This window comes from Bacillus sp. FSL M8-0277 (genome assembly GCF_037975305.1).
Classification (GTDB): domain Bacteria; phylum Bacillota; class Bacilli; order Bacillales; family Bacillaceae; genus Bacillus; species Bacillus pumilus.
Genome location: NZ_CP150255.1, coordinates 1,730,147 through 1,960,832 on the forward strand (window position 1 = coordinate 1,730,147; position 230,686 = coordinate 1,960,832).

Below are 230,686 nucleotides of genomic sequence, written 5' to 3' on the forward strand. Positions count from 1 at the left end.
ACTATATATAGTGAATAACGAAATGATCAACAATACTAAAAACTAGGTCGTGATGGAATTGATTCAAATCGTATTTGATTCAAAAACAGGAAATGTTCAACGCTTTTTGGACAAGACCCCTTTTACAGACAAACGAAAATTGACTGGAGAAGAGTTTTTGGATACGCCGTTTATTCTCGTCACCTTTACGACAGGATTTGGACAAGTCCCTAGTACTACTCAATCCTTTTTAGAGAAAAATGCTCACCTTTTACTAGGTGTAGCGGTGAGTGGAAACAAAGTATGGGGAGATAATTTTGCCAAAAGCGCCGATACGATTTCTAAACAATATCAAGTTCCTATTTTGCACACCTTTGAACTAAGCGGAACAAAAAGGGATGTTGAATTGTTTACACAGGAGGTAGAAAGAATTGTCACAAAATCAGGTTCCAAAGTGGATACAATTAAATAACGAGATTATGATTCAAAAAGAAGGAAAGTTTCAGTTCGATAAGGACAAAGAAGCTGTACATAGTTATTTCGTAGATTATATTAATCAAAACACAGTCTTCTTTCACAACTTAGAAGAGAAGATTGATTACTTAATAGAAAACGACTACTATGAGGAAGAATTTTTAAGACAATACAGCATGGCAGATATTAAAGAGGTATTCGAAGCTGCATATGCGAAGAAATTTAGATTCCCATCATTCATGAGTGCGTTTAAGTTTTACAACGACTATGCACTGAAAACAAATGATAAAAAGAAAATCCTTGAACGCTATGAAGACCGCATTTCAGTTGTAGCGCTTTTCTTTGCGGGCGGAGATAAAGAAAAAGCCCTTGAGTTTGTAGAACTGATGATCAATCAGGAATACCAGCCAAGTACACCAACATTCTTAAACGCTGGACGTAAAAGACGCGGTGAGCTTGTGAGCTGCTTCTTGCTTGAAGTGAATGACTCATTAAACGATATTTCAAGAGCGATTGATATTTCAATGCAGCTTTCAAAATTAGGCGGCGGCGTCAGCTTGAACTTGTCAAAGCTTCGTGCAAAAGGCGAAGCAATTAAAGATGTTGAAAACGCGACAAAAGGTGTCGTCGGCGTGATGAAGCTTCTTGATAATGCATTCAGATATGCAGATCAAATGGGACAAAGACAAGGATCAGGTAGTGCCTACCTTAATATTTTCCACAGAGATATTAATGATTTCTTAGATACAAAAAAAATCTCTGCAGATGAAGATGTGCGTGTGAAAACATTGTCCATCGGTGTCGTCATCCCGGATAAATTTATTGAGCTTGCCAGAGAAGATAAAACAGCTTACACCTTCTATCCGCACACAGTCTATAAAGAATATGGACAGCATCTTGATGAGATGGACATGGAAGAAATGTATGATGAGCTTGTAGAAAACCCGAAAATCAAAAAAGAAAAAGTCAATCCGAGAAAGCTTCTTGAAAAATTGGCTGTTCTTCGCTCAGAATCTGGCTATCCATATATCATGTTCCAAGATAATGTGAATAGAGAGCATGCATTAAACCATATTTCACGAGTGAAATTCTCAAACCTTTGCTCAGAAGTGCTTCAAGCTTCAGAGGTCTCTTCTTACGCGGACTATGATCAAGAAGATGAAATTGGTCTTGATATTTCTTGTAACCTTGGTTCATTAAATATCATGAATGTCATGAAAAACAAATCGATCGAAAAAACGGTCAAACTAGCAACAGACTCACTCACGCTTGTATCTGAAACAACAGATATTCGCAATGCACCGGCTGTTCGAAAAGCGAACAAAGCGATGAAATCAATCGGACTTGGTGCGATGAACCTTCACGGGTATTTGGCTCAAAACCAAATGGCCTATGAAAGTGAAGAAGCAAGAGATTTCGCGAATACGTTCTTTATGATGGTGAACTACTATTCAATTAAACGTTCAAGTGAGCTTGCAAAAGAAAAAGGAGAAACATTCCATCGTTATGAAGGCTCTGGCTACGCAACGGGCGAGTACTTCAATAAATACGTGGAGAATGATTTCACACCAAAAACAGAAAAAGCAGCAGCATTATTTGAAGGCATGCACATTCCAACAAAAGAAGACTGGGCAGCACTCAAAGACTTTGTAGCGGAAAATGGCATGTACCATAGCTACCGCTTATGTATTGCACCAACAGGTTCCATTTCTTATGTGCAATCGGCAACAGCCTCTGTTATGCCAATTATGGAACGTATCGAAGAAAGAACATACGGCAACAGCAAAACGTATTACCCAATGCCAGGTCTTTCAGCGCAAAACTGGTTCTTCTATAAAGAAGCGTACGATATGGATATGTTTAAAGTGGTCGATATGATCGCAACGATTCAGCAGCACGTCGATCAAGGAATCAGCTTTACACTATTCCTGAAAGATACGATGACAACGCGTGACCTAAACCGCATCGATCTGTATGCACACCATAAAGGCATTAAGACACTTTATTATGCAAGAACGAAGGATACAGGGCAGGAAGGCTGTCTTTCTTGTGTTGTTTGATTAAAGGAGAGTTTAACGTGACAAAAATTTATGATGCAGCCAACTGGTCAAAACACGAAGATGATTTTACACAAATGTTTTACAACCAAAATGTGAAGCAGTTCTGGCTTCCTGAAGAGATTTCCTTAAACGGGGACCTCTTAACATGGAAATATCTAGGTGAAAAAGAGCGAGATACGTACATGAAGGTACTTGCTGGATTGACTTTACTTGATACAGAACAAGGAAATACAGGGATGCCGATTGTGGCTGAACATGTAGAAGGCCATCAGCGTAAAGCAGTATTAAACTTTATGGCGATGATGGAAAATGCGGTACATGCGAAATCATACTCAAATATCTTCATGACACTCGCACCAACTGAAACGATCAGTGAAGTGTTTGAATGGGTCAAAAAGAATAAATTCTTGCAAAAGAAAGCAGATATGATTGTCAGTTTATACCGTTCGATTCAAAAGGACGATCCGATTTCCCTCTTTAAAGCAATGGTTGCTTCTGTTTATTTAGAAAGCTTCCTATTTTACAGTGGTTTTTACTACCCGCTTTATTTCTATGGACAAGGAAAGCTCATGCAAAGTGGTGAAATCATCAACTTGATTTTGCGTGATGAAGCGATTCACGGTGTATATGTTGGATTATTAGCACAAGAAATTTACAACAAACAAACACCTGACGTGCAAAAAGAGCTATATGATTTCTCGATTGACCTCTTGAACGAGCTTTATGAAAATGAACTTCATTACACGGAAGATATATATGACCAAGTCAATTTATCGCATGATGTGAAAAAGTTCATTCGTTACAATGCCAATAAAGCGTTAATGAACCTTGGATTTGCCCCTTACTTTGAAGAAGAAGAGATCAATCCAATTGTATTGAACGGACTCAATACAAAAACAAAATCGCATGACTTCTTCTCAATGAAAGGGAACGGCTACAAAAAAGCAACGGTTGAGCCGTTAAAAGATGACGACTTCTTCTTTGGAGATGAATCATAAGTAAGGCGTAAAAGTCAAAACGCATCACTCGTTTTGGCTTTTTGCCATTTCATACAATGCATTACATACTGGAGGTTACCGAACATGGGAAAAATGGATGAAATCATACTAGTTGCACCGCGCACACGCGTGTTCCAAAACGAGACGCTTGTGTTTAATGGTGTGAATAGTGAAGAGAAAACAATTAACACAATTATGAAAGAAATCGAAGAACACTTCAAGCAGATGCGCAGAGGCGATGCGGAAGAAAATCCTGACTTCAAGCAGCCGATTCCTTATGTCGTGATTAAGCGTGAGGACGAAGTGTATGTATATGAAAGGCTTCAAGGCGGGGGAGAGACTCGATTGCATCATAAGTTATCTCTTGGCTTTGGTGGTCACATGAATTTCATCGAAGGCAAAAACTTTGCTGAAATTCTAAAAGAAAATACGGATCGTGAACTAGACGAGGAACTTTCTATTCAAGAAGAAGACAAACTTGAGATGAAAACCCTTGGTTTAATTAATGATGATGACAACAGTGTCGGCCGTGTGCACATTGGACTGTTATCGGCGCTTGAATTATCTCCAGGCGCTCATGTAGAAGTGAAAGAAACAGATCAAATCTCAGGAAAATGGATGAAAGCATCCGATTTGAAAAAGCCTGAATACTTCGATCGACTTGAAACGTGGTCTCAATTTGTCGTGAACATTTTAGCATAAAGGAATCAATCATAAACCGGCTCAGCAGCAGACTTGAGCCGGTTTATTTCGTTATCACAGCTTCAGTTATTGGAAAACGAATGCGTCATGACCGGCCTGCTTCAATCTTGCGACGAGGTCATCCGCATTTTGCTTTGTACGAAAAGCTCCGGCTTGTACTCGGAACATACCGCCCTCTAATACAACGAAGGCGTCAAAGCCTTTTGATTTCAGCGTGGCTGCTAATTCATCTGCATTGGCTTTCACCTTGAAAGCTCCAGCCTGAACTTTATAAAGATTACTAGCTTTTTTTTTCAGCTGAAAGGCTTTCTCTAATCCAGTGGCATGAGCGCGAGCGATGCCTTGAAGGAAGGTTGCGTTGCGGAGCTTATTTGCATCAGCTGTCGTATCGATGAAACCATTCTCTGTTAAAATAGCGGGCATAGAAGTTTCTCGAAGAACGTGGAAGTTCGCTGTTTTCTTGCCGCGGTTGGCAAAATCCACCGAGCGAACAATTTCATCATGAAGGGCATTGCGATACGTGGTGGTTGGTGCTGAAACGCCAGGATACACATAGCTTTCAAAACCTGTGCCCCCGCCTGCATTAACATGAATAGACACGAAATAGTCAGCTCCCCAGCTGTTTGCCGCATTTGTACGCTGGGCCAAAGTAACGGATTGATCAATTGAACGACTTAAGCGGACGGAAACGTCATCATAATCACTAATCAACATATCTCTCAATAAAATCGCGATTTGCAGTGTGATATTTTTCTCCAAAAGTCCATTAGCAGCAGCTCCAGAATCTGTTCCTCCATGGCCAGGATCAATAAAAATTTTCACCATCTATTCATCACCTCGTCTTTATTTTATGAGAAAATAGAAAAATTGCCTGTACAAAATGCGGAAATCATTGAGACTCTTTTCTGCACAATTTGTGATGAGAAAGCTACATTTTTCTAAGAAAAAACAAATTGTTGGTTTGTCCGCCTAAATGGGATGAATACAATGGAAATAGCACATCATTTCCTGGGAAACCGCAGAAATCCCTACAATATTCGGAATCTCGGGTCATTTTGACAGCAAACTTGGGCTTAAGCGGGCGATTGTCACGATTACAGCTCCACCCGAATAGAATAAAGAGAGAAGAGCGAGAGGTGAATACGTTGGAGCGAGCTGTCACATATAAAAACAACGGCCAAATCAATATTATACTTAACGGACAAAAGCAAGTATTGGTTGATGCAGATTCAGAGGCAGAATACCTAGAAGCCTTGCAGAAAAATGAGGCAAAACACAGCATCTTACGGGAAATAGAGCGTGAAATGAACAGCCTTGTCGGTATGGATGAAATGAAACGAAACATAAAAGAGATTTATGCTTGGATCTTTGTCAATCAAAAAAGGCAGGAACAAGGGTTAAAGGTAGGTAAACAAGCGCTTCATATGATGTTCAAAGGGAATCCGGGCACAGGGAAAACAACGGTTGCAAGACTTGTCGGGAAGCTTTTCTTTGAAATGAATGTCCTCTCAAAAGGTCACTTAATTGAAGCGGAACGCGGAGATCTAGTCGGCGAGTACATCGGTCATACTGCTCAAAAAACAAGGGATTTAATTAAAAAATCACTAGGCGGCATTTTGTTCATCGACGAAGCCTATTCTCTTGCCCGCGGAGGCGAAAAGGATTTTGGGAAAGAAGCGATTGATACCCTAGTCAAACATATGGAGGACAAACAGCACGAATTCATTCTCATTCTTGCTGGCTACTCCAAGGAAATGGATCATTTTCTATCATTAAACCCCGGCCTGCAATCGAGATTTCCAATCAATATCAGCTTTCCTGATTATACCGTCGATCAGCTCATGGACATTGCCAAACGGATGATGGCTGACAGAGAATATATATTTACTCAAGAAGCTGAATGGAAGCTACGAGATTACTTAATGCACATTAAAAGCACCACGAGTCCTGCGAAATTCAGCAACGGCCGTTTTGTGCGAAACACGATTGAAAAGGCCATTCGAACCCAAGCGATGAGACTCCTGCTCGTGGATCATTATGATAAAAAAGATTTGCTCACGATTAAAAGTCACGATCTCCAAATGAAAGAGGATACGCCTACTTAAAATGGCGTATCCTTTTTATAAAGAGATACTAAAATAAACCATCCGAATAGTGGTATACGTGTGGTGTGTTTGGTATGATGGTACTACTGAAAACTTAAGTACAGAAAGGAAACAACTGACGTTGAATGAACATGAAATGACAGAAAAAGCGATCCTTGTCGGCTGTCAATTGCCGCATGTCACGGATGAACGCTTTCAATACTCAATGGAAGAATTAGCTTCCTTAACCAAAACGGCTGGCGGTGAAGCTGTCAGCGTAATGACGCAGAAGAGAAATAGACAAGACAGCGCAACATATATCGGTAAAGGGAAAGTAGAAGAGCTTGAAGTGCTTTGCGAGGAATTCGAATGTGATGTCATTATTTTTAATGATGAACTGTCTCCAAGTCAGCTAAAAGCTTTGGCAACTGCCTTAGATGTGAAAATTATCGATCGGACACAATTGATTTTAGACATCTTTGCAAAAAGAGCCCGGACAAGAGAGGGGAAGCTGCAAATAGAGCTTGCCCAGCTTCAGTATGCCTTGCCGAGACTAAGCGGACAAGGGATCAGCCTCTCAAGGCAAGGCGGAGGAATTGGCGCAAGAGGTCCAGGTGAAACAAAACTTGAAACAGATAGACGCCATATTCGAAACCGTATTCATGAAATTAACGGGCAATTATCTACAGTCAAAGAACACCGGACAAGATACCGGGAGCGCCGGAAGAAAAATGGTGTGTTCCAAATTGCCATTGTTGGGTATACGAATGCCGGAAAATCTACTTTGTTTAACCAATTAACAGATGCAGATAGTCATGAAGAAGATCTGCTGTTTGCGACACTTGATCCAATGACACGTAAGATGACATTAGCATCTGGCTATAGTGTGCTGATTTCAGACACCGTTGGTTTTATCCAAGATCTCCCAACAACACTCATTGCGGCATTTCGTTCCACTCTTGAAGAAGTGAAGGAAGCCGATTATTTGCTTCATGTCATTGATGCTTCTAATGAGGATTACGAAGGTCACGAACGGACGGTTCATGAGTTATTAGAAGAACTAGAAGCAGACCGTATACCGATGCTGACGGTTTATAACAAAGAAGATCAAATCAGACCGGATTTCATCCCATCTTCAAAGCATCGTCATCTGTTAATCAGTGCGAGACGCGAAGAAGATGTAAAGCGATTAAAAGCGGATATTATGGCAGAACTGAAACAAAACTTTTTAAAGCCATATCATGTGAAGATTCCAGCGTATGAAGGAAAGCTCATCTCCGCATTAAAATCAGAAACGCTCGTGGAATCGCTAGAATTTCAAAAAGAAGCAGAACTTTATGACATCACCGGGTTTAGCGGTGAGGAGCAGACCATATTAGGTCAAATCAAGAAGTATATGTTGTAAGAAAGGAATTAAATCAAGATGTTTCATACATTAAAACATGGCAGTATTTTAGAAAAAGTAGCAGCAGAAACAGAACAAGACATTTTACACATGCATCAGCAAATTGATCAAAAGAGCGAACAAAATGAGTGGCGGGTGCTTGAAAGCTACCGAAAGCATAGAGTCAGTGACTCTCACTTTAATCCAACAACTGGATACGGCTACGATGATATGGGAAGAGACACGCTAGAAAAAATTTATGCGGACGTCTTCGGGGGAGAAAGCGGCCTTGTGCGTCCGCAGATCATTTCCGGCACACATGCCATTTCCATTGCGTTATTTGGTGTGCTGAGACCTGGCGATGAATTGATCTATATGACGGGAAAACCATACGATACGCTAGAAGAAATTGTAGGGATTCGCGGCAAAGAAGGGACAGGCTCATTAAAAGACTTCCAGATTGATTACAAGGCCATTGATTTAAGGCAAGATGGATCCGTCGATTATGACAAAGTAAAAGAGTCGATCTCCTCTAAAACAAAAATGATCGGCATTCAGCGTTCAAAAGGCTATGCTTCAAGACCTTCCTTTACAATAGAAGAAATCGAGCAAATGATTTCATTTGTAAAAGAGATCAATGAAGAAATCATTGTGTTTGTGGACAACTGTTATGGTGAATTTACTGGATTACAAGAGCCATGTCATGTGGGAGCGGATCTTATGGCGGGTTCCCTTATTAAAAACCCAGGCGGCGGGCTTGCCAAAACAGGCGGCTACATCGTTGGAAAAGAAAAATTGGTAGAAGCTTGCTCATATCGAATGACATCACCGGGCATCGGCAGTGAAGCGGGTGCCTCGCTTTATGCGCTTCAGGAAATGTATCAAGGATTTTTCTTAGCACCGCATGTTGTGGCGCAAAGTTTAAAGGGTGCAGTGTTCACGGCTCGTTTTCTTGAGAAGCTCGGGTTCCAAACGAACCCGGCGTGGAATGCGAAAAGAACGGATTTAATTCAATCCGTCGAATTTGGTGATCCTAACAAAATGATTGCATTCTGTCAGGCGATTCAATATGCATCTCCGATCAACAGTCACGTCACACCGCATGCAAGCTATATGCCGGGTTACGAGGATGATGTCATTATGGCAGCGGGCACCTTCGTCCAAGGAGCTAGTATCGAATTGTCAGCCGATGGACCGATCAGACCGCCTTATACAGCCTACGTTCAAGGCGGACTCACGTATGCCCATGTGAAAAATGCGATTTGCAGTGCTGTAGATGCCTTAATGGAACAAGGTTTTATCGACATACCTGCTCGATAAAAAAATTCATGTTAATATTCCTAACATAATGTTGACACATAATATAACATGACATATAATAAATTTAAGCAAAGAGGAGGAGACAGTTGAGATGAGTGATAACATTCGCCGCTCAATGCCTTTATTCCCAATTGGGATTGTCATGCAGCTAACAGAATTATCTGCAAGGCAAATTCGCTATTATGAGGAAAATGGTTTAGTATTTCCAGCAAGAAGTGATGGGAATCGCCGATTATTTTCTTTCCATGATGTTGATAAATTACTAGAAATTAAAAACCTCATCGAACAAGGTGTAAACATGGCAGGAATCAAAAAACTTTTTGCCAAAGCTGAGGCAGAACATCCAGCGTCTGATGCAAAGACCGAGGAGAAATCCACAGCGAAGCACAACTTGACAGATGATGAACTCAGGAAGCTACTGAAGAAGGAACTCATTCAGGCTGGACGTTTCCAACAAGGAACGACCTTTAGGCAGGGGGATATGTCAAGGTTCTTCCGTTAACCAATTAGCAAAAGCATTGCTATACAATTTTACCTTTTGTAGGGGAGGAGTTTTACGAAATGGCAAAATACACAAGAGAAGATATCGTAAAATTAGTAAATGAGGAAAATGTAAAGTACATCCGTCTGCAATTTACAGACATTCTCGGAACGATTAAAAATGTTGAAATTCCTGTGAGCCAGTTAGAAAAAGCTCTCGATAACAAATGTATGTTTGACGGTTCATCTATTGAAGGTTTCGTACGTATTGAAGAATCAGATATGTATCTATACCCAGATCTCAACACATTTGTTATATTCCCTTGGACAGCAGAAAAAGGTAAAGTTGCACGCTTTATTTGTGACATTTACAAGCCAGACGGGACGCCATTTGATGGAGACCCACGTAACAACTTAAAGCGTGTCTTAAAGGAAATGGAAGACCTAGGATTTAGTGATTTCAACCTTGGACCTGAGCCAGAATTCTTCTTATTTAAATTAGATGAAAAAGGCGAGCCAACGCTTGAATTAAACGATAAAGGTGGATACTTTGACCTTGCACCAACAGATCTAGGCGAAAACTGCCGCCGTGATATCGTGCTTGAGCTTGAAGAAATGGGCTTTGAAATTGAAGCGTCTCACCATGAAGTAGCACCTGGACAGCATGAAATTGACTTCAAATATGCAGGCGCCATCCGTTCTTGTGATGACATTCAAACGTTCAAACTCGTTGTCAAAACGATCGCGAGAAAGCATGGTCTTCATGCGACATTCATGCCAAAACCATTGTTTGGTGTAAACGGATCTGGTATGCACTGTAACCTATCATTATTCAAAAATGGCAAAAACGCATTCTTTGATGAAAAAGCAGATTTACAATTAAGCGAGACGGCTAGACACTTTATCGCAGGTATCGTCAAGCATGCAACTAGCTTTACAGCGGTCACAAACCCAACGGTGAACTCTTACAAGCGTCTTGTACCTGGTTATGAAGCACCTTGCTACGTGGCATGGAGTGCACAAAACCGTAGCCCATTAATCCGTATCCCTGCATCACGCGGCATCAGCACACGTGTAGAAGTGCGCAGCGTAGACCCATCTGCAAACCCATACCTTGCACTAAGCGTATTACTTGCAGCAGGTCTTGACGGGATCAAAAACAAACTAGACGCACCAGCACCAATTGACAGAAACATCTATGTCATGGACAAAGAAGAGCGCCTTGAAAACGGCATCGCTGACCTGCCTGCAACACTTGCAGAAGCACTTGAGCTGCTGAAATCAAACGAAGTCATGGTCAACGCACTAGGCGATCACTTATTCGAGCACTTCATCGAATCAAAAGAAATCGAATGGGATATGTTTAGAACCCAAGTACACCCATGGGAACGCGATCAGTATATGTCTCAGTATTAATCAAGAAACCCCTTGGAGCCATTGGCTTCAGGGGGTTTTTATTTTGGTCAAATTATATTCAAAAAAGAAGAAAAAGAGGTGTAAATCTAGATTTACAAAGAGAATTAGTGTTCCGGAAGAAAATGTTTTAAAGTTGTTTCTACGCCATCAACTTCAATATCACTTCTAAGCAATTCTTCATGTTTTAAGCATCAACTTGCGCTTCTTTTTTGTACTAAATCCATCTTTAGAAAGCTCTGTTACTTCTTGTGTTACAGTATACTTATGTTTAACTCTTTACCGCCATGTCGCTTCTAGTTTAATGCACTCTCATAAAACATACCTATTATAGATTTAGTATTTTTGCATTTTGCGGGATACCGAAAACTTTTAAAATGACCACCTTGACTTTACATATGTTGTAAATATCGTGTTAAAATTATACAAAGGAAATGAGAGCAAGGGGGTAATGGGATGTCGGGTTTGATTTCCTCTGTAGATGTAGCAAACACTCTCAACAAATGGTATTTACATATTAAAAAGAGGGAAGTTTCACAAGCAGTAGAGTTGAGGGATGAGATTCAAGAGATGTTAGGCGAAATGGAAGAAAATCAAGATGTTTTACTCTATTTCAATATTCTTGATTATAGATTTAAGGTACTTATGGAAGATTTAGTGGGGCAGCCAACAATAACAGAAAGCGAAAGAGTCAAAACAGATGACATGTTAAGGTTTTACTTTTATCTTTTCAAAGGTATGTACGAGAGTGCAAGGAATAATTATTCAGAAGCTCTAGTCCTATTTAGAGTAGCTGAGAGACAATTGGATAAGGTACATGATGAAATTGAAAAGGCTGAGTTCCATTATAAAATTGGCACACTCTACTATTTCAATAAGGTCACGCTCCTTTCTCACCATCATCTACAAACAGCAAAAGATATCTATAAAGGTCATGAAGGCTACAGCATACAGACCATAAACTGTAATATGTTGTTGGCACTGAATTTGATTGATGATGGTAGACTAGACAAAGCTGAAAAAATGCTTTTGGAGTGTGTTGATAGACTAATTGAGAAGGATGATAAGAGATTGTTAGCGTTGGCTTATTATGATTTAGGATTTCTCAAAATTCAGGATGACCACCATATAGAAGCCATTGAATATTTTAACAAAGCAATTTTCGCAGATGATCTAAAACAGTCAGCCCCTGTTTCATACTTACAATGTGCGTATGAATTTGCAAGATCAAGCTATAAATCAAATCAATTGGATCAGGCAATAAGTTGGGTTGCTGAGGGGAAATCCTTTTCTAAAGAACAGCAAAACACAAACTTTATTTTGAAATTCAATATCCTTGAGAAATGTTATACAACACCACGGGAAAGCTATGAGGATATCAAGAAAGGGCTATGTTTTTTGGAAGAAAGAAAAGCATATGTTGATATAGAGGCTCTAGCTCCTGATGTTGCATCCATTTATAAGAAGTTAAATCTTTATGAAGAAAGTAACTACTTCTTGGAATTGGCTTTAAAATCTTGTACGCTTATAGGAAAGGAGGTCATATGATCATGAAAAAAATAATGATGATGATTACTACTGCTTTGCTATTAGGTACAATTCTTGGAATGCCTGTTGGACAACAAACTCAAGCTGATGCTAAAAATGAGGTAGTGTTACTTTTCTCTAGAGGTGCAGGTTCATAAAAGCGATAGGGTTTTAATCCACCACTACGGAGGATAATTGGTTAAAAAACGATAAAATGGATTAAAGTGTCAGACTCCTTATGGTATTCTAGTAAAAGAATATTCCATAAAAGGAGTCTTTTTTATATGAAAATATTAGATGCTCCATCTTTACTATCAGCTGTCGAACAGAGGTCAAAGGCCTATCATGAGCTTCAAGAAGAGATGAAACTTGTGAAAAAAGCATTAAAAGGTGTATCGGGATTAGGTGATGAGTTTACTGGAAAAGGTGCAGATAATATCAAAGCTTTTTATAATGATCTTGCACTATACGCAGACACTTATCTTGATTTTATCGATATGCAAAAAGCTTTTTTAGATGGAGTGAAAGGAAAGCTGGATGATGAATCATTAGGCGGGAGTACATTTATTGATGAGCACTTCCTAGATGCTCAATTGAAGCAAGGCATTCAGAATAATAAAGATATGGTCAAGGAACAAAAAGAAGCTCTTTCCACTATTTTTGACGATATCAGTGATTTAATTGAATTACACACATTTTCAAGTAAAGAGGTCAATGAACATTTAGACGATGCGAACAAAAAAAGAAAAGAGACAATTGATGCTTTACATAAAATAGATCATGAGCTAAAAACAGAATACGCAAAGTCAGAAGAGATTGAGAATCACCTCAAAACTTTTTATACAAAAATGATGGCTGCTACAGGAAAAGGTAAGAACGCTCAGCCCATGTATTATGATGCAAAAGCATTTCATGAGACAGATGTGTACAAGAATCATGATAAAATCGATGCACAGGTGAAAGCATATTTAAAAGTGAAAAAAGAAGAAAAAGAGAAACGAAGAATTAAAGAATTGAAAGAAAAGCTCAATGATCCCTCGTGTATATCAGAAGCGAAATACTTTGAGATTGTAGACGAAATTGGATATGAAAATCTTTCTTACGATCAAAAAATGTATTACAGCCAGCTGCTCCAAATCAAAGCGCAGGAAGAAGCATCAGAGGTATTCGTTGATAGTGTAAAAGGTGCTGCAGTTGGTCTATATGATGTGGCCAAAGATACAGTAGTTGGCATTTACGATCTTGTAACAGACCCTGGTGGTGCCGTAGAATCAGTCATTACGGCTGTTTCTCATCCAATTGAAACATCGAAAGCGATTGGAAAATCGATTTCAGACTCATTCCAAAAAGAAGTCATAGATGGTGATGCGTATTCTCGTTCACACTGGTTCGCCTATGCGACTGGTTCACTAGCAGAAATCGTCTTTGGTTCCAAAGGGGCAGGAGCCATCACAAAAACAGGGACAACCGCGGCCAAAACTACAGTGAAGAAAGGGCTTGAACAAGGAGCAAAATCATTAGACAGAGTCTCTATTCCGAATCTATTGCCGTACTCACCAAAGTTTCAAATGGCTGGTGGACCGAAGCTTCCGTACAATGTATTTGACGGCGAAAATCTCAAAAATAAACTCCTCTCCATGGCAAAGCGTCTCGACAATAATTCAGGCTACGGAATCTCTAAGACAGGCAGACGATTACCAGCACCTAAATCACCACCGGCTGTTGTCAGTTACGGAGATCACTATGTGAGATGGAAACGTAAAAAAGTATTAAAACCAAATGTCGTTTATTCAACAAAGCAAGGCTACACCTACACAACCGATCACTACGGACGTATTGTCAAAGTTGAAGCAAGTGATTTAAAATACGGAGAGGTCAAAAGAAACCAATACGCCCAATCTAATTCAGGCAAGCCAGATCGATTACTGGATGATGATGGTGGTCATTTAATTGCGTCAATTTTTAAAGGTTCAGGTGATATTGATAACCTGCTTCCGATGAATTCACAGATTAATCGTAGTGGCGGGAAATGGTACACTATGGAGCAACGGTGGTTGAAAGCTTTAAATTCAAACCCACCTAAACAAGTAGCAGTGAGCATTGAACCTATCTATAATGGAGATTCATTACGACCTGTTAGTTTCTCTGTGGAGTATAAAATTGGAGAACGTTATTCTCAAGCATTTATTAAGAATCAACCTGGAGGTTAAAACTCAATGGAAGAATTAGAAATAAACTATAAAAAAATAGCAGAATCAATTAATGAATTAATACCATGTGATTGGGATAAAGTTTGGATGTATGCAGAAATACTTGATGATTCGGCTGAGATAGTGTTTTATTTTAATGAGCAAAATGAAAAAGAATATGTAAATGGACATCAAATTCCTCATAAATATAATGTAAGTAAGTCAACATACATCCACTTATTATACGAACTTAGTGAAATTTTTGAAGAGTTGAAAAAGACATATATACAAAATGATTTAGGTGCTTGGACAACAGCTACTCTCCAATTAGATGTTTCAGGGAAATTCACTATTGATTTTGGATACGAAGATGTTTATTCTTTAGGAATTGACAATATACAGAGAATAGCAGTTTGGGAATATGAAACCTTTGGATTTCTCCCTGAAGATGAGGAAGATAAAGAAGCTGTATTAAATTATTTAAAAAATAAAGACGACAACTAACACGCATTACCCTCCTAATCAAGGAGGGTTTTTATGTGCCTGTATTTGATATTTCATATCATAAAAAACTCATTCCATTATTTAAACCGATAAACCGTCACTTCACACCCACCCAATACCTCTTCAATCATGCCTTCCACAATCGCCCAATCGCCGCCAGCCAGTCCGCAGCCGATCCCGTAGGGAATGGCGATGGAAGTATGGTTTTTCGTTTCATTTGAATGGGTTACTGTGTCTTTTAGGCTTTGCAAGCAGCTGCGTAAGGCATCGTAGTCCGTTTGCATTATCCGGTTTGAGCAAATAAGTTGGCAATTGTTTTTCCGTCATTAGTTGTGATGAGTTGAACGGAGCTTAACAAGTCATCTCCTTGTTCTGTACATAATTCTTTATACTCTTTGTACACATTAGGGTATTTGCTTTTGATTTGTTTGGCTAATCCAGCGCCCATGACCCCTTTACAGTTCACCTGGTGACAGATGATGTCTTCACTTGCCTCTAAAATGTTGCCATCCACTGTTTTGATCATATCGTGTAACCCCTTTTTCATAAAATAGAAACATAAGTTCTATTTTATCAGTTTTGACCAAATGATTTAATAGCAAAATGCTTTTTATGAGTTTCGTTTATTTGAAGACACTTCAGAATAACTTGATTGTCAAAGCTGGTGCATGTCATCTAAAATATGAAAAGACTAGAAAACACGAAATAAAGCAAAAACAGTGAGGAGTCATTTATGAATCAATTAGAAACGAATCGTTTAATGCTTAGACCGTTTTGCGATGAAGATGCAGCAGGGATGCTTGAGTACTTGTCTAATCCAAGAGTAAATTGTTTTCTCGCCGATCGAATTTCTTCATTAGAAGAAGCTTTGGCTATAGTGAAAAAGAGAAAAGAAGACCATTCATATGTAGCGGTTTGTTTAAAAGAAAACCAACAGATTATCGGTGAGTTGTTTCATTTAAAAGAGGATCCTGATACGTATTCAATCGGCTGGAATTTCAATGAAGCATATGAAGGAAAGGGATATGCACGAGAGAGCGCTGTGGCGCTTTTGTCCTATTTATTTGTAGAAAAGGCAGCAAGGCGGCTTTATGCCTATGTAGAAGATGATAATGTCCGTTCGCAGGCATTATGTGAGCGATTAGGCATGCGGAGAGAAGGCCTTTTTCTTGAGTTTATTTCATTTACTACATATGAGGATGGCACCCCTAAATATGAAAACACGTACCAATATGCTTTACTAAAAAAGGAATGGAAGCAGCGTCACTCTCTATAGAGCAGTAAGTAAATGATGTCAGTGACAGCAAAGTGACAAACATGTCATATGGTTCCATGGTTTGTTCGTTCAATCGATGGAAGAGTCATCTTATTTCAATTATCCTTATCATAAATCGAGGAAAAAGGAATGAAATGAGATGAAGCGATATAATGAAGATTTATTTAGGTGGGTGAATCAGCTCAGTATCGATCATGGTTATTTGAATCCGATATTCATTGGACTAGCTGAATATACTGTGCTGTTAGCAGCGCTCACGTGTCTGTTCATATGGTTTCAAAATCGAAGTGAAACCAATAGGGGGATGGTGGTATCTGCTGGACTTACTTTCATATTGGCAGAGTTAATTGGGAAAATTGCAGGATTTTTTTATTCCAACCAGCAGCCCTTTGCCGAAATGAGTCATGTCAATCTTTTGATTCAAAAGGAAGTGAATAACTCTTTTCCGAGTGATCATACCATCTTTATTTTTTCTGTATGTCTGATCTTTTGGCTTTTTCACAAACGCCATGTTTATTGGCTGATCATAGCGTGCGCCGTTGGTTTTTCTAGGATATGGGTAGGTGTCCATTATCCTTTTGATGTCTTAGCAGGGGCTGTTATAGCGTGTTTAATAGCGGTTGCAGTTGTCTATTTACCGATATGTCAAAGGAGCGTGAATGCCATCTTGTCATGTTATGAGTGGCTTGAGCAGAACGTTGTAAGAAAGAGAACAAAATAACATGTTGCAGCAAAATGCCCCGATCTAATAATGGCTCAGATCGGGGTACTTTTTATTTTCGCCAAAACGTTGTACAATCCGCTTTGTCTTCGATATTAAATTCGATGATTTTCTTTAGGAGAGGATAATCAACTGGCAAGCTTTCCTTCATGCGAAACATCTTTTTTCCATGATCGTAACCAGCTTGTACAATGTCAGCTGAAAAGTGATCAATTCCTTTTCCTTCTGGTGCGACAGAAATGTGATGTTTTGCCACGCTAAACCCAATAATAAATGTGCCATGGTCTGTGAACATGGGCTGATTCCAAGCAATTTTTGGTTCTAATTGAGGGAATGTGTCTAAAATCCATTGTAAAATGTCTTGCGTGCGCTGCTTCAGCTCTGGGTTACCAATGTTGCTTACATACTCTTCAAACACATGCATGATATTTTATCCTCCCATTCCATCTACCTCATAAGCCTCAGACGGGATTCGAACCCGCACTCCTTTCGTAAGCATAGGCTAGGGGCAACACGCTTCCCTACGGAATTTCACCGACAGGAATTTCACCTGTCTCAGCTCGTGTGCTTTTCGGTGCTTCTGAAACCCTTGCCTTGCGACCCGCCAGCTACAATTTGTTTTACGGCGCTCTTCCCTTCTAGAGCTACTGAGGCGCGGAAGTTATTGATCATATTATATAAAGAAACTGGATAAATGAAAAGCTGTGCTGATAATTAGTTTACTGATCTATAGGCGAATCGCACAAAATAGTCAAAGGCACATATGATAAAAGACCATATGGATTTGTATACAGCATTGAATTGGGCTGATGGAAAGTGACAAACCTGTTGATGAGTAAACTGAAAGAGATAAACAATCAAACAAAAAATGAAAGCTTTACTCACAAGCGTTCAATGAGTCCTTCTTTTTTGCTACTCATGGAAGATGGAGAACCTTTCTACTCATGGGTGTTCTTTGAAAAAAGTGTGTTTAAGACTTGCTATTTTTCCTTGATTTCCATCAATGAAGAACAGAATTGTGTGGTGTTAGAGCTTCTTGTTCCATGCTGCATGCGATCGGCGTGCTGTCAGAAAGTTTTATATCGATCCAGTTCAAAGATCCTTGTTGATCTTTCTTTTTTATGCGGAATGATTGAAGCAGAACAACCAGTCTATGATGCGATCATTTTAAAGAACATAGAACCTCACCACCTCCTTCTTGGTTTTTCAACATCGCCCAGTTCGGTTGAAATCTGGCGAAATGGAACAAAATTACCAAATGCAGCAACAGTGATTTTGCATCATCATGATGATCAAGATGTGCCGGTTTCTATCACGATTCAAACGAAAAAATCATGTCACGATATATGTGTTCAAAAAGGAGAAAGTCGATCGATTACTGTAAAAGATATGATGTTGATTTTCAATCATCAAACCACTGAAAAGGTGCAAGCATGTTTAGACATTCAATTGAACATGGTACAAAGGAAAAAAATAAGGCTTTGAGTCTGGGATAAGCGCACAATCTTCGTAGATCACTAGATCATAGTCTATCAAGAATAGGTTGAAGGAGGGTTAAAATGGCTATTTTAGGCGGGTGTAGTAATGAGCAAACAGGCTTTGTGAATGATGCGGTATGCTTCACAGTCGATTTAGCAGCAGCAGCGGATCCAGTAGTCGTCTGGACGGATGGAACACCATTTGTCATAAACGGGACCATTATGGTGGAAAACAACGGAATCGTGGCTGTAGCTCCAACTGTGACATTAGAGGTCAACGGTGCGACTGTTCCAGATTTCACTGTACCTCCAGGAGAGAGTCGATCCATTACGCTAAGTGATCTTAACTCCATTGGGATTGTAGCTACGGGTGGGACCTCGACTGGAAGTATTGTCGTTTCTTTTTCTCTCAATTATCAGTATTAGTGTGTATGTCTTGAAGATTCCACAGTTTGAAAGAAGTGAGAGGCATGTGTGCCCAGCTTAATATGTGTGGAGGAATAACGGGTCCAACAGGAGTAACTGGCCCAACAGGATCAACAGGTTCAACGGGAGTAACAGGTCCAACCGGATCAACGGGTTCAACCGGATCAACGGGTTCAGCGGGAGTAACGGGTTCAGCGGGAGTAACTGGCCCGACCGGAGCAACGGGTTCAACCGGATCAACAGGATTAACCGGAGTAACTGGCCCAACAGGATCAACAGGTTCAACGGGAGTAACAGGTCCAACCGGATCAACGGGTTCAGCGGGAGTAACTGGCCCGACCGGAGCAACTGGTCCAACCGGATCGACGGGTCCAACCGGATCGACGGGTTCAACCGGATCAACAGGATTAACCGGAGTAACAGGAGCAACAGGTCCAACCGGTACAATTGTAACCGCTAACTCAATGTACGCGTCTAATACGTTGGGAAGTACAGTGCTTGTTGTCCTAGGCGGGATAGCGGTTTCTTTGCCTAATAATCAGAGTTTAGATGGTTTTACGGCAAGTGGTGGAAATACGATTTTTACAGTGCCAGTCTCGGGTCGCTATTTCATCACTTATCAAGTGAACACAAATGCAGCGCTGCTTGCTGGAACAAGGCTGGTTAACAGCGGATCTGCCATTCCCGGTTCTATATTAACACCCGCTTTATCGGCATCTACCTACAACGTATCACTCATTACAACACTTGCAGCAGGTAACCAAATTTCTCTCCAAATTTTCGGTTTAGTCGCAACAGTGGTGTTACTTGGGGGAGGGTCTGTTGGAGCGGCACTTACCATCATACGATTGGAATAAGTACAAAAAGCCCCCAAAAAGGGCTTTTTTCATTTCATCCCGAGATGATTGTTTATTTTAAAACCGAAAAAAGGCGGAATTTTTACGCAAACATCATTGGTTAGAAAAAAGAAAAGCTTTTTCAAAGGAAACGGTTATTGAAGATTTAAGTGATTCATATTAAAATGATCTCGAATGGACTAATTAGCAATTGCTAATAGAAGTTCCATATTTAGTGAAATCATGTGATGCAGCTGAAGGTGATTGGGGGTGTAGAATGAGCAAGATTCCTGTTGCGGAATTGGCATCATTATTAAATGACTGGAACATGGAAATTAAAAAAGATCATGCAGATGAGGCAGAACGGCTATTTGCTAAAGCGAAACAAGCAGTAGAGGAAATTGATGATGCGGACATCCTTATGTACTATTCTCTTCTTGAGAAGAGGCATCACATTCTCATGTACAATTTAAGAGGTCAAAAGGGCAGTGTTTCAACGAAAAGTATGGAAGGTCTCCACGGGAAAAAAGAGGATGACTTGTCAAACCGACTTGCCTACTATTTTGATTTTTATGAGGGTGTGTATGAGCAGCATCAAGGGAATTACGAGGTTGCATTGCAAATGTATCAAAGTGCTGAAAAGCTCTTAGATAAAATTCCAAGTGAGATCGAACGTGCTGATTTTGATTTTAAGGTGGCCTGGCTTTACTACCGGCTTAGTCATATCATGCTCTCATTAAGCTATATCAGGAGAGCCCTTCACGTTTATAAACGGCACAAGCATTATGAAAGAAGAACGGCACTTTCATACTCTCTCATTGCGGCGAATCAAACAGAGATCGGCCGATATGAAGAGGCGCTTGAAAATTATCGTCTGGCGGAAGACGTTTTGACAAGCGAGCAGGATGATTTTATGCTGGCTCAGCTTCATCACAATGTGGCCATTTTATATTCATTTTGGAATAAACCGAAAGAATCAATACGTCATCTTGAAAAAGCATTGTCCCATCAAGAATATTACGAGTCGGATTTCTTTTTCCATTCTACGTATCTGATGAGCCGGGAACTCTGTGTGATTGGTGAAAAGCAGCGTGCAAGCCACTATATAGAGGCTGCGTATGCGCGAATAAAAGATGCTTCTCATGAAGTGTTTCAGCTGAAAATAGGCATCGTCCATGACCTTTACTTAACGAATGCACCACAAAGATTTCAACAAATTGATGAGAAATTAAGAAAGTTAGAAGAGAAGAATGAATATCATGAAGTAAAAGAGCTTTCACATTTTGCGGCTAAGTATTGTGAAAAGCAAGCACTTTATGAGCAGTCTGTTTTTTATTTGAACAAAAGTTTAGAAGCGGATTTACATATGAAAAGAATGGGGTTGATTTAAGATGAAAACAGGTTTAAAAGTATTATTCGTTGTAGGTTTAGCGATCGCTGCGTCAGTTCTGACTCAAAACGTTGCGGGTTCTTTCGAAGTAGCAGAAAAAATCATTGGTGGTTAATCCACCATTTATCTCTTGCCCTTGTTGATCGTCGTCAGCAAGGGTTTTTTGACTTTTAATAGGCTCTTCTTATTAAACGCTACAAGAACGTTTAATAAGAAGAATTCGCAACAAAGGGGGTGTGCAAATTTGTTACCTGCCTCATTATTCTAAATAAACATAGGGCAGAGCAACAAGTTAAAAAGGTCACCTTTCTTTGCTTAATTTAATTTTTTGCAGGACTTTTCATTCAAATTTTCTCAAATTGGTCTATTGTACATAGAAGTAAAAGAAAAAGCGGGAACACCGCTCCATTTGTCATGCATATGATGAGATGAAGTGTATCTAGAAGGTAGGTGATTGTATGGACCCACGGGTGTATGGAGGATTTCACGGAGGCGGTTTTAGCGGAGGAGCAGTGGGCCCTCATATCGGCTTTGGCGGGTATTATGTGAGCCCAGGTGTGTACTCTGGTCTAGGCGGTTTCCCTGGATATGGAGGATTTGGGACATTTTCTGGATACCCGTACGGCTCCACGTTCATTATGGGGCGTCCTCCTGGTTTTTATGTAAGAAGTTATTAGTGGTTTCATTACAGAGATTGAAATAGCCATCTTTCGATTGGCTATTTCAATTGATGAAAGTGCTTGAATGCAGCAGTGATCACAATGACCCCTAGGATAGAGATAGGCAGCCAAATGATGATAAACGGATCGAATGCATCTGTGTATGCCGCTAATGCAGCACCTAGGCAGTAAAAGACAATAGAGCCTATTCGCATGAAACTGACATGCTGAATGGGAGCTGTTCTTTTTTCCCGATGTGAAATGCGCTGAGCCAAATCCTCAAATAGGTTGGCGAGTGTATTCGTTAGAACCGTTGTGGAAATGCCAGCCACATTTAATTTGCGAGCGGCCGCTGTCTGCAGGCCCATGGCCATGCTTAAAAGGATAATGAGCATAAAATAAGCACCTTGTGTATAAGGGAAAATGGTCATGAGAGCAAATAGAAGCAGTATCAGGACTTCTATGATAAAGATACGTGTAACGGCTTTTGGCCAAAATGTTTTCTCATGCTTTCCGCCTATCACAACAGCAAGTAAAACCCCTAAAACAAATCCACTCAGTGCGGTGATGGAATGAAGGGCCGTAAGCTGCAAGGAGCTTCCTGCTGCAATGCCAAGTAGCACAATATTACCTGTCATATTGGCTGTAAATACATGCCCTAAGCTCAAATAGCCAATCACATCCACAATACCTGCTGCAAGGCACAAGAAAATAAGTGCTATATTTCGAAATGAATGTGCGGTCAAAATGGTCATCCCTTTCTTACTCTCTAATGAGTAAGTGTAACGCTTAATGACCGCGTATGTCCATCTTATGTGCCGGGATAATGTCCTCAAGCCGGTGCAAAACTTGTCTGAAAGTGTCATCATTTGCAAGGTGCCTCATGCGTCGGAATGGATCGCCTTTTTCCTTTAGACGCTCTATCACAGCTGGCATGGTAAACAAAGAAGGATGAAGTCCATCTTGATGGAGTTCGTTCCATTCAAGCGGTGTCGCTACAAGTCCAAGCTCATTTCCTCTTGGTGAATAGGGCGCAATGATTGTTTTTCCAGCATCGTGCTGAATATAGTCTAAATACAAGCGCTTGCCACGTTTTTTCTTAAGACGTTCCAAAGTGAATAGCTCAGGGGCTTGTTCACATAAAAATTGGCATATAAACGCGGTAAATGTCCTCGTTTCTACGTATGTGAAGGCCTTTTTCTTTAATGGAATATAAACTTGAAGTCCTTTACCACCGCTTGTTTTAATAAAGGCTGTGAGAAAGAGACCGTCTAAAAGCGTTTTGATTCGCTTGGCAGCTTCTATGGCTAGATGAAACTCGTTAACAGATGGCGGGTCTAAATCAAAGACGATTTCGACCGGCCGGTTCGTATCCCTTGTTTCAAAGGGAATATGAAATTCCATTGCAAGCTGGTTGCCAAGCCAAAGAAGCGTCTGAGGGTCATTACAGACCGTGTAAGCAATATCATCAGCTTGATCGGTCAACACATAATCTGGCGCATAATCAGGTGTCGATTTTTGATAAAAGAATTCATCCCCGGCACCATGAGGAAACCGAATTAAAGTCAGCCGTCTTTCACGTAAAAAGGGCAAGAGATAGGGAGCGGCTTGTCTCAAATAAAGTAAGTAATCTGCCTTGTTCAGATGAAGAGCTGGCACAATCGGTTTTTCGGGATGAGTGATGTCAATCACAGCAGGGAGCGGATATAGCTGTTTGAGCATTTGCTGAAACGTACACGTCGCTGGATCAGTATCTAGTAAAAAGGAAGAAAAACGCGGCTCTCTTAAGGCGGATCCATCAAAGGAGATACAAGCAATGCTCGCGACGATAGAAGGTGGGATTTCATATCCTGATGCCCCTGCCTGCTTGCCTTTTGTTTGAAAGAGCATACGAAGCGTTTGTTCTTCTTCTTTAGAAAATCCATGCTTGAATTGGACAACCTCAGTGAGTTGATGATCTTGATAAATACAGCCTCGAAAGTAGCCATTTTCTTTATCAAAATGAGTCACTATGACAGAGACATATCGCCAGTTTTTGACTTTCAACCATTCTTTTGACCGGGTATTGTCGTGCCATTTACTCGTCCCTTTTTTCGCAACGAGTCCTTCTGCTAAATACGTCGTCATCAGCTTTTTCATATTTTCAGGATTTGTGTCTGTATGAATGAGTTGAAGAAGGGAAGGGTGCTCAAGCTTTACAGATGGCGGAAGTTTTGCTGCTTGGAAAACTTGCTGTAACTGTTTTTTCCTTTCTATCAACGGTAAATCAATTAGAGATTGCCCTTTGCATCTTAATAGATCAAATGCGATCAAATGACATGGAAACCGCTCAGCCTGTTGCTTAATCGCCTCTTTGTTTTTCAGCCTGCCTCTTTGCTGAACCCTCGCAAAATCGCTTTGCTGTTCATCCAGTAAAAAGACCAATTCCCCGTCAAACGTCAGAGGTAAAAAAAGAGCAAACTGATCCCTTAATTGTTCGCACTGTTCAATCACCTCAGGAAACTGTTCATTTAATCGTTTTCCGGCTCTGCTTTCTAAATGAATTTTGTTTTGCTCCCACGTCAGAATGGCTCGAAAGCCGTCATATTTTAATTCATACACCCAGTCTGCACCGGTAGGAACCTCATGTGCAGCCGTTAATCGCATAGGTTTCATTTGTGCATGTCACTTCCTCGTATAATGTGTTCTTAGAGTGGGATGAAATTTTCATTCACATACATAAGTCTAACGAAAACATTGCATAGTAAGGAGAAAAGAACGGAGGCGACGCGATGCATACAGTTTGGAAAGGCGGCATTAGCTTTGGACTAGTCAATATTCCAGTGAAGCTGTTTACCGCTACAGAGAACAAAGACATTAAATTAAGGCAGCTGCATAAAGAGTGTCACACGCCCATTAACTATAAAAAAGTTTGTGCCAACTGCGGGGAAGAGGTGGCACCAGAACAAATCGTCAAAGCGTTCGAGTATGCGAAAAATAAATTCATTGAATTAGACGAGGAAGAGCTTGAAAAGCTGCGAAAAGAAAATGAAGAAAAAGCCGTTGAAATCATTGATTTTGTGAAGATAGAAGAGATTGATCCAATCTATTATGAAAGAAGTTACTTTTTATCACCAGATACCGGCGGAGCGAAGGCTTATTCATTATTAAGAAAAGCTTTAGAGGAATCGGGGAAAATTGGTGTCGCAAAGATTATGATCCGCTCAAAGGAGCAATTAGCAATCGTTAGATGCTATGAACATATTTTACTGATGGAAACCATTCATTTCCCTGATGAAATTAGACAGGTATCAGATGTACCGAATATCCCCCAAGAAGAAAACATTGTAAAAAAGGAGTTAGATACAGCGCTTCTTTTAATCGAGCAATTAACCACAACTTTCGATCCAGCTGCCTATCAGGATGAATACAGAGAACAGCTGATGAATTTAATTGGAGATAAAATATCTGGAGAACATACAGTTCAGCCAGAAACGACAGGCAAAAAAGATCCTGCATCCAATGTGACCGATTTAATGGCAGCTCTACAGGCTTCAATCGACCGATCAAAACCAGCCAAAGCGAAAAAGGCAGCACCTAAAAAAAGAAAAGCACCAGCGAAAAAAGAAAAGAATGCATAAAATAAGACCGCTTTTGAGCGGTCTTACTGCGGTTTTAACACATCCTGAATGTTCCCATCTTTTCTATGGATAACAACAGAAGTCCCTTTATTAGATGCAATCTCACTTGACCGGTCGATGGCTTCTTGTTTCGTTTCTTTGACCTCACTTGCTCGTTTTGCTTTCTCTGTTTGAACCGCCCAGCCTTCTTCGTGTTTGACGACATGCTGCGCATGATCCATAAGCTCTGGTCTTGCGGAGCTGCTGTCTTTAGATGGCGTGACAGAACCATGAGCTGAGACATTCTCGATCTCTTTCTCCGTTGCGTTCTTTTTCCATTCTTTCGCTTGACTGATTGCAATTGGGATGGCTCTACTTTCGTCATAGCCTTCCTGCATCATTTTGTTCGCAATCTCAAGCGCTTTTTTTCGAATGACGTTGTCTAATGATTTAAATGAAGCAGGATAATCATTCATCGTCCAAGGCATATAAAGCGCTCCTTTCTTTTATTTGAACAACTTCCCCCATATGTAATCGATCAAACATATCATTCTTCTCAAACCAATGAAGGGGATAAAATACATCGTTTTGCTGAGGCAGAATCTCATCAATTCCCGCAGAATAGAAGGTAGAAAAGGAGTGATTTTGATGATGATAAAAGGTTTGTATGAAGCCCATTTACCTGTGAGTGACTTAAAGACATCTATTGCGTTTTATGAAAAATTGGAATTGACACTTGCTCACGCAAATGAACGAGTTGCTTTTTTATGGATTGAGAAAGGGAAGAGCTGGCTTGGCTTGTGGAAAGTAGATATCAATGACTTCCCATATCATCCCTCGACACGGCACGTTGCTTTTCAAATTACAACGTCTAGTATCGAACAAATCAAGGCTTGGCTGGTTGAAAAAGGCATCAGCATTCACCCAATGTTTGGCTTTTCAGAAGAGAAGCAGCCTTTAGTTCTCGATAATCCGCCGCAATTTCATGCAGCGATCTATTTTCTTGACCCAGATGGAAATCTGCTTGAATGCATTGCCCCGCTTGAGCTTGATACAGAAGAAGACCACGATATCATGACATATGAGGACTGGGATCGAAAGAAAAATCCGTTTATTGATTGACAAAATCATTCGTTGTAACTATATTGATTACAACGGTGGTGAAAGATTGTGAAACAAATTAGCAACAGGTATCCGATTGCTGTTCATATTGTGTCATTTATTGCAGGTGTTCCAAAAGAGTGTACAGGTGATTTTATTGCAGAGAGCGTGAATTCAAATCCAGCCATTGTTCGAAAAATGATGGCAATGCTCAAACGGGCGGATCTTATTGAGATCCGCCGCGGAGTAGGCGGTGCTTATTTAAAAAGACCGGCTGAGGACATCACGCTATTAGATGTGTACCGCGCTGTCGATGTAAGCGAGGATGAAGAATTATTTAACTTTCATCAGCCCGTCATCGCATGCCCGATTGGTCAAGCGATGGATACGAGACTGCGGCATGAACTAAAAGAAGCACAAGCTGCACTTGAGAATCACCTAAAGCAAGTGACAATTCAGCAATTATTGACAGAGGCGGAATAAAAAAGCTCATACATTGGAGCTTTTTTTACACCTTTGTTGTAACCATTTTGATTATAACGTATGTACATCACCGTTGAATGAAAAATGAGGAGGTCAAACAAATGAAATTATTAGTAACAGGCGCAACAGGACAGCTTGGATCGCTCGTCGTCCAGCATTTACTTAAAAAGGTACCAGCTGAACAAATTGCGGTGAGTGTTCGAGATCCGCAAAAAGCAGCACATTTAAAGGAAGCCGGGGTGGATGTACGCCGTGGAGACTTTACTCAGCCAGACACCCTTAAGGCAGCCTTTCAAGGCATTGACCGCCTTTTGATCATTTCAACTGCGGATGGTGACCGCGTGCAGCAGCATACGGCTGCCATCCAAGCGGCGAAAGCAGCCAGTGTATCCTTTATTGCTTATACAAGCGTTGTGAATGCAAGAGAGAGTCAGCTTGTCCTTGCACACGACCACGCAAAAACTGAAGAAGCCATTGTGGCCTCTGGCATTCCTCATGTGTTTCTAAGAAACAACTGGTATGTAGAAAATGAAAAAGATACGATACTAGCAGCCGTTAGCGGCGCACCATTTTTAAGTCCAATTGGTGATGGCAAGGTTGGCTGGGCAACAAGAAATGACTACGCAGAAGCGGCCGCAAATGCGTTAACACTTTCTAAACATGACAAGGAGATATATGAACTGTCAGGCCCTCTTCGGACACACACTGAACTTGCTCACATTGTCAGTGAGGTGAGCGGAAAAGAGATCAAAGTGGAGCAAATTGATGTCGACACATTTGGGGAATTTTTAGCTTCTAATGGTGTACCAAAAGAAGCTGTGCCATTTGTCAAAGCCATTCAAAGCGGAATTCGCGATGGTGCCTTAGCCGTTGAAAGCCATGATTTCGAAACCTTATTAGGACGGCCGTTAACACCTATCGACGAAAAAATTCGTGAAATGATTACAAAATAAATTTTCTCAAACGTCCTATTAAAAGGGCGTTTTTTTTCATTCAAGCTACACGAGCCATATGTCCAAATTTAGACAAATCACCTCGTTGAAATTTCAGAAATTTGGGATTAAAATGAAAATAAGGCCTGTTATTTCGTCATCAGATGACCAAATTGATGCATCAAATTGCAGCAAAGAAGGGAAGTTCGCCGATGAAAGTCCATTTATTCGTTACTTGTTTAATTGACACCATGCAGCCAAATGTAGGAAAGGCCACAGTGGAAGTATTAGAAAGGCTCGGTGTAGAAGTGGAATTTCCAGAGGCACAAGTGTGCTGCGGGCAGCCAGCCTTTAACAGCGGCTATACAAAAGAAACCATTAAAGCAGCAAAAAACATGATCAAAGCCTTTGAATCAGCTGAATATGTCGTGACGCCGTCAGGTTCTTGTAAGGCGATGTTTTTAGAATATCCTCATCTTTTAAAAGAAGACCCAGTGTGGTCAGCAAAAGCTAAGGCACTTGCTGAGAAAACATATGAATTAACCGAGTTTATTGTTGATATATTACACGTCACAGATGTCGGAGCGAGCCTGAAAGGAAACGCAACCTATCACACATCCTGTCATATGACGAGACTGCTGCGAATTAAGGAAGCCCCTTTCACACTGTTGTCAAATGTCAAAGATTTGACGATGACACCATTGCCGCGCGCCGAAAATTGCTGCGGATTTGGAGGAACCTTTTCAGTAAAAATGACTCCTATTTCTGAGCAAATGGTCGATGAGAAAGTCCAAAGCATAGAGGAGACACACGCTAAATACATCATTGGTGCTGACTGCGGCTGCCTGCTGAATATTGGCGGGAGGCTGAACCGTCTTGATAAACCCATTCAAGTGATGCATATCGCAGAGGTATTAAATAGCCGCTGACTTTAAGAGGGGGAACGGCACATGAGTATGAAAATTGGAGAGAAGGCCTTTAAAGAACGAATCGGGGAAGGGTTAGAAGATAAAGTCATGAGAGGTGCTGTTTCCTCAGCACAGGAACGCCTGTATGAAAGGCGGCTAGCTGCGAGCGAAGAGCTTGGCAATTGGGAAAAGTGGCGTGAGCTTGGCGAGGAAATCCGGCAGCATACGCTGACGCATCTTGATGACTACTTATACCAGTTAAGTGAAAGTGTTAGTGCACGCGGAGGACATGTCTTTTTTGCAAAAACAAAGGAAGAGGCATCGGCGTATATTCAACATGTGGCACAGAAAAAGGCGGCCCAAAAGATCGTTAAATCAAAATCAATGGTCACAGAAGAAATTGAAATGAATCAAGCCCTTGAAGAGATCGGCTGTGAGGTGGTGGAAAGCGATCTTGGCGAGTATATTCTGCAAGTAGATGATCATGAACCTCCTTCACATATTGTGGCACCTGCTCTTCATATGACGAAAAAACAAATACGAGAAGTCTTTCACGAAAAGCTCGGATATGAGATGTCAGAGACACCTGAAAATATGACGAGTTTTGTGAGAGCCATCTTACGTGAAAAGTTCCTCGAAGCAGATATTGGTGTCACCGGCTGTAATTTTGCTGTCGCCAATACAGGTTCCATTTGCCTAGTGACAAATGAAGGGAATGCGGATCTTGTCACGGCTATCCCGAAGACACATATCGCCGTTATGGGCATGGAACGGATTGTTCCAACGATGGAGGAGCTGGATGTCCTCGTTGGTCTTTTGTGCAGAAGTGCAGTCGGTCAGAAATTAACGAGTTACATTTCTGTCGTTGGACCAAAAGGAGAAGAAGAAGTGGATGGACCAGAAGAATTTCACTTGGTCATTGTGGACAATGGGCGGTCCAATATATTAGGTACTGCCTTTCAGCCTGTTCTCCAATGTATCAGGTGCGCAGCCTGCATCAATGTGTGCCCAGTTTACCGGCATGTGGGCGGACATTCATACGGATCGATTTATCCGGGGCCAATTGGTGCTGTTTTATCGCCGCTTCTTGGCGGCTATGATGACTACCAAGAGCTCCCCTTTGCATCCAGCCTTTGCGCGGCCTGCACAGATGCTTGTCCAGTAAAGATCCCGCTTCACGAGTTATTAATAAAACATCGTCAAGTCATCGTGGAAAAAGAGGGGAGAGCGTCTAAAGCTGAAATGATGGCGATGAAAATGTTCGGAATGGGCGCATCGACTCCCGGGATGTATCAATTCGGAACAAAAGCAGCTCCTGTATTGATGAATCGTATGGCTTCAAACGGACAGATTTCAAAAGGAATAGGTCCTTTAAAGAATTGGACAGATATTCGTGACCTGCCAGCTCCAAGTAAAGAAAGATTCAGGGATTGGTTTAAAAAGAGACAGAAGGAGGAACAGTGATGAAGGGAACCATTTCTCACCGAGAATCGTTTTTAGCTCATATCCGTAAGCAATTAGGGAAGGATTCCTCCTCGCCTGCATCTATTCAGCGTCCAGCTTGGAAGCATCAAGTTCAGTGGGAAACAAACGGACTTTTGTCTAAAGAAGAGCTAGTCGAGCAATTGAAGGTGCAATGTCAACGAATTCATACAAGAGTGGTCGAAACAACACCAGAGGAAGCGCCCTCTGTATTACGATCATTGATGACAGAGTATGGAGAGGGTTCTGTGATGACATCGGGCGATCATCGTTTTGAACAATATGGATTTTATCCGATGTTTGACACCTTGCAGCACGAAGGATTCGCAGTCACCAGTTGGAATGCTGAGGCTTCAAGGGAAGAAAATATCAGGCTGGCAGAGCAAGCGGCGTATTCGGTTGTATTCAGTGATTACACCTTAGCAGAATCAGGTACAGTCGTCCTTTCATCCCATCAGGGCCAAGGAAGAGCGCTCCATTTTTTACCGATGATGTATATCGTGTGTATCGAAAAAAGCACGGTGGTTCCGCGGATGATTCAAGCTGTTTCGGCTCTTAATCGCTCAGTAGAGGAGGGAGAGCAGGCGAAAGGTGCTATTCATTTCATATCAGGTCCGAGTAACTCTGCGGATATCGAGATGAATTTAGTAGTAGGGGTTCATGGTCCAGTTCGGGCGGTTTATCTATTGATAGATGATGAATAGGGCTTTCGAGAAGAAAGCCTTTTTTCATGCAAAAAAAGCGTACATAAGTTTTAAAATCATCTTGCCTCTAGCGGATTGGACATAGTAAGATGACGACATACAAGATGAACTTCTCATCTACTGCTGATGTAAAGGAAGCTGCTTATGGACATGAAGTCAACTGCTCAAAAGAAATCAATTGCACTACCGCTTGTGATTTCAATTATTGCCATTTCGTTTTCTGCTATCATTGTGAAATGGTCAAATGCACCTGCTGCTATTTTAAGCATGTATCGAATGATCTTTGCCGCGATTTTTATGCTGCCGTTTATTCTGCCACGAAAAAAAGAATTTCTCTCGATTCAGCGAAGAGATTGGTTTTTCTTATGTATGTCAGGCTTCTTTTTAGGACTCCATTTTGTGTTGTGGTTTGGCTCACTGAAGCTGACGACTGTGGCAAGCTCTACTATTATCATCGCCCTTCAGCCGATGGTCTCCTTATTAGGCGGCTTTCTCTTTTTCCGTGAACGAACCACGCTGCCTGCACTCTTGACGATGTGTGCCGCAATTGTTGGTGCACTTATGATTGGGTGGGGAGACATAGGTCATAGCCAGGAAGCCATCCTAGGAGACATTTTATCCTTTTTAAGTGTGATCGCGGTTGTTTGTTATTTATTAATAGGTCAACAGGCTGTCAGAAAGATATCTCATTGGATTTATAGTTTTTGTGTGTTTGGTTTTGCCGGTCTTTTTTTAATTTTATTCAATTTGATTCAGCAAACGCCTTTTACAGGCTATCCGGGTAAAGAGTGGGGAATCTTTTTATTGCTTGCGATCATTCCCACCATGTCTCATGTCATTAATAATTGGCTTTTAACCTATGTCAATGCCACAACCATTTCAATGAGTATCCTTGGCGAACCTGTTGGAGCCACGATTCTTGCTGTATGGCTGCTTGGAGAGAAAGTCACGCTGCTCCAAATGTGTGGCGGTTTTCTTGTCCTTTTAGGCGTCTTTTTCTTTTTGATGCAGCAGCGGCAAGGGATTGTGATGAAACAAAAAAAATCCGGTTAAATTCCGGATTTTTTACTCTTTTAAATCGTTTTTTTCAATCACTTTGTTCAATCTTTCCTCAACCTTCTTCAATTCCATTCGTTTTCTTCTGATCATTCGAAAAGCGATGACAATGATCGTCACGATAGCAGCAATGAATAGAAGAGAGAACACTTGAAATAGAAGATCACCAATATTAAATGCCATATTCTCCCCATTAGACATACGTAAAACCTCCCTTTCTATCTATATATTACCATAATCGATAAAAGATTGAGATTTATCCATCATTTATCTATAATAGGTAAAATATCACTTATTAAAGGAGAACCAATATGAGAACTTTAGTCCTTTTACGAGGTCTCCCAGGCGTAGGGAAATCAACTTGGATCAAAGCCCAAGGCTTAGAGCCTTACACATTATCAGCGGATCAGATTCGTCTTTTGACCCAGCCTCCGCAGTTATCTGTCAATGGGAAACCAGAAATTTTAAGCAAGCATGACCACAAAGTCTGGTCTTTATTATTTGAATTGCTTACAGCACGTATGGAACGCGGAGACTTTACTGTGATTGATGCCACGCATATTTCAAGCAAATCGATATCTCAATATAAATCGCTGGCCACATCGTATCGTTACAGGGTGTATGTCGTCGATTTCACGCAGGTGTCGCTTGAAACAGCTCTATTGCAAAATCGCTCACGGGAAGCTCACAAAGTTGTGCGGGAGTCTGTTTTATATCAAATGAATGAGCGGTTAAAAACAGAAAAGGTCCCATCATGGGTGACTGTCTTGCAGCCTGAGGAATATCCGCAAGTGATGACCTATCAGCCTCGATCCTTCGATCAATATGAGGCCATTCATGTTTTTGGAGATATTCACGGCTGTCATACCGCTCTGACCACCTATTTGCAAGGAGATATTAAAGAAAATGAACTTTATATCTTTGCAGGTGATTTGCTTGATAGAGGTATAGAAAACAAGGAAGTATTAGAATGGATGCTCGCACATAGAGAATGCCGGAATGTCATCGTGATTGAGGGCAATCATGATCAGCATTTATACCGGTTTGCACATGGTGAAAAAGTAAGAAGTAATATGTTTAACCGGCATACTGCACCTGAGATTGAAGCAGCAGACTTTGATTTAAAAGAAGTACGAAAGTTTGTTAGGACATTTCATCAGCTTACTTATTTTACGTACCATGGCAAGACATTTCTTGTTACCCACGGGGGGCTTGCTCATTTGCCAGAAGAGCTATTGCATGTCTCAACACAGCAGCTCATCCACGGTGTAGGTGAATATTCAGATGACATTGATCACTTGTTTGTTCAAAATACTGCTGGATTAGATGTCATTCAAATTCACGGGCATCGCAATTTATACAGGCTGCCTATTCAAGCAGCGGAAAGGTCTTATAATCTAGAAGGCCAGGTTGAATTCGGGGGACAGCTGAGGGTGTTGAAAATCACAGCTGACGGGATTGAGACTCATGAAATTGACAACCCAATCTATAGAGCTTCTGAGAAAAAACCATCAGCCACTATTCAACCAGATATCTCACTAGATGACTTTTTAGCTCACTTAGATCAGCATGAGTATGTACAGGAATTAAAGCTTCCGCACCACATTTCATCTTTTAATTTTACGAAAAAAGCGTTTAGTGAACGGCAGTGGGATGATGTGAATGTGAAGGCAAGAGGCTTGTTTGTCAATATGGTGTCAAAGCAGATTGTTTCAAGAAGCTACAACAAATTTTTTAACATTGATGAGCGTCCGGAGACAAAAATGCATCATCTAGTAAACCACCTTCAATTTCCTGTCACCGTCTATGATAAAGCAAATGGATATTTAGGGACGGTTGGGTATAACGAAATGGAAGATGAATTGGTGTTTACGTCCAAATCGTATACATCTCATGTGAAACAAAATCAGCATGCTTCCTGGGTCGAGGAGTTATTCTATCAGACCTTCGGAGACGTGCAGGTCGACTACATCAAATCATACGTACGTGACCACAATGCATCTCTTGTGTTTGAAGTCATTTTGCCAGAGAAAGACCCACATATTATCACATATGATCATGATCAACTCATTTTGCTTGATATAGTGAAGCGTCAGCTAAGCTATGAAAAGGCACCATTTACTGAAGTGAAAAGAGTAAGCGAACAGCTTGGAATATCCAGCAAGCAGGAAGTGGCTGTGTTCCATGATTGGACGTCTTTTTATAAATGGTATCAGGCCGTTTCTCATGACGACTCGATCAAAGAAGAGGGATATGTCATTGAGGATGATCGCGGCTTGATGACCAAGCTCAAGCTTCCTTATTATCAATTCTGGAAGCAGATGCGCGCGATCAAACAGCGCGTTGCAGAGAAGCGTTCCACGCATAAATATATGCAGGCATTGCAAACAGCGGAGCAAGCTAGATTTTATACGTGGCTTCTTGAGCAAGATGCCAATGCTGTCAGAAATAGCTCCATTATTGAGCTGCGCTCACAATTTGAGCAAAGCGATGCAGCCCAATTGAATAATGATGGAATAAATGCATAGTCTAAAAAGGAGTCTTTTCTAAGGAAAAGGCTTTTTTTGATGCAATTGAAAGGTGGACCCTTACATGCCTGACCATATTGAAGTCATTTTACGGACGATGTTTGCTTTTGCGATTTTATTTGGCGGAGCACGTCTTCTTGGAAAGCAAACCATAGCGCAAATGAATATTTTTGATTTTATAGCAGCCATTAGCTTAGGTTCAATTGCGGCGAGTCTCGCGTTTAATACAACGCTTCCGTTTCATCACACGACGATTTCCTTTGTCACGCTTGTCATGATCATTTATGTGATTTCGCTCATTGCTTTAAGGAGCCGGAAATTGAGAGGATTTATGGCCGGTAAACCAACCCTTGTCATACAAAATGGCAAAATTCTTGAAGAGAATATGAAGGGAATGAGATATACCCTTGATTATTTAAATCAGCAGCTGAGAGAAAAAGACATTTTTGATATTAGCGAAGTTGAATTTGCCATAATTGAAACAGATGGACATATGTCAGTGAAAAAATATCCTTCGTTTGAAAATGTCACTCGAAAGGATCTTCAATTGTATATGAAGGCAGAGGGCTACATGCCTATTGAAGTGATCATGGACGGAAAGCTCATTTTGAAAAACATTCATGAAAATCAATTAACGGTGGAGTGGATAGATGAAGAGCTTAAGAAAAGGCAGCTCTCCTTAAAGGACATTGTATACGCAGTCCGTTCAAGTAATGGCAGCTTATATATTGATACATATGACGACCACATTCACTCTCCGATTGATCAAGAATGAAGTATAGTGCTGAGGTCACCCGCATGACACATATCTGTCAATGTTTCTAAGTCCTTTGGGTGCTGTCTGACTAGGCATCATTTCTTAATTTTTATTATTTTCAGAAAATGTGATGACGGAAAAAAATAAATGTGTTTAAGTGTATATAGAACAAATTAAAATATTAATATAATATACCGTTTGCGGAATGAACGTTCATTCCTGTGGCGAGGAGGGGATGAAGTGCTAGCAGTGACTGATAAACAAGAACAGATTATGAAGGCTTCACTAGACTTATTTATTGAACGGGGCTTTGATGGGACCACGATGCCAATGATTTCAAAAAGAGCAAACGTCGGAGCGGGAACCATTTACCGTTATTTCGACAGTAAAGAGGCACTCGTCAATATTTTGTACCAGCGCAGCCTTTCTGCATTTATCGAAAAAATGAACACAAACAGTCCAGATCCAAAGGCGAGTATTCGGGCGTACTTTAAGCATGTATTTTATTGCTTGGTTTTATTTACAAAGGAGAATCCAAGCGGGCTATATTTCTTAGAAATTGATAAACGATCCCATTACTTAGACGAGACGAGCAAAGAGAAAATGCAGCATTTGTTACATGAGCTATTCCTTATCTTTGAAGAAGGGAAAAAGGATGGGATTCATCCAAATCTTTCAGGTAGAACCATTCTATCGATTGTATTTGGTGCCTTTGTACAGCTACATAAACAAATTCTTGCAGAAGAAATAGAGCCAACGATTGAATTTCTAGAGGACATTGAGCAAAGTTTATGGCGCGCTATCAGCGTCGCATCTTAATGAATGAAAAGGAGTGGGCACATGCAACAAACATCAATCATTCCAAAACCAAAAACATACGGACCTTTTAAAAATATTCCCCATATCAAAAAGGGGGAGCTTTCTCAAACCTTTTGGCGGCTGGCAGATGAATTAGGACCGATCTTTCAGTTTGAATTTTCAAAAGCAACAAGTATTTTTGTTTCTAATCATGAACTTTTCCAAGAAATATGTGATGAGAGCCGTTTTGATAAATACATTGGGACTAGTCTCAATAAAGTAAGAGCATTTGCAGGGGATGGGTTATTTACGAGCTGGACAGAAGAACCGAACTGGAGAAAGGCTCACCACATCTTGATGCCGGCGTTTAGTCAGCAGGCCATGAAGGGCTATCATGAAATGATGCTCGATATTGCCACACAGCTTGTACAAAAATGGCAAAGAACAGGCCGTGATGAAGAAATTGAAGTAGCAGAGGATATGACAAAGCTTACTTTAGATACGATCGGACTTTGTGGTTTTGATTTCAGGTTTAACAGTTTTTATAAAGAAAATCAGCATCCATTCATCGAAAGTATGGTGAATGGTTTAAGCGAAGCGATGGATCAGGCGAGCCGGTTGCCGGTTGCAGATAAGCTAATGATCACAAGAAGAAAAAAATTTGAAGAAAATGTCGATTTTATGAAGCAATTAGTAGATGACATTATTCAAGAACGGAAAAAACAAGATAAAACGGGCGATGATTTACTGTCCCTCATGCTGCATGCAAAGGACCCTGAAACAGGAGAGCGCCTGTCAGATGAAAATATTCGCTATCAAATCATTACCTTCTTAATAGCTGGGCACGAAACAACAAGCGGGCTGCTATCCTTTGCGATTTATTTCTTATTAAAGAATCCTGAAAAATTAAAGAAAGCTGTCCAAGAAGCAGATGATGTGCTGCAAGGCGGACTGCCAACATTTAAGCAGGTACAAAAACTAAATTACACACGTATGGTTTTAAATGAATCTCTTCGCCTCTGGCCAACAGCGCCTACGTTCTCTTTTTATGCGAAAGAGGACACCGTCATCGGAGGGAAATATTCGATTAAAAAGAACCAAAGTGTCTCCGTGCTGCTACCTAAGTTACATCGTGATCAAGCGGTATGGGGAGAGGATGCGGAAGAATTTAAACCAGAGCGGTTTCTACACCCTGAAAAGATCCCGCAGCATGCCTACAAGCCTTTTGGGAATGGACAGCGTGCATGTATCGGCATGCAATTCGCCCTTCATGAAGCCACAATGGTACTGGCAATGGTCCTGCACAACCTGGAATTGATTGATCACACATCATATGAACTTGATTTAAAAGAATCTCTGACGATTAAGCCAAACGATTTTAAAATCAAAGTGCGGCCAAGAAAGCAGCAACTCTTTATGGCACCACCGAAAGAAGAGGCGAAAAAAAGCACAAAATCTGATGAGTCAAAAGTGGAGAGTCATGGTACACCATTGCTTGTTTTATATGGATCAAATCTTGGCACAGCGCAGCAAATCGCAAACGAATTGGCTGAAGAAGGAAAAGCAAAAGGGTTTGATGTGACCACTGCTCCGCTTGATGACTATACACGTCAATTACCAGATAAGGGTGCAGTCTTCATCGTGACCGCTTCATATAATGGACATCCGCCTGACCATGCGAAAAAATTTGTGGATTGGGTCACGCAGGATAAAGAGCAGGATTTAACAAACGTGACGTTTGCTGTGTTTGGATGCGGAGATCGAAATTGGGCGAGTACGTACCAGCGTATTCCTCGTCTCATTGATGAAGCACTTGAAAGAAAAGGTGCGAAGCGTGCAGCTGATTTAGGAGAAGGTGATGCAGGCGGAGATATGGATGAGGATAAAGAAGCATTTCAGAAAACGGTCTTCAAGCAGCTCGCAAAAGAATTTAAGCTCACCTTCCAAGAAAAAGGTAAAGAAAACCCAAAGCTATCAGTTGCTTATACCAATGAGCTAGTAGAACGTCCTGTGGCGAAAACATATGGTGCTTTTTCAGCTGTTGTACTGAAAAATGAAGAATTACAATCTGAAAAAAGTGATCGGCAAACAAGACATATAGAGCTGCAATTGCCTGAAGGGAAAAAGTACAAAGAAGGGGATCATATCGGAATTGTTCCGAAAAATAGTGATGCACTCGTTCAGCGGGTGATCAATCGCTTCAATCTAGATCCTAAGCAGCACATCAAGCTTTCTTCTGAGAAAGAAGCAAATCATTTACCTTTAGATCAGCCGATTCAAATGAGAGAATTACTTGTGTCGCATGTTGAGCTTCAAGAGCCTGCAACACGTACGCAGCTAAGAGAGCTCGCCGCATATACAGTTTGTCCGCCTCACCGCGTGGAGCTTGAGCAAATGGCTGGTGAAGCGTATCAAGAAGCTATTTTAAAGAAACGAGTAACCATGCTTGACTTACTAGATCAATATGAAGCATGTGAGCTGTCATTTGTGCACTTTTTAGCACTTTTACCAGGTTTGAAGCCGCGCTATTATTCTATTTCTAGCTCACCAAAGGTCGATGAAAAAAGAGTCAGTATCACAGTGGCGGTTGTGAAAGGGAAAGCGTGGAGCGGCCGCGGAGAATATGCCGGAGTCGCATCAAACTATTTATGCGGTCTGCAGGAAGGAGAAGAAGTCGCCTGCTTCCTCCACGAAGCGCAGGCAGGATTCCAGCTGCCGCCTTCATCTGAAGTACCGATGATCATGATCGGACCGGGTACAGGAATCGCTCCATTTAGAGGGTTTGTTCAGGCAAGAGAAGTATGGCAGAAGGAAGGCAAGCCACTAGGCGAAGCTCACCTATATTTTGGCTGCCGTCACCCTCATGAAGATGATCTGTATTTTGAAGAAATGCAGCTTGCAGCACAAAAAGGAGTTGTCCACATCCACCGGGCTTATTCTCGTCACAAAGAGCAAAAAGTATATGTCCAGCATTTGTTGAAAGAAGACGGCGGCATGTTAATCAAGTTACTTGACCAAGGTGCGTATCTTTACGTGTGCGGGGACGGAAAAGTCATGGCACCAGATGTAGAGGCTACACTGATCGACCTCTATCAACACGAGAAACAATGCTCGAAGGAAGCAGCTGAAAATTGGCTGACAACCCTTGCGAATAATAATAGATATGTAAAAGATGTATGGAGCTGACAAGAGGGAAGACCGCCAATTAGGCGGTTTTTTCTGTTTCATCAAGAGAGGTGAGATCGATAGAATGAAAGTTTGAAAGATACAAAACACCTAATTTGAAAATGAAATATTTTGTAAAAAATAAGAATATTCTCTCATTTACTCCAATATGGAACAATCGTATCATTTTTGATATAGGACATAAAGGAGGAATATGATGAAAAAGGTGAAAATGTTACTCCCTTCTCTACTCGTTTTTGGTGCTTTAAGTGTGCCTAGTTTTGCCCATGCCGCATCGGATTCAGTACTAACATCTGATTATGACATGGTGACTTCTGATGGAAAGGTGATCTCTTCAAGTGATTTCCACAAAGATACGAAATCCCCCTCATCCTTTGACAAAGTGGATGATCTATCTTCAACTGTTGGTGAAAAAGTAAAACCACTATCAAAATATGTAAAAGACTTTCAAACTAAAGTCGTCATTGGAGACGATGGTAGAACAAAAGTAGCAAATACAAGAGTAGCACCATATAATTCAATTGCTTATATTACATTTGGCGGCTCCAGCTGCACGGGGACACTCATTGCCCCTAACAAAATTTTGACAAACGGACACTGCGTGTACAATACAGCATCGAGAAGTTATAGTGCAAAAGGATCGGTGTATCCAGGGATGAATGATAGCACTGCGGTAAATGGGTCAGCAAATATGACAGAGTTCTATGTACCAAGCGGATATATCAATACAGGTGCGAGCCAATATGATTTTGCCGTGATCAAAACAGATACGAACATTGGCAATACAGTCGGTTACCGCTCCATCCGTCAAGTGTCAAACTTAACTGGGACAACGATTAAAATTTCTGGATATCCAGGTGATAAAATGAGATCGACTGGCAAGGTGTCGCAGTGGGAGATGTCAGGTCCTGTGACAAGAGAAGATACGAATCTCGCATACTATACGATTGATACATTTAGCGGAAATTCAGGCTCAGCGATGCTAGATCAAAATCAGCAAATCGTTGGGGTTCATAACGCAGGGTATTCAAACGGAACGATTAATGGCGGTCCAAAAGCGACAGCTGCCTTTGTTGAATTTATCAACTATGCAAAAGCGCAATAAAAGCTAGAACATAAAGCTTGTTTCCTTCATAGGGGACAAGCTTTTTTATGTGGATACAAGTGTCTATCTGTCTATGCTTGAAAGATTCATTGAGTTTTCAGCCTCTTCATTTTTTTCACATGTCATTCGTGAACGACTCATACATTAAAATGACACATTTCCTTTAAGTCAAGATTCTACTTGAGAAAAATGAGGAGGTCACGCATTTTTGAAAATGAGAAGAGGCTGGATTACTGCTGTCGCCTTATGCTTTGTGATATGGATGGGCACGCTGTTAGGTGGATTTGGGGAGGAACATGCGGCAAAAGGTGCGGATCGATATGATCATGTCATTCAATTTCCAAAGGAACGGTACCCTGAAACAGGCAGTCATATTCAAGAAGCCATTCGAAAAGGGCATTCAGATGTGTGTACGATAGACCGAAATGGAGCAGATGCCCGCAGGCAAGAATCATTAAAAGGCATTCCGACTAAGCCTGGATTCGACCGAGATGAGTGGCCGATGGCAGTTTGTCTTGAAGGAGGAAAAGGGGCGAGTGTTCAATATGTCAGCCCGTCTGATAATAGGGGAGCGGGCTCATGGGTCGGACACCAGATGAGCGGGTATCCTGATGGGAAAAGAATTTTATTTATTGTGAAATAAAACTAAAAGAGAGCACCTGTGAGTAGGTGCCTTTTTTGATGATGATCAGAGCGTATTGGAGCTAGCAGGGGCAAAAGATTCAGTGGTACAATGGATCCTATAAGGTACAAAGACAGACAAGAAGAAAATGTGAAGGGACATATGCTTATGGATAAGAACCGTGCATTATACGATTATTTCATGCAACATGCAGAGAAACTGACTGAAACTTGGTATGATTCAATTGAAGATGATGATCCAGAATCAATATATCGTTCAACAGATTCCAGCATCATATCAGAGCTAAAACGGCAAAATCAAGATTATTACCAGCATTTTATACGTGCTCTTATTGAAGACAAGACGTATTTACATACTGAGTTTAAAAAGTGGTCTGAAGACTTAGCCAGTGACCCAAAGCATTTAAACACACCATTAGATTATGTTGTGAGAGAATACATGTCCAATCAAAGAGTGGTCCTTCATTACTTAAAAGAATTTATTAAACAGCGTCAAGATGAAATTGATATTGACCGCATCTTTTATTGGTATGATTTAATTTCAGAGGCGTTTAATATTTCCATTCATATGTTCATCCAGCAATATGTGAAAAATACAACGAGGAAGCTCGTGGCACAAAGAGACATGATTTACGAGCTGAGCTCACCTGTCATTGTCTTAAAAAGTCATATTGCGTTATTGCCGTTAGTAGGTGATATTGATACAGCGAGAGCGAAGATTATTTTAGAAAATACGCTGAAACAGTGCTCACAAAAAGGTGTACAGCATTTATGTATTGATTTATCGGGCGTTGTCATTATTGATACAATGGTGGCTCATCAAATCTTTGATCTTGTCACATCACTTCGGTTAATTGGAGTAGAGACAACTATTTCAGGAATCAGACCAGAAATTGCCCAAACCGCTGTGCAGCTCGGGCTTCCTTTTAATGAATTTCGCACGGCATCATCACTTGCTCACTCCTTAGACCGCATGACTGAATTTACTTCAATATAAAAACCAGGCCGATTGAATGGCCTGGTTTTTTATTTAGATAACAGCGTCAATTTTTGTGACTTTCCAATCTTTTTGTCCTTTTTCGAACGTAACCGTTCTTTGTACTTTGCGTCCATCAAGTGTTGGGACAGTGAATTCATATGTGCGGACTGTTTGTTTTTTAGAGACAAGTTTAGGTGTCGCTTTATCCCAATTAAGCATATTGTCTCCGTCGCCGACTGGAACAGCCATTTTGCCTTTATGAACAATGAACTGGTAGTCTTTTAAACCTTGATTGATGGCTTCTTTTGTGAAAACTTGAGATAGGTAGCTGTTTAGTTTTTTCTTTGTATCAAATGTTTTAGAAAGATAGTTGTAAGTCATGTCTTTATAGCTAAATGATTTTAATTTGTAATCAGAATGTTCATTAATTTTGTAGCCTGACATCGCACTCCAAAAGTGTTCCCGTGCATCAAGGGCAATATGTAACGCTTCTTTATTTGTCAAAGTGGCTGGTTTTTTAGAAGCGGCCAATGTTGTAGATTGTAATGAGATCATAAGCATAATAGCAGTTAATAAAACGAATAATTTTTTCAAGGCGATTGCCTCCTTTTCTCAATGAAAACTTCTTATGTTACAAATGTTACAATAATTACAGTGATATTACAAGTATTAAATTGAAATGTTTTTTATTTCTTTTCTTTCTATATATATAACGTTTGAGGGTGGCAAAAAGTTTTCATTTTTTTATTTTTTCTTTATATCTACTATTTAACCGTTCTAAAGAAGAACAAAACGTTTTTTGGAAAAGTTTCTGTTTGGACGTTCAACACGCTTTTTCATTTATGACATATACTATCGTGATGAATGTCTAAGAAAGTGGTGTTGAATATGTATTATCCGTATGAAGGTATGTGGAATGGGTACTCATATGATAGGCAGATGCAAGGTTGGCCGTCGCTCCCTTCTCAAGTTGGAGGATTTCCAGGGTTTCCAATCGGAGGAGGAGGCACTGGGCCCGGATCTAGTGGATCAGCCCCGCCAGCCCCACCACAGCATATCGTTTCGCAATATCAACAAGCATTATCACAGCCTCAAAGCATGCAGTCACTTATTTCAGGGCAAACAGGTGGAGGTCAGCAATCGGTTCAATTTGCCGCGGGATGTAATAGAAGGTGGACGATTGTGTTTATGAGAAACGGTCAAGTATTTTTAATGTATGTTCTATCTTCACAGCCTTTCGGGAGAACAACTGGCTTTTTTTGGCCGAACTTTACATTTGGTTCCTTCCCAAGCTCGAGTATTCTTGCCTATTCTTGTTCATAAAAAAAAGCCGGTTCTCATCATTAACTGATGAAATACCGGCTTTTTTTAGTGAATATTTCTAAATACGCCAATCACTTTACCTAGTATACTTACATTCTGTAAAATAATCGGTTCCATAGATGGATTTTCTGGCTGTAATCTAAAGTGTGTATCTTCTTTATAGAAACGTTTCACTGTCGCTTCATCTTCCTCTGTCATGGCGACGACAATATCTCCATTGTTAGCAGTGCTTTGCTGACGCACAATGACATAGTCCTTGTCCAAAATTCCTGCGTCAATCATACTTTCTCCCATAATTTCAAGCATAAATACTTGTTCATCTGGTGCTGCAAAAGTCTCTGGAAGAGGGAAGTACTCTTCTACATTCTCAACAGCCGTAATAGGCAGGCCTGCTGTTACTTTTCCGATGACTGGTACGTTCATTACAGCACTCTTTGGAATATTCATTTCCTCTTCATCTAGTACTTCGATCGCTCTAGGTTTTGTCGGGTCTCTTCTAATTAAGCCCTTCGTTTCTAGTCTAGCTAAATGTCCATGAACCGTTGAACTGGATGCTAGACCGACAGCTTCTCCAATTTCACGAACGGATGGGGGATAGCCCTTGCTTTTTACTTCTTCTTTGATGAATGTCAGGATATCGAGTTGTCTTTTTGATAGCTTCGTCATCTTTTGCACCTCAAAACGTCAATTTTAAAGAAATTATAGCATGTTTTTCCTAACAGTACAAACATAGGTTCGAAAAAAACGTTTGACAGAAACGTTTGTTCGTATTTATAATAAGTGTCAGAAAGAACGAACGCACATTCTATTAGGAGAGATGACATTATGAGGTTAAAAGAATCTATTATTTTTATTGGGGTATTCTCATTCATCGTTGGCATATTTCTCTCACTTATTGCAGTCACAAGCCATAATGATCCAAATCAGTATGTTAAAATAGAAGTTCAATCAGGGGATACTCTTTGGGGGTTAGCTGATCAAGTAAACGACAGCAAATCAATCGATAAAAATGCGTTTATTGACTGGGTCACTCAGCACAACGATCTTGCTTCAACAGAAATCCAGCCTGGTGACATCCTTGTCATACCAGTCAAAAAAGAGCATCCAGTCGTATATCAACTTGCAACAGTACAGTAGAAAGGTCGATTGAAGACATGAATGCAATCATCTATGCGAGAGTAAGCACTGTCAAAGAAGAGCAGGAAACCTCACTGAAGAGACAAGAAGAAGAATTGCTAGCTTTAGCTGCTATGCACAAGATGAATGTGGTTAAAGTCATTAAAGAAAAAGCAAGCGGGTATGATCTAGATCGCGATGGTGTGTTTGATATGCTAGCTACACTAAAAGAAGAGTCAATTGATGCTGTTCTTATCCAGGATGAAACACGTCTCGGAAGAGGACAAGCAAAAATTGCGCTTCTTCATTGTCTTTTTAAAGAGAATGTGAAGGTGTACAGTACGTTTCATAGAGGCGAACTTGAGCTTTCAGAAGCAGATGAAATGGTGATTGAGATCGTAGGAGTCGTTGAAGAGTATCAACGAAAAATTCATAACCTGAAAATCAAGCGGGGAATGAGAAGAGCCGTTGAACGAGGGTATCAGCCCGAACTGAATTTAAAACAGCAGGATCATGCGCCTGGTCGTGAGCGTATTGAAGTGCCGATTTCAGAAATTGTTCGATTAAGAAAAAATAACATGACCTTCGCAGAAATCGCAGCAACTCTTCAGGCACTAGGTTTCGACATTTCAAAAGCAACGGTCCATAGAAGGTATCAAGAATATGTAAAAGGTCTGACCACCTAAAGCTTGATTTGTTGTCAAAATGATTGATATTTAGTAGTATGTAGAGAAAATGCTTTAAAGGAGTTAGTCATGATTTCTAAAAATCAGCTTGCAAGAATCAATGAGCTTTCAAAAAAGTCAAAAGAGACCGGTTTGTCAGACGATGAAAAAACAGAACAAAAGCAATTAAGAGAAGAGTATTTAAAAGCTTTTCGTTCTTCTATGAAAAATACACTTAAAACCGTGAAAATCGTTGACCCTGAAGGAAACGATGTCACACCAGAAAAATTAAAAAGAGAAAGAGATCAAAACCTTCATTAAGTTTTCGGTTTCTTGAATTTTGAAAAGATGGGAAGAATATTCTCATCTTTTTTCATATTTGCATAACTTTTTAGGTGATCGATAAACTAAATGTGACAAAATCACTCTTTTTCAGCGTGAAATAGTTGTGAAAAAAGGACAGTAGATTTATGATAATGGTGTACACAAGATACGGAAGGGGATTTATATGGAAACGATTGAATTGAAATCTATTGCAACAATACGAACTCTCTCCATAGACGCAATTGAAAAAGCGAATTCCGGTCACCCTGGAATGCCGATGGGTGCTGCGCCAATGGCATACGCTTTATGGACGAATCACTTAAACGTAAGTCCGCAAAACCCAAATTGGTTTAACAGAGACCGTTTTGTTTTATCTGCGGGACATGGTTCTATGCTTCTATATAGCATGCTTCATTTAAGCGGATACAACTTGAGCATCGATGATCTAAAACAATTCCGCCAATGGGGTAGCAAAACACCTGGACATCCTGAATTTGGACATACAGAGGGCGTCGATGCTACAACAGGTCCTTTAGGACAGGGGATTGCCATGGCAGTTGGTATGGCACTTGCAGAAAGACATCTTGCGGAAACGTATAACAAAGACAACTTTAATGTTGTAGATCACTATACATACAGCATTTGCGGAGATGGAGACTTAATGGAGGGAATTTCCTCTGAAGCTGCTTCCCTTGCTGGTCATTTAGGCTTAGGCCGTTTAATTGTCCTTTATGATTCAAATGATATTTCTTTAGATGGCGACCTAGATCGTTCATTCTCTGAAAATGTGAAGAATCGTTTTGAAGCGATGAACTGGGAAGTTCTTTATGTGAAAGACGGCAATAACATTGAAGAAGTGACGGCTGCTATCGAAAAGGCAAAACAAAGCACAGACAGACCTACACTGATTGAAGTGAAAACAACAATCGGTTTCGGGTCGCCAAACCGTGCAGGAACTTCTGGTGTGCATGGTGCACCACTTGGCAGCGACGAAGCCAAGCTGACGAAGGAAGCTTACTCTTGGACGTTTGAAGAAGATTTCCATGTACCTTCTGAAGTGTACGATCATTTCAAAGAAGCTGTAAAAGACGCTGGTCAGAAAAAAGAAGTAGCTTGGAATGAACTATTTGCGCAATATGAAAAAGAATACCCTGAGCTTGCAGCTCAACTGAAGCTTGCGATTGAAGGAAAGCTTCCTGAGAATTGGGATCAAGAGGTCCCTGTTTATGAAGCAGGTTCAAGTCTTGCCTCCCGTGCTTCTTCAGGCGAAGTATTAAATGGCATTGCGAAGCAAGTACCTTTCTTCATTGGCGGGTCTGCTGACCTTGCAGGTTCAAACAAAACAACGATTAAAAACACAGACGATTTTGGTAAAGATCATTATGCCGGCAAGAACATTTGGTTCGGCGTCAGAGAATTTGCAATGGGTGCCGCGTTAAACGGTATGGCGCTTCACGGCGGCCTTCGTGTATTCGGCGGAACGTTCTTTGTTTTCTCAGATTACTTAAGACCAGCGATTCGTCTTGCTGCCTTAATGGGACTTCCAGTCACTTATGTCTTTACTCATGACAGTATCGCTGTTGGTGAAGATGGTCCGACGCATGAGCCGGTTGAACAGCTTGCTTCATTACGTGCGATGCCGAACCTTTCTGTCATTCGCCCTGCGGATGGAAACGAAACAGCTGCAGCGTGGAAACTTGCTGTATCTTCAACGGATAAACCGACAGCACTAGTTCTGACTCGTCAAAACCTTCCAACGATTGACCAAGCACCTGAGAAGGCGTATGAGGGAGTAGAAAAGGGTGGATACGTCGTCGTTGAAGCTGCTGATGCGCAGCCAGAAGCACTTCTACTCGCATCTGGATCTGAAGTCGGTTTAGCGATTGAAGCGCAAAAAGCACTTGAAAAAGAAGGAATCCGCGCGTCTGTTGTCAGTCTTCCTGCATGGGATCGTTTCGATCAGCAGTCAGACGAATACAAAGAATCAGTCCTTCCTACAGCAGTGCGGGCTCGTATTGCGATTGAAATGGGGGCTTCACTTGGCTGGGAGCGTTACACTGGTCTTGATGGTGACGTAATTGCCATTGATAAATTTGGCGCTTCTGCACCTGGTGAAACCATTATTGAGAAATACGGCTTCACGGTCAGCAATGTCGTCAGCCGTGTGAAAGCGAAGCTGAACAAATAACGAAGTCTCCAAGCATCATGCTTTTTTTCATCTGTTTGCAGAGCATTTTCATCCGCTCTGCAAACTTTTTTCTTTTTTCTTGTTTTTTTGACAAAACTAGTTTCTTCTTGCTTCATATATAGACAATTCTTTCTTTCGCATTTTTGTATAATACAAGCAATATACGAGATTGACGAAATGTGAAAGGAAGGGATAGACATGGAACGCCATTATTATATTTATTGGATTGAGGATGAATTTGCGCATCATTATTTTGGCAGAGAATCAATTTTGTTTCATTTGTTTGAGTCGTTACACTGGACGAACCGCACGGAAGATGAATTGGTGATGCTTGTGAAACAAGTGGATTACGTGACGAAACGAATCCCTGCTTTTCATATGCATCAGCGATTAATGAACAACTTAACGAACGTTCACTATACACAAATTGGCTCGATATACAGCGCTTCCTTACCTAATGGAAAAGGAACGGCTGCATTTATCATAAAAGATCGTTATATCCAAATGTCTGCCACCGGTAGTTATGAAGCAGAAGCAGTGTTTTTTGAAGTGCTGAGAAAAATTAGTCCTTGCTTCCTTGCGATGGACTTCGGTTCAAAGAAGCACGGGTGGCTCAATCCGGTAAAAGTGAGGAATTTTGTTTAAAAAAATAAAATTGAACGTGAAATGTTGTATAATAGCCTTTTGTTTAGTACACTTTATACGAGACAACATGAAGGAGGAAGAATTATGGATTTATGGGTTGTCATCCTTGTAGGCGTTGTTGCACTGCTTGCAGGAGTTGCACTCGGATTCTTTATTGCTCGTAAGTATATGATGAGCTACTTGAAAAAGAATCCACCAATTAATGAACAAATGCTTCGAATGATGATGATGCAAATGGGCATGAAACCGTCCCAGAAGAAAATCAATCAAATGATGAAAGCCATGAACAACCAAGCGAAATAATACGTACGATATTATGATCATAGATGGAACATGGTTATAAAGAATGGACAAGCGTTGTCCTTTCTTTATTGAATTCACCTTCATCAGACGCTTTAAAACCACTGTACTTGCCTAAATGAAGCAGGGAAGGTGGTTTTTATTTTGGCGTCAGCTTCCTGTAAAAAAACAAAAACCCCTGTTATCAGAGGTTTTTGTTTCGTTTATGGTCACACATATCAACTGTTCTAAAAATCGTGCAGCATGATAAATATCATGAGATATGATTAGTTGGCTGAGTTTGAGTGTAAGTGTCGTTGATATTGTAAGAGGAGATGATCTAGCTGCTGGCTATGTTCGATGGTCACTGTTGAGGTCATCCCATTGTGCATCACAACTTTCATCAGCTCTTCTCTTTTTTCTTCGATTTGAGTTAATAATGATGTTTTTACCAAAGTCATGTTCCTTTCATGCAAATCTTGATAAAAAGAATCGATTCTATTATATCCATTTTCAGGTTTATTTTCAAATTTAAAGGATTCGTTATCTCGATGTCAAATTAAATTATATAAGGTTTTAAGAGAATAGACCATCTTTATTGAGAGGATGTAAAAAAAATGAAATGATTTTGTCATCTCTTATTGTATATTGTAAGAAGGGGGTGTTTTTTTGACAGATTTGAATTACTTTTTAGCTTTCGGAGCAGGATTCCTTTCTTTTATCTCACCGTGCTGTCTGCCGCTTTATCCAGCGTTTTTATCTTATATTACGGGCGTTAGTATGGATGAAGTGAAATCTGAGAAGGTGATGCTGAGAAGAAGAAGTCTGCTTCATACCTTATTCTTTTTAATTGGTTTCTCTATTATCTTTATTGCGATAGGCTTTGGGACATCGTTTGTTGGGAAGTTTTTTGATGATTACCATCAAGCGATTCGCCAGGTTGGAGCTATCCTCATTATTTTCTTTGGTTTTATGACGCTTGGTGTATTTCAGCCTTCTTTCCTCATGGGCGAAAAGAGAATGCAGTTCAAAAACCGACCTGCTGGTTTTTTTGGATCGATTCTCATTGGAATGGGCTTTGCCGCTGGTTGGACACCTTGTACAGGACCTATTTTATCTGCTGTTATCGCACTGGCGAGTAACAATCCTGAGTCGGCTGTGCCTTATATGATTGCGTATGTATTTGGATTTGGCGTTCCCTTTTTTGTTCTCTCCTTTTTCATTACGAAAATGGCGTGGATCAGAAAGCGTCAGCAGCTCATCATGAAAATTGGCGGGATCATTATGATTGTGGTAGGGATATTGCTGTTCTTTGATCTCCTCACATGGATTATCATCATGTTCTCATCCTTGTTTGGCGGATTTACAGGCTTTTGAAATCGTTTTCTACAGTCGCGGCGAATGGTTTTTTTTCGTCAATTGGAGTATATTATACATAGGCTGACCTTAAAGAATAAAGGAATGATTTGATATGATGGTCTTAATCTCTTCTATAATTGCAATATGTATGGCGGTAGCCGTCATGTTTATTCGCATTAAGTCATCTGCGAAACCGGCAACCGCGAAAAAAATTATATTACCTCCTATTTTTATGAGCACTGGTGCACTGATGTTTTTTGTTCCAATGTTTCAGGTAACTGGGGCTGAATTTCTTGAAGCGATCACAGTGGGGATGTTTTTCTCCATCTTTTTAATCAAAACATCGAAGTTTGAAATTAGAGGGAACGAGATTTACTTAAAGCGGTCAAAAGCATTTGTATTTATTCTCATTGGACTTCTTGTTCTTCGTATCGGGATGAAGACGATCCTGAGTTCTTCTATTGATTATGGCTCTCTAAGCGGAATGTTTTGGATACTTGCCTTTGGCATGATTGTACCTTGGCGCGTTGCCATGTATTTGTCGTTTAGAAAGCTGTCTAAGCAATTAGATCCGCAGCAGGTTCAAATGAATTAAACCCAGATTGTTGACAAAGGGCTAAAATGATCTTTATTTTAGCCTTTTGTCTTCTTTCTTTTCAGCGTGATAGAAAACCTTTGAAGTCTAGGATGGGTGAGCACCAGCGCACAGGACTGACAAAGAATGCGAGGGTTTGTCTACACGCTGAACCTCCTTTTATAAAGGAGGTTATTTTAATAATGCTTCATATGGCGTATGATCGATGTTTTTTTCTTGAAGGCGCTTCAATAAAAACTTATGATCACGCTTTGGTGTAGCGATAATATAGCCGCGAATGATTAAGTCTAAATTAATGCTCGCAGCTTGTTCTTTTAAAGCCAGCTCGCCAATTTTTCCTGCAATTTTTTCTTTGGCGACATCTCTAAACAGCTCTGGAACAGGTAATACAAGCTCATTTAAAAGCTGTTTGTCTTCTTCCCGCCATAGGTGGAGGCTCTTTTGAATATATTCATCCTGCCAATCAAGCTCTGATTTCCCATCTTCCTTCGGCAATCGTTTTAAAAATTTGCGAAACATAAAAAAGCCACCGATTGCGAGTAATCCGATCATCACCGTACCCCAAAATAAAATGAACCACAAAAACCAGCCGCTTAACATGTTCTCACTCCTTATACCCCTCGTCTCTCTATCTTATTTTACATGAAGCGATGATAGAAGAAAATAACAAAAATGTATGTCTCTCATCTCTATGAACGCCTTTTTTCATTCATAACTGCCCATTTACTAGAAAGACCCAAACCATCTAGTAGAAAAAGAATACCTTATCATATAGCGACTCTACTATTTGGCCATGGTGGTTCGCAAAAGGTATTGACTTGACACGAACGGAAGAGAGCCCACCAAATGAAGGTGGGCTCTTAATGTTTGAAGTGCGGGATTTGAAAGGAAAATGCCTCGCGTGGATGGTCGGAACTTTTTTTAATTCTTATCGAAATGATTCGGTTTTCGTATTCTGTTTCAATCTCTTTGTCGTTCAAATAAAAAGGGAGCATGACACTTTTTTCAATTGGCTGTTCGCCTTCAACATTTGGCTTTTGTACCGTGCAACAGAGAGTCAGCTCATGTCCAGCGAAGGTCAGCTTTACATCGGTGATCGATAGGGTGGAGACATCAATCTCAATAATATAATCACGGCTTGTTTCATAAAGGTCAATTGGGAGGTGTTCATCATACCAGGCAAATGGATCATCCATTAAAACATTGAGCCAATCATCTATTTCTAGAAAATCAGAGGAATTCGATTGCTTTTCATTCTCCATAAACACTCCTCCATCACATCTCATAATAAATGATATGTTGAGAACTGAAATGTGTGAAAGACCTAAAACATCCCGTTTTGCCACGGGATGAGAGGAGAATGTTTACATATCGTGATGAGAATTGTGCTTTTGTCTTGTATGGTTGCGGTTTTTTACTTTTTTACTGCCTGATAATGGCTCAGGCTGTCCGCCCCGATGCTCCTTAGGCGAGTTTTGACGGATGTCTTTTCCTGTGTTTTTATTCGTCATGATGCTTGCTCCTTTCCTATTGGTTTTTTTTACGTTTTTTATTGTTTTGTCTTTGTTCTTCTGTTAAAACGAGTTGGTCATTTTCAATATAGCCTGCACCATTACCTTGGCTTTTGGCTGCATTCATGCCGTCAATCACATGATTTGCTTTACGTTTTGTCATGTTCTATCACCTCATTTGTAGTATGAGCCCGCCCCGCTTCGTTTATGAAGAGTAATCATTTCCTGATGATAAGTTAAACTTATTGAATTTAATAAAAGCATTGTTATTTACTTATGTATGAATTTGTTTTAAGATGAAATTGTGAGAAAATTGTGGTGAAATACGACGATTTTTCTGAGAATTGAAATTGATCTTGATCATCAAAAGGGGGATTTTGGATATGTCGAAACAGCAGCAAATAGCTAAACAAGACGCTTTTCAATCTAGAAAAACGTTTTCGACAAATGGGAAAACGTATCACTATTATTCGTTAGAAGCACTAGAGAAACAAGGAATCGGAAATGTTTCTAAGCTGCCTTATTCCATTAAGGTACTTTTAGAATCAGTGCTTCGCCAAGTAGACGGTAGAGTGATCAAAAAGGAACACGTTGAAAACTTGGCAAAATGGGGAACTGCCGAGGTCAAAGAAATTGATGTTCCATTTAAACCTTCTCGTGTTATTTTACAAGACTTCACGGGTGTACCAGCCGTCGTTGACCTTGCTTCATTAAGAAAAGCAATGGCAGATGTAGGTGGGGATCCGGATAAAATCAACCCTGAAATTCCAGTTGACCTTGTTATTGATCACTCAGTACAAGTTGATAAAGCTGGAACTGAAGATGCATTAAACATTAACATGGATTTAGAATTCGAACGTAACGCAGAGCGTTATAACTTCCTTAGCTGGGCAAAGAAAGCGTTTAATAACTATCAAGCTGTTCCGCCTGCAACAGGGATTGTTCACCAAGTAAACTTAGAGTACCTTGCAAGTGTTGTTCATGCGATTGAAGAAGATGGCGAGATCATCACTTACCCAGATACATTGGTTGGTACTGACTCTCATACAACCATGATCAACGGGATCGGCGTACTTGGATGGGGCGTTGGCGGTATTGAAGCGGAAGCTGGTATGCTCGGTCAGCCTTCATACTTCCCAGTACCAGAAGTCATTGGTGCTAAATTAGTTGGAGAACTTCCAAACGGAACGACTGCAACTGACCTTGCATTAAAAGTGACACAAGTTCTGCGTGAAAAAGGCGTAGTGAACAAGTTCGTTGAGTTCTTCGGACCAGGTGTTGCACAGCTGCCGCTAGCAGATCGTGCAACGATTGCGAATATGGCGCCTGAATACGGGGCTACTTGCGGATTCTTCCCAGTAGATGAGGAAGCTCTTGCTTACCTTCGCCTTACTGGACGTGATGAAGAGCAAATTAATATCGTTGAAGAATATTCTCGCGCAAATGGCTTATTCTATACGCCAGATGTAGAGGACCCAATTTTTACGGATGTTGTGGAAATTGATCTTTCTCAAATTGAATCAAACTTATCTGGTCCAAAGCGTCCACAAGATTTGATTCCACTTTCAGAAATGAAAGAGACGTTCCATCAGCACATCGAAAGCCCAGCTGGTAACCAAGGGTTTGGATTAGAAAAATCAGAGCTGGATAAACAAATTGAATTTGATCTAGCAAATGGTGAAAAAGCTGTGATGAAGACAGGTGCGATTGCGATTGCAGCGATTACGAGCTGTACGAATACATCAAACCCTTACGTCTTAATCGGAGCAGGTCTTGTTGCGAAGAAAGCAAGTGAGCTTGGCATGAAGGTGCCAAACTACGTGAAAACGTCACTAGCGCCAGGTTCTAAGGTTGTGACAGGATACCTCGTGAACTCAGGACTTCTTCCATACTTAAGAGACCTTGGATTTAACATTGTTGGGTATGGCTGTACAACATGTATCGGTAACTCAGGACCGCTTGCGCAAGAAATTGAGGATGCTGTCTCTGAAAATGATCTGCTGATCACTTCTGTTTTATCAGGTAACCGTAACTTTGAAGGACGTATCCATCCGCTTGTGAAAGGAAACTACCTTGCATCTCCACCATTAGTTGTGGCGTATGCACTTGCTGGTACGGTGAATATTGATTTAACAAAAGACCCTATCGGTGTGGATAAAAACGGTGAGAACGTTTATTTCAATGACATTTGGCCATCAATGGACGAAATCAACAGTGTCGTGAAAAGCACAGTCACACCTGAACTCTTCCGTTCAGAGTATGAAACTGTATTTGACAGCAATGACCGCTGGAATGAAATTAAAACGACAGATGATGCTTTGTATAAATGGGATGAAAATTCCACATACATTGACAACCCGCCATTCTTTGAAAACCTATCAGTTGAACCTGGTAAAGTTGAACCGCTTAAAGGCTTGCGTGTCGTTGCGAAGTTCGGTGACTCTGTGACAACTGACCATATTTCTCCTGCTGGAGCGATTGGTAAAGACACACCTGCGGGTAAATACTTGCAAGAAAGAGGCGTATCTCCTAGAGACTTTAACTCATATGGATCTCGCCGTGGTAACCACCATGTCATGATGAGAGGTACTTTTGCAAACATCCGTATTAAGAACCAAATCGCACCAGGAACAGAAGGCGGATATACAACGTACTGGCCAACTGGTGAAGTGACATCCATCTATGATGCATGCATGCGTTATAAAGAAGATGGCACAGGTCTTGCGATTTTAGCAGGTAAAGACTACGGAATGGGTTCTTCCCGTGACTGGGCTGCAAAAGGAACAAACCTTCTTGGAATTAAATTCGTTCTAGCTGAAAGCTTTGAGCGTATCCACAGAAGTAACCTTGTCTTCATGGGTGTACTTCCGTTACAGTTTAAAGACGGAGAAAGTGCAGAAACTTATGGACTAACAGGAACAGAAACATTTGAAGTTGAAGTTGATGAAACAGTTCGTCCACGTGATCTTGTCACTGTGAAAGCAATTGATACAGATGGCAATGAGAAAACATTTGAAGTGGTTGTTCGCTTTGACAGTGAAGTCGAAATTGACTACTATCGTCATGGTGGTATCCTTCAAATGGTACTTCGTGAAAAATTGGCAAGCAACTAATACTCATACAGCAAAGAAGAGAAGGCGCCTAGATAGCTTTCTCTTCTTTTTTAAAATAGTGGAGGATCAATCATGTGGAAAAAAGGAATAGCAAGCGCTGTTTTACTTGTATTGATTGGTTTACTTGTGTGGAATTTACTTGAACCAAAAGAGCCCGCAATCGGTCTTGAAAAAGGGGATCAAGCCCCTGATTTTGAACTTAAAACCCTTGATGGTCAAACGGCCTCGTTATCTGATTACAAAGGGAAAAAGGTGCTCGTCAATTTTTGGGCGACATGGTGTAAGCCATGCAGGACAGAAATGCCGGATCTAGACGCGGTTAGAAGCGAATATGATCAGGTCGAAGTACTTGCAGTGAATTTAACGACCACTGAAAAAAGTGAAGATCATGTTGCAGCATTTGCAGATGAATTAAAGCTGAGCTTTCCTATTTTATTAGATCAAAAAGGCATTCAAGCACGATATCAGGTGCTTTCATACCCAACAACATACATATTAGATGAAAAAGGACGCATCATGTCTGTGAAGCATCAAATGCTGACAAAAAAAGAAATTGAGCAAGAGCTGGATCTATAATGATTCAGCTTTTTTGCTTATTTTCTAAATGTTTTGGCGAAAATGAAATACAAACACTGGAGGTGAGTACAATGAGAAGAAGAAAACGACGTACATTTGAAGAGCTTGTACTTGAAAATAAAAAAGAATTATTAAGCAATGAGGAATTTTTAAACCAGCTTGAAGAAAAGTTGGAAGAGCGATTTAGACAGAAATAAGTTATGAATTATCCTTTTTCGTTCATCCTAAAGAGGAGGGAGGGATGAATGATGGGTAGAGAGCATGATAAACAAGCGCAGTTTACACCAGACCATTTAGGGACAAAACCTGTAGCATACAAACGCAATAAAGGTAAAAAGATGCATAATAAATCAAATGAACAGCCTGATGTGATCCAGACGAAGGGCGAATAAGGAGGGAATCAAGATGAATGGAAGGTCATATCAATCCAATCCAGATGATCGTTCTGATAATGTTGAAAAGCTGCAAGATATGATTGAAAACACCCTTGACAATATCGATGAATCTGAAGCAGCGGTGGCCCTTTCGACAGATCAAGAAAAACAGATGATTAAGCAAAAAAATGAAAATCGAAAAATGAGCATAGATGCGATGCGTTCTGAAATCAAGGACGAAGAAGCAGCAAGAAAAAATAGCTATACTGAATAAACCAGGAATCCCTGGTTTATTTTATTGCCTCCTTTTAGAAGAACCATTTCGATTGTGGTAAAATGGCAGAGATCTTAGGTTTTGATAGGAGAGCGATGAAAACGTGTATGTATCTAAAAAAGAAATAGAAGTCCGTTATGCAGAAACAGATCAAATGGGCATTGTGTATCATGCCAATTATTTAATCTGGATGGAAGTCGGCAGAACAGCACTGATTAAAGAATTAGGATTTTCCTATGCGCAGCTAGAAGCAGACGGCGCTCTTGCACCCGTTATAGATTTGCAGGTGAAATATAAAAAACCTCTCCTGTACGGTGAAACAGCGACCGTTCATACTTGGATTGAAGAATACAATGGACTCAAAACGGTGTATGGCTACGAAATTCAAAAGCCTGATGGACAAACAGCAATTACAGGGACAACCTCGCATATTTGTGTAGACAAAGACACCTTTAGACCTATTCAATTTAGAAAAGCATTTCCTGCCTGGCACAAAGTATATGAACAGTCGAAGAAGCAGGTTTAACTTATGGCGTTTGGTCTTAAAAGAAGCGATCTAAATGCGTGGAAATCAGCTGTTCAGCAGGGAAAAATGGCCTTTTTAACTCATTATTGGCTTGATGACCGTTTCCCGCATGCTAATACCGTCACTAAAGCAGCCTGTCAGGATATGAAGCAGTTAATTGAATGGGGAGAAAAGCATGGACTTAAAAAAGAATGGATTCATGACCGCGCAGGGTTTCCTCACTTTGACTTGATCGGTGAACCACAAAAAAGAATCCTGCAAAAGGAGCGGTCTTTAGGAAACATTCAGGAGTATGGGCTATATATTGAAGGATAAAACAAAAAAGATACCCGAGGGATGAGGTATCTTTTTTGTTTATTCATAATGGAATTCTGGTTCTTTTACAGACTCGTTATAATCAATATGCAGATCATGGTTGTCAAAATACCAAATATCACTTTCTTCTACAAAGAAAGTAATACCTTCTATTTCAGCGGTTGCTCCGGCATTTTGAGGTTCATCTTTTGCGACGCCGAGAGAAAAGCCTTTTTGTACATTACTGCACCCGCCATATCTCACAAAAAAGCGAACTTGATCACCTTTTTCTAAATCTAATTCATCCTTGTACCAATTAAGTGCATCTTCTTTTATCGTTAATTTCAATGTGATCGCCCCTTTTTGAAGTCATGCTGTTTTTTAAAATGCAGGATGCAAAAAACAGCTTTTCTTTACTTTTACCACAGAATGAAACTTATGAAACGGCTAGAGCCATTTGATTTTCGGTTCAGTTTTGTTGAGGATTCGTTTGAGGTTGGCGATGTGTCTGTAGATCACAAAACCAGCAAGAACGGCAACAACAATGATTAAGAATACGTCTTTGGTGAATATGCTGTAAATGAATGTATAGATGCCGGTCAGCATAGATGATAATGAAACATATTTACTAATGTATAAAAATAAGAAAAAAGCAGCGATCATCGTGATAAATAAGAATGGGGCATAAAATAATAACACGCCGCCAGATGTAGCGACTGCTTTTCCCCCTTTAAATTTTGCAAAGATAGGAAAGCTGTGACCGATAACAGCAGCAACCCCTACTAATAAGGGATGAATGTCCAGTTGCATGAAAAACGGTAAAGCAGAAGCGAGAGTCCCCTTTAAAATATCAGCAGAAATAACGATAGACCCTGCTTTTACGCCAAGCGTACGAAATGCATTCGTCGCACCTAGGTTGCCGCTGCCATGTTCACGGATATCAATACCCTTTGCAGCTTTCCCGACAATGAGACCGGATGGAATACTGCCGAGAAGATAAGCCAAAATAAACATCAAAGCAATTAACATCTGCATAACTCCTTTATATTCTCCCTCTTGTCTTACATTTTAACATGATCTTATGAAAAACATGGGGATCTTTTTTTGAAAAAATCAAAAGCAGATGGATTCAGCTTTGTTTTTAAGCAGAAGTTCGCTAAAATAGAGGAAAAGGGGTGTTTGGATGAATCATCCTTCGAAACAAGAAATTGGCCGTATATTAAAAAGCAGTAAACGAATTGCTGTTGTTGGTTTATCAGATCAACCGCACCGAACGTCATATATGGTGTCTAAAGCGATGCAGGATGCCGGTTATGAGATCATTCCGGTGAATCCAACGATCGATGAAGCACTTGGTGTGAAAGCAGTCGCTTCACTAAAAGATATCAAAGAGCCTGTTGATATCGTGAATGTTTTTAGACGTTCAGAGTTTTTGCCCGAGGTAGCAGAAGAATTTCTTGAAATAGACGCACCTGTTTTTTGGGCGCAGCAAGGCATCTATCACGAAGAAGCGAAAAGGCTGATTGAGGAAAATGGCAAGGTCGCCATCATGGATGTATGTATCAAGGTGGCTCATGCAATGACAAAAACTCATTAAATCGTCAAAAATCCTTGGTTTTCAAGGATTTTTGCTTTTTTGTTACAGAAATATATTTGCGATTCTAGAAGAAAGCGATAAAATAAGGCGACAGGGACATATCGGTGATCTTGCATAACAAGCAAAAGAGCGATAAGATAAAAAAATAGAACATTTGTTCCGTTTTGTAAAAATCATCATATGATTGCATTTGGCTTATCAAACAGTCTTGTTTATAATGGACTTCTAGTTCTCATTGCAGAATGTAGAACATTCTCATAGCCGTGCAAAGGAGCATGTTTTGTTGAACCATACATGCATGGTGATGATGCAGCTTATTAAAGTGGACAGTAATGAGCAGCATGATCATCATTAAAATCTAGAGAGATCATTTGATGGTTTGCCGGTTATGTTTGTTAGTGAAAGGGGATTAAGCATTTGGTTAAAAAGCAGCAAGTAGATTATAACGATGATTCTATTCAGGTGCTAGAGGGGCTTGAAGCGGTCCGTAAACGTCCAGGAATGTATATTGGGTCAACGGATTCACGCGGTCTTCATCACCTTGTCTATGAGATTGTAGACAACTCTGTCGATGAAGTACTCGCTGGCCATGGAGATCATATCGTTGTCAAAATACATAAAGATAATAGCATTTCCGTCCAGGATAAAGGACGCGGGATGCCTACTGGTATGCATAAGCTTGGAAAACCGACACCTGAGATCATTTTAACGGTCCTTCATGCAGGCGGAAAATTTGGTCAAGGCGGATATAAAACAAGTGGTGGGCTTCACGGAGTTGGGGCATCTGTTGTAAACGCGCTGTCAGAGTGGCTTACTGTCACAATTGAACGTGATGGCTTTATTTATCATCAGCGCTTTGAAAACGGTGGAAAGCCTGCCACATCACTTGAGAAAGTCGGAAAAACGAAAAAAACCGGAACACTGATTCATTTTAAACCAGATCGATCGATGTTCAGCGTTACAACCTATAATTTCGATACATTATCAGAACGTTTAAGAGAATCTGCCTTTTTATTAAAAGGATTAAAAATAGAGCTGATTGATGAACGACATGATGTACAAGAAACCTTTTATTATGAGACGGGCATTGAAGCCTTCGTTGCTTATTTAAATGAAGAAAAAGATGTTCTGAGTGAAGTGGTCTCATTTGAAGGAGAGCATCAATCCATCGAAGTAGACTTTGCATTTCAATTCAATGACGGCTACTCGGAAAATATTCTTTCTTTCGTCAATAACGTGAGAACAAAAGATGGCGGTACGCATGAGTCTGGTGCCAAAACGGCGATGACAAGAGCCTTTAATGAATATGCGCGCAAAGTAGCCCTTTTAAAAGAAAAAGACAAAAATTTAGAGGGCACTGATATTCGCGAAGGGCTGTCAGCTATTATTTCTGTCAGAATTCCTGAAGAACTGCTTCAATTTGAAGGCCAGACAAAAGGAAAGCTTGGGACAAGTGAGGCTCGCTCAGCTGTTGATGCTGTTATTTCTGAAAAGCTGGCTTATTTCCTTGAAGAAAACCGTGAAACAGCGACTCTTCTTGTGAGAAAAGCGATTAAAGCGCAGCAGGCAAGAGAAGCTGCTAGAAGAGCACGTGAAGAAGCAAGGAGCGGCAAGAAACGGAAAAAGTCCGAAGCAACACTGAGCGGTAAATTAACACCTGCTCAATCTAGAAACCCAGCAAGAAACGAATTGTACCTTGTAGAGGGCGACTCAGCGGGCGGGTCAGCAAAACAAGGACGTGACCGTAAATTCCAAGCGGTGCTGCCGCTTCGTGGAAAGGTCATTAACACAGAAAAAGCGAAACTTGCTGATATTTTCAAAAATGAAGAAATCAACACCATTATTCATGCGATCGGTGGAGGCGTCGGTGTCGATTTTAATGTAGAAGACATCAATTATGACAAAATCGTGATCATGACAGATGCTGATACGGATGGAGCGCATATTCAAGTGCTTCTGCTCACGTTCTTCTACCGCTATATGAAGCCGCTGATTGAGCATGGCAAAGTGTTTATTGCACTACCACCTTTATATAAAGTCAGCAAAGGCTCAGGTAAAAAAGAAGTCATTGAGTACGCATGGTCTGATGAAGAAATGGACGACGTACTGAAGAAAGTTGGAAAAGGGTACACGATTCAGCGCTATAAAGGTTTAGGTGAAATGAACGCCGACCAGCTATGGGAAACGACAATGAATCCAGAATCGAGAACACTTGTCAGGGTTAAAATCGACGATGCTGCACGTGTGGAACGCCGCGTCACGACATTGATGGGTGACAAAGTAGAACCACGTCGTAAATGGATTGAAAAGAATGTCGCCTTTGGACTTGATGAGGAAAGCAACATTCTTGAAAATGAAAACTTGTCGCTAGCTGAGGAGGTTTAAACATGGCACAACAAGAACGATTTCATGATTTACCATTAGAAGAAGTAATCGGAGACCGGTTTGGTCGCTATAGTAAATATATTATCCAAGACCGTGCGCTTCCAGATGCGCGAGATGGACTAAAGCCTGTACAACGAAGAATTTTATATGCGATGTACGCAGAAGGAAACACGCAAGATAAAAACTTCCGTAAAGCCGCGAAAACAGTCGGTAACGTGATTGGTAACTATCATCCGCATGGTGACTCATCTGTTTATGAAGCGATGGTGAGAATGAGTCAGGATTGGAAAGTACGGAATGTGCTCATTGAGATGCATGGAAATAACGGGAGTATCGATGGTGATCCGCCTGCTGCCATGCGTTATACGGAAGCAAGGCTATCTGCAATTGCTTCAGAGCTATTAAAGGACTTAGACAAGGAAACGGTCGAGTTTGTCGCAAACTTTGATGATACAAGCAAGGAGCCAGTTGTTTTACCAGCAATGTTTCCAAACCTTCTCGTGAATGGATCAACAGGGATTTCTGCTGGTTATGCCACTGATATCCCGCCGCATCATCTAGGAGAAGTGATTGATGGTGTCATTAAACGAATCGAACAGCCGCATTGTACGGTTGAGGACTTAATGACGGTCATCAAAGGTCCAGATTTCCCAACAGGCGGTATCATTCAAGGGGTAGACGGCATTAAGAAGGCCTATGAAACAGGCAAAGGAAAGATCATGATTCGCGGAAAAGCGGAGATTGAAACCATCCGCGGCGGGCGCCAGCAAATTGTGATCACAGAGATTCCTTATGAAGTGAATAAAGCCAACCTTGTCAAAAAGATGGACGAGTTCCGAATTGAAAGAAAAGTGGAAGGAATTTCAGAGGTTCGAGACGAGACTGACCGGACTGGGCTTCGAATCGTAGTAGAGCTGAAAAAAGAAGCAGATGCAAATGGTGTTTTGAATTTCTTATATAAAAACTCAGATCTGCAAATCCCGTATAACTTTAATATGGTGGCGATACATAATCGTAGACCAACCTTAATGACGCTCACAACTATACTTGATGCATATATTGCTCATCAAAAAGAAGTGGTGACGAATCGCTCAGCATATGAGCTTCGAAAAGCGAAGGAACGCCACCATATTGTAGACGGATTAATTAAGGCGCTATCCATCTTAGATGAAGTCATTGCCACAATCCGGTCTTCTAATGATAAGCGAGATGCGAAAAACAACTTGATGGATAAATATGACTTTACAGAAGCACAATCAGAAGCGATTGTTTCCCTCCAGTTATATCGTTTAACGAATACGGATATTACGCAATTAAGAGACGAAGCAAGTGAGCTTGATGTGCGTATAGCAGAACTTGAAGACATTTTAGGTAACGAGAAAAAGCTGCTAAAGGTCATTACAAACAGTTTGAAAAAGCTCAAAAAGACATATGCTGATGAGAGACGATCTGTCATTGAGGAAAAAATCGAAGAAATTAAGATTAACCTAGAAGTGATGATTGCCTCAGAGGATGTTTACGTCACGGTGACGAAGGATGGGTACATCAAACGGACAAGCCAGCGCTCCTATGCTGCATCTAACGGTAAGGACTTTGGCATGAAGGATACAGACCGCCTGATTCATCAGTTTGAAATGAACACAACAGATGTCCTTCTATTGTTTACGAATAAAGGGAGCTACATTTATTGTCCTGTGCATCAGCTGCCAGACATACGATGGAAAGACATGGGGCAGCATATTACGAATATCATTTCGATTGATCGTGATGAATCCATCCAAAAAGCCATTCCAATTAAAGAATTTGATGAAACATCGTATCTGCTGTTCTTTACAAAGGGCGGAATGGTGAAAAAAACAGAGCTTCTTCAATATAAAGCGCAGCGCTATTCAAAACCGCTTGTCGCCTTGAACCTAAAAGGGGACGATGAACTCGTGGATGTCCATGTGACAACAGGACAGCAGGAATTGTTTATTGCGACGAAAAATGGCTACGGATTGTGGTTTGATGAAGAAGAAGTAAGTGTTGTTGGTCCGAGAGCGGCTGGTGTTAAAGGCATCAACTTGAAGGACGGGGACGAAGTAGTCTCTGGCCAGATCATTGATCCGAAAAACGATGTCCTTGTGCTGACGACACAAAGAGGGGCTGTGAAGCGAATGAACCTCTCTGAATTTGATAAAACATCTAGAGCCAAACGAGGAGTTCTGATGCTAAGAGAATTAAAGAAAAACCCGCATCGTATTGTGGCTGTCATTGCTGCATCACTGCACGACACACTTGAAATGGATACAGAGAAGGGTGCAACGATTCCGCTTGATATCTCTACTCTCAGAGCGAATGACCGTTATAGCAATGGATCATTTATTGTAGATGAGGAAGAGCAGGGAGAAGTAACGCATGTCCTTGTCACACCTCAACCTGCACCAGATGACAATAAATAAGCAAACGAAAAACCCCCTGCGATAAACAGGGGGTTTCTTTTATATACGGGTCATTTAGCTCTCGTGGCTGCCAAACATGTTTGTAATGGCGTGCACTACTTCAATTCCTTGGTAGACGAAAAGAGAAAGAGAAGTGACAGAGAATAGACCTAGAATGAATACTCTTAAGAAAAATAACATCGTGTAAAACCTCCCAATTTTTGTTTTGATTTAGATGGTTGGGTTAAACACGAGATAGTCGGAAATAAGAAGATTGATAGAACACTGCAAGTAAATGCTTCTTTTTCCGGTCATATTGATCAGTATGAGTGATGCGTGCAAATCCAGCTGTCATACTGCCAATCATCAGCAGTACTGTAAATGCGGCAAATACTGCGCTCACATGTTTTTGTTTCTTTTCATCGCCCATGGTCTGAGCGATTTTCATCTCATGTGATTCTTGATCGGCAACCACCTTTGCATGATGGTATACCTGAACGGAATGAGGCATTGAGAACAAATGAAAACTTGCAAGTGCTATGAATAAGACAGCTAATTTTAGCAGCATATTTTTTTTCATTTATCTCACCCCTTCCTGTTTATTTTCATGATCTTACCACGTTTTCTGTTATTTGAAAAGTCTTATTTTTTTACTTTCCCTCTTTAAAAAAGCGATAAACATCAGGACATTTATAGGACTGTTTCACTTCATGAAAGGTTTCAATTTTATTTTTTAATTTAAAAAAAGTGCCATGATCGAGATCAGACACTTTTTAGTGAGAATGTAATGAATGTGGTTTTGCTACAGCTTTTGTAAAGATTCCCGCTATACATATAGCGAATAGAACAAATATAAAGGCATGAAGCAGTCCCACTTCATTAGCGAGCAGTCCTAAAATAGGAGGACCAGAAAGAGAGGCTGTGTAACCAGATAAGGTCACAATGCTGACGCGTTTGACGGCGTAGCGGCTATCATCACCAGCTGCCGAAATGGTTAGCGGGAAGCCTAAAGAAGCGCCAAGTCCCCATAAAAAGATGGATATCATACACACTACGAGTGAAATCTTTAAAATGACCAAGAATAGCCCAGCAGCAGCTGATACAATCGCAACTCTTAGCAATAACACCCTGCCGAAACGGTCGATCAAACGTCCGCTGATTAATCTGCCGCTAATCATCCCGCATAAAAATAATGCATAGATGACGGTACTCATGGAATGTGAAACCTGGTATCCATCCACCATTGCAAGTGGAATCCAATCATTAGCAGACCCTTCGACAAACGCAAGACATAAGGCGATCATCGCAAGAGATATCGTCCGTTTGTTCAGCCATGGCGTTTGAGTATCATCTATTGTATCTGACTGCGACTGCTTCTCATGCTGATCCATTCCAGTCCCATGCGGAATATACCGGGTACAAATTAGGATGCTGAGAAAGAAGAGAAGGGCAATGACAAGTAAATGAATCAACACAGAGACCCCTAGATGAATAAAAAGAATGCCAGCACCTGCTCCAATTAAAGTGCCAATGCTAAAGGAAGCGTGCAATATAGGCAAAATGGTTTTCTTAATCCTGTATTCAATTTCTGTCCCTTCTAGGTTCATCGCCACATTGCACATCCCTGAGCCTGCTCCAAAAAGAAATAGCCCGGCCGTGACGACAAAGATAGAAGAGAGGGTCGAACCAATAGCAAGAGTGGTGAATCCAAGAAACATCAAAAAAGCACTAATCACAATCGCCAATCGTCCGCCTTTTTTTCGAACAAATACATTTGAAAGAACAAGCCCAACAATTGAACCAACGGATAATCCGAGTAAAATGAGTCCCATCGTTCCTGTATTGGCTTGTAATAAATCTCTCACTTCTGGTGTCCGTGAAAACCATGTGGAAATGGAAATACCAGACATCGTGAAAATGATGATGATTGCTTTATACCACTTTAATTCCATGTAATCCCTCACATTTAAAGATGTATCTGTTACTGAACAAATCTACTCGATTATAAATGAGACGGGTCGATTCGTAAATAACTTATGGCAGGAACATGGCCAATTCTATTCAAAAGAAATCATGCCTTCACAAATTCTTCTGAAGAGAAGGTAAAATAAAGAAAAAGGGGAGGAGAGGATCAATATGAAAAGTGAGAAGGAAAAAATGATCCAAGGAAAACATTATGTATCTAATGACCAAACCTTGATCGCAGATCGTGAAAGAGCGAGACAATTGACCTTTGCATACCAGCAAACCAATCAGCCATAAAAAAGAACAGCCATTTTATTAAAGGAATTATTAGGCGCTTGCGGAAATGATGTCGTTTTGAACCAATAGAACGTGCAAAAGGCATTAAATTTGGCAAGTTGGCGGAAATCCTGCGAAAATCATGAAATATCTAGATGAATCAAAATCTGGCGAATAAGCGAAGGATTTTGATTTTTCCTTTTTTGTCTCAATAAGATAAGTATACTTAGATTTGAGACATGAAAAATGTATTCGTTGTTTAACTTCCTAGAATATATATTATGTAAACTAAGAAATGAAAATAAACAGACGTAATGCAATTGTTCTGTACTAGAAGGTAAATGTGAATCCATTGTTGTACACTCCCTCTTATCCATCTCCAACTGCCCTTTTGTATGTAATATCAAAAACCTCTATGTCCAATAAATTATTTTGAATTTAATTATTGTTACCTAATTGCCATCCCTCGACTTCACCCACATATTAAAAAATGTTTTTAAAAGCTTGTTATCTTTATTGAAATACTTAACTTCAAAAGGCCTTTCGCAAAGGGTGGATCGCCAGTTAAACAAGCCCTTTCTGCCTCAAAAATCTCTGTTAAAGCCTCTTTCCTAGTATTGGGCTTATTATCACCAAATAACTCAAGACCAAAATCAATTTGTGATCTTTTAGTCGAATTAAAGAACTCTCGATTTTCTTCAATACCGATAAATTGGAGTAGTGAATTATCTGAAATAAATACAGCGCAGTGGTCACTTCCGGACCTAACTGCCCTTCCCACCCCCTGTAATCGTTTGAGCAGTTTGTGCACATCCCTCTCGCACAATAGAATTATATTGTTCTCTTGCTGTGTATGAGTTAGGCTTACCATCAAGCACGAGGATTCTGCAAGAATCCCCTGCCAGATCTACTCCATGTCATATACAAATTATCCAGTCAAATATAAACTAGACGTACTTCACATGGGACGTCTATCATGGAAACACAAGGAGAAGACGCCCCCAAATCAATGAAAAAGGGGCGTCCGTCTATGAAAAAAACAGGAAAGCAAGCACCAGCTAAAGGATCGATGGAACTTTGATTTAAGGCATAAATACCCGGTGAAAGCACTGCTTAAGATCGCAGGTATTCCGCGAAGTACCTACTACTATTTGGTGAAACATTGGAATCTTCATAACCGAGATGTCCATCTGAAAAAATGATTCAAAATATTTACTAAGAACATCATGGCCGATACGGATACCGCCGTATTCGTGATGAACTAGTCAATCACAAAAAAGTACAGCGCATCATGAAATCACTAGGTCTAAATGCATGGTTCGAATGAAGAAATATCGTTCATACAAAGGCTTAGTTGGCAAAGTAGCGCCAAATATTTTAGCTCGTCACCTTCAAGCTGATAAGCCAAATGAGAAATGGGTCACAGATATGACTGAGTTCAAATTATTTGGGCAAAAGCTCTACCTTTCGCTCATATTAGATCTATTTAATGGAGAAGTGTATTAAGTATCTTTAATATGTTTTATTTTTTTATCGCATGAATGTAATGAATCGTTTCAAAAGCAGATAAGTAATCATTACGATTCTTAAAATAAAGTTCATGAATTTGAGCCGGTGATAGGTGTTCGTAAATTAATAAACCGGATTTCTCTAACATCTTCTCAATTTCAAAGTAAGAAAAACATGATTTCATTGGTTCCCCGCCTATTGAAGCCATTTTCAACATATTTTCAACTCTATTAGAGGTTCCTTTTTCTTCGAATAGTTTCTCGTCTGCATAATCAAAAACGATTGAACTTCCTGATGGAACCTTGGTGAATAAATAATCTATTAAGCTTGAAACTTCCTCTTTAGTTAAATAGTATGAAACACCTAAAAGACTAAAGAACGTCTTTTTGTTATCAAATCCTTTACCTGTTAGGTTTTGATAGGACAATTTTTTTGTGAAGTCCATAGAAACAAAATGAAGATTACTTGGGATTTTTAAATTAGCCTCGTCCAGTTTTTTCTTTTTAAATTCCTGTGTAGTAGGATAATCAATTTCGAATATTTCTAAGATGTTTTCCAATTCTGGATGTCGAAAACTAAAAGTATCTAATCCAGCGCCAAGTATGACATATTGTCTTAAACCTAAAGCTACCTCATTAAGTAATACTTTTTCGCAATACGCAGCACGTGATAAGGTTATTGGAGAAAGTTGTACTTGTGTAATCCATTTTAATATTTCTTCTGTATTCCCCTCGAATTTTTGTGCGATATCTTTGTTGAAGAAATGTATGCCTTGAACCATATTCTCTTTGATGTCATTAAATTCTTTTTCGGAAATTAAGTCTTTAGCTAAATAATCATTAAAGATTTTAGGGGTATCATCAAATTGACTATGATAGGATCTGCCAAAAGCTGATATTAACGAAGTTACACTTGACTCATCTTTCTTCATACAAACACTCTCCTTTATTATAGAACAAAAAAATAGGGTTCCCCTGGCCAGGAGAACCCTATTATATAACCGAAAAAAATAAAAGTAAATTATAGCACAAATAAAAAATTTTGTCAAGCGTAAATCGAATTTTTTTATTTTATTTCGTAACCTTAAATGCTTTAACAAGGTCAATACAACTTTTCGAAATATTGTTTTATTGAAGGGAAGCTACCTTTTGGAGCACCTAATAGTTTTTCATAAATCTCGTCAATCGCATCTAGTTTGGCAATGAGCTGTTCGTGAGTCAATGAGAAAAGGCTGGGATCAAGCATAAAATGGAGTCCGACTAATAAGAATTCCGTAATTTCATCTGGAAAATCCGTGTGAAATACACCTTCTTCTACTCCTTGCTTCAAAACAGATGAAATAATTGGTACATATTCTTTTATCATGCAAACTTTCATTTTCTGATGTAGAAGAACGTTATCTTTGTGATGTAAATGAGTCATTAATCCATCACTGAAATGATTTGATGTTTCCTGTGAAAAAAACTGAATAATATTTATAAACTTCTCTATTGCTTTTAAATCGGAATTATTATTAATTTGTTTAAACACTTGAACACTTGAATCAATAGAGTCTTGAATTACTGCGTCTGCAATTTCATCTTTTGACTTGAAATAATGATAAAAAGTGCCTTTTGCAACTCCAATTTTTTTAATAATATCGCTAATCGTAGTATTCTCGTACCCATTAGATGAAAACAAATCTTTTGCGACGGAAATAATCTCGCTTCTTCTTTCTTCGGGTTTTTTGACAATTCTTTTCATGGAACTCCCCCCTCGAGACTTATAATTGTCTTTTAAAGATACATTATTGACCGACCGACGGTCAATGATGTATTATTTATTTACTTTTAACATCTTTAAGGAGTGTGAAGAGGTGAAGAATGGAAACCAAGTGCGAAAGTATGAAGAGGAGCGCATTCGTATTGTTTTAAGAGAAATTGAAAAAAAAGTCGTTAAGCTGGATCATGATTCTGGTGGATTAAAGAAAGATGTCATTCATCTAAAGAAAACCTTTTGGGATGATGTAAAAATAAATCTAGATAATCCTGAAGATGCTGGTGAAACCTTATCAAGCATTAGACAGCAGGCGGAGATGCTGTCCGAGAGAGAAAGAACGCACCGTCAGCTAGATAAGCAGAGGAAGACCTTATCTCGATTAAAAGATTCTCCATATTTCGCCCGTGTTGATTTTCTCGAAAATGGTAAGGAGACAACAAATAACGTGTACCTTGGAGTTTCGAGTTTAATGGATGAAAATGAAGAAACATTTCTTATTTATGATTGGAGAGCCCCTATTTCCAGTATTTATTATGATTACTCTCCAGGATCAGCCCAATACGAAACAGTAGAAGGGATAATTCAAGGAGAAATAGAGTTAAAGCGTCAGTTTATCACGAGAGATGGGCAAATCAAAACGATGTTTGATACGGATGTTACCATTGGCGATGAACTTTTGAAAGAAGTACTTGGCAATAATGCGAGTACCAATATGAAAAGCATTGTTGCTACCATTCAGAAAGAGCAAAATCAGATTATTCGTAACGTGAAAAGCAAGTATTTAGTTGTACAAGGGGTTGCTGGAAGTGGGAAAACCTCTGCAGCTCTTCAAAGAGTTGCTTATTTGCTATATCACTACCAGAATGAGATCACGGCTGAAAATATTATGCTTTTTTCACCTAATTCTTTATTTAATCGCTACATTGCTTCTGTCCTCCCTGATTTAGGGGAGGACAATATGCAGCAGCTCACATTCCAAGAATATGTGGAGAAGCGTCTTGGAAAACAATTTGATGTTGAACATCCGTTTACGCAAATGGAATATATGCTTACATGTCAGGACCATAAAAAGTATCCTGCAAGAAGAAAAGGAATACGGTATAAAGCGAGTAGCGATTTTAAAGCTTTGATTGATTCCTATGTTGTTATTCTCTCGAGTGAAGAGCTTATCTTTAAAAATATTTCTTTCCGAGGAGAAATGTTGATTAGAGCTGAACAAATTAAAAACTATTTTTATTCACTAGATGCATCTATCTCCATTCCAAATCGTATGCAGTTAGTAAAGGAATGGCTTCTAAAAGAGTTAGGAAAGAAAGAAAAATTGGAAAGAACCAAAGATTGGGTAATAGAAGAAAGTGATCTGTTAGAACTTGAAGAGTATACAAAAGTTTATAGTGAGCTACTGAAGGAAGGAAGATTTTCTGAGAATACGTTCGACGATTTTGAACAGGAGCAAAAGAAAATAGCTAAAATGATTGTCAAAAAACACTTTAAACCAATACGAACAGCTGTAAAGAAACTAAAGTTTATTAATGTAGCGGCGATTTACTGTCAACTGTTTAAACAGAAAGACAACATCCTTCAAAAGCTTAAAGATACACTTCCTGAAAGTTGGGAAGAAATTTGTTCGTATACATTAAAAAAGCTGCAAAGAAAAGAAATGACGTATGAAGATGCAGCGCCTTATTTGTATCTCCAAGATAAACTTGAGGGAAAAAGAATAAACACAAGAATACGCCATTTATTAATTGATGAAGCACAGGATTATTCACCCTTTCAGTTTTTTGTTCTTAAGCAGCTTTTTCCTTATTGCCGAATGACGATTCTAGGTGATTTTAATCAGGCGATATATGCCCATACTCTAAATGCACCAACCTTACTATCAAGCGAATTATATGTAAAAGAAAATTTTGAGAGAGTAGAGTTAACGAAAAGCTACCGTTCAACTCGTCAAATCGTTGAATTCACAAAGGGAATTATAGAAGAAGGAGAAACTATTGAAGCTTTTAACAGAGATGGTCAGAAGCCTACTTTTACGAAGGTTGAGGATCTTGACACCCTTCAATCTCGAATAACACAGAAGATTCGTCAATTGCAGTCAGCAAAACATGAAACAATCGCTGTGATATGTAAAACGGGAAAAGAATGCAAGGAATCCTATGAGCAATTGAGTAAGCAAATGGATCTCAAGATGATTGAACAAAGTGCGATTTCCTATCAAAAAGGTATCTTAATTCTCCCTGCTTATTTAGCAAAGGGAATCGAATTTGATGCTGTGATCATATACGATGCTTCTAATATAAAATATGGAAGAGAATTTGAAAGGAAACTCTTTTACACTGCATGTACGAGGGCTATGCACGAGCTTCATCTTTTCTCCGTAGGGGAAATGAGCACGTTTATGAATAAGATTCCTGAAAATTCGTATGAGATTACAGTTTGAGTATAATTTCAATGAGGAATTGCTAAGCGTTTAAAAGCCGCCCTATCACTTCAATTCCTGCCAGATTTGCGGATGCTTCTTTTTCTTTGACATTAAATATGAAAGCCGATGAATCCTTAGCGTAGGAAAAATCGGCTTTATCCATCTAGAAATTGTCTTAGCGTATGTTTTCCGCGTTTGGCTGGTAGGACCCCAAAAAGAGCTGGCTCTTTTTTAAGTCATCAACTATCTGTAACTGTACGAAGTCTACATTTCTTTACTAATTTCGGAGTCAAATGATGAAATAATCTTGGAGGAATGTGTAGGTGCCGAATAGCTAACAATTTTCACCTTCTAATTCCATGGTGTTTACACTTGGTTTGCTAGGAGAAGAAAACTTTGCTACTTCTTATCTTTATTTTGATTTATTAGTCGTTTATTATGGATCCACTTTTAATTTCTATGAAAAGAGTATAAAAATTGGATCCATTAAATTATAGAATCCTTATTTCACTAGTGTCAATGAAGCATTCAATGGATCTATATTTACCTTCTTGTACATCTTCCCTTCTGTGCATCATCTCAAAAACCTCTACGTCCTCAATTAATTAAACCAGTCATAGAGGTTTTTGAGTTAAATGAGCTGTCATATGACAATTCTTAATTTTAAATAAAGCTTATTGGCTCATTTTGTTGATGAGCTGACTCCATTCCTTCTGCCAGATAGAGAGCGTTCTTTTTATCTATATCATCATCAGGCCAATTGTGGATCAGTTGACGTAATCTAACTGCAACGGTCCTACAAACATCTGGCATTAAGTAACTATCAGAATCCGAAAGTTCCAGCAAAGGAATGATGTCATCTGCAAAGTTTTCAAATGGTATGTCCCCGCCAAATCCCTCCATTTCATCTAAATTCATACCGATACATGCTGCTAACTTGCATCTGAAATCATGAAAGTCGGTGTAAGACCAATGTGCTTCGAAATGAGTAAAATCCAATCCCACGAATCATTCCTCCGTTTTCAAATTGTAATGATCAATGTTTTCAACACTCGCAAACGTCACTCCTGATTGATCATATAATAGGTCAACGAGGCACGCAACTCTCTATTCTACCTGAGTTCTGCGTGATTTTCCCCTAAGGTTATTTTGATTTAATCCCTGCACCACAAAGAGGTATGACGATTGTTTCTTTTGATTCCTTTTTATATTTCATGTAGCCAGCAAAATTGACTGCAGATGTCACTTCGACATAAAATCCTTTTTCACTCAGTTTAGATCGTGCATTTAAGATCTCATCTTCTTCAATATCAATAAATGTACCATTCGTATCTAGTACAGCTTCTAAAATTTGTTTGGAGCGTGCTGGAGCAGCAATGGCTATCCCTTCTGCTAAGGTCCCTTTATTCGTCACAGGTGATGCTGATTTTTCTTCATTTTGATAAGCTTTCACAAGGGGTGCACAGTTTTTCGCTTGTACGGCAACGATTTTCGGTATGTTATGAATCAGACCATTTTCAAATAACTCTTTAAAACCATAATACGCACCTAGGAGGAGAGTACCATTTCCAACCGGAATGATTAAAGCATCAGGTGCTCCTTTTAGTTGCTCATAGATTTCATAGGCGTATGTTTTTGTTCCTTCAAAAAAATAAGGGTTATAGACATGGCTTGCATAAAAAACGTCTTCGTCGTCTACTGCTTTTTGGGCTGCGGCTGCAATATCCTCTCGAGTACCACGAATTTCTTTAATCGTTGCTCCATGGGCTTTTATTTGAGCGACCTTTTTAGGTGAAGTGTCATCGCTTAGATAGATGTCACAGGCAATCTCGCAGCGTGCTGCATAAGCTGCAATCGCCGTTCCTGCATTCCCACTACTATCAGCAATCACTTTTGATACCCCGAGTTCCTTAGCCTTTGTCATCAAAACAGCGGCTCCTCGGTCTTTAAAGGATAAGGTCGGCATCATATAATCAACTTTGACATAGGTGTTTGGCTCATTAGGATCTAGAACGATTAAAGGGGTTTGACCCTCCCCCATTGTGACAGTTTCCCAAGTCTTAGAATCTTTTGAAAATGGCATGGTTTCAACATAACGCCATAATGAGTTTGGATAGTGATCCCAAGCTGCGATATCTATTTTTGGGGTATCTTTCACTAGGTTTAATACTCCATCACAATCACATCTCCATAGAGTTGGTGTCATCTCATACTTTTTCCCGCAATGGTTACAAATCAATTGATTCATCAATCATCAACCCCTTCAAATATTTTTTTATACGAAATATAATTTTTTATATAGAGTAGGCAAAAAAAGATCTTAAATATATGCAATGGCATCAATTTCAATTTTGAAACCAAAATGTAATTCATTCGTTGGTACAATAGTACGTGCTGGTTTATGTTCACCGAAAAAATCAGTATAAACAGCATCAACTTTGTCCCATAAGTGAATATCCGAAATGTATAATGTCATGCGCAAAATCTTCTCTTTGTTACTTCCAGCAGCCTCTACAATCATCTCTACATTCTTAAGCGCTTGTAATGTCTCTTCTTCAATGGGGCCGAACTCTTTTTCTCTCGTTTCGGGATTGATGGCAAATTGTCCTGAAACATAGACCGTGTTTTGATGAATGGTTGCGAATGCATAGTGTCCGTTTGATTTTAGATTTCCTACCTCGAGTATGCTTTCCATTTTGACTCTCCTTACCTCGATTTATTTTTGATTTCATCCAAATAGCTATAGACGGTTACTTTGGAAATGCCTAACATAGATGCGACCTTCTCAACAGATCCTTTCATTAAAAAAATGCCCTTTTCATCCATGAATTTAATTAGTTCAATTTTTTCATGACGTTTCATGACTGGGTGAACACTGTTTTGAATGATTTGTTGAATCAATTGATCTACTATTTCTTCCACATTTTCAAGATCATCATTTGATGTTGTTTCTTTCTCTGGAGCTTCCACTTGTGTAGAAAGAAAAGTATCCATAAATTGCTGCATTTGATTCAGTGCTTCAACATCAAAGTTGATACAGAAAGCACCAATCACTTTTTGCTTTGAATCACGTATTAATGAAGTCGAAGAACGAATCGTACGTTTATCTTCTGTTACAAATGTATAGCCAGCCAGATAATCTTCTTTAAAATCTTCTGATTGTAATACAGTCTTTACTAGATGATCAAATGATTGGCCGATTTGTCTTCCTGTCACATGGTTATTTACTGTAAACATGACAGATGCTTGAGGGTTCGTTAAATCATGAATAACCACTTCACAATTTGGTCCAAACATTTTTGCTGTAGATTTTGCTAAAGGAATATAACTCTCTAATAAGTTTTTAATATGTTCCATGCCTAAGCACCTCATTTTTTTATTCCACTAGATTATATATTTTTTTATATATAAATACAATATATAGATTTATTTATATATCATGATGCTCACAAGATCATAAATGTGAAAATCACCATATAAAAAAAGCAGCCATTGACTGCTTTTTGCTTGTGCTCCTTTCTAATTGATTTCTTTCTGGATTCCATACAAAATGACGTCAATTCCCCATCGGAACCGTTCCATTGATACGGTATCACCTGCAAACATTTCTTCTTTTACACTATGAATGAAAGGAAAACGCGTTTTGTCTGCATCATGAAATGTTTTTTTAATGTCTGAAATCTGCGAAGAGTCATGTTTCTTCCAAGAGACCTTTTCGTAAGCTACCGAAGATACGTATAACAGCAATAGGTCTACTCCCCATGCAGCGGATGTAGATTTGATCCCGCCTTCATGCAATGCAGCGAGAATACGTTCGGTCAACTGAAGAAAGTTCGTTCCTTGTGGAATGGTGGAAAGAGAAATTTCAGCAAGACCAGGTTTTTCGAATAGCAGTAGGAAATAAGTATGCAATATGTCAAATAACTGTTCTTTCCATGTGCCATTCTCTGAATCTGGGTAAACCATTTGGCCGAGACCATAATCCAATACGTAAGCACTGAGTTCTTGAAAATTGTTCACGTAGACATACAAGGATGCAGGTCCCGTATCCAATGCTTTAGCCACCTTACGCATACTCATGCCCTCTATCCCTTGCTCCTTAAGAAGCTCATAGGCCGTTTTCACAATGAGCTCACGGCTTAAGGGCTCTTTAGCCGGCCGAGACCGGCGACTTATAATACGACGATTTGAATTGTTCATACTCTCTTTATAACATGTCAAAGTAAAATAGTAAATTGAGCATCAATCACCGTTTTCTTGAAAAGAATTCATCATATCTGCAAGCTTGACCGCAGCGTCTTTTGAAAAACACAGTTTTAAACTATTCTCCGATTCATGTGCCTTTTCCGATGAATATTCGTACATCATGTCTTCGTATTCCTCAATGGCCTTTTCAATATCATGAGGATGTCGGACAATAGCAAGTGCTAGCTCCCTTGCATCAAACATCGCCATGTTTACACCCTCGCCTGCGAATGGTGACATGACATGAGCTGCATCACCGATAAGCGTTACTCCTTTATGACGGTTCCATTTAAAACCGGTAGGAAGCGTATAAATCCGTCTTGGAATGATGGCATCTTCTGCATAACGAATATACTTTTTCAGCTGATCATCCCAATCACTAAATAACTCTAATAATTGTTCTTTTGCTTCTTTCGCTTGATGAAACGGTATACCACAAGTCTCGATCCAGCTGCGTTCTACCATAAGGCTTGCATACACTTTGATTCGTCCATCTCCGTTTAACTGCCCAATTATCCCTTTGTGATCAGCTAAAGCAAACATCTTACCACGTTTATTAAATTCAGCTAAATCAGGGTGGTTCGCCTCTACGCTTAGGACATTCAATTCCAGCATCGTGAGCCCAGAGTATTCAATCTCAATATCTGTTAACAGAGGACGCACACGAGAAAATGCACCATCAGCCCCAATCAAAAGATCAACTGTCTCGACAACCCCGTTTTCAAAATGAAGCTCCGTCATGCCGTTTTCTAATGAAACGCATCTTTCTAGTTTATATCCATATTTGATGTTTGCAGCATCAATTTGATCTAACAGCAGTTCGCACAACACACCACGATCAATTTCTGGACGAGTGCCTTTTTGATCTGATTCCGTTTCTTCATCTAAATAAATTCTTCCTGATTTATCAAGTAATCGGAAATCTTCTCCTTCATAACGGGCATTCCTTTGAAATTTCTCATAAACTCCTGCTTCTTTTAATGCTTTTTGGCCTGTTTCTTCGTGAATATCCAGTGAGCCTCCTCGTTCAAGACTCTTGTCATGCATCTCCCGTTCGTAGATGGTTGTTTGTATACCGTAATTCTGCAGAATTAAGGCGAGTGTTAGCCCCCCAGGTCCTCCTCCAATAATAGCGATTTGCTTTTGGTTCTTAGATAATGCCGTCATCGTATGCATCTCCTCTTCTTTTATGGAAATCGTTTAAAACTACATCTCATTTATATTATAACGAACATTGTTCGTAAAGAACAGTGTTCGTTTGAAATTTGTTTGTTTCACGATTGTGTTTTAATGAAAAGAAACCACTCGCCCGCCATCATATGATACACTCCATCTAGGAATATTAAAGGTTTTCATTGTTCAAATTCTGAGTGTAAGAGGTGTTTCTATGAATAAATTATTGGCAATGTTGATATTAGGATTGGGCTTTAGTGGTACCGCGCTCATTCTTTCTGTCCCTTTGTTATTCAAATCCAAACTAGAACAATCTGGACTGATGTTTGCTGCTGTATCAGCAGGCGCTTTCGCAGTTTTTGCTATCTCATGCCTGGTTCTTCGAAAACGATTCAATCGCTAAAAAACCTAAACACAATCTATCATTGGAACAATGGAGATGTGTTTACGTTTTTGTGACTTACCTTGATATGAATTTAAAGAATGTGATATAAGCCGACTCATATCACAAAAAGTCCATTAAAAAACATAAAGATTAACACACGAAAAAAGAGAGGTTGTTGACTGCTCTTTTTGCTTATGAATTAAATAAGTTATTCAACTTTAAACTGACTCTTTAAAAGGCTGCTATCAGCAGCTTACCCTATCTCACTTGTTACTGGTTTTCTTGATTAAGTCTACACCTTCATATGACAGGTTTTCCACATGTACAGCCTTTTGCAGGATATAATGATCAAAAAAGGTCTTCGTATAGTCCGTCACAAGATTTCGCATCTCTAATACATCCCTTGTGCCTCTAAGTTCCTCATCTACGCCGGTAAACACGATGTCACAGTAATCTAAATGTGCAGCACCATCAACGGAGAAATAATAGGTTTCCATGCTGTTGTTATCGCCAATGATCGCATTCATATCATAATTCGGTTCAGAAAACAGCAGCAAAAAGGGTTTATTGAGGTCGCTGTCGAGAAGGCCGAATGCACCACTATCTAAGCCAACCCCGCAGATAAACCGGTCGTCATCCCGGCAAACAATAGCCGCTGTAGGCCCGCCATAAGAATGCCCGGCGATGCCCATGCCGATGCCGAGCAGCAGTCTGTTATGAAAGATGGACTTCCATTCTCCAGAGTCTAGTCTGTGAAGATAATCAGCTACGTACCTTACATCTTCTGCCTGTCGTTCACTATATCTTGTTAACTCGTTAATGATTGGCAAGGTAAGGATGTTATGGCACATCTCAATAGCCGTTTCATCGTCAGGGCGCATTTTCATCTTACTAGCCAGCGCCATCATCTCTGGATCTTCAGAAAACGCCATAATGACATCCGAAAAACCCTTTGAGACATTCACCAGCTTCCCATCTTTCCGTTTATACATGGTGCTATCCTGATGACCGATACTGACGACAACATACCCTTGGCTTGCCATGTCTGTACAGATGGCTGTCCCCCATTCTGGTGAACCACCCCCGCCGCAAACATAGAATACCACTGGATAGCGCTTTTCCTTCCCGGAAAGAGCAAGATCGTCATAACAATGAGTCTTGATATCGGTAGAGAAGAAGTTTATTTCCTTCAAATATTCAGTGACAAGTGGCTGCTCATGAAGCATCTCGTAGACTTCAGGAAACATGTACGTTGATGCAGTCTTCCCTTCGCTGCTATCAGATGGATAGTATATAAACGCGGTCAATTCTCTTTTTGAGTGATCTGATGCGGTATACTCAAAATCCATCTGGATTCGGCCGGCTATATAGCTACCGATTGGTTTTGGGAATGTGTCATACCTTTTCATTCTTTTATGCCCCTTTCATCTTGAAAATGGATATCTGTTCTTTGCTGGGTGAGTATCGTTTTGTGATATAATCTTGAGTCAAATACAAGTGATAAGAAAAATGAAATGAACTTGCTGAATGGAATTCTTGATTGTAAAAAATTCTGAAGAAATGATAGGGTGATAGCGATGAGAAGACTTGAGTCTGGTATATCAATAGACTACGAATCATTTTCTGATATTGCCAGGTATGAACACGAAACAATCAGCAGAACGACAATCATCAACTCAAATGTTCGTTCTCCTATTTTTTGGAGCTGTCACCTGGATCATCTTGTATTTGATACGTGTGATCTCACGAATGCAAGATTTTTTGCCGGTAGTACGATTGATCATTGTACTTTTAGTCGTTCCGACTTGCGTTCTGTGGGCATTGGCAGAAACGAAGCTGTCTTCACCAATTGCGTATTTTCTTCTTGCGATATGAGGGGAATGACCTTGGAGAATGCTACGTTTATCGATTGCATTTTCTCTAAATGTAGATTCAATGACCGCGTTTTACAGGTAGCGAATATCGTCAATTGTACCTTTGCTGGTAAGCTAATAGATATAACGTTTGAGGGAAATGGCAAACAAAAGCTGATCGCCGATTTTGAAAACTGCACCCTTGACGGTGTTCGTTTTACAGGCTGTGACCTGTCGGCATGTATTCCGCCAACATCCAAAAACCATCTCTATGTTGAAAAGGTATCTGCACGAGTGAAAATGGCTTTGGAGAAGGTAAATGATGACCCTGCTCTTTCTGACGATGAACGGAAAATACTAGCGCGTAGTCTGCGAAAGCTTGAGCATATGGAACAATATATTTTTAACACGGCGCATTTGAAGAAAATACATGGGGCTACTTTTGTTGAGCGATTTTTCTGTCATCTTGAATGCAGTAAGGATCACACTTGATGTTTTCTGCATCCATCCTCCTACTGTATATCTATGTGGTACATCAGCTTCGAGTATATTTGAGCGGAATGAGTTCTTCGATTTTCACCTTGACCAGCTCCCCAGCCATCTCGATGATGACAAAACATGCTGGTTCGAAGTCTGAAATGAGCTCTCGGCAGATGCCGCAAGGGCTTACTACCCTAATTTTTCTATCTTCTTCATCTGAATAGGGGTGTCTCACTGCAACAATTGTATCAAAATCCTTATGTCCATTCGATAAAGCACTGCCAATCGCAATGGCTTCTGCACAAACAGTTACCCGTCCGATATAGGCTTCTATATGGACAGCCGACATTATTTCTCCTGTTTTCATGCGGATCGCTGCCCCTACATGGTGTTTATCATCTTCATAAAGACTGATAATCTTCTTTTTTGCTTCGTCTATTAATTCAAGATCTTCTTGGGATAAATCAAAAGTTTCCAACGTGTTCTCCTTCCCCTTCCATGCTCGTATCTATTATACCAAACATTAGGTAATGAACTGTTTGCCCGAAGATGAGTGGAAACAAAAATAAAGCTTATGTTTGCAGGCATAAGCTTCTTTATGCTTTTTTATAGCGTTGAATCATAAATTGGATGATTTTTGTGATGAGAGAGGTACACATGCATAGAAAAGTCATTGCGACGACCCAATACATATTCGACAAATCGAACCCCGTATAGGCAAAGATAAAAACGGTTGAAGCTGCAAATGTGATCACTAGAACGACGTAGACCCGCTTAAAGATGAAATAGCCGACAATCCCCCATATCAAAGATAACAAAGGCAATGTAAACAAGATCAGAGCCATAGGTTGAAGAAAGGAAACAATCATCATTCACTCTCCTTTACTAGCCGTCATTTATTTAAATCCAATGAAGAAGCGAACAATCATTATATTAATGGGAAATACGCTCGTTGTAAACAAAAATTGGAATTTAAAGAAGTTTAATCTGTAGTGAGTTGATATTCTGGATGTATTTCATGTTGAGTTGAAAAAGGCTGCTTTCATGAAAGCAGCCCATTCACTAAACTTTCGACTATTTCAATCAAATCATTATACATTTCTTAACGATTGATCACCTGAATGATTTTCTCCTGAGCATCTTGTGCCTCAGGGATTGGCATGACAACAAATACATGAAGCATTTCAGGATAAACAAAGGTTTTGATGTCAATTCCTTGTTCTGTTAGTTTTTCATCGAGCTTTATGGCATCTGGGTATAACATATCATGTGTTCCAATAAAATGAGTGATCTTCGCAAGTCCTTTGAAGTCACCGTAAATGGGACTGATCAATGGGTCAGTTACATGTTGATCAGCTGTCCAAATCTTTGCAATGGCTTCCATTCCTTCATAACCTAGAATCGGGTCCTTTTTTGCATATTTAAACATGAGAGGATTGCTTAAGCTCATGTCAACACATGCAGATAATAAAATAATATCCTTCGGTTGCGGCAGATCCTCCTTCTTTAAAAGGTGCGCCAGACCAAGTGAGATATTTCCGCCAGCTGAATCTCCCATGATCGTCAATTGATTGGCACTTCCGGCAGTTTTCAGAAGGTCTTTATATAGGTTAAGTATTTTCGGATACGTATCCTGGTAGCTATAATGAGGCACTTTTGGGTAAATAGGAGCGACTACTTTCGCACCTAGTGATTGCGCCATTTTATCCATGAACCACCAATGGACATTCAAAGGCTGATTTGTCCATGCGCCTCCATGTAGATAGAGAATGACTTTTTGTTTTTGTGATGCTTGTTCATTCAATGTGAAAACTTGCATGCCTTCGAATGTCTGCTCTTGTACCTCACTCATTAACTTCACATCATCTCCAATGGCATAAGGCTGCGTATTTTCAATTCCTTTTTGCTCAAGAAATTTTTTTGTGTGCTCGATACTAGAAAAACTCTCTTTATTACTTTGCGAAGCGAATAATGTTTCAAATTGAATACTTTCGTCAGAACGTTCACCTTGATAAATTTCTACACTCATTTTTTTCTCTCCTTTCACTCAATATGAGGATTGATCATCCTGGTTTGGTACACGAAATGATTCCAGGTAGACTTGTACTTTTTTTTCAGGAGTTTTTAATAAGTTAGATAAAAGGTCTTGAATGAGACGAAGGCTTTTGATTTTCCTTTCAATTTCTTCATGTTTAAGATGGACAATTTTTCTTAGCGTATCAAGTTCTATGTCTTGACTTAGCATGTCCATGATTTCAGCTATTTCCTTTAATGAATAACCCAATGTTTTCGCATCTTTGATCAATTGAATCTTCACAACATAGTCTTCTGTATAGAATCTGTAACCGTTTGAACGTCGTCTTGGAGCAGGTAATATGTTGTGCTCTTCATAGTAACGAATTGCGGCAGGACTTATTCCTGTTTTTTTGGCAAGTTCTCCTCTAGTCATCAACTCCATCGTTACTCCTTTGTCATTATTTTGTCTTACTATATATATATATTATAAAGGTTGAACTATACTTCAAGGTCAAGGTGAAACATTTATTGGCTTGCTATGACATGATTTGGGTTTCTTTTCGGTAAACAAATAAAACACCATCGCACCCGGCAAATAAAGGCGGGCGCAATGATGTTTTCATCATTCAATCTGGATTATGATAAATCTTCTCCATTTGTTGCAATCACATTTTTGTACCAGTAGAAGGAATCTTTTCGGTAACGATTTAATGTACCATTCCCTCTGTCGTCTTGATCCACATAGATCAAACCATAGCGTTTACTCATTTGAGATGTTCCGCAGCTAATTAAGTCGATGCATCCCCAAGGCGTATACCCCATTAAGTCGACACCTTCTTTGACTGCTTCTTTCATTTGTTCAATATGTTTTTTCAAGTAATCAATTCGATAATCGTCGTGTATTTCTCCGTCTGGTGTCAATGTATCTCTTGCGCCAAGTCCATTTTCACATACAAATAAAGGCTTTTGGTATCTGTCATACAGCTTGATTAATGAAATGCGGAGTCCCATCGGATCAATTGGCCAATCCCATTGTGATAGCTCCAAATGCTCATTTTTGATTGGACTATCAAATGTACCCGCTAGCTCAGCCGCATCTTCTCGCGCTTCTGCAACGTGGGACATATAGTAGCTGATTGCCACAAAATCAACAATCCCCTCTTTCAAAATTTGTTCATCCTGCTCTTTGATATCCAGCTTGATGTCGTTGTCTGCAAAGTATTTTACCATGTATGTTGGATATTCTCCTCTAGCTTGAACATCTGGATAGAACATATTCAATTGGTTCGATTTTACCGCTTGCAGCTGGTCCTCTGGCTTTGTTGTTTTTGCATAGGCTTCAATTTGGTTAATCATACAGCCAATTTGTGCATGCGGAATGATTTCTTTTGCTGCCTTCACTGTGAGAGCGCTGGCGATAAATTGATGATGTGACGCTTGATACGCAGCCTGTAATTTATGGTCTACTAGGTCCTCTAAAATTCCAGCACCGGTGTAAAGGCTGTTGAGGTTCATATTCATTTCATTGAATGTAATCCAATACTTCACTTTATCTTTATATCTTTCTAAAATGGCACGGGCATATTTTTCAAACAACGGCACAAGCTCTCTACTCATCCAGCCATTATATTTCTCTGTTAAAGTAATCGGCATTTCATAGTGAGACATCGTGACTAACGGTTCAATTCCATATTTCGCACATTCATCAAATACTTGATCATAAAAAGCCAATCCTTCTTCGTTCGGCTTTTCCTCTAAACCAGTTGGGAAGATTCTTGCCCATGATATAGACAAGCGAAACACTTTAAAGCCCATTTCTGCAAATAGTGCAATATCCTCTTCATATCGATGGTAAAAATCGATTCCGCGTCTTTTCGGGAAATCAAATTCATCAGGTTGTTCCTTGTATCTTTTTAATTCAGCTGAACTAACATCGAAAGTAAAGTTGTTCACTTTTCCTTTTTCATAAGGATCTTTATATGCAGCAAAGTCTGACGTCGATAGGCCCTTGCCACCTTCTAAGTACGCGCCTTCTATTTGATTGGCAGCAGTTGCGCCACCCCATAAAAAATCATCTGAAAATCCTTTTTTTACATTCTTCATTTCAATCATCCCTTCTCTTTATATTAGTGAATAAGCATTAAGAGCTTATTTTGACCTGCGGTGACATGAGCGTCACCTGTATGAATCACATCAAGGTATTGCGTTGAATTTGTGACGATGATAGGTGTCACTACATCTAAATGGTTTGATTGAATTCCTTCTATATCAAACGATAATAAATGATCCCCGGTCTTCATCTCATCGCCCTCTTTTACCAGTACATCAAAGAATTGGCCATTTAGGCTGACGGTATCAATCCCCACGTGGATCAATAATTCAATTCCATCATCTGAAACGAGTCCGATGGCATGTTTAGTAGGCGTAACAGTCACTACTTTTCCTGAGAACGGTGCTTGTACCACCCCCTTATCAGGCAAAATTGCGACTCCCTTCCCCATCATTTCACTTGAGAACACTGAATCATTCACTGCAGATAAAGGAATGACCTTTCCACTCATAGGTGCTTGAACTTCGAATGGGCTTGTTTGTCTAGACATTTGTTGATTCTCTGTACTCACAGTGTGATTTGGCTTTTCTGCTGCTTGCTCGTTAACGGTGACTGACTCCTTAAATCCAAGGAAAATGGTGACGAGAAGTGACACGATGAAGCTCAAGGCGATTCCAATGAGAGCCAGCTGGAAATTATTCGTCCCTTTCATAATGTAAGTGGGCAGTGAAGTAATGCCTGGGATCGAAAAGGCTGTCGTTTTAACTGAAAATAAACCGTAAAAACATCCACCGACTGCGCCGCCAATTAATGAAGCATAAAAAGGTTTTTTTAGTCTAAGTGTGACTCCATAAATGGCTGGTTCTGTGATACCGAAGAAACTAGGAAGCAATGTTGAAAGTGCTAAAGACCTTGTTTCTACCCGCTTGGTGCGGATGATGACACCTAACACAGCGCCTGCTTGTGCCATATTCGCAATGAAATTCATCGGAAGCAGCATGATATCGTAACCCACTTTTTCAAAGCTGGCTAACGTGCTTGGGAAGAATGCGTAATGCATCCCAGTTAACACAATGAGTGGCATCAAGCCGCCCATTAATAAACCGGCAATCGGACCAGCGAAATTGAACAAAGAAGTGAAAAAGATTTCTAAATACTGCCCGGAAACGTTTCCAATAGGAGCTATAAAAGCCAGTGTAAGAGGAGCCGTGATCATCAGGCTCAGTACCGGTGTAAATACGATACTTAAGGATTTTGGGATCGCTTTTGTTATCCACTTATCGACAAAGCTTAGTAATAGCACACCTAAAATAATTGGTAATACGGAAGATGTGTAATTATTTAGTGGAATACTTAACCCTAAAAAGCTTAACGGGTCTGCTCCTTTTGCTGCACCTTCGATCATCGTTGGATATAGTAAAATTCCTGCTAATGCGAGCGCGAGAGATTCTCTTGTTTTAAACTTCTTCGCTGCCGAATAAGCAATGAGGAAAGGTAAAAAGTAAAAGACAGCATTTGAAAAGATTTGAAGCACTTGATAGGTAGCGCTTGTTTCCGTCAGCCAGCCTAAGCTAACAAGCAGTGCCATGATCCCTTTGATCAATCCACTCCCAACAATCGCTGGCAAAATAGGTGTGAAAATCCCGCTGATCACATCGAATACGACTTCAATTGGATTCATCTTTGACGTGTTTTTAACAGGAGCAGATTCATTGCTGCTATGACCAACCAGATGATCAATTTCCTCATAGACCTCTGCTACCTTTGCTCCAATAATGACTTGGAATTGTCCACTTTGGAATTGTGCACCTAAAACCCCATCTAATGTTTTCAGCTCATCTACTTTTACTTGGCTTTCATCGTTGAGATTAAATCTTAGTCTCGTGATACAATGCCAACTTTGAGATATATTTTCGGTTCCACCGATTAAATTCACAATTTCTTGAGCCAATTCTTTGTTTTCCATGCCTTCACCCCTTCATTTTCACAAAAAAAACCTAAACAAAATCCGCCATTAGAAAAGATCATTCTTCTTCATGGAGATTTGTTTAGGTTAATGCTTTTTCATAACACGCCTAAAAGAAATCAGTTATTTTTTTGGTGTTCCTTTGTGATTCTTTCAATATGGATGACTAAAAAAACAAGTTCGTCTTCTGTCACTTTCCAATTGAATTCTCGTTTTAACATTTCTTTGATAATCAATCCGCAGGCATAACTCTTCATATAACGATCCTGAATTAATTCTTTTAACGAGTCATCCATCTGTTGCGGCGGGTGATTGGTTTCCTGCCTCACAATAAAATATCTCAAGTGTGTGATAAACCTCGAATAATTAATGGATGATTTATCCAATATCATCTCGAAAATATTTTGAATAATTTTGACGATTTCCTTGGTGAGGTGAGTCATTTTAATGGTGTCTCCCATAGACTGACCATCTATTTGAGCGTTTACAAAATGCAGGGCAATGAGTGAAGCTTCAGTATCTTCAAAAGAAATGCCCATCATTTTTTGAATAATTGCCAGTGCTTTTTTCCCGATTTGATATTCTTGAAAATAGAGATGTGGAATTTCCCACACAATGGGGTTTTCATACGCCATTTTTTCTTCGTGCCTTTGAATAGCAAAGGTAAGATGATCGGATAGCGAAAAGAGCACGCTGGAACCTAACTTCTTATTCAACATCTCTTCGCCCACACGAATGATTTTTTCAGTTAATAAAAGGATATCAGTTGGGATAGCGGCAAGTTGAGATTCTAATGGAGACGTCTGATCAGAATAAAATGTCTTACTGACAGCGCTCTCATCAAGAGTATCACCTTTCTTCTTTTTAAAACCTATTCCTGTTCCAAAAACAACGACTTCATTTTGAGCATCTGTTAGAGCTAATACGATATTATTATTTAAAACTTTAACGACGGTGAACATCCTCATCCCACCTTACCTAAAATGCTAAAAAAAGCATAAAAAAACACCAAAATCTCAGCAAACAACGTACAAAATGTACAAACTGTTTACCTGACTTGGTGGTGCCTGATCATATCAGTAACACTCCTGCATCGGTTACGACTTTATTTTAAACAGAGGGATGACCAAAGTCAACTATTTTTTCTGAAAAAATAGATTGAAATACCTATAATCATTTTATCTTTCATTGATCATTTTACGGTTTAACATTTTTAAGGTTGCTGTAAGGTTCGGATTAATACAAGTTAAGGTTGAGGTTGTACAATGGGGTTGTAAGGAAGTGAGGGAAGAGTCAAATGGTCCCCTCTTCTAAATCAATCATAGAGGTGAAAAGGTTTGAGAGAAAATAAAATTTTGTCTTCATTATGTTACTTCAGTATCTTTTTTGCACCGTTTCTGTTTCCAATTATCGTCTATTTCTTAGGAAAGGACGAAGTGAAATATCATGCGAAAAAATCGCTTTGGACGCATTTAATTCCTTATTTGATTTTTGGCATCGGTATTGCCGGTTCAGGGTTACTTGGCATGAACGATATCAGTCATGCTGGTCCGTTCTTAATTGCAACGTATGCTGTGACATTCCTTGTCGCGATCTACTTCTTCATTTGGAACATTGTGAAAGGCATTAAAGTGTTTTCAGAATAATAGTTGAAAAAAACGGTTCTGTGATTGAGCAGAACCGTTTTTTTGTATGTCCGTTCATGCGGGTAATTGGATATCAATCGTTGTTCCTTCCCCTATCATACTGCGTATCGTAGTATCCCCGCCGTGTTTTTGGATAATATCCTTTGCAATCGCCATTCCAAGACCAGAGCCTGCATGTGTCCCTCCTGTATTTGTCCCTCTATAGTAGCGGTCAAACACTTTTTCTAGCTCTGCCTCTTCGATTCCTTTGCCGTTGTCTTGAATCGTAATGTGGGTGTTTTCTTTTTGTTCAAGCTGTACAATGATGTTCACATCAGCATCATTGTGAACAAGGGCATTTAAAATGAGATTGGTGACCGCTCTTCGTATGAGGATCGTATCAATATTCAGCATAAGCTTGTCTACATTCGTTTGCAGCTCAATGGTCTGATCTGCATATCTCGAATCGTTGAGGATATCAATTAACGTTTCACGCAGCAACGGTACAATGTTCACCAGCTCTTTATGCAGCATCACGTCGTTATTTTTCAGCCTTGTTGTTAAATTGAGATCCTCCATGACATCTTTGATGTACAGTGATTTATTCTCTATGATGCTGGCATAATGTTTGATGTCTTGATCTGAAAGAGGATAATTTGGATCTTTCATGATTTCTGCATAGCCTTGAATGGAGGATAATGGTGTTTTAATATCATGAGAAATATGGCTGATCCACTCTTCCCGCATTTGCTCTAATTTGTCTTTTTCTTTTTGGCTTGAAGCGAGCTGTTCTGATAAGTGATTGACATTATAGAAGACATCTTTATATATCCCCTTAGTTGGCAGCTTCGTCGTATAATCTCCGTTTGCGAGCCGCTGGATGCCATAAATGGCACGGCCGAGCGGTTTGATGAGCTGCCGGCTGAATAAGTATCCAATGACTAAGGCAATGATGGCATCAATCGATAATAAAATCATCGTCCCGATATTGAATTGCGATATTAAGTCTTTCGTATTGAACGAAAATAAATATTTTCCGATGGAAGGGTCCTTAAATCCGATAAAGTAGCTGTATTCCTTGCCCTTTCCATTTTTCCCCCCAGCATAGATAGTCGACATCAATTGCTTATCTTTATATTTATGTAAGTTTACGATTTCTATAGGTGTGTATTTGCTCTTTAAGCCTTTAGGTGCTTGTGCATGATAAACATCTTGTCCATTTTCGTCTAATATTTGAATCCATGCATTTTGTTGTTTTAAGGCTTGCTGTCCTTCTTTGCTCACAGTGATATCTTGATTGGACAAGGTGATGTATTGTTCAAATGTTCTTGTGAAGGTTTCGGGCGTATTTTCTTCGTTTTGCTGGCTGCTTGCTTGTAGTACAAGCCAAATCATGAATCCAAATAAGTTAATAAAGACCGTGATAATGGTCACGATAATGACAGAGACCATATATCTGCCTGTTAATCGCCATTTCATCTTTACGCATCCTTTACAACGAATTTATAGCCAAGTCCTTTAACCGTTACGAGAAATTCTGGTGTAGATGGGGAATTTTCTATTTTCTCCCGAAGTCTTCGTATATGAACCATCACCGTATTATCAGAACCGAAGAAATCCTCTCCCCAAACCATTTGATAAAGCGTTTCTTTACTGATCACGCGATTCGGGTGCTGCAAGAAATAGGTCATCAGCATAAGTTCTTTCGGAGTGAGCTCAATCGCCGCTCCGTTTTTCGTCAGTTCGGCTTGCTGCTCGTTTAACTCAAATGGCCCTTTTTTGATGATGGGATCTGCTTGAGAAGGCTGTAAGTATGACGACCGTCTAAGCTGGGCTTTTACCCGGTAGGCGACTTCTTTTGGACTGAACGGCTTTGTAATATAATCATCACCGCCAATGGCAAGTCCTACAATTTTGTCTGATTCCTCTCCCTTTGCTGATAAAAAGATAATCGGAACATGCGAGACGTCTCTGATTTGTTTGCAAATATCGTAGCCTTCACCGTCTGGTAGCATAATATCCAGTATGACGAGATCGGGTTGTTCTTGATGGAATTGTGAGAGCCCATCACGGGCAGTTGAAGCTGTTATCACCCGGTCAATGCCTTCTCTTGTTAATACGGTATGGATTAATTCTAAGATTTCTTTTTCGTCATCTATAATCAAGACTTTGCTTTGAAGTTTTGGCATTATGATCACTCTCCTGAAGTCATTGTTATTATTATACCCAAAGTGTAGACATCGTGAAAAATCAACTTTCTATTGACACAAAAAAGCCAATTTTCTTTTTTAATGAGAAAATTGGCTTTTGGTGTTTTTTAGCGTTTGACCACAAATGTTGTCACACTTTGAGCAGGGAGATGAGCCCAAAATTGATTTCCTGATATGTTTAAGTCAGTTCCAGGCTGAAGGTTACTGTTGCTGCTCGTGATCCATCTTGACGCTTGTGAAGCAGTTCCGTTTTGCATGACAAAGTGTTGATTGACTCCTGTATTGTTTTTGTTAATCGCGACAATGACGACCTGATTGTTTCCTTTATAGGCTGAGACGAAAACATTCGGTTCAGGGCTTTTCGTTGCATCAATTCTGACGTACCCTGGACGCACAAACTTGGAGAAATGCGCCATGTTGTATCCGCGCTTGCTAATCATTCCATCTTCTTTCATAGGACCGTATGATCTCCGGATGTACCACCACACATACGCCTGAAAGTCCCCTTCCACCATTGAATGGTGAATATGCTCTGATACCCCTAATGCCTCAGGCCAGCGGTCCGCTGAATTGTTATCACTATTCGGGTAGTAGACCTCTGTCATCCACAGCTCTTTTCCCCCTCCTTTTTGTTTGAAAAGAGGATACGGAAGCTGGCTGATTTGGGTTCCGTACAGATGGGCACCGAGAATGTCCATATTTCTAAGCGCCTGCGGATCGTTTAAGATAGGATCTGAGATATTCTTAAGGTATTGAAAGGATTCTGGTGCAATCACACGTGCATTAATGGAGCCAGCATTTTCTCTCATGAATCGCAGGATTTCCTGAGGTGTCCACCATGTCCATTCATGTGCATAATCAGGCTCGTTCTGTACAGAAATGGCATAGAGATTGACGCCGTTATTTTTCATGAATGTCACAAAATCATTCAAATGCTGAGCATATGCGGCGTATTGATTGTATCTCAGCCGCTTTGCAGACGCACCATTACGGTTGAAAGTCTCTACCATATGGCTTGGAGGATTCCAAGGCGAAGCAATCACCAAAGCGCCGTGCTCTATCGCTCTTTTGGCGGTGGCGACTTCTCTGTGCCAATTATTTCTGTTCTCGTCTACATAAATCCGTAAAATGGAGAATCCTAACTGATTCTGTCCATTGCCAAAGGCGGTATCCCTTTGAGGGCCGGTCAAATCACCAATCCAGGCCGGGTGGTTCATTCCGCCAAAGCCGCGGATCACTTGTCTTTCCGCGTTGACATTAATATTCGCATCTGCCGCTGACACCTCAGTTACCCCAGGCCCTAAAAACATGACAGACAACATAGTGAAGCAGACCAATAAAGTGCAAATTGGTTTTTTGATTATGGACATCAAATTTTCCCACTCTCCCATCAACCAGTTTTGTTTACCTTTGAGTAAACTGCCAGGAATCAAATTGGAATAGGCTGGAACCATTTCCTTTGAAGACAAAAAATACGTTGTGTACTCCCGTTGCCCCGTTTACTGCCGCTTCTATTTCTCGCCAGTTTCCGCCTGTGGAAGGGACATTGAGTGTTCCAGCAATTCTACCGTCTGGACTGCCAAGACGTACTTCAATTTGTCCGCCTGAAGCGGCTGCTACATTGGCTTTAAAGGTTCTGGCACCTCTCGATCCGAAATCGACATTACTGACAGCCACCCAATCGCCGTTTTGAATGTTTGTGACGTGCTGGTTATTGGCTGGCCCACCAGGTGCTGAGGAGGCCTCTGTTAAAATGCGCCCATTCCAAGCGAATGTTTCAGCTTCTACCCGTTGATAAGGATTTAAGTTGGAAAGCTGTTTAACGCCTTCAAAATTGGCTGCGACCTCTCGAAGGGAGCCGTCAGCATTATGCACAAGCTTATTAATGTGGGGAGATCTGTAGCCTTTCCCTGCTCCGTATAAGGCAGAACTCACCGTTTGTGTGTGATACACGACATACCACTCGTTTTTAAAATTGAACACAGCATGATGGTTGTTACCGCCGCCACCGAAAAATGCACCCGGATTTTTCAAGAAGTGTCCTTTATACGTAAAGGGACCCATAGGACTTGAGCTCGTCATATAGCCGATCTCGCCTGGTGGTTTATCTGCTGGGTGGGAGCCGCCAAAATTGATGCAATAGGAATAGTAATAGGTACCGTTATACTTATGCATCCCTGAATCTTCAAACATGAAAGGAGCATCAATGGTTGATGCACTACCGACCACACTTGTCATGTCAGGCCCTAGCTTCAGAACTCTTGCTGTTTTAGGATTGGCCCATTGTCCCTGCGTTGGATTTGAACCGCCTGGAACGCCTCCACCAGCATATAGATAACCGGTCCCGTCATCATCTACAAATACGGCTGGATCAAACAGCCATACAACACCGGACATCCCTGGTGTATTTGGCGTGACGAGCGCTTTTCCGATAGGATCTTTCCAGGGACCAATCGGGCTGTCCGCTGTCAGGACGCCAATCCCTCCGCCGCTGTTAGCAAAATAAAGGAAAAATTTATCCTTCCCATTGATCTTCTTCACCGCAGCGGCTGGAGCCCAAGATGCGCCTGCCCATTTGGCAATCCCTTTCCCGCCATTGGCCCCATTGGCACCTGCTACTGGAATCGCTCCGTGATCTGTCCAGTTCACCATATCTGCCGAAGAGATGACAAAAACCCTATTCAAATTTGCAAAAGAATTGTCCTTAATCGTTCCATTGCTGTGATATTCATAGTCATCACTCGACATATAAATGTACACTCTTCCGTTATAGGTGAGCGCAAACGGATCTGCCCCCAGGTGATGGTCTATGAGCGGATTTGCATTTCCTACTCGTTTTGCAATGGGGGTACTTGCTGCACTCGCATCATATACAGGTATACAGCTTAGTACCAAAGCAAGAATCAAAAAACCTACACCGCACTTCATCCTCTTTCTCATCGTGTCATTTTCCTCCTGTTTTCATCTTCCTAATCTTGGGGTTTACGCCCAATTTCAAATTATGTTGATAGACGCTGATGAAGAATGAATACAAAGGATGATTTCTTGGGAGAATCGCTGCTAAAACAACGATGAAAACCCTTACTTTTTGACTAGGAGACAACAAAAAAATGCAGTTCTCCTTTTGGAACTGCATTTTCTTAGCTTATTCATGATTGTTGATCACATATAACGCGCGGTCACCATTTTCTTTCTTGTGTAAAACTCTACTCCGTCTGTTCCATTCGCGTGCAAATCCCCGTAGAAAGAATCCTTCCAGCCGGAAAACGGGAAAAATGCCATTGGTGCGGGCACACCGATATTGACGCCGAGCATCCCTGCTTCGATGTTTTCGCGAAATTCTCTGATGCTTGATGCACTGTCTGTATACAGGCAGGCACCGTTCGCAAATTTTGATTGATTGGACAGGTCGATTGCTTCTGTTAGTGAAGAGACACGAACAATGGATAAGACTGGGGCGAAAATCTCGTCCTGCCAAATTTTCATTTGATTTGTCACATGGTCAAAGATCGTTGGTCCAACGAAATACCCTTTTCCATTTGTTTCGTGATCTTTCCTGCCATCACGAATGAGACTTGCTCCTTCTTCAATCCCTGACTGGATGTATTGAAGCGTTCGTTCTTTATGTTCCTTTCGAATGACTGGACCAAGAAAGACCTCTTCATTTATTCCATTTCCAATGACGAGCTCGTTCGATTCATCAACTAATTTTTGAATGAGCTCATCTGCCACTTCTTCTTCCACTGCGACAACGGCCGCAGCCATGCAGCGCTCTCCTGCTGATCCAAAGGCAGCACCAATGATTTGTTTCGTTGCCGCGTCTAAATCTGCATCTTTGAGAACAATGGAGTGATTTTTTGCTCCTGCAAGTGCTTGGACACGTTTGCCATGCTCTGTGCCTTTTTTATAGACGTATTCTGCGACTGGTTGAGAGCCGACAAATGAAATGGCTTTGACCTTTTGGTGTTCAAGCAGACCATTGACGACATCGTGAGCCCCATTGACAATGTTGAGAACACCTTTTGGAAGACCTGCTTCTTCAAATAGCTCGGCTAAACGCGCGGCAAGAATCGGCGTGCGCTCTGAAGGTTTTAAAACAAACGTATTTCCGCACGCAATGGCAAGCGGGAACATCCAGCAAGGGACCATCATCGGAAAGTTAAATGGTGTAATCCCCCCGATGACGCCTATTGGATAGCGGTACATGCCGGATTCGAGTCCAGATGCGATATCTGGTAATTGTTTTCCCATCATTAAGGTTGGTGCACCAGCGGCAAATTCGACACATTCAATCCCGCGCTGCACTTCTCCTTTTGCTTCTGTTATGCTTTTTCCGTTTTCAATCGTGACGAGTTCAGCCAGCTCATCCCATTTTTCAACGAGTAACTGCTGATATTTAAATAAAATGCGGGCACGGCGGGGAACGGGGGTTTTCGACCAAGTGGTAAATGCTTGTTGTGCTGCCTGTACCGCACGTTCGACATCTTTTTTTGTTGATAGCGGCACTTCTGCGATGATCTCGCCAGTAGCTGGGTTATATACTGCCTCTGTTTGACTAGTTTCTGCCTCAATCCATTGTCCGCCAATATAATTTTTCAACATTTGTACATCTGTTTTGGTCATGTTCCCTCTCTCCTTTTTATGAAAAAATGTCATGCTTATAGGATGTGTTTGGTTGTCATTGTCTCATCTAATGGGCGCCCATCTGTATACACTCTTTGTCAAATATTATTGTCGTTTTGGTTTACGTTGTGATAAAAGCTTGCTCTAACGTGTGAAAGGTTGTCGCCCATTCATTTGTTTGTGAGAAATGATTCCGGAATGTGATTCATTCATGGTGTATTTTTGATTAACTGTTGGTTAACTTTAGAAAAATCATAATATTAAAAACGGTTTCAGTCAATCCTCTTTTTGCAGCATAAAAAAACCTGATGCGCGTAGCATCAGGTAGTGGCTGGTTTATTTCTGTAAGTTGGTTGATGCGGCATATTGATTCGGTTCTGCAAAATGCGGAAGCATCTCACCATGTGCTTCAATGAGTTCATCGCATAATTTGATGATGTCATCAATCGATAGTTCAGCGCTTGTGTGTGGATCAAGTAATGCCGCTTGATAAATGTGCTCTTTTTTGCCGCTGATTGCTGCTTCGATTGTCATGAGCTGTGAACTGATATTGGTCCGGTTCAGTCCAGCCAATTGTTCAGGGATCTCTCCGACATAGCATGGCATGATACCGCTCCGATCTGCAACACACGGCACTTCGACACACGCTTTTTCAGGCAGGTTGTGAATGAGGCCTCCTGTGTTCAGCACATTCCCAGCAAATTTAAAGGGAACGTTCGTTTCGATCGCTTCAATGATACGAGAACCATATTCTTTTGAGCGAGTATGTGTGATCTGTGTATTGCCCACAAGGTCATGCTTCATGGTATTCCAGTTGTTGATTTGTTCCTCGCAGCGTCTCGGGTATTCATCAAGCGGAATGTTAAATTGACCGATCAGTTCTGGATAGCGTGATTTAATGAAATAAGGATGATATTCGGCATTGTGTTCTGAGGATTCTGTGACATAGTAGCCGAATTTATCCATCAGCTCAAAACGTACCATATCATGATGCCGCGATTGCTGCTTTTCTTTTGCTCTTTTTTTGATGTCTGGGTACAAGTCTTTTCCGTCCCGTTTCACTTCTAATAACCATGCCATATGATTAATGCCGGCAATTTTTTCTTCAATGCCTTCATGATCCATTTCAAGTGATTCAAATAGATCCTTTGTACACACCTGCACACTATGACAAAGACCCACTGTTTGAACATGTGTATAGCGCAGCATCGCACCTGTCAGTGTGGCCATTGGATTTGTGTAATTTAACAATAAAGCATTTGGGCAAACCTCTTCCATCTCCTTTGCAAAATCAAGCATCACAGGAATTGTTCGAAGGAAGCGGAAGATGCCGCCGATGCCAACCGTATCCGCAATCGTTTGTCTTAACCCATATTTTTTCGGAATCTCAAAATCAATCACCGTGCTTGGCCGGTAGCCTCCAACCTGGATGGCATTGATCACATATTTCGCATCCTTTAAGGCTTCTTTTCGGTTGTGATAGGACTTAATGGCCACATGTGCACCGTAGTTCTCTTTTAAATGGCGGAGCATCGTTTCGGATTCTTTCAGCCGGTTGTGGTCGATATCATATAAAGCGAATTCAAAACCGGTTAGTGCAGGGACGAACAAACAATCTCCTAATATATTTTTAGCAAACACGGTACTCCCTGCACCGATAAATGTAATTTTAGACATAGACGACTCTCCTTTTCGCATCCATATTGAACTACCCTTTGACAGAGCCTTGTGAAAGCCCTGCGATAAAATATTTTTGCAACAGTAAAAACATCGTCACCATCGGCAGCATTGCAATGAGCGCAGCAGCACCAACGAGCTGAAGCTGATGTTGATTTTGACCAAAAAAATGGGATAAGGCGACTGTGAGTGTATGCATCTCTTTATCTTGCAAAAAGAAGATGGCAAATTGATAGTCGTTCCAAATATACACACAGGCAATGATTAAAACAGAAGCGGTAATGGGTTTCAGAAGCGGAAAAACGACGGTGAAAAAAACTCTAAGTGTCCCCGCTCCATCAATACGGGCTGCTTCTTCAAGCTCCTTTGGAATGGTTGACCGGATAAAGCCTGCATATAAGAAAATCGTTAGCGGCAAAAAAGCAGCGACATTATTTAAAATAGCGATTTGATAGGTGTTCATCATCCCGATTTGAACGACCATTTTATAGAGAGGGACAAGGGCTGTGAGTGGTGGAATGACCATAATGGCGATTAATAAAACATAAACTGCTTGATTTAGCTTTGTGCTTCTCCTTGCGAGCGGATAGGCTGCAAGGGAGCCAAGAAAGATGAGGCATACAGCAGAGCTGAACGTAATGATCACGGTATTCAAAAAGGATTGGCCAAGCTGAGCCTCTGTCCATGCCGTGCGAAAGTTTTCAAGATGAAGCGCTTTTGGAAACAGCCATTTTGAACTGAAATCTCCTATCCCCTTTAATGATGTCGTTACCAAGATATAAAATGGAATGAGATGAAGCAATGTCACCAAAAGGGCGAGGAAGGTGTACCATCTCTTCTTACGTTTAAAGGCATTTTCCATCACACCTCGGTCTCCTTTCGTTTGAAATACATCAGCGCTGCGACACTAATGACAAGGATGATGACCGCCATGAAGACCCCTTGCGTTGCTGCATAGCCTGCATCCTGACGTTTGAAATACAGATCATACATAAAGGTCGACATTGATTGTGAGGAATCTCCTGGTCCGCCGCCAGTAAGCGCCACAATGACATCAAAGAGCTTGAGCCCGCCAATGACATTCAGCACAACATTAATGGTGATAGACGGTATAAGGAGAGGCAATGTAATTCGCCTGAACTGCTGAAGGCTGGATGCACCGTCTAATTGTGCCGCTTCATAATAATCCTTAGGAATGCTTTGCAGTCCTGCTAAATAAATGATCATCGCGATCCCGACGAATTGATAGGTGTTGACGAGCACAATGATCCATGTGTTTAGTTGCGGATTGCCAAGCGCATTCATTTGATCAAATCCAAAAAGCGTCACCACATCGTTTAAGGCACCGCCTTGGTAAGCAAACACGAAATACCAAATATAGCCCATCGCAATCGGACTAATCATGACAGGTAAATAGACAACTGTTCTTGCGATCGCTCTCATTTTTAAGCTTTGATTTAATAAAAGAGCATACCCAAGTCCGATGATATTTTGTAAGATGGTGCTCCCGATGCCGTATAGAAGTGTATTTTTAACAACAAGCCATGTCGTTGTGTCCTGAAGCAGACGCTTATATTGATCCAGCCCAATCCATTCATAAGTTTGTGAGAACCCATTCCAATTCGTAAAAGATAGCTGAATTCCGTTCAAAAAAGGATAAATGATAAAGGTACTGACGACGAGAACAGCTGGCAAGTACATCCACCAAAGGGATGAATTCTGGCTTTTTTTCATTTTCTGTTTTGGTAAAGAGGTGAATGCGGCTGGCTGCTGTGCTTTTGTGATGTCATTCATTGGCTTCACTCCTGTTTCAGCATTAGCCTGCTATTGTTTTTTCAGACGCTTATATTCTTCTTCCATCTTCTTCGATAATTGTTCTGGTGTAATGGAGCCTGCTAATAATTCTTGACCCGATGTTGCCATGACAGCCCACATGCCGCTTGGTAAGTATTTTCGATCGAAATACGGTTCAATCTTCACCTGTTCGTATTGATCGTAAAACGTAGAGTAATAGTTTTTCGCTTTCACTTGCGTTAAGGCTGCTTCAGAGGATGTACCTTCTGCGATCTTTTTCGCATTTTCAGGCTTTGCGAGAAAATCAATGAATTGTTTTGCTTCTTTTAGATGCTTGGAGTCTTTCCATGCAGCGACCGTAAACCGTTCTCCTCCAATCCAGCTTGGCTTATCTCCTTCATGAATAGATGGAACTGGCATCGTCCCTACTTTGATCGATGGATTGAGTTCAGATGCTTCAGGTCCTAATGAGCCTCCGACAAAGGTGAAGGCTATTTTGTTTTGTGCCATCAGTTCAGGTGCTTGAGATAGTTTTGCTGTGAGGACATCTTTGTTTAAAAGATCTTGATCCTTCAGCTCCTTCATGAACTGTGCAAGCGGTGTATAGAGAGACCAATCAAATGATCCGTTTTCAAGGTCTTTTCCGTATCGGTGGTTTGGACTGGTGATCAATAAAGGTGTGGCGAGTTCATCAAAGACTTGGGCGATATTTGAGTTGTCTCCTCCTGGTATCCAGAGCGGCACAACCTCTCCTTTACTCTTTTCCTTCACTGTCAGCAAAGCGGATTTTAGCTCATCAAGTGTTCTAGGGATTTCAATGTCATAGTCCTTTAATAGATTGGCATTAAAGCTAAGCCCGTCTTTTGCTTGATTCAGCGGATACGCGTATACTTTGCCATCTTGGTCCTTTAAAATTTGATCGAGTGAAGGATCAAGCTGTTTCACCCAATCCATTTCTTTTAGATCAGCGACATACTCGCTGTAGCGCAGTTTGGCCCAGCCATGTGTGTCAAACAGATCCGGCATATCATTTGCCCCCATTTTGACACGGATCGTATCTTCATAGCTGTTGCCTGGGAAGTTGGCATCGATTCGAAGATGTGGATGCTCTTTTTCAAATTTACGGATCACTTCTTCAAACGCTTTTCTTTCCCCGCTGTTGCTCATCGTCGAAAAGAGAGTTAGGGTGACCTTTCCGTTTGCTTCGGACGTTCCGCTATTGCTACAAGCAGACAAAAGAATGGTCAAGATAAAGGCCGCAGTGAGTAGCATGATTTTTTTATTCATGGTTTCCTCCTTTTAATAACTGAAAATTCCGACGATAATCGGTAGAATTCATGCAGTTGCGGAAACAAAAGAAGTCCATTATACTGGAATTCTATTCTTTTCAAAGAGATAAGAGAGCATACCGGTAGGCTGCCTTGTTCTTCGCATGATCTGGCCATCATGCGAAGCAGCTTGCTTTCTGCTTTTTTGTCTCTTTTTTGTTTGCTGAAATCTCGGGTTCACCCCCTTTCATGGATGAGACATGTGCTGCCTCTTTCGATGAGTTTTGTTGGCACGACGACTTTTAGAGGAAGCTTTCTGCCGTTTATTCTCTCAAGCAAAAGCTTCAGACCGACTTCCCCCATTTCTTCTGTATATACTTTGACGGTTGTAAGCGGCGGGCTTGAAAATGAAGCCGCTTCAATGTCATTAAACCCAACAATGGATACATCGAAAGGAACACGCAGACCCGCTTCGTTGAGCGCACGCATTGCACCGATCGCCATTGAATCACTTCCGATAAAAAAGGCTTGTGGCATGTTTCCTTTTTTAATGGCCTTCTGCATGAGCGTATAGCCTTCTTGCATGGAGTATTCTCCAATATGGATGTCATCCAGATGAAGACTACCTGCCTCTTGCATTCTTTTCATAAACGTCGTTTGTCTTTCGTCTTCAATCACAGCATTACCTTCGAAATAATGCTCTCGCTCCTTTCCGCCAATATAGCCTAGATGTGTATAGCCAAGCGATTGCAGATGGCGAATCGCTCGATCTGCCGCTCTGACAAAATCGACATGTACACAATCATATAAATCCTCATCCGCATAATGATTGATAAAAACAATGTGTTCCATTCGATTTGTCATTTTTTCCACCGTATCAGGGCTAATTCGTCCAATGACGATCAAACCGTCAATATCCTTTAGCATCGCCCCTTTATCTATGCTTCTCAGGCGAAAGGTATGGAGGGTGGAGAGCCCTTGTTTGGCATATTCTTTTTCAATTCCTTTTCGAATCGATGAAAAAAAGGGGTCATTTAATTCTTCGTCAATGGATTGAGCGACAACGATACCGATGATTGGGGATTCAGATGGGCTTTTTTCCTCTGTTTGATCGGCTTTTCTTGCTCTCACTGGGGTATAGTTTAGCTTCTTTGCAATGTCGAGGATATTTTGTCTTGTTGCGTGAGAAACGGCAAGGGTTTGATCGCCATTTAACACACGGGATACAGTGGATACGGACACTTTTGCATCATGAGCAATATCTTTGAGTGTGGTCATAGGCAAACTCCTCTTGGTTTTTGACTAAATATTTACTAAAGATATTTGAAGGATAACATGTTGATAAAGCGCTTTCAAGTGTGAAGTTATGATTTTTTATTTTGTTTTCGAGTATGTTTTGGTTAGATACGATGTTTTAGTAAAGTTGCGTAAAAAAGAGGATGGGTTTCATCCTCTTTTACTAACGTGATTCAATTGAGGCTGTTTCTTTTGAAAACAATTGCTTCATTGTCTCCCAAGCCGTATCAAGTTGATGGTGAAGTCCAAATAAACCTGAGGTACCGATAATATAGATCTCGTTTCCAGCCTCAGCAAGCAGCCGGAACGTGCTCTCATTACAGGAGCCGTCTACTTCAATTGAAAACGAGTAGCCTCCCTTCTCTTTTACATCTTTCACCTGTTTCATTTTCTGAAGCATTTCTTTAATAAAAGGCTGCCCTGCAAAGCCTGGATCAATCGTCATGATCGTCACTCGGTCTATTAAATGTATATAGGAATCTAACACTGCAATTGGTGTGGCTGGATTTAAGACAAAGCCAACCTCGCAGTCTCTTTGATGGATATGCCGAATGATCCTAAAAACGTCCTTTTGCACGACCTCTGGGTGTAAGCAGATCATGCTTGCGCCTGCATCAATGCAGGCATCGATTAAAAATTCTTGGGGGTATTCTGCCATAAGATGCACATCAATTGGTCTATCTGTCAGTTTTCGAAGCTGTTCTATGAAAAAGGGTGATAAGGTGATATTTTTCACGTAATGACCATCCATGACGTCGACATGATATCGATCTGCTCTCGTGTTGAGAATATGAATTTGTTCGCGGAAGTGCGTTAAATCCATGCACATCAGCGAAGGTGAAAAAATGGCTGTCATTCTCAGAATCCTCCTTTTTACAGTTGAAATAAAAGCTTGATCAATCCAATCAAGATTCCGATGATACCAAAGTCTGTATCACCAAAAGTTGTCCCTTCAAAACCAAGGGTTCCTAACACAGGTAATAAACAAGCAGGTAAAAAAGAAAGAAGCAATCCATTTGCAAATGCCCCAGCGACAGCCCCTCTCACGCCTCCTGTTGCATTGCCATACACTCCTGCTGTAGCGCCGCAAAAAAAGTGCGGGACTAGACCAGGAACAATGACAGTTAAACCAAACAAAGGTAAAAGAAAAATGGATACAATGCCTCCTGCAAAGCTGCATAAAAAACCGATAATGACTGCATTTGGAGCAAATGGAAAAACGGTTGGTGCGTCAAGTGCCGGTTTTGCCCCTTTCACAAAACGATCGGCAATCCCTTTGAAAGCAGGCACGATTTCACCGATTGCCATCCGAACCCCGGCTAAAATAATGTACACACCAGCAGCAAAGGTTATCGCCTGGATGAGAATGAAGACGGCGAAGTTCGTGCCCCCACTCATTTGTTCTATAAAGGGAATACCAGCAAACGGTGCAATCGCAAAGAAGAGCAAAGCCATCGTGATTGAAATGGCCACAGATGTATCTCGTAGAAAGCCGAGTGATTTAGGCACTTGAATGGTTTCTGTTGATCTCTCTGGACGACCGATCCATTTTCCGATCATTCCCGCTGTAAAATAACCGAAGGTACTGAAGTGTCCAAGCGCAAGATCATCGCTTCCAGTGACTTTCCTTGTGAATGGCTGAAGAATAGCGGGTGCAATGACCATAGCGGTCCCTAATATAATTGAACCGATAGTGACAAGAAGCGCTCCTTGCATTCCTGCTGTCGAAAGAACGACTGCGAGCATTGCAGCCATATACAAGGTATGGTGTCCTGTTAAAAAGACGTATTTAAAGGGGGTGAATTTTGCCAATAATAAATTGACCAGCATGCCAAAAATCATAATGAGAGCCGTCTGTGTCCCGAATTCCTTTTGAGCAATGGCTGCCATGGCATCTGTATTTGGGACAACCCCTTGAATGTGAAATGCTGCTTCAAACATTTTTCGAAAAACGCCAAGTGAATCAGACACGACTGTGGCGCCCGCTCCTAATATTAAAAAACCCATCGTTGTTTTTAAGGTGCCTGACACGGTATCGGCAGCTGATTTTTTCTGCAAAAGTAAACCAGCTAGTGCAAACAAACCGATGAGAATGGCTGGTGTGCCCAATATATCATTCATGATCAGTTCTATCATGATGTGAATCCCCCTTTTTCGTGGCTTAAATGTGTTTACGAAGGATGTCTTTAATAGCTTCCTGGTCTAACAAGTTATTTAATCCAGCGACCTTTCTTGTGCCGTCATCCAGCTGATCAATAATGTCTGTTGCTCCGATATATAGATCAGCCAGTTCATTTTTACTTGTGCTGAGATCGGTATGGTCCACTTCAGCTACAAGCCCTAACTCTTCTAATGCTTTTTTGACATTCATTTCTACGATAAAGCTGCTTCCTAATCCGTTTCCGCACACAACAAGAATTTTTTTCATTCTCTTTTTCCTCCTTTATCGTTGTGAAAATTGATCAATTAGTTTTTGCACCGATGCTAATTCATTTGCTTCAATCAGTTGTTTCCTCCGTTTTTCATCACTTAACAGCATGGTCAGCTGTTTGAGCGCTTTCAGGTGAGTGATACTGTCAATGGCTGCTAGCACAATGATGAGACGAACTTGTTTTTTTCCATCCTTAGAGAAAAAAACGGGCCGTTCGAATGACATGAGTGACATGCTTAATTCGTTCACGCCGTCCTCTGGTCTAGCATGCGGAATGGCTACTTGTGGCGCGATCACAATATAAGGTCCATTTTGATGAACGGACTGAATCATGGCCTCCACATAGCCTTTCTGAATGGCATTTTGATCGAGTAAAGGCTGCGCTGCTTTTGTGATGGCCTCTTGCCATGTTTCTGCTGTTTGCTGGAGATGAATGGTTTTTTCTGTTAATAAATCGTTTAACACTGGTTTCCACCCTTTCTGATGGGATACATATGCGGGATGCAGTAGCGCTTTAAGATCACGAAGCAGTGCATTTTCATTTTGTACGATGGTATGTTGTTGAATGATGTTGAATAAAGCGTTCACATTTTTCTCATCAAACCTAGTTTCTGCACCTTCTCCATATTGAAGTAAGGTTTTTTTCTCATAGGCAGTAAGGATGGGATGAACGAGATGAACTGGCTTTCCTTTAAACGAAATAGGTGTTGTTGACACAACAAAGTCGACATCAATCGATGACAGCTGTTCATATGAGCGCTTTGATAATAGATCACGTACATCGATATAACCGATTAATTCGATAAGCTGTGTTTTCAGCATATGACTTGTGCCAATTCCTTCGCCGCAAACAATGTATACAGAACGCCGCACAATTGGCGAAATCCCTTCTCTTCTCATCCAACCACCAAAATGCATCGCCACGTAAGCAATTTCATGATCACTTATCTTGGAGCAGGTCGCCTTTTCTAAATGGCATACGACCTTTTGAGTGATGTCAAACACCTCTGGCTGTGTTTTTTTAATAGATTCTGTTAATTCATTGTTGATATCGATGTGATAGATGAGTCTGTAATAGGCAGGGATGAGATGCATGGTTAAGTTTTGCTCCAAGGCTTCGTACTCTTGAAAGGAGATACATGCATATCGCTGAAAATCAACAATCATTTGTCTGGCAATGGTGCGAATGAGATGCTCTTCTGGCTTTTGACTTGATGGAAGCTTTTGTTTCTTGGCGCTGAGCCATAGAGTGCTAAGAAAATAGATTTCATCATCATGAACTTGAAGGCCAGTTTCTTTTTGAATTCGTGCCATGAAACGAATAGCCGCCAAGCATTCATCTGTTTCCTGCAATGTACGCTTTTCTTCGTTTGAAAGGTGTACAGCACGTCCTAGCTTCATCCGCTTAAAGTAGAAAAAGAGATCCAAAGAGAGCTGATCCAGCATGTCATCTGCAAACTCGAGCTTAAGCTCTTGTTCTGACTGCTCGAGGAGATGCTTTAACCGCTTATATGAAATTGGCCCCTTTAACCAAAAAGATGGAAACGCTTTTTCGTTTTTTATCATAGTGCGAATGGAATGAATATAAGGTTTCAGCGCCAATCGAATCATTCTTTCTTCTCCTGAAATCAAATAGCCGCAGGCTGCCTGATAGTGAAGCGTGAGCTGCTGCTTTGAAAGTGCTTCTTTTAGCTGTTTCATATCTTCAAGCAATGTATTTCGGCTCACTTTGGTCAGTTTCATAAAATCATCAATTTTTAGACGTTTCTCACTGCATGCAATGGATAAGAGCAGGATCGCCCTTCTTTCCTTTACACATGGTTCATAATCAGAACCAACGAGAATGGTGTTCGCTTTTTGAATAATGACTTCTTTTTCATGTGTGAGTAAGTAGTAGCCAAGTTGATCTTTTCGCTGAACGCCACTAAGCTCATGAGTTTTCAGCCAGCTATTCATTCGTTTGATTTCAGAGTAGACGGTTCGAGTAGAGACATTCAGTCGGTTCTGTAAATCTTCAATTGATAGATAAGAGGTTGTGTGAAGCAGCATCGATAATAAAGTCGTGCCCCTTTTGGTTAAGTGCAGTTAGAATTCCTCCCTTCTTCCCTTTGGTTATAAGTCTAATCAACTCCCATGCGTCAAAGAAGCCCAAATGTCTTCAGCAAATGCTGTGCAGCTTTTTGGGTGTTCTTTTGCTATAAGAAAAAGCACACCCGTATGAGTGTGCTTTGAGACTTGTATAAAAAGAATTCTTTGTTTTCTTTTATGTGATAGAAAACGTTTGTAATGAGGTCATGGATGTACTGAATCGTCCTTTATGCCTTTTTTGATCTTTCACAATTCTTTTGGCATTCTTGATTTACTCATATGTACTGAATCATCGTCGCTAAAAAAGCGGACACCAATCAACGCACTTAAAGTGCTCAATGATTGGCATCCACAGATTCTTCCTTCTGGACAAAATTTTCACGTTCGTTTTGCTTGTTTCTTTCATACGATGACCCACATAGGAAAAAAGGTCACCATCCACCTTTTTGTCGGTTTTTTGCATAATCTCATTAAAACGAACTAATTTGAATGCATTTTTGAAAGAAAGTCTTGAAGAACTACTTTTACTGGTGAATTCGCAGTAGTAGTCACTACATGATTTACACGTTCTAAAATTTGAGGATGCTTCAATATCAATTTCTTGCCTTCTTCAATTGGAAAACTTCTCAATGTATCAATACAAATCTCAAACAATTCTTTATCATTAGTATTCAACAAATCTATTAAAATATTTAACTCATATTCATTGCACTCATTATCCAGACAGTAAGCAATTTTACGCTGCCACTCTATTGGTTTATTAAGCACCTGATTTGATAGTTCTTCCCAGTCGTTTAGGCTAAAATCTGAGAGTATCTCACTAGCAATCAAACACCCGTCATCATACCAAGAGTCTATCGTTGTATTAGCAGATAAAAGATTATCTAATTCTATAAACATATTGAGTCCCTTAATTATGAATTTACCCTGAGAACACATTCGAGTACCTATAGCCCCAAAAATTGATCATAAAACGAGTAAAACTGAAGAAAATAACGATGTTAATTTGTTAGTAATTAAGTATCTAGCATTTTATTTCCACCAGTTAGATGTAATTTCTTTCAAATGAAATTCTATAAAATCAATCACTTTGGTATAGTCATCCGAGCTGAATTCCTGAATAGGATTGTCCCAATCTGTATTTTTAACTATTAGAACAAGATAGTGACCATCTGAAGATAAGTCGGGATACCACCCTAAATCCAATGTTATTGATGATTTCTCATGATAAAGTTGTAACAAACTTTCAGTGAACATAAACCATCTATCATCTTCTGTTTCTAACTTTTTAGGGTCAATTTCCCTGAAATTATTATAACGTACAATCCAACCTTCAGTTATTCTTAAAGGATGAATGTTTACTTCGGGAATATCAAGTTTTACATATTTTCTCATCATCTGACCTCTTTGCTAATATTCTAGTTATTTTATTCCTAATTTATTTAAATACTTATTTAGTCTGTCTCCAGCAATCGGGTGGCCATGATACACATTTCCACTCGTCAGTTCTCCCCTTATCCAACTAGTAGATTTACCATTATCATAACCAACAATTTTACCTGTATCATAAATGAAATAAAAGTTATTGTTGCCATTATCAATGATATGCCCTTTTTGAAGAGCCTCTTTTTCTAAAACTTTATTATTTATTTCAGGCAGGTATTGAGCATTTCTTTTTCCTGTCTCACTAAAACGTTTGGCTTCTTCAGCAGTCCTAGCCTTTAAATGTTTATTATCATGATGAGAATATACTGCATTATTTATCTTAGCTCTAAAATCTTTTCTACCATAATAACTTTTATGAGCAATTTCATCGTGCCTTTTTGAAATATTAGGTATGCCTGTACTCTTTACCCTCATCTTCCCATGAAACCCTTTCGCCCCAAACGGCAAAAGCATTCCCAGAGCCGCATTCATACTCGCTTCCTGCTGTTCTTTTGAGATCTTATTCCCAAACATATCACGCCCTGTAATCGCTTCGCTGAAGCCGTTGGTGGCGGTAAGACCATATAAGCCTTTTTGAGATGTTTTTAAGGCGTCAAAGGATTTTTGCGATGTCTTGTAAATGTCAACTGCTCTTACTGCGGCTGATGTGGCTTGAGTTGTTTTATAGACGGCTTTACCACCTTTGAAAATACGACCTGCCCATCCGACGATTGGGATATAACCCGCTGCTGCCATACCGCCTGCGGCGACGCGCTGTCCTGCGGTAAGTTCTTCACCTGTGATCGGGTCAACGCCTGTTGCGGCGCGTTTTGCATCGTTCACACCAGTCAGTTCATTCACGATATTCCCGCCATAATCAAGTGCTTTTTCATACCAAGGACGGTTGGCGAGTGCTTCTTGTTCCTTTGCGATCTCGCGGGCTTCCTGTTGTTCTTTTTTAATGTTGAGATATTCGGAAGTTTGCTTCTCAATATCGCTTTTTGCCTTGTAGATTTCGCTATTTTGATACACTTTCTTGTCAAAATTCATCGGAGAAATCGCTTTTCCGTCATTTGTGGCATTCATCATTTCCGTATACAATGCCATTGTAGCTTGCTGCTCCGTTTCTGACAAAGCATATTCATCTTTTAAATTTTGATCAAGCTCTCTTAGATCTTTGATCGTCTTTTTTCGCTCGTCTTCCGCATCTGCAATTTTTTCATCAAAGGTTTGACTATCAAATACTTCTAGAGAAATGAGGTCGTCGATGTCTTGAAAAATCGTTTTAAGCGCCTTTTTTTGATCCTTCACAATGCTTTTGGCATTTTTGATACCCATATGTACAGCGTTGTCTAAAAAGTGTTCTTCTACGAAGGTTTCGCCGCCAAAACTCGTATCATCAAGTGTCCCAGAAACACCTTCATGAAAGGCTTTTTGCTTATCAATGAAGCTGATAAACATATCTACATTTCCAGCCAGTTCTTTATAAAAGCTTTTAATGTTATCGGCACCTTTTCCAGTGAAATCATCACCGAGGTTAGCCACGCCTTGAAGTGCCTTTTTTAAATCTACCAATTGTTCGCGGAGTTCCTGGTAGTGTTTTGCCCTTGCATCCATGGCACTTGTTAGTGCTTTTGCATCAAGTATCATCTTGCCCAGAAGAAGTCACTCCTTCCTATTCATTGACAAGGTCAATTTTACCAACACAAAGTTTGTCATTAAATAGGAATAAAGATACAAAAAAGTACTTAATATGTAATGAACCGTGTTTTATTAGAACGCTTTAGCTCCGCTATCGTCAGTAATCATTAAGACGCGATTTTTAAACCATCCTTTAATTAAAATCATTTGAGATGTTCCATTGTAAACAAGGTTATAGAGCACTTCCATGGTAAGAAGAGGCCACTAATTGAGCCAATTATAATCTTCGCTACCTTATTTGAACAACTTATAGAAAAGCACACCCGCAACAGTGTGCTTTCTTACGATTTAGACTTAAGCAATTGCAACTCTTGATCCATAATATCTGCTGCTTCGGTAATAAATTGAATAATTAAGTCTAATTCTTCTCGTTTGTATTCGTTTGTGAGCAGTTTTGTTGATGCCGATAAGGATCGAAAGAGTTCTTTTACCTGTGATTTCCCTGCTGTTAATGGGACGATGATGACTCTTCGTTTGTCTTTTGGGTCCTTTTCTCTTTTGGCGTAGCCTGCTTTTTCAAGGCGGTCAATCAGAGCTGTGACCGCACCTGAGCTAAGACCTGTTTTTTCACTTAATTCTCCTGCTGTGAGAGGACCGAGTTCGTTTAATAAATCGGCTGATTTGAGGTCTGTTGGGAAAAGGCCAAGCGATTGTGCGGCCGCTTGGTGGAATAAAACCGTTCGTGTGGCGAGGCGCCTCATTGTATGGATGATCAGGTCTGCTCTGTCTTCTGCGTCGTTCTTTATTGACAACTTGTTCTCCTCCCTTTAAAATCAATTTATCTTGATCATCAAGATAAATGTTCTCTTACTTTATATTTAAGTTGATCATAGCAAAAATAAGGAGAGAACGTAAGCAGGAGGTAAATGAAATGAATCATGTGGATAAAGGCAAGGCATCCACTCGCTTAGTTGTCATCGGTTTGCTGTTAGGAATTTTTATGGCGGCGATGGACAATACCATTGTTGCAACAGCAATGGGAAGCATCGTAGCAGATTTGGGCAGTTTTGATAAATTTGCTTGGGTGACGGCTTCTTATATGGTGGCAGTAATGGCTGGAATGCCAATTTACGGAAAGCTTTCTGATATGTATGGTCGAAAGCGTTTTTTTCTGTTTGGACTTATTTTCTTTTTAATTGGATCTGCGCTTTGCGGTATCGCACAAACGATGGATCAGCTCATTATTTACCGAGCCATTCAAGGGCTTGGAGGCGGTGCCCTTCTTCCGATCGCGTTTACGATCATCTTTGATATCTTCCCGCCTGAAAAACGCGGGAAAATGTCCGGTATGTTTGGTGCAGTGTTTGGTTTATCGAGTGTACTAGGACCACTATTAGGAGCTATTATCACAGATTCAATCGGCTGGCATTGGGTTTTCTATATTAACGTGCCAATTGGTATTGTTAGTGTGTTCTTGATCGCCAGATACTATCATGAATCCCTAGAACATCGCAAGCAGAAAATTGACTGGTCAGGTGCTATTACACTTGTCGTGGCGGTTGTCAGCTTGATGTTCGCTCTTGAGCTTGGCGGTAAATCCTATGCATGGGATTCAGTGCAAATCCTCACACTTTTTGCCGTGTTTGTTGTGTTTGGTACCATCTTCTTTATTGTTGAGCGTAAAGCGGAGGAACCGATTATTTCATTTTGGATGTTTAAAAATCGTTTATTTGCGACATCTCAAATTTTGGCGTTTTTATATGGCGGAACATTTATTATTCTTGCCGTCTTCATTCCTATTTTCGTCCAGGCGGTGTACGGTGAATCAGCGACAAGTGCAGGATTCATTTTAACACCGATGATGATAGGGTCTGTCATTGGCAGTATGATTGGCGGAACGATGCAGACGAAAGTGCCTTTCAGACGTCTTATGACGATCTCTGTCATTTCATTTTTCGCGGGGATGCTGCTGCTTGCCAATATGTCACCAGATACAGCTAGACTGTGGCTCACAATCTTTATGATGATATCAGGCTTTGGTGTCGGCTTCAGCTTCTCCCTTCTGCCGTCAGCTTCAATGAATGATCTTGCCCCTCGTTACCGAGGCAGTGCAAACTCGACCAATTCATTTATGAGATCACTTGGGATGACACTTGGTGTCACGATTTTTGGGACGATTCAAACCAATGTCCTATCGAATCGCTTAGCAGATGCCTTTAGCGGAATGAAAGGAGTCCCTTCTCAAATAGGCGATCCACAGGCCATTTTCCAAGAAGGTGCCCGTTCACAAATTCCGCCTGATATTTTAAATAAAGTCATCGATGCGATGTCACAAAGTATCACGTACGTATTTTTGATTGCGTTATTCCCTATTGCCCTTGCAGCGATTACGGTCCTGTTTATGGGAAATGCACGGGTGCGCACATCAAATGAAATGAAAGAAAGCGAATAATGTGAAAAAGCAGAGCTTAAGCGGCTCTGCTTTTTTGTTTCACTGATATAGAGGATGGGCTTTGCCCTCACTGCCAACGATCCGTATTTTCGATGTGACCATATCTTTTGCTGCTTGTTTAGCTTTTTGTAAATACATCCGTGGATCTAAGCTTTCCGGTTCGTTTGAGAAATGATCACGAATGGCTTCAGAGTACGCATTTTTTAATTCAGTTGAGACATTGACCTTTGCCATACCAAGTGCCACACATCGTCTGACGTCTTCATCCGGTACAGCGGAACCCCCGTGCAGCACAAGGGGAACATCGACCAGTGATGCAATTTGTTCAATGCGGTCAAAATCAATATCCGGAACCCCTTTATAAATGCCATGTGCGGTACCAATTGCAGGTGCTAAAGTTGGTACCCCAGTTTCTTCTACAAATTGACGGCATTCTGATGGAATGGCTTTTTCAGCATCCTTTTCATCGACAACGATATCATCCTCTACGCCGCCCACCTTGCCTAGTTCAGCTTCAACGTTCACCCCTACTTTTAATGCGAGGTCCACCACTTCTTTTGTACGGCGAACATTTTCTTCATATGAATGCATCGATGCATCGATCATGACGGATGTATATCCCGCCCTGATACAGGTGAGAATCACATCAAAATCCGTACAGTGATCGAGGTGCAGACCGATTGGGATTTGATATTGATCAGCCGCCGCTTTGACTGTATCTGCAATCGCTTTTGCTCCAAGAGATTGAACGGTTCCAACCGTTGTTTGCAAAATGACAGGTGACTTTAATTCTGCGGCCGTTTCGAGCACCCAATAAATGCTGTCAAAGGAATGTACATTGAATGCAACGATTCCGTATTTTTCTTTTTTCGCAGTCTCAAGCATTGGTGTTGTGGATAGTAAAGGCATGATCAAACATCCTCTCTCGTTAAAATATCTGTTTCTAATACAGTTAGCATCTCTTCATTTGTTCTTGTTTCCAGTAGCTTTTGTCGTTTCGCTTCATCCATTAATCCTCGTGAAAGGGCAGAAAGAGCCTTTAGATGAGTGGTCCCTGCTTCACTTTTGGGGATCAGTAAGGATAAGAAGAAAAAGCATGGCTTCCCATCAAAAGCGTCCCATTCAATGCCTGTTTCCGTGCGGACGATCACGAGTGCTGGTTTTGTGATGGCGTCTGTTTGTGTATGCGGAATCGCAAATCCATCTTGAAATCCAGTTGTGCTCAGTGCTTCTCTTTCCGCTAAGCCTTTTTTAACATCCTCTGGTGATGTACAAATACCTGCTTTGTAGGCAATATCAGCAATGGCTGCGAAAACGCCAGCCTGTGACGACGCGGTTTCATGAAGATTCATATAAATATGTTCCATCATTTCTCTTCCTCCCTATTAAACTGCGGGTTTGTCTATTTTTTTACGATAAAGTCCGTATAGAATGGCACCCACAAGTGATCCGATCAGTATGGATAGTACCCACTGGAATGCACCTGTGACGACTGGAAGGACAAGGAACCCGCCATGCGGAGCTGGAACCTGTACGCCAAAGAGATACGTCAATATAGCAGAGATGGCGGAGCCAAACATGATAATTGGCAGGACAACGATCGGGTTTTTAGCCGCAAATGGGATGGCCCCTTCTGTTATATGTGTCGCTCCTAGAATATAGTTGATGGCCCCTGCATTTCGTTCCTGCGGTGTGAAATGTTTTCGGAAAATCGTTGTAGCAATCGCAATGATAAGCGGTGGTGTGATACATGCTGCTGACACACCTGCCATGAAGTAAAGGTTACCTTCTGCAAGTAAAGCCGTTCCTGTGACATAGGCTGCTTTGTTAAAAGGTCCCCCCATATCAAATCCACACATCGCTCCAACAATTAAACCTAAGAGCAGCGGATTCGTGGATTGAACAGCTGAGAGAAAATCCATTAATGAATTATTTAGCCCCGTGATTGGAACTAATAGTGGTGTCATCACAGCCCCAATTAAGAAAATACCGATAACAGGATAGATGAAGATTGATTTTAATCCGTCAAGTGATGCAGGTAATTTTTGAAGCAGGAATTGAAGGAGTACGATGATATACCCTGCTGCAAAACCTGCGATAATACCACCTAAGAATCCAGCGCCTCCATCGTTTGCAAGCAGTCCGCCGATAAATCCGACAACCATCCCTGGGCGTCTGGCGATTGAATCAGCGATAAATGCTGCTAAAATAGGCACCATTAAGCTAAAGCCGAGTCCACCAATGCTTTTCAAATAGGCTGCAAACGGATGATACGTTTCATGCTGAGGATCAGCTGAGTAAATACCGAATAGAAAAGATAAAGCAATTAAGACCCCGCCTCCAACAACAAATGGAAGCATGTGTGATACACCGTTCATTAAATGTTTGTAGATGGTGTGTATCCACTTATTCGCCGACTTTTGTTGAGCTGGTGAAGAAGAAGCAGATGTTTTTTCTGTTCCAGTAGCTCTTCCTTTCACTTGATGAACGGGAGCTTCTCCATTGATAATGCCTTGGATCAGTTCATTTGGCGTGCGGATACCCTTCGCTACAGGCACTTCAATCAGTGGTTTGCCGTGAAAACGATCTGTATTCACATCTTTGTCAGCTGCGACAATGACCCCATCGGCCTCCAGAATGTCTTGATCGGTTAAAGCGTTTTCAATTCCTACTTGACCGTGCGTTTCAACTTTGATGTCGACCCCTAGTTGCTCAGCAGCTATTTTTAATGCTTCAGCTGCCATAAATGTGTGTGCAATGCCTGTTGGACAGCCAGTTGCAGCGACAATTTTTTTACGGCTCATGTCTATTCCCCCTTATATCTTGTCAATGTGTACTTGATCAATTAATGAATGAATGTCATGTAAATCACTTAAGCCTTTAGAAAATGCAGTAGATGCGCCTGTTGCAATGCCGTAACGTAAGCACTCTTCAGGTGAATGTCCTTCAAGCTGTTTACTAAGAAAGGCTGCGAGCATCGCATCTCCAGAGCAAGCTGTATTTACTACAGTGCCTGTCGGTGCGTTTCCTTTTAAGACGGCGTCTTTTGTAATGAACAAAGCCCCTTCTCCCCCGCGGGAAATAAGCACTTGCTCTGCACCCATCTCAATGAGCTTTTCTCCTGATTGAATGAGTTCTTTTTCTGACATAGGCTGTGTTTTGCCGAAAAAAGCAGCGATTTCTTCTTCATTCGGTTTTAATAAATACGGCTTGTATTGAAGCGTCTCAAGAACTGCTGCGGAGCTTGTGTCTAAAATAAACTTGACGTTGTGCTGATGACAAATAGCTGCTACTTCTGAAAAAATGCTGGCTGGTATGCCCTTTGGCAGGCTGCCTGACATGATCAGGATGTCCCCCTGCGGGATGGCCGCTATTTTTTCACGAAAGGCGTGAAGTGCTTTTTCTTCAATCGCAGGTCCCTGGTTCACGAGCTTATATTCTTCTGTCGTATTAATAAAAACATTAATGCGTGTAATTCCTTCAACTGAGATAAAATCGGTTTGAATGGAAAGGTCCTTTAAGGATTGTTCAATATAAGAGCCTGAAAACCCAGCAATAAATCCTAATGCAGTGCTGGTGAATCCATATTTCTTTAGCATAATGGAGACATTGACTCCCTTGCCGTTCGGCTGATAATCTTCATCTTCCGTGCGGTTGACTGCATTTGCCTTCATTTCTTTTAATGCAATATATAGGTCAATAGCAGGATTTAAGGTGCAGGTATAAATCAATTGGTTTCACCTTCTTTCTTTTCTCTAAAGAAAGTATCTCATACGCAGGAGTGAAAATGTTTTCAGATTGTGTAAAGGTTTTCATGATAAAAAGCCTTCTAGATCAAAGTCTCGAAGGCTTCTTTATCGGTTATTTCATTCGAATCACGTAGGCATCTAGTAAAATGCGGGCAATGACATGAAGAGACAGGCGCGATCTGACCTCATAATCTGGGAAGAAAGATTGTTCGCCTTTATATCCGACTAGAGTCATATCTGATATTTTACTTAATGTAGAATCTATTCTTGTGGTGACGGTAATGGTCGTGACTTGCTTCATGCTAAGGTTTTGACACGCTTCAACGAGCTCCGCTGTTTCGCCATTTAATGAAACAAAGATCGCAAGTTCGTTTTTACTGATGTCTCTCGATTTCAGCCGAATGATATTCGGATCGTCATGTACTTCGCATGTTTTTCCGATGAGCTGTAATTTGATGGTCATTTCTTTGGCAATCATCTCTGAGAAGCCTCTGCCGAAAATATAAATTTTGTCCGTATTATGTATTTTTTGAACGGCATCTTCAATTTGCCCAATACTTTGGAGCTGGATCGTCTTTAAAACCTCTTCTTCATTTTTCCGAATCGCTAGTTTAATGTCTTCATCAATGTTTTTGAGCTGATCGCTTGCATCGGTCATTTTCTTTCCTTGTTTCAATCGATATTTAAAGGATGTATAGCCGTTGTAGCCAATTTTTTTCATCAGTCTGACAATTGTGGCTGTCGACACATTCGCTCTTTCACTCAATGTGACGATGGATAAGGTGGAGATATCCTCTAAATGCTGGTGAATATAATGGAGTAAATAACGTTCTGTTTCACTTAGCGTTTGATACACTTCGCTTGGAATGTTAAATAGTGGTTCATTCAATTCGATTCCCCCTTACTCATTTCATACTATAATTAAATGCCCAATAAAAACAAGTTGATTCTTTTGTCACGTATTTTGTTAAAAAGCCAAAATGAGTGAAATTTCATTTTTGACATACACTAAGGAAAAGTTGTGTCTGTGTGAAAGGAGCTGATCATGATGCTTCACCTTTTGTTTTATCTCATCCTTCTTTATGTCGTCTATGTATTTTTGACCGCATTTGTTTTGTTTTATTTACCGATACGAAAAACATGCAAAGAACATTGCATTTATAAAGCCTCTTCTATCTCAGGAGACGATCAGGGGACAAATCAAGTGATGCTTCTTGACGACGGGTTTGAATCTGGTCAGGTGAGGCTCCAAATGATTCGTGAGGCAAAGAAGGTGATCCGCCTCAGTTACTATTCCATTCAAAAGGGAAAAACAGCCGAATGGATACTAGGTGCTTTAATTGAAGCAGCTGATCGAGGTGTGAAAGTGCAGCTGTTGTTAGATGGCATCTGTCACAGTTTGCGCGGGCCGCTAAAGCATTTGCGCTATGCGGTAGCAAATCATCCGAACATGTCGATTCGTTTTTATGAGCCCTTTCGTTTGTTCAAGCCATGGACATGGCATAATCGGCTACACGATAAGCTGCTACTAGCAGATGGCCGAGTGGCTGTGATGGGCGGAAGAAATATCGGTGATAAATACTTTGCAGACCAGCCGCCGAAAGACTTTGCTTTTGACCGTGATGTGCTGCTCTATAACCCCAAAAAGGGAAAAGTATTAGATGAAATGGAGCAATATTTCGTTTATCTGTGGAATCATGATTTCACAAAAAGAACAAAAGCTGTGTTCTCTAAGCCAAAAGCGAAAAAAGGATTAAAGCTAAGAAAACAGCTGCTCAGATCTTATCATGATGCAGTGCGCACGAAAGAACCTTTTGTGATGTCCTCATTTGATTGGGCAGCAGATTCCACTTCTGTGAAACAGGTTGCCTTTTTCACAAATCCTGTGGAACGCTTTAATAAGCGGCCACTTGTGCTGAAAAAACTGAACGATCTTGCGCACCGGGCAAAGCGTTCTGTGCTTATACAGACGCCTTATGTCATTCCAACACGCCCAATGAAATCCGGACTCACCCCCTTACCTAGTGAGATTCAGACGACAGTGGTGACGAATTCTCTTACGGCGACGCCAAATCCATTAGCCTTTGCTGGATATTTAAGTACAAAAAAGGAATTGATGAAAACAGGCGTTCATTTGTATGAATACGAAGGTCCATATTCGATTCATGCGAAATCAATGGTGATTGATGATTACCTGAGTATTATTGGGACATATAACTTAGATGCGAGGTCTAGTTTTTTAAACACAGAGTCCATTTTGGTCATTGACAGTGCCCCGTTTGCGTTATCACTTACGCAAGCAATTGAACGAAAAATCGCCTATAGTTATCTCGTTGCTAAAGATCGAACTGTCTACCAGACGAGCGCTTATGGACAGAAAAAAAAGCCTTTGATGAAAAGGCTCCTTTTAAATGGATTATCCGCGATAACAGTTTTATGGCGTCGATTGATATAAAGTAGGGCAGCTACTCTTGTGGCAGCCCTTTTTCTTGCGTTTGATCTTTTTCTGCAGACTCCAATTTGGTCAATTTAAACACCAAGATCCCTGCCACAATCACAATAACACCTAAAAGTTTTGTCAAAGAGAATTCTACTTTTTCTAAGCCAAGCCAGCCAAGCGAATCAAACAAAAGAGCGCAGCCAAGCTGTGACGTGAGGACAATCGAAATGCCATAAGTCGGTCCAAGCCGTTTGATACCTTGAACAAGACAAATGACCACTCCTACCCCAATAGCCCCGCTGATCCAGTACCACGCTTCCATATGTCTTAATCGAAACATGCCAGTTCCCTCTAGTAAGAGCCCCATCAGGAGTGAAGCAATAAAGCCCATTCCAAGAACGAGGGTTGTCGTTGACCAAGAGCCTGTGTACTCGTTGACCTTACTGTTAAAAATGGTTTGTAAGCTGACGAGTGCGCCAGCCGTGATGGCTAATACTATTCCTATGATCATATATAAATCCCTTCATTTCCTCTATTCATAAATGTTGTGCTCGGCTATTTCTAGGAGCCCTTTGCGATCACAAATCGTAATCTTTCCTCTCTGCCTTTCTATCAGCCCTTTTTCACAGAATTGCTGAATGACTCGGTTAATATGACGGTAGCTCGTACCGATTAAGCTTGCCGCATCAGTGAGACGAAGGGCGCTCGCGCTGTCGTCATCTGTGACAACAGACAATAAGTAGCTTGCAAGCCTGACCTCCACAGGATATAACAGGTGGAAACTCAAATCGTTTGATTTTGTATAAAATTTGTTTGTGATCCCTTTTAGCAGAAAGGTTAGCATGCGCGGGTCATCCTTCGCATGGCGCATGAGCGCTTGATGAGAAATCCTTAACATATGTACTTCTGTGACCGCTTCGACTGTATTGACCATGTCCGTCTGCTGAACGTATTCGATATCTCCAATCGCTTCAAGGGGATGTTTAAAGCTAAGAATAAAGGTTTTCCCTTCCTTTGTGGTCGTGAAAATCTTTAATTTTCCTTTCACTAACAAGTACAGGTACTCCCTCTTATCCCCTTTTGAACAAACGAGCTCCCCTTGCTCATAGCGCCACAAACTTACGTGTGATATGAGCTTTTGATGAAAGACACTTTCTAATTGATGTGCCTTCATATATGAGGCAAAAAGAGACTCATCTTGAAGTTCCTCCATCTGTCGCCCTCCTTTATAGTTTTAAAATGATCACGCCTGTGACCATCAATAAAATTCCTGCGTAATGTGGCCATTTCATTTTCTTTTTCTGAACACCAAACCATCCTTTTGCATCGATTGCAAAGGTAAAAGCAAGCTGTGCAATCAATAAAGCTGCGATAGTGAGTGTCACACCGATTATTTGAATCGCGGTGACTTCATTAAAAATAATAATCGCTGCAAATGCGCCGCCTATTAAATAAAGTGGCTGCACCTTTCGATATTCTCTGAAGTGTCCGTCTCGTACGATGAGTAAAATGACGAGCGAGATGATAAAGCCGGTCAGCTGCGTGATGGTGGCTGCCTGCCATGTGCCGATATCCTGGCTAATTCTTGCATTGGCTACGCCTTGTAGTGTAATACAAGCGCCTCCTAATAAAGCGAAAATAACACCTTTCATTCGTTCAAAAGCTCCTTCTTTTTTCAGTCTAGTTCCATTAAATGATACATGCCCGCCGGTTGAAAAGGACATATGTCCCACTTTGCGTATTATATCAGAAACTTTTCTTTTGCAGTTTGTTCGTTTTAGATTTTTCACAGTGGGTACAGTTTTATATCAGCTGAAAACAGAATATTGAATGAATCATATACAAAAAGGAGACATGTCAGAATGAGAAATCAAGAGAAACATTTTATTAACGGAGAATGGATTGCATCAACAGGAAACGAAACGACAGAGGTCATCAACCCTGCGACCGAGGAAGTCATTGGCACCATTAGCTTAGGAACAAAAGAAGATTTAGATAAGGCAGTGAAAGCAGCTCGTGCCGCCTTCCCTTCTTTCTCCAAAACATCTCGAAATGACCGAGTGAAGATGCTGGAAAACATTGTGCGCGGCTACGAAAAACGCAAAGATGAACTTGTAGAAGTGATGACACAAGAGCTCGGTGCACCGCTAAAAGTATCCGAAGAAGTTCATTACAAAATGGGCTATGAACATTTTTCTAAAGCAGCGGAAGCACTTAAATCTTATACATTTACAGAGGACCGCGGCGGACATACCATTATAAAAGAAGCGATTGGCGTCAGCGGATTGATAACACCGTGGAACTTCCCAACGAATCAGACATCTCTTAAAATCGCAGGTGCCATTGCGGCAGGCTCACCAGTTGTCTTAAAGCCAGCGGAAATTACACCATTTGCTGCGATGATTCTTGCAGAAATTATGGATGAAGCTGGTGTACCGAAAGGAGTCTTCAACTTAGTAAACGGAACGGGTGACGTGATTGGTGACGGCATTAGCTCACATCCTGATATTGACTTTGTTTCATTTACCGGATCAGGTGCCGTCGGCTCTAAAATTATGGAAAACGCGGCGGACAATGTGAAGAAAGTGGCTCTTGAGCTTGGCGGGAAATCCCCTCTTATCGTCTTAGATGATGCAGATGTGGATGTAGCAGCAGAAACCGCTGTTCATCATATTGCGATGAATACAGGTCAAGTGTGTTCTGCAGCTACGCGTGTGCTTATTCCAGAATCAATGAAAGACAAGTTTGAAAAAGCGCTGCTGAACGCCCTGCCGAAGTTTACAGTGGGTGATCCGAGAGAAGATCATGCTACAGGCCCGCTTGTATCTAAAAAGCAATGGGATACCGTGCAATCTTATATTGAAAAAGGAATCGAAGAAGGTGCTACCCTTCTTGTTGGGGGAACTGGAAAGCCAGACGGAATCGATAAAGGATATTTCGCCAAGCATACCATTTTCACCAATGTGAAAAATGACATGACCATTGCACAAGAAGAAATCTTTGGACCAGTCATGAGTGTTATCACGTATCAGGACTTGGATCATGCCCTTGAGATCGCCAATGATACAGTGTATGGCCTTGCTGGGTATGTTGTTGGAAAAGATGATAAAACATTAAAATATGTCGCTGAACATATTCGTGCTGGCCAAATCACCATTAACAATGCCGAAACAGATTACTTTGCCCCATTTGGCGGCTTCAAGCAATCAGGTATCGGAAGAGAATGGGGAGACTTCGGCATCGAGGAATATTTAGAAGTGAAAGCAGTGATGGGACTTCCAACAGCATATTTTTTTGAGGAGGGAGAAAAACTCTAAGGTTTTTCTCCCTTTTTATTTAATCAATAAGAACCCTTTTCAAATATTAAGAACTGCTTACTACTCTCTTATTTATTCTTATCCATAATGATTTTGTATTTTTCGACGGTTGCTTTTGGAGGAAACGATTCTTGTAACTCATCAAACCAAATCTCAATCGTTTGCCCCTGTGACAGCTCTTTAGAATCTACTTTCGTTAAATCGATAATGATGAGATCATCTTTATACTTATCAATAAGTAGATGAGTATTCAACGAATCATCGCTTTTTAGAGGCGTTTTATTGTTTATAAGAAGTAAACTCGTCTCCTCTTTACATAGCAGTATGCCTTTTTTTGAAAAAGGTGCTGTTGTTTTATTCTGATTGTATGAATCCTTTATATTTCCCTTCGGAGAATTGCACGCTACTAATAAAATGAGAAAAATCAAGATGACAAGCCGAAAACATTTTATTTTTTTAAACTTTAGCTGTATCAAATTTCATTCACCCCTTTTCAATTCTTTGCATCGCTTCTTCATGCTAGCATTCTTAGAACAAAACGACCCATTTTTCTTAAGATGCTTTATACAGTTAAACTGATTCACCTTCAAGTTCATTCATCTTATAAAGGTATTAGAAATCTTAATCATGACAATCAATATTATATATTTTACTTAATGGCAAACTTTCGGTAAAGTTCAAATTGAACCTATATATATAATTCCTATCGAATTAATCTATGTTTATATTCCTTGTGAGGTGGATATCGTTGCAACTTCATGTATTGAACAGTCCGTTTAGTCAGCAGCAGGCAGACTTGCTTAATCAGCTGCTTCCGACTTTAACAGATCAACAAAAAATTTGGCTTACCGGTTATTTATCAGCACAGGCAGCTCTAACCGGATCAGAAACAGCTACTCTAGCCCCTTCTCCTTCTGCCGCAGTACCTGCGCAGCCTGTCAGTAAAGATGTGACCGTCATTTATGGCTCACAAACAGGTAATTCCGAAGGATTAGCGAAAAAGACAGCGCAGCATCTTGAGGAGAAAGGTTTTCAAGTGACGCTCTCTTCTATGTCAGATTTTAAACCAAATAATCTGAAAAAAATACACAATTTACTGATGATCGTCAGCACACATGGCGAGGGAGATCCGCCTGATAATGCCCTTTCTTTCCATGAATATGTCCATGGTAGACGTGCGCCAAAGCTCGATCATTTAAACTTTTCTGTTCTTTCACTTGGCGACAGCTCCTACGAATTCTTCTGTCAGACTGGAAAAGAATTTGATGAGCGCTTCAAAGAGCTTGGCGGGACGCGCCTGACAGACCGAGTGGATTGTGACCTTGATTATGATGAGCCGTTTTCTGAATGGCTTCAAGGGGTGACATCGTCACTTAGCGAAGGTGAAGCCGCAGCATTCCCGCAAGAATCAGCAGGAGAGAGCAACCAAACAGCAGCTACTGAATACTCAAGAACGAATCCTTTTTATGCGGAAGTTCTTGAAAATATCAATCTAAATGGCCGCGGCTCTAACAAAGAGACCCGCCATTTGGAGCTTTCATTAGAAGGATCAGGACTTATTTATGAACCAGGTGACAGCCTTGGAATTTATCCAACAAATGATCCTGCGCTTGTTGATGAACTGATCACGACATGTGGATGGAGCGTGGAAGAAGCCGTAACTGTTCATAAAAACGGTGACACTCTTCCTTTAAAAGAAGCACTTACCTCACATTTTGAGATTACAGTATTAACAAAACCCCTTCTTCAAAAGTTGGCGGACTTGACGAAAAATGAAGCCCTCCATGCCCTTTTAGAAGAAGGAAATGAAGAAAAGTTAAAAGCGTATTTAGCAGGAAGAGATTTAGTCGATGCTGCGCGCGACTTCGGTCCTTTTGAAGGAACAGCCGCAGACTTTACTGCGATTTTAAGAAAAATTCCTGCCCGCCTTTATTCGATTGCAAGCAGTCTGAAAGCGAATGAAGAAGAAGTTCACTTGACGATCGGTGCTGTGAGATATGATGCGCACGGAAGAGAACGTCAAGGTGTCTGCTCCATTCTATGTGCAGAGCGCTTAGAGCCAGGTGATACGCTGCCTGTTTATATTCAGCACAATCAAAACTTTAAGCTTCCTAAAAACCCTGATGCACCGATCATTATGGTGGGACCAGGTACAGGTATCGCCCCTTTCCGTTCGTTTATGCAGGAACGAGAAGAAATCGGTGCAAGCGGAAAGTCGTGGTTATTCTTCGGCGATCAGCACTTTGTGACGGACTTCTTATATCAAACCGAATGGCAAAAGTGGTTAAAAGATGGCGTCTTAACGAAAATGGATGTGGCTTTTTCAAGAGATTCAGACGAAAAAGTATATGTTCAGCATCAAATGAAGAAACAAAGTAAAGAATTATTCGAATGGCTGGAGCAAGGTGCGTATGTATATGTTTGCGGAGATGAAAAGCATATGGCGCATGATGTGCATCGTACCCTTCTATCGATTATCCAAGAAGAAGGAGCGATGAGCAAAGAGAAAGCAGAAAGCTATCTAGCTAACTTGCAGCAGCAAAAACGCTATCAGCGCGACGTATATTAATGGACTTGATGCTTGAAAGAAAGGAGCTTTTACTTACATGGTGAAGACAGCATTAACAGCGCCGGATGGACCTCCGAGCGACGTAGAAGAAATCAAAGAAAAAAGTGATTATTTACGGGGTACGTTAAAAGAAGTAATGCTTGATCCGATTTCAGCGGGAATTCCTGATGATGACAACCGCCTGATGAAACATCACGGCAGCTATTTACAGGATGATCGGGACCTCAGAAATGAACGGCAGAAACAAAAACTTGAGCCTGCCTATCAATTTATGCTGCGCGTACGCCTGCCTGGCGGAATCGCCACATCTAAGCAGTGGCTAGTGATGGATGAGCTTGCTCAAACATACGGAAACGGTACGTTAAAGCTGACTACTCGTGAAACCTTTCAGCTTCACGGTATTTTAAAATGGAATATGAAAAAAACCATTCAAGACATTCATTCTACTATGCTTGATACAATTGCTGCTTGCGGCGACGTGAACCGGAATGTCATGTGTACATCAAACCCCTATCAATCAGAAGTGCACCATGATGTATACGAGCTGGCGAAAAAATTAAGTGATGACCTGCTTCCGCAAACAAGAGCGTATCACGAAATTTGGCTTGATGAGGAAAAGGTTGCGGCAACGCCAGATACAGAAGTTGAACCGATGTATGGCCCGCTTTATTTACCAAGGAAATTCAAAATTGGAGTGGCGGTCCCTCCTGCTAATGATATTGATGTCTTTTCGCAGGATTTAGGCTTCATTGCGATCATCGAAAATGAGCAATTAATCGGCTTTAATGTCGCAATTGGCGGCGGAATGGGTATGACTCATGGTGATACAGCGACCTATCCTCAGCTTGCAAAAGTAATTGGCTTTTGTACACCGGAACAAGTTGTAGAGATTGCGAAACAAGTGATTACTATTCAGCGTGACTACGGAAACCGTTCCGTGCGAAAAAATGCCCGCTTTAAATATACAGTGGACCGCCTTGGTCTTGAGAATGTAAAAGAAGAGCTGGAGCGCCGCCTCGGGTTTGCCCTTTTAGGCGCAAGAGATTATCACTTTGATCATAATGGGGACCGCTATGGCTGGGTAAAAGGCATCAATGGCAGATGGCATTATACGATGTTTGTAGAAGGCGGACGTATCACAGATTATGATGATTATCCGCTGATGACAGGCATTCGTGAAATCGCAAAAATTCATACGGGTGACTTCCGCTTAACAGCGAATCAAAATTTGATCATTGGAAATGTCACTTCTCATAAAAAGAAACAAATCGAGCAGCTCATACAGGAGTTCGGTTTATCAGCTGGTCAGCAGCACTCTGCACTCCGCCGCAGTTCAATGGCCTGTGTTTCTCTTCCAACATGCGGCTTAGCAATGGCAGAAGCAGAACGCTACCTCCCGCGCTTGATTGACAAAATTGAAGAGATTGTCGAAGAAAACGGCTTAAGTGATAAAGAAATCACGATTCGTATGACTGGTTGTCCAAATGGCTGTGCCCGTCATGCGCTAGGTGAAATTGGTTTTATCGGCAAATCACCTGGCAAATACAACATGTATCTTGGCGCTGCGTTTGATGGCAGCAGATTAAGTAAGCTGTACCGTGAAAATGTTGGTGAGGAAGAGATTTTAAACGAGCTTGGCTCTCTTCTCCCCCGCTATGCAAAAGAACGAGAAGACCAAGAACATTTCGGTGATTTTGTTGTTCGGGCAGGGATTGTCAAAGAAACAACAGATGGCACGAATTTTCATGTGCAATAGAAAAAGACAGGACACTCTCCTGTCTTTTTTCATCCCTAGGAAGGAAGAACGAGTACCGGCACGCAGACCTGAACACCGATGCGATGGCTCTTGTTTACACGCTGTTCTGTTTCCGTTTCAAGTACTCGCAAATGCTTTTGTACACATGAGGATTGTCTAAAGAAGAAAGATCTGATGAAGGCTGCTGTTCATAAGCTCCTTTTAATAAACGCCGGACGATTTTTCCGTTTCTTGTTTTCGGTAAAGCTGAAATAAGATGAATTTCCTTTGGCGTGAGCGCTTTTCCCGCAAATGAACCAACATGAGTTTTGAGCTCTTGAATCAGTTTTGATTCGTCACAAGACTGCGGGCTGCTCACGATGAAGCACACGAGTGCCTCCCCCTTCACCTCATCCTTTACCCCAATCACAGCGGCCTCGTGTACAGCTGGGTGTCCGACAAGAATGGATTCAATTTCTGCTGGACCGACACGTTTTCCTGCTGTATTAATGACATCATCCGACCTGCCAGTGATATGAAACGTGCCATCCTCTGATTGCACCACCCAATCCCCATGTGTCCACACCCCATCAAATCGTTTGAAATACGTGTCTTCATAACGCTTAGGATCTTTCCAAAACCCACATGTCATGCCAACCCATGGCTTTTTCACAACGAGCTCTCCTACTTCATTTATGACGCTCTCACCTGCTTCATTATATACATCAGCTGCCATTCCTAAAATCACCGCATTAAAAAGGACTGGTTTAATTGGGCGAAGCAGCGTACTTCCTACAATTCCGCCTGAGACTTCTGTTCCTCCCGAATAGTTGAGAATTGGAATATGCTTATGACCAATACTGTCAAAAAGCCATTGCCATGGTGCTTCATTCCATGGCTCACCTGTAGATATGATGGCTTTGACATGCGGCAGCTTTATACCTGCAAGATTTTGCTGCATCGCGGATCGAACAAACGTAGGTGAAAGGCCAAAGTGGGTGATCTTTTGCTCGTGAATGAATGACCAGAGGTGCTGTCCATCTGGATAATCGGGTGCGCCGTCATATAAAACAATCGCAGCTCCATTGATCAAGCCGCCAAAGACGAGAAATGGCCCCATCATCCAGCCCATATCTGTGAGCCAAAACAAGCGGTCTCCTTTTGCAACGTCCATACAAAGACCGGCATCAAAAGCTGCTTTTACAGGGAATCCTGCGTGTGTATGAACCGCTCCTTTTGGCGTACCAGTCGTTCCAGAAGTGTATAAGATCATGAGAGGCTCTTCATTTGAGAGATAGGTCGTTTCACTTATCGGATTTTCTTTTAACAAATCATTTAGCCTGATATCTCCTTCATATTCAGTATCAGAGGAGGTGTGTACAATGACGGTTTTGACGGTCGTGGTTTTGCCTATGGCTTCTGCTGCACATTCCCGCATATTGATCTTCTTCCCGCGGCGCGTCATGCCTGAGCCTGTAACGACAATGGCTGCACCTGACGCACGAATACGTACGGCAAGAGGCTCGCTTCCATATCCAGAGAAGACGGGGCTAAAGATAACGCCAATTTTTGCAAAGGCTAGCATGACAGCGACCGTTTCAGGAAGCATCGGCATATAAATGACTGCCACATCTCCTTTTTGAAGCCCATTCTTCAAAAAGCCAGCAGCGAGGCGATTCACCTTTTCCTGAAGATCGAGATACGTCCATCTCCTCTCTTCGCCCATTTCGTTTTTCCAAATCACGGCTGGCTGATGCTGCGCTTCTTTGTTCTCTGCCCATTTGTCCACGGCCGTTTCGGTTATGTTGAGTTGGCCGCCTTTATACCAGTTTGGCCACATGAGTGAATCTTGACCTAATGCGGCTTCATACGGCATCTTCCACTTGATACCGACCGCCTTTTCAGCTTCTCTCCAAAACCAATCGGTACGCTCGATACTAGCTTTGTAGAATGCATCATAAGTAGAAAAACCAAGCGAATGCATCCATTGGTAAAGACGTGTCTGTTTGATCATCTGCTCTTCCGGTTTCCATACTGGTTTCATGTTCATCATGAGGCTGCCCCCCTTTAGACCGGATAGACCGGATGTTTTCGGCTTGTAAATGTCATCTCTTTTGAGGAATAGGCTTGTAATCGATGACAAAGCTCATCTCGCAGGTGGTCGAACGGGATGACGCCGTCGACAATCATTTCAGATGCAAGCTCATATATATTCATATCTTCTTGATATTCCTTGCGTTTCTCTTGGATAAATGCAGCTCTCTCTTCAGCAGGCAATTCGGCAATCTTATTTGCATAGACAGCATTTACAGCCGCTTCTGGCCCCATGACAGCAATTTGCGCTGATGGAAGAGCAAGACAGCAGTCTGGTTCAAACGCTGGTCCTGCCATTGCATATAAACCTGCACCGTATGCTTTACGCACAATGACCGATATTTTCGGAACGGTTGCCTCTGACATAGCGGAGATCATTTTCGCCCCGTGCCTAATAATGCCAGCTTGTTCCACTTTTGTTCCGATCATAAATCCCGGTATATCCGCAAGGAAAAGGAGCGGGATATGAAAGGCGTCACATAGCTGAATAAACTTGGCAGCTTTGTCAGCTGAGTCATGGAACAGCACCCCGCCTTTTATCCTCGGCTGGTTGGCAATAAGACCGACAGGCTGCCCGTTCATGCGGCCAAAGCCTGTGATCAGCTCTGCGGCAAACAGTTTTTTGATTTCAAAAAATGATCCTTCATCAATGAGTAAATCAATGAGCTGATACATATCAAAAGGGGTATTCTGCCCTTTAGGAATAAGGTCTTGGATGGTCCTCTCAGATGCTTTAGGTGCTTTTGCGGCTGCCAGTTTTGGTTTTTCTGTATAGTTGGCAGGCATGTAGGTTAAATAGTCGCGAGCGATTTGAATGGCTTCTTCCTCGGTTTTGGCTAAAATATCACCACATCCTGATATGCTGCAGTGCATGTTTGCCCCGCCCATTTCTTCAAGTGTTACTTTTTCTCCAATCACCATTTCGGCCATTCTCGGAGAGCCTAAATACATCGAGGCATTCCCTTCGACCATCACAACGATGTCACAAAAAGCAGGAATATAAGCACCTCCTGCCGCAGAAGGACCAAATAGTAAACAAACTTGCGGGATACGTCCAGACAGCTTCACTTGGTTATAAAAAATGCGTCCCGCTCCTCTTCTGCCTGGAAACATCGCAATTTGATCGGTGATTCTAGCACCCGCAGAGTCGACTAAATACAGCATTGGGCAGTTGAGCTTTTCTGCTGTTTCTTGGATTCTGATGATTTTTTCGACCGTTTTGACGCCCCATGATCCAGCTTTGACAGTAGAATCATTTGCCATAACGCATACGGTTTGCCCATTCATCCGCCCCGTCCCTGTAACAACACCATCTGCTGGTAAATGCTCATCTTTACACTCGGCAAACATCGCATCCTCAATGAACGAATCCTGATCTAATAACAACTGGAGCCGGTCACGGACGAACAATTTTCCTTTTTCTTTGTTTTTTTGATGGTATCGTTCAGCTCCTCCTTTGACAATCCGCTGTTTTTTCACTTCATATTCTTCAATCATGCCCATTCCCCTTTCTTGCTAGTTGCCTCTGTATTGAGGCGTTCGTTTTTCTTGGAAAGCTTGAAGACCCTCCATTCGATCTTCTGTATCAATGAGCCGTACATAGGCTTCGTATTCCTTCATCAAACCTGTACGCAGATCGTGATCAAGACTCATTTGAATCGCTCGTTTCGCTTCTTTTAAAGCAATTGGGCCGTTTTTGGCGATTTGTTTTGCGAGAGAAATGGCGTCATTCATAAGGGAATCTGCTAAAGAGAGGTGCTCAATTAGTCCAATTTGAATGGCTTCTTCAGCTTGTAATGAAGCACCTGTGAAAATGAGTTCTTTTGCTTTACCGAGTCCAATGAGACGAGGAAGCCGCTGCGTCCCTCCTGCCCCTGGTATGATAGCTAGTCCTGTTTCTGGCAGACCGAGTCTTGCTCCGGCTCGTGCGATGCGAATATCACAAGCCAGTGCGAGCTCAAGTCCTCCGCCAAGTGCGTGTCCATTCATGACGGCAATGACAGGTACAGGAAGGGATTCAAGTTCTGTAAAGGTTTGCTGAATTGACAGAACTGCCGCTTTTGCTTCTTCTTCTGTCATCAATCGTCGCTCTTTTAAATCAGCACCTGCGCAAAAAACGTTAGAACCAGCTCCTGTCATGAGCAGGCAGCGGATGCTTTCATCATGTTTGATTTCTTGAATGAGTTGATTGATCTCCTCAAGCATCGCAGCAGATAGGGAATTTGCTTGTGCTGGTCTGTTTAAGGTCATGATTCCAATCTGTTCATCTTGTATCGTAAAATTGACCAATGATGTCATGTCACATTCATCCTTTATGAAGTAGTATGAGAGTGAAAAGCGCGTAAACAATGACTAGGCAAGGTTCGATTTACTTTTGATTCGATCCATTCTGCCGCTTTTATCAATGCTGGAAAATCGATATTGGTTTCAATTCCTAGTTTTTGAAGCATATGCACGACATCTTCTGTCGCGACATTTCCACTAGAGCCAGGCGCATATGGACAGCCGCCTAGCCCGCCGCTAGAGGCGTCAAATGTGGTGATTCCAGCTTTTAATGCCGTATAAATATTGGCAAGACCCATCCCTTTCGTATCATGAAAATGAAGAGCGATTTTATCAGCAGGAAAACGTTCAAGTAAAATGTCTAAGCGTCTTTCTACTTGAAGCGGATGGGCTTCTCCAATGGTGTCACCGAGTGATATTTCATCAATGCCATAAGAAAGCAGCATATCCGTTAACCGCAACACTTGATCCATCGGCACTTGATGTTCATAAGGGCAGCCAAACACGGTGGAAATATATGCGCGTGTCTGTTTTCCTGCTACTTTTAAATCAGCTGTCATTTGTTTGATGACAGGAAGTGTTTCGTGGATGGATTGATTCATATTCTTTTTGTTATGTGTTTCACTCGAGGAGATAAACATAGCGCCTGTGTCAAGATTTGCTTCAAAAAAGTGAGCTAAGCCTTTTTCGTTAGGAATGAGTGCTGCATAGGTGATGTCGCCTCTTTTGTGTAAGGATTGGGCTAACTCTTTGGCGTCTTTTAAGGCTGGGACCCATTTAGGATGAACAAATGAGGTGACTTCAATATAAGGAAGCCGGGCTGTTGTGAGCAGTTCAATCCATCTTTGTTTCTCACTTGTGTCCAGCCAAGTGGATTCATTTTGCAATCCGTCCCGCGGGCCAACCTCCCTAATAAGTACACGCTTTGGTAATGCCATCTCGCTTCCCCCTATTCTGTCAGCTCTAGAAGAACCTCCCCTTCATCGACAAATTCTCCCTCTCTTTTATACACTTTGCTGATGACACCTGCCTCTTCTGCCACTATTGGAATCTCCATTTTCATTGATTCCAAGATAGCGACCTCCTGCCCTTTTTGCACTTCATCGCCTTGTTTCACAAGAAGCTTCCATAAGTTTCCCGCCATTTGTATCGTGACCGTTTTCATGAACGGTTCCCCTCCCTTTTTTTCATGAGAAAATCGGTTGTGATCCTGCCATGTAAGAAAGCAGATGATCCAGCCATTTCCCTCAAAAGCGGTAAGTTGGTTTTGATCCCTTCTATTTCATATGCTTGTAACGCCTGTTTTAATCGTTCTATTGCAAGTTTTCGTGTATCACCGTAAACGACCATCTTCGCAATCATTGGATCGTAATATGGGGTAATGACGCTCCCGCTTGTCACACTTGATTCATGGCGTATATAGGGAGCTTCTGGTATAGATAGCCGAGTGATTGTTCCTGGTGACGGATAAAAGGTGACGGGATCCTCCGCATAGATTCTGACCTCGATGGCATGCCCGATTTGATGAATGTCCCCCTGATTGAAGGAAAGCGGCTCTGATGCAGCGATTTTCAGTTGCTCCTCGACAAGATCAATACCTGTAATTTCTTCTGTGACAGGGTGCTCTACTTGTAATCTCGTGTTCATCTCTAAAAAGTAAAATTGTTGGTTTTGATCGACTAAACATTCAATTGTCCCTGCATTTTCATAGCCAATGGCTTTGGCTGCTTTCACCGCCACCCGTCCCATCTCTTGTCTTACGGATTCATCGAGACAGGCAGCTGGTGCTTCTTCGATGATTTTCTGGTGTCTTCTCTGGAGTGAACAGTCGCGCTCAAATAAGTGAACCCCGTGGCCAAATGAATCAAAGAGGACCTGGATTTCAATGTGCCGCGCGTCTTCAATGACCTTTTCCATATAAAGCGTCCCGTCGTTAAAAAAACTTTGCGCTCTTTTTTGATTTCCCTCAAAAGCTTTACGCAGCTCCTCATCATTTCGGACAAGCTGCATGCCGATACCTCCGCCTCCGCTTGATGCCTTGAGCATGATCGGATAACCGAGTGACTGCGCTTTACTGACTCCTTCTTCTGCGTCATGGAGAGGTGCTGAAACGCCAGGTACAATGGGGATTCCCGCATGATCCATCGTTTTTCTCGCTTCAATTTTATTCCCCATGCGCTGAATGACCTGTGCAGATGGACCAATAAAAGCGATTCCTTCGCTGCGGCAGCGTTCTGCAAAGGCGGCATTTTCTGATAAAAGGCCATACCCAGGGTGGATGGCGTCTGTATTTGTCTGCTTGGCTACCTCGATGATCACTTCCATGTTTAAATAGCTTTCAGATACTTTTGCACCTCCAATAAGATAGGCGCTGTCTGCTTCTTGCACATGAAGTGCATGCTGATCTGCCTCTGAATAAACAGCCACGGTGTTGATCCCGAGCCTTTTACAAGTCCGAATAATTCGACGAGCAATTTCGCCTCGATTGGCGATCAATACTTTTTTGAACATCGCTGCCCTCACTCCTTTATTAGATCAAGTGCCTGTTTTTTCAGACGAAATTTTTGAATCTTCCCTGAGGCGGTCATCGGATACTCGTCTGTGATGAAAAAATATTTCGGAATTTTGTAGCGTGCCATTTGTGACTGACAGTAGCTGGTTAATGTCTCAATCGTCACCGTGCGACCTTGTTTGAGCCGAATGAAAGCGGCGGCTTCTTCTCCGTAAGTCTCGTCAGGAATACCGACGACCTGTGCATCAAGAATGGCTGGATGCGTGTAAAGAACGTCTTCAATCTCTTTTGGATAAACATTTTCCCCGCCTCTAATGATCATATCTTTCAGCCGTCCTGTGATTTTCACATAGCCATCCTCATCCATCTCCGCTAAATCTCCTGTATGAAGCCACCCGTCCTCATCAATGACTTCATTTGTGGCTTCTTCATTTTTATAGTAGCCTTTCATCACGTGATAGCCTTTCGTGCACAGCTCGCCTTGTTCTCCTCTTGGTACTTCATATGGGGTACCTGGGGCGGTGATTTTTACCTCGATGTGAGGAAGCGCCCGTCCGACTGTTTGAACCCGCCTTTCAAATGAATCATCCGTTCTTGTTTGGGTAATGACAGGCGAGCTTTCAGTCTGGCCGTAGGCAATCGTGAGCTCCTTCAGACCCATTTGTTCAATGACGGCTTTCATCACATGGGATGGGCAGAGAGATCCTGCCATAATGCCGGTGCGTAATGTGGACAGATTGTACTTGTGGAAATTCGGATGATCAAGCTCTGCGATGAACATTGTCGGGACGCCGTGAAGAACCGTGCACTTCTCTTTTTCCACTGTTTGAAGGACTCGCTCTGGGTGGAAAGATTCAATTGGAATGATCGTGCCACCTTTTGCGAGACAAGCAAGTACGCCAAGAACAGACCCAAAGCAATGAAAGAACGGCACGGGGATACACACGCGGTCTTCACGGGTGAGCTTCATGCAATCTCCGATTTGACTGGCATTGCAGACGATGTTTGTATGGCTGAGCATGACACCTTTTGGGTAGCCGGTTGTCCCTGACGTATATTGCATATTAATGACGTCATCAGGCGTTAGCTCCTCCATTCGTTTCTCCCATTCATCATCCTCCGTTCTTTTGGCAGCAGCTTGAATACTGTCCCAGCTGCGCATGCCCTTTGGCGTGTGCTTGCCAATATAAACGACACTTTTTAAATATGGAAATGCTGTTGAAGTGATCTCGCCCTGATGAGCTGTTTGGAGCTCTGGGATGAGGTCTTCAAGCATTCTGACATAGGATGTCTCTTTAAACCCGTCTACGATAAACAGCATGCTGCTATCAGAGTGCTTTAGTAAGTAAGCGAGTTCTTGTGATTGAAAGTTCGTATTCACGGTGACAAGAACGGCTCCAATAGAAGCGCAGGCGAATTGCAGCATGAGCCATTCAGGTACATTGGGTGCCATAATGGCGATATGATCTCCTTTTTGAACGCCTAATGCCATAAGACCTTTCCCTGTTTCCTTGACCTCTTTAAAAAACGCTTCGTATGAATAACGTAATGAACGTTCTGGATACACAATGGCTTCATGTGCTGGGTGCTGCTCCTTTTTCTCTTTTAATAGGGAGCCAATCGTTTGTGGATGAATCGACATCATGAATTTCCTCCTCCACCAATAGTAAGCGTTTTCACAACAGAATTAAGCTAACAATTGTCTTGCGATGACTAAACGCTGAATTTCAGAGGTGCCTTCTCCAATTTCCATGAGCTTGGCATCTCTCACAAGCCGTTCTACCCCGCACTCTTTCATATAGCCTGTTCCTCCGTGAATTTGGACAGCATCAAGACTTGCTTTTGTCGCCATTTCTGAAGCGAAAAGCTTGGCATAGGCAGCTTCTTTTGTAAATGGCTTGCCATGATCTTTCAGCCAGGCGGCTTTCCACACCATTTGTCTAGCGAGTTCTATTTGCATCGCCATATCTGCCAGCTTAAACTGAATGGCTTGGAAGGAAGAAAGGGTCTGCCCAAATTGCTTTCTTTCCTTAGCATAGGATAGTGAGGCATCAAGTGCAGCCTGCGCGATGCCAACTGATAAGGCAGCAATCGAAATTCGCCCCCCGTCTAAAGTGTATAAAAATTGCTTGAAGCCTTTGTTTGGATCTCCTAATATATGATGAGCTGGTACACGTACGTTGTCTAAAATAATTTCAGCTGTATCTGAACCGCGCACCCCCATTTTGTCGTATGGATTTGTAATGGTCAGCCCTTTTTGCCCTTTTTCTACAATGAAGGCGGAGATGATCGAGCGTCCGTGCTCATCATGATCCGTGACCGCTGTGACGATAATGGTTCTGGCAAAATTGGCGTTTGTGATCCAGCACTTCTCCCCGCTGATCACATATTCTTGTCCGTCTTTGACCGCTTTTGTTTTCGTCCCTTTAGCATCTGATCCTGCATTTGGCTCTGTTAAACCGAAGGAACCGAGTGCTGTTCCAGATGCCAGCGGGACGAGGTGATCCATTTTTTGTTCCTCTGTACCGAAATAATACAGCGGGCTTGCGCCTAAGGAAACGGCCGCGGCATAGCTAAGACCTGTACTGGCACACTGTTTTCCGATTTCTTCTACAGCGAGCGCATATGAGATTGTATCTCCTCCTGAGCCTCCGTATTTCTCTGGAAAAGGAATGCCCATCAAGCCGAGCTCCCCCATTTTTTGAAAAGTTTGGGCTGGGAATATAGCCTGTTCATCAATGGTTTGAGCGAGTGGTGCAATTTCTTCCTTGGCGAATTCTTTGACCATCTGCCGAATCATTTGTTGTTCTTTCGTTAATTCAAAATCCATCGTGTTTCCCCCTTTGGCTCTTTTCTATCATATTTATTAATCAAGTGGCTGCTTCATGCCAAGCTTGGCTGAATTCAGAAAATTAAAACAAAAATAATAGAAAAAAGCATGAACGAAGAAAATCCTCATTCATGCTTTTTCGTTATCTCACTCTTTTTGTAGAAGGTTTGCTTTCGTGATGAAGACGATTGAGAGCCGTTACTTTGTAAGTAACACTCTTATTCTGGTGAACTGAAAGATCATCTTTGACGGATGTCAGCGTACCAGTTTCTTTTCTAACAGTTTGAAGCAACTCATATGTTCCTTTCGTCGTCAATCGATAGACTGCATAATAGGATGCGGTAGATTGCGGATCATTTTTGATCTGTAAAGCTGCACCATCTGCTGTTTTTTTAATAGATTGAATGATTGGTTTTTTTGGCGCTTTCTGATGAAGCCAAGGCATTTCTGGAATGAGAGCCGGTTTACGGTACGCATCTTCTATCAATCGATTTTTGACATTCAAAGGGTTACGGTTGATATCCTTTAGGCTAAAGTGCATGCTTCCCTGTACGAGAGGTGACTGTCTGTTTAGCTGGATCTGCCGAAAGTATTCTTCTGGATCTGACCAAGCAGGATCACTGTTTTGATTAATTTTATACGACGCCTGACCAATGTACAGGTGAACAGGCTCTCCCTTCACTTCATTTGACCACCATTTCGTGAGCACGTCATAGGCGGCTGCCTGAAAACCGATGCTCCAGTAAATTTGCGGGGTGACATAGTCGATATCATGCTGTTGAATCCACTCTCTTGTATCAGCATACAAATCATCGTAATTGGTCATCCCTGCTGTGGTATTTGAACCAGTCGGATCATCCTTTATGTTGCGCCATACTCCAAATGGGCTAATACCAAATTTCACATACGGCTTTACTTTTTTCACGGTGTCGTTGATTTGCTTGACCAATTGGTTCACATTATCTCTTCGCCAATCTTCTATATGCGTAAATGCCTTTTTTCCATATGTTTCATACGTTTCTTGATCTGGGAACGGCACATCGGCTATTTTATTCGGGTAAAAATAATCATCCATATGCACTGCATCAATATCGTAGTTTTTCACGACTTCTTCTATACCGCCGACAATGAACTCCTGAGCTTTTGGAATGCCTGGATTGAAATAAAGCTGATTTCCGTACGCAATGGTCCAATCAGGATGTTTTTTTGCCGGGTGATCGGCTGATAAACGGCTGAGATCGGTATGATTCATTGTGATGCGATACGGGTTAAACCAAGCGTGAAATTCGAGCCCGCGTTTATGAGCTTCTTCGATCATGAATTCAAGCGGGTCATACCCGGGATCTTTCCCTTGCGTGCCGGTTAAATATTCGGACCACGGCCCGTATGCCGAAGGGTAAAAGGCATCTGCTGTCGGTTTAATTTGCATGATCACGGCATTCATATTCATCGCTTTGATCTCATCTAACAAATGAATAAACTCTTCTTTTTGCTCTTTGACAGGCAGCCCTTTCTTTGAAGGCCAATCTAAATTATAAACCGATGCGATCCATACTGCGCGCATCTCTCTTGTGCTTTCAAGCTTCCCTTTTGGGATTGGACGAGCTAGACTGCTAGAAGGAATCAATAAGAATACAAACATTAAAATTAGTGTTAGACACGTCATACAGATCTTTTTCACCATTTTTTGCATCACCTCATCATCAGTTTATTCCGCTTTTTGAGATCGAATGCCAGCAGATGGTGTCAGCAGGATGTTTTTCATTTCCTTGAGCTGGGCTTCAGGTATGTCGCAAGCCTCGATTAAATACCGCTCTGCACTCCCGTATGTCTCCATCATTTCGTTTAGCACATCTTCCAGATAATCTTGCTGCACACCGAGAAGCGGCTGAATTTGCTCTTTTGATACCCGATATAAACTCATCATCCGGACAAATCGCTGCTGCCTTCTGACAAGCATTTTCACCCCTTCGTTAGAGCGCATGTATTCACTTAAAACGGCAGACATCGGTACACCTGCTGCTAATTGAATGAGGGCAGATAAAAAGCCTGTCCGGTCCTTACCGCTTGTGCAGTGAAGCATCAGCGGGTAATTGCTTTTATCTGAAAGAAGTGTGAACAGTTGCTGAATTTCTTCTTTACGCTCTGTGAGCATGCTTTGATATAAATCCTTCATAATCGGTGTGAAAGTGAAAGATTTCCCTTCTGCTACCAGCATACGAAACATGGTCCATTTACTTGGCATCTTACTGTCAGGATGCATGGGAATATGGACGATTTTGTTATGTTCCTTGATCTTTGGCGGATGTGATTTGCGTTCTGAGGCTGTACGGAGATCGCAAACAGTTTGAATCCCAAGGGTCGAAAACGTCTCGATATCTTGTTTCGTCAGACGGGACAAATCTGCGGATCGATAAATCATCCCCTCCCTGATCACCATTTCATCTGTTGTGTGAAGTCCCCCTACTTCTCTAAAATTCGCAAGCTTTGAAAATGGGGTGTTTGATTGATTCATAGAAGTGAAAGTCCTTTCCGTTACGTTCTTTTCTCTATCATACGCTTTTATCGAGATGGGGAAAAGAGAAGCCATTTGGTATAATGGAAAAAGGACATACGGTTGGATTGGAGAAATGTAGCATGATCAAAACAAAACGGATTCAGCAAATCAAAGAGTATGTGTTTGACCGGGAATCTGCCTCACTGGATGAGCTTGTGGCGCATTTTGGCGTTTCAAAAAACACGATACGCCGAGATGTACAAGCATTGGTCGAGTCCGGCGTGCTCAAAAAAGTATATGGCGGAGTGGCTGTGAATCATTCAACATTAGTAGTATATCAGGAGCGAAAGACCCATCAGCTGAGTAAAAAGCAATTGATTGGTCAAACAGCAGCTGCTTTTGTGGAAAATGGGGATATGATTTTTGTTGATTCTGGTACGACAACACTTGAGATGCTTCCCTATTTGACTGAGAAACAGGTGACTGTTGTGACCAATAATGTAGATTTCATCACACAGGCGATGCCTTATGAGAATCTCACTATCTTTTCCACCGGCGGGATGCTTGAGAGAAAAACGAATTCATTCGTTGGCTATCAAAGTGTAGAGCGTTTGAAAGCTTACAATGTCAATAAAGCCTTTATCGCATCAACTGGTTTATCCATTGATCACGGCGTCACGAATTCGTCCCCGCTTGAAACGGATATTAAAAAGACGGTTGTTGAAAAAAGTGCCAAAACGTTTTTATTAGTGGATGATAGTAAATTTAATCATTACGCTTTGACCACATTTTGTCATTTGCAAGATCTTGATGTCGTCGTGACGAATAAACAGCCAAGTGAAGATTATCTTCAATATGGAAAAGAGCATGATGTACGGTTTGTCACGCCTTCATCAAAATAGATGGATCACAAAACAACGGCTCAGGAATTTGAGCCGTTGTTTGATTCATTCATTTCAAGCTGCATGATCAAGCGGAATAAAAAGCGGTACACGGCTGAGATGACTTCAATAAAGGGCATATCTTCATGGATGTCCTCAAGCTCAAGAAGCTGTAAATTCACATCAAACAAGCCGTCTTGCCCATTAAATTGAAGCTGCGCACCATTTAATGAAGCCAGCATGTCCTTTAGAATGCCTGTGTCTTTTTTAGGACGTTTGAAGCCGAATAACACGGTATACGTTTGAAATACTTCGTCCCATTCAATGGCTAATCCATCGACTCTCACCACATCAAACCACTTTGATTCGATATAAATGAATTCTTTTTGATGTTGTTTTACATATGTAAGCGGTGTGTTTAGAAATGAGGCGCCCTCTGATTGAATCATGTCCTCGGATTCTTTGTCTACACGCTCTATATATACATCGCTAAAGCGTGCCTCTTCCTTTATTCTTGCACCCTCTAAAGGCCAATTGTAGCGCGCCGCTTCGTCATATTCAAAGTCTGTCAGCGCTTGTCCTTCTTTCAATAAATCTTGTAAGCGATTTTGTAGCGACATGGCTATGTCTCCTTTCTTCTCCTTCACGTGCGTGTATTATTTTAGCATAACTCATGAAAAGAAAGATATGACTCAGCATATGATGGTATGATAGTGTCAAAAGATACATCTCGGAGGGGTACGTTTTGCTCACAATGACATTGGCAGAAAAAATCGTAGACGAGGTCAAAAAGGTGCTGACTGAGGAAATCATCATTACACAAACAAACGGCACCATCATAGCGGCAACAGATCCAGCGCGCATTGGTCAATTTCATGAAGGGGCATATTTGACATCCTTTGAAGGACAAAAACGAATCCTTACAAAGGATGATGAGCAACGAATGAAAGGGGTCAAAGCTGGCATCAATCTGCCTATTTATTTTAAGCAAGAGGTCATTGGTGTGATTGGGATGACAGGAGATCCCGTCCATGTCTCTCCATTTGGCGAAATATTAAGAAAAATGACCGAATTGCTTATTCAAGAACATGAATTTTTTCTAGAAACGGAAACCGATGAACGGCAGCTTGAAGCGTTTGTGTTCGACTGGCTTCATCTGCCAGAGACAGCCATCGATCTCACTGAAAAAGCAGCGCGGCTTCAGCTTGATATCAATAAGCAGCGTGCGGTCGTCCTCATTGATTGTCACGATGAATCGTTTATGAAGCAGGATCAATACAAAAAAGTGAAGGAAATGCTGCATCTCACCAATCAGGAAATGATCGTCCGCTGGGGCCAAGCCCGCTTTTTGCTCATGCTGCAAACCTCAGCAAATGATCGTGATACCTTGCAGCAACGTCTTTTTCACATCCATGCTGCGCTCACCGCACATTCTAAGTCAAAGGTTTTGATAGGTGCGGGAAAACCTGCAGCTGGACAGATGATGAAGCAATCATTTCATCAAGCCTTTCGTGCCTTAAAAATGGCGAATGCAGATACACCGATAGTGTTTGATGAAGATTTAACACTTGAACTTTTTATAGAAGAAGTGAGTCAGGAAACAAAAGAAGTGTTCCTTGATCGAACGATTGTCCCGCTTCTCCCCTACCCTGAACTAGTGAAAACATTGCGTGTACTCATGACGTCAGATTGCTCATTGAAATATACTGCGGAAGCGATGCACGTACATATCAATACACTGCATTACAGGCTAAAACGTATCCAAGATTTAACGACCCTTGATCCGAAACGCATGCAAGATGCGATGCTCTTTTATTTAGCCTTGATGCTATTAGATCATCATCCAAATAAACGAGGCGAGAAGCCCGATATTTTGTAGAATCGTCCATAGGCATGAGGCGATTCTTTTTTTATACTGAAAGAAACGGTATGTCTAATCAGTAGGAGTGAATGCGTATGTTAAATTCTGAATTTTTTAGTCAATTAAAAAAGATTGTCGGTGCGTCTCATGTACAGCGCAGTAAAGCCGATCGGCTTGCCTACTCTTATGATGCAACGCCTAATTTTCAGCATATGCCAGATGTCATCGTAAGCCCGCACGCGGCTGAGGAAATCCAGCAAATTGTTCGGCTCTGCGCCTCATATAAGGTGCCGATTGTGCCAAGAGGATCCGGTACGAACCTTTGTGCAGGCACCTGTCCTACACAAGGCGGACTTGTGATGTTGTTTACAAGAATGAACCAATTCATCGAAATTGACGAAGAAAACCTGACTGCAACGGTCCAGCCTGGTTTGATCACACAGGAACTCATTCACCAAGTAGAGGCAAGAGGCCTTTTCTATCCACCAGACCCAAGCTCGATGAAAATTTCGACGTTAGGCGGCAATATTAATGAAAATTCAGGTGGGCTCCGGGGGTTAAAATATGGTGTGACGAGAGATTATGTACTTGGACTTGAAGTGGTTCTGCCAAACGGTGACATCATCAAAACGGGCGGCAAGCTCGCAAAGGACGTGGCCGGGTATGATATGACCCGTTTATTTGTTGGATCAGAAGGAACGCTCGGAATTGTCACTGAAGCCACGCTGAAGCTTTTGCCGCTTCCAGAAACTAAACAAACGATGCTTTGTTTATATGAAAGCCTTGAGGAAGCAGCTGCATCAGTTTCGGCGATTATTGCAGAGCGTATCATCCCCGCCACGTTAGAATTTATGGATCAGCCGACACTAGAAGTCGTCGAAGACTTTGCCAAAATCGGCCTGCCGACTGACGTTCAAGCGGTGCTATTAATCGAACAGGACGGCAATCCTGAGGCTGTTTCCCGTGATATGCAAAGCATTGCAAAGGTTTGTCAGCAGCACGGTGCAAAAGAAGTGAATATCGCACACTCTGAAGAAGAAGCAAGTGCCCTTTTAACAGCGAGGCGAGCCGCTTTATCTGCCCTCGCCCGTTTAAGCCCTACGACCATTTTAGAAGATGCCACAGTGCCCCGTTCTGAAATTGCGAACATGGTGCGCGCGATCGAAGACATTGCGAGAGAGTACGACGTGAAAATCTGTACATTTGGTCATGCAGGTGACGGAAATCTGCATCCTACTTGTGCAACTGATGCAAGAAATGAAAAAGAAATGAAGCGGGTTGAAGAAGCATTTCAGGCCATTTTTGAAAAAGCAGTCTCCCTTGGTGGCACCATTACGGGTGAGCATGGTGTGGGTCTAATGAAAGCCCCCTATTTGGAGCTAAAGGTCAAAAAAGAAGGAATCGCTGCAATGAAAGCGATCAAACAAGCGCTAGATCCAGCAAATATCATGAATCCTGATAAGGTGTTTGGAAAAGCGGCAAGGAAGCGAGTGGTGGTCTCATGAATTCCTCTAAACAAACAAAGATTCAGCAAACATTTCAACAGCAAATGGACGAAAAGGAGCTGCTCAATTGCATGCGCTGCGGCTTCTGCCTCCCTTCCTGCCCTACTTATATTGAATCCGGTCAACAAGAAACGCACTCACCCCGCGGCCGAATTGCTTTAATGAAGGCGGTAAGAGACGGCGTGATTGAGCCTGATGAAGACGTCGAACATTCATTGAACCTTTGTCTTGGCTGCCGTGCATGTGAACCGGTTTGCCCCTCAGGCGTCAAATATGGACGTTTACTTGAGGATGCAAGAGACATCATTCAGCAGCACAAGAAACAATCCCTTCCTGTCAAATTTGTGAGACGTGTTGTGTTTAAAGGACTCTTTCCTTCCCAAAGCCGAATGCGTCAAGCGGCTGGACTACTGCGATTTTATCAAACCTCTGGTCTGCAAACGGCCGCCCGCAAGTCTGGCATGCTAAAGGTACTTCCGCCGCATTTACAGCTAATGGAAGAGGCCCTTCCAAAGGTGCCGCGACAACAAAAAAGCCGTGCGTTAGAATACAAAGCCATTGGCACAGCAAGAAAACGTGTCGCCTTTTTTACTGGCTGCTTAATGGACACCGTTTTTTCCAGCACAAACGAAGCGACCATCCAGCTTTTGCAGCTGGCCGGCTGTGACGTTGTCATCCCTCCTGTTCAGACGTGCTGCGGTGCACTTCATGGTCATAGTGGAGAAAAAGAGCAAGCGAAAGAGCTAGCAAGGCGGAATATTGAAGCATTTGAGGAGGTTGAGGCAGATGCCATTGTCATGAATGCGGGCGGATGTGGTGCCTTTTTAAGTGATTATGATCATTTACTAAAGGATGATCCGTCTTTTCAAAAGCGAGGTGAAGCCTTCTCACAGAAAATCACGGATATATCAGACATTCTCGTGGAGCTGGAATTTCACGGCCGTACGCCGCTTGCTTTGCCAGAGCAAGTCATCACCTATCAAGATTCCTGTCATTTGCGGAACGGAATGGGTGTACAGCAAGCGCCAAGGGTGCTCATGAAGGCAATTCAAGGGGTATCATTTAAAGAAATGAAGGATGCCGACCGCTGCTGCGGATCCGCCGGAATTTATAATATCTTGCAGCCACAAATGTCGATGCAAATTTTAGATCATAAAATGACAGAAGCTAGTCAAACAGCTGCGACTGCTATTGTCACGTCCAATCCTGGCTGCCAGCTGCAAATGGCAGCAGGTATCAAACGTTCAGGACAATCGAACAGCATGCGTGCTGTTCATCTCGTAGATTTTTTATTAGAAGCGGTTCAATATGGAAAAGAAGCGTCCAGCACATCAAGCTGAACGCTTTTTTTCATGCATATCTTCCGGCAATTGGTTGGATAATAGAGGCAAATTGCGGAAGGAGATGGTTCAAGTGCTGAAGAAAAACAAACAACATCAAAAGGACCCAAATTCAGTATTTGAGGCATTGTCACGTTCCTCTGATTTTACAAACGAGTTGTCACGAAGTGAAGGGTTTCTTTATCGAATTTCTTTTTTTCGTTCTTTAATTAATGGGCATCTACTCCATGAACAAATTTTGCCCTGCATGAAAGAATTACATCTCACCCCTACTCTTGAGGAGCTGAAAGAACGAATTCCCATTGAACAGTCCGTCATCACGACCGATCTTCAGGAAGTGGAAAAAGCGCTTCATTTAGGTAACTTGGCCATTCGGCTCGAAACGGATTGGGGCAAAGCGCTTCTGATCCCGATTGAAGAAAAGAAAGGCAGACAAGTAGGTCCGCCCGAGATAGAATTTGGCATTATTAGTGCACAGGAAGCATTTGTGGAGGTTTTGGATACCAATTTAAATTTGGTCAGACGGCGGCTGCCGACACCGAACCTGAAAGTGTCAGAAAAGACGGTTGGCACGCTTTCGCAAACAAAAGTAGCGGTGTTATATATTGAAGAGATTGCTAATCCGACAAACATTGAAACCGTTCTCCAGCGTATTGAAGACATTGATTTTGATCAAATTTTAGATGCAAATTACCTTGCACAGATGCTTTATGATGTGTCCAATACGATCTTTCCGTTGTTTTTAAATACAGAAAGACCCGACCGCGTCTCTTCAGGTTTATCAGAAGGGAAAATTGCCATATTAGTGGATGGCTCGCCTCATGTCTTGCTTGCCCCGACGATTTTACTTGAGTATTTTTCCACTATGGAAGACTACAATATGTCGTGGATTGCGGCTTCTTGCTTTAGGCTGTTACGCATATTTGCTGTGATATTTTCCATTTTTGCGACACCTTTATATGTAGCCGTTTTAACGTTTCATTATGAGCTAATTCCAAAAGACTTATTAGAAACCATTGTGGCCTCCCGCTATCTTGTTCCATTTCCTCCAATCATTGAGGCGCTATTTTTAGAGATTTCGATTGAATTACTAAGAGAAGCGGGTTCAAGGCTTCCGGCTAAAGTCGGTCAGACGCTCGGGATTGTTGGAGGGATTGTCATTGGACAGGCTGCTGTGGCAGCAGGATTAACAAGTAATATTTTACTCATTATTGTTGCCCTTTCTGCTCTTGCCTCATTTGTCACCCCTATTTACAAAATGGGCAGTGCCATTCGGCTGCTGAGATTTCCCTTTCTACTTGCGGCACAGGTGTGGGGTGCATTAGGTATTGCAGTGATGGGATCATTCCTTCTCACCCATTTAATGAAATTAACGTCTATTGGACGTCCGTATCTAGAGCCTATTTTTCCGCTGCGCCTGACAGATCTAAAGGGCAGTTTGATTCGCCCTCAGCTTCGTTTTTTGAATAAAAGACCGGAAAATTTACGACCGGAAAATGAAACCATCCATCGGCAAAAGCCTAAGCAAGGCCGTAAGGGGAAAAATGATTTTTATGAATAAGGAAGTGAAAGCATGAGTTCTTCTTCTGTAAAAGAGAAATTTCAAGTTTCCCCTTTTTTTGTGTTTTTTCTCGTTAATGCTAATCAAGTTGGTGTTGGCATTTTAAACTTTCAAACAAACCTTGTTCGTTCTATGAATAATGATGGATGGATCGCCATTCTGATTTCTGGCTTCAGTGTCAATGTCATGATCTTTCTTATGTACATGATGTTTAAAAAGGCCCCTTCGGATGAATTTGGTGATATCACGCAATATGTATTTGGCAAGTGGGTTGGGCAATTATTCAACATTCTCTATATCTTATATTTTGCTTCTTTGTCGTTGACCGTTCTCGTCCATTATATGGATGTGATCCATGTATGGCTGTTTAAAGAAATTCCTGGTCTATTGTTTGCGTCTGTACTTCTGCTGCTCGTGTATTACATTCATACCGGCGGGTTTAGAACGATTGCTGGATGGGCATTTTTTAGTATTGTACTGACGTATTGGATGACGTTTATTTGTTTTTATGCCATGAAATATAGTCACATTCGTTTCATGTTCCCGATGTTTGATCATACATTTTCGCAGCTGTTGATGGGAGTCAAAGATGCTTCATTATCCATGTTTGGTTTTGGCACACTGCTTGTCTATTATCCCTTTATTAAACATGCGCAGACGTCTCAAAAATTTGCTCACATGGGGGCATTATTTACGACATGCTTAAATTTACTCGTCTTTCTCGTCTCCATTGCGTATTACTCAAGTGCTCAGCTTAAATTAACAAAATGGCCGACGTTAACGTTAACAAGCATTGTGAAGCTCCCGTTTATCCAGCGCTTTGAATTTATCGAAGTGTCTCTTTGGCTGCTTTTAATCATTCCGAATATCGCGATTCCACTGTGGGCCGCGAGCCGAATGGCAAAACAAGTGCTTCATACAAGCCAGCGCGTCACGTTCATCGCGCTCAGCATCCTCATTCTGGTCATGTTTTCATTTTTTACGGGGGCGACTTCTTTTGAAACCTTTAACCAATGGGTGGAATATAGCGGATACTTTCTTGTATATGGCTTGATTGTCTGTATGGTTATTGGGCTGATGTTGAAAAAAAGGTGGGTGAAAAAACGAGCATGAAACGTTATATACTCACGTGTCTCATGTTGTTTAGTCTCTTCTTAACTAGCTGTGCACAGCCTCGCCTTTTAGATGAATTAAATATCTCTCAGGCGGCAGGATTTGATTTAATCGAAGATGGAGAAATGAAGGGCTTCTTTGTCTTCCCTGTCTTTAAAAGTGAGGAGCAAGGAAGTTATCAAATATTAAGCGCAAGGTCAAATACCATTAGTAATATTCAGTTTCTCGTATCAGAAAAATCACCTTTTCCAGTCGTCATGGGTCAGGTGCTCGTTATTTTAGTCAGTGAAAAATTAGCAAAGGAAGTCGGCATGATCGATTTAATGAATTACATTTATCGTGATCCTATCATTGGTTCACGCCAAGTGTTTGCGATTGTAGGCGGAGAAGTTGAAGATTTATTATATACAAAAATGAATCAAACGAACTTAAATATAGGTGTGTATCTCTCTGATCTGTTGTCCCAAAATATGCGAAATGGCAATCAACCTGTCACTAATCAGCATATTTTCATGAATCAGATGCTGGCAAAAGGAGTCGATGCTTACCTGCCTTACATCAAGAAAACTAGCAACGCCATTAAAGTCACAGGAGTTGCTCTGTTTGATCAGGAAAAAATGGTCGGTCATATCCCTGGAGAAGACACGTTTACATTTAAAGCGATGATTGAAAATCATAAAAATGGTATCTACGAGTTTCAATTGGCTGATCAAGGAAAGACCCATGTCGTCATTGAAAATATCAAATCACATGTGTCCTACCAGATCAAACCAACGAATAACCTAACAAAAAAGCCTCATATCACGATTGATATCAAGCTGAAGGGCGAATTAAAAGAATTCATGAAATCCAAGAAAATTGATAAACCGAATATATTGGACCATGTCGAAAAAGAAGTTGAAAAACGTGTCGCCCAGCAAGGACAAGACCTTGTTCAGTCCTTTAAAAAGCAACATATTGATCCGCTTGGGCTAGGCTTAAGGTATCGATCAAAAGACAAAGCTATGACACCAGAAAAATGGAAGGAAATCTATCCTGATGCGGATGTACAAGTTAAATGCCATATGAAAATTGTGCAAACTGGTGTCAGTCAATAAAGGAGTTGGAAATTATTCGAAAATATCTTCTTTGTTGTTCAATATGGTAGACACGTTCGTTTTGACTCTTGGAACGCAGTCTTTTTGAAGATAGTCATTTAACGTGTTCTCTACTTCACTTTTATCTGTGTGAAGGATCTTAGGTGAACATTGTTCCACAAGGACCGGTCTATTCCCTTTAGCACAGTGTGTCATTGTTTCAAGGGCAATTAAACTGAAAGGTCTTCCTTTGTCTAGCCATGTTTTCATTCTATTCCAGGTTGGACAGCTTAAAGCTGCCAGCCTTCCCCAATGAACGTGAAAATGAGTGCAAGTGACCTCCATCCAATTTAATACTTTGTTAGAGTGGAAACGGTACAGACAGATAAAAGCAGCTGTCGGTAATTCTTTTTCACTGATCGATTTCAATTTCTCTATCACATGTTGTAAACCTTCATCTTCGGGCAAACTGCTGGCCGCTGCCCAAGAAAGTGGATAAAGAAATTCTTCGTCAGCCTGATTCACCAGTTCCCTTACCCACCCAGCGGCAGATGTACCTAAAACATCAGCCACGATTTCTAACATGCGTGATTTCACTTCGATATGCTGAGTTTCCTCAAACCGGCTTTGAACAGAGTCTAAGGTCCTTTGCTGATCATGCTGTTTCAGCGCATCAATGACATCATCCTCAAGAAACCACCTAGTAATTGAGAAGTCTATTAAAGACGCCAAATCTTGCCGCACGTCTTGTAATGTGGGGGCTTTATCTTCTTTGGTGGCGATGACACCATCCAAAGCCTGTCCATCCTCTCCATAAAAGTCATCATGCAGTAAAAATTGTTTAGGAGAATGGAGAACGGCTAAGTTATACCATTCAATCGGTCGTAAAGAATTGTTGAGAAGTCTCTTGTGACACGGCTGACATAATTGATAAGGTTGTTTCGGTTCATCAGTATCTTCTACCACATTCATTGCGTTTTTTTGACAGGCTTCACATAAGACGACTTTTTCCACTCCATTCACTTCCTTTGAATCTAATCTTCATCCTTTACATCTGGATCTTCAGGAATCGGTTCATTTAAAATCTCTTGGACGAGCTCTTTGTATTGTTCAAGCTGCTTCATATGCGTTTGAAACTGTCCTTGATAAATGAGATATGATTCTCCGTCAAATACAAAACGGATCTTTTTTTGCTGAATTAATTTCTCAATATACGCCTCTGATACTTCTAAGTATTCAGCTGTTTCTTCGATTGTTAAATACATGTTTATGCACCACCCGTTCGTTTCATCTAACAAATTATATCATGATCTGTTGAAAAAAACGGAAGCCGCCTGTTCATATTTTCTTTCCTGATATCATGATAACAAGTGTTCAGCAAGTAGATCGTCTAGGTGCGAGCAAATATGGTATGATAAAGTTTGCTAGATGGGCGTTTTTCGGTTTGACCTTCAGAGAGGTAAGAGGAAAGCAGACTCATGAGAGAAACAAAACAAGCATAGGCTTTTATATGGATGCTTGAAGAAAATTCGTATTTAAAGGCAGAGTGAAATGAATGGGAACCTTGTTTAATGAAATTTTAACTTGGCTGACAAGCCTTGGTTATGTAGGTGTAGCACTAGGTCTGATGATTGAAATCATTCCGAGCGAAATTGTTCTTGCTTATGGCGGATATATGGTGTCAACAGGAACAATCGGTTTTGTTGGAGCTGTTATCGCCGGCGTCATCGGAGGTACGCTCGCACAGTGTTTTATATACTGGATCGGTCTTTATGGCGGAAGACCTTTTTTAACAAAGTACGGAAAATACTTATTCATCCATGAACATCATATCGCCACTGCAGAGCGCTGGTTTGATCGATATGGAACCGGTGTGGTGTTTACAGCGCGCTTTATTCCTGTTGTCCGCCATGCCATCTCCATTCCAGCCGGTATTGCCAAAATGCCTTTTTTAAAATTTGTCCTCTTGACAGGACTAGCTGCCATCCCTTGGTCGATCTTATTTATCTATCTTGGTATGCAGCTTGGGACAAAGTGGGACCACATTCAAAGTGTTGCTCACGCTTATACCACTCCTATTATGGCCATTGCGATTGTCCTGATCGTTCTCTATTTCGTCTTAAAAAAAATTCGTACGAACCGAAAACGGACAATCTAATGAAAAGCGCCTTCCACTGATCTAGTGAAAGGCGTTTTTTCTATGAGTGTAAGGATTGTTTTTTCATATATTGAGATAATTCCATAATCATTGCACCCATTCTCTCAAGTGACGGGGCGAGAATCCGGTCAATTCCCTCTTCTTTTAAAGCTTCAGCTGTGACTTTTCCAACAGCTACTGCCAGTACGGGCTGCTCGAATAGCGCTTGGAGTTCTTCTTTTCTTCCCCATTTTGCCGCTAGTGTGAAAAAGGCGTGCACCTGAACAGCGGTTGTAAAACAGACGGCTTGGACTTTTCCATCTTTCATTTCTTGAAGCAATGTTTCTGCGGCTTCTGGTTCAGGTGGTGTGTGCTGATAAGGTAAAAGCGGCAATACATCTGCCCCTTTGTCATGTAAAAACTTCATGAGAGCCGGAGCGTTTTCTCCGTGCAGCTGCACCATGACACGTTTGCCTTGAAACTCTTTGCCTTCAAGCTTTGAGATTAGGTCACGCACCGTTCCATCTTCATCAGATACGTCTGGCTGAATTCCGCGTTTTTTGAGTGCAGCATAGGTTTTGTATCCTCTTGAAGCAATCTGTGCATTTGATAGAATGTGCATAAATTCTTCCCCTAAATGAAGCTCTTCTGCACTCTCAATTAATGTATCAGTCCCGATACCCGTTGTTAAAATCACCCAATCGGCGCCTTTTTTCACAAAGGTTTCAATGCCTGGCTTTAACTCCTCTTTGGCTAAAAATACGGTTCCTTGAAGAGAACGAATAACGGCTTGTCCCCCTTGCTTTTCGACAAGTGTACGCATTTCTTCTGTTTTTCTCGTTCCACAAATGGCAATCGTTTTTCCAGCTAAGCCTTTACTCAATTTTATCCCTCTTTTTCTATCACATTTGATATGTATTAAATATAGATTTATTTGGAAGACGTTGCAAGTGTCTACTAAAAAAGAGCTTGACGTTTCGGTCTAATTCGAGTATCTTTTGTAAGTGCAAATTGTAGGAGGTCATTATGGAAAAACAGAATGTTCAAGCTTATCGATTATCAATTGCAGACCCAACACCACTTGGTTTGTTTGGTTTAGCAATGGTGACGCTCGTTGCGTCCTCACAAAAACTAGGAATTACAGATGGCACTTCCCTTATTTTACCTTGGGCTATCTTCCTTGGAGGCATCGCGCAGCTGATCGCGTCCATACAAGATTCAAAGCATCAAAATATTTTTGGAGCCACTGCCTTTGGCGCATTCGGTCTTTTTTGGATGGGCGTTGGTACGACTTGGCTCATTCAAGCGGGCGTTTTTGGGAAAACGCTTGCGGAAGCAGCAGATCCAAAACAACTAGGTTTTGCGTTTATCGGATATTTAATTTTCAGCTTGTTTATGACGATTGGTGCAATGGAAACACATAAAGTATTATTTTTGATTTTCGTCTTTATTGATTTCTTATTCCTTGGTCTTTCCCTAAGCTCATTTGGTGTGATGTACGATGTGACTCATACCATTGCCGGTATTGCAGAATTGATCATTTCCCTGCTTTCTTTTTATGGTTCAGCAGCAGTTGTGCTCAATACTCATTTTGGCCGTATTGTACTGCCAATTGGACAACCATTTCGTATTTTTACAAAAGCATAAGTAAAAAAAGAACTGCTTTGTGCAGTTCTTTTTTATGTTTATTTTTCTTGTGCCTCTTGGAAGATCTCGCTGATGATTTCATATGAACGCATTCTTTCTTGATGGTCAAACATATCCGAATTAATCATCACTTCGTCTGCTTGAGTAGCTTCAACAAAGGCTTCCAATTCTTTTTTCACCTTTTCTTTATCCCCGATCATTGTTGAACTTAATTGTTCATCCACCATCGCTTTTTCATATGGACTCCAAAGGCCGTCCATACTGTCGACAGGCGCTTTGAGTTTTCCTGGAGTATTTCGAATGAGACTCAAAAACCGCTGATAATGAGAGGTTGCCAAATATTCAGCCCGCTCTGTTTGATCTGCAGCAAAAGCTGTCACCCCCACCATGGCATAAGGCTCTTTCAACACATCAGAAGGTCTAAATGACTGTCTATACAACTCTAAAGCAGGAATTGTATTTTTAGGTGAAAAATGTGCCGCAAAGGCAAATGGCAATCCAAGCTCTCCTGCAAGTCTTGCGCTAAAACCGCTTGAACCAAGCAGCCAAATCGGAATGTTTAGACCCTCTCCCGGAACGGCTCTTACATGTTTTTTGACCTGTCCAGTTGGTTTAAAATATTGCCGAAGTTCTTCTAGCTGCTCAGGGAAATCTTCTCCATTATGAAGATTACGTCTAAGCGCCCTTGCCGTTAACTGATCTGTCCCTGGTGCTCTGCCAAGACCTAAATCAATTCTCCCCGGATATAATGTCTCAAGTGTGCCGAATTGTTCAGCAATGACAAGTGAAGAGTGGTTTGGCAGCATAATTCCACCAGATCCTACTCGAATTTTTTCGGTTCCGCCAGCAATATACCCAATTAAAACGGACGTTGCTGAACTTGCAACACCTTCCATATTATGGTGTTCCGCCAGCCAGTATCTATGATAACCCCACTTCTCCGCCTTTTTTGCTAAATCCATACTATGTTCAAAAGATTCCTTAATGGAGCCTCCTTCTGTCACAGAGGATAAATTTAAAACGGAATAAGCTGTACGCTGTAAAACTGATTGACTCATAAATGATGTCCCCATTTCTGTCAAAAATCATACTAGTTTCATACATTCAACACCATAACATAAAATCATCAAACATTTAAATGATTTGATTCGATGATTTTCGAAATGATGATTTTCTAGGTTTTACTTCCAATTTAAAAATTTGCACATAGAATGAAATATCAATTTTAGGAGATGGGCAATTTGTACAATCAATTCGATCACAAATGTCCCTTTTGCGGTAAATATCATGAACAGCCTAAATATCATGAACAGCCTCATTACAAAAGATCACGTCATGACCGTTCTCAAAGAAGAGACTGTCCATTTATCAAACAAGAACTTTCGAAACAAAATAGACCTCAAGGAAATCCTCTCTGTCACAGTGCAAAAGGAGAAAAACAATCAAAACCAATTCAAAGGGTTGGACGAAGAGGTCCCGCTGGACCTATAGGACCCACCGGACCTGCTGGCGCTACTGGGGCAACCGGTGCCACTGGTCTAACCGGAGATACTGGTCCTACTGGTCCTACTGGACCAACAGGTGTAACTGGAGATACCGGTCCAACGGGAGCTACTGGTGCAGGGTTAACAGGTATTGAAGCGTTTGATCCGGTAATCAGCCCTACTTACCAAGTAGGGCAAGTAGTGACCTTTAATGGCAGTACGTATGTAGTAAATACTGCACCACCGACAGGTACACCAGATACTTCCCCAGACTACACATTACTGGCTGCAGCAGGATCAACTGGCTCAACGGAGCCACCGGTCCAACTGGAGCCACCGGAGAGTTACTGGTACCGGGCCTACTGGAGTTACTGGTGCCACTGGTGCAACCGGAGATACCGGGCCTACTGGAGTTACTGGTGCCACTGGTGATACTGGTCCAACGGGAGCCACTGGTGTAACCGGAGATACCGGGCCTACTGGAGTTACTGGTGCTACTGGTGATACTGGTCCAACGGGACCAACAGGTGTAACCGGAGATACCGGGCCTACTGGAGATACCGGGCCTACTGGAGTTACTGGTGCCACTGGAGTTACCGGTCCTACTGGACCAACAGGTGAGATACCGGTCCTACTGGAGTTACTGGTGCGACTGGTGATACCCAACGGGACCAACAGGTGTAACCGGAGATACCGGGCCTACTGGAGCCACTGGTGCAACCGGACCAACAGGTGCTACTGGAGATACCGGTCCTACTGGAGAGGTCCACTGGTCCAACGGGAGCCACTGGTGTAACCACTACTGGAGATACCGGTCCTACTGGAGTTACTGGTCCACTGGACCAACAGGTGTAACCGGAGATACCGGGCCTACTGGAGCCACTGGTGCACTCAACCGGAGATACCGGTCCAACGGGAGTACTGGTGCCACTGATACCGGTCCTACTGGAGTTACTGGTGCAACTGGTGATACTGGTCCAACGGGAGTTACTGGTGCCACTGGAGATCCGGGCCTACTGGAGCAACAGGAGTGTAACTGGTGATACTGGTCCAACGGGAGTTACTGGTGCTACTGGTGATACCGGGCCTACTGGAGCTACTGGAGTTACTGGTGATACCGGTTGAGTTACTGGTGCCACTGGAGATACCGGTCCTACTGGACCAACAGGGCAACTGGAGATACCGGTCCAACTGGAGTACTGGTGCTACTGTAGTGATACCGGCCCTACTGGAGTTACTGGTGATACTGGTCCAACGGGAGACTGGTGCCACTGGAGAACCGGTCCACTGGACCAACGGGAGTTACTGGTGCCACTGGAGATACCGGGCCTACTGGAGTTACTGGTGCATACTGGAGACACCGGCCCAACTGGTGACTGGTCCAACTGGAGTTACTGGTGCACTGGAGATACCGGTCCTACTGGAGTGGAGCACTGGTGCCAACAGGTGCTACTGGTGATACCGGTCCTACTGGAGCCACTGGTGCCACTGGAGATACCGGTCCTACTGGACCAACAGGTGTAACCGGAGATACCGGTCCAACTGGAGTTACTGGTGCTACTGGTGATACCGGCCCTACTGGAGTTACTGGTGCTACTGGTGATACTGGTCCAACGGGACCAACAGGTGTAACCGGAGATACCGGGCCTACTGGAGTTACTGGTGCAACCGGAGTTACTGGTGCCACTGGAGATACCGGTCCAACTGGAGTTACTGGTGCTACTGGAGATACCGGCCCTACTGGAGTTACTGGTGATACTGGTCCAACGGGAGCCACTGGTGCCACTGGAGATACCGGTCCAACTGGAGATACCGGTCCTACTGGAGTTACTGGTGTACCGGGCCTACTGGAGATACTGGTCCAACGGGAGCCACTGGTGCCACTGGAGATACCGGTCCTACTGGAGAACAGGTGCCACCGGAGATACCGGTCCAACTGGAGTTACTGGTGATACCGGCCCTACTGGAGTTACTGGTGATACTGGTCCAACGGGACCAACAGGTGTAACCGGAGATACCGGTCCTACTGGAGCCACTGGTGCAACCGGAGTTACTGGTCCAACGGGAGTAACCGGAGATACCGGTCCTACTGGAGTTACTGGTGCGACTGGAGATACCGGTCCTACTGGAGCCACTGGTGCAACCGGAGATACCGGTCTACTGGAGATACCGGTCCTACTGGAGTTACTGGTGCCACTGGTAATACTGGTCCAACGGGTTTGAGCCGGGAGATACCGGTCCTACTGGAGTTACTGGTGCCACTGGTGATACTGGTCCAACGGGAGTTACTGGTGCGACTGGAGATACCGGGCCTACTGGAGCTACTGGTGCAGGGTTAACAGGTATTGAAGCGTTTGATCCGGTAATCAGCCCTACTTACCAAGTAGGGCAAGTAGTGACCTTTAATGGCAGTACGTATGTAGTAAATACTGCACCACCGACAGGTACACCAGATACTTCCCTAGACTACACATTACTGGCTGCAGCAGGATCAACTGGAGCTACCGGGCCAACGGGAGTTACTGGTGCCACTGGAGTTACCGGGCCTACTGGAGCTACTGGAGCTACTGGTGCAACCGGAGATACCGGTCCTACTGGAGATACCGGGCCTACTGGAGCCACTGGTGCAACCGGAGATACTGGTCCAACGGGAGTTACTGGTGCCACTGGAGTTACCGGGCCTACTGGAGCTACTGGTGCAACCGGAGACACCGGCCCAACTGGTGATACTGGTCCAACTGGAGTTACTGGTGCTACTGGTGATACCGGGCCTACTGGAGCTACTGGAGCTACTGGAGTTACTGGTGCGACTGGTGATACCGGCCCTACTGGAGTTACTGGTGCCACTGGAGATACCGGTCCTACTGGAGATACTGGTCCTACTGGTGATACCGGTCCTACTGGAGTTACTGGTGCGACTGGTGATACCGGCCCTACTGGAGTTACTGGTGATACTGGTGATACTGGTCCAACGGGAGCCACTGGTGTAACCGGAGATACCGGTCCTACTGGAGCCACTGGTGCAACCGGAGTTACTGGTGCCACTGGAGATACCGGTCCTACTGGAGTTACTGGTGCGACTGGAGATACCGGTCCTACTGGAGCCACTGGTGCAACCGGAGACACCGGCCCTACTGGAGTTACTGGTGCTACTGGAGTTACTGGTGCAACCGGTGATACCGGGCCTACTGGAGTTACTGGTGCCACTGGTGATACTGGTCCTACTGGACCAACAGGTGCAACCGGAGATACCGGTCCTACTGGAGCCACTGGTGCAACCGGAGATACCGGGCCTACTGGAGTTACTGGAGTTACTGGTGCCACTGGTGATACTGGTCCTACTGGAGATACCGGGCCAACGGGAGTTACTGGTGCAACCGGAGCTACCGGGCCTACTGGAGCCACTGGTGCTACTGGAGCTACCGGGCCTACTGGAGCTACTGGTGCAACCGGAGATACCGGCCCTACTGGAGTTACTGGTGCTACTGGAGATACCGGTTCTACTGGTGCCACTGGTGATACTGGTCCAACTGGAGCTACCGGCCCTACTGGAGCCACTGGTGCGACCGGAGATACCGGCCCTACTGGAGTTACTGGTGCTACTGGAGATACCGGTTCTACTGGAGTTACTGGTGCCACTGGTGATACTGGTCCTACTGGAGCTACCGGCCCTACTGGAGCCACTGGTGCGACCGGAGATACTGGTCCAACTGGAGCTACCGGCCCTACTGGAGCCACTGGTGCAACCGGAGATACCAGTCCTACTGGTGATACTGGTCCTACTGGAGTTACTGGTGCCACTGGTGATACTGGTCCTACTGGAGATACCGGTCCAACGGGAGTTACTGGTGCAACCGGAGATACTGGTCCTACTGGAGCTACTGGAGCTACTGGTGCAACCGGAGCTACCGGTCCTACTGGAGCCACTGGTGCAACCGGAGCTACCGGTCCAACTGGAGCCACTGGTGCAACCGGAGCTACCGGTCCTACTGGAGCCACTGGTGCAACCGGAGCTACCGGGCCTACTGGAGTTACTGGTGCGACTGGTGATACCGGTCCTACTGGACCAACAGGTGTAACCGGAGCTACCGGTCCTACTGGAGCTACTGGTGCGACAGGTATCACGGGTGCAACTGGTCCTACTGGGGCGACAGGTATCACGGGTGCAACTGGTCCTACTGGGGCGACAGGTATCACGGGTGCAACTGGTCCTACTGGGGCGACAGGCATCACGGGTGCAACCGGTCCTACTGGGGCGACAGGCATCACGGGTGCAACTGGTCCTACTGGCGCCACTGGTATCACGGGTGCAACCGGTCCTACTGGGGCGACAGGCATCACGGGTGCAACTGGTCCTACTGGCGCCACTGGTATCACGGGTGCAACTGGTCCTACTGGCGCCACTGGTATCACGGGTGCAACTGGTCCTACTGGCGCCACTGGTATCACGGGTGCAACCGGTCCTACTGGGGCGACAGGCATCACGGGTGCAACTGGTCCTACTGGGGCGACAGGCATCACGGGTGCAACTGGATCTACCGGAGCCACTGGACCAACCTCACAAATTTTCTTTGACCAAACAGCAACACAGCAGCAAGTATTTCCTCCGTTGAATTCAGAAATAACAGTACTCACTTTTACAGTTCCTGTAACAAGTGGTCAAAGAGTAAAGATTGACCTATCAGCAAATATTACAGCTAACACTACAGCGAATTATAGTATAAGTGGAAATACTCGATTAAGGAGAAACGGAACATTGTTAACAGAAGTTCCTTTCTTTAGATCAGGATCAGGCGCAGGGGCACAAAGCTTTGTAGTTTCCACCACTTTCGTTGATACTGTAACTAGTACGGGTAATAATGTATATACTGTTAATATCATTATTACAGCACAGTCAAATATAACAACAGTTAACACAGATACTCGAGCTGCAAATGCTGTAAGATATGTATAAACAAAACGCATAAAGGCTTTGGCCTTTATGCGTTAAGGCTGTCGAAAAAATCTAGACAGCTTTATTTTTTTCCTTAAAGTTTCCATTCCCCCATTTTATAATAGAGAAAGCAACACCTTCCATATTATGGTGTTCCGCCAGCCAGTATCTATGATAACCCCACTTCTCCGCCTTTTTTGCTAAATCCATACTATGTTCAAAAGATTCCTTAATAGTGCCGCCTTCTGTCACAGAGGATAAATTTACATAAAACAATTTAACTTTTAAATAATTTGATTCGATAAACTTCGAAATAAAAATATCATTTAACTTAATTCCGCTTTTTAAATTTCCACATAGAATAAAATATTAACTTGTAGGAGATGGGGGAATTTGTATAATCAGTACGACAACAAATGTCCCTTTTGCGGAAAAAAGCATGATTGGCAACCTCATTACAGAAAATCTCGTCACGATAGACCTCTATTTGATGACTGCCCTCTTCTTAAACGAGAATGTAAAAAGAACAAAGTTGTTAAACATCACAGCACTTGTGCTAAAGCAAAAGGACGGAAAAAAACAAATAATAAAATTGTAAAAAGAGGTCCTACTGGAGCCACCGGAGATACCGGTCCTACTGGAGTTACTGGTGCCACTGGTGCAACCGGAGCTACTGGTGCAGGGTTAACAGGTATTGAAGCGTTTGATCCGGTAATCAGCCCTACTTACCAAGTAGGGCAAGTAGTGACCTTTAATGGCAGTACGTATGTAGTAAATACTGCACCACCGACAGGTACACCAGATACTTCCCTAGACTACACATTACTGGCTGCAGCAGGATCAACTGGAGCTACCGGTCCTACTGGAGTTACTGGTGCCACTGGTCCTACTGGAGTTACTGGTGCAACTGGTGTAACCGGAGATACCGGTCCTACTGGAGCAACCGGAGTTACTGGTGCCACTGGAGTTACCGGTCCAACTGGAGCCACTGGTGTAACCGGAGATACTGGTCCTACTGGAGCTACTGGTGCCACTGGAGATACCGGTCCTACTGGACCAACAGGTGTAACCGGAGATACTGGTCCTACTGGAGCCACTGGTGCAACCGGAGATACTGGTCCTACTGGAGATACCGGTCCTACTGGAGTTACTGGTGCAACCGGTGATACTGGTCCTACTGGAGATACCGGTCCTACTGGAGTTACTGGTGCTACTGGTGATACTGGTCCTACTGGAGCTACCGGTCCTACTGGACCAACAGGTGTAACCGGAGATACTGGTCCTACTGGAGTTACTGGTGCCACTGGTGATACTGGTCCTACTGGAGCCACTGGTGTAACCGGAGATACCGGTCCAACTGGAGCTACTGGAGCAACCGGAGATACTGGTCCTACTGGAGTTACCGGTCCAACTGGAGCCACTGGAGATACCGGTCCTACTGGACCAACAGGTGTAACCGGAGATACTGGTCCTACTGGAGCCACTGGTGCAACCGGTGATACTGGTCCTACTGGAGATACCGGTCCTACTGGAGTTACTGGTGCAACCGGAGATACCGGTCCTACTGGAGTTACTGGTGCGACTGGTGCTACTGGTGCGACTGGTGATACCGGCCCTACTGGAGTTACTGGTGCGACTGGTGATACCGGTCCTACTGGAGTTACTGGTGCCACTGGAGATACCGGTCCTACTGGACCAACAGGTGTAACCGGAGATACCGGTCCTACTGGAGCTACTGGAGCAACCGGAGATACTGGTGTAACCGGAGATACCGGTCCTACTGGTGATACCGGTCCTACTGGAGATACTGGTGCGACTGGTGATACCGGTCCTACTGGACCAACAGGTGTAACCGGAGATACTGGTCCTACTGGAGCCACTGGTGCAACCGGAGCTACTGGTCCTACTGGAGCTACCGGTCCTACTGGAGTTACTGGTGCTACTGGTGATACTGGTCCTACTGGAGCTACCGGTCCTACTGGAGCTACCGGTCCTACTGGACCAACAGGTGTAACCGGAGATACTGGTCCTACTGGAGCCACTGGTGCAACCGGAGCTACTGGTCCTACTGGAGCCACTGGTGCAACCGGAGCTACTGGTCCTACTGGAGATGGACCAACAGGTGTAACCGGAGCAACCGGTCCTACTGGAGCCACTGGTGCGACTGGTGATACCGGCCCTACTGGAGTTACTGGTGCGACTGGTGATACAGGTCCTACTGGAGTTACTGGTGCGACTGGAGATACCGGCCCTACTGGAGCCACTGGTGCAACCGGAGATACTGGTCCAACGGGAGCCACTGGTGCCACTGGAGATACCGGTCCTACTGGACCAACAGGTGTAACCGGAGCTACCGGTCCTACTGGAGTTACTGGTGCAACCGGAGCTACCGGTCCTACTGGAGCCACTGGTGCAACCGGTGATACTGGTCCTACTGGAGCCACTGGAGCAACCGGAGATACTGGTCCTACTGGAGATGGACCAACAGGTGTAACCGGAGCTACCGGTCCTACTGGAGCTACTGGAGCAACCGGAGATACTGGTCCTACTGGAGTTACTGGTGCCACTGGTGATACTGGTCCTACTGGAGCCACTGGTGTAACCGGAGATACCGGTCCTACTGGAGTTACTGGTGCAACCGGAGATACCGGTCCTACTGGAGTTACTGGTGCGACTGGTGCTACTGGTGCGACTGGTGATACCGGCCCTACTGGAGTTACTGGTGCGACTGGTGATACCGGTCCTACTGGAGTTACTGGTGCAACCGGTGATACTGGTCCTACTGGAGATACCGGTCCTACTGGAGTTACTGGTGCTACTGGTGATACTGGTCCTACTGGAGCTACCGGTCCTACTGGACCAACAGGTGTAACCGGAGATACTGGTCCTACTGGAGCCACTGGTGCAACCGGAGCTACCGGTCCTACTGGAGCCACTGGTGCAACCGGAGATACTGGTCCTACTGGAGATGGACCAACAGGTGAACCGGAGATACCGGTCCAACTGGAGCTACTGGAGCAACCGGAGATACTGGTCCTACTGGAGTTACTGGTGTTACTGGTGCCACTGGTGATACTGGTCCTACTGGAGCCACTGGTGTAACCGGAGATACCGGTCCAACTGGAGATACTGGAGCAACCGGAGATACTGGTCCTACTGGAGTTACCGGTCCAACTGGAGCCACTGGAGATACCGGTCCTACTGGACCAACAGGTGTAACCGGAGATACTGGTCCTACTGGAGCCACTGGTGCAACCGGTGATACTGGTCCTACTGGAGATACCGGTCCTACTGGAGTTACTGGTGCAACCGGAGATACCGGTCCTACTGGAGTTACTGGTGCGACTGGTGCTACTGGTGCGACTGGTGCGACTGGTGCGACTGGTGATACCGGCCCTACTGGAGTTACTGGTGCGACTGGTGATACCGGTCCTACTGGAGTTACTGGTGCCACTGGAGATACCGGTCCTACTGGACCAACAGGTGTAACCGGAGATACCGGTCCTACTGGAGCTACTGGAGCAACCGGAGATACTGGTGTAACCGGAGATACCGGTCCTACTGGTGATACCGGTCCTACTGGAGATACTGGTGCGACTGGTGATACCGGTCCTACTGGACCAACAGGTGTAACCGGAGCCACTGGTCCTACTGGAGCCACGGTGCAACCGGAGCTACTGGTCCTACTGGAGCTACCGGTCCTACTGGAGTTACTGGTGCTACTGGTGATACTGGTGCTACTGGAGATACCGGTCCTACTGGACCAACAGGTGTAACCGGAGATACTGGTCCTACTGGAGCCACTGGTGCAACCGGAGCTACTGGTCCTACTGGAGCCGGTGCAACCGTACTGGTCCTACTGGAGATGGACCAACAGGTGTAACCGGAGATACCGGTCCTACTGGAGTTACTGGTGCGACTGGTGCGACTGGTGATACCGGCCCTACTGGAGTTACTGGTGCGACTGGTGATACCGGTCCTACTGGAGTTACTGGTGCCACTGGAGATACCGGTCCTACTGGACCAACAGGTGTAACCGGAGATACCGGTCCTACTGGAGCTACTGGTGCGACTGGTGATACCGGCCCTACTGGAGTTACTGGTGCGACTGGTGATACCGGTCCTACTGGAGATACCGGTCCTACTGGACCAACAGGTGTAACCGGAGATACCGGTCCTACTGGAGATACCGGTCCTACTGGTGATACCGGTCCTACTGGAGTTACTGGTGCGACTGGAGTTACTGGTGCAACCGGAGATACCGGTCTGGAGATACTGGAGCCACTGGTGATACTGGTCCAACTGGACCAACGGAGTTACTGGTGCAACCGGAGATACCGGTCCTACTGGAGATACTGGAGCCACTGGTGATACTGGTCCAACTGCGAACCGGAGTTACTGGTGCAACCGGAGATACCGGTCCTACTGGAGATACTGGTGCGACTGGTGATACCGGCTCTACTGGAGCCACTGGTGCAACCGGAGATACCGGCCCAACTGGAGTTACTGGTGCGACTGGAGTTACTGGTGATACTGGAGATACCGGTCCTACTGGAGTTACTGGTGCGACTGGTGATACCGGCCTTACTGGAGCCACTGGTGCAACCGGAGCTACCGGTCCTACTGGAGCCACTGGTCCTACTGGTCCTACTGGCCCAACTCAAACGGCTCTTTATGCCGGAAATACAACGGGGCCTACAATCATTACTGTTCTTGGTGGTACGAACATTGCTTTACCAAGTAATCAAAATATCAATGGATTTGCACCGAATGGTTCAAATGATACTTTTACTGTACAACAAACAGGTAAATACTATATCACATACCAAATTAATACAACAGTTGCACTTTTAGTTAGTGCACGGCTACTTCTTAATGGAGCCACTGTCATCCCAGGTTCTATTCAATCACCGGTGGTCTCAACCACATTTATCAGTAACACATTGATTGTGAATTTAACTGCTGGAAATACGATATCATTGCAATTGTTTGGGGCAGTTGTAACAGCTATTTTAATTGGTGGAGGTGCAACCGGGGCATCCCTAACAATCATAAGACTCAGTTAACGAAAAAAAGAAGGGCTACTTTAGCCTTCAGATTGTAGAGAAACTCATGTTTTTCTACAATCGTTAGGTTGAATAAAAAAGGCATCCCACACACGTTTTGTTTTCCTCTCAACCGGCAATAGCGAAGCCCATGCAGTTGTTTTGAATCTGCAAGGCTTCGCTCTATTTTTCTTTTCTTTTTTTATATAGCTCTTTTCCAGAGGCAGACAGACGATTTTGTCTGATCTTTTCTTGTGTTCCTCTCCCATACATGTCTGGAGATCACTTTTTGATGATTTTTCGATCTTGTACAGCTCTCAAGGAAAGAGATGGAAAATATCTAAGAAAAAAATAAAGCTGTCGAGATTTTCTCGACAGCATGAGAAAGGCTTTTTCAGCCTTTCTTTTTTATGTCTTCTATGACATTTATACATTGTTCAATATCATCAGATTGTAAGAGGTGAAAAATAGATTGGATGACGGTAAACTCTAAATTCCACCATTCTAATAACTGAAGTTTTTCGATGATTTCAGATGAAAACCGGTATTTCATGAGCTGCTGCGGATTTCCTGCGGCAATCGCATATGGGGGCACATCTTTTGTGATGACACTATTTGCACCAATCACTGCTCCGTTCCCTATACATACTCCTGACATGATTGTTGCTCCATAACCAATCCAGACATCGTGTCCTATGTGGACATCTCCTTTTGACTTTGGATGTCCTTTAATGTGAGAAGCTTCCTTGAAAATTTGATTAAACGGATACGTTGTGGCCCAATCTGTACGGTGTTCACCGCCAAGGAAAATTTTGACTTCGTTTGCGATGGAACAAAACTTTCCAATGTTTAATGTTGTTCCTTCCCCCCACGTCAGCACTTGGAAATCTGGTCCGGCATAAGAAAAATCACCGATATTGTACGCACTCAGTTCACTTCTTTGATTCAAATACATAGAAGATCAGACCTCCTGAAAAGTGATAGATCTTCGTATGTATATGCTGCTTCACACTTTTACATTATGACTGCACTAGCGCTACAATCTGTTTTTTCTTCCATACGAGCTGATAGTAGCCGTATTGAAGGAGTAAGTTCACGAAAAAAGCCGCAGGATAGCCAATCCAGATGCCCTTGATGCCAAGGGTTGTGTGGTGCGATAGCACATAAGCGACTGGTACTTCTACAAGCCAAATGGAACAAATACTAAAGATCGTTGGCCATAGCACTGTTCCGCTTGCTCTCATCGTGGCTGCAACAATTTGGGCTGTTCCAAAAATAAGATAGCTCCATAATGTAATGACAACTAAGCTATAGGCAATGTCAATCGTCTTAGAATCTGTTAAAAAGATAGATAAAATCTGCGGTGCGAAGAGATAAACAATGATAATAATGAATCCGCCTATGGCAAAATTGAGTCCTAGCCCGATTTTTATCACATCTTTCAATCGGTTGATATTCCCTGCGCCGATGAATTGTGCTGCAAAGATAGAGACCGCAATGCCAAGACTCACCGCCGGCATCTGCACATAGCTCACAACTTGATTGACAACACCATAGGCAGCAGTCGCCTGTGATCCATAATCATTGACAAAGGAAATAACAGCAATTTCTGATAAAGAAATAAGGATCATATTAATGCTCGATGGAATGCTGAGTTTTAATAATGTTTTTAGTAGATCCCCTTTCATCAATAAATGCTTTCTAACCGATGCATCGATGCGAAGCGGGTGTTTTGTTTTATATAAGTAGATATGTAGAATAATAAACGTCACAATGGTTGAAATCACAGAAGCATACGCAGCACCGTATAAACCAAATGCCGGCAGTCCCAGCCAGCCAAATAATAAAATCGGCAGCATCAAAATATTCGTTGCCGTACTAATCATTAAGAAATAAAAAGGCGTTTTTGAATCCCCTGTCCCTCGCAGGAAAGTCGTGTAAACAAAATAAAGAAATAAGATCGGCATTGAGATGAATAGAATTCTGGCATAAGCCGCACTTTCCTCCACGATATTCGCAGGTGTTCCCATGAGGTTTAAGATATCCGTTGCAAAAAAACCTCCAATGATTGCTAAAGAAAGTCCGATCAAAAAAGTGAATGAAAGCGTTGTGCCAATAATTTCTTTTAATCTTTGTTCATTTTTTGCTCCATACGCTTGTCCAATAAGGATTGAACTTCCCGATCCAATTCCGATGGAAAAAGAAACGAGTAAAAAGAAAAGCGGAAAGAATGCAGAAATGGCAGCTACTGCATCCTCTCCAATCCATCTGCCGACAAGGACGATGGATACAAGCTGTCCGATTGATTGCAAAATATTGCTAAGCAAAAGCGGGACGAGAAAAATGGACATGGTTTTTACTAAAGATTGATTGTTATCTAACGTCATGATGGTTCTCCTTCTCTATCTAAAGATTCTCAGCTAAAATGCTAACAATGTGGTCTTCTATCTCTTTCCCTTTCTCGTCATCAACAAGATGATTTAATAAAATGGAAAAAGCGACCGTCTTTCCGCTCTTCGTGTCAATATATCCAGAAAGTGTACTGACCGTAGTTAATGAACCTGTTTTTGCACGTACTTTTTCTAGTGTAGCTGGTTCTTTCAACCTGTTTCTTAACGTCCCTCCCACCATTCGTTCACTTGCCCCTGCTAACGGAAGCGCATGTTCATAGGTCTTAAACCATTTTTCCTTTTGAATGTTTGTTAAAAAGAACGTGAACTGGTTGGCAGAAACAAGGTTAATAGGTGAGATGCCTGACCCATCTCGCAGCACTGCAAGAGATGGATCGATGCCGAATGCAGGAAGCCGTTCATTCATCACATCCAGTCCATCTTCAAAGCTCCCTTTGCTTTTCACTTGTTTTCCAAGTTCCTTCAGCAACATTTCTGCATGGGTATTGTTGCTGAGTTTCATCATGGGAACAAGGAGCTCTGATAAAGGCATCGATGAATGGGTGGCAATTTTCTTGGCTTTTTTAGGAACTTGTTTTATTTTAAGCGGTCCTTTTACGTGAATCCCTTCCGCCTTTAACGCTCGTTTCATTAAATCTAACGCATAAGAGGATGGCTCCCATAATGCTACCCATTGTCTAGATACACTCGCTTTCACCGGAATGGCGCCAGTCAAAGTGATTTTGTTAGTGCCGTGAGAGCGCCTAAAAGAAATCTTCTTTTTCCCTTCTTCTGGCACGGTTTTTACTTGATTGATGACTTGAGGGACAGAAGTCTTCGGAATCATGTCATAGGTTGCTTTTTGCCCAGCTTTTTTGCCTGGCTTTACTTCGAGAATCACGGTTCCTGCATCATAATCTTGATTCGGTGAAGCCGTGAGAGCAGAGATTTGTGCACCGTAATATTGATCCTCATCACTCCAAGGTAAATCAATCGAATATCTTGTGTCATCATACCATGTATCGTCTGCCGCAAGCTGTCCGCGAATTGTATGTATTCCGGCCTTTTTCACTTGTTTGGCAAGTGCTGCAAAATCCTCTTCTAATAAAGTCGGATCCCCGGTACCGCGTAGATACAGGTTGCCATGTAACGTTTTCTTTTGAATAGAACCATCTATCCAGATGTCTGTCGGGAATGTGTGTGTTTCTCCTAGTATATCAAGGGCGATGGCTGATGTGAGCAGTTTCATATTAGAAGCAGGAGTAAGACGAATATCGGCTTGATGTTCATAAAGAAGAGAGGAGTCAGAAGTATCGCGGACGCTGATGCCAGAGATCGCGCCCTCTAAATCAGGTGCTGTTCGTATAAATTCATCTAAAGCTGTCACCCACGGCAGTGAGTCGTCACGAGCTGTAAGTTGATCATCTTTTGCTGAAAAAGGGAGAAATAAAATCGACAGGATACATATGTGTAAAAACAAGATCTGTGAAAAACGCTTCACGCAATCCCTCCTTTTTAGTCGCAGCCAATTTTAGAAGAATATGTTCATTATACACAAAAGAACGTTTGTTCTCAAAGGTTTTTTAAACAGAAAAGTCAGCTTTCTTTGACGAAAACTGACAAGCTCTTTACCTTTTTTCTGGATTCCAGCCATCGGTTCCGCTAAGAACAGCTTGCACTGTGATTTGACTTGCTTCGTTTTTCGTTAAAATACTGGACCATTTTACGCGGTTTGCTGCGTTGCTTCCTGCTCCTGTCGATCCATATTCTTTATATCTTGCTGTTCTTTCGTTATCACGGTTATCCCAGTTATGCCAACCCTCTGCCTTAATATGATCATCCATATTTGTATAGAGGAATGTCACAGCAGAATGAGGCCGCCACGGACGTCCTAAATATACCGATTGAGCAGCAGCCGTCCCCTTTTTGAGCGTAGAATCGATGAATACATATCCATACTTTTGCGCTTCTGTTGTGGATGCTGCAGTAATATATCCATTTCCAAGACTTTTTATTTCAGCTCTTTTAAACACGGCTGTGGCTGATCCAAAAATAAAATCGACCGTGCCTTCGATATAGCAGTTTTCATAATATTGCCGGCCTGTACCTGTTGCATAAAGTGTATCTTGATACCCTAAAACTCGTATTTGTTTAAACGCAGCCCGGTCACCGGACACGTACAGTGCAACCGCCTGACCAGCATGTCTGCCAGCCGTATTTTGAAAGGTGATATTTTCTGCATAAAAGTCGTTCGCACGAATCATTGTGCTTGAGCTATTTGTTGTGCTGCCAGTACTTGCATTTGTATCATGATACGTCAGAATCGTCTTGTATTGGTCTTCCCCGATAAAGGACACGTAAGGTTTATTTTGCGGAAGCAGGATTTTTTCTTTATACACACCATTTTTAATATAGATCGTTACGCGCTGTTGATTGTTCACTGGAATCGCATCAATGGCAGACTGAACGGTTCGAAACGAGCCATTTTCCTTTTGATCGACCACAAGAACGCGATTTGTTTGATTCTGATGTCCGGCTGCTTGAAGTGAAGCTGAGTTCAATAATAATAAAGACAAGATGACTACAAGCCATACCTTTCCATACTTCATCGTGCATCTCCTCCTCTTTGTGAACGTTTTCAATCAAACATTCTTTTTGATCCTATTCATGACACGCACAAAAAAACACCCACTTATAGATGTTATGGATGTTTTTTGGACTTTTCATATTTCATTGCATAAATCCCTTCATTTTCAATCCATTCACAAAATAGAACGTCTCGATAGGAAGAAATGTGCTGCTTTTTTAATTGCTCACTCAGCCATGTTTCATCGAAGCCAGCTTCTTGTAAATCTTTTTTTAAAATTTCACCGTCAATAATAAACGTTCTAGGTAATTTGACTTCTTTTCCCTTCACGTTCACATCTTCTGCGGTGGCTGTTGCGTATTTCATTTTCGGAAGAACGCTCACCGAGCCGTCTGTTTCCAAAATGGCATATTCAATTTCATTCAAAGCAAAATGACCCTTCGCGCGAATCAGTGTCTGCAGTTGATTGAGATCAAGCATATTTTTCTTTAAACGTTTGTAGTGAATCTTCCCTTGATCAATGACAAGTGTCGGTCTTCCTTCTAAAAAGGCTCGAATACCTTTAAAGCGCTGTGAAAACCATTCAACTGTATAGAGAAGAACGCCCCATACCGCAACAGCAAACAAAATGTGCTGAATCTTGACTTCTGGGTCAAAAATGGCGTTTCCGACCATTTCGCCTAAAATCAGTGCAGAAATAAAATCAAACGGCGTGATTTGTGCAAATTGTGTTTTCCCTAATAATTTTATTATAGAAAATAAGGCAAAAAATCCGATAAACAGTTCAATCAAAATATTAAAAAATGGCACAAACATACCTTCCTTTCAAAGTGCATTTACCTACAGCATGCACATGAAAGGAAGGATCTAAACCGTTTACAAAGTAAAACGTCGTCTACCTCAAGCAATGAGTCATATACTTTGACGCATCCATGATCTGGTGCTTGAATGTCACCTCATGAAAGATGGATTTTCAAATCAGCTCACTGCCTAGAGCGGAAAAAAGTGATAGTAAATCAAACCATATCTGAATCATAAAAAGCCATGATCACTATTGGATCATGGCTTTTCTTTATATGTGTAAACACCCTTTGTTTGACCTATTTTGGCAGAACCGAACTCCCCATTAAATAACGGTCTACCTCGTGCGCCACTTGTCTGCCTTCATTAATTGCCCAGACAATCAAGCTTTGCCCGCGTCTTGCATCTCCCGCTGCAAATACGCCTTCTACATTTGTTGTATACTCCCCATACGTTGCGTCAATGCGATTGTTTTTGCTGTCCACGCCAAAGTGTTTCACGAGTGGCTGTTCAGTTCCCTCAAAACCAATTGCAATAAAGACTAGCTGAGCCGGCCATACCTTTTCTGTCCCTGGAATCTCATGAAATTCAAACTTCCCTTGTTCGTTTTTCACCTTTTCCATTTGAATCGTATGAAGCTCTTTTAATTTCCCATTTTTGTCTGCCACAATTTTTGTGGTTTGAATGGAATATTGACGCGGATCTTCCCCGAATTTTGCTTGTGCTTCTTCATAAGCATAATCGAGTGAGAAGACGTAAGGCTGTTCAGGCCACATGTTATCCCCTACACGTGTATCCGGAAGCTTCGGATGCTTCCCGAACTGAACAACACTTTTTGCTTTTTGGCGAAGTGCAGTTGCAACGCAATCTGCACCTGTATCTCCCCCGCCAATGACAATCACGTCTTTTCCTTTTGCATCAATGAAGTTTTTGTCTTTAAATCCTGAATCCAGCATGCTTTTTGTGGCGAGGGTCAAATAATCCATCGCTAGGTGAATCCCTTTAGCTTCCCGGCCTTCAATCAACAGGTCACGCTGCTTTTGTGCACCTGTACAAAGGATAACCGCATCAAACTGCTCTTTCAGTTCATCGGCAGTGACATCGACGCCAATTTCTGTGTTCGTTACAAAATCAATGCCTTCTTGTCTTAGCAGTTTGACTCTTCGTTCCACTACTTCTTTGTCCAGCTTCATGTTTGGAATGCCGTATGTCAGCAGTCCGCCAAGGCGATCAGACCGTTCGAACACTGTGACGGCGTGGCCTGCTTGGTTTAATTGATCAGCACTTGCAAGTCCTGCTGGTCCTGAGCCGACAATGGCAATCTTCTTGCCTGTACGGCTTGAAGGAATTCTCGGTGTGATCCATCCATTTTCAAAGCCTTTATCAATGATGGTGCGTTCGATATTTTTAATCGAAACAGCTGGATCATTGATGGCGACTGTACATGACCCTTCGCAAGGCGCTGGACACACTCTCCCAGTAAATTCAGGGAAATTATTTGTTTTTTGCAGTCTTTCGAGCGCTTCTTTCCATCTGCCTCGATACACAAGGTCGTTCCATTCTGGAATTAAATTGTAGATCGGGCAGCCTGACACACCGCCTTTGATCTCCATCCCAATTTGACAAAACGGTGTGCCGCAATCCATACATCTAGCGCCCTGCTTCTTCAATACGTCATCTGTATAAGGAGCTGAATATTCTTTCCAGTCATTTTGACGAGTGAGAGGGTCACGTTCATTTGGCTTTTCTCTTTTATAATCCATAAAACCTGTTGCTTTGCCCATTGTCCTCTCCCCTTTCTTAATGAGCGAGGGCTGCTTTTTGCCCGTTTGCCGTTTCTTGATTTTTCGGTTTTGTGTTTGCTTCAAAGGCATACATGACCGCTTCCTCATGACTAAGGCCCGCTTGTTTTTGTTCTTCAATGCTTTGAAGCATCATTTTGTAATTTCTCGGAATGACCTTGATGAATTGATCCTTTTCTTGCGCCCAGTTTTCTAAAAGTGCCGAAGCTTTTGCGCTGTTTGTATAGTGAAGGTGCTCTTGAATCAGCTGTTTCACTTCTTGCTCTTCATCGTGATCTGTGAGTTTTTCAAACATGATCATTTCCATGTTGCACATTCTTTTGAACTGTTTCGCATCGGATGTATGGACATAAGCTACGCCGCCAGACATTCCTGCGCCGAAGTTCTTTCCGACGTCTCCTAAAATGACGACACGTCCGCCAGTCATGTATTCACAGCCGTGATCACCGATTCCTTCAACAACCACCTGCACGCCTGAATTACGAACGGCAAAGCGCTCACCTGCACGCCCGTTAATATAGGCTTTTCCACTTGTCGCTCCGTAGAATGCGACGTTTCCAACAATGACGTTTTCATGTCCATTTTGTACAAAGTGATCAGATGTTTTGACCGCAATTTTGCCTCCAGAGAGTCCTTTGCCGATATAGTCATTTGAATCACCTGTTAAATAGAGAGACATGCCCTTTGGCACAAATGCGCCGAAGCTTTGTCCTGCGGAACCAGTGAACCTTAGTGTGATCGTATCCTCTGGCAAGCCTTCTTCCCCGTAGCGTTTAGACACTTCACTTCCAGTAATGGTTCCGGCCACACGATTGATATTGCGAATATTCAATGATAGATCAACCGGTGTTTGATGATTCAACGCTTCCTGTACATAAGGGAGGATTTCATTCATATCCAGTGATTCATCAATTTTATGATTTTGCGGTGTTCTGAATGTACGAGCTCCTTCTGGCTGATAAAGCAGTGTTTCAAGGTCTAGCTGGCCTGCTTTCCAGTGAGCTTTTGCTCGTTCGCTAACTCCTAGAACATCCGTGCGTCCAATTAATTCATCCATTGATGTAAAGCCGAGCTCCGCTAAGATTTCTCTTACTTCCTCTGCAATAAACATCATGAAATTCACAATATGGTCAGGGTTCCCCATGAATTTTTTACGAAGCTCTGGATTCTGTGTAGCGACGCCGACTGGGCAAGTATCTAAATGACATGCTCTCATCATCACGCAGCCCAATACGACAAGTGGAGCTGTCGCAAAGCCATATTCTTCTGCTCCTAATATCGCAGCCATGACAACGTCGCGACCAGTCATTAACTTTCCGTCCGTTTCAAGAACGACTCTCTCGCGAAGGCCGTTTAACACAAGGGTTTGATGCGCCTCTGCCAAACCGAGCTCCCAAGGAAGTCCTGTGTGTTTAATACTCGTTTTCGGCGAAGCTCCTGTGCCGCCATCGTATCCACTGATCACAATGACATCCGCCGTTCCTTTTGCAACACCTGCTGCAATCGTACCAACGCCTGCTTTAGACACAAGCTTGACGCTGATGCGGGCATCACGGTTCGCGTTTTTCAAATCATGGATCAGCTGCGCTAAATCCTCGATGGAATAAATATCATGATGCGGCGGTGGTGAAATCAATCCGACGCCTGGTGTAGATCCGCGTACATCGGCGACCCAAGGGTATACTTTATTTCCTGGCAGCTGTCCGCCTTCTCCAGGCTTTGCCCCTTGTGCCATTTTAATTTGCAGTTCATCTGCATTGACCAAATAATGACTCTTTACGCCAAAGCGGCCAGAAGCAATTTGTTTAATCGCACTTCTGCGATCATCGCCGCGTTCATCAACTGTAAAGCGTGCAGGATCTTCTCCGCCTTCTCCGCTGTTACTTTTACCGCCAATTCGGTTCATGGCAATCGCAAGTGCTTCGTGCGCTTCTTTACTTAAAGACCCAAATGACATGGCGCCTGTCTTGAATCGGCGCACGATGGATTCAGCAGATTCAACGTCTTCCAAACGAACTGGTTTTTGTTTTGGCTGGAAAGCAAATAAATTTCGAAGGAAGCCGATTCTTTCTTCGTCCGCTGCCTTTGTATATTGCTTAAATAGATCGTAATCTTCATTGCGACATGCCCACTGAAGCGTATGGATCGTTTTTGGATTAAAGGCATGGTGCTCACCATTTTTTCTCCACTGGAAGTCACTTCCTGATTCGAGTGTTTGGTCAGTCGCTGCCTGATACCCTGCTTCATGACGAAGTTTTGCTTCATGTGCAATGGTCTTAAGGTCAATCCCGCCAAGCTGAGAAGCTGTTCCCGTGAAATACGCCTGAATGACGTCTTCACTAATACCAACGGCTTCAAAGATTTGGGCTCCTCTATAGCTTTGCACAGTGGAGATTCCCACTTTAGACATGACTTTGACGACACCTTCGGTTACGCTTTTACCAAACTTTGTGACTGCTTCATCAAAGCTGAAAGAGATCGCTTCTTCTGCAATCAGCTGTTTGTACGTTTCATACACAAGATAAGGATGGATTGCATCTGCTCCGTAGCCAATCAGTGCGGCAAAATGATGAACCTCTCTGACTTCTCCAGATTCAACGATCAGACTCACCTTTGTCCGTAAGCCTTGACGAACAAGATGCTGATGCAGTGCACTTAGCGCTAGAAGTGGTGGAATCGGCACTTTTTCTTCCGTCATTTCACGATCGGAAAGAATTAATAAAGATACACCTTCGCGGATCGCTTTTTCCGCCTCTTCAAACATCGCATCCAGCCCGCGCTTTAAATCATCGGTGAAAAGAGTATGAATCGTTTTGCTTTTAAAGGCATTATGAACAATTGTTCTCAAACCGTTAAACTGCCCGCTTGTTAAGACGGGTGTATACAGTTTAATTCGTCGGCATGAATATTCATTCGGATGTAAAATATCTCCTTCAGCACCTAACCACGTCATCGTAGATGTCACAAGCTGCTCACGAATGGCGTCAATCGGCGGGTTCGTCACTTGTGCAAACAGCTGCTTGAAGTAAGAAAACAGAGACTGCGCACGATCTGATAACACAGCAAGCGGAGTGTCGCTTCCCATTGAACCGATTGGGTCCTTGCCTTCTTCTAGTAAAGGAATTAAATACTTTTGAATGTCCTCGTACGTATAATGGAAGGCACGCTGGCGCGTCAATAAATCATCCATTATACTAGAATTTTCTGAATTTTCTTCCGAGCGATTGACGTGCACCATTTCTTCATCAAGCCATTTTTGATAAGGAAGTTCATTCGCAATCGTCGATTTCACTTCTTCGTCAGAAATAATTCGCCCTTCTTCTAAATCAATTAAAAGCATTTTACCTGGCTCAAGACGATCTTTATACTTCACATCCTCTTCATTTGTGTCGATCACACCGACCTCAGAAGAGAAAATGATATGATCATCATTTGTGACATAGTATCTTGCCGGTCTTAATCCGTTTCGGTCTAAGATGGCTCCGATTTGTTTACCATCAGTAAAGGAAATAGCTGTTGGCCCATCCCACGGCTCCATAAGAGAACTATGGTATTCATAAAATGCCCGTTTTTCTTTCGACATGTGCGTGTTTTCAGTCCATGGCTCTGGAATCAGCATCATCGCTGTATGAGCAGGTGTTCGGCCTGCAAGCACAAAGAATTCAAAGGCATTGTCTAGAATGGATGAATCACTTCCGTCTGCATTCAGCACTGGCAAAATCTTGTCTAAATCGTCTCCGAAAGCTTCAGATACGAATTGTTGTTCTCTTGCTCTCATCCAATTGATGTTTCCTCTTAATGTGTTGATTTCACCGTTGTGAATCAAATAGCGGTTTGGATGGGCTCTTTCCCATGTAGGAAATGTATTTGTACTAAATCGTGAATGAACAAGTGAAAATGCAGAAACAAATGTTTCATCCTGAAGATCAAGATAAAAAGCATCGACTTGATCTGATGTTAAAAGCCCCTTGTATACAATGGTTTGACTCGACAGGCTGACAAAGTAAAATTGCTTTTCCTCTGCTGTCCCCCAGTTCTCAGCCTGCTTACGAATGACATATAATTTTCTTTCAAATGACAAACGATCTATGATCTTGTCATTTGCCCCGATAAAGACTTGCCTCACAACCGGACAGCTCTTCGCTGCGACAGTACCAATTTTCCCGGCATCAATAGGAACTGTTCTCCAGCCAATTAATGTTTGACCTTCTTGTTTAATGAACCCGTTGATTTTTTGCTCGATGGCTTGGCGCGTTTTCTCGTCATCCTCTTTTGAAAAGAAGACCATTCCTACCCCGTAACGGCCCTTTTCAGGAAGTGCAAAGTCTTTGCAGCTTTTTCTAAAGAAAGCGTCTGGTAGTTGTACCATTAAGCCGGCACCATCACCTGTATACGGATCACTGCCTTGCCCGCCGCGGTGATCAAGCTGGCACAGCATTTGTAATCCCTTTTTGACGATGCTGTGTGTCGCTTCCCCTTTTAAATGAGCGTACAGTCCGATCCCACATGCATCATGTTCAAATTCAGGACGGTAGAGACCTTGTGGTTGTGGTAGTTGATTATAAGTCATCGTTTCTCTCCCCCGTTTAAAAGATCCGTTTTTTCACAGTAATAAAATCTCACAAACTCTGTAACTTATTTTAAGTTTTCAAATTAATATAAACAATATATAATTTAGATGAAAACAATCTCTTTTTGAGATAGATGGGTGTGAAGTGTAAAAATGGAGCTTCGTCAGTTACGTTATTTTGTAGAAGTCGCAGACCGTGAACACGTGTCAGAAGCGGCTGAAAACTTACATGTTGCCCAATCTGCGATCAGCCGGCAGATTGCGAATTTAGAAGAAGAGCTTGGAGTGGCCTTATTCGAACGAGAAGGACGAAATATCAAATTAACGAAGATCGGCAGACAATTTTTAGATCATGTCAGAACGGCTCTAAAAGCCATTGATTATGCGAAAGAACAAATTGATGAATATTTAGATCCACACAAAGGAACCGTCAATATCGGCTTTCCTACTAGCCTAGCAAGCCAAGTGCTACCTTCTGTCATTTCCGCCTTTAAACAGGAATACCCAGAGGTCGATTTTTTACTTCGTCAAGGATCCTATAAATTTCTCATTGAAGCTGTAAAAAATCGAGATATTGATCTCGCCTTTTTAGGACCCGTACCGACAAACGATCCTCAAATAGAAGGACATATTTTGTTTTCAGAAAGCATTTATGCCTTGCTGCCTGTCAGCCACCCCTTTAGCGGACAAAGGAGTATTCATTTAAGTGATTTAAGAAAAGATCATTTCGTGTTATTTCCGGAAGGATATGTCCTGAGACAAATTGCGGTTGATGCTTGTAAGCAGGCAGGTTATGAGCCAACCATTTCATCAGAAGGAGAAGATTTAGACGCCATTAAAGGTCTCGTATCGGCGGGTATGGGCGTTACCTTATTACCCGAAAGCGCCTTTTATGAAACCACACCGCGCTTTACAGTGAAAATTCCGATCGATTTTCCGCAAGTGAGAAGAACGGTTGGAATTATAGCCTCTAAATCACGAGAAATGTCACCTTCTGCTCATGATTTTTATGTGTTTGTGAAGGATTTCTTTTCTAAAATTGAACAATATAAATAATTCATTAAAACAAGACATTTCATTTGTGGAAATAATCCCTCTTTGTATATGATGGGTTACAGAACAACACACTATATGGAAGAAAGGTATTCGTATGAAATCAATTTTATCGTTTTTAAAGCCGTATCGGCTATCCGTTGTGTCCATTGTGATCCTCACCTTTTTAAGCAGTATGCTCCAGCTGTATTTACCGACACTTACGGCAGATATCGTCGATGTCGGGATCGTCCAAGGAGATATTGCTTACATATGGAAGGTTGGCGGCTGGATGGTGGCCTGTTCTTTACTTGCCATCTTACTCACGATCTGGAAGTCCTACTTGTCATCAAAGACTGCACTTGGCTTCGGGCGTGATATGAGAAGACAGCTATTTGTGCATGTCGAACAATTTTCATTAGAAGAATTTCAAAAGATCGGAACGTCTTCCTTTATTACAAGATCAACAAATGATGTAAAACAAGTCCAAGATGTCACGATCATGATTTTACAAATGATGACGAGAGCCCCGCTTATGCTTGTCGGCGGAATTATTTTAGCTGTATCACGCGATGCTGTCCTGTCTCTCATCTTTTTAGCAGCACTTCCCCTTCTTGGCGGATTTATCTATTTGGTGTCGAGAAAAGCCATTCCGCTCTTTGGCCAGCTTCAGAAAAAAACAGACCGGCTGAATTTAATTATGCGAGAATCTCTTTCAGGCATCCGGGTCATTCGTGCTTTTAACCGAGTAGATGATGAAAAGGAGCGTTTTCAAGAAGCCAACACATCCTACAAGGATACCGGCCTTAGAGTCAACCGTTTAATGGCTTACTTGTTTCCATTTATGCTGATTATCATGAACTTCACGAATATCGGCATTGTCTGGCTAGGTGCAAACCGAATTGATGCCGGAGAGATGGAAGTAGGGAATCTCATTGCCTTTATCCAATATGCGATGATGATTTTGATGGCACTGATTATGCTGTCGATGAGTTTTATTATGGTCCCAAGAGCACAAGCATCAGCTAAACGGATGAACGAAGTGTTAAACATGGAACCGAAAATTCAAGACAATGAAGGAACGGTTCCTGACCTGCGCGCGCCAGCACAATCCATTCGCTTTGAGGATGTGTCATTTTATTACTCAAATGCTGAAAAACCGGCGGTTCAAGATATTACATTTGAAGCCAAAACTGGCGAAACGACAGCTATTATCGGAAGTACAGGTTCAGGGAAAACCACCCTTCTCCAGCTAATGACGCGCTTTTACGAAGCAACTGAAGGCCGGATTACACTAGATGGTGTAGACATTAGAGAGCTGCCTCAGGAGAAACTAAGAGGCCAGATGGGCTATGTTTCTCAAAAAGCGGTTTTATTTAGTGGAACCATTGCCGATAATGTGCGCTTCGGCAGGCAGAATGCAAGCGATGAAGACGTCTGGCAGGCGCTGCGAACGGCGCAGGCAGAAGAATTTGTTTTGCAAAAAGATGGCGGCATCGATGCGGAAATTGACCAGGGTGGATCGAATCTATCTGGCGGTCAAAAGCAGCGTCTTTCTATTGCAAGAGCGCTAGTGAGAAAGCCGTCATTCTATCTGTTTGACGATAGTTTCTCAGCACTTGATTACAAAACAGATGCGAAGCTTCGGGCATCATTAGAAGCTGAAAAAGCGCATGCAGCCCTCATCATTGTGGCGCAAAGAATCAGCACAGTGAAGCATAGTGATAAAATCATCGTACTAGATGATGGGAAAATCGCAGGTATCGGAACACATGAACAATTACTGAAGGAGAACCTTGTCTATCAAGAGATTGTTGCATCACAGGAAGGTCAGGAGGTGAAGCGAGGATGAGTAAAAAAATGTCTTCCGGCATGGGCCATAAAGGCGGCCACCCTAGAGGACCTGTCGCAAAACCAAAGGAATTTAAGAAAACACTGCTTCGTTTGATTGGCTATTTAAAACCAAGGAAGATTCAATTGATCATTGTCTTCATTGCAGCAGTCGGTTCAACCGTCTTTAACGTCATTAGTCCAAAGCTGCTCGGGGATGCCACCTCTTCCCTGTTTGACAGCTTTACACAAGGAACAGCTGTTCAATTTGATGTCATTTCACGAATCTTATGGCTGCTTGTCGTGCTATACGTCGTTGCTGCTCTCTTTTCATTCGTTCAGCAATATGTCATGGCGGGTGTCTCCCAACAGACCATTGCTGAATTACGGCAAGAAGCAAATGACAAGCTCACACGTCTCCCCCTTCGGTATTTTGATAAAACAACCCACGGGGACACGCTGAGCCGTGTAATGAATGATATCGATAATATTAATACTTCGCTTCAGCAGGCACTCACCCAAGTGATTACATCTGTCATCACAGTCATTGGGATTGTCGTCATGATGCTATTGATTAGTCCGCTGCTAACCTTGCTTGTTTGTTTAACGCTGCCGCTCAGCCTGTTTGCGATTCGCGGCATTACGTCATTTTCTCAAAAGCATTTTAAAGCGCAGCAAAAAGAGCTTGGGATGATCAATGGCCATATTAATGAAATGTTCACAGGGCATCAGACAGTTCGTGCGTATGGCTACGAAAAGAAAGCGATCGATACATTTGATCAATTAAACGAGCAGCTGTATGAATCATCAAGGAAAGCACAGTTCATTTCTGGCTTAATGATGCCAGTGATGACGTTTATCGGGAACCTCGGCTATGTGGCAGTCAGTGTAGCCGGCGGTATTCTTGTGATTAACGGGAATATTCGTGTCGGAGATGTGCAGGCGTTTATCCAATACACGCAGCAAATGTCTCAGCCGCTAGTGCAAGCATCAAGTGTCGCCAACTTGGTTCAATCAGCGATTGCTTCTGCTGAAAGGGTGTTTGAAATCCTGGATGAGGAAGAAGAAAGTACCGAGGAAGATGCAGCAATTGATCTTGAATCACTTTCAGGCGATGTGAGCTTTGAACAAGTTCAATTCGGATATGAAAAAGACCATCCAATTATTAAAGATTTGACTTTAGATGTAAAAGAAGGTCAAACGGTTGCGATTGTTGGGCCAACAGGCGCAGGAAAAACAACCATCATCAATCTTTTAATGCGTTTCTATGAATTAGATCAAGGCTCTATCCGCATCGGCGGTGTCAAAACAACTGACCTCAGCCGTCATCAAGTACGCGACTTATTTGCGATGGTTCTTCAGGATACGTGGCTTTTTGAAGGGACGATTCACGACAACATTGCCTATGGCAGGCAGAACGTCTCAAAAGAGGATGTCATTAAAGCCGCCAAACATGCTTATGCTGATGACTTCATCCGCACGCTTCCAGACGGATATGACACACTCTTAACAGAAGATGCCGGCAACCTGTCTCAAGGTCAGCGTCAGCTGTTAACCATTGCCCGTGCGATTTTATCTGATCCAAAGATCTTAATATTAGATGAAGCGACGAGCAGCGTAGATACACGGACAGAGATGCACATTCAAAAAGCGATGAATGAGTTGATGAAAGGCAGAACAAGCTTCGTCATTGCACACAGACTTTCGACGATCAAGGATGCCGACCTTATTCTAGTCATGAAAGATGGCACCATCATTGAAAAAGGAACGCACAGCGAACTCTTAAAACAAAATGGCTTCTATGCAGACTTATATATGAGCCAATTTACGGAGAATCAAGTGGGTTAAATATAAAAAAGGATAGACACGCATCCATGCGGTCTATCCTTTTTTGGTTAATCTAAACGCTTTTTCACTTTTACACTGAGTTTCGTTATATACTCTGCTTCATCTTTAGACATGAGTGAATGAAGCAAATACTCCTCAAATACATCTCCATCTAGCATCATGTCCTCTTTTTCAATTTCATCTAACAAGCGCGAATAAGCAGAATCAATCTCCTCGTATGATCCTTGATCATACATCACCGCATAAAGGCCGGCAGGTTTTTTAACTGCTTCCGGCGCTTCCATTCGGCAAAACAGCTGATCTGACTGATGATAGTGACGCTGAAGGAACTGCTCCTTTTTTAAGACAGCCCCATTTGCCGCAGCCCCTTTTATGCCAATTTCCTTTAGAAAATGTCCAACAATACGAGATATTTCTTCTACGGATGTATTCATGTCAATCGGGTTCGGTGCACTTAATACAACTGGTTCTTCTGGCAGCTCTTGAAACAAGACCTCCCTCATTTTGACAGATGATAGTTCCTGCGTCGTCTCCATGACCCGCATAAGAAAAGACTGGATATCTTGAAGTTTTTCAATCTCTTGTTTGACCTTTTCTATTTGTTCAGCTGCTAGGCTTCGGAGCCTTTCACGGGAAGGCTCAGTGAAATATTGTTTTAACTCTTTTATCGGAAATTGCACAGCTCGAAGGGATTGAATCGCTATAAAATGATCAAATTGCTCAAGTGTATAGTATCGGTACCCATTTTCATGAACACCAGCTGGCTTAAATAAATCAATTTTATCGTAATAAAACAAGGTGTCTTTCTTTACATCAAATAGCTTGGCAAATTCTCCAGTAAAAAATGTTTTTTGCACATCATTTATCATAACTAAGGCTCCCCTCTTGACTATGGAGTTACTCCACCCTTTATGATAACATTCAGAACACCACTACGCTTGGAAAGGATAAAAACATGAACAACATCACTCAACATGAAGTGGCATTAGAACTTGCAGAAAAAGAGGACTTCCCTTTTATGAAAAATGAGCTACAGAAAGCTTTTACAGCTGGTGTGATTGACGCATTTGGCGATGCGCATGATGGACCGATTCCTCCAGGTGAAGTGATTGATGAATCTTTTCATTCGAATGAACACATCGTTTACCATATTATGCTAAATGACGAAAAAGCAGGCGGCGTTGTCATTAAAATCAACCAAGAGACCCACCACAACTCAGTTGACTTATTATACATCTCTTCATCCTCACACGGAAAAGGCATTGGTCAGGCAGCATGGAAAGCCATCGAGGCGCAATATCCAGAAACGATTGTTTGGGAGGTTGTGACCCCGTATTTTGAAAAACGCAACATTCATTTCTATGTCAATAAGTGCGGCTTTCAAATTGTGGAATTTTATCATATGAAACATCCAGATCCGAACGCACCTCATGCAGCTGATCAAGAAACTAAGCCTTCAGCACCTGAAGAATTTGAATTTTTTAAATTTGAGAAAGTGATGAAGAAAACCTGCTCTAGCTAATAAATATCTGCATCAAAAAAACACTACCCCATGAAAAAAGGTAGTGTTTTTTGAATCTCATCTAGCTTCTAATCTGACCGTCACCCGACAGAAGCAGCTTCGTTGTCGTGAGTGCTGGAAGTCCCATCGGACCTCTTGCGTGCAGTTTTTGAGTGGAGATGCCAATTTCAGCGCCATATCCAAGTGCACCGCCGTCTGTAAAACGGGTAGATGCGTTATGATAAACCGCCGCCGCATCGACTTCGTTTAAAAACTTAAGTGCCTGCTCTTCATCCTCTGTCACGATGGCTTCTGAATGTTTTGTACCGTACTCTTCAATATGGTGGATCGCTTCCTCAATGGAATCGACTACCTTTACTGCAAGATCAAGACTTAAATACTCATCTGTCCAGTCCACTTCCTCAGCAGGAATGGCGTTTGAAAAATGAGACAGTGCTTCCTCGTCGCCATGTACGGTGACATGGTGCTCTAGCAGAGCTTCATTCAACGATGCCGCATTTTCTTTCAGCCAATCGCGATGGATGATTAGCGTCTCAAGTGCATTACATACAGCCGGACGATTCGTTTTTGCATTGATGACAATCTCAATGGCTTTTTTCACATTGGCTGTTTGATCAATAAAGACATGACAGTTTCCTGTTCCTGTTTCAAGGACAGGAATGGTAGATTGTTCAACCACGGTTTTAATTAAAGAAGCTCCGCCTCGCGGAATTAAGACATCGATCCATTCTTTTAGATGAAGCATCGCTTGAACCGATGAACGGTCTGTTTGTTCTATCAATTGCACCGCATCACGCGGAATCTTTGTTTGATCTAATGCTTCATGAATAACATTCACAATGGCTTTGTTGGAAGAAATAGCGGAGGAACCGCCTTTTAAAATCACTGCGTTGCCTGCCTTAAGGGCAAGCCCTGCTGCATCGACAGTGACGTTCGGTCTCGCTTCATAGATCATCCCGATCACGCCGAGCGGTACTCTTCGGCTTTTCACATGCAAGCCGTTCTCAAGAGTCCATTCATCCAATATTTCTCCAACAGGATCTGTTAATCTCGTCACAAGCCGCAAGCTTTCGGCAAACTCATGAATTCTTTCTTCATTTAACATTAAACGATCCAAGAGTGCCTCTGAAAAGCCCTTTTCCTTCCCGGCATCTATATCCTTTTGATTCTCTTGCAAGATGAACGTGCTATTTTGTTCTAACGCTTCTGCTAGTTTCAGCAGTGCCTCGTTTTTATCCTCTGTATGAAGTAAACCTAGTTTTTTTGAAACGTGCTTTGCTTTTTTTGCTTTTTCTTTGACCGATGTGACAACTTCAGCTGTCAGTGTCATGGAATTCCTCCCTTTTGGTTAGCAAACTGGTATCGATAAATCTAAATGACAAACAAAAGCTTCAAGATCGACGACATGAACCACTTCATCCTGCAACGAGTCACTGCTCAGTGCAAGTTCGTCAGATGGATAATTCACAATACCAAGCCCGATTTCTCTTCCATCTTGATCTAAAATGCGGACGACATCGCCTTTTTTAAACGAACCCTTTACATTGACAATGCCACCCGAATCAAGGCATTTCTCCCTATGCATGAGGTGTTCCTGCGATTTCTTTTGAACAACAATCTCGCCTTTTGGTCCAGAATGAAAGGCAATCCACTGCTTCTTGTAATTCAGCGGTGCTAAATTTTCATCCGCGGTAAAATAAGTGCCGTCCTCTGTTCCATTAATGGCTTTGTCTAAAATGTGAGGCGTATCCGCTTTGCCTAAAAAGCCGTTAATGCCAGCTGCCATTGAAATTTTAAACGCATCGAGCTTTGATTTCATTCCGCCTGTGCCAACACTGCTGCCTGCATCTCCAGCTGCTGCTTCGATGTCTTCTGTGATGTCTGTGACTTCAAGAATTCTTTTCGCATTCGGATTTGTATGCGGGTTCTCTTCATACAAGCCATCAATATCAGATAAAATGGCAAGGAAATCCGCATCAATGAGTCCAGCTACTTTTGCAGACAATGTATCGTTATCTCCGAACTTCAAGCGGTTAATCGTCACTGTATCATTTTCATTGATAATCGGAATGATGCCTCGATCTAATAACACATTCATCGTGTTGCGCACATTTTGATAGCGCGTTTCATCTGAAAAATCACTTCTTGTGATTAAAAGCTGTGAGGCAATATAACCGTGTGATAAAAATAACGTAGAATATGATTCCATTAAAAGGCCTTGCCCAATTGAGGCAGATGCCTGTTTTTCCGGCAGTGTTTTCGGTCTATCGATAAATCCTAGTTTTCGGTAACCAGCTGCAACCGCACCAGATGAAACCAAAATGACTTCGTGTCCTTCATCTTTGAGTTTCACAATTTGATTGACGAGGTTTTCTATTTTTTTTAAACTAATCTCTCCTTGAAAGCTAGTAAGAGAGCTGCTTCCGATTTTTACAACAATTCGTTTTCTCTCTTTATCTGCGTACACCTTATCACTCCTGTACCTGAGCTCTATTTATTATATAGATACTTTTTGTTTTTGCTGTTTGCTGATCTCTTTTGATCGATTGGCAGCATGTTTGACGGCCTGCTTGATTGCTTCTCCTCCGCCAAAATCATCTAATGCATTCAGTCCTGCAGCTGTTGTTCCATTTGGTGACGTAATTTTCTCTCTCAGAGTAGAAGGGTCTTCCTCTGTTTCTTGCAGCATTTTCGCAGCACCGAGAAGTGTCTGCGCGCCAATTTGGCGAGACAATTCCTTAGATAAACCTGCTTCTTCTCCTGCTTCTTCGATTCTTTCCATTAAGAAATAAAAATAGGCTGGTCCGCTTCCGGCAATTCCAGTGAAAATATCCATTTGCTCTTCCTGAATGGTATACACTTCGCCCATTTCAGATAAAAGAGCCTGACTCATGCTGATATGGTCGTCTTTCACATAACGTCCAGCACATAAAGCGGTCGCTGAAGCCCCGATCGTACTTGACGTATTCGGCATGACCCTCATCACGGGCTGTCCTTCATGCAGCATATCTTCAATATACGATTGCTTCACGCCTGCAAGGACAGACATGATCAGCTGGTCTCTCCGAATATGAGGTTTTAACGATTCAAGTGCTGTTTCAGCATCCTTTGGCTTCATGGCCAGGATCAACATATCCATTTCTTCAAAAGGAAAAGAATCCATTGTGGCTGTTTGTATTCCGTAACGTGTCGTTAGTTCATTCAATCGAATTTGATTTTGTCTGTTTGTTGCGTAAATTTGGCCTAGTGGCATTTGTCCTGATCGCACAATCCCGGCAATCATTCCTTCCGCCATAGAACCTGCTCCAATGAAAGCAACTTTCTTTTGATCAATGATATTGATCCTCTCCCTTGTTCGCTTTTTGTTCGTGTTTTTCGCACGTTAGTTATCGTAACATGATGAGAAATCGTGTCAAGAAAGAGCCAGCGCTTTTCAAAAGTCCCGAATACGCGTTCAACCGCTTGCTGTATGTATACTGACTGCGCTTTTGCAAAACAACATTTTAGATCAAAAGTACTATTCGCATTTGCATCATAGTACCCTTTCGTTCGACTGAATTCCCCATTTTATTTTTGGTTTCGGTGACTTCAATTCTATTTTTTAGAAAGCGCTATCATTTTTAATGACTTTCTATTTTCCTATACGATGAATGTGCTTGAATCTTCCGATTAGACTATTGACATATTTTAGAAAACATGTCCGTTGAAATGATATTTTACGGGTGATACCGTGAAAGGGAAACTAAGTGAAAAAGGAGCGTTCATAATGAAAGTGAAAGAAAACTATATCAATGTCATTCCAATGAAAGAAATCCGTTCGACCGATGACCTTCTTTTCCCGTTCCCTATATACAATGAGCTACGTGCGCAGAGTGATATTAGATATGATGAAACAAGAAAGTGCTGGGATCTCTTTCGATATGCGGATATCCAGTCTGTTCTGAAGCAGCCCAAAGTGTTCTCATCACAGCGAGGAAGAAGCACAACGAAAACGAGTATTTTAACGATGGACCCGCCAAAGCATACAAAAATGAGAGCACTCGTCAATAAAGCATTCACACCAAAAGCGATTAAACAATTAGAAGATAACATTAAAGACCTGACACATGACCTGCTGCAACAAGTCAAGGGTCAGCGTACGTTTGATATCGTAGAAGATCTAGCAGCTCCCCTGCCTGTCATGATTATTGCTGAGCTTCTAGGTGCAGAGGTAAAGGATAGAGCGTTCATTAAGAAACATTCTGATGCCCTAGTAGCAGGTGCAAAGGATGAATCAAAAGAAGCCATTCAAGCAGTAGTCGATATGCAGAAACGCGCAGAGGAAGAGCTGTCCGCTTATTTTGCTCACTTGATCCAAAAACGAAAAGAATCCCCTGCTGATGACCTGATCTCACTTCTTATTCAAGCAGAAATCGATGGTGAGCGTTTAACCGAGAATGAACTACTTGGTTTTTGCATTCTATTACTTGTTGCTGGTAATGAGACAACGACCAATTTGATTACTAATGCAGTAAGACTGCTAACAGAGCAGCCGCATATCGCTGAAGCAGTACGGCAAGACCCCTCTCTTATTCCTCAATTGACCGAGGAAACGCTACGCTATTATCCGCCTGTTCAAGCCATTGGGCGAATAGCGGCCGAGGATGTTGAGATTGCAGGCTCAAAAATTAAAAAAGGAGACTATCTCATTAGCTGGGTTGCTTCAGCAAATCGTGATGAACAGAAATTTGACGATCCGGATACGTTCCGTCTTGACCGGAAATCAAACCCGCATATGAGCTTTGGCTTTGGCATCCATTTTTGTCTCGGTGCACCGCTTGCCCGTCTTGAGAGCAACATTGCCCTTGAGGTTTTACTCCAGACGTTTCAAGACATCACCTGTGCGGCAGATCAGCTAAAACCTATTCAAAGCACATTTGTTTTTGGGGTAAAAGAATTTCCTGTACAGGTCACCCGTTTTTAAAAGTCCCTTTTGAGGGGCTTTTTTTCATTTTCTTCAATTCATCATCTCTTTCTTACCTTCCACCTCCGAACATGCTAAAATAAAGTCCATATAAAGTGATAACGGATTTCAGAAAAGGAGCCAAAAATTCATGACCGATTATACAGCAATGAAAGACGGAATATTCAAATCAGTTTGTTCGTTAGATTGCCCGGATCAGTGCGGTCTGTTGATACATAAAGAAAATGGAAAGATCGTAAAAGTGCAGGGAGATCCAGACCACCCCGTCACCCAAGGCAACATATGCAACAAGGTGCGGAATGTCACAGCCCGTTTATATGATGAAAAGCGACTGACCACTCCTTTGAAGCGTGTTGGCCGCAAAGGCGATGGACAATTTGCTCCGATTACGTGGGAAGAAGCCATTGAAACCATTCGGCAAAAATGGACAAAACTGATTGAAGAAAAAGGTCCAGAAAGTATTCTGCCTTACAGCTTTTATGGGAATATGGGCAATCTGAATGCAGAAGGCATGGACCGCCGTTTTTTCTATCGTCTTGGTTCAAGTCAGTTAGACCGGACCATCTGTCAGTCAGCAGGAACGACTGGCTATAAATATACAATGGGTGCAAGCATTGGGACAGATCCAGAAGAGACCATTCATACGAAACTATTCATCTTTTGGGGGATCAATGCCGTGTCGACCAATATGCACCAAATCACCCTCGCACAAAAAGCGCGAAAGCAAGGAGCAAAGATTGTCGTGATTGATGTACACAAGAACCAAACCGGACGGATGGCAGATTGGTTTATCCCGCTTCGACCTGGTACTGACAGTGCCCTTGCCCTTGGCATCATGCATGTTCTTTTTAAAGAAGGACTGACAGATGAAGCCTTTTTAGAATCTTATACAACCGGTCATAAGGAGCTGCGTGAGCATGTGAAGCAGTATGATCCAGACACTGTTGAGGGCATCACGGGGGTTTCTAAAGAGGACATCCTTACACTTGCAAGAATGTACGCAGAAACATCGCCGTCTCTCATTCGCATTGGCAATGGTTTGCAGCACCATGATAATGGCGGAATGAGTATTCGAACCATTTCCTGCCTCCCTGCCCTGACTGGTCAGTGGCTCCACAAGGGCGGCGGTGCGATGAAATCAAACTCTTCTTTTCTCAGCTATAATGAAACAGCTCTTCAGCGGCCGGATTTATTAAAGGAACGCACGCCAAGATCATTTAATATGAATCAGCTAGGCAGTGTGCTGACGAATGCAGCGCCTTCCATTGATTCACTCTTTGTCTACTCGTGCAACCCAGCTGTTGTGACGCCTGAAGCGAATAAAGTAAGAGAAGGTTTGCTGAGAGATGACTTATTTACAGTCGTTCACGACCTATTTCTAACAGAGACAGCTAAGTATGCAGATATTGTCCTGCCGGCCACATCCGCCTTTGAAAATGAGGATTTCTATACATCATACTGGCACCATTATATTCAAATTCAAGAGCCAGTGATTGAACGCTATGGAGAAAGCAAATCCAATACAGAAGTGTTCCGCTTGTTAGCCCATGCGATGGGCTTTGAAGATGAAGCCTTCCGCGAGACAGATGCGGAACTCATGGAACAAGCCCTTCATCATCCAGAAAATCCGCATTATGAGGACATTTCATACGAGGCATTAAAAGAAAAGAAATGGATCAAAGCAAAACGAGGACCTTTCCAAGACTTAAAGCTCTCTACCCCGAGCGGCAAAATTGAGCTTTATTCTGAACAAATGAAAAAAGACGGATATCCGGCGCTTCCTACCTACGTGCCCCTTTATCAGGAAAGCGAATATCCGCTTACCTTTATACCGGGACCGAATCATAATTTTCTTAACTCGACCTTCTCACTTCATGAAAAGCATCAAAAGCTTGAGAAGTTCCCGAAGCTTCATATGAATGAACAAGATGCAAAGGCAAGAAAAATTGAAGATGGTGACATGGTACGTGTGCTCAATGACCGAGGAGAATGCGAGCTTGTCGTGTCAGTCGGTCACAATGTATTACCTGGTGTTGTGGTCAGCCAAGGATTATGGGCAGATCAAAAAGGCAAAAAACAGCTAGTTAACGGGCTAACACCTGATCGGCTGGCAGATATGGGCGGCGGTGCGACGTTCTTTTCGGGCAGAGTGGAAGTTGAAAAATGATCATAGACAGAAGAAAAGCCAGCAAAAAACTGCTGGCTTTTTTCATTTGGTGTTATCGAATAATCAGCTGGTTGGTCATTACATTCGCACTTCCGTTGCTTCGGTAGCCTTCTACAGTTAATGCTGTTTCATACATTTTCCCCATTGGCATACCTAGGCTTTCCCATTTTCTGAAATGCTCACTGACGGATACAGTACCGCTCGTACGTTTTGTTTGACGTACACTCCAATATTGCTTAAAGGTAGCGTCTCCAATAATAGAAGGCTGATTGACACGTAGCGTTTCATAAATGTCATATGTGCCTCCATCGGCATAAAATGATCCTTTATACGTTCCTGTTGGGCGATAGGTGCCCCATGACTCAACAATGTAGTATTCAGCTAATGGAGATTGTGTCCAGCCATAGACACATAAGTAGGAATTCCCGCCTGGGTTAAAGGCTGCGTTGTAATTGATGGAGATGTTGCCAAGTTGATGATGAGTTTTAGTGGAATCAAACTTCTTCCCTTTTCGAAACAAAGCATTTCCGATATTGTTCCATTGTGCGCTAAATGCCCCGCCGTTATTGAGTGTCATTGCGGTATTTCCATAATCCTTCCATAATTCAAAATCGTACCCGCTGTGATTGCCTATTCTATTGTCATAAATCGTTTCCGCATGAGCTGGTACAGCCGTCAGTGTCAGCACAAATCCAATACACATCACAAACAATAGCCTCAATCTTTTCAAGTTCATTTTCCATCCATCTCCTTTTTTCATTAAAATTGTTCTGCCTACTCTAAGATGAAGCGAGCTCATCACCTCCTTTCATGTCACCCTTTTTGCTAGACGGAACGGTATTGTTCTAACCCGGCATGGATATCTCTTGTTTGTGTATAGATCTTTTGATACAGATGAAACAGATCATCATATATACTTGCATGCTGCTGCTCTGGCTCATAGACAGCTGCTTGGTGGATAAACTGTTCCGCACATGCTTCAAGCGACGGATACCAGCCGCAGCCAACGGCGGCCAGTATCGCTGCTCCTAAAGCAGGCCCTTGTTCATTGTCTAACTGGATGACCTCTGCCTGAAAAATGTCTGCTTGCATTTGAAGCCATGTCCGGCTTCTCGCACCGCCTCCAATGGAAACAATTGAATCTATGTGTTTCCCAGCTTGCCTGAATAAAGCGATCGATTCATTTAACGAGAAAGTAATCCCTTCTAGCACAGCCCTAACGACATGTGCCCTTTCATGCCGGCTGTCTAATCCAATCAAGCTTCCACGAATGATAGCATCCGCATGAGGTGTTCTTTCCCCGACTAAATATGGCGTGAAGAGCAATCCATTTGCTCCTGGCGCGACATCAACCGCACCCTCTAAAAGTGATTGGAACGATTCCTCTGGAGCCAGTAAATGTTTTATCCAGTTAAGGCTATATCCTGCTGAAAGGGTCACACCCATTGTGTAGAAAGCGTCTTTTTTTGCATGATGGAACAAATGCAGGTTTCCTTGAAGCTCTCTTTCATGATCCTCTTCGTAAGAGAGAATGACCCCAGATGTGCCAATACTGCATAACGTGCGGCCAGAGGATAAAATACCAGCACCAATTGCTCCGCAAGCATTGTCTGCCCCGCCAGCAAAGACTTTTGCACCCTCTTCGATCCCCGTCTCACGTGCAATGTGCGGAAATAGTGTACCAACCTCTTCCTCTGATGAGATCAGTGGCGGACAAATATGAGGAGGAATATCAAATGCCTGACAAATTTCTTCACTCCACGCTTGCTCTCCAATATTTAATAACAAGGTGCCAGCCGCATCAGAATAATCGATATGAACAGAACCTGTTAATCGAAATCTGACATAATCTTTTGGGAGTAAAAACATGTCGATTTGTTGATCAATTTCTGGTTCATGCTCCTTTACCCATAATAATTTTGGCAGTGTGAATCCTTCTAGCGCTTGATTTTTCGTAATCTGTTGGAGCCGTTCCCCCAGTTTTTTTGTAATATGTGTACATTGCGCTGTCGTTCGTGTATCATTCCATAAAATCGCAGGGCGGAGCACCTCGCGGGATTCATTTAAAAGAACCAGACCATGCATCTGTCCAGAGAAGCTGATGCCCTCTACTTTCTTTGAAAGGACAGGCTGCCTTGCCATCAGTTCTTTCATCGCAGCCACTGTTTGCATAACCCATTCCTCTGGGTTCTGTTCACAATATCCAGGTTTATCTTGAATGAGGCGGTAAGGCTTAGTGGCCTCGCCGCACACCTTTCCATTCTCATCGACTAATATGGCTTTGACTCCGCTCGTTCCAAGATCAATACCCATCACATACTTCATGTCTTCACTCCTTCAAAACAGGTCCGCTTCTTCAATCAATCTTCTAACAAGTATTGATTTAACCGGGCTTTCAACTGTTCCTCTCTTCCCGATTCGTTTTTGATTAAAGGGTGCTTGAGCGCATACTCTTCTAATGTATGAAAGTTTGCCTTTCCTTCTGAAATGTCACGGCCAATCCCTTCAGAAAAACTGCGATATCGGTGCTTGATCACATCTTCAAACACACGATCTTCTATGAGTCTATGAGCCACCCGCAGTCCTTTTGCGAATGCATCCATGCCCGCAATATGGGCATACAAAATATCTTCAAGCTCAAAAGAAGCTCTTCTCACTTTTGCATCAAAATTGAGACCGCCAGTTCCTAGTCCGCCATTTTGCAGAATTTCATACATGGCAAGAGTTGTGGCATATAAATCGGTTGGAAATTCATCCGTGTCCCAGCCAAGCAGCGTATTCCCTTGGTTCGCATCCACAGAACCGAGCAATCCATGTATTCTTGAGACGCGTAATTCATGCTCAAACGTATGACCAGCAAGCGTCGCATGATTGGCCTCGATGTTCAATTTAAAATGTGAATCTAGTCCGTATTGCTTTAAAAAGGCAATAGATGTTGCTGCATCTGCATCGTATTGATGAGTGGTTGGCTCCTTTGGCTTAGGCTCAATTAAAAATTGGCCAGTGTACCCAATTTCCTTTGCATAATCAACAGCCATATGCAAAAATGACGCCATGTGATCAAGCTCTCTTTTCATATCTGTATTCAGCAGAGTATCGTACCCTTCTCGTCCTCCCCAGAAAACGTAATTTTCTGCGCCAAGTTCTTTAGCTGTTTCGATGCCTTTTTTCACCTGTGCGGCTGCATAGGCAAAGACATCTGCATGACAAGATGTTGCTGCGCCGTGTACAAATCTAGGATGCTTGAACATATTGGCTGTATTCCACAGCAGCTTGACTCCGCTATCCCGCATGTATTCTTTCATTCTTTCTAAAATGATGTCTAATTGCTGATTCGTCTCTTGAAGCGTATCTCCCTCCGGTGCAATGTCACGGTCATGGAAGGAAAAATACGGAACATCCAATAGATCAAACAGTTGAAAGGCTACTTCCAATCTAGCTTTTGCTAAATCCATTCCGCTATAGGAGTCCCAGGCTCTTTGCATCGTACCAGTTCCAAACATGTCTGTTCCATCAGCAGTCAATGTATGCCAATAAGCGACTGAGAAGCGCAGGTGATCTTTCATTGTTTTTCCGCCAATCATTTCACTTGGATCATAGTGTTTAAAAGCGAGTGGATTTTTTGATTGTTTTCCTTCAAATTGTATTTTTCCGATTCCTTCTAAGCTGTGTAACGTTTTCATATTTGAGTTGGCCATCTTTTATTCCTCCTATGAATATACTTTGTAAGTTGATTCAACAAACTAATGTTCAATTGATGATCAATTCACTTTGAATTTTCCATATTTTTTAGTTTTTTAGAAATATTTTCGTTATAATAAAGTTAAAATCATCCTTCTTACAGATTACATGCGTAGAAAAGCAGCTTTTTTCTTCACTTAATCTAAAGACGAAACAAATGGAGTGGATAACATGGATATCGCTGATCAGAACTTTGTGAAAAAAATAAATCAAAAGCTATTATTAAAAGAAATTCTCCAGCATGCGCCAATTTCTAGAGCTAAATTATCTGAACGCACTGGGTTAAATAAATCGACTGTTTCCTCTCAAGTGAGTACATTAATGAAAGAGCAACTCGTCTATGAGATCGGTCAAGGTGAGTCTAGCGGCGGGAGAAGACCGGTTTTACTGATGTTTAATAAACGTGCTGGCTGCTCCATCGGGATTGATGTCGGCGTTGATTATGTCAATGGCATTTTAACCGACCTTGAAGGGTCCATCCTTCAAGAAGAACAGATCAAGCTCCCATCAAGCGCTCCTGATGTGACCATACGCATATTAACTGAATTAATACAGCAGTTGAAGGCCCAAATCCCCTCTTCCCCATATGGGCTCATAGGTATTGGCCTATGTATACCCGGGCTAGTGGATGCCGATCAACAAATCGTGTTTACGCCGCATTCTAAATGGAAAAATGTTGACATGAAAACAACGCTCCAAGACGCATTCCAAGTACCCGTCTTCATTGAAAATGAAGCAAATGCCGGTGCATATGGTGAAAAAATCTTTGGTGCCGCTAAACATTATGATCATTTGATCTATGCCAGCATCGGCACCGGCATTGGAATCGGGATCATTATCAATCATCATTTATACAGAGGTGCATATGGCTTTTCTGGTGAAATGGGACATATGACCATCGACTTTAATGGACCAACATGCAGCTGCGGAAACCGTGGTTGCTGGGAGCTGTATGCATCTGAGAAAGCCTTGTTTCAGTCCCTTCAAACAAATGATCAGCCCATCTCTCATCAAGAATTGGAAAAGCTGGCGACGTTAAATGACATGAAAACCCTCAATGCCCTGCGCAACTTTGGCTTTTACCTTGGGGTTGGTCTCACAAACGTCCTCAATACCTTTAACCCGCAAGCGATTATTTTACGAAACAAGGTGATTGAAGCGCAGCCAACGGTTCTACGTGTGATTCAAGAGGAGGTCTCCTCCAGGATGGATACTCAATTCAGTTCACATGTCGAGCTGCTTCCATCGTCATTAGGACACAACGCACCAGTATTAGGGATGACATCTCTCGTCATTGAAGCTTTCCTGCAAGATGCCACCCTCTCACCATGACAGATTCATAGATAAAAAAGACAGCTCTTACCGTGTTGTCTTTTTTTATTTATCTGTTTCCTCATAACGGAAATAGTTGAAATCAGCAGGAAGACGCTCGCCACTTGTATCCTGGCACTGCATGCCGACAAATGCCCCTGTAAAAAATCCTCCTCCTCGAATGAAGTCATCAGATAGGTGGCTAGATTCAAATATCACATCAATTTCCTTCCAGTCTTTTTGATCAAATGAATAAGAATAGGTATATGTTTCTTTCTGAACGGTCACTTTTAAATACACATAGGTGACCTCTTCTGGAATGACGATTTTTTGTGCCAATGGCTGAGAAAAGGAAAGGTTTTGACAGGCAGATAATTCAAGAATGCGGCCAAGTTCCTCGTCATATGTCACCTGAAGCGCTGTCCAATTTTCCGTATTGTAATAATTCACAAGACCAGCGGCTTGCTGAAAATTCTCTGGATAGAACAACACAGCTGTCTCTGCTTCAAAATAAAAGCTTTGCCAGCGCCTTGCAACAAAGGCTTGAGTAAACTTAGATGTTAGAGATTCGTGACCATATAACCTTAAATGCTGAGGTTTTTCCGTTAATGAACCGATCTGTTCAGTAAAAGGAATTCTTAATGTTTGAAAGTGTCTATTTAACGTTGATTCTTTAAACTCATCGACTGTATGGTAGGTAGGAGCAAAAACCTTTTCGTTGATCGCTGGCGCTTCAACCTCCAGCGCTCCTTCTTTTCCGCCCACAACATACGGCCAGCCATCCTTCCATTCAAGCTTTTGAATCGCTGTTTCTCTTCCTAAAGGACACCACCCTCTTTGCTGAAAAATAGATTCCTTGCTTGATTGAATAGGGCGGCCAGTCAGATGAGCGAGATACCACTCATTTGTGTGCGTTTGAACAATGGAAGCATGACCGCATTTTTGAAGCGGATGTTCAGGTGAGTGAAAAGCACTTAAAATTGGGTTATCAGGATGAACCTCATAAGGCCCTTCAATCTGCCGGGAACGGGCAATTGTTGCCGCATGCTCGTACCTGGTGCCTCCTTCTGCTGTTAATAAATAATAGTAATCACCGATGTGATAAAGATGCGGTGCTTCTGTCAATTTAATCGGTGTGCCTTTAAAAATGACCTTCCGCTGACCAATGAGTTTCTTTTCCGTCACGCTATATTCCTGCAGGGCAATACCCGCAAAGGAATGGTGCTTTTCTCTATGATCCCACAGCATATTTAAGACGTATTTCTTCCCGCTTTGGTCATGAAATAAAGAGGGATCAAAGCCAGAGCTATTAAGCTTAACCGGCTCACTCCAATCACCATCAACCTCACTTGCCGTAACCAAATAATTATGACCATCTTTAAATGGACCATCCACTACTTTGATATCTGAATAAATGAGCCAAAACTGACCATCTGCATAGCTTAGGCACGGTGCCCATACTCCGCCAGAATCAGGATTCCCTTTCATGTCCAGCTGCGACGTTTTTTGCAAAGGACGCGCGGCAAGCCGCCAATGCACAAGATCCTTCGAATGATAAATTTGTACCCCTGGAAACCATTCAAATGTAGAGACCGCCATGTAATAATCTTCTCCTACACGGCAAATACTTGGATCTGGGTTAAATCCTTTGAGTACTGGATTGGTGATTTTCATTCAACTTCCTCCTCTTTCACGACCTACATTTTAAAATCGTCCATATGATCGATATATACTTGATCCCTATTCTCAAGCTCCCTCACGACTTTTTGGTGCTCTTCTTCATCTAGGTTATAAAAATTAATATCAATCATCGCTAAAATCAGTAAGCATACAGGAATCACTGTTACCGTGATTAAAATGCCAAGCAATGCTTCTGGCGTCTGCACTTGGTTTGCAACATAGCCAAATCGATCGAGTACAAGCCCCGGAACAATCCCGCCTAATGCCATCCCAAATTTAAAGAAAAATCCAATGACTGCGTAGATCAGTCCGCCCATCCTTTTTCCAGTTTTATATTCGCCGTATTCAACAGTCTCAGGAATGAGCGCCCACATGTAAGCACCCGCTGTAATACTCCCCGCAGCAGCAACAAGCCTGAAAATCAGTATTAAAGTGATTTGACTCGGCGGTATCACAAGTAAGGCAAGAAGACCTACTATATTCAGCGATAAAGAATAATTCAGCAGCTTTTTCTTTCCTAACAGCTTGTGCAGCTTCGGAATAAACGGCAGCACCATTAAAGCTGGCAGACTGCCAATGAGTCCGTACCATTTCACTAAATCTTCTCTGCCAAGGTTATACGTCACATAATAGATCCCAACAGAGTTGCTGATCGAGTTCACACCAAAAATAATAATAAAGAAAATGCTTAATACAACAAGCGGGCGATTCACTCGTAACTGGACAAAGATATCACTGAATTTAATCTTTTCCTCTGGCTTTTGAAGCGTGACACGTTCATTCGTGCTTTTAAAACAGAAAATCAGTAATGCGCCGCCAAGAACGCCGAGAAAAGCCATCGTCATCTGCCAGCCAAGTGCTGTATTTCCTGTCGTATCACTTAAAAAGGTCGCAAGAAAAGGAACAAAAAAAGCAACAACTAGACCACCTAGATTAGCAAACACCATACGAACGGACGTAATACTGACAACCTCTTGATTATTTCTTGTCATTGCGGAAGTTAAAGCACCATAAGGAACGTTGATGAATGTGTATGTAAGCGATAAACCAACATACGTGATGTAGGCATAAATGAGTTTACCCATTTCGGAAAAATCAGGTGTTGTAAAGCAAAGAATGGCAAGTACGACAAAAGGAAACGCACCGAATAACAAATAAGGTCTGAATCTACCAAAACGGCTGTTCGTCCGGTCTACCAATGCACCAATAAATGGATCTGCAAGAGCATCGATGGCGCGAACAACCAAAAACATCGTCCCTGCTGCTGCCGCTGATAAACCGTACACATCTGTATAGAAAAATAATAGATACGTAGAAACAGTTGCGTAAATCAAATTACATGCGAAATCCCCTGAAGCATATCCCACTTTTTCAGACATACGAATCTTCTTTAAATTCTCACTAACCATGAGCTTTCTCCCTTCTTCACTTAGCCTCTTCTAACGAACAGATGACGGAGGGCAACAGCAATCAATACAGGGAATATAAAGCGCTTTCAATTTGTTATAAAAATGTAGCTGAACATCTCTTCCTTTCAGCTTAGCCCAAATGCGCAGCAAAACAGTCGAATGACAGAATCATCTCCTTCAATATAGGGATCAATACTTGAAATTCATCTTAGTTTATTGACCAAACAAACTAAGATGAATTCATTTTATAAAATCTGATCTGACTTTTCAATATATTTTGAAAAAATAATCCAAATAATCGATTTCTTGTCATTCATCTTGTGAAATGACAAGAAAATCTGAAAGAATTCATTTAAAGGTTGCATTCAAGCTCATCCCATGCTATATTAATCAAGCGATGAGCTGAATTGTGTAAGTCGGGTAACATGTCTCTTTGAGACACACACGAATGTGGCGTGTGGTTATTCCGCCTCAATACGCAAAAGACATCTTCTTAGGAAGATGTCTTTTTTCTTACCCTATTTTTGTTCCATTCTCAACCGGTTCATCTGTCGCTAACAACACCACGTCTTCTTTTGACGGCATGCCTCCTAAGACAAGCACTTCTGATTTGAACCCTGCAATTCTTCTTGGCGGGAAATTAACGACCGCTACGATTTGTTTGCCGGTAAGATTTTCCGCTGTATAACGCTTTGTCAGCTGAGCACTAGATTGCTTTACACCAATTTCTTCACCAAAATCAATCTTGAGCTTCAATGCAGGCACTCTTGCCTCTGCAAAAAATTCTGCTTCTATGATCGTCCCAACGCGAATATCTAACGCCAAAAACTGTTCAATATCTGCCATCTGACTCTCTCCTCTTCATAAAAGGTAACGTAATCTATTGATTATTCATTGTAGCACATTCATTTTGTCATAGAGGAGGTTCAAAAAGCCTATACAGCGTTAAAATCACCTTTATAGTTTACATAATAAATTTATTGTCGTGTATTAAATGTTTGCATCCTGAAAATGAATTCAGTAAAATGGCAAATAATCCTACTGCTTCCTCCCGAATATATTGGGGAGGGTTCACACTTGTTTACATTATCGGATATGTGGACGTTTTGCTGGTCGTTTTTTGTCATTCTTCCTATCGTTGCCATCCTGCATCAGCTTGGCCATATTGTGGTCGCGTGGATGTTTGGAGCAAAGGTTTCCTTTGCGCTTGGCAGAGGGAAAAAAGTGTTGAAAGTAGGCGTCGTTGAAATTAGACGAATCTATTTTCTAGATGCATTTTGCCACTATGAAGAAATGAGGAAAAACAACCGATTGTCGCACATTCTTGTCTACTTAGGCGGTTCATTATGCAACCTGCTCAGTGTTCTCATACTGAACACAATGATCGCCAATGATTTCCTGCCAGAGCACCAATTTTTCTATCAATTTGCTTACTTCTCAGTCTACTATGTATTTTTTGCACTGCTGCCAGTCCAGTATGCAGATCATCATCCGAGTGATGGGCAAGCGATTGTGAACATCATTCGGCACGGTGAACCATGCGACATCATTGACTAACATGATGACTTTCACTGTCAATATGATAATGAATCGTTAAAAAAGGAATACCGAACAGCTTCATTTGATGTACCGCTGTGAGACTTTGATCTGTCTCCGGCTTCATATGAAAGCTTTCTTCCATTGGCAGTTTCATGGTGATAAAAGGCGTATGCAAATACAACCCTTCGTCACCGGTACTGCCTTTTGGACATGCGCTTTTTAATAGAAAATCTTCTTTCTCATTAAAAGGCTTTAAAATAGCTGTCAGCTGAGAATACGGAAGTGGCAGCGCAATATTCATATAACCCGCAGCTGCATCGTAATGAAGAGCATAAAGAGCAAAAAAGACTTGCTCTCCTTTTACATTGTGACGTATCCAAGCCCGAACATTTTCCCTTTCTTCCTTCGGATGTTGAAATCTAGTCAGACGTCCCTTCATCTCATATGGATGACGAGATAACCCCAAATAAAGCTGACCTATTTTCTTAAACACTGGCTGAAGTAAAAAAACAAACGGCCTTACCCACCAATGAAAGCTGACGGCTGCTTTTAATGTAAAAGCCATAGGGTCTTCATAAAATCTGCGAATCACAGGTGACACCCTGTCAGCTGAAAATGTCGTTCCATTTAATTCATCAAGCGAATCGACTAAACCCAGCTTCTCATGGTTATGCACGCTTTCCTCTTGAAAAGAGATCAGTTGAAACCGGCCATACACTTTGGAAATCGGAAAGTTCTTCTGCTTTAATTGATCCTTCGGCCCTTCAATCAGCCAGCCAATCAACCCCGGCAAAATCACAAAAAAAGCATTGATACTGCCATGAAACCAAATCATCTGATCCATGCTGATGTAGGTCACACGCATCAGCATACCAGCGGAATAAAGAAGTGATAACACGATCGTCCCCATTAAAACTAAGCTAGAAAACACAACAAGTCCTTTTGCCAAAGTCGACCGAAATCTTGTTTTCATACAAAGGATGCCATATATGTAGAGGGCCATCACATAAAGAATGACGCTGAACGTATCAAATAGACGGGAAAAGCTAATCCCCACAGCAATCATCACAGGCGACAGCAAAATCACCCAGCCCGCCGCTTTGTATAAAGCTGTCTCTTTTATTCGCTGCCTTCCTAAAAATCCATAAAAAAGCGGGATAAAAAAAGCCGAGTAATGAAAATGAATAGCGGTCAAAAGAACAATGATCGGCGAAAATGTCATCACCTGTATATCTGCTGTGTACAGCCAAAACCACAGACCGCCTAAAGCGAGATACATCCATGCGCCATCAATCATCAGCTCATGAAGCGGAAAGATTCCTCTTTCCAGCAAACGACAAAAGCCAAATAACGCCAATAACATTGTATATAAAAGCCATCCCGATGCAAACCAAGCGGAATGATAGATAAAAGCAGCGGTTGCACAAAGAGCCGCTAGTGGAAAGGCTTTCATTAAAAAGCCGATCAGCCTCTCTGGCTTGTGTTTCTTCCCTTCTTTCTCAAAAAAGTGTAAGGCAGAGGGAACAAAAAATAGAATTGCCATGAGAACAAAAAATTCTGCTACCCGGCCTGTCATGAAACGGGTGGCGATAAAACAAGACATGAAGATCAGACTGGATGTCAAATGCCACTTATTCATCATGAGACACCCTTTCTGTAAAACGGCCTTTATATGTAAAAAGAGTACCAAACAGGCGATTTTTCACGTGGACATCAATGGTATATTCACCTGCATGTTCATCGTAGCCTTCCGTTACATCTGACACACCATAAAGCCATGAAGGCAGCGGCCATTCCCTGCCGAACATCAAAAACTTCTGCCGGCCGGATTGGATGTGCAAGAAACCATGCTTTGTTACTGTAAAATGAAGCTCTGACACAAGAAGTCTAGGTTTTCCAAAGTAGTCTAGTACTGTATGACTCTTCTGATCAATGATCATATCTGCATCAAAGTGCCGCTCCTTCTTTGGGAAATAAAACGTTCGATACCAGTGCATCCCTTCCTCCCCCTTATTTGTCACAAAGGGCTCGTTGACTATTTGGAAAGGAATGTTTCTCCCTCTCTCGGGGAAAAAACAACGAAACAGTGGACCTATTCTGAAGATCAACCGAATGAGTCTTGACCCGCCGCCTATTTCCTCCATCGTACCATCAGCAGAAAACGCGCGGTTGTATCTCTCTTTTAGCTTTGGATGCAGCTTATCGTAATCCTTTACTTGATGACGATGAACGACCATGTCTACCTCCCCTTTTTCGTTTGATGGAAAATACATCTACACAATCTTTTAGATTGATCATACCTGCAATCGACAAAATGAAAAATGCACTCATCACAAGCGGCTCATGAAGCGTCGTTTGCGGGGATAGGACCTCTATACAAAGCATGATGAGAAGAAACATACTTTGAAAAATGAATAGATATTTCTTTGATAGCTTGGGAATTAGCCATGATACGCCTAAAAGCGCATAAAACAATCGGAAACTCGTGCTATGATCAAAAGCCGAATGTGAAAAAGGAATGACCGCTTGGCATAGCCAGACGATGGCAAACAGCAAACAAATCCCGTAATGAGCAAGTGTTCTCTCTAGCAGCAAACGGGGATGCGTTCCCTTTTCAAGCCACGTCTTTAATGCCCCAAAACTAAAGGCTGTCATAAACCCGATCATTGGGCGAAAAAGAATCCGGTCTGCCCATGTCCATCCTTTTCCTTCTTTCGTTTTGTAATCAAATTGAGTTTGAAACACAATGTGGTCGCTTGTTTTCATATATTTCCAGTAGCCGCTGCCTTCTTTAATAAAAGACAATGGGTGTGACGATTTGAATTGAAGTGAGGATGCCCGCTCATTCCGTTCATCCATCATTCTTGTTCGATAAGCTCCTGTCCCTGTGACACTTAAACCAAACCCTAGATGCTTTTCATACAAAAAGGATTGGGGCTGTTCATTTTGAGGTTCATTTAATGAAATGGTTGAAAAGCGCAAATCCCATTGTTCATGAAGCTTTGGATTTTGCGTATATTCCCATACTTTCTCTATCGGTGCATGAATGGTTGTTTCCACATAAACAGGCTTTCTTTTCATCTGCCTCTACTCCTCTATGTGAATTATTTCACATAACAAGCATACCATGTTTCACAAAACTGTCAAATGTTTATTCTTTTTTTGTCAAAAAATTGGTTTAAGATGGTCGCCTCTTTAACATATCGGTTCACTACCAAAAAAAGACCTGTCAATGAGACAGATCTTCTTTTTGCAACACACCTGAGATATAAAGCTTGACCGCATAGCTCACACTGTCTTCAAGCTGTTCTTTTCGTTGAAATCCATTTTTATTTGAAATATCACCGAAGCCGTGCAATAAGCTTCTTAGTCCTCTGACCACATGTGTCATCTCTTCTTCTTTGACACCAAAACGGGCCATGATGGATTGGACAAATTCAACAAGGCGCTCTGCCTCACTTCTTACTTTTTTCTCCTCCATATGTGAAAAGGCCGCTTCATAAAGGCCTGGATGTTCGCGGACAAATTGAACATACTGTTTGGCAAAGGCTAACACAGCTTCTTCTTTATCCAATCCCTCTGTTACGTGTATACCTTCTTCACGTAGCATGGACAGCCCTTTTTCTGCGAGTGCCGCCTGAATTTCAAGAAGACCAGATACATGATTATAAAGAGAAGGTGGTCTGATGTTCAGCTTTTTAGACAATGTAGCAATGGTCAATGCAGAAAAGCCCTCTTCATCAACAAATGCGGCTGCTGTATCGATGATTTTTTCTTGCGTGATACCCATTCTTGGAGACACGGTTTACTGCTCCCCTTTCTTTAACTGATGCTGCCTTTTTGTTATGGCAGCTTGAAGCTTGGCATGAGGTTCCATGATAAGATCACCATGTCCTACTGCAAGACAAGATAAGGGAAGTGCCAGCAATTTTTCGGCACTTTTGAGTGCTGTTTCTGCATCCCAAGTGGCAAAAGCCGGGAACGGGAAGGTCAAGCGAAACTCACCCGTTACGAATAAACCGCCTTTTGTCACAAGGGCATCTCCTGCAATGACAACCCCTGACCTTTCATCGTATAAAGAAATACTTCCAGGTGTGTGCCCTGGTGTCGCAATGACTTTCAGCGACCCAATCTCGTCCCCTTCTTCAACAAGCACATCTGGTTTTGTGTGAATGCCTTTTGAAAAACTGCCTTTAATTTTTTGCTGAGGTTCACCAGGAAGCAAGGAAAAATCACCTTCAAAAAGGAGGGCATCGCGTTTTGATAAATAAACGACTGCCTCTGGAAAAGCCTTTTTCACTTCATCTAGTGCACCGATATGATCCATATGACTATGAGTGAGAATAATCTTGTCGATTGGCTTGTCTTTTTTGTGCGCAAATTCAATGATCGAGCTTGCTGCCATTTTTAAAGCAGCATCAATTAATATCAGTCCATTTTCTTCCTCAAATACATAGCAATTTACCGGAAATAGACGCGGCATTAATGTGAGCTGGTGCAGGCGATCAAAAGTTGTCAATCTCATCATATGTCCTCCTAAAACTAATGTTGTTAGTTTTATATTAACTAATGACATTAGTTTTAGCAAGCATTTCTTCATCAACCGCAATATAAATATCAATTTGCGCTTCTTTTGGATCTATAGATCTTTCATCATACCATTCAAAGTCGCCTGTATATGTGCGGTAATGGCGCTCATCCCACGCCCAAATCTGCTGCCATGTCTCCAACACAACCTCTTCAATAGGTCCCTTTCTCGTTCGGAATTTTGCGTAGGTCGATGAAGGAATCTCTATGACATGTTCTACCTGCTGATCCACGAATTGCCCAGCAGTAAATAAATAAGAGCCATGCTCATCTTTTTCATAATCTGAATATAATCCTATGACGGGCGCTTGCCCTCCGTGAAGCTGCTGCGCAAAAAATTGTTGCCAGAGTGGAGCAATCTTCCGCTCTTTTGTTTGCTCCATTTCGTTTGTTGTTCGAACAGACAACCCTTTCATCCATTGTTTCTCTAATGTCACGATATCGTACATACATTCTCATCTCCTTTTTTTCTATCATATAAAAAGAAACCTGACAACATTGTGTCAAGTTTCTATTCGTTTGAGAAATTGTTTCAACTGAATGTCAAACGCTTCTTTGACATGCTTCGGGGAAAGAATGTCAACATCTGGACCTAAATGGAATAGGAAACTATTTAACCAATCATCAAGAGGTACGGTAATGGTGGCAAGGTAAGTGCCGTCTGAACAAACATTCAATTCGTTCTCATCTACCCACTCCTTCACTTTCCCCACTGATGCTTCCGTTAACCTGAGCGTGACAGAGCTGACCGACGGTTGTTCTTGCCAAGAATCATTCCAAGGCTTTTCTTCGTTTTTGATTCTTTTCGGTTGAAAATACCCTGAAATGGTGACAAGACCCGTCATTCTAGTTAGCTTGAACAGACGAAAAGCTTTTTTTACACAACAGAACGCATACAAATACCAATGCCTCCCTTTTAAAACGAGCGTATAAGGCTCCACTTTGCGTGGAAGTGTTTCACCTTTCGCATTGCGGTAAGTAAACTGAATGTATTGGTGCGCTGACGCAGCTGTATGAATGAGCTGGAGCTTCTTTTCTGCCTGGCTGTCTTTTCCCCAGGAGCTTAAATCAATGAAGACATGATGCTGCTTTTCGTTTTCACACGTATGCGTGGGAATAAGCGATTTGATTTTTTTCAGTACATGTTCGCTTTCTTTAAAGGAATAGGCACTCGTCATGCTTTCGAGGGCTGTTAAAATGACCTCGATGTCATCATCGGTAAATAATTTTTTCTCTAAACGATAATCCTCAACAAGTGAAATGCCTCCACCTGCTCCTTGGGTTGTGACAACAGGGATTCCCGCTTGATTGATGGTATCAATGTCACGATAAATGGTCCTCGTGCTCACTTCGTGAAGTTCAGCAAGATCTTTCGCCTGTACTTGCTTCTTGCTAATGAGCAGCATCACAGTAGATAAAATGCGGTCGATTTTCATGACTTTTCCTCTTTTTCATAAATGTAGGTTTTGTTTTGATAAAAAAAGAAAGAATGGTAAAGATAAGTAACAGCCAGCATTCGTTTACATCCCTGCACGTGCAGGAGGAGGTTGCATCATGACACATAACGTGTGGCAATTGTTCATGATTGGGAGCATTATGTTGATCTGCATCATGATTCGAATGAATCGAATGAGACGCTTTCAGCTTGTACGCCCCATCAGGCTTTTGATGAGAATGTATCTCTTTGGTCTTTCAGCCCTTATTCTCCTATCAGAAGGATGGCAAAATCATAATATCCTCATCTATGCCGCTATTGGTATGCTTTTTGGAAGCAGCCTAGCTGTTCATGCCTATCAGACGATTCGTATGAAAGAAGAAAATGGCCGGCTGTATATGAAAACGAGTAAATGGATTGAAAGCTTCATTTTGTGTTTGTTTTTATCCAGGCTTAGTTTTAAGCTGGTTGAGCTCACAAACCATTCGATGACCAAAATCAGTGTCGTTGAACTGTATCAGCACATCGTGAGCGATGATGCGATGACCATGCTCAGCTTTTTTCTTTTAGCTGCTTACTATGTTGTTTTTTCTTTTCACATGATGAAAGCAAATAAACGATCGACACATGTGCATCATGCATAAAAACCTTCCTATATGAAAGTAGGAAGGTTTTTTATCAATCGTGCTGTGCATGGTGAATCATCTGTTCAAGCACTTCCATCACATGCTGATCTTCAGGGCTGTAAAAAATCGAGGTCCCTGCTCGTCTAGATTTCACGAGACGAAGGTTTTTTAAAAAGCGCAGCTGATGAGAAACGGTTGATTGCATGAGATTCAGTGTTTCTGCTATATCATTTACCGAGTGTTCACCTTGAGACAGCAGGTGCAGAATTCGAATACGTGTCGGATCAGATAAAGCTTTAAAGGTTTGGGAGACAAGAAATAGACTTTCTTCATCCAGCTCCATCCGTTCCTGTTCTTGATTTGTATTCAGTTCTTCCTTCATTTTGCTTCACCTTTCTTGTCCGTCAAATCACGACTTATTCTATGTATCATCATATACCAAAACGTCCGGCATGCAAAGAGAGCACACTTTAGAAAAAAGATTTACTCAAATAGCATTGACACTTGGTAGCATTCTTTTTAAAATGAGCATTATTTATTCATTTTTTTAGAGGAGCTGATAGGCAAATTGACTGAAGAGCCAAGACTAAAACGCAGCCTGACTGTCTTTCCACTTGTTGTGATCGGGCTTGCTTATATGGATCCACTTGTCGTATTTGATTCATACGGCATTGTGGCTCAGCTGACGAAAGGACACGTCGCTACAGCTTATATATTTACGTTACTTGCATTACTATTGACAGCGCTTAGCTATGGGAATATGGTGAAGGCTTTTCCAAAAGCAGGATCTGCTTATACATACGCGCAAAAAAGTATTCATCCTCATGTTGGCTTTCTTGTAGGCTGGACACTTTTACTGGATTATTTATTTTTGCCTATGGTGAATTTTGCGATTGGAAGTGCTTATTTAACCGCAGCCTTTCCTGATGTACCTCATTACATTTGGATCTCCATACTTGCTATCGCCATAACGACTGTCAATGTAATCGGTATCCGGCTTACAGCCAACATCACGGCACTATTTGTGACCTTTCAGGTCATTGTCGCCGTCACTTTTGTTGGGTTTATTATGTATGGGCTCACGCAAAATGCAGGCAGCGGGGAATTATTGTCCGCCCGGCCTTTTTATTCGGCGAGCTTAGATCCAACGCTTATTTTTTCAGGAGCAACCATTTTATGTTTTTCGTTTCTAGGATTTGATGCGATTTCGACCCTGTCTGAGGAAACCATTAAGCCAAAAAAGACGATCCCACTTGCCATCTTCTTAACCGTCGCCATTGGAGGCGTACTGTTTACCTTGACGTCTTATTTTTTGCAGCAAGTATTTCCAAATTTTCAGCAGTTCAAGCATCCCGATGCGGCCTCACTTGAAATTGCGGATTTTGTGGGCGGCGCCTTTCTCCACTCGTTCTTTTTAGCTGGCACAATGGTCGCTGTTATCTCTTCTTCCTTATCGTCACATGCAAGTGCAGCAAGGCTATTATATGCAATGGGTAGAGATGAGTCGTTACCGAAGCGTTTCTTCGGATATATACATCCGAGATTAAAAACGCCTGTTTTTAATATTTTATTAATTGGTGCTTTCTCCTTAACCGCAGTCGTTGGCGAACTTGAAGTCATTTATTCCTTTATCAGCTTCGGCGCGTTGATTGGATTCACATTAGTGAACTTATCTGTTTTTGCGTACTATTTCATTAGACAAAAACAAAGAGGTGTACTCAATACATTGAGATACGCAGTGATTCCTCTGTGCGGGACGGCCTTTTGTATATGGCTGTTAACGAACATCAGTACAAATGCATTAATCATTGGTTTGCTTTGGCTAATTATCGGTTTTGTTTATTTCTGCTACAGACTGAAAACAAGACCCGAATTTACATTTGGGTACGATTGATTATAAGGTTTTCACTTGGTATCTTGTGCAGGATATGGCATAATAAAAAGGCTGTACTTCCCTTTTAAAAGCGGGGCAAAACAGGGGTGAACTGACCTTGAAAAAGAAAAAAACAGGATGTTTTGCCATTTCAGGCTGCTTCACGATTTTTCTGTTTGTTTTCGTATTAGCAGCCATTGTCATGTCCTTTAATCAAAAGGAGTTAAAAAAGCTGCCGATTGATACGGAATCAATTGTTTTGTCGAGATTGGATGATTTCAAACCGCTTGTAGAAACAGAGTTAAGAGATCAAGATTTAGATCAATATACCGCGTTAATCCTCGGTATGATGTATCAAGAATCAAAAGGCAGAGGCGGAGATCCAATGCAGTCCTCTGAATCTCTTGGTTTGAAACGAAATGAAATCAATGACCCTCAGAAAAGCATTAGACAAGGAGTCCATCATTTTTCTACTATGTACAAGCATGGGAAGAAAAAAGGCGTTGATTTGGAAACCATTATTCAAAGCTATAATATGGGAATTGGCTATATTGATTTTGTTGCAAAAAACGGGGGAAAACATTCCGAGAAATTGGCAAAACAATACTCTAAAAAGCAAGTGAAACGAAACCCAGAAGTCTATACGTGCGGAGGCAACAAAGATAACTTCCGCTACCCATATTGCTTCGGTGACTTCACTTATGCTGAAAAAGTAAAAGAAAAAACGAAAACAGTTGAAGAAAAGATGAAATTGGCTTCGTCATCCTCACCATCATCGTAAAAAAAAGCACTTCCATTTAGGAAGTGCTTTTCATTTTATCGATGTTCTTTCCCGATTTCCGGCAGGATCGTTTTCGCTAAATGCTGATCCATTTCCTCATATTCATCATAATGAATCGTTTCATACAGCTCTTGTCTCGTTTGCATGTCCTTTAGCATTCCTTGCTGCGTCCCCTTCTCCATGATTTCTGTAAATAAACGCTCATACGCTTTTGCAGCGACTCTGAGTGATGACACAGGGTAAATGACCATTTGAAAGCCAAATACAGAAAATTCGTCTGCATGATAATAAGGCGTCTTGCCAAACTCCGTCATATTTGCAAGGAGCGGTCCTTTAATATTGTTTGACGCATGCGTGAAGTCCTCTGCTGTGATGAGTGCCTCAGGAAAAATAGCGTCAGCTCCTGCTTCTACGTAAAGATTGGCCCGGCGGATGACATCCTCCATCCCATTTACGGACCTTGCATCGGTTCTCGCAATCACTAAAAGCGTTGGTGCCGCTTGTTTGATGGCTTTGATTTTTGCGATCATCTCTTCTACTGGAACGAGCGATTTTCCGTTTAAATGTCCGCATTTTTTTGGCATTTGCTGATCTTCAATTTGAACAGCTGCCACCTTACTTTCTACCATTTCCTTTGCCGCCCTTGCAGCATTCAATACACCGCCATAGCCAGTATCCATATCGACCAAAAGTGGCAGCTGAGAAGCTCGAATGATTTCCTTTGCTTTTTCAGCCATTTCCGTTGAATGGATCATGCCGAGATCAGGCAATCCTTTGCTGGCACAAAAGGCGGCTCCGGATAAATAGAGCCCTTGGAAGCCCATTTTTTTTGCATAAAGCGCAGACATTCCATCGTGAACGCCTGGAATTTGAAATAAAGCTGATTTGTGCATTTGTTCTTGAAAGGCTGCGGCTAAATCTACTTGACTTGATTCATCATTCACGATCCACACACTAATTCCCTCCCTTATATGACGAATAAGTCCATAAATGCTGGTACGGTTGTTGTTTTTAATTGATTTGGATTTTGACAGAGTGACACAATTTGGTCCACTTGTTTTTGTGGAAATCTCGTCTTCAAATGATAGAGCCATTTCTTTTCAAGCAGAGGAATGCCTTCCTGCCTTCTTCTGCGATGACCAAGTGGATATTCAATTTCGATTCGGTCTGTCATCGTCCCGTCTTTAAAGAAGATCTGCACACTGTTTGCAATGGATCTCTTTTTCGGATCTAAATAATCCGCTGTATATTGTTTATCTTCTTTGACGACCATTTGATCCCGGAGACGATCAATGACCGGATTTTGCGCCGTTTCTTCTTCATAATGGTCAGCTGTGAGCTCACCATAGATTAATCCAATCGCAGTAATATATTGCAAGCAATGATCGCGGTCTGCTGGATTATACAGCGGTCCCTTCTTATCGATAATCCGAATCGCTGATTCATGTGTTGTAATCTCTACTCGGTCAATGTCATCTAATCGACCTTTTACAGCGTCATGCAGGATCATAGCAGCCTCTGCAGCCGTTTGGGCATGGAACTCAGCAGGATAAGCAATTTTGAAAAGCACATTTTCGATGACGTATGATCCTAGCGGCTGAGCGAGTGTGAGAGATTTCCCTTTCATCAGAACATCTTCAAAGCCCCACTTCTCTGCACTAAGCGGCGTTTGATAGCCCATTTCCCCTTTGAGTGTCATCATTGCAAGTCTCACCCCGCGGCTCGTTGCATCACCCGCTGCCCATGATTTCCTTGATCCTGTGTTCGGGGCGTGGCGATACGTCCTAAGCGGTGAATTATCAACAAACGCTTGCGATAAAACATGCTGCACGTCTTCCTTTGTTCCGCCAAGCAATGCACATACAACAGCACTTGTTGCTACTTTGACAAATAGCACATGATCCAAGCCATTGCGATTCAGACAATTTTCTAAAGCCAGTACGCCTTGAATTTCATGTGCTTTGACAATCGCATGTAGTACGTCATTCATCGAAAGCGGCTCTTCCCCGTTTGCAAGCCGTGTTCTGCTGATGTAATCACTCACAGCTAATATCCCGCCTAAGTTATCTGACGGATGTCCCCACTCCTCTGCAAGCCACGTGTCATTATAATCTAACCAGCGAATCATACAGCCTATATCAAAAGCCGCTTGAACAGGATCTAGCACAAAGGAAGTACCTGGAACTCTTGCTCCATTAGGTACAACGGTTCCAGGGACGATCGGTCCAAGATGCTTCGTACATTCAGGAAAATTGAGCGCCAGCATTCCGCAGCCAAGTGTGTCTATAAGCACATAGCGTGCCGTTTCAATGGCTTCTTTACTCGTAATTTCCCCGTCTACTGCATAGGCTGCGATTTCTTCTAATAGCTGATCCGTTTGATTGGCGACTGCTGTTTTATTCATGTTCATTCCCCCATTTTTCCATCATCATCTGAAACTTTTAATTCTCTTGGCCCTAAATAACGGACTCTCGGTCTGAAAATGCGATTATGCAAATGCTGTTCAATGACATGAGCAGCTAATCCACTTGCCCTTGCAGCAAAGAAAATCGGTGTATAAAGTGAAATTGGAATCCCGAGCACGTAATAAATAGGTGCGGCGTAATAATCAAGGTTCGGATAGAGGTTTTTCTTCTCTTTCATGTATGCCTCTCCTGCTACACACATGTCATAAAGCGTTGTATCTCCCTTTGATTCCGTAAGCGTTTTCAATGATCGTTTTAAAAGAGCGGCTCTTGGGTCCATTTTTCTCATGTATACCCTATGGCCAAAGCCCATCATTTTTTCCTTTGCTGCTAATTTTCGCTCAATCAGCGCAAGGAAGCCTTCCGTTGTTTTCCCTTCGAGAAGCATATGCATGACAGCTTCATTCGCTCCTCCGTGCAAGTCACCTTTTAATGAAGAAATTGCTCCAGTAAAAGCACCATACATATCAGAATGTGTGGATGCGATGACTCTAGCGGCAAACGTTGAATTAGGCAGCTCATGTTCACTATATAATGTGAGTGTTTGGTCAAAAGCGGTGATTTCGTCTTGGGTTGGCGTGCGTCCGGTTAGCATGGTTAAAAAGGTTTCTGTGTAGGATTTGGTCTGATCTGGAGAAATAGCGGCGTCTTTTGTGAGAATATGATAGCTTCCAGCGACAATGGCCGGCAGCTGGCCGAGTAATCGAACAGCACGCTTTTGCTGGCATGCTTCTGATCGATCTTGTAACGCATCATCGTACCCACTAAGAGCAGATATGCACGTTCTCATGGCATCCATCGGATGTGTGGTTTTTGGCAGTTTTGTTAAAATGGTTTGAATGGTTGGATGTAAGTTCGTTTGTGAGGAAATGTCTTGCTGAAACTGGTGATATTCCATCGCATCTGGTAATCTTCCATAAATAAGCAGATAGGCTGTTTCTAAATAGGTCTTTTTTTGTGCCAACTCGATGAGGTCATACCCGCGAATTACAATCTCTTCTTGCTGCACATCTAAGTATGAGATAGACGTTTCGCTTGCCACAATGTCTTCAAGCCCCGGTTTATACTGCAGTTGTTCAGTCATCATATAACCCCCGTTTCGTTCAATTGTTGTTCTCCAAACGAGCAAACGGCCAGAAATGATGTGAGTCTATAGATGGGAAGATACCGTGCAAGTCGGATACCCAATTCCCATTTTATCCAAAGCACTGCATCTTGTAAATAAAAGAACGTATGTCCAGTTGGACATACGTTAGCTGTAGTATGGAGAAATCATCATATACACAATGACGCCAGTGAGACTGACATAAAGCCACAGCGGCATGGTCCAGCGAGCAATTTTACGGTGACGCTCGACTTGCATCTGTGCGCCTCTAAACAGCGTAATCAGGGCAAGCGGTACAATGACTGCTGATAAGACGATATGTGTGATTAAAATAAAGAAATAAATTGGACGGATAATCCCTTCTCCTCCGAAATGGGTATCAGCTGCCATTGAGTGATAGGTCACATACGAAATTAAAAAGACAAGTGTCGTTGAAAATGCAGCAAAGATAAATCGTCTGTGCGCTTTAATGTTCTTTTGTTTAATCATGATGAGTGCTGAAAGTAAAAAGATAAACGTAAAGCTGTTCATCACGGCATTAAGTAACGGCAAAAATGTAATATCCAGATGGCTAAATTTATCTGATTTTGGCATTAAAAATAATAAAGCGATTAATCCGTTGATGGCAATTGTTAAAATGATCACAATACCAGTAAAATTTTTCGGTTTTTGATTCTGTTCGTTCATGTTTGAAAACCTCTCTTTATTAGTTCCGACTAAGAGTATGTTATTTAAATTTCTCTATAAAGTCAATGAATTCGCTGTCTTCGTCGAATTTTAGACAAACTTGCAGGTTGCAGGCGTTCTAACGGCTTGAAAGATCCATCCACTTCCTTTAAAATTGGAATTTATGTGATTTTGATCATTTCTGATAGGAAAGGAGTAATGGACTTGTCAATCTTACAGGAAACAGCCAACGATGTGAAGACGTTAGAGCAAGAATTACAGCAATTGCAGTTCCAAATGTATCGAATGCAAGAAAATATGAAAGATATTTCGAAAAAAGCAAAAATCATTGGCATCGATCAAGCGAAAGAAGATGAGTGGCTGATCGTCTCTGCCATTGAAAGTGCAGATACATGTAAAATTATGCTCAGCGATTGTGAAAAAGCTTTTCGCGGACAATCTGATTTTTCCTTAATTGCGGAATATCCTGAAGAAGGAAAGATTCATATTGCCGATATTAAAGGCCCGCCAGATAATGGATACGGCTCCATCTGCATGAAGCATTTAAAAGAAATCGCAAGAGAGCAGAACATACCCGTGATTACTGGCGACCTCGTCAAAAGAGACTGGGATCACGTAGATCGCTTAATTCATTTTTATGAAAAGCATCAATTTGATGTCCAGATCAATTGGAAAGAACAAAGCGGAGAAATTTATTGGGTGGACAGCTAACGACAAAAACCAGCGTGTATCATAAGATATGCGCTACTTTTTGTCGAAAATGCAAATTTTTCTGAAAAATATGTGTATTTTTGACCAAAAAAAGGGTACAATAAAAGCATCAGGCCGCCACCTGATGCTTTCTTCCAAAAAACAATTATTTACTAGTTAAGTACTTTTACTTTGACTGATTTTACGCCCCAATTTTTCGCTTGGGATTTGCTTGGTACATGTACATCAATTTTGTTACCTTTAATTGCGCCGCCAGTATCTGCTGCGATGGCTTCACCGTAGCCTTCAACATAAACCTTACTTCCTAATGGAATGACATTAGGATCTACTGCAATGACTTTTGCATTTGGGTTTTTGTTTAAGTTTACCCCTGTTGCAGTAATACCTGAGATGCCACCATCATTTGCTGTATAAGCCGTAGCTGTAACAGTCATTTCTTTTTGTACACTCTGACTAGCAGAAGATGATTCTGCTTTAGCTGTTTCCTTTTTAGGAGCAGCTTTTTTCGTTGTTTGCTCTTTTTGGACAGGTTCCTGTTTTTGAACAGGTTCTGAGCTTACCGGAGCCGAGCTTTGGCCAGCAACACTTAGTGTTGAACCAACCATAATTATATCTGAGTTTAAGTTATTCCAAGACTTAATATCGCTAATTGACACATTGAATTTTTGAGCGATTTTCCAGAGGCTGTCCCCCTTCTGGACTTTATACTGCTCCTGAGTTTTCTCTTTTGAAGAGATTGTCAATTTATCACCTACATAGATCATATCAGTAGATAAATTGTTCCAACCCTTTAGGTCCTTTAGAGACACATCATTTTTTTGTGAGATTCCCCAAAGTGTATCACCTTTCTGTACAGTGATTTCCTTTGCAGAAGCTTGCTGCGCTCCAAATGCTGTTGTTGAGATTGCTGCAACAGCAACCAAGGACATAATAGTCTTCTTCATAAAGTAAATCCTCCCTTGTTAGCTTTTTATGGCGGCTAACGAGTGCTATCGTAACATATGTAAATGTCAATTCAATAACAAAACGATATGTTTTAGATTACAGTTCCTTTACATGAAACATCTCTCTCCATTGGTAAATCAGACCACAAAACGGCTTGATTCCCTGCCATATCAAGGTTTTAAAAGGATCAAAAACGGCCTGATGAAAACGTGTCCAAGTGCAGCGAAAAATATTTATTTTTCTTCTTCAAACTCTTTATTTTTTCTCTTTTTCTATAAATAAACGAATTTCTTCTAAAAAAACATCTCCGTATTTCTCTCTTTTTTGAGCGCCAATCCCCTTAATTTGGAGTAATTCATCATCTGTTTGAGGCTCTACCGCTGACATTTCCTTCAATGTTTGATCAGAAAAGACAACAAACGGCGGAACACCTTGCTCTCTAGCTAGCTTCATTCTCAGCGATCTCAATCGCTCAAATAATGCATCGTTTTCTTGAATGGCTTCTGCTTTGATCGCCTGCTTTTTATACACAGCCTCTTGTCCAACTAACACTTTCTTCCCTTTATGGGTCACCTTCAGTGTTGGGTAAGCTCCTTCAGACATGTGCAAATACTCTTCTGTAATTAAAAATTCAATGAAGTCACTGATTTGCTGAGCCGAATGTTGTTTCATTAAAGCATATGTAGGGAGACGATCGAAACCTAGCTCTAGCACTTTTTTGTTTCTAGAGCCTGCCAATACTTGGGCGATCATCATTTTACCGAAGCGCTCATTCATTCTCACTGTACAAGATAACACCATCTGTGCTTCTCTTGTGACCTCTTCACGCTCTCTTTCATCAAGGCAGTTGCTGCATTTACCACAAGGCGAACTAGCTGTTTGATCAAAATAATCCATCACAAATTGCTGCAGACATTGCTCAGTATGACAGTAATCCACCATTTGCCTTAATTTAAGCAGCTCATGCTGGTAGCGCGTCTCATCTTCTATTGACTGTTCAATGAGAAAGCGCTGCACTCTTACACCTTGAGGTGAAAACAGTAAGATGCATTCACTTTCAAGCCCATCTCTGCCGGCACGCCCAGCTTCTTGATAGTAGCTTTCAATATCCCTTGGAATTTGATGATGGATCACAAAACGGACATTCGACTTATTGATTCCCATGCCAAATGCTGATGTGGCGACCATCACCTGGATATCATCATTTAAAAAGAGGTTTTGCTGCTCTTCTCTCGTATGATCATCCAATCCACCATGATAAACGCCAGCTTTGATCTTTTGTTTTTTTAGTCGATGATAAATATTATCCGCTTCTTTACGAGTGGCTGTATAAATAATGCCAGACTCAAGACTGTTTTTCTTCATATATTGTGTGATAAAACGTTCACTGTTTTCTCCTTTGATCACTTGAAAGGACAAATTTTCTCTAGCAAACCCAGTAAAGACGGTTTCTTCTCCGTTTATGCCAAGCTGTTCACATATATCTTGGTGTACCTTTTTCGTCGCTGTAGCTGTTAATGCGACAATCACCGGTCTTTTTGACAGCTTGTTCAAGCATTCTTGAATGAAGCGATAACTTGGCCTAAAATCATGTCCCCACTCGGATATACAGTGCGCTTCATCAATCGCGATTAAAGGAATCGTTAACCGATCTAACAGCTGAAAAAAACGTTCATTTTGTAAGCGTTCAGGTGTGATATAAAGCAGTTCATATTCCCCGTTTTCGCATTTTTTCAGCCTTTCATTCATTTCAGCTGCGGACAGAGTACTGTTTAAAAAGGAAGAACGTATGCCCATCTCATTTAACGCATCAACCTGATCCTTCATTAAAGAAATAAGCGGAGATACTACGATCGTTGTACCTTCCATCATTAGCGCAGGGATCTGATAGCAAACTGACTTCCCTCCGCCTGTCGGCATAATGCAGACGGTATCCTTTTGTTTATTTACAATCGCTTCAATAGCTTGTTTCTGTCCTTTTCTAAAGGCATCAAAGCCATAATATTGTTTCAGGAGTGCTTCTGCTTGTTCTAACATTCAATTCCCTCTCCGTCATTTGTTTTGTCCATTTTAACATAGATTCTTGCCTCTACAGGCGATCAGTCGAATTTCGTCTTTTTACAAAATAAAAAGCCATTTTCCGAAATGGAAAATGGCTTGAATCATCCTAGGAAAAGCTGCGGATGCCGTAATCTAAGTAAGAAAGTTTTAAACCACCACTCCTCAAAGTGGGTGTTTGCAGAAACGTTCCTGTCTTCCTCTCTAAGGAGGCATGACATTCCGGCTTCAATATAAAACTCCCTATTACAGCTTAAAGGTTAAAACTTAATTAACATTACGCGCATCGCAGCCTTTAAACTATATTACACGAAAGTTTATTAAATTTCAAGAGATCTTTTTTCTATGAAATACTCATGTATACAAGATATTTGTCATTGCATACATAAGAAAAAATTATTCTGAAAAAATGTAACTTCGCTTTATTATCCTATTTTTCTTCGTCTATGTCAACATCCTGCTCTTCCTCTAATCGTTCATACGTATCTGAATGCATCTGATCCATTGTTTGTCTATTTGTTAAATCACGCATTTGATCTGAGAAATTACGGTCAAACTCGTTTGGGTCTTGAGTGGTTTCTTCATTTTTCTTCGCATCGATTGAATAACGTGTATAGGGAACTGCTTTTAAACGTTCATATGGAATGTCTTTCTCTGTTTTCTCACAAACCCCATATGTTCCGTCTTCCATTCGTTTCAGTGCTGCATCAATTTCAGCTTCAAGCTGGCCGTCAACTTGGTCCAGCGTTTGTTCGGTCATGCGGTCTAAATAGATGCTCCCATGATCAGCTATATGGTTCCCAACACCATTTGAAATCTCGCTCGATTCACTTAGCATAGATTCTTCTTTCTTTTTTGACCCTTTTACATCTTCCTTTAATTGATTCAATCTTTCGTATAAATCAGCTTTTTGTTCTTTCGTTAAGCCCACGGTCAATCACTCCTTTCTTATTACCTTCCCGCTGCAAGGGAATTGAAAACATCAAAAAAGCCGCCGCCTTATTGGCAGCAGCTTGCTTCTCTTACAGGGTGCGAAGTGCTTCTTCTACTGGTTTATCCCCTTTAATTAAGTCAAAGGATTTATTTTTCACATTGGATTCTGTTAAGCTTTCCACTAGTACAGTGGCTACGTCCTCTCTTGAAATCTCAATGTTTTGATTATCTGAAATATGCTCCGCAGCTTCAATCTTTCCTGTCTTTTCCTCATGCAGCAAGGCACCTGGACGGACAATGGTATAGGAAAGTCCAGACTGTTTTAAATGTTCATCTGCTTTTCTTTTCGCCTCATAATAAATTTCCATACTTCCTTGCCCTTTTCCCTGGTTTGGATCATCGGCATTAAAGGAACTCAGCATCACAAAATGCTGAATGTTTTCTTTTTTCGCTGTGTCGACAAGACGTTTTGCACCTTCTTGATCCACTGCAATCGTCTTATCTGCACCTGTTTTCGAGCCTGAACCAGCTGCAAAGATGACAGCATCTGCTTGTTTCACAGCATCTGTCACATCCTTTTCAAGATCACCGATGACAGGCGCTGCACCTAGTTCTTTTAGCGCATCCGCTTGTTTTTCATCTCGAATGAGAGCAAGCGGCTCATGTCCTTTTTCTTTTAAATAACGAATGACGAGTCTACCTGTATGTCCATTTGCTCCAGCAACTAATACTTTCATTGTTCATTCTCCTTTCTGTATCTGTTTCATCTTTATCCTTTTTTGCTATCATTCAAACACCTAAACAAAAAAAGCCCTTCCCAGAAAATATGGGGAAGGGCTCAGGCAATGTGCGATCTATTAAAATAAATACGTAGAATGAGAAAAGTGCATGTGATCTATGTAATCGCAAGGTTGATCAGCAAATATGTTTTGTCAAAATGGCTTGAACATCACTCAAATCCGTCTCTTTTGAAAAATCGAGTTCAAATACTTTTGAGCTTGTGACAAGCAGCATACCTGTGTCCTGATCAAACACGCCAGCTTCTTGAATGGCAAAACTTTCAATTGATCGATATGGCAAGGAGACCCTAACTTTCTTCTTAGAAAATACGCGGTTATCGCCAAAGATCAGTCGTTTATTGGTGAAACAAATTTGGTCGTGACGCAGTCTGTAAACAGCTTCAATTCTTTCCCCTTCAATTAGTAAGGATTCGAATTTCTTATCATTTTGTTTACTGACAGAAAAAATACCCACGTAAACCCCCTCTTCCTCCATCAAATTCCTTTATGAAAAAACGGCCACACGCTCTGTGGGTACGTTTTGTTCTCACTTATAGAATACGCTATAAATGATCGTTATTCCATTACGAATAGATTAAATTTCATTTAACTTTTTCTTTTTGATTCGATGCTCTTTCCTCTACTTATTTAGACAGTTAAAGCAGGAAAAAAGTTTCAGTTCTTTTTGAGAAAAATGGTTGAATTGTGACCAATAAAAAAACAGTGATTTTTTCAAATCACTGTCAGCGTGTAGACAAACCCTCGCATTCTTTGTCAGTCCGGTGCTCACGAATGTCAAATTCGCTCCGCGCCGGTACTCGTCCTTCCTAGGGCTGCAAAGGTTTTCATGTCACACTGAAAAAGAAGACAAAGTGCTAAAATAAAGATCATTTTAGCACTTTGTCAACAATCTGGACTATTCGTCTTTTGGTGTTTCAATGGTTCCCTCGGCATATACATCGGAAATCTGCTCAAGCGTAATTGCCATATCAGCATCTTCGTTATCATGCCAAGCATTTTGTTGATTCTGCTCATCTGTTTGCTTCTTTTTCATCATCATCACCCTTTACTGTTTTTCTTAGTATGAGTGATGATGATCAAAATCATTCAGCAGAAAAGTCTTCGAAATACTCTTTATAATACCCGCCTACTTTACCTGTATTATCAACGACAAACAGGAATTCTTCTGTTTCATTTTTCACTTCATATGTGCTTCCAGCCGTTAGTGCACGGTCGACCATATATTTTTTCGCATTCGTATGTATACATTTTACTTGTTTTAACGTTTGAGCCGTTTGCCAGTTTTGATGGATCATGATTTAAAAACTCCTTTTTTCATCTATACATTTATTTTAGCCAATTTTTCATGAAATGCAATGAGTGTTATGGATTGCTTTCAAACATGTGGTGTAATATGATGAATGTATACGTTTACATCCATGTGCGTATACTAGATCATTTGCTTCAGGTCCGCTTTTTCACCTAGAACTCGCAGAACAATCCATATCTTTAAGGAGGTTTGTTTATTTATGAGCTCTACAACACTTCAAATTAGTTCAAAACTCGAATCTTTTCTCCAAGGGACGAAAAAACTCTACATTAATGGTCAGTTTGTCACAAGTCACGATAACAAAACCTTTTCAACTCCTAACCCAGCCACAGGTGAAACCCTTATTGATGTATATGAAGCAGGTGCAAAAGACATTGATGAGGCAGTAAAAGCAGCCAAAAAAGCCTTTCATGGTCCTTGGCGCTCCATGTCTGCCGCAGAACGCGCCCGCCTCATGTTTAAGCTTGCCGATTTAATGGAAGAAAACCAAGAAGAGCTCGCTCAGCTCGAAACTTTAGATAACGGAAAGCCAATTAATGAAACAACCAATGCAGATATCCCTCTCGCAATCGAGCATATGCGCTATTATGCGGGCTGGACAACCAAAATAAGCGGACAAACCATTCCTGTCAGCCAAGGATATTTTAATTATACCCGTCATGAGCCTGTTGGCGTTGTAGGACAAATCATTCCTTGGAATTTCCCGCTGCTTATGGCCATGTGGAAAATGGGTGCTGCACTTGCGACTGGCTGCACCATCGTGTTAAAACCAGCAGAACAAACACCACTCTCTGCTCTTTATTTAGCTGAATTAGTGGATAAAGCCGGCTTCCCAGAAGGTGTGATTAACATCGTACCTGGATTTGGCGAAACAGCCGGGAATGCGTTAACCGATCACCCTGATGTGAATAAGCTTGCCTTCACGGGGTCAACAAATGTTGGGAAACTCATCATGGAGAAAGCAGCCAAATCCATTAAGAGGGTCACATTAGAACTTGGCGGAAAATCACCAAATATTATTTTGCCAGATGCCGATTTAAAGAAAGCCATTCCAGGTGCTTTAAATGGGGTCATGTTTAACCAAGGTCAGGTATGCTGTGCAGGTTCTAGGGTCTTTGTTCACCGGAGCCAATATGATGAGGTTGTCGATCAAATGGCTGAATATGCGACATCCCTCAAACAAGGAGCCGGTCTTCATCAAGATACGCAAATCGGACCTCTCGTAAGTAAAGAACAGCACGAGCGCGTGTTAGGCTATATTGAAAAAGGTAAATCAGAAGGTGCAACAGCCGTTGTCGGTGGCGATTGCCCTTATGAGGCTGGTTATTTTGTCTCCCCTACTGTTTTTAAAGATGTAGAAGATGACATGACCATCGCAAAAGAAGAAATCTTTGGACCTGTCCTATCTGCAATTCCTTACGATTCCATTGATGAAGTGGTCGAAAGAGCCAACCAGTCTGACTATGGTTTAGCCGCAGGACTTTGGACAGAAAACTTAAAGCATGCCCATGACATTGCTGCACGTCTTGAAGCAGGCACGATTTGGGTCAACTGCTATAACGTCTTTGATGCTGCCTCCCCGTTTGGAGGATACAAGCAATCAGGTCTTGGCAGAGAAATGGGATCATACGCCCTTAACAACTATACAGAAGTCAAAAGTGTGTGGATTAATCTCCAAGACTAATGACGCCTATAAAGCCGGTGACCATGTCATCGGCTTTTTTGTGATTGCATGTGACAGGCAGGCTCCTGAATATAGTAATAAAGGAAAGGAGCATGGCCGAATATGCAAGATTTTAAAACAAAAGTAAACGAATATATTGATGAATTGCACATGCAAATGCAGCGCAGACAACGAAAAGATGGCGCTTTTGTCTTCTGCTTTGAAGGGCCAATGATGACAAATGCTTTTTTGATTATGCTGTTAAAGGCGGTCGGTGATTCGGATCAGGCTTTGGTTCATCAATTGGCAGAAGCTATACGTGAAAAGCAAAATGAGGATGGTTCTTTTTCTTTGTATCATGATCAGGCGGGACATGTAACCGCGACTGTGCAAGGCTACTGCGGGATGCTCGTGTCAGGCAGGTATCAACAAGATGAGCCGCATATGGAAAAAGCAGCACATTTTATTCGATCAAATGGCGGTTTGAAGGACGTTCATTTTATGACAAAGTGGATGCTTGCCGTCAATGGCATGCACCCTTGGCCATACTTCAATGCACCACTTTCATTTTTACTCATCCCTACATACTTCCCGCTTCACTTCTATCATCTTAGTGCATATGCAAGAATTCATTTTGTCCCAATGATGATTGCACTCAACAAACGATATACCTCACATGAACAGTTTCCAAGCTTAGCACATCTTGATGCAAACATGTCTAAAAATCCTTTTGACTGGTTTATGGCAAGAGAAGAACGTTCCACTCACCACTTTCTAGCATACATGCGGTCGTATACAGCACTCGACAGCCGGCTCGACTTTTTCGGGTATGAGGCAGCGAAGCGGTATATGTTTGAACGCCTTGAAAAAGATGGCACGCTGTACAGCTATTTAAGTGCCAGTATTTTTATGGTCTATGCACTCATGAGTCTTGGATACTCTCCGGGACATCATCTCATTTTAAAAGCAGTCAAAGGGATGAAACAGCTAGTCACTGACTGTCGGGGCAGGAAATATGCTGAGAATTCTACATCCACTGTTTGGGATACAGCGCTTGTCAGTTATGCTTCTCAGCGAGCAGGCAGAACACAAGATGATCCAGTGATCAAAAAGTCTTTTACGTACTTACTGAACCGGCAGCAAATGAAGAAAGCAGATTGGGCGTTCCATAACCGGCATGCGGCTCCGGGAGGCTTTGGTTTTTCAGATTTAAACACAAATAACCCAGATTGCGATGATACGCAAATTGTGTTAAAAGCCGTTCCTCAAACATACGCTCCCGTTCAGTGGAAACGAGGATTTGATTGGCTTCTTTCCATGCAAAACCGGGATGGCGGCTTTTCAGCTTTTGAAAAAAATCAAAATCACTTCTTGCTTCGTCATCTCCCGCTCGAATCTGCTGAGGATGCGGCCATTGATCCTTCTACGCCTGATATTACAGGTCGTGTGCTCCATCTTATTGCTCTTGAAGAGAATAGCATGTCACCACTCATACAAAGACAAAAAGATCATTGTGTGAAATGGCTGCTTGATCATCAAGAGAAAAACGGATCATGGTTCGGCAGATGGGGCGTTTGCTATATTTATGGTACTTGGGCTGCGTTAACAGGACTAAAGGCTGCTGGCATCTCCTCATCGCATTCTGCTGTTCAAAAAGCATGTCGATTTTTAAAAACAATTCAATTAGAAGATGGCAGCTTCGGAGAATCGTGTAAAAGTGCAGAGGTTAAAAGGTATGTCCCGCTTCCATTTGGAACAGTGGTTCAAACAGCTTGGGCTGCTGAGGCACTTTTGCAATATGTGCAGCCAGATGACAAAGTGATTTTAAAAGCCATCTCATTTTTGATTCAACATCAGCACTCGAGTGAAGCCTTGCACTATCCAGTAGGTATTGGTCTTCCAAAGCAATTTTACATCACCTATCATAGCTATCCATTTGTCTTTCCAATGATGGCTTGTTCCACATTTTTAGAAGAAATGAGGCGTAAAAATGAATAAGGAAGAATATCGCATGCAGCTTAAAGATTGGCTTAGCTCCATTCAAGGTGCAGTTCAAGATGACAACACCCGTCAGAAAGCAGAACATTTATCGTTCATCATGAATGATGAACATTCCAGTGAAGAAGAGTGGTACGAATTGGCTGAAAGTATTGCAGAGGATATAATTCCACAAGATGCAATGCGAGATGTGGCAGTTGGCGGCCATCAATTACCCCCTCTCCCTTACCGGTATGATGCACTAGAACCGTTTATTTCAAAAGAGGTGATGTATTTGCATCACCAGAAGCATCATCAATCATATGTTGATGGTCTGAACCAAGCTGAGCTTGCCTTAAAAAGAGCAAGAAGAACCAATGATTTTAAAATGATCAAGCATTGGGAACGGGAGCTAGCCTTCAATGGTGCGGGACACTATTTACATTGCATTTTTTGGTTTTCTATGAGTCCTTCAGGCAAACGAAAGCCCACTGGTCAAATGCTTCGTCTTATTGAACAATCGTTTGAAAGCTATGATGCATTCAAATCCCAATTTTCAGCTGCAGCCAAACAAGTTGAAGGTGTTGGATGGGCCATTCTCGTATGGGCACCAAGATCTCAGCGATTAGAGATTTTACAAGCAGAACGCCATCAATTTTTATCACAATGGGATGTGATCCCTCTTCTAGCTCTTGACGTATGGGAGCACGCCTACTATCTGCAATATCTGAATGAAAAAGCGACATATGTAGATCGCTGGTGGAATGTCGTTGACTGGCGTGAGCCAGAAGCACGCCTTAAGCAAGCTCAGCAAGTGAAATGGACCCCTTTTTAAAAACGCTACTCCATGTAGGCATTTGCTTATATGGAGTATTTATAGTTTACATAATATTATTATCGGCACTAAAAGAATGGGTTGTTTTTTCAGAAAATTCATTTAAAATAGAAAAGATATGTATAGAAAGAGAGCTGAAGCAATGAATGAAGATTTTATTAACCATTAGTCACTTTGCAGGAAGAACCTTTGCAATTTGGGTCATTTTATTTGCGTGTCTTGGATTTGCCTTTCCTGCCGAATTTTCTAAGATTGGACCTTATATTCCTTTTTTACTCGGTATTATTATGTTTGGGATGGGGCTTACCCTGTCTGCTGAAGATTTTAAAGAGCTGTTTCGAAAACCTCTCTATGTGCTGATTGGGGTTCTGGCGCAGTACACACTCATGCCGCTTATCGCCTTTCTATTAGCTTACGGATTAAAGCTTCCTTCTGAAATTGCAGTAGGCGTTATTCTTGTGGGCTGCTGCCCAGGCGGTACAGCATCCAATGTGATGACCTTTTTGGCGAAAGGAAATACGGCATTATCTGTAGCCGTCACCACCATATCGACCCTTCTTGCTCCATTTTTTACACCTGTCTTTATTTTACTCTTTGCAAGATCATGGTTACCTGTATCGCCGGAAGCGCTATTTTTGTCAATTGTACAAGTTGTGTTGATCCCAATTATCTTAGGTGTCATCGTTAAATTGTTTTTCAAAAAACAAGTGACCTATGCGGTTCAAGCATTGCCGCTTGTATCTGTCGCCGGAATTGTAGTGATCATTGCAGCGGTTGTCAGTGCAAATAAAGAGCAGATTCTTCAATCTGGGCTGCTAATATTGGCCGTTGTGATCTTACATAATGGACTTGGTCTTTTATTTGGTTACCTTATTGCAAAGTGGTGCAAAATGGATATCCCTTCTCGAAGAGCCATCTCGATTGAAGTAGGCATGCAAAACTCTGGACTTGGTGCAGCTCTAGCGACAGCACACTTCTCGCCACTTGCAGCCGTACCAAGTGCCATTTTTAGTGTGTGGCATAATTTATCTGGTTCCTGGCTTGCGACGTATTGGTCAAAGAGAGGAAATACTGAAAATGAAAAGAAAAAAAGCTAGCACCTTTAATGGGTGCTAGCTTTTCAAATTGAAGATTATCCTTCAAGTAATAGCTGCTCTGGATCTTCAAGTAAGTTTTTAATCGTGACAAGGAATCCAACTGCTTCTTTACCATCGACAATCCGGTGGTCGTAAGAAAGAGCTAAATACATCATCGGACGGTTCTCAAAACGTTCTTCATCAATTGCCACAGGTCGAAGCTGAATTTTGTGCATCCCTAAAATTCCAACTTGAGGGCTGTTTAAAATTGGTGTTGAAAGCAGTGAACCGAATGTTCCGCCGTTTGTGATCGTGAATGATCCACCTTGCAGCTCATTTAGAGACAATTTGTTATCTCGTGCTTTTTTCGCAAGATGACCAATTTCCTTTTCAATCCCTGCAAACGACAATCTGTCTGCATCACGGACAACCGGTACGACAAGTCCTTCGTTAGCAGCAACAGCGATGCCGATGTCATAGAATTTCTTCAAGACGAGCTCATCACCTTGAATTTCTGCGTTAAGCAGCGGATATTTCTTCAGTGCTGCTACAACTGCTTTTGTGAAGAAAGACATGAAGCCAAGCTTTACATCATTTTGTTCAAGGAAGGCATCTTTACGGCGTTTTCTTAAGTCCATCACAGCCGTCATATCTACTTCATTAAATGTCGTCAGCATTGCAGCCGTTTGCTGAACCTCAACTAAACGTTTTGCAATCGTTTGTCTGCGGCGCGACATTTTCTCACGTTCAATTGGCTTTCCTGGTTGTTCATTTTGCACCGCAGCATTTGCTTTTGGCGTGGCTTTTGGTGCACTTGCAGGTGCTTCATTTTTTTGATAAGAAGCGACATCCTGCTTTCGTACCCTGCCCAGCGGATCTACGGTTGGAATTTCAGATAAGTCTAGTCCCTTCTCTCTCGCTAGTTTTCTAGCTGCAGGAGAAGCGATGGTTCTGCCATTACCAGATTTCGGCTCTTCTTTCACTGCTTCTTCTTTTTGAGCAGCTACCGGTTCTTCTTTCGAAGCTGGTGCAGACTCTTGCTCAGGTGCTGGAGCTGCGGACTCGCTTCCGCCAGCTTCACCCGCTGCAATTGTTCCGATGACTTCTCCAACTTGTACAGTGTCACCAGAATCCTTCAGCACTTCTTTCAGTACACCAGATTCTTCTGCTGTCAGTTCGACATTGACTTTATCTGTTTCAAGTTCTAACAGGTATTCTCCCTGCTCCACATAATCGCCCGGCTGCTTTAGCCATTGAGCTATCGTTCCTTCCGAGATCGATTCCGCTAATTCAGGTACTTTAATTTCCGCCATTTTTCATTTCCCCCTTAGTTTTTGCGAGTCAAGCTATCAGATACAATTCGTTCTTGTTCTTTTTTATGCACAGTTGGATCACCCTCAGCCGTACTTGAACGTCTTCTTCGGCCGATGTAACGTACTTTTACTTTTTCAGACGCAATTTCACGTAAATATGGCTCAATGTATCCCCAAGCCCCCATATTTTGTGGCTCTTCTTGCGCCCATACGATTTCTTCTAAGTTTGTTAGTTTTGATAAAATCGCTTTAATATCTTTGGCTGGGAATGGATATAGTTGTTCGACTCTCGCAATGTGAAGCCAATCTTTCGGCTCTTCCATTTGAGTAAAACGATCACTAATATCGATTGATACCTTCCCGCTAGATAGCACGAGTCGCGATACTTTTTCGTGATCATGCACAAGGCCTGGTTGTTCAAGAACTGGTTGGAACTGTCCATCCGTTAATTCCTGGACTTCAGACAATGTGTTCGGGTTACGAAGCAGACTCTTCGGTGTCATGATGACAAGCGGACGAATCTCTTCACGAAGCAGCATTTTCGCCTGTCTTCTAAGAATGTGGAAGTATTGCGCTGCACTTGTGAGGTTCGCCACTGTCCAGTTATTCTCAGCAGCTGATTGCAGGAATCGCTCTGTTCTTCCACTTGAATGCTCAGGACCTTGTCCTTCATATCCATGAGGCAAGAGCATCACTAGACCTGATTTTTGTCCCCATTTTGCGCGTCCAGCTGAAATAAATTGATCGAAATACACTTGAGCCGCATTTGCGAAGTCTCCAAATTGAGCCTCCCAAATGACTAACGTTTCAGGAGAATAGACATTATAACCATATTCAAACCCGATGACTGAGCCCTCTGACAGTGGACTATTATGAACAGTAAATGATGCGTTTGCATCACTCAGCTCATGAAGAGCAATAAATTCATCTCCAGTTTGACTGTCGTGAAGAACAAGGTTTCTTTGAGCAAAAGTACCGCGCTCTGAATCCTGTCCGGTCATTCGAATTGGCGTACCGTCTTTTAATATAGATGCAAATGCAAGTGCTTCCCCAAGTGACCATTCTACTTTACGGTCATCTGTAAACACTTTTGCACGTTTTTCAAGGATCCGTTTAAGCTTACCAAATACTTGGAAATCGTCCGGCCAGCTGATCAATTCTTCATTCAGCTTTCGTAATACATCAAACTCTACGGATGTATCCACTGCTGGGAAGCCATTTGATACTGGTTCTGGCAGTTCAATTTCTTGAATCGTATGCTCTTTCTTTGAAGGCACCTTTTGATAGGCCTCTTCTATTCTCGTCGCTACAGCCTGCTCGATTTCTTCACGCTGCTCTTTCGTTAGAAGACCTTCTGTGACAAGTTTATCTGCAAAGATATTCTTGACCGTTTTGTGCTTTCTGACTGCATCGTACAGCATCGGCTGAGTCGTAGAAGGCTCATCCATTTCGTTATGACCGTATCTACGGTAACCGATCAAGTCAATTAAGAAATCCTTCTTAAAGCGTTTGCGGTATTCTACAGCTAATTGAACAGCCGCTAAACATGCTTCTGGATCATCTGCATTGACGTGAACAATTGGAATCTCAAACCCTTTTGCAAGGTCACTTGCATATTTCGTTGAACGAGATTCATTGCTTTCCGTCGTAAATCCGATCATATTGTTTGCAATGATATGGATTGTTCCGCCCACTTGATAGCCTACAAGTTGACTTAAATTTAATGTTTCTGCCACAATTCCTTCCCCAGGAAATGCCGCATCACCATGAATTAAGATGGCTAATGCCTTTTCAACGTCTTGTACTGGATAGCCCTTTTGAGTACGTAATTCCTGAGCAGCACGTGTGCTTCCTTCAATGATTGGATCAATGAATTCCAAGTGACTTGGGTTATTAGCAAGCGTGACTCTCGCACTCTTTGTATCTTCGTCTTTAATTTGACGATCTGCTCCAAGATGGTACTTTACATCACCTGTCCACCCGTAGCTGATACCAATAGAGCCTTCTGATGGAACAAGCTCTTTATTTGGCGCATGCTGGAATTCTGAGAAAATAATCTCATATGGTTTTCCTAACACATGTGCTAATACATTTAAACGGCCTCTGTGTGCCATTCCAATGTTAATATTTGAAGTCCCTTGTGTAACAGACTCTGAAATAATTTCATCAAGTACTGGGACAAGTGCGTCTAATCCTTCTATTGAGAAGCGCTTTTGCCCAACAAATGTTTTATGAAGAAACTGTTCGAACTGCTCAACTTCTGTTAATCTCTTGAATACAGAAACTAGTTTATCGGCTGGTTTTTTCTTAAATAGTTCACCAGACTCGATTGATTTTGAGAGCCAGTTCCGTTCTTCGAAATCATGTACGTGATCAAACTCAAATGAAATGGTACGCTTATACGTATTTCTCAAATGGTTAATGGCTTCTATGCCGTTTGAAATGTGTTTTGGTGCGTCAGGACTAATAATAGATATTGGAATATTCTTGACGTCTTCTTCTGTTAAACCGTATTCCTTTAAAGGAAACAGCTCTTGTAATTCCTTTTCTTTGCGAAGAGGATTGACGGAAGCATTTAAATGGCCATACGTTCTGATGTCTTCTGCCAGTTTAACGACTGATGCTATCTTTTGGATTTGTTCAGAAGTAACTACGCTATTTTCTTTTTTCCCAATTTCCTCCTTCATTTCACTCGGTGGTGCACCAAGTTCATCAAATATGCCTCTTAGATCTTCATCAACACTAGTAGGATCCTGGACATACTGATCGTAGAGCTCGAGCACATAGCCGAGGTTCGGACCATGAAATTCTTCCCAACTCAACGGTTGTTTCACATCATTTTGAAACATTTTGAACACTACCCCCAACTTTGATCATCAAGTGATTGAACACTATCTCGATATAACTTCCAGAACACAATGACCAAATTTATGTAATAAAACGCTTCCAATAATATTCTACCACTGTTTCGGATTACTTTCTACATTCTTTGTTCAATTAAAGATAAAAAATTCACAGAAAAACAAAAAATTTAAATCATTCCGAAAAATATTTTGAAGAAAGGGGCAAAACCTTATGCCCCAATGCTTTTATGCAGTAATTTCTTCAGTAACGGATATAAAACATCTGGCAATGTATCGACATCTGGTACAAAAATGCTGAACTTGCCATACATATCTTGAATGGTTTTCATCTGTGCTTCTTCGATCGGTGAATTGGATAAAAACACATTGATTACTTCAATGCCTTTTTTCCTCGCCTCAAGAACTGCTTCATGTGTATCGACGATCCCATTTTGTTCGTAGCTGAATGCAGCTGGCTCTCCATCAGAAAAAACAATGAGAAACTTTTGCTCTTCTCTTCGTTTTAATATCATTTTTGTCATTTGGCGAATCGCATAGCCATCCCGGTTATCCTCTTCTGGCTCAAGAGACATAATGGAAGGACCTGCATCAAATAAAGAATCTTTGAACGACACGACTGTGTTGAAATAGTTCGGCTGACTTGTTTCTGATGCGTCGTTTGTATCTTCCCAAAACCCCACAATTTGATGCGGGACTTGAACGGACTTTAAGGCTTCATGGAATAGAACAATGCCTTTTTTCGTCTCGTCCATCTTGTCAAACATGCTGGCAGAACAATCCACTAATAAAGTGAAAACAGCGTCAATCTCCGAAGAAGGTGCCTGTTTTTTATAGAAAAGACGCGGATTCGACTCTGTAAAATAACGAATGAGTTTTTTACTCAGACGTCCTGCATGAAGATCCGTTTTTGGCCATGTTTTTTTATGTTCGAGCGTTTTTTGAATCATCTGTTTTAACCGTTTCTGATAAGGCTCAATCTCCTTGGCGTGCTGCTTGTATACATCGATTTGTTCTGGCGCGGGAGGATCTGGTGAAATCATGACTGGAAACGCATATTTGTTCTCTTTTCCATTCTCATGAGCATCCGCTCCGCTTTCCTCGCCTTCAGCCTCTTCTAGCGCCTCAAGCTTTGAATAATCTTTTCGGTGAGTCTGCTTGGCAGAGCCTTGGACAGTGCCAAGTGCTTGATCTCCGTCATCGCCTTCTCTTGCTGCATCCTTCCCGAGATCACTTTTCCCGCCGTGCTCTAAATCAAATTGAAGGAAGCTTTTTGACGGCGCTTCTGTTTCTCGATGCCACACTTCCATATATTCTTGGTGGATGTCTTCATCGCCCTCTTTTTCCCGGTCGACTTTGATGTCCTCGCTTAATTTAGGTTTTCTTTTTAAGTCATGAAACAGCGGTTCTTTTGCCGCTTTTTCATAGTCCAATTCCGGGAAGAAAAAGTACGTATTCAGCATATCTTTATCAAGAAGCTCATCAAAGCCTTCCATTAATTCTTTGACGATGACTGCGATATCTCCGGTTGAACGCGCTTCATATACACGCTCAAGACTTGATTCAATAAATGGAATCATTGGGTTGATCCGCTCGTGAAGAGGCGGAATTTCTTCTAGCGGTGAATCCGCTGTCAGCTTCACATACATTGCACAATAGAGTGCATCCGTTAAAATGCTCCGCTCTTGGTTAATCGTTAATTGCGTCTTAAAATGACGCCGGTATAGCTCTCTTCTTCGTTTAAATACCTTTTTTGTTCCTGGGCGGTCACGTTTAATCCGCTCTTCAATCCGGATATCTTCAAAGAGCATAAACAATTGTTTACACAGGTCAGGAATGGACATTGTATGAGCATAGCGAATGATTTCCTGAAAGACAGTCAGATCACTATAAACGGTTCCTACTGCACGGAGGAATACATCACTTTTCAGTCCGGCTGTCATGTCTTCCTGTTTACGGTCATCCCAAAAATGGCTGATGAAAATTTTCTTTTCAAAAGGATCATAGTAGGACTGCACCCCGTATTCAAGCTCGACATCATCACTTTTTGCTAACGTTTTGGCTAAATCCGTTAATTCCATAAATAAAAATGAATCGATTCTGCTGTCATTAAATTTGATGAATTTCAAAACTCAGAACCTCACTCGAATAATGTTTGGGCAATATTTCTTACCGCTGCTTTTTCCCGGTCATCTTCTAGCTTTTCAACAATCCCTCGTTCAACTGCACGAAGTGGCGGGATGTATTGCGCAAGATCACATGTGTCTAGAAGGGCGCGAATGGATGCTGCTTCTTCACTCACCTGCCCGTTGTGTGCCTGTGTAATGAGGTCTGATGAGAGCTGCACGAATTGATCGATTAAACGTTCATCCTTTAATACAGATTGAGATTGCAGTACATCCTTTAAGATGCCGCCGCCGATATATGGAACGTCAATGACAACAAATCGGTTTTTTAATGCTTCATTTAGAGGCACTGTGCCGACATAGCCTTCGTTGATTGCCGCTATCACGCCAAAGCCTTCATCTGCTCGAACGACCTCTCCTGTAAATGGATTTGTCATCATTTTTCTGTAGTCGAGTACACCGTTTAAAATAGGCAGGGTTTCTGGCTTTGCCATGTTGATTTCATCAATATATAAAAGATGGCCTTTTTTCATTGCTTTCGTTACAGGTCCTTCAATAAATTCAATAGAAGCAACTTGACCATCATTGTGAATGGTTTTATAGCCAATCAAGCTTTCTGCATCAAGATCAACCGAGCAGTTCACACTGTGCATCGGCTGCTGAAAGAAAGCAGATAAAGTTTCTGCTAATTTTGTTTTACCTGAACCAGTCGGCCCTTTTAAAAGAACGTTTTTGCCGAGTGCTAGTGCAATCATCGCATCTTGTATGATAGACGTGTCCTGTGATTCATAGCCGCCTGTTCCAATAAGCGGACGGAATTCTTCTTCTAGTCCTTTTGCTTTTGCTTCAATCATTGCTTGAATTTCTTCTGGGAGTAATTGTTCGTTAAACATGTATGATTAATTCCTCTCTTCGATCATTTTCCTCACCAAGTATACTAAAAAAACCTTTATGCACTCAATACATAAAGGCTAGACATCTGTTATTTTACCATTTCTTTTGTGATCGCTCCGCATGCGATGCGTTTCCCTGAGTTTCCAGAAGGGTTGCTTAAGTAATCATCTGCTTCTGCATGAATGATAAAGCTACGCCCATTTTGATCGATTAATTGGTTCGATCCTCCCTTTAACGTCACATCTGGTACATTCACGACAACATCAATTTGTCCATCTGCCCCAACTTCTAAATTAGGCATATCTCCAGCATGATGACCCTTTGGGTTATCAAAGCCATGCTCCCGGTGTGTTGGATTAAAGTGAGCCCCTGCCGTTTCAAAATCTGGCGCTTCACATCTTCCTGTTTCGTGAATATGGAAGCCATGAGGACCTGGCGGCAGATTTTTCGCTTTCACATGTAAATCCAGCCCGTTTTCTGAGGAGTCTCTTACTTCGATGCTCCCTATTTTTTGCCCGTTTTCATTGATGAGTGACGTGGTAACTGGTGCTTGCTTAGGTGCTGCAACTTCAATGGTTTCTTCTGTCGTTTCTTTTTTCGGCGGTGCATGACAAGCTGTTGCAACAAAGACCAGACACATCATGATCAACCACACTGACTTTTTCATATGATTGCCCCCTTTTAATATCAGTATGGACAACCTGATCAATGGGCAAACAAAAAAAGCCGAAAATCGGCTTTTTTAGAAGAAACGTTTTGCACCTAAATAGGCTTTTTTCCAATATGGATTGCTTAAGTTTGAGATCCCCACTCCGTTGTCACTTGCGTGAAGGAAATCTCCTCCGCCAAGGTATAGTCCCATATGAGATGGACCCGCTTTGTACGTTGTGAAATAAACAAAATCGCCAACTTGAGGTGTGCTCACAGGTGTCATCATACTCCAGTAGCCTGCAGTGCTTAATCTCGATACAGACGAAACCTTGTTAATGAGATAATAAACAAAGCCGCTGCAGTCAAATCCAGATGGTGTATTGCCGCCCCATCTGTAAGGAATGCCTGTCAGCTTTTTACCTTCTTGAATCATCGTCGTGATTTTTGCATTCATTGGCACATCGGGTTTGTTATTGTTGACCGGCTTTGTCGAGCCGTTAGACGTAGAACCATTCGACCCAGTTGAGCCTGAAGCTGCACCATTAATTTTGAGAACTTGTCCAATTCTAAGCACATCGCTTTTTAAGCTGTTGGCTGTACGGATGGACTGAACTTGCACTTTAAATTGATTCGCAATTTTCCATAAAGAATCGCCCGATTTTACAGTATAAGATGTTGCTTTCCCGCTTGAAGACTGGTTACTGTTTGAATTGCTTGGTTTAGTAGGTTTCGGCTGACTTGGTTTTGATGCAGCCGTCCCTTTTACTTTCAATACTTGATTCGGATAAATCATATCAGATTTTAATCCGTTCAATGTTT

Annotated in this window: 210 protein-coding genes, 1 other RNA gene and 6 pseudogenes (1 of these 217 only partly in view); 93 read left to right on the forward strand and 124 right to left on the reverse strand. The window is 41.9% G+C overall.

The features are described 5' to 3' along the window. Nucleotides 1–58 precede the first annotated feature (58 nt). The 4 genes from nrdI to MKZ05_RS08555 all read left to right on the forward strand — a co-directional run bounded on the left by nrdI (nucleotide 59) and on the right by MKZ05_RS08555 (nucleotide 4,213). Nucleotides 59–451 (forward strand): class Ib ribonucleoside-diphosphate reductase assembly flavoprotein NrdI, encoded by a 393-nt coding sequence (gene nrdI, locus MKZ05_RS08540; protein WP_008360380.1) that lies wholly within the window; start codon nucleotides 59–61, stop codon nucleotides 449–451. Beyond that, complete coding sequence (gene nrdE, locus MKZ05_RS08545) at nucleotides 411–2,513, forward strand: class 1b ribonucleoside-diphosphate reductase subunit alpha (RefSeq protein WP_003212060.1); 2,103 nt, start codon at nucleotides 411–413, stop codon at nucleotides 2,511–2,513. The genes nrdI and nrdE overlap by 41 nt, the downstream gene beginning before the upstream one ends. Nucleotides 2,514–2,530: 17 nt before the next feature. Continuing rightward, entirely contained in the window at nucleotides 2,531–3,511 is a 981-nt protein-coding gene (gene nrdF, locus MKZ05_RS08550) for a class 1b ribonucleoside-diphosphate reductase subunit beta (protein ID WP_003212452.1), read from the forward strand. Between the two features lie 84 nt (nucleotides 3,512–3,595). After that, on the forward strand, nucleotides 3,596–4,213 hold the full coding sequence (locus MKZ05_RS08555; RefSeq protein ID WP_310426725.1) for a hypothetical protein: 618 nt from the start codon (nucleotides 3,596–3,598) through the stop codon (nucleotides 4,211–4,213). Between the two features lie 66 nt (nucleotides 4,214–4,279). On the opposite strand, the gene MKZ05_RS08560 is transcribed toward MKZ05_RS08555, so the two are convergent. Continuing rightward, nucleotides 4,280–5,038, reverse strand: a complete 759-nt coding sequence (locus MKZ05_RS08560) for an N-acetylmuramoyl-L-alanine amidase (protein WP_003211781.1) — start codon at nucleotides 5,036–5,038, stop codon at nucleotides 4,280–4,282. Nucleotides 5,039–5,358: 320 nt separating this feature from the next. On the opposite strand from MKZ05_RS08560, the gene spoVK reads away from it, so the two are divergent. From spoVK to MKZ05_RS08605, 9 genes are all read left to right on the forward strand, one after another. After that, nucleotides 5,359–6,318, forward strand: a complete 960-nt coding sequence (gene spoVK, locus MKZ05_RS08565) for a stage V sporulation protein K (RefSeq protein WP_003211912.1) — start codon at nucleotides 5,359–5,361, stop codon at nucleotides 6,316–6,318. 121 nt (nucleotides 6,319–6,439) lie between these two features. Next, a complete protein-coding gene (gene hflX, locus MKZ05_RS08570) occupies nucleotides 6,440–7,702 on the forward strand; it encodes a GTPase HflX (RefSeq protein ID WP_339162182.1) in 1,263 nt (420 codons plus the stop codon). A gap of 18 nt (nucleotides 7,703–7,720) precedes the next feature. After that, the gene (locus MKZ05_RS08575; protein WP_339162185.1) at nucleotides 7,721–9,001 is read left to right on the forward strand and encodes an aminotransferase class I/II-fold pyridoxal phosphate-dependent enzyme; all 1,281 of its coding nucleotides are present in this window, start codon (nucleotides 7,721–7,723) and stop codon (nucleotides 8,999–9,001) included. Between the two features lie 91 nt (nucleotides 9,002–9,092). Continuing rightward, entirely contained in the window at nucleotides 9,093–9,503 is a 411-nt protein-coding gene (locus MKZ05_RS08580; protein WP_050944935.1) for a MerR family transcriptional regulator, read from the forward strand. Between the two features lie 59 nt (nucleotides 9,504–9,562). Continuing rightward, nucleotides 9,563–10,897 (forward strand): type I glutamate--ammonia ligase, encoded by a 1,335-nt coding sequence (gene glnA / locus MKZ05_RS08585; protein WP_003211015.1) that lies wholly within the window; start codon nucleotides 9,563–9,565, stop codon nucleotides 10,895–10,897. Nucleotides 10,898–11,350: 453 nt separating this feature from the next. After that, the gene (locus MKZ05_RS08590; protein WP_310426708.1) at nucleotides 11,351–12,442 is read left to right on the forward strand and encodes a Rap family tetratricopeptide repeat protein; all 1,092 of its coding nucleotides are present in this window, start codon (nucleotides 11,351–11,353) and stop codon (nucleotides 12,440–12,442) included. A gap of 2 nt (nucleotides 12,443–12,444) precedes the next feature. Beyond that, on the forward strand, nucleotides 12,445–12,579 hold the full coding sequence (locus MKZ05_RS08595) for a hypothetical protein (protein WP_257736826.1): 135 nt from the start codon (nucleotides 12,445–12,447) through the stop codon (nucleotides 12,577–12,579). 126 nt (nucleotides 12,580–12,705) lie between these two features. Next, nucleotides 12,706–14,631 carry a T7SS effector LXG polymorphic toxin gene (locus tag MKZ05_RS08600; protein ID WP_339162195.1) on the forward strand — a complete coding sequence of 642 codons (1,926 nt, stop codon included), beginning with the start codon at nucleotides 12,706–12,708 and terminating at the stop codon, nucleotides 14,629–14,631. Nucleotides 14,632–14,637: 6 nt separating this feature from the next. Next, a complete protein-coding gene (locus tag MKZ05_RS08605; RefSeq protein ID WP_253622587.1) occupies nucleotides 14,638–15,114 on the forward strand; it encodes an immunity protein YezG family protein in 477 nt (158 codons plus the stop codon). A gap of 77 nt (nucleotides 15,115–15,191) precedes the next feature. Here MKZ05_RS08605 and MKZ05_RS08610 read toward each other — a convergent pair. Beyond that, nucleotides 15,192–15,640, reverse strand: a pseudogene (locus tag MKZ05_RS08610) (macro domain-containing protein). A 207-nt stretch (nucleotides 15,641–15,847) separates the two neighbouring features. Here MKZ05_RS08610 and MKZ05_RS08615 point away from each other — a divergent pair. Then, nucleotides 15,848–16,390 (forward strand): GNAT family N-acetyltransferase, encoded by a 543-nt coding sequence (locus MKZ05_RS08615; protein WP_339162196.1) that lies wholly within the window; start codon nucleotides 15,848–15,850, stop codon nucleotides 16,388–16,390. A gap of 139 nt (nucleotides 16,391–16,529) precedes the next feature. Continuing rightward, entirely contained in the window at nucleotides 16,530–17,111 is a 582-nt protein-coding gene (locus tag MKZ05_RS08620) for an undecaprenyl-diphosphatase (protein ID WP_253622584.1), read from the forward strand. Between the two features lie 52 nt (nucleotides 17,112–17,163). Here MKZ05_RS08620 and MKZ05_RS08625 read toward each other — a convergent pair whose 3' ends face one another. Next, complete coding sequence (locus MKZ05_RS08625; protein ID WP_284906580.1) at nucleotides 17,164–17,535, reverse strand: iron chaperone; 372 nt, start codon at nucleotides 17,533–17,535, stop codon at nucleotides 17,164–17,166. Between the two features lie 407 nt (nucleotides 17,536–17,942). Here MKZ05_RS08625 and MKZ05_RS08630 point away from each other — a divergent pair, with 407 nt between their 5' ends. Beyond that, nucleotides 17,943–18,596 carry a CotZ-related putative spore coat protein gene (locus MKZ05_RS08630; RefSeq protein WP_212046737.1) on the forward strand — a complete coding sequence of 218 codons (654 nt, stop codon included), beginning with the start codon at nucleotides 17,943–17,945 and terminating at the stop codon, nucleotides 18,594–18,596. Between the two features lie 74 nt (nucleotides 18,597–18,670). Continuing rightward, a complete protein-coding gene (locus MKZ05_RS08635; RefSeq protein ID WP_339162199.1) occupies nucleotides 18,671–19,015 on the forward strand; it encodes an S-Ena type endospore appendage in 345 nt (114 codons plus the stop codon). On the opposite strand, the gene MKZ05_RS08640 is transcribed toward MKZ05_RS08635, so the two are convergent. After that, nucleotides 18,999–19,532, reverse strand: coding sequence for a DUF4573 domain-containing protein (locus MKZ05_RS08640; RefSeq protein ID WP_339162388.1), 534 nt, complete (start codon nucleotides 19,530–19,532; stop codon nucleotides 18,999–19,001). The genes MKZ05_RS08635 and MKZ05_RS08640 overlap by 17 nt on opposite strands. Here MKZ05_RS08640 and MKZ05_RS08645 point away from each other — a divergent pair. The 3 genes from MKZ05_RS08645 (at nucleotide 19,480) to MKZ05_RS08655 (ending at nucleotide 21,918) form a co-directional block, all read left to right on the forward strand. Then, complete coding sequence (locus MKZ05_RS08645) at nucleotides 19,480–19,872, forward strand: hypothetical protein (protein ID WP_339162391.1); 393 nt, start codon at nucleotides 19,480–19,482, stop codon at nucleotides 19,870–19,872. The two genes, MKZ05_RS08640 and MKZ05_RS08645, sit on opposite strands and share 53 nt — an antisense overlap. A 256-nt stretch (nucleotides 19,873–20,128) precedes the next feature. After that, complete coding sequence (locus MKZ05_RS08650) at nucleotides 20,129–21,241, forward strand: tetratricopeptide repeat protein (RefSeq protein WP_003211476.1); 1,113 nt, start codon at nucleotides 20,129–20,131, stop codon at nucleotides 21,239–21,241. 458 nt (nucleotides 21,242–21,699) lie between these two features. Further along, nucleotides 21,700–21,918: a hypothetical protein gene (locus tag MKZ05_RS08655; RefSeq protein WP_003212476.1), complete on the forward strand. Its 219-nt coding sequence runs from the start codon at nucleotides 21,700–21,702 to the stop codon at nucleotides 21,916–21,918. A gap of 41 nt (nucleotides 21,919–21,959) precedes the next feature. Here the strand turns inward: MKZ05_RS08655 and MKZ05_RS08660 are convergent, their stop codons facing one another. Next, nucleotides 21,960–22,655, reverse strand: a complete 696-nt coding sequence (locus MKZ05_RS08660; protein ID WP_339162201.1) for a YoaK family protein — start codon at nucleotides 22,653–22,655, stop codon at nucleotides 21,960–21,962. A gap of 34 nt (nucleotides 22,656–22,689) precedes the next feature. After that, nucleotides 22,690–24,555 (reverse strand): DNA ligase D, encoded by a 1,866-nt coding sequence (locus MKZ05_RS08665; RefSeq protein ID WP_339162204.1) that lies wholly within the window; start codon nucleotides 24,553–24,555, stop codon nucleotides 22,690–22,692. 116 nt (nucleotides 24,556–24,671) lie between these two features. Between MKZ05_RS08665 and MKZ05_RS08670 the strand changes: the two genes are divergently transcribed. Next, complete coding sequence (locus MKZ05_RS08670; RefSeq protein ID WP_339162206.1) at nucleotides 24,672–25,520, forward strand: Ku protein; 849 nt, start codon at nucleotides 24,672–24,674, stop codon at nucleotides 25,518–25,520. Nucleotides 25,521–25,543: 23 nt separating this feature from the next. Here the strand turns inward: MKZ05_RS08670 and MKZ05_RS08675 are convergent, their stop codons facing one another. Next, nucleotides 25,544–25,987 carry a DUF2188 domain-containing protein gene (locus tag MKZ05_RS08675; RefSeq protein ID WP_339162208.1) on the reverse strand — a complete coding sequence of 148 codons (444 nt, stop codon included), beginning with the start codon at nucleotides 25,985–25,987 and terminating at the stop codon, nucleotides 25,544–25,546. 160 nt (nucleotides 25,988–26,147) lie between these two features. Here MKZ05_RS08675 and MKZ05_RS08680 point away from each other — a divergent pair, with 160 nt between their 5' ends. The 7 genes from MKZ05_RS08680 to MKZ05_RS08710 all read left to right on the forward strand — a co-directional run bounded on the left by MKZ05_RS08680 (nucleotide 26,148) and on the right by MKZ05_RS08710 (nucleotide 32,162). Then, nucleotides 26,148–26,621, forward strand: a complete 474-nt coding sequence (locus tag MKZ05_RS08680; protein ID WP_339162210.1) for a VOC family protein — start codon at nucleotides 26,148–26,150, stop codon at nucleotides 26,619–26,621. A gap of 48 nt (nucleotides 26,622–26,669) precedes the next feature. Beyond that, complete coding sequence (locus MKZ05_RS08685; RefSeq protein ID WP_339162213.1) at nucleotides 26,670–27,083, forward strand: Rrf2 family transcriptional regulator; 414 nt, start codon at nucleotides 26,670–26,672, stop codon at nucleotides 27,081–27,083. Nucleotides 27,084–27,184: 101 nt separating this feature from the next. Then, nucleotides 27,185–28,036, forward strand: a complete 852-nt coding sequence (locus tag MKZ05_RS08690) for an SDR family oxidoreductase (protein ID WP_284907591.1) — start codon at nucleotides 27,185–27,187, stop codon at nucleotides 28,034–28,036. Nucleotides 28,037–28,227: 191 nt separating this feature from the next. Further along, complete coding sequence (locus MKZ05_RS08695) at nucleotides 28,228–28,944, forward strand: (Fe-S)-binding protein (protein ID WP_339162214.1); 717 nt, start codon at nucleotides 28,228–28,230, stop codon at nucleotides 28,942–28,944. A gap of 21 nt (nucleotides 28,945–28,965) precedes the next feature. Next, nucleotides 28,966–30,387: a LutB/LldF family L-lactate oxidation iron-sulfur protein gene (locus MKZ05_RS08700; protein ID WP_310023856.1), complete on the forward strand. Its 1,422-nt coding sequence runs from the start codon at nucleotides 28,966–28,968 to the stop codon at nucleotides 30,385–30,387. After that, a complete protein-coding gene (locus MKZ05_RS08705) occupies nucleotides 30,387–31,109 on the forward strand; it encodes a lactate utilization protein C (protein ID WP_339162215.1) in 723 nt (240 codons plus the stop codon). Before MKZ05_RS08700 ends, MKZ05_RS08705 begins: the two co-directional genes overlap by 1 nt. Before the next feature lie 144 nt (nucleotides 31,110–31,253). Next, entirely contained in the window at nucleotides 31,254–32,162 is a 909-nt protein-coding gene (locus MKZ05_RS08710) for a DMT family transporter (RefSeq protein WP_050944906.1), read from the forward strand. Between the two features lie 12 nt (nucleotides 32,163–32,174). On the opposite strand, the gene MKZ05_RS08715 is transcribed toward MKZ05_RS08710, so the two are convergent. Further along, on the reverse strand, nucleotides 32,175–32,366 hold the full coding sequence (locus MKZ05_RS08715; protein ID WP_137054585.1) for a TIGR00366 family protein: 192 nt from the start codon (nucleotides 32,364–32,366) through the stop codon (nucleotides 32,175–32,177). Nucleotides 32,367–32,476: 110 nt separating this feature from the next. Here MKZ05_RS08715 and MKZ05_RS08720 point away from each other — a divergent pair, with 110 nt between their 5' ends. The 7 genes from MKZ05_RS08720 (at nucleotide 32,477) to MKZ05_RS08750 (ending at nucleotide 42,178) form a co-directional block, all read left to right on the forward strand. Further along, on the forward strand, nucleotides 32,477–34,693 hold the full coding sequence (locus tag MKZ05_RS08720) for an RNA ligase (RefSeq protein WP_137054584.1): 2,217 nt from the start codon (nucleotides 32,477–32,479) through the stop codon (nucleotides 34,691–34,693). Between the two features lie 64 nt (nucleotides 34,694–34,757). After that, entirely contained in the window at nucleotides 34,758–35,468 is a 711-nt protein-coding gene (locus MKZ05_RS08725; protein ID WP_113387033.1) for a DUF421 domain-containing protein, read from the forward strand. A 255-nt stretch (nucleotides 35,469–35,723) separates the two neighbouring features. Beyond that, on the forward strand, nucleotides 35,724–36,269 hold the full coding sequence (locus MKZ05_RS08730; RefSeq protein WP_050945461.1) for a TetR/AcrR family transcriptional regulator: 546 nt from the start codon (nucleotides 35,724–35,726) through the stop codon (nucleotides 36,267–36,269). A gap of 21 nt (nucleotides 36,270–36,290) precedes the next feature. Next, complete coding sequence (locus tag MKZ05_RS08735; protein WP_339162217.1) at nucleotides 36,291–39,434, forward strand: bifunctional cytochrome P450/NADPH--P450 reductase; 3,144 nt, start codon at nucleotides 36,291–36,293, stop codon at nucleotides 39,432–39,434. 196 nt (nucleotides 39,435–39,630) lie between these two features. After that, a complete protein-coding gene (locus tag MKZ05_RS08740; protein ID WP_339162220.1) occupies nucleotides 39,631–40,539 on the forward strand; it encodes a trypsin-like serine protease in 909 nt (302 codons plus the stop codon). Between the two features lie 262 nt (nucleotides 40,540–40,801). Further along, a complete protein-coding gene (locus MKZ05_RS08745; protein WP_223251181.1) occupies nucleotides 40,802–41,182 on the forward strand; it encodes a NucA/NucB deoxyribonuclease domain-containing protein in 381 nt (126 codons plus the stop codon). 147 nt (nucleotides 41,183–41,329) lie between these two features. Further along, nucleotides 41,330–42,178 carry an STAS domain-containing protein gene (locus tag MKZ05_RS08750; protein ID WP_339162222.1) on the forward strand — a complete coding sequence of 283 codons (849 nt, stop codon included), beginning with the start codon at nucleotides 41,330–41,332 and terminating at the stop codon, nucleotides 42,176–42,178. Between the two features lie 33 nt (nucleotides 42,179–42,211). Here MKZ05_RS08750 and MKZ05_RS08755 read toward each other — a convergent pair whose 3' ends face one another. Beyond that, nucleotides 42,212–42,754: an IseA DL-endopeptidase inhibitor family protein gene (locus MKZ05_RS08755; RefSeq protein WP_003211360.1), complete on the reverse strand. Its 543-nt coding sequence runs from the start codon at nucleotides 42,752–42,754 to the stop codon at nucleotides 42,212–42,214. A gap of 294 nt (nucleotides 42,755–43,048) precedes the next feature. Between MKZ05_RS08755 and MKZ05_RS08760 the strand changes: the two genes are divergently transcribed. Continuing rightward, nucleotides 43,049–43,483 (forward strand): hypothetical protein, encoded by a 435-nt coding sequence (locus MKZ05_RS08760; RefSeq protein WP_339162223.1) that lies wholly within the window; start codon nucleotides 43,049–43,051, stop codon nucleotides 43,481–43,483. 45 nt (nucleotides 43,484–43,528) lie between these two features. Here MKZ05_RS08760 and lexA read toward each other — a convergent pair whose 3' ends face one another. Beyond that, nucleotides 43,529–44,149: a transcriptional repressor LexA gene (gene lexA / locus MKZ05_RS08765; RefSeq protein ID WP_003212311.1), complete on the reverse strand. Its 621-nt coding sequence runs from the start codon at nucleotides 44,147–44,149 to the stop codon at nucleotides 43,529–43,531. 159 nt (nucleotides 44,150–44,308) lie between these two features. Between lexA and yneA the strand changes: the two genes are divergently transcribed. From yneA to MKZ05_RS08795, 6 genes are all read left to right on the forward strand, one after another. After that, the gene (yneA, locus tag MKZ05_RS08770; protein WP_003211955.1) at nucleotides 44,309–44,620 is read left to right on the forward strand and encodes a cell division suppressor protein YneA; all 312 of its coding nucleotides are present in this window, start codon (nucleotides 44,309–44,311) and stop codon (nucleotides 44,618–44,620) included. Nucleotides 44,621–44,637: 17 nt separating this feature from the next. Next, entirely contained in the window at nucleotides 44,638–45,285 is a 648-nt protein-coding gene (locus MKZ05_RS08775) for a recombinase family protein (protein WP_339162226.1), read from the forward strand. Nucleotides 45,286–45,354: 69 nt separating this feature from the next. Then, complete coding sequence (locus MKZ05_RS08780) at nucleotides 45,355–45,585, forward strand: DUF896 domain-containing protein (RefSeq protein ID WP_212046465.1); 231 nt, start codon at nucleotides 45,355–45,357, stop codon at nucleotides 45,583–45,585. Between the two features lie 187 nt (nucleotides 45,586–45,772). Continuing rightward, a complete protein-coding gene (gene tkt, locus MKZ05_RS08785; protein WP_339162229.1) occupies nucleotides 45,773–47,776 on the forward strand; it encodes a transketolase in 2,004 nt (667 codons plus the stop codon). A gap of 198 nt (nucleotides 47,777–47,974) precedes the next feature. Next, a complete protein-coding gene (sirA, locus tag MKZ05_RS08790; RefSeq protein WP_050944900.1) occupies nucleotides 47,975–48,421 on the forward strand; it encodes a sporulation inhibitor of replication protein SirA in 447 nt (148 codons plus the stop codon). An 84-nt stretch (nucleotides 48,422–48,505) separates the two neighbouring features. After that, nucleotides 48,506–48,724 carry a YneF family protein gene (locus tag MKZ05_RS08795; protein WP_003212379.1) on the forward strand — a complete coding sequence of 73 codons (219 nt, stop codon included), beginning with the start codon at nucleotides 48,506–48,508 and terminating at the stop codon, nucleotides 48,722–48,724. Nucleotides 48,725–48,987: 263 nt separating this feature from the next. Here the strand turns inward: MKZ05_RS08795 and MKZ05_RS08800 are convergent, their stop codons facing one another. Further along, nucleotides 48,988–49,155: an aspartyl-phosphate phosphatase Spo0E family protein gene (locus MKZ05_RS08800; RefSeq protein WP_003211291.1), complete on the reverse strand. Its 168-nt coding sequence runs from the start codon at nucleotides 49,153–49,155 to the stop codon at nucleotides 48,988–48,990. 214 nt (nucleotides 49,156–49,369) lie between these two features. Here MKZ05_RS08800 and MKZ05_RS08805 point away from each other — a divergent pair, with 214 nt between their 5' ends. After that, nucleotides 49,370–50,077, forward strand: a complete 708-nt coding sequence (locus tag MKZ05_RS08805; RefSeq protein WP_113387035.1) for a cytochrome c biogenesis protein CcdA — start codon at nucleotides 49,370–49,372, stop codon at nucleotides 50,075–50,077. Between the two features lie 94 nt (nucleotides 50,078–50,171). Next, the gene (locus MKZ05_RS08810) at nucleotides 50,172–50,654 is read left to right on the forward strand and encodes a CcdC protein domain-containing protein (protein WP_034619875.1); all 483 of its coding nucleotides are present in this window, start codon (nucleotides 50,172–50,174) and stop codon (nucleotides 50,652–50,654) included. A gap of 171 nt (nucleotides 50,655–50,825) precedes the next feature. Here MKZ05_RS08810 and MKZ05_RS08815 read toward each other — a convergent pair whose 3' ends face one another. The 4 genes from MKZ05_RS08815 to sspO all read right to left on the reverse strand — a co-directional run bounded on the left by MKZ05_RS08815 (nucleotide 50,826) and on the right by sspO (nucleotide 52,328). Next, complete coding sequence (locus tag MKZ05_RS08815) at nucleotides 50,826–51,254, reverse strand: DUF2621 domain-containing protein (protein WP_044141405.1); 429 nt, start codon at nucleotides 51,252–51,254, stop codon at nucleotides 50,826–50,828. 260 nt (nucleotides 51,255–51,514) lie between these two features. Further along, a complete protein-coding gene (locus tag MKZ05_RS08820) occupies nucleotides 51,515–51,916 on the reverse strand; it encodes a spore coat protein (RefSeq protein ID WP_106028895.1) in 402 nt (133 codons plus the stop codon). A gap of 102 nt (nucleotides 51,917–52,018) precedes the next feature. Beyond that, nucleotides 52,019–52,165, reverse strand: coding sequence for a small acid-soluble spore protein P (locus MKZ05_RS08825; RefSeq protein WP_113387036.1), 147 nt, complete (start codon nucleotides 52,163–52,165; stop codon nucleotides 52,019–52,021). 16 nt (nucleotides 52,166–52,181) lie between these two features. Beyond that, on the reverse strand, nucleotides 52,182–52,328 hold the full coding sequence (sspO, locus tag MKZ05_RS08830) for a small acid-soluble spore protein O (protein ID WP_003210995.1): 147 nt from the start codon (nucleotides 52,326–52,328) through the stop codon (nucleotides 52,182–52,184). A 220-nt stretch (nucleotides 52,329–52,548) separates the two neighbouring features. Here sspO and acnA point away from each other — a divergent pair, with 220 nt between their 5' ends. The 7 genes from acnA (at nucleotide 52,549) to MKZ05_RS08865 (ending at nucleotide 57,343) form a co-directional block, all read left to right on the forward strand. After that, nucleotides 52,549–55,278 carry an aconitate hydratase AcnA gene (acnA, locus tag MKZ05_RS08835; RefSeq protein WP_339162235.1) on the forward strand — a complete coding sequence of 910 codons (2,730 nt, stop codon included), beginning with the start codon at nucleotides 52,549–52,551 and terminating at the stop codon, nucleotides 55,276–55,278. 72 nt (nucleotides 55,279–55,350) lie between these two features. Further along, the gene (locus MKZ05_RS08840) at nucleotides 55,351–55,854 is read left to right on the forward strand and encodes a TlpA disulfide reductase family protein (protein WP_268458561.1); all 504 of its coding nucleotides are present in this window, start codon (nucleotides 55,351–55,353) and stop codon (nucleotides 55,852–55,854) included. Between the two features lie 71 nt (nucleotides 55,855–55,925). After that, a complete protein-coding gene (locus tag MKZ05_RS08845; protein ID WP_003211002.1) occupies nucleotides 55,926–56,051 on the forward strand; it encodes an FbpB family small basic protein in 126 nt (41 codons plus the stop codon). 51 nt (nucleotides 56,052–56,102) lie between these two features. Continuing rightward, nucleotides 56,103–56,246 carry an acid-soluble spore protein N gene (locus MKZ05_RS08850; protein WP_008357830.1) on the forward strand — a complete coding sequence of 48 codons (144 nt, stop codon included), beginning with the start codon at nucleotides 56,103–56,105 and terminating at the stop codon, nucleotides 56,244–56,246. A 13-nt stretch (nucleotides 56,247–56,259) separates the two neighbouring features. After that, nucleotides 56,260–56,502, forward strand: coding sequence for a small acid-soluble spore protein Tlp (gene tlp / locus MKZ05_RS08855; RefSeq protein WP_339162240.1), 243 nt, complete (start codon nucleotides 56,260–56,262; stop codon nucleotides 56,500–56,502). Nucleotides 56,503–56,605: 103 nt separating this feature from the next. Beyond that, on the forward strand, nucleotides 56,606–57,028 hold the full coding sequence (locus MKZ05_RS08860) for a thioesterase family protein (RefSeq protein ID WP_003211985.1): 423 nt from the start codon (nucleotides 56,606–56,608) through the stop codon (nucleotides 57,026–57,028). 3 nt (nucleotides 57,029–57,031) lie between these two features. Beyond that, the gene (locus MKZ05_RS08865; RefSeq protein ID WP_050944893.1) at nucleotides 57,032–57,343 is read left to right on the forward strand and encodes a hypothetical protein; all 312 of its coding nucleotides are present in this window, start codon (nucleotides 57,032–57,034) and stop codon (nucleotides 57,341–57,343) included. A 39-nt stretch (nucleotides 57,344–57,382) separates the two neighbouring features. Here the strand turns inward: MKZ05_RS08865 and MKZ05_RS08870 are convergent, their stop codons facing one another. Together MKZ05_RS08870 and plsY are read right to left on the reverse strand one after the other, a co-directional pair. Continuing rightward, nucleotides 57,383–57,670 carry a HesB/YadR/YfhF family protein gene (locus MKZ05_RS08870; protein WP_003210876.1) on the reverse strand — a complete coding sequence of 96 codons (288 nt, stop codon included), beginning with the start codon at nucleotides 57,668–57,670 and terminating at the stop codon, nucleotides 57,383–57,385. 99 nt (nucleotides 57,671–57,769) lie between these two features. Beyond that, nucleotides 57,770–58,351, reverse strand: coding sequence for a glycerol-3-phosphate 1-O-acyltransferase PlsY (plsY, locus tag MKZ05_RS08875; RefSeq protein WP_003212462.1), 582 nt, complete (start codon nucleotides 58,349–58,351; stop codon nucleotides 57,770–57,772). A 154-nt stretch (nucleotides 58,352–58,505) separates the two neighbouring features. Here plsY and MKZ05_RS08880 point away from each other — a divergent pair, with 154 nt between their 5' ends. From MKZ05_RS08880 to parC, 3 genes are all read left to right on the forward strand, one after another. Then, entirely contained in the window at nucleotides 58,506–58,919 is a 414-nt protein-coding gene (locus tag MKZ05_RS08880) for a CoA-binding protein (protein WP_050944892.1), read from the forward strand. 417 nt (nucleotides 58,920–59,336) lie between these two features. Next, nucleotides 59,337–61,304, forward strand: coding sequence for a DNA topoisomerase IV subunit B (parE, locus tag MKZ05_RS08885; RefSeq protein ID WP_095117801.1), 1,968 nt, complete (start codon nucleotides 59,337–59,339; stop codon nucleotides 61,302–61,304). Between the two features lie 2 nt (nucleotides 61,305–61,306). Continuing rightward, a complete protein-coding gene (parC, locus tag MKZ05_RS08890; protein WP_251190484.1) occupies nucleotides 61,307–63,745 on the forward strand; it encodes a DNA topoisomerase IV subunit A in 2,439 nt (812 codons plus the stop codon). 54 nt (nucleotides 63,746–63,799) lie between these two features. On the opposite strand, the gene MKZ05_RS08895 is transcribed toward parC, so the two are convergent. From MKZ05_RS08895 to MKZ05_RS08905, 3 genes are all read right to left on the reverse strand, one after another. Continuing rightward, entirely contained in the window at nucleotides 63,800–63,925 is a 126-nt protein-coding gene (locus MKZ05_RS08895; protein WP_003210976.1) for a hypothetical protein, read from the reverse strand. A 43-nt stretch (nucleotides 63,926–63,968) separates the two neighbouring features. Further along, entirely contained in the window at nucleotides 63,969–64,304 is a 336-nt protein-coding gene (locus MKZ05_RS08900) for a hypothetical protein (protein ID WP_003210975.1), read from the reverse strand. 193 nt (nucleotides 64,305–64,497) lie between these two features. Beyond that, complete coding sequence (locus tag MKZ05_RS08905) at nucleotides 64,498–65,676, reverse strand: MFS transporter (protein WP_339162244.1); 1,179 nt, start codon at nucleotides 65,674–65,676, stop codon at nucleotides 64,498–64,500. Nucleotides 65,677–65,860: 184 nt separating this feature from the next. Here MKZ05_RS08905 and MKZ05_RS08910 point away from each other — a divergent pair, with 184 nt between their 5' ends. Together MKZ05_RS08910 and MKZ05_RS08915 are read left to right on the forward strand one after the other, a co-directional pair. Continuing rightward, nucleotides 65,861–65,986 carry a maltose acetyltransferase domain-containing protein gene (locus MKZ05_RS08910; protein ID WP_339162245.1) on the forward strand — a complete coding sequence of 42 codons (126 nt, stop codon included), beginning with the start codon at nucleotides 65,861–65,863 and terminating at the stop codon, nucleotides 65,984–65,986. Nucleotides 65,987–66,941: 955 nt separating this feature from the next. After that, nucleotides 66,942–67,465, forward strand: a pseudogene (locus MKZ05_RS08915) (IS3 family transposase); the annotation flags it as partial. A gap of 22 nt (nucleotides 67,466–67,487) precedes the next feature. Here the strand turns inward: MKZ05_RS08915 and MKZ05_RS08920 are convergent. After that, nucleotides 67,488–68,405: a class I SAM-dependent methyltransferase gene (locus tag MKZ05_RS08920; RefSeq protein WP_050944886.1), complete on the reverse strand. Its 918-nt coding sequence runs from the start codon at nucleotides 68,403–68,405 to the stop codon at nucleotides 67,488–67,490. Nucleotides 68,406–68,575: 170 nt separating this feature from the next. Next, a complete protein-coding gene (locus MKZ05_RS08925; protein ID WP_050944885.1) occupies nucleotides 68,576–69,217 on the reverse strand; it encodes a TetR/AcrR family transcriptional regulator in 642 nt (213 codons plus the stop codon). A 112-nt stretch (nucleotides 69,218–69,329) separates the two neighbouring features. On the opposite strand from MKZ05_RS08925, the gene helD reads away from it, so the two are divergent. Further along, nucleotides 69,330–71,675 carry an RNA polymerase recycling motor HelD gene (helD, locus tag MKZ05_RS08930; RefSeq protein ID WP_339162248.1) on the forward strand — a complete coding sequence of 782 codons (2,346 nt, stop codon included), beginning with the start codon at nucleotides 69,330–69,332 and terminating at the stop codon, nucleotides 71,673–71,675. A 645-nt stretch (nucleotides 71,676–72,320) separates the two neighbouring features. Here the strand turns inward: helD and MKZ05_RS08935 are convergent. The 6 genes from MKZ05_RS08935 to MKZ05_RS08960 form a co-directional block, all read right to left on the reverse strand. After that, nucleotides 72,321–72,662, reverse strand: a complete 342-nt coding sequence (locus MKZ05_RS08935; RefSeq protein ID WP_339162250.1) for a hypothetical protein — start codon at nucleotides 72,660–72,662, stop codon at nucleotides 72,321–72,323. 139 nt (nucleotides 72,663–72,801) lie between these two features. Continuing rightward, nucleotides 72,802–73,905: a threonine synthase gene (locus MKZ05_RS08940; protein ID WP_339162253.1), complete on the reverse strand. Its 1,104-nt coding sequence runs from the start codon at nucleotides 73,903–73,905 to the stop codon at nucleotides 72,802–72,804. Nucleotides 73,906–73,977: 72 nt separating this feature from the next. Further along, nucleotides 73,978–74,352: a RidA family protein gene (locus MKZ05_RS08945; protein ID WP_050944882.1), complete on the reverse strand. Its 375-nt coding sequence runs from the start codon at nucleotides 74,350–74,352 to the stop codon at nucleotides 73,978–73,980. A gap of 11 nt (nucleotides 74,353–74,363) precedes the next feature. Then, a complete protein-coding gene (locus tag MKZ05_RS08950) occupies nucleotides 74,364–75,014 on the reverse strand; it encodes a PAS domain-containing protein (RefSeq protein WP_003211123.1) in 651 nt (216 codons plus the stop codon). A 162-nt stretch (nucleotides 75,015–75,176) separates the two neighbouring features. After that, on the reverse strand, nucleotides 75,177–75,857 hold the full coding sequence (locus MKZ05_RS08955) for a TetR/AcrR family transcriptional regulator (protein ID WP_339162256.1): 681 nt from the start codon (nucleotides 75,855–75,857) through the stop codon (nucleotides 75,177–75,179). Between the two features lie 42 nt (nucleotides 75,858–75,899). After that, nucleotides 75,900–77,069: an NAD(P)/FAD-dependent oxidoreductase gene (locus MKZ05_RS08960; protein WP_050944880.1), complete on the reverse strand. Its 1,170-nt coding sequence runs from the start codon at nucleotides 77,067–77,069 to the stop codon at nucleotides 75,900–75,902. Between the two features lie 220 nt (nucleotides 77,070–77,289). On the opposite strand from MKZ05_RS08960, the gene MKZ05_RS08965 reads away from it, so the two are divergent. Further along, entirely contained in the window at nucleotides 77,290–77,478 is a 189-nt protein-coding gene (locus MKZ05_RS08965; RefSeq protein ID WP_339162260.1) for a hypothetical protein, read from the forward strand. Nucleotides 77,479–77,723: 245 nt separating this feature from the next. Here the strand turns inward: MKZ05_RS08965 and MKZ05_RS08970 are convergent, their stop codons facing one another. Beyond that, nucleotides 77,724–78,869, reverse strand: a complete 1,146-nt coding sequence (locus tag MKZ05_RS08970) for a choline esterase (RefSeq protein WP_339162263.1) — start codon at nucleotides 78,867–78,869, stop codon at nucleotides 77,724–77,726. 168 nt (nucleotides 78,870–79,037) lie between these two features. Between MKZ05_RS08970 and MKZ05_RS08975 the strand changes: the two genes are divergently transcribed. Further along, nucleotides 79,038–79,805: a pentapeptide repeat-containing protein gene (locus MKZ05_RS08975; RefSeq protein ID WP_339162266.1), complete on the forward strand. Its 768-nt coding sequence runs from the start codon at nucleotides 79,038–79,040 to the stop codon at nucleotides 79,803–79,805. A 43-nt stretch (nucleotides 79,806–79,848) separates the two neighbouring features. Here MKZ05_RS08975 and MKZ05_RS08980 read toward each other — a convergent pair whose 3' ends face one another. From MKZ05_RS08980 to MKZ05_RS09010, 7 genes are all read right to left on the reverse strand, one after another. Continuing rightward, nucleotides 79,849–80,271, reverse strand: a complete 423-nt coding sequence (locus MKZ05_RS08980; protein ID WP_251190471.1) for a cytidine deaminase — start codon at nucleotides 80,269–80,271, stop codon at nucleotides 79,849–79,851. Between the two features lie 118 nt (nucleotides 80,272–80,389). Next, nucleotides 80,390–80,662, reverse strand: a complete 273-nt coding sequence (locus MKZ05_RS08985; RefSeq protein WP_050944871.1) for a DUF2651 family protein — start codon at nucleotides 80,660–80,662, stop codon at nucleotides 80,390–80,392. A gap of 233 nt (nucleotides 80,663–80,895) precedes the next feature. Then, nucleotides 80,896–81,822, reverse strand: coding sequence for an alpha/beta hydrolase (locus MKZ05_RS08990; RefSeq protein ID WP_310023925.1), 927 nt, complete (start codon nucleotides 81,820–81,822; stop codon nucleotides 80,896–80,898). Nucleotides 81,823–81,840: 18 nt separating this feature from the next. Next, nucleotides 81,841–82,251, reverse strand: coding sequence for a MerR family transcriptional regulator (locus MKZ05_RS08995; protein ID WP_106028872.1), 411 nt, complete (start codon nucleotides 82,249–82,251; stop codon nucleotides 81,841–81,843). A gap of 194 nt (nucleotides 82,252–82,445) precedes the next feature. After that, on the reverse strand, nucleotides 82,446–83,921 hold the full coding sequence (locus MKZ05_RS09000) for a family 1 glycosylhydrolase (protein WP_277552142.1): 1,476 nt from the start codon (nucleotides 83,919–83,921) through the stop codon (nucleotides 82,446–82,448). A 14-nt stretch (nucleotides 83,922–83,935) separates the two neighbouring features. Next, the gene (locus MKZ05_RS09005) at nucleotides 83,936–85,825 is read right to left on the reverse strand and encodes a beta-glucoside-specific PTS transporter subunit IIABC (protein WP_339162269.1); all 1,890 of its coding nucleotides are present in this window, start codon (nucleotides 85,823–85,825) and stop codon (nucleotides 83,936–83,938) included. A gap of 119 nt (nucleotides 85,826–85,944) precedes the next feature. Beyond that, a complete protein-coding gene (locus MKZ05_RS09010; RefSeq protein ID WP_339162271.1) occupies nucleotides 85,945–86,787 on the reverse strand; it encodes a PRD domain-containing protein in 843 nt (280 codons plus the stop codon). Between the two features lie 375 nt (nucleotides 86,788–87,162). Between MKZ05_RS09010 and MKZ05_RS09015 the strand changes: the two genes are divergently transcribed. Beyond that, nucleotides 87,163–87,471: a DUF4870 domain-containing protein gene (locus MKZ05_RS09015; protein ID WP_050944865.1), complete on the forward strand. Its 309-nt coding sequence runs from the start codon at nucleotides 87,163–87,165 to the stop codon at nucleotides 87,469–87,471. Nucleotides 87,472–87,525: 54 nt separating this feature from the next. Here the strand turns inward: MKZ05_RS09015 and MKZ05_RS09020 are convergent, their stop codons facing one another. From MKZ05_RS09020 to MKZ05_RS09105, 18 genes are all read right to left on the reverse strand, one after another. Beyond that, complete coding sequence (locus tag MKZ05_RS09020) at nucleotides 87,526–88,929, reverse strand: HAMP domain-containing sensor histidine kinase (protein WP_339162273.1); 1,404 nt, start codon at nucleotides 88,927–88,929, stop codon at nucleotides 87,526–87,528. 2 nt (nucleotides 88,930–88,931) lie between these two features. Continuing rightward, the gene (locus MKZ05_RS09025) at nucleotides 88,932–89,639 is read right to left on the reverse strand and encodes a response regulator transcription factor (RefSeq protein ID WP_339162276.1); all 708 of its coding nucleotides are present in this window, start codon (nucleotides 89,637–89,639) and stop codon (nucleotides 88,932–88,934) included. A 128-nt stretch (nucleotides 89,640–89,767) separates the two neighbouring features. Further along, on the reverse strand, nucleotides 89,768–91,033 hold the full coding sequence (locus tag MKZ05_RS09030) for a glucuronoxylanase (protein ID WP_226805255.1): 1,266 nt from the start codon (nucleotides 91,031–91,033) through the stop codon (nucleotides 89,768–89,770). A gap of 31 nt (nucleotides 91,034–91,064) precedes the next feature. Beyond that, the gene (locus MKZ05_RS09035; protein WP_339162393.1) at nucleotides 91,065–92,588 is read right to left on the reverse strand and encodes a glycoside hydrolase family 43 protein; all 1,524 of its coding nucleotides are present in this window, start codon (nucleotides 92,586–92,588) and stop codon (nucleotides 91,065–91,067) included. A gap of 234 nt (nucleotides 92,589–92,822) precedes the next feature. Beyond that, the gene (locus MKZ05_RS09040; RefSeq protein WP_339162279.1) at nucleotides 92,823–94,283 is read right to left on the reverse strand and encodes a CoA-acylating methylmalonate-semialdehyde dehydrogenase; all 1,461 of its coding nucleotides are present in this window, start codon (nucleotides 94,281–94,283) and stop codon (nucleotides 92,823–92,825) included. A 336-nt stretch (nucleotides 94,284–94,619) separates the two neighbouring features. Beyond that, nucleotides 94,620–95,960 carry an alpha-glucosidase/alpha-galactosidase gene (locus MKZ05_RS09045; RefSeq protein ID WP_339162282.1) on the reverse strand — a complete coding sequence of 447 codons (1,341 nt, stop codon included), beginning with the start codon at nucleotides 95,958–95,960 and terminating at the stop codon, nucleotides 94,620–94,622. Between the two features lie 31 nt (nucleotides 95,961–95,991). Next, nucleotides 95,992–96,822 (reverse strand): carbohydrate ABC transporter permease, encoded by an 831-nt coding sequence (locus MKZ05_RS09050; protein ID WP_339162285.1) that lies wholly within the window; start codon nucleotides 96,820–96,822, stop codon nucleotides 95,992–95,994. Then, complete coding sequence (locus tag MKZ05_RS09055; protein ID WP_339162287.1) at nucleotides 96,822–97,754, reverse strand: sugar ABC transporter permease; 933 nt, start codon at nucleotides 97,752–97,754, stop codon at nucleotides 96,822–96,824. The genes MKZ05_RS09050 and MKZ05_RS09055 overlap by 1 nt, the downstream gene beginning before the upstream one ends. Nucleotides 97,755–97,784: 30 nt before the next feature. Then, on the reverse strand, nucleotides 97,785–99,041 hold the full coding sequence (locus MKZ05_RS09060; protein ID WP_339162289.1) for an ABC transporter substrate-binding protein: 1,257 nt from the start codon (nucleotides 99,039–99,041) through the stop codon (nucleotides 97,785–97,787). A 218-nt stretch (nucleotides 99,042–99,259) separates the two neighbouring features. Further along, complete coding sequence (locus MKZ05_RS09065; RefSeq protein WP_339162291.1) at nucleotides 99,260–100,300, reverse strand: LacI family DNA-binding transcriptional regulator; 1,041 nt, start codon at nucleotides 100,298–100,300, stop codon at nucleotides 99,260–99,262. A gap of 181 nt (nucleotides 100,301–100,481) precedes the next feature. After that, nucleotides 100,482–101,174: a D-allulose 6-phosphate 3-epimerase gene (gene alsE, locus MKZ05_RS09070; protein WP_339162293.1), complete on the reverse strand. Its 693-nt coding sequence runs from the start codon at nucleotides 101,172–101,174 to the stop codon at nucleotides 100,482–100,484. A gap of 17 nt (nucleotides 101,175–101,191) precedes the next feature. Beyond that, complete coding sequence (locus tag MKZ05_RS09075; RefSeq protein ID WP_106028859.1) at nucleotides 101,192–102,454, reverse strand: PTS ascorbate transporter subunit IIC; 1,263 nt, start codon at nucleotides 102,452–102,454, stop codon at nucleotides 101,192–101,194. 25 nt (nucleotides 102,455–102,479) lie between these two features. After that, on the reverse strand, nucleotides 102,480–102,746 hold the full coding sequence (locus MKZ05_RS09080; protein WP_137054524.1) for a PTS sugar transporter subunit IIB: 267 nt from the start codon (nucleotides 102,744–102,746) through the stop codon (nucleotides 102,480–102,482). Between the two features lie 15 nt (nucleotides 102,747–102,761). Further along, entirely contained in the window at nucleotides 102,762–104,834 is a 2,073-nt protein-coding gene (locus tag MKZ05_RS09085; RefSeq protein ID WP_339162396.1) for a BglG family transcription antiterminator, read from the reverse strand. A 483-nt stretch (nucleotides 104,835–105,317) separates the two neighbouring features. Further along, nucleotides 105,318–105,737, reverse strand: a complete 420-nt coding sequence (locus tag MKZ05_RS09090) for a hypothetical protein (RefSeq protein WP_050944851.1) — start codon at nucleotides 105,735–105,737, stop codon at nucleotides 105,318–105,320. A gap of 132 nt (nucleotides 105,738–105,869) precedes the next feature. After that, on the reverse strand, nucleotides 105,870–106,232 hold the full coding sequence (locus MKZ05_RS09095; RefSeq protein ID WP_106032612.1) for a hypothetical protein: 363 nt from the start codon (nucleotides 106,230–106,232) through the stop codon (nucleotides 105,870–105,872). A gap of 27 nt (nucleotides 106,233–106,259) precedes the next feature. Continuing rightward, nucleotides 106,260–107,912 (reverse strand): T7SS effector LXG polymorphic toxin, encoded by a 1,653-nt coding sequence (locus MKZ05_RS09100; protein WP_339162298.1) that lies wholly within the window; start codon nucleotides 107,910–107,912, stop codon nucleotides 106,260–106,262. 332 nt (nucleotides 107,913–108,244) lie between these two features. Then, nucleotides 108,245–108,664 (reverse strand): MarR family transcriptional regulator, encoded by a 420-nt coding sequence (locus MKZ05_RS09105; RefSeq protein ID WP_226805343.1) that lies wholly within the window; start codon nucleotides 108,662–108,664, stop codon nucleotides 108,245–108,247. Nucleotides 108,665–108,834: 170 nt separating this feature from the next. On the opposite strand from MKZ05_RS09105, the gene MKZ05_RS09110 reads away from it, so the two are divergent. Next, nucleotides 108,835–110,355, forward strand: coding sequence for an MDR family MFS transporter (locus tag MKZ05_RS09110; RefSeq protein ID WP_137055674.1), 1,521 nt, complete (start codon nucleotides 108,835–108,837; stop codon nucleotides 110,353–110,355). A 39-nt stretch (nucleotides 110,356–110,394) separates the two neighbouring features. On the opposite strand, the gene MKZ05_RS09115 is transcribed toward MKZ05_RS09110, so the two are convergent. The 5 genes from MKZ05_RS09115 to MKZ05_RS09135 all read right to left on the reverse strand — a co-directional run bounded on the left by MKZ05_RS09115 (nucleotide 110,395) and on the right by MKZ05_RS09135 (nucleotide 114,993). Continuing rightward, nucleotides 110,395–111,264, reverse strand: a complete 870-nt coding sequence (locus tag MKZ05_RS09115) for a class II fructose-bisphosphate aldolase (protein WP_003210866.1) — start codon at nucleotides 111,262–111,264, stop codon at nucleotides 110,395–110,397. A 2-nt stretch (nucleotides 111,265–111,266) separates the two neighbouring features. Further along, nucleotides 111,267–111,725 carry a fructose PTS transporter subunit IIA gene (locus tag MKZ05_RS09120; protein WP_003211874.1) on the reverse strand — a complete coding sequence of 153 codons (459 nt, stop codon included), beginning with the start codon at nucleotides 111,723–111,725 and terminating at the stop codon, nucleotides 111,267–111,269. A gap of 15 nt (nucleotides 111,726–111,740) precedes the next feature. Further along, a complete protein-coding gene (locus MKZ05_RS09125) occupies nucleotides 111,741–113,159 on the reverse strand; it encodes a PTS fructose transporter subunit IIBC (RefSeq protein ID WP_003211208.1) in 1,419 nt (472 codons plus the stop codon). Nucleotides 113,160–113,171: 12 nt separating this feature from the next. After that, on the reverse strand, nucleotides 113,172–114,086 hold the full coding sequence (gene pfkB / locus MKZ05_RS09130; RefSeq protein ID WP_003211047.1) for a 1-phosphofructokinase: 915 nt from the start codon (nucleotides 114,084–114,086) through the stop codon (nucleotides 113,172–113,174). A 130-nt stretch (nucleotides 114,087–114,216) separates the two neighbouring features. Further along, nucleotides 114,217–114,993: a MurR/RpiR family transcriptional regulator gene (locus tag MKZ05_RS09135; protein WP_339162301.1), complete on the reverse strand. Its 777-nt coding sequence runs from the start codon at nucleotides 114,991–114,993 to the stop codon at nucleotides 114,217–114,219. A gap of 159 nt (nucleotides 114,994–115,152) precedes the next feature. Here MKZ05_RS09135 and MKZ05_RS09140 point away from each other — a divergent pair, with 159 nt between their 5' ends. After that, entirely contained in the window at nucleotides 115,153–116,559 is a 1,407-nt protein-coding gene (locus MKZ05_RS09140) for a phospholipase D family protein (RefSeq protein WP_339162399.1), read from the forward strand. A 10-nt stretch (nucleotides 116,560–116,569) separates the two neighbouring features. Here MKZ05_RS09140 and MKZ05_RS09145 read toward each other — a convergent pair whose 3' ends face one another. The 3 genes from MKZ05_RS09145 to MKZ05_RS09155 are packed head-to-tail and all read right to left on the reverse strand — an operon-like array spanning nucleotide 116,570 to nucleotide 118,196. Continuing rightward, a complete protein-coding gene (locus tag MKZ05_RS09145; protein WP_339162304.1) occupies nucleotides 116,570–117,055 on the reverse strand; it encodes a DMT family transporter in 486 nt (161 codons plus the stop codon). 21 nt (nucleotides 117,056–117,076) lie between these two features. After that, entirely contained in the window at nucleotides 117,077–117,757 is a 681-nt protein-coding gene (locus MKZ05_RS09150; protein ID WP_050944843.1) for a Crp/Fnr family transcriptional regulator, read from the reverse strand. Between the two features lie 13 nt (nucleotides 117,758–117,770). Next, a complete protein-coding gene (locus MKZ05_RS09155) occupies nucleotides 117,771–118,196 on the reverse strand; it encodes a DMT family transporter (protein WP_012010174.1) in 426 nt (141 codons plus the stop codon). A gap of 210 nt (nucleotides 118,197–118,406) precedes the next feature. Between MKZ05_RS09155 and MKZ05_RS09160 the strand changes: the two genes are divergently transcribed. Next, on the forward strand, nucleotides 118,407–119,861 hold the full coding sequence (locus MKZ05_RS09160; RefSeq protein WP_339162308.1) for an aldehyde dehydrogenase family protein: 1,455 nt from the start codon (nucleotides 118,407–118,409) through the stop codon (nucleotides 119,859–119,861). Nucleotides 119,862–119,929: 68 nt separating this feature from the next. Here the strand turns inward: MKZ05_RS09160 and MKZ05_RS09165 are convergent, their stop codons facing one another. Next, nucleotides 119,930–120,337 carry a DUF3221 domain-containing protein gene (locus MKZ05_RS09165; protein ID WP_050944841.1) on the reverse strand — a complete coding sequence of 136 codons (408 nt, stop codon included), beginning with the start codon at nucleotides 120,335–120,337 and terminating at the stop codon, nucleotides 119,930–119,932. Nucleotides 120,338–120,609: 272 nt separating this feature from the next. Between MKZ05_RS09165 and MKZ05_RS09170 the strand changes: the two genes are divergently transcribed. Then, on the forward strand, nucleotides 120,610–122,430 hold the full coding sequence (locus tag MKZ05_RS09170; protein ID WP_339162311.1) for an assimilatory sulfite reductase (NADPH) flavoprotein subunit: 1,821 nt from the start codon (nucleotides 120,610–120,612) through the stop codon (nucleotides 122,428–122,430). A 37-nt stretch (nucleotides 122,431–122,467) separates the two neighbouring features. Further along, complete coding sequence (cysI, locus tag MKZ05_RS09175; protein WP_339162312.1) at nucleotides 122,468–124,186, forward strand: assimilatory sulfite reductase (NADPH) hemoprotein subunit; 1,719 nt, start codon at nucleotides 122,468–122,470, stop codon at nucleotides 124,184–124,186. 94 nt (nucleotides 124,187–124,280) lie between these two features. Here cysI and MKZ05_RS09180 read toward each other — a convergent pair whose 3' ends face one another. The 10 genes from MKZ05_RS09180 to MKZ05_RS09225 all read right to left on the reverse strand — a co-directional run bounded on the left by MKZ05_RS09180 (nucleotide 124,281) and on the right by MKZ05_RS09225 (nucleotide 136,399). After that, complete coding sequence (locus tag MKZ05_RS09180; protein ID WP_339162315.1) at nucleotides 124,281–126,218, reverse strand: AMP-binding protein; 1,938 nt, start codon at nucleotides 126,216–126,218, stop codon at nucleotides 124,281–124,283. Nucleotides 126,219–126,232: 14 nt separating this feature from the next. Beyond that, entirely contained in the window at nucleotides 126,233–127,756 is a 1,524-nt protein-coding gene (locus MKZ05_RS09185) for an acyl-CoA carboxylase subunit beta (RefSeq protein ID WP_137055665.1), read from the reverse strand. Between the two features lie 18 nt (nucleotides 127,757–127,774). Beyond that, complete coding sequence (locus MKZ05_RS09190) at nucleotides 127,775–128,557, reverse strand: enoyl-CoA hydratase (protein WP_137055664.1); 783 nt, start codon at nucleotides 128,555–128,557, stop codon at nucleotides 127,775–127,777. Nucleotides 128,558–128,571: 14 nt separating this feature from the next. Next, the gene (locus MKZ05_RS09195; protein WP_212046639.1) at nucleotides 128,572–129,480 is read right to left on the reverse strand and encodes a hydroxymethylglutaryl-CoA lyase; all 909 of its coding nucleotides are present in this window, start codon (nucleotides 129,478–129,480) and stop codon (nucleotides 128,572–128,574) included. 11 nt (nucleotides 129,481–129,491) lie between these two features. Beyond that, complete coding sequence (locus MKZ05_RS09200) at nucleotides 129,492–129,707, reverse strand: acetyl-CoA carboxylase biotin carboxyl carrier protein subunit (RefSeq protein ID WP_050944834.1); 216 nt, start codon at nucleotides 129,705–129,707, stop codon at nucleotides 129,492–129,494. Beyond that, entirely contained in the window at nucleotides 129,704–131,053 is a 1,350-nt protein-coding gene (locus MKZ05_RS09205; protein ID WP_310023980.1) for an acetyl-CoA carboxylase biotin carboxylase subunit, read from the reverse strand. The genes MKZ05_RS09200 and MKZ05_RS09205 overlap by 4 nt, the downstream gene beginning before the upstream one ends. A gap of 8 nt (nucleotides 131,054–131,061) precedes the next feature. Then, nucleotides 131,062–132,699, reverse strand: coding sequence for an AMP-binding protein (locus MKZ05_RS09210; RefSeq protein ID WP_339162318.1), 1,638 nt, complete (start codon nucleotides 132,697–132,699; stop codon nucleotides 131,062–131,064). Between the two features lie 42 nt (nucleotides 132,700–132,741). Continuing rightward, entirely contained in the window at nucleotides 132,742–133,884 is a 1,143-nt protein-coding gene (locus tag MKZ05_RS09215) for an acyl-CoA dehydrogenase family protein (RefSeq protein WP_339162319.1), read from the reverse strand. A 142-nt stretch (nucleotides 133,885–134,026) separates the two neighbouring features. Beyond that, on the reverse strand, nucleotides 134,027–135,568 hold the full coding sequence (locus tag MKZ05_RS09220; protein ID WP_339162321.1) for a family 10 glycosylhydrolase: 1,542 nt from the start codon (nucleotides 135,566–135,568) through the stop codon (nucleotides 134,027–134,029). A gap of 24 nt (nucleotides 135,569–135,592) precedes the next feature. Next, on the reverse strand, nucleotides 135,593–136,399 hold the full coding sequence (locus MKZ05_RS09225; protein ID WP_339159857.1) for a tyrosine-protein phosphatase: 807 nt from the start codon (nucleotides 136,397–136,399) through the stop codon (nucleotides 135,593–135,595). Between the two features lie 122 nt (nucleotides 136,400–136,521). On the opposite strand from MKZ05_RS09225, the gene MKZ05_RS09230 reads away from it, so the two are divergent. Further along, complete coding sequence (locus tag MKZ05_RS09230; protein ID WP_137055659.1) at nucleotides 136,522–137,283, forward strand: DeoR/GlpR family DNA-binding transcription regulator; 762 nt, start codon at nucleotides 136,522–136,524, stop codon at nucleotides 137,281–137,283. A 20-nt stretch (nucleotides 137,284–137,303) separates the two neighbouring features. Here MKZ05_RS09230 and MKZ05_RS09235 read toward each other — a convergent pair whose 3' ends face one another. Further along, nucleotides 137,304–137,882 (reverse strand): branched-chain amino acid aminotransferase, encoded by a 579-nt coding sequence (locus MKZ05_RS09235; RefSeq protein ID WP_106035446.1) that lies wholly within the window; start codon nucleotides 137,880–137,882, stop codon nucleotides 137,304–137,306. A 125-nt stretch (nucleotides 137,883–138,007) separates the two neighbouring features. Between MKZ05_RS09235 and MKZ05_RS09240 the strand changes: the two genes are divergently transcribed. The 6 genes from MKZ05_RS09240 to MKZ05_RS09265 all read left to right on the forward strand — a co-directional run bounded on the left by MKZ05_RS09240 (nucleotide 138,008) and on the right by MKZ05_RS09265 (nucleotide 145,739). Further along, nucleotides 138,008–139,141, forward strand: a complete 1,134-nt coding sequence (locus tag MKZ05_RS09240) for a sugar diacid recognition domain-containing protein (RefSeq protein WP_339159863.1) — start codon at nucleotides 138,008–138,010, stop codon at nucleotides 139,139–139,141. Between the two features lie 77 nt (nucleotides 139,142–139,218). Further along, nucleotides 139,219–140,628: a glycolate oxidase subunit GlcD gene (gene glcD, locus MKZ05_RS09245; protein ID WP_310023994.1), complete on the forward strand. Its 1,410-nt coding sequence runs from the start codon at nucleotides 139,219–139,221 to the stop codon at nucleotides 140,626–140,628. Continuing rightward, nucleotides 140,625–141,968, forward strand: coding sequence for a (Fe-S)-binding protein (locus MKZ05_RS09250; RefSeq protein WP_310023997.1), 1,344 nt, complete (start codon nucleotides 140,625–140,627; stop codon nucleotides 141,966–141,968). Before glcD ends, MKZ05_RS09250 begins: the two co-directional genes overlap by 4 nt. A 73-nt stretch (nucleotides 141,969–142,041) precedes the next feature. Next, a complete protein-coding gene (locus MKZ05_RS09255) occupies nucleotides 142,042–143,529 on the forward strand; it encodes a spore germination protein (RefSeq protein ID WP_050945456.1) in 1,488 nt (495 codons plus the stop codon). 12 nt (nucleotides 143,530–143,541) lie between these two features. Continuing rightward, on the forward strand, nucleotides 143,542–144,642 hold the full coding sequence (locus MKZ05_RS09260) for a GerAB/ArcD/ProY family transporter (protein ID WP_003212426.1): 1,101 nt from the start codon (nucleotides 143,542–143,544) through the stop codon (nucleotides 144,640–144,642). Further along, nucleotides 144,639–145,739 (forward strand): Ger(x)C family spore germination protein, encoded by a 1,101-nt coding sequence (locus tag MKZ05_RS09265; protein ID WP_310024002.1) that lies wholly within the window; start codon nucleotides 144,639–144,641, stop codon nucleotides 145,737–145,739. Before MKZ05_RS09260 ends, MKZ05_RS09265 begins: the two co-directional genes overlap by 4 nt. Nucleotides 145,740–145,751: 12 nt before the next feature. Here the strand turns inward: MKZ05_RS09265 and MKZ05_RS09270 are convergent, their stop codons facing one another. Continuing rightward, entirely contained in the window at nucleotides 145,752–146,732 is a 981-nt protein-coding gene (locus MKZ05_RS09270) for a hypothetical protein (RefSeq protein WP_339159871.1), read from the reverse strand. 20 nt (nucleotides 146,733–146,752) lie between these two features. Further along, nucleotides 146,753–146,983 (reverse strand): excisionase family DNA-binding protein, encoded by a 231-nt coding sequence (locus MKZ05_RS09275; protein WP_050944821.1) that lies wholly within the window; start codon nucleotides 146,981–146,983, stop codon nucleotides 146,753–146,755. A gap of 290 nt (nucleotides 146,984–147,273) precedes the next feature. Between MKZ05_RS09275 and MKZ05_RS09280 the strand changes: the two genes are divergently transcribed. Continuing rightward, on the forward strand, nucleotides 147,274–147,876 hold the full coding sequence (locus tag MKZ05_RS09280; protein ID WP_095285257.1) for a DedA family protein: 603 nt from the start codon (nucleotides 147,274–147,276) through the stop codon (nucleotides 147,874–147,876). Between the two features lie 40 nt (nucleotides 147,877–147,916). Here the strand turns inward: MKZ05_RS09280 and MKZ05_RS09285 are convergent, their stop codons facing one another. Beyond that, nucleotides 147,917–148,738 carry a uroporphyrinogen-III synthase gene (locus tag MKZ05_RS09285; RefSeq protein WP_050944819.1) on the reverse strand — a complete coding sequence of 274 codons (822 nt, stop codon included), beginning with the start codon at nucleotides 148,736–148,738 and terminating at the stop codon, nucleotides 147,917–147,919. A 143-nt stretch (nucleotides 148,739–148,881) separates the two neighbouring features. On the opposite strand from MKZ05_RS09285, the gene MKZ05_RS09290 reads away from it, so the two are divergent. After that, a complete protein-coding gene (locus tag MKZ05_RS09290; protein ID WP_339159874.1) occupies nucleotides 148,882–149,502 on the forward strand; it encodes an acetate uptake transporter in 621 nt (206 codons plus the stop codon). Between the two features lie 38 nt (nucleotides 149,503–149,540). Here the strand turns inward: MKZ05_RS09290 and MKZ05_RS09295 are convergent, their stop codons facing one another. Further along, complete coding sequence (locus MKZ05_RS09295; RefSeq protein WP_106028836.1) at nucleotides 149,541–150,560, reverse strand: LLM class flavin-dependent oxidoreductase; 1,020 nt, start codon at nucleotides 150,558–150,560, stop codon at nucleotides 149,541–149,543. A 435-nt stretch (nucleotides 150,561–150,995) separates the two neighbouring features. Between MKZ05_RS09295 and MKZ05_RS09300 the strand changes: the two are divergent. Then, nucleotides 150,996–153,211 (forward strand): annotated as a pseudogene (locus MKZ05_RS09300) (hypothetical protein); the annotation flags it as partial. 251 nt (nucleotides 153,212–153,462) lie between these two features. Continuing rightward, the gene (locus tag MKZ05_RS09305; RefSeq protein WP_339162401.1) at nucleotides 153,463–155,940 is read left to right on the forward strand and encodes a hypothetical protein; all 2,478 of its coding nucleotides are present in this window, start codon (nucleotides 153,463–153,465) and stop codon (nucleotides 155,938–155,940) included. A gap of 102 nt (nucleotides 155,941–156,042) precedes the next feature. On the opposite strand, the pseudogene MKZ05_RS09310 reads toward MKZ05_RS09305, so the two are convergent. Then, nucleotides 156,043–156,222: pseudogene (locus MKZ05_RS09310) on the reverse strand (LLM class flavin-dependent oxidoreductase); the annotation flags it as partial. 512 nt (nucleotides 156,223–156,734) lie between these two features. After that, nucleotides 156,735–158,855, reverse strand: a complete 2,121-nt coding sequence (locus MKZ05_RS09315; RefSeq protein ID WP_339162402.1) for a DUF4573 domain-containing protein — start codon at nucleotides 158,853–158,855, stop codon at nucleotides 156,735–156,737. A 48-nt stretch (nucleotides 158,856–158,903) separates the two neighbouring features. Here MKZ05_RS09315 and MKZ05_RS09320 point away from each other — a divergent pair. Further along, a pseudogene (locus MKZ05_RS09320) lies at nucleotides 158,904–160,985 on the forward strand (hypothetical protein); the annotation flags it as partial. 103 nt (nucleotides 160,986–161,088) lie between these two features. Here the strand turns inward: MKZ05_RS09320 and MKZ05_RS09325 are convergent. The 8 genes and pseudogenes from MKZ05_RS09325 to gltB all read right to left on the reverse strand — a co-directional run. Continuing rightward, a pseudogene (locus MKZ05_RS09325) lies at nucleotides 161,089–161,277 on the reverse strand (transposase); the annotation flags it as partial. Between the two features lie 81 nt (nucleotides 161,278–161,358). Further along, on the reverse strand, nucleotides 161,359–161,919 hold the full coding sequence (locus MKZ05_RS09330; protein ID WP_212046019.1) for a CatB-related O-acetyltransferase: 561 nt from the start codon (nucleotides 161,917–161,919) through the stop codon (nucleotides 161,359–161,361). 64 nt (nucleotides 161,920–161,983) lie between these two features. After that, nucleotides 161,984–163,351 carry an MATE family efflux transporter gene (locus tag MKZ05_RS09335; RefSeq protein WP_310025011.1) on the reverse strand — a complete coding sequence of 456 codons (1,368 nt, stop codon included), beginning with the start codon at nucleotides 163,349–163,351 and terminating at the stop codon, nucleotides 161,984–161,986. A 19-nt stretch (nucleotides 163,352–163,370) separates the two neighbouring features. Continuing rightward, nucleotides 163,371–164,855, reverse strand: a complete 1,485-nt coding sequence (gene dacB, locus MKZ05_RS09340) for a D-alanyl-D-alanine carboxypeptidase/D-alanyl-D-alanine-endopeptidase (protein WP_310025009.1) — start codon at nucleotides 164,853–164,855, stop codon at nucleotides 163,371–163,373. 127 nt (nucleotides 164,856–164,982) lie between these two features. Then, on the reverse strand, nucleotides 164,983–165,963 hold the full coding sequence (locus tag MKZ05_RS09345; protein ID WP_310025007.1) for a pectinesterase family protein: 981 nt from the start codon (nucleotides 165,961–165,963) through the stop codon (nucleotides 164,983–164,985). Nucleotides 165,964–166,055: 92 nt separating this feature from the next. Continuing rightward, nucleotides 166,056–166,757 carry a DUF421 domain-containing protein gene (locus tag MKZ05_RS09350; protein ID WP_170966009.1) on the reverse strand — a complete coding sequence of 234 codons (702 nt, stop codon included), beginning with the start codon at nucleotides 166,755–166,757 and terminating at the stop codon, nucleotides 166,056–166,058. Nucleotides 166,758–167,041: 284 nt separating this feature from the next. After that, the gene (gene gltD, locus MKZ05_RS09355) at nucleotides 167,042–168,526 is read right to left on the reverse strand and encodes a glutamate synthase small subunit (protein ID WP_106032542.1); all 1,485 of its coding nucleotides are present in this window, start codon (nucleotides 168,524–168,526) and stop codon (nucleotides 167,042–167,044) included. A 16-nt stretch (nucleotides 168,527–168,542) separates the two neighbouring features. Next, on the reverse strand, nucleotides 168,543–173,114 hold the full coding sequence (gltB, locus tag MKZ05_RS09360) for a glutamate synthase large subunit (protein ID WP_339159882.1): 4,572 nt from the start codon (nucleotides 173,112–173,114) through the stop codon (nucleotides 168,543–168,545). Nucleotides 173,115–173,267: 153 nt separating this feature from the next. Here gltB and MKZ05_RS09365 point away from each other — a divergent pair, with 153 nt between their 5' ends. From MKZ05_RS09365 to MKZ05_RS09375, 3 genes are all read left to right on the forward strand, one after another. Then, entirely contained in the window at nucleotides 173,268–174,170 is a 903-nt protein-coding gene (locus MKZ05_RS09365; RefSeq protein WP_050943953.1) for a LysR family transcriptional regulator, read from the forward strand. 94 nt (nucleotides 174,171–174,264) lie between these two features. Continuing rightward, a complete protein-coding gene (locus tag MKZ05_RS09370; RefSeq protein ID WP_339159885.1) occupies nucleotides 174,265–175,998 on the forward strand; it encodes an ABC transporter ATP-binding protein in 1,734 nt (577 codons plus the stop codon). Beyond that, nucleotides 175,995–177,824 carry an ABC transporter ATP-binding protein gene (locus MKZ05_RS09375; RefSeq protein ID WP_339159888.1) on the forward strand — a complete coding sequence of 610 codons (1,830 nt, stop codon included), beginning with the start codon at nucleotides 175,995–175,997 and terminating at the stop codon, nucleotides 177,822–177,824. Before MKZ05_RS09370 ends, MKZ05_RS09375 begins: the two co-directional genes overlap by 4 nt. Before the next feature lie 47 nt (nucleotides 177,825–177,871). On the opposite strand, the gene MKZ05_RS09380 is transcribed toward MKZ05_RS09375, so the two are convergent. Beyond that, nucleotides 177,872–178,693 (reverse strand): MerR family transcriptional regulator, encoded by an 822-nt coding sequence (locus tag MKZ05_RS09380; protein WP_335365800.1) that lies wholly within the window; start codon nucleotides 178,691–178,693, stop codon nucleotides 177,872–177,874. An 86-nt stretch (nucleotides 178,694–178,779) separates the two neighbouring features. On the opposite strand from MKZ05_RS09380, the gene MKZ05_RS09385 reads away from it, so the two are divergent. After that, nucleotides 178,780–179,346, forward strand: a complete 567-nt coding sequence (locus tag MKZ05_RS09385) for a GNAT family N-acetyltransferase (protein ID WP_339159891.1) — start codon at nucleotides 178,780–178,782, stop codon at nucleotides 179,344–179,346. A 61-nt stretch (nucleotides 179,347–179,407) separates the two neighbouring features. Here MKZ05_RS09385 and MKZ05_RS09390 read toward each other — a convergent pair whose 3' ends face one another. From MKZ05_RS09390 to proC, 3 genes are read right to left on the reverse strand one after another with little or no spacing between them, the layout of a single operon-like run. Then, a complete protein-coding gene (locus MKZ05_RS09390) occupies nucleotides 179,408–180,676 on the reverse strand; it encodes a glutamate-5-semialdehyde dehydrogenase (RefSeq protein WP_309217844.1) in 1,269 nt (422 codons plus the stop codon). An 18-nt stretch (nucleotides 180,677–180,694) separates the two neighbouring features. Next, entirely contained in the window at nucleotides 180,695–181,813 is a 1,119-nt protein-coding gene (gene proB / locus MKZ05_RS09395) for a glutamate 5-kinase (RefSeq protein WP_284907243.1), read from the reverse strand. Between the two features lie 30 nt (nucleotides 181,814–181,843). Continuing rightward, nucleotides 181,844–182,689, reverse strand: a complete 846-nt coding sequence (gene proC / locus MKZ05_RS09400) for a pyrroline-5-carboxylate reductase (protein ID WP_137055111.1) — start codon at nucleotides 182,687–182,689, stop codon at nucleotides 181,844–181,846. A gap of 423 nt (nucleotides 182,690–183,112) precedes the next feature. Here proC and MKZ05_RS09405 point away from each other — a divergent pair, with 423 nt between their 5' ends. Beyond that, nucleotides 183,113–184,309 (forward strand): cytochrome P450, encoded by a 1,197-nt coding sequence (locus MKZ05_RS09405; protein WP_253622507.1) that lies wholly within the window; start codon nucleotides 183,113–183,115, stop codon nucleotides 184,307–184,309. 130 nt (nucleotides 184,310–184,439) lie between these two features. Then, complete coding sequence (locus MKZ05_RS09410) at nucleotides 184,440–186,476, forward strand: molybdopterin oxidoreductase family protein (protein WP_339159894.1); 2,037 nt, start codon at nucleotides 184,440–184,442, stop codon at nucleotides 186,474–186,476. Nucleotides 186,477–186,528: 52 nt separating this feature from the next. Here MKZ05_RS09410 and MKZ05_RS09415 read toward each other — a convergent pair whose 3' ends face one another. The 3 genes from MKZ05_RS09415 to xylA form a co-directional block, all read right to left on the reverse strand. Beyond that, nucleotides 186,529–187,212, reverse strand: coding sequence for a glycoside hydrolase family 11 protein (locus MKZ05_RS09415; RefSeq protein ID WP_050943981.1), 684 nt, complete (start codon nucleotides 187,210–187,212; stop codon nucleotides 186,529–186,531). Between the two features lie 89 nt (nucleotides 187,213–187,301). Further along, nucleotides 187,302–188,801: a xylulokinase gene (gene xylB, locus MKZ05_RS09420; RefSeq protein WP_339159896.1), complete on the reverse strand. Its 1,500-nt coding sequence runs from the start codon at nucleotides 188,799–188,801 to the stop codon at nucleotides 187,302–187,304. Between the two features lie 35 nt (nucleotides 188,802–188,836). Beyond that, nucleotides 188,837–190,174 (reverse strand): xylose isomerase, encoded by a 1,338-nt coding sequence (gene xylA, locus MKZ05_RS09425; protein ID WP_284907239.1) that lies wholly within the window; start codon nucleotides 190,172–190,174, stop codon nucleotides 188,837–188,839. 214 nt (nucleotides 190,175–190,388) lie between these two features. Between xylA and MKZ05_RS09430 the strand changes: the two genes are divergently transcribed. Beyond that, nucleotides 190,389–191,549, forward strand: coding sequence for an ROK family transcriptional regulator (locus tag MKZ05_RS09430; protein WP_322000489.1), 1,161 nt, complete (start codon nucleotides 190,389–190,391; stop codon nucleotides 191,547–191,549). 45 nt (nucleotides 191,550–191,594) lie between these two features. Here the strand turns inward: MKZ05_RS09430 and MKZ05_RS09435 are convergent, their stop codons facing one another. From MKZ05_RS09435 to csaA, 3 genes are all read right to left on the reverse strand, one after another. Continuing rightward, on the reverse strand, nucleotides 191,595–193,202 hold the full coding sequence (locus MKZ05_RS09435; RefSeq protein WP_322000490.1) for a glycoside hydrolase family 43 protein: 1,608 nt from the start codon (nucleotides 193,200–193,202) through the stop codon (nucleotides 191,595–191,597). A 23-nt stretch (nucleotides 193,203–193,225) separates the two neighbouring features. Beyond that, the gene (locus tag MKZ05_RS09440) at nucleotides 193,226–194,617 is read right to left on the reverse strand and encodes an MFS transporter (RefSeq protein ID WP_003215869.1); all 1,392 of its coding nucleotides are present in this window, start codon (nucleotides 194,615–194,617) and stop codon (nucleotides 193,226–193,228) included. Nucleotides 194,618–195,130: 513 nt separating this feature from the next. Beyond that, complete coding sequence (gene csaA, locus MKZ05_RS09445) at nucleotides 195,131–195,463, reverse strand: chaperone CsaA (RefSeq protein WP_003215734.1); 333 nt, start codon at nucleotides 195,461–195,463, stop codon at nucleotides 195,131–195,133. Between the two features lie 231 nt (nucleotides 195,464–195,694). On the opposite strand from csaA, the gene MKZ05_RS09450 reads away from it, so the two are divergent. Further along, nucleotides 195,695–196,174, forward strand: a complete 480-nt coding sequence (locus MKZ05_RS09450; RefSeq protein WP_003216048.1) for a site-2 protease family protein — start codon at nucleotides 195,695–195,697, stop codon at nucleotides 196,172–196,174. On the opposite strand, the gene MKZ05_RS09455 is transcribed toward MKZ05_RS09450, so the two are convergent. From MKZ05_RS09455 to MKZ05_RS09485, 7 genes are all read right to left on the reverse strand, one after another. Beyond that, entirely contained in the window at nucleotides 196,164–197,795 is a 1,632-nt protein-coding gene (locus MKZ05_RS09455) for a YndJ family protein (protein ID WP_335356140.1), read from the reverse strand. The two genes, MKZ05_RS09450 and MKZ05_RS09455, sit on opposite strands and share 11 nt — an antisense overlap. Next, nucleotides 197,788–198,393: a DUF4166 domain-containing protein gene (locus MKZ05_RS09460; RefSeq protein WP_335356139.1), complete on the reverse strand. Its 606-nt coding sequence runs from the start codon at nucleotides 198,391–198,393 to the stop codon at nucleotides 197,788–197,790. The genes MKZ05_RS09455 and MKZ05_RS09460 overlap by 8 nt, the downstream gene beginning before the upstream one ends. After that, the gene (locus MKZ05_RS09465; protein ID WP_339159905.1) at nucleotides 198,356–199,237 is read right to left on the reverse strand and encodes a hypothetical protein; all 882 of its coding nucleotides are present in this window, start codon (nucleotides 199,235–199,237) and stop codon (nucleotides 198,356–198,358) included. Before MKZ05_RS09465 ends, MKZ05_RS09460 begins: the two co-directional genes overlap by 38 nt. 148 nt (nucleotides 199,238–199,385) lie before the next feature. Further along, nucleotides 199,386–199,958, reverse strand: coding sequence for a TetR/AcrR family transcriptional regulator (locus tag MKZ05_RS09470; RefSeq protein WP_003216130.1), 573 nt, complete (start codon nucleotides 199,956–199,958; stop codon nucleotides 199,386–199,388). Between the two features lie 3 nt (nucleotides 199,959–199,961). Continuing rightward, nucleotides 199,962–200,681: an MBL fold metallo-hydrolase gene (locus tag MKZ05_RS09475; RefSeq protein WP_335356137.1), complete on the reverse strand. Its 720-nt coding sequence runs from the start codon at nucleotides 200,679–200,681 to the stop codon at nucleotides 199,962–199,964. A 37-nt stretch (nucleotides 200,682–200,718) separates the two neighbouring features. After that, nucleotides 200,719–201,192 carry a GyrI-like domain-containing protein gene (locus MKZ05_RS09480; RefSeq protein ID WP_335356136.1) on the reverse strand — a complete coding sequence of 158 codons (474 nt, stop codon included), beginning with the start codon at nucleotides 201,190–201,192 and terminating at the stop codon, nucleotides 200,719–200,721. 54 nt (nucleotides 201,193–201,246) lie between these two features. Further along, the gene (locus MKZ05_RS09485; RefSeq protein WP_050943934.1) at nucleotides 201,247–202,179 is read right to left on the reverse strand and encodes a YafY family protein; all 933 of its coding nucleotides are present in this window, start codon (nucleotides 202,177–202,179) and stop codon (nucleotides 201,247–201,249) included. 118 nt (nucleotides 202,180–202,297) lie between these two features. On the opposite strand from MKZ05_RS09485, the gene MKZ05_RS09490 reads away from it, so the two are divergent. Next, the gene (locus tag MKZ05_RS09490; RefSeq protein WP_050943933.1) at nucleotides 202,298–202,822 is read left to right on the forward strand and encodes a hypothetical protein; all 525 of its coding nucleotides are present in this window, start codon (nucleotides 202,298–202,300) and stop codon (nucleotides 202,820–202,822) included. Nucleotides 202,823–202,856: 34 nt separating this feature from the next. Here the strand turns inward: MKZ05_RS09490 and czrA are convergent, their stop codons facing one another. After that, a complete protein-coding gene (czrA, locus tag MKZ05_RS09495) occupies nucleotides 202,857–203,186 on the reverse strand; it encodes a Zn(II)-responsive metalloregulatory transcriptional repressor CzrA (protein ID WP_007500691.1) in 330 nt (109 codons plus the stop codon). A gap of 186 nt (nucleotides 203,187–203,372) precedes the next feature. Here czrA and MKZ05_RS09500 point away from each other — a divergent pair, with 186 nt between their 5' ends. Both MKZ05_RS09500 and MKZ05_RS09505 read left to right on the forward strand, forming a co-directional pair. After that, nucleotides 203,373–204,698: an APC family permease gene (locus MKZ05_RS09500; RefSeq protein WP_335356135.1), complete on the forward strand. Its 1,326-nt coding sequence runs from the start codon at nucleotides 203,373–203,375 to the stop codon at nucleotides 204,696–204,698. 97 nt (nucleotides 204,699–204,795) lie between these two features. Then, on the forward strand, nucleotides 204,796–205,458 hold the full coding sequence (locus MKZ05_RS09505) for a lysozyme family protein (protein ID WP_003215897.1): 663 nt from the start codon (nucleotides 204,796–204,798) through the stop codon (nucleotides 205,456–205,458). A gap of 35 nt (nucleotides 205,459–205,493) precedes the next feature. Here MKZ05_RS09505 and prpB read toward each other — a convergent pair whose 3' ends face one another. The 4 genes from prpB to MKZ05_RS09525 form a co-directional block, all read right to left on the reverse strand. Next, nucleotides 205,494–206,411, reverse strand: a complete 918-nt coding sequence (gene prpB, locus MKZ05_RS09510; protein ID WP_050943931.1) for a methylisocitrate lyase — start codon at nucleotides 206,409–206,411, stop codon at nucleotides 205,494–205,496. Nucleotides 206,412–206,425: 14 nt separating this feature from the next. Beyond that, the gene (locus tag MKZ05_RS09515) at nucleotides 206,426–207,862 is read right to left on the reverse strand and encodes a bifunctional 2-methylcitrate dehydratase/aconitate hydratase (protein WP_050943930.1); all 1,437 of its coding nucleotides are present in this window, start codon (nucleotides 207,860–207,862) and stop codon (nucleotides 206,426–206,428) included. Nucleotides 207,863–207,864: 2 nt separating this feature from the next. Next, nucleotides 207,865–209,007, reverse strand: a complete 1,143-nt coding sequence (gene mmgD / locus MKZ05_RS09520) for a citrate synthase (protein WP_335356134.1) — start codon at nucleotides 209,005–209,007, stop codon at nucleotides 207,865–207,867. A gap of 168 nt (nucleotides 209,008–209,175) precedes the next feature. Beyond that, the gene (locus MKZ05_RS09525; protein WP_003215636.1) at nucleotides 209,176–209,715 is read right to left on the reverse strand and encodes a DUF420 domain-containing protein; all 540 of its coding nucleotides are present in this window, start codon (nucleotides 209,713–209,715) and stop codon (nucleotides 209,176–209,178) included. Nucleotides 209,716–209,913: 198 nt separating this feature from the next. Here MKZ05_RS09525 and MKZ05_RS09530 point away from each other — a divergent pair, with 198 nt between their 5' ends. Then, nucleotides 209,914–210,426 (forward strand): hypothetical protein, encoded by a 513-nt coding sequence (locus MKZ05_RS09530; protein WP_050782689.1) that lies wholly within the window; start codon nucleotides 209,914–209,916, stop codon nucleotides 210,424–210,426. A 152-nt stretch (nucleotides 210,427–210,578) separates the two neighbouring features. On the opposite strand, the gene MKZ05_RS09535 is transcribed toward MKZ05_RS09530, so the two are convergent. The 8 genes from MKZ05_RS09535 to MKZ05_RS09570 form a co-directional block, all read right to left on the reverse strand. Beyond that, entirely contained in the window at nucleotides 210,579–211,370 is a 792-nt protein-coding gene (locus MKZ05_RS09535; RefSeq protein WP_003216022.1) for a 3D domain-containing protein, read from the reverse strand. Between the two features lie 256 nt (nucleotides 211,371–211,626). Beyond that, nucleotides 211,627–213,408, reverse strand: coding sequence for a DNA helicase RecQ (gene recQ / locus MKZ05_RS09540; protein ID WP_106028810.1), 1,782 nt, complete (start codon nucleotides 213,406–213,408; stop codon nucleotides 211,627–211,629). A 133-nt stretch (nucleotides 213,409–213,541) separates the two neighbouring features. After that, nucleotides 213,542–213,727: non-coding RNA, 6S RNA (gene ssrS / locus MKZ05_RS09545), on the reverse strand. Nucleotides 213,728–213,859: 132 nt separating this feature from the next. Next, entirely contained in the window at nucleotides 213,860–214,360 is a 501-nt protein-coding gene (locus MKZ05_RS09550) for a TraR/DksA C4-type zinc finger protein (RefSeq protein ID WP_335356133.1), read from the reverse strand. Nucleotides 214,361–214,451: 91 nt separating this feature from the next. Next, the gene (locus MKZ05_RS09555; RefSeq protein ID WP_003216148.1) at nucleotides 214,452–215,099 is read right to left on the reverse strand and encodes an SDR family oxidoreductase; all 648 of its coding nucleotides are present in this window, start codon (nucleotides 215,097–215,099) and stop codon (nucleotides 214,452–214,454) included. A gap of 178 nt (nucleotides 215,100–215,277) precedes the next feature. After that, a complete protein-coding gene (locus MKZ05_RS09560; protein WP_003215537.1) occupies nucleotides 215,278–215,616 on the reverse strand; it encodes a PH domain-containing protein in 339 nt (112 codons plus the stop codon). Nucleotides 215,617–216,057: 441 nt separating this feature from the next. Beyond that, nucleotides 216,058–216,195, reverse strand: coding sequence for a DUF4025 domain-containing protein (locus tag MKZ05_RS09565; protein WP_223250615.1), 138 nt, complete (start codon nucleotides 216,193–216,195; stop codon nucleotides 216,058–216,060). 49 nt (nucleotides 216,196–216,244) lie between these two features. Beyond that, a complete protein-coding gene (locus MKZ05_RS09570) occupies nucleotides 216,245–216,457 on the reverse strand; it encodes a DUF6501 family protein (protein ID WP_137055095.1) in 213 nt (70 codons plus the stop codon). A gap of 213 nt (nucleotides 216,458–216,670) precedes the next feature. On the opposite strand from MKZ05_RS09570, the gene MKZ05_RS09575 reads away from it, so the two are divergent. From MKZ05_RS09575 to MKZ05_RS09590, 4 genes are all read left to right on the forward strand, one after another. Beyond that, a complete protein-coding gene (locus tag MKZ05_RS09575; RefSeq protein ID WP_050943926.1) occupies nucleotides 216,671–218,155 on the forward strand; it encodes an aldehyde dehydrogenase family protein in 1,485 nt (494 codons plus the stop codon). Nucleotides 218,156–218,257: 102 nt separating this feature from the next. Next, nucleotides 218,258–220,132, forward strand: a complete 1,875-nt coding sequence (locus MKZ05_RS09580) for a prenyltransferase/squalene oxidase repeat-containing protein (RefSeq protein ID WP_339159914.1) — start codon at nucleotides 218,258–218,260, stop codon at nucleotides 220,130–220,132. After that, nucleotides 220,125–220,946, forward strand: coding sequence for a superoxide dismutase (locus MKZ05_RS09585; RefSeq protein ID WP_268458252.1), 822 nt, complete (start codon nucleotides 220,125–220,127; stop codon nucleotides 220,944–220,946). The genes MKZ05_RS09580 and MKZ05_RS09585 overlap by 8 nt, the downstream gene beginning before the upstream one ends. Before the next feature lie 146 nt (nucleotides 220,947–221,092). Further along, nucleotides 221,093–222,043: a bile acid:sodium symporter family protein gene (locus MKZ05_RS09590; RefSeq protein ID WP_339159919.1), complete on the forward strand. Its 951-nt coding sequence runs from the start codon at nucleotides 221,093–221,095 to the stop codon at nucleotides 222,041–222,043. A gap of 35 nt (nucleotides 222,044–222,078) precedes the next feature. Here the strand turns inward: MKZ05_RS09590 and odhB are convergent, their stop codons facing one another. From odhB to MKZ05_RS09620, 6 genes are all read right to left on the reverse strand, one after another. After that, the gene (gene odhB / locus MKZ05_RS09595; protein ID WP_339159922.1) at nucleotides 222,079–223,335 is read right to left on the reverse strand and encodes a 2-oxoglutarate dehydrogenase complex dihydrolipoyllysine-residue succinyltransferase; all 1,257 of its coding nucleotides are present in this window, start codon (nucleotides 223,333–223,335) and stop codon (nucleotides 222,079–222,081) included. A 14-nt stretch (nucleotides 223,336–223,349) separates the two neighbouring features. Continuing rightward, nucleotides 223,350–226,184: a 2-oxoglutarate dehydrogenase E1 component gene (gene sucA / locus MKZ05_RS09600; protein ID WP_003215743.1), complete on the reverse strand. Its 2,835-nt coding sequence runs from the start codon at nucleotides 226,182–226,184 to the stop codon at nucleotides 223,350–223,352. Between the two features lie 224 nt (nucleotides 226,185–226,408). Next, nucleotides 226,409–228,325, reverse strand: coding sequence for a VWA domain-containing protein (locus MKZ05_RS09605; RefSeq protein WP_003215544.1), 1,917 nt, complete (start codon nucleotides 228,323–228,325; stop codon nucleotides 226,409–226,411). 11 nt (nucleotides 228,326–228,336) lie between these two features. Beyond that, the gene (locus MKZ05_RS09610; RefSeq protein ID WP_050943921.1) at nucleotides 228,337–229,215 is read right to left on the reverse strand and encodes a MoxR family ATPase; all 879 of its coding nucleotides are present in this window, start codon (nucleotides 229,213–229,215) and stop codon (nucleotides 228,337–228,339) included. 89 nt (nucleotides 229,216–229,304) lie between these two features. After that, entirely contained in the window at nucleotides 229,305–229,883 is a 579-nt protein-coding gene (locus MKZ05_RS09615; RefSeq protein WP_106032559.1) for a superoxide dismutase family protein, read from the reverse strand. 75 nt (nucleotides 229,884–229,958) lie between these two features. Next, nucleotides 229,959–230,686, reverse strand: partial view of a peptidoglycan endopeptidase gene (locus tag MKZ05_RS09620; RefSeq protein ID WP_050943919.1) — the 3' portion only. 589 nt of this gene lie beyond the right edge of the window; the window shows 728 of its 1,317 coding nt (coding positions 590–1,317); its start codon lies beyond the right edge, outside the window — the gene reads right to left on this strand; its stop codon occupies nucleotides 229,959–229,961.

What these genes read in the sequence shown, in the direction of transcription:
- MKZ05_RS08905 (WP_339162244.1), bottom strand. Translation starts at nt 65,676, where the DNA reads ATGGAATTAAAGTGGTATAAAGCAATCATCATCATTTTCACGATGTCT.
- MKZ05_RS09195 (WP_212046639.1), bottom strand. Translation starts at nt 129,480, where the DNA reads ATGGCATTACCAAAGCGTGTACTTATTAGGGAGGTTGGCCCGCGGGAC.
- MKZ05_RS08950 (WP_003211123.1), bottom strand. Translation starts at nt 75,014, where the DNA reads ATGGAACATATTAAAAACTTATTAGAGAGTTATATTCCTTTAGCAAAA.
- MKZ05_RS09615 (WP_106032559.1), bottom strand. Translation starts at nt 229,883, where the DNA reads ATGAAAAAGTCAGTGTGGTTGATCATGATGTGTCTGGTCTTTGTTGCA.
- MKZ05_RS09415 (WP_050943981.1), bottom strand. Translation starts at nt 187,212, where the DNA reads ATGAACTTGAAAAGATTGAGGCTATTGTTTGTGATGTGTATTGGATTT.
- MKZ05_RS09570 (WP_137055095.1), bottom strand. Translation starts at nt 216,457, where the DNA reads ATGATCCATCAAAACTGGCAAACGGCTCAAACGTTAAAACAAGTAAAA.
- MKZ05_RS08560 (WP_003211781.1), bottom strand. Translation starts at nt 5,038, where the DNA reads ATGGTGAAAATTTTTATTGATCCTGGCCATGGAGGAACAGATTCTGGA.
- MKZ05_RS09200 (WP_050944834.1), bottom strand. Translation starts at nt 129,707, where the DNA reads ATGAAAACGGTCACGATACAAATGGCGGGAAACTTATGGAAGCTTCTT.
- MKZ05_RS08845 (WP_003211002.1), top strand. Translation starts at nt 55,926, where the DNA reads ATGAGAAGAAGAAAACGACGTACATTTGAAGAGCTTGTACTTGAAAAT.
- czrA (WP_007500691.1), bottom strand. Translation starts at nt 203,186, where the DNA reads ATGAAGGAAGAACTGAATACAAATCAAGAACAGGAACGGATGGAGCTG.
- acnA (WP_339162235.1), top strand. Translation starts at nt 52,549, where the DNA reads ATGTCGAAACAGCAGCAAATAGCTAAACAAGACGCTTTTCAATCTAGA.
- MKZ05_RS09405 (WP_253622507.1), top strand. Translation starts at nt 183,113, where the DNA reads ATGAAAGTGAAAGAAAACTATATCAATGTCATTCCAATGAAAGAAATC.
- sspO (WP_003210995.1), bottom strand. Translation starts at nt 52,328, where the DNA reads ATGACAAAACGTAAAGCAAATCATGTGATTGACGGCATGAATGCAGCC.
- MKZ05_RS09235 (WP_106035446.1), bottom strand. Translation starts at nt 137,882, where the DNA reads ATGTCGCTACAAAATCGCTTACAAGATTTATTGAAAGAAGGACAAGCG.
- MKZ05_RS08840 (WP_268458561.1), top strand. Translation starts at nt 55,351, where the DNA reads ATGTGGAAAAAAGGAATAGCAAGCGCTGTTTTACTTGTATTGATTGGT.
- MKZ05_RS09440 (WP_003215869.1), bottom strand. Translation starts at nt 194,617, where the DNA reads ATGGTTAGTGAGAATTTAAAGAAGATTCGTATGTCTGAAAAAGTGGGA.
- MKZ05_RS08810 (WP_034619875.1), top strand. Translation starts at nt 50,172, where the DNA reads ATGATGGTCTTAATCTCTTCTATAATTGCAATATGTATGGCGGTAGCC.
- MKZ05_RS09585 (WP_268458252.1), top strand. Translation starts at nt 220,125, where the DNA reads ATGAATAAGGAAGAATATCGCATGCAGCTTAAAGATTGGCTTAGCTCC.
- MKZ05_RS08970 (WP_339162263.1), bottom strand. Translation starts at nt 78,869, where the DNA reads ATGAAAAGGTATGACACATTCCCAAAACCAATCGGTAGCTATATAGCC.
- MKZ05_RS09530 (WP_050782689.1), top strand. Translation starts at nt 209,914, where the DNA reads ATGGACTTGTCAATCTTACAGGAAACAGCCAACGATGTGAAGACGTTA.
- MKZ05_RS09275 (WP_050944821.1), bottom strand. Translation starts at nt 146,983, where the DNA reads ATGTATTTAACAATCGAAGAAACAGCTGAATACTTAGAAGTATCAGAG.
- MKZ05_RS09185 (WP_137055665.1), bottom strand. Translation starts at nt 127,756, where the DNA reads ATGATTGAAGAATATGAAGTGAAAAAACAGCGGATTGTCAAAGGAGGA.
- MKZ05_RS08955 (WP_339162256.1), bottom strand. Translation starts at nt 75,857, where the DNA reads ATGAACAATTCAAATCGTCGTATTATAAGTCGCCGGTCTCGGCCGGCT.
- yneA (WP_003211955.1), top strand. Translation starts at nt 44,309, where the DNA reads ATGAGGTTAAAAGAATCTATTATTTTTATTGGGGTATTCTCATTCATC.
- MKZ05_RS09090 (WP_050944851.1), bottom strand. Translation starts at nt 105,737, where the DNA reads ATGTTTATAGAATTAGATAATCTTTTATCTGCTAATACAACGATAGAC.
- MKZ05_RS08880 (WP_050944892.1), top strand. Translation starts at nt 58,506, where the DNA reads ATGAATCATCCTTCGAAACAAGAAATTGGCCGTATATTAAAAAGCAGT.
- MKZ05_RS09050 (WP_339162285.1), bottom strand. Translation starts at nt 96,822, where the DNA reads ATGGAAAATGCCTTTAAACGTAAGAAGAGATGGTACACCTTCCTCGCC.
- parC (WP_251190484.1), top strand. Translation starts at nt 61,307, where the DNA reads ATGGCACAACAAGAACGATTTCATGATTTACCATTAGAAGAAGTAATC.
- MKZ05_RS08795 (WP_003212379.1), top strand. Translation starts at nt 48,506, where the DNA reads ATGGATTTATGGGTTGTCATCCTTGTAGGCGTTGTTGCACTGCTTGCA.
- MKZ05_RS08780 (WP_212046465.1), top strand. Translation starts at nt 45,355, where the DNA reads ATGATTTCTAAAAATCAGCTTGCAAGAATCAATGAGCTTTCAAAAAAG.
- MKZ05_RS09115 (WP_003210866.1), bottom strand. Translation starts at nt 111,264, where the DNA reads ATGCCTTTACTATCCACAACACCAATGCTTGAGACTGCGAAAAAAGAA.
- MKZ05_RS08850 (WP_008357830.1), top strand. Translation starts at nt 56,103, where the DNA reads ATGGGTAGAGAGCATGATAAACAAGCGCAGTTTACACCAGACCATTTA.
- MKZ05_RS09020 (WP_339162273.1), bottom strand. Translation starts at nt 88,929, where the DNA reads ATGAAATGGCGATTAACAGGCAGATATATGGTCTCTGTCATTATCGTG.
- MKZ05_RS08670 (WP_339162206.1), top strand. Translation starts at nt 24,672, where the DNA reads ATGCATACAGTTTGGAAAGGCGGCATTAGCTTTGGACTAGTCAATATT.
- csaA (WP_003215734.1), bottom strand. Translation starts at nt 195,463, where the DNA reads ATGGCAGATATTGAACAGTTTTTGGCGTTAGATATTCGCGTTGGGACG.
- MKZ05_RS09180 (WP_339162315.1), bottom strand. Translation starts at nt 126,218, where the DNA reads ATGATGAACATGAAACCAGTATGGAAACCGGAAGAGCAGATGATCAAA.
- MKZ05_RS08600 (WP_339162195.1), top strand. Translation starts at nt 12,706, where the DNA reads ATGAAAATATTAGATGCTCCATCTTTACTATCAGCTGTCGAACAGAGG.
- MKZ05_RS09205 (WP_310023980.1), bottom strand. Translation starts at nt 131,053, where the DNA reads ATGTTCAAAAAAGTATTGATCGCCAATCGAGGCGAAATTGCTCGTCGA.
- recQ (WP_106028810.1), bottom strand. Translation starts at nt 213,408, where the DNA reads ATGTTAGAACAAGCAGAAGCACTCCTGAAACAATATTATGGCTTTGAT.
- MKZ05_RS08555 (WP_310426725.1), top strand. Translation starts at nt 3,596, where the DNA reads ATGGGAAAAATGGATGAAATCATACTAGTTGCACCGCGCACACGCGTG.
- MKZ05_RS09045 (WP_339162282.1), bottom strand. Translation starts at nt 95,960, where the DNA reads ATGTCTAAAATTACATTTATCGGTGCAGGGAGTACCGTGTTTGCTAAA.
- MKZ05_RS09095 (WP_106032612.1), bottom strand. Translation starts at nt 106,232, where the DNA reads ATGAGAAAATATGTAAAACTTGATATTCCCGAAGTAAACATTCATCCT.
- MKZ05_RS09460 (WP_335356139.1), bottom strand. Translation starts at nt 198,393, where the DNA reads ATGGTCGTTCATCGTCATCAAGTAAAGGATTACGATAAGCTGCATCCA.
- MKZ05_RS09065 (WP_339162291.1), bottom strand. Translation starts at nt 100,300, where the DNA reads ATGACCACACTCAAAGATATTGCTCATGATGCAAAAGTGTCCGTATCC.
- MKZ05_RS09055 (WP_339162287.1), bottom strand. Translation starts at nt 97,754, where the DNA reads ATGAATGACATCACAAAAGCACAGCAGCCAGCCGCATTCACCTCTTTA.
- odhB (WP_339159922.1), bottom strand. Translation starts at nt 223,335, where the DNA reads ATGGCGGAAATTAAAGTACCTGAATTAGCGGAATCGATCTCGGAAGGA.
- MKZ05_RS09060 (WP_339162289.1), bottom strand. Translation starts at nt 99,041, where the DNA reads ATGAATAAAAAAATCATGCTACTCACTGCGGCCTTTATCTTGACCATT.
- MKZ05_RS09345 (WP_310025007.1), bottom strand. Translation starts at nt 165,963, where the DNA reads ATGAAGTATGGAAAGGTATGGCTTGTAGTCATCTTGTCTTTATTATTA.
- MKZ05_RS09225 (WP_339159857.1), bottom strand. Translation starts at nt 136,399, where the DNA reads ATGAATCAATCAAACACCCCATTTTCAAAGCTTGCGAATTTTAGAGAA.
- MKZ05_RS08750 (WP_339162222.1), top strand. Translation starts at nt 41,330, where the DNA reads ATGGATAAGAACCGTGCATTATACGATTATTTCATGCAACATGCAGAG.
- MKZ05_RS09410 (WP_339159894.1), top strand. Translation starts at nt 184,440, where the DNA reads ATGACCGATTATACAGCAATGAAAGACGGAATATTCAAATCAGTTTGT.
- mmgD (WP_335356134.1), bottom strand. Translation starts at nt 209,007, where the DNA reads ATGACTGAACAACTGCAGTATAAACCGGGGCTTGAAGACATTGTGGCA.
- alsE (WP_339162293.1), bottom strand. Translation starts at nt 101,174, where the DNA reads ATGACAGCCATTTTTTCACCTTCGCTGATGTGCATGGATTTAACGCAC.
- MKZ05_RS08740 (WP_339162220.1), top strand. Translation starts at nt 39,631, where the DNA reads ATGAAAAAGGTGAAAATGTTACTCCCTTCTCTACTCGTTTTTGGTGCT.
- MKZ05_RS08720 (WP_137054584.1), top strand. Translation starts at nt 32,477, where the DNA reads ATGAGAACTTTAGTCCTTTTACGAGGTCTCCCAGGCGTAGGGAAATCA.
- MKZ05_RS09155 (WP_012010174.1), bottom strand. Translation starts at nt 118,196, where the DNA reads ATGAAAGGTGTTATTTTCGCTTTATTAGGAGGCGCTTGTATTACACTA.
- MKZ05_RS08995 (WP_106028872.1), bottom strand. Translation starts at nt 82,251, where the DNA reads ATGGAGTTGATGACTAGAGGAGAACTTGCCAAAAAAACAGGAATAAGT.
- MKZ05_RS09335 (WP_310025011.1), bottom strand. Translation starts at nt 163,351, where the DNA reads ATGACGTTAGATAACAATCAATCTTTAGTAAAAACCATGTCCATTTTT.
- MKZ05_RS09265 (WP_310024002.1), top strand. Translation starts at nt 144,639, where the DNA reads ATGAAACGTTATATACTCACGTGTCTCATGTTGTTTAGTCTCTTCTTA.
- MKZ05_RS09260 (WP_003212426.1), top strand. Translation starts at nt 143,542, where the DNA reads ATGAGTTCTTCTTCTGTAAAAGAGAAATTTCAAGTTTCCCCTTTTTTT.
- MKZ05_RS08700 (WP_310023856.1), top strand. Translation starts at nt 28,966, where the DNA reads ATGAGTATGAAAATTGGAGAGAAGGCCTTTAAAGAACGAATCGGGGAA.
- MKZ05_RS08665 (WP_339162204.1), bottom strand. Translation starts at nt 24,555, where the DNA reads ATGAAACCTATGCGATTAACGGCTGCACATGAGGTTCCTACCGGTGCA.
- MKZ05_RS08965 (WP_339162260.1), top strand. Translation starts at nt 77,290, where the DNA reads ATGAATAAATTATTGGCAATGTTGATATTAGGATTGGGCTTTAGTGGT.
- MKZ05_RS09110 (WP_137055674.1), top strand. Translation starts at nt 108,835, where the DNA reads ATGAATCATGTGGATAAAGGCAAGGCATCCACTCGCTTAGTTGTCATC.
- MKZ05_RS09295 (WP_106028836.1), bottom strand. Translation starts at nt 150,560, where the DNA reads ATGAGTCAATCAGTTTTACAGCGTACAGCTTATTCCGTTTTAAATTTA.
- MKZ05_RS09430 (WP_322000489.1), top strand. Translation starts at nt 190,389, where the DNA reads ATGGATATCGCTGATCAGAACTTTGTGAAAAAAATAAATCAAAAGCTA.
- MKZ05_RS08615 (WP_339162196.1), top strand. Translation starts at nt 15,848, where the DNA reads ATGAATCAATTAGAAACGAATCGTTTAATGCTTAGACCGTTTTGCGAT.
- MKZ05_RS09150 (WP_050944843.1), bottom strand. Translation starts at nt 117,757, where the DNA reads ATGGAGGAACTTCAAGATGAGTCTCTTTTTGCCTCATATATGAAGGCA.
- MKZ05_RS09435 (WP_322000490.1), bottom strand. Translation starts at nt 193,202, where the DNA reads ATGAAAATCACCAATCCAGTACTCAAAGGATTTAACCCAGATCCAAGT.
- MKZ05_RS08910 (WP_339162245.1), top strand. Translation starts at nt 65,861, where the DNA reads ATGAAAAGTGAGAAGGAAAAAATGATCCAAGGAAAACATTATGTATCT.
- MKZ05_RS08635 (WP_339162199.1), top strand. Translation starts at nt 18,671, where the DNA reads ATGGCTATTTTAGGCGGGTGTAGTAATGAGCAAACAGGCTTTGTGAAT.
- MKZ05_RS09535 (WP_003216022.1), bottom strand. Translation starts at nt 211,370, where the DNA reads ATGAAGAAGACTATTATGTCCTTGGTTGCTGTTGCAGCAATCTCAACA.
- MKZ05_RS09385 (WP_339159891.1), top strand. Translation starts at nt 178,780, where the DNA reads ATGAACAACATCACTCAACATGAAGTGGCATTAGAACTTGCAGAAAAA.
- MKZ05_RS09040 (WP_339162279.1), bottom strand. Translation starts at nt 94,283, where the DNA reads ATGACCAAAACAGATGTACAAATGTTGAAAAATTATATTGGCGGACAA.
- sucA (WP_003215743.1), bottom strand. Translation starts at nt 226,184, where the DNA reads ATGTTTCAAAATGATGTGAAACAACCGTTGAGTTGGGAAGAATTTCAT.
- MKZ05_RS08900 (WP_003210975.1), bottom strand. Translation starts at nt 64,304, where the DNA reads ATGAAAAAAAATATGCTGCTAAAATTAGCTGTCTTATTCATAGCACTT.
- MKZ05_RS08620 (WP_253622584.1), top strand. Translation starts at nt 16,530, where the DNA reads ATGAAGCGATATAATGAAGATTTATTTAGGTGGGTGAATCAGCTCAGT.
- lexA (WP_003212311.1), bottom strand. Translation starts at nt 44,149, where the DNA reads ATGACGAAGCTATCAAAAAGACAACTCGATATCCTGACATTCATCAAA.
- MKZ05_RS08575 (WP_339162185.1), top strand. Translation starts at nt 7,721, where the DNA reads ATGTTTCATACATTAAAACATGGCAGTATTTTAGAAAAAGTAGCAGCA.
- MKZ05_RS09000 (WP_277552142.1), bottom strand. Translation starts at nt 83,921, where the DNA reads ATGATTGAAATGAAGAATGTAAAAAAAGGATTTTCAGATGATTTTTTA.
- MKZ05_RS08645 (WP_339162391.1), top strand. Translation starts at nt 19,480, where the DNA reads ATGTACGCGTCTAATACGTTGGGAAGTACAGTGCTTGTTGTCCTAGGC.
- MKZ05_RS09590 (WP_339159919.1), top strand. Translation starts at nt 221,093, where the DNA reads ATGAAGATTTTATTAACCATTAGTCACTTTGCAGGAAGAACCTTTGCA.
- MKZ05_RS08985 (WP_050944871.1), bottom strand. Translation starts at nt 80,662, where the DNA reads ATGATTGTTTCCTTTCTTCAACCTATGGCTCTGATCTTGTTTACATTG.
- MKZ05_RS08650 (WP_003211476.1), top strand. Translation starts at nt 20,129, where the DNA reads ATGAGCAAGATTCCTGTTGCGGAATTGGCATCATTATTAAATGACTGG.
- MKZ05_RS08745 (WP_223251181.1), top strand. Translation starts at nt 40,802, where the DNA reads ATGGGCACGCTGTTAGGTGGATTTGGGGAGGAACATGCGGCAAAAGGT.
- plsY (WP_003212462.1), bottom strand. Translation starts at nt 58,351, where the DNA reads ATGTTAATTGCTTTGATGTTTATTTTGGCTTATCTTCTCGGCAGTATT.
- MKZ05_RS08705 (WP_339162215.1), top strand. Translation starts at nt 30,387, where the DNA reads ATGAAGGGAACCATTTCTCACCGAGAATCGTTTTTAGCTCATATCCGT.
- MKZ05_RS09075 (WP_106028859.1), bottom strand. Translation starts at nt 102,454, where the DNA reads ATGATAGAACTGATCATGAATGATATATTGGGCACACCAGCCATTCTC.
- MKZ05_RS09515 (WP_050943930.1), bottom strand. Translation starts at nt 207,862, where the DNA reads ATGAATAAAACAGCAGTCGCCAATCAAACGGATCAGCTATTAGAAGAA.
- MKZ05_RS09350 (WP_170966009.1), bottom strand. Translation starts at nt 166,757, where the DNA reads ATGTTTGTGCCATTTTTTAATATTTTGATTGAACTGTTTATCGGATTT.
- MKZ05_RS09160 (WP_339162308.1), top strand. Translation starts at nt 118,407, where the DNA reads ATGAGAAATCAAGAGAAACATTTTATTAACGGAGAATGGATTGCATCA.
- MKZ05_RS09100 (WP_339162298.1), bottom strand. Translation starts at nt 107,912, where the DNA reads ATGATACTTGATGCAAAAGCACTAACAAGTGCCATGGATGCAAGGGCA.
- MKZ05_RS08655 (WP_003212476.1), top strand. Translation starts at nt 21,700, where the DNA reads ATGGACCCACGGGTGTATGGAGGATTTCACGGAGGCGGTTTTAGCGGA.
- MKZ05_RS09125 (WP_003211208.1), bottom strand. Translation starts at nt 113,159, where the DNA reads ATGAGCCGTAAAAAAATTGTCGCTGCAACTGGCTGTCCAACAGGCATT.
- MKZ05_RS08695 (WP_339162214.1), top strand. Translation starts at nt 28,228, where the DNA reads ATGAAAGTCCATTTATTCGTTACTTGTTTAATTGACACCATGCAGCCA.
- MKZ05_RS08940 (WP_339162253.1), bottom strand. Translation starts at nt 73,905, where the DNA reads ATGAATCAATTGATTTGTAACCATTGCGGGAAAAAGTATGAGATGACA.
- MKZ05_RS08625 (WP_284906580.1), bottom strand. Translation starts at nt 17,535, where the DNA reads ATGCATGTGTTTGAAGAGTATGTAAGCAACATTGGTAACCCAGAGCTG.
- MKZ05_RS08735 (WP_339162217.1), top strand. Translation starts at nt 36,291, where the DNA reads ATGCAACAAACATCAATCATTCCAAAACCAAAAACATACGGACCTTTT.
- MKZ05_RS09475 (WP_335356137.1), bottom strand. Translation starts at nt 200,681, where the DNA reads ATGAGATTGACAACTTTTGATCGCCTGCACCAGCTCACATTAATGCCG.
- MKZ05_RS09230 (WP_137055659.1), top strand. Translation starts at nt 136,522, where the DNA reads ATGATCAAAACAAAACGGATTCAGCAAATCAAAGAGTATGTGTTTGAC.
- MKZ05_RS09140 (WP_339162399.1), top strand. Translation starts at nt 115,153, where the DNA reads ATGCTTCACCTTTTGTTTTATCTCATCCTTCTTTATGTCGTCTATGTA.
- gltB (WP_339159882.1), bottom strand. Translation starts at nt 173,114, where the DNA reads ATGACTTATAATCAACTACCACAACCACAAGGTCTCTACCGTCCTGAA.
- MKZ05_RS09480 (WP_335356136.1), bottom strand. Translation starts at nt 201,192, where the DNA reads ATGTACGATATCGTGACATTAGAGAAACAATGGATGAAAGGGTTGTCT.
- MKZ05_RS09390 (WP_309217844.1), bottom strand. Translation starts at nt 180,676, where the DNA reads ATGACACTGACAGCTGAAGTTGTCACATCGGTCAAAGAAAAAGCAAAA.
- MKZ05_RS09525 (WP_003215636.1), bottom strand. Translation starts at nt 209,715, where the DNA reads ATGAACGAACAGAATCAAAAACCGAAAAATTTTACTGGTATTGTGATC.
- MKZ05_RS08760 (WP_339162223.1), top strand. Translation starts at nt 43,049, where the DNA reads ATGTATTATCCGTATGAAGGTATGTGGAATGGGTACTCATATGATAGG.
- xylB (WP_339159896.1), bottom strand. Translation starts at nt 188,801, where the DNA reads ATGAAGTATGTGATGGGTATTGATCTTGGAACGAGCGGAGTCAAAGCC.
- MKZ05_RS09025 (WP_339162276.1), bottom strand. Translation starts at nt 89,639, where the DNA reads ATGCCAAAACTTCAAAGCAAAGTCTTGATTATAGATGACGAAAAAGAA.
- MKZ05_RS08775 (WP_339162226.1), top strand. Translation starts at nt 44,638, where the DNA reads ATGAATGCAATCATCTATGCGAGAGTAAGCACTGTCAAAGAAGAGCAG.
- cysI (WP_339162312.1), top strand. Translation starts at nt 122,468, where the DNA reads ATGGTGAAGACAGCATTAACAGCGCCGGATGGACCTCCGAGCGACGTA.
- gltD (WP_106032542.1), bottom strand. Translation starts at nt 168,526, where the DNA reads ATGGGCAAAGCAACAGGTTTTATGGATTATAAAAGAGAAAAGCCAAAT.
- MKZ05_RS08590 (WP_310426708.1), top strand. Translation starts at nt 11,351, where the DNA reads ATGTCGGGTTTGATTTCCTCTGTAGATGTAGCAAACACTCTCAACAAA.
- MKZ05_RS09610 (WP_050943921.1), bottom strand. Translation starts at nt 229,215, where the DNA reads ATGTTTAACGAACAATTACTCCCAGAAGAAATTCAAGCAATGATTGAA.
- MKZ05_RS09280 (WP_095285257.1), top strand. Translation starts at nt 147,274, where the DNA reads ATGGGAACCTTGTTTAATGAAATTTTAACTTGGCTGACAAGCCTTGGT.
- MKZ05_RS08580 (WP_050944935.1), top strand. Translation starts at nt 9,093, where the DNA reads ATGAGTGATAACATTCGCCGCTCAATGCCTTTATTCCCAATTGGGATT.
- xylA (WP_284907239.1), bottom strand. Translation starts at nt 190,174, where the DNA reads ATGGCCAACTCAAATATGAAAACGTTACACAGCTTAGAAGGAATCGGA.
- MKZ05_RS09455 (WP_335356140.1), bottom strand. Translation starts at nt 197,795, where the DNA reads ATGAATAAGTGGCATTTGACATCCAGTCTGATCTTCATGTCTTGTTTT.
- tkt (WP_339162229.1), top strand. Translation starts at nt 45,773, where the DNA reads ATGGAAACGATTGAATTGAAATCTATTGCAACAATACGAACTCTCTCC.
- MKZ05_RS08865 (WP_050944893.1), top strand. Translation starts at nt 57,032, where the DNA reads ATGGCGTTTGGTCTTAAAAGAAGCGATCTAAATGCGTGGAAATCAGCT.
- MKZ05_RS08605 (WP_253622587.1), top strand. Translation starts at nt 14,638, where the DNA reads ATGGAAGAATTAGAAATAAACTATAAAAAAATAGCAGAATCAATTAAT.
- MKZ05_RS08660 (WP_339162201.1), bottom strand. Translation starts at nt 22,655, where the DNA reads ATGACCATTTTGACCGCACATTCATTTCGAAATATAGCACTTATTTTC.
- tlp (WP_339162240.1), top strand. Translation starts at nt 56,260, where the DNA reads ATGAATGGAAGGTCATATCAATCCAATCCAGATGATCGTTCTGATAAT.
- glnA (WP_003211015.1), top strand. Translation starts at nt 9,563, where the DNA reads ATGGCAAAATACACAAGAGAAGATATCGTAAAATTAGTAAATGAGGAA.
- MKZ05_RS09190 (WP_137055664.1), bottom strand. Translation starts at nt 128,557, where the DNA reads ATGACATCATTGGTCAATTTTACGATACAAGATGAACAGATTGGAATC.
- MKZ05_RS09105 (WP_226805343.1), bottom strand. Translation starts at nt 108,664, where the DNA reads ATGAGGCGCCTCGCCACACGAACGGTTTTATTCCACCAAGCGGCCGCA.
- MKZ05_RS09010 (WP_339162271.1), bottom strand. Translation starts at nt 86,787, where the DNA reads ATGTTCACCGTCGTTAAAGTTTTAAATAATAATATCGTATTAGCTCTA.
- MKZ05_RS08825 (WP_113387036.1), bottom strand. Translation starts at nt 52,165, where the DNA reads ATGACGAATAAAAACACAGGAAAAGACATCCGTCAAAACTCGCCTAAG.
- MKZ05_RS08960 (WP_050944880.1), bottom strand. Translation starts at nt 77,069, where the DNA reads ATGACGGCATTATCTAAGAACCAAAAGCAAATCGCTATTATTGGAGGA.
- MKZ05_RS08725 (WP_113387033.1), top strand. Translation starts at nt 34,758, where the DNA reads ATGCCTGACCATATTGAAGTCATTTTACGGACGATGTTTGCTTTTGCG.
- MKZ05_RS08975 (WP_339162266.1), top strand. Translation starts at nt 79,038, where the DNA reads ATGAGAAGACTTGAGTCTGGTATATCAATAGACTACGAATCATTTTCT.
- MKZ05_RS08680 (WP_339162210.1), top strand. Translation starts at nt 26,148, where the DNA reads ATGATGATAAAAGGTTTGTATGAAGCCCATTTACCTGTGAGTGACTTA.
- MKZ05_RS09145 (WP_339162304.1), bottom strand. Translation starts at nt 117,055, where the DNA reads ATGATCATAGGAATAGTATTAGCCATCACGGCTGGCGCACTCGTCAGC.
- MKZ05_RS08690 (WP_284907591.1), top strand. Translation starts at nt 27,185, where the DNA reads ATGAAATTATTAGTAACAGGCGCAACAGGACAGCTTGGATCGCTCGTC.
- MKZ05_RS09210 (WP_339162318.1), bottom strand. Translation starts at nt 132,699, where the DNA reads ATGATGTCGATTCATCCACAAACGATTGGCTCCCTATTAAAAGAGAAA.
- MKZ05_RS08595 (WP_257736826.1), top strand. Translation starts at nt 12,445, where the DNA reads ATGAAAAAAATAATGATGATGATTACTACTGCTTTGCTATTAGGTACA.
- MKZ05_RS09290 (WP_339159874.1), top strand. Translation starts at nt 148,882, where the DNA reads ATGGAAAAACAGAATGTTCAAGCTTATCGATTATCAATTGCAGACCCA.
- MKZ05_RS09365 (WP_050943953.1), top strand. Translation starts at nt 173,268, where the DNA reads ATGGAGCTTCGTCAGTTACGTTATTTTGTAGAAGTCGCAGACCGTGAA.
- MKZ05_RS08630 (WP_212046737.1), top strand. Translation starts at nt 17,943, where the DNA reads ATGAGTAAACTGAAAGAGATAAACAATCAAACAAAAAATGAAAGCTTT.
- MKZ05_RS09250 (WP_310023997.1), top strand. Translation starts at nt 140,625, where the DNA reads ATGAATTCCTCTAAACAAACAAAGATTCAGCAAACATTTCAACAGCAA.
- MKZ05_RS09035 (WP_339162393.1), bottom strand. Translation starts at nt 92,588, where the DNA reads ATGAAGTGCGGTGTAGGTTTTTTGATTCTTGCTTTGGTACTAAGCTGT.
- MKZ05_RS08815 (WP_044141405.1), bottom strand. Translation starts at nt 51,254, where the DNA reads ATGTTAAGCGGCTGGTTTTTGTGGTTCATTTTATTTTGGGGTACGGTG.
- MKZ05_RS09465 (WP_339159905.1), bottom strand. Translation starts at nt 199,237, where the DNA reads ATGAAAAGAAAGCCTGTTTATGTGGAAACAACCATTCATGCACCGATA.
- MKZ05_RS08925 (WP_050944885.1), bottom strand. Translation starts at nt 69,217, where the DNA reads ATGAAAAGAATTGTCAAAAAACCCGAAGAAAGAAGAAGCGAGATTATT.
- MKZ05_RS09375 (WP_339159888.1), top strand. Translation starts at nt 175,995, where the DNA reads ATGAGTAAAAAAATGTCTTCCGGCATGGGCCATAAAGGCGGCCACCCT.
- MKZ05_RS09330 (WP_212046019.1), bottom strand. Translation starts at nt 161,919, where the DNA reads ATGTATTTGAATCAAAGAAGTGAACTGAGTGCGTACAATATCGGTGAT.
- MKZ05_RS08820 (WP_106028895.1), bottom strand. Translation starts at nt 51,916, where the DNA reads ATGGAGAATGAAAAGCAATCGAATTCCTCTGATTTTCTAGAAATAGAT.
- MKZ05_RS09575 (WP_050943926.1), top strand. Translation starts at nt 216,671, where the DNA reads ATGAGCTCTACAACACTTCAAATTAGTTCAAAACTCGAATCTTTTCTC.
- MKZ05_RS08895 (WP_003210976.1), bottom strand. Translation starts at nt 63,925, where the DNA reads ATGTTATTTTTCTTAAGAGTATTCATTCTAGGTCTATTCTCTGTCACT.
- sirA (WP_050944900.1), top strand. Translation starts at nt 47,975, where the DNA reads ATGGAACGCCATTATTATATTTATTGGATTGAGGATGAATTTGCGCAT.
- MKZ05_RS09080 (WP_137054524.1), bottom strand. Translation starts at nt 102,746, where the DNA reads ATGAAAAAAATTCTTGTTGTGTGCGGAAACGGATTAGGAAGCAGCTTT.
- MKZ05_RS09380 (WP_335365800.1), bottom strand. Translation starts at nt 178,693, where the DNA reads ATGATAAATGATGTGCAAAAAACATTTTTTACTGGAGAATTTGCCAAG.
- MKZ05_RS09555 (WP_003216148.1), bottom strand. Translation starts at nt 215,099, where the DNA reads ATGAAAGTATTAGTTGCTGGAGCAAATGGACATACAGGTAGACTCGTC.
- MKZ05_RS09490 (WP_050943933.1), top strand. Translation starts at nt 202,298, where the DNA reads ATGACACATAACGTGTGGCAATTGTTCATGATTGGGAGCATTATGTTG.
- MKZ05_RS08990 (WP_310023925.1), bottom strand. Translation starts at nt 81,822, where the DNA reads ATGAGTGTAGAAATTTATCAAGGTGAACGTTCTGACGAAAGTATTCAA.
- MKZ05_RS09485 (WP_050943934.1), bottom strand. Translation starts at nt 202,179, where the DNA reads ATGAAAATCGACCGCATTTTATCTACTGTGATGCTGCTCATTAGCAAG.
- MKZ05_RS08945 (WP_050944882.1), bottom strand. Translation starts at nt 74,352, where the DNA reads ATGGAAAGCATACTCGAGGTAGGAAATCTAAAATCAAACGGACACTAT.
- MKZ05_RS08715 (WP_137054585.1), bottom strand. Translation starts at nt 32,366, where the DNA reads ATGTCTAATGGGGAGAATATGGCATTTAATATTGGTGATCTTCTATTT.
- MKZ05_RS09120 (WP_003211874.1), bottom strand. Translation starts at nt 111,725, where the DNA reads ATGATGGAACATATTTATATGAATCTTCATGAAACCGCGTCGTCACAG.
- MKZ05_RS09215 (WP_339162319.1), bottom strand. Translation starts at nt 133,884, where the DNA reads ATGGATTTTGAATTAACGAAAGAACAACAAATGATTCGGCAGATGGTC.
- glcD (WP_310023994.1), top strand. Translation starts at nt 139,219, where the DNA reads ATGTTAAATTCTGAATTTTTTAGTCAATTAAAAAAGATTGTCGGTGCG.
- MKZ05_RS09565 (WP_223250615.1), bottom strand. Translation starts at nt 216,195, where the DNA reads ATGAAAAAGAAGCAAACAGATGAGCAGAATCAACAAAATGCTTGGCAT.
- MKZ05_RS09220 (WP_339162321.1), bottom strand. Translation starts at nt 135,568, where the DNA reads ATGGTGAAAAAGATCTGTATGACGTGTCTAACACTAATTTTAATGTTT.
- MKZ05_RS09580 (WP_339159914.1), top strand. Translation starts at nt 218,258, where the DNA reads ATGCAAGATTTTAAAACAAAAGTAAACGAATATATTGATGAATTGCAC.
- MKZ05_RS09005 (WP_339162269.1), bottom strand. Translation starts at nt 85,825, where the DNA reads ATGGAAAACAAAGAATTGGCTCAAGAAATTGTGAATTTAATCGGTGGA.
- MKZ05_RS08730 (WP_050945461.1), top strand. Translation starts at nt 35,724, where the DNA reads ATGAAGGCTTCACTAGACTTATTTATTGAACGGGGCTTTGATGGGACC.
- MKZ05_RS08675 (WP_339162208.1), bottom strand. Translation starts at nt 25,987, where the DNA reads ATGCCTTGGACGATGAATGATTATCCTGCTTCATTTAAATCATTAGAC.
- MKZ05_RS08920 (WP_050944886.1), bottom strand. Translation starts at nt 68,405, where the DNA reads ATGAAGAAAGATGAGTCAAGTGTAACTTCGTTAATATCAGCTTTTGGC.
- MKZ05_RS08710 (WP_050944906.1), top strand. Translation starts at nt 31,254, where the DNA reads ATGGACATGAAGTCAACTGCTCAAAAGAAATCAATTGCACTACCGCTT.
- MKZ05_RS09370 (WP_339159885.1), top strand. Translation starts at nt 174,265, where the DNA reads ATGAAATCAATTTTATCGTTTTTAAAGCCGTATCGGCTATCCGTTGTG.